Source organism: Pseudomonas canadensis, from assembly GCF_000503215.1.
GTDB classification, from domain to species: Bacteria; Pseudomonadota; Gammaproteobacteria; order Pseudomonadales; family Pseudomonadaceae; genus Aquipseudomonas; species Aquipseudomonas canadensis.
In genome coordinates, this window is the sequence record NZ_KI628539.1 from 511,384 (window position 1) to 734,273 (window position 222,890).

Below are 222,890 nucleotides of genomic sequence, written 5' to 3' on the forward strand. Positions count from 1 at the left end.
AATTGGCCATCTGTTTGCCACGCCCGGAGACGTCATGACCCCCGCATTGGACCTGTTGAAAAAAGTTCGCGCCGAACATCGTATTCACAGTTATGAACACGACCCCAAGGCGGCGTCCTATGGGCTGGAGGCCGCGGAAAAATTGGGCCTCGACCCGGCGCAGGTGTTCAAGACCTTATTGGCGAGCAGTGAGAAGGGCGAATTGTTGGTGGCGGTGGTGCCGGTCGTCGGAAGTCTGGACCTGAAGGCCCTGGCTCATGCGGCAGGCGTCAAGAAAGTCGAAATGGCCGACCCGGCCGCGGCGCAGCGTTCAACCGGTTACCTGCTGGGCGGCATCAGCCCGTTGGGGCAAAAGAAACGCCTGCGCACGTTTATCGATGCAACGGCGCAACCCTTCGCAACGATTTTTGTAAGTGCGGGGAGACGGGGCTTGGAAGTTGAATTGCCGGCGGCTGTGCTGGCTGAACATACCCAGGCCAAATTCGCAGAAATTGGCCGGGCATGACCGGGCGTTATACCGGGCTGTAGCGTCTCACGCCGGATTCGACTTGAGGGATCTGCGCGGCGGTGCTGCCTGAGGCCTGGAACAGCACCAGGTGTTCGGCGGCCACACGGATCCCCACATCCGCGCCGACCTGATGGTCGGCATGGCTCGGGAAAATCGACTCCAACTGCGCGCCGGTCGGCAGTTGCAGGCGGTACAAGGTCGATGCGCCGAGAAAGGTCTTGCCGACGATCCGCGCTTTCAACGCGCTGTCCGGTGCGTAGACGATGTCATCCGGGCGCAGCAACACGTCCACCGCACCGCCGGTAGGCCAGGTGTAGGCGCGGTTGCCGCGCAATTCACCCAGTTCGGTACTGACCGATTCCGGCGAACTCAATTGGCCACGGATGAAGTAACCCTGGCCGATAAAGCTGGCGACATAGGGCGTCTGCGGTTCGTGATAGAGGTTGTAGGGTGTGTCCCACTGCTCCAGACGACCCTCCTTGAAAACCCCGACCTGGTCGCTGACTGCAAAGGCTTCTTCCTGGTCATGGGTCACCAGGATCGCACTGGTGCCGCGTGCCTTGAGGATGTCGCGCACCTCATGGCTGAGCTTGCGGCGCAGCTCGCCGTCCAGGTTGGAGAAGGGTTCATCCAGCAACAACAGGGCCGGCTCCGGCGCCAACGCGCGGGCGAGGGCGACGCGTTGTTGCTGGCCGCCGGAAAGCTCGTGGGGAAAGCGCTTGCCCAGGTTCTTCAGGTTGACCAGCTCCAGCAACTCAGCCACCACGCGGTCTTTCTGCGGATGCTTGCGAATACCGAAGGCAATGTTGTCGGCCACGCTCAAATGAGGAAACAGTGCGTAGTCCTGGAACACCATCCCGATACGACGTTTCTCTGGTGCCAGTGTGAAACCGGCACTGGAGATCACTTCGCCCGCCAGGCTGATCTCGCCATCGTGCACCGGCTCGAACCCGGCAATCGCACGTAACGTGGTGGTCTTGCCGCAACCCGAGGAGCCCAGCAGGCAGCCGATGTCGCCGGCGTTGAGGTGCAGGTTGAGGTTCTGTACCACCCGTTGATCTTGATAGCCGCATGCCAGGTTGCGCAGGTTCAGCAGTAATGAATGGCTCATGCGTGGTGGTACGACGGCGGGACGAGGAATTCGAGCAGGGCTTTTTGCGCATGCAGGCGGTTTTCAGCCTGGTCCCAGGCGACCGAGCGTGGGTCGTCGAGCAGGTCGGTGCTGATCTCTTCGCCACGGTGGGCCGGCAGGCAGTGCATGAACAGCACGTCTGGCGCGGCCAGGTCGAGCAGGGCGCGGGTCACCTGGTACGGGGCGAACAGGGCCAGGCGCTTGGCGGTTTCCTCTTCCTGGCCCATGGAGGTCCAGACGTCAGTGCTCACCAGGTGCGCGCCGATCACCGCGTCACGCGGGTCGCGCACCAGGGTCACGCGGTCGCCGGCCAGGGCCAGGAAGCGCGCGTCAGGCTCGTAGCCTTCCGGGCAGGCAACGCGCAGTTGGAAATCGAACTGGATCGCGGCTTCTATATAGCTGTTACACATGTTGTTGCCGTCGCCGATCCAGGCCACGGTCTTACCCTGGATCGAGCCGCGGTGCTCAAGGAAGGTCTGCATGTCGGCCAGCAACTGGCACGGGTGCAGGTCGTCGGACAGGCCGTTGATCACCGGCACGCGGGAGTTCGCGGAAAATTCGGTCACGGTGCTGTGGGCAAAGGTACGGATCATCACGGCGTCGAGCATGCTCGACATCACTTTTGCACTGTCGGCGATCGGCTCGCCACGCCCCAGTTGGGTGTCACGCGAGGACAAGAAGATGGCTTGGCCACCCAATTGGATCATGCCGGCTTCGAATGACACGCGGGTGCGGGTCGACGACTTCTCGAAGATCATGCCGAGCACGCGGTTTTTCAAAGGCTCGAACAGTACGCCGCGGTTACGCAGGTCTTTAAGCTCAATGCCTCGACGGATCACGCTGACCAGCTCTTCGGGCGTGCAATCCATCAGGGAGAGAAAGTGCCTTGCGCTCATCATTAACTACCTTTTTGCAACAGACCGCAGATACTCAAAGCCTTGTTTATTGTGACAACGGGCGAGACCTGCGGCGAAAGCCGCACGGGGCGACGAAATAGGGGAAGGCGCGATCTTATAATTAAATGTCGCGTCTTACCAATAGGGCTACGGTTTTTAAGGGTGTTCAAGCAGGGCGCCGGGGCGCTTTTGAAGACTATTTCCAGACAGCAGCGAGCCATTTGTACACTGGCGCCGAGACCTTTTGCAACGTGCGGGGGCGGGCGCAGGCCAGGCTGCGTCGGTTTCAGAGGCGGTATGCAGGGTTTTGAAACATTTGCTCACGCTTGTCTATGGCCTGGCCTGATGCAGGCCGATTCACGGGACGAACATTGGTGGCGCCCCCGCCGGTCTCGACCCATAGTGGGATCAAAGCCCTTATAAAAGAGACTGGCCATGACCAAGACTCTCCACCACCGTGCCTGCCACCTGTGTGAAGCCATTTGTGGCCTGACCCTGGAAACCACCCAAGCCGAGGACGGTAGCCTGGCGATTACCTCGATCAAGGGCGACGCTCAGGACAGCTTCAGCCGTGGGCATATCTGCCCCAAGGCCGTCGCGTTGCAGGATATCCAGAACGATCCCGACCGCCTGCATCAACCCATGTTGCGGGTCGGTAGCCAATGGCAGCCGATTGCGTGGGAAGACGCCTTCGCGCTTGTAGCCGAGCGGTTGTCAGGCATCCAGGCGCAGCATGGGCAGAATGCGGTGGCGGTGTACCAGGGCAACCCCAGCGTGCACAACTATGGGTTGATGACCCACAGCAACTACTTCCTGGGCCAGTTGAAGACGCGCAATCGGTTTTCCGCGACGTCTGTGGACCAGTTGCCCCATCACCTCACCAGCTACCTCATGTACGGCCACGGCCTGTTGCTGCCGATCCCGGACATCGATCACACCGATTTCATGCTGATCCTGGGGGGCAATCCGCTCGCGTCCAACGGCAGCATCATGACCGTGCCCGACGTGGAGAAGCGCCTCAAGGCGATCCAGGCGCGGGGCGGCAAAGTGGTGGTAATCGACCCGCGGCGCAGTGAAACGGCGGCGATGGCCGACCAGCATCTGTTCGTGCGTCCAGGCGGTGATGCGGCGTTGTTGTTCGGCGTGCTCAACACCTTGTTCAGCGAGAACCTGACCCGCGACAGCCATTTACCGATTGAAGGCCTTGAGGACGTACGGCGCGCCATCGCTGGGTTTACCGCCGAGGCCATGAGCCGCCAATGTGCGGTGCCTGCCGAGCAGATCCGCCAGTTGGCACGGGACTTTGCTGCAGCCGACAAAGCCGTGTGCTATGGGCGCATGGGCGTGTCGACCCAGGCATTCGGCACGCTGTGCCATTGGCTGGTGCAGTTGATCAACCTGGTGACTGGCAACCTGGACCGCGTCGGAGGCGCGTTGTGCACCACGCCGGCGGTGGACCTGGTGGCGTCGACCGGTGGAGGGCATTTCAATCGCTGGCAGAGTCGGGTTTCCGGGCGTCCGGAGTACGGTGGCGAGTTGCCTGTGTCGGCCTTGGCTGAGGAAATGCTCACCGAGGGTGAAGGACAAATCCGTGCATTGGTCACGGTGGCAGGTAATCCCGTGTTGTCGACGCCGAACGGCCGGCAATTGGAACAGGCCCTCGATGGGCTGGAGTTCATGGTCAGCATCGACCTCTATATCAACGAAACCACGCGCTATGCCGACCTGATCCTGCCGTCTACGTCGGCGCTGGAAAACGATCATTACGACACCACCTTCAATATGTTTGCGGTGCGTAACGTCACCCGCTTCAATCGGGCGATCTTGCCCAAGCCTGCGGGCGCGCTGCATGACTGGGAGATTTTTGTCGGCCTGGCCAAAGCCTTCGCTGCTCACAATGGTGTCGCGCTCAAGCCGACGATGCCCCCTGCGCAAATGATTGATTTCGGTCTGCGCGCGGGCGCCTACGGTGATGCATCCAGCCACAAGTTGTCGGTGGCCATGCTGGCGGATCATCCCCACGGCGTGGACTTAGGGCCGCTGCAACCCAACCTTTCAGCGCGTTTGAAAACCGCTGATGGCAAGGTGCAAGCGGCGCCGCCAGTGATCCTTGCCGACCTGGTGCGTTTTGCCGCGCAACCGGTGCCTGTCGATGACGAACTTCTGCTGATCGGTCGTCGCCATGTGCGCAGTAATAATTCCTGGATGCATAACTATCACCGGCTGGTGAAGGGCAAGCCGCGCCATCAATTGCTGATGCATCCGGACGATCTGGCCAGTCGTCAATTGAGCGATGGCCAGCGGGTCCGTGTCAGCTCGCGCATCGGCATGATCGAAGTGGAAGTGGTGGCCAGCCTGGACATGATGCCCGGCGTGGTCAGTCTGCCCCATGGTTGGGGTCACGGACGGCCGGGAGTAAAGATGACCATCGCCAGTGGACAGCCAGGGGCGAGTGCCAATGATTTGACCGACGAACGGCAGCTGGACGAGCTATCGGGCAATGCAGCGCTCAATGGCGTGCCGGTGCAGGTAGCAGCCGCCTGAGCACCAGGCTGGAATTTTGCGTTACAATGCGCCACCGTGCCGACCTGTGAGTCGCAAAGTTCCAGCCGAGGTGTTCCATGGATATCATCGAAACGATCAAAGAGCAGATTGCCAACAACACCATTCTGCTTTACATGAAGGGCGCGCCAAACGCTCCTCAGTGCGGTTTCTCCGCGAAGGCGTCCCAGGCCATCATGGCGTGCGGCGAAAAATTCGCTTACGTGGATATCCTGCAAAACCCTGAAATCCGCGCCAACCTGCCGAAGTACGCCAACTGGCCGACCTTCCCACAACTGTGGGTTGCCGGTGAGCTGGTCGGCGGTAGCGACATCATCACTGAAATGGCCGCAGACGGTTCGTTGCAGTCGTTGATCAAAGATGCAGCGGAAAAAGCGGCAGCCAAGACTGAAGCTTGATCCGGACGCAATAAAAAGCCCCGCTTCTCGTGAGAGAGCGGGGCTTTTTTGTACCTGCGAGCTGGGAGCTTATTCTTCGCCCATCTGCGACTGCAGGTAGTTTTCCAGGCTGACTTTGTCGATCAGGCCCAGTTGGGTCTCCAGCCAGTCGATGTGTTCTTCCTGGTCTTCGAGGATGTCTTCCAGCAGTTCGCGGCTGCCGAAGTCACCTTTGCTTTCGCAGTGAGCGATGGCGGCCTTGAGGTCGCTGTGGCTCTTGTGTTCGAACTTCAGGTCGCTGCTGATCATTTCCTGGGTGTGCTCGCCGATGTTCAGCTTGCCCAGGTCCTGTACGTTCGGCAGGCCTTCCAGGAACAGGATGCGCTTGATCAGTGCGTCCGCATCTTTCATGGCCTTGATGGATTCTTTGTATTCGCGCTTGCCCAGCTTTTCCAGGCCCCAATCGTCATACATGCGCGCATGCAGAAAGTACTGATTGATCGCGACCAGTTCATTGGCAAGGATTTTGTTGAGTTGCTGGATGACTGAGATGTCGCCTTTCATGACTGGGGTCCTGCCCTGTAATAGCTGTGTATAAGGCGGAGTTTGAGCGGCGAATTCCCTAGTGTCAAACCTAAGTTATTGAATAATAAATGAAAATTAATCGGAATAAGAATGTTTGTGTTCCGCGTCTTGACGCTAACTAATTGAATTGCTGGCATAAAAAAACCGGACACTAAGTCCGGTTCTTTAAAACACGCCCAATCAGGCGTGTGTAAATTCTGCTGAATAGGGGAGCGCGGCCTGGGCTGTCTGCAGCTGCGTCAGGGTTTCCCGTACCACTTGCTTGGCGAGGCAAGCGCATTTACCGCACTGGCTGGCAACGCCGGTGGTTTCACGCACTTCCTTGTAGCTGCAGCAACCTTCATAGATTGCTTCGCGGATTTGTCCGTCGGTGACGCCAGTACAGAGGCACACATACATAAGGGAGAACCGTCGCGGGTTTAAGGCTTAAGTGCGATGGATCTTAATGTTAACGAGAATGATTGTCAAAGTAGATTCGTAGGGTATTTGCTGGCACCGCGCCCGCACTGACGAACGGTTTTTTCAGTGTATGATGGTCGGTCTTCACGAAGCGTGACTGCGTCACAGGGCTGTCGCTTATTAACGGCAGACTCGAGGCCGGTCCTTTTACTTCAATCGTCACCTCTACATCAGGAGATACCCAATGAGCGTACTCGTCGGCAAACAAGCCCCGGATTTCGACGTCCCAGCCGTCCTCGGCAATGGCGAAATCGTAGACAGCTTCAAACTGTCTGAAGCCATCAAAGGCAAATACGGCCTGGTGTTCTTCTACCCGCTGGACTTCACCTTCGTCTGCCCTTCGGAGCTGATCGCTCTGGACCACCGCATGGACGATTTCAAGGCGCGCAACGTTGAAGTGGTCGCTGTTTCCATCGACTCCCATTTCACCCACAACGCCTGGCGCAACACCGCCATCAATGATGGCGGCATCGGCAAAGTCAAATACACCATGGCTGCCGACATGAAGCACGACATCGCCAAGGCCTACGACGTTGAGTCTGAAGGCGGCGTGGCCTTCCGTGGTGCTTTCCTGATCGACGACAAGGGCGTTGTCCGCTCCCAGATCATCAACGACCTGCCACTGGGTCGTAACATGGAAGAGCTGATCCGCCTGGTCGACGCCCTGCAATTCCACGAAGAGCACGGCGAAGTCTGCCCAGCCAACTGGAAAAAAGGCGACAAAGGCATGAACGCTTCGCCAGAAGGCGTTGCGGCTTACCTGACCGAGAACGCTGGCAAGCTGTAAGCCAGGTTCGAGGTACAAAAAAACCGGCCTGAGAAGGCCGGTTTTTTTATGCGCGGGATATGACCTCAATCATTGAAGTCTTCCCAGCCGCCCATGTCTTTCCAGCGGTTGACGATGCCGCAGAACAGCTCGGCGGTTTTCTCGGTGTCGTAGCGAGCCGAGTGAGCCTCACGCCCGTCAAAGTCAATACCGGCGGCCTGGCAGGCTTTCGCCAACACGGTCTGGCCATACGCCAGGCCGGCGAGGGTGGCCGTGTCGAAGCTAGAGAACGGGTGGAACGGGTTGCGCTTCATGTCCAACCGCGCCACGGCGGCGTTCAGGAAACCCAGGTCGAAACTGCTGTTGTGGCCGACCAGGATCGCGCGTTTGCAGCCATTGGCCTTCAACGCCTTGCGCACACCACGGAAGATATCGGTCAGCGCCGCTTCTTCACTCACCGCCATGCGCAGTGGGTGATCAAGCTTGATGCCCGTGAATTCCAAAGCGGCGGCTTCGATATTCGCGCCTTCAAACGGTTCGACGCGGAAGAAGTGGGTGTGTTCCGGGAACACAAAACCCTGCTCGTCCATGCCGATGGTGGTTGCGGCGATTTCCAGCAATGCGTCGGTGGCGCAATTGAAGCCACCGGTTTCTACGTCGATGACAACCGGCAGATAGCCGCGAAACCGCTCGGCCATCGGGTGACGCGAACCGCCACCACTGTGCTCGTGTTCGTCATCGTAATGGTCTTCACTCACTTGCTTTCCTCCAGCAGGCGCCAGCGCAGTGTTTCACCGGCGCGCAGCGGGATGACAGTCAGCTCGCCAAACGGCAGGCTGGCAGGGGCGGTCCAGTCTTCACGGACCAGGGTGATGCGGTCAGTATTCGCCGGCAGGCCGTAGAAACGCGGGCCGTTGAGGCTGGCGAAACCTTCGAGCTTGTCCAGGGCGTTACGCTGTTCGAACGCTTCGGCATACAACTCGATCGCTGCATAGGCGGTGTAGCAACCGGCACAGCCACACGCCGCTTCCTTGGCGTGCTGGGCATGAGGCGCGGAGTCGGTGCCGAGGAAGAACTTCGGATTGCCGCTGGTCGCTGCATCCAGCAAGGCCACCTGGTGGGTGTTGCGCTTGAGGATCGGAAGGCAATAGAAGTGCGGCCGAATCCCGCCCACCAGCATGTGGTTGCGGTTGTATAGCAAGTGATGCGCGGTGATGGTCGCGCCGACGTTGGCGGAGGCCTCGCTGACGAACTGCACGGCATCGGCTGTGGTGATGTGTTCGAACACCACCTTGAGGGTCGGGAACAGCTCGACCACACGGCGCATATGCTCGTCGATGAAGATCTTCTCGCGGTCGAAGACATCCACGTCGCCACGGGTGACTTCACCGTGGATCAACAGCGGCATGCCGACTTCGGCCATGGCTTCGATGGCCGGCAGGATCTTGTCGATACTGGTCACGCCGGAATCGGAGTTGGTGGTCGCGCCGGCCGGGTACAGCTTGGCGGCGTGCACGAAGCCGCTGGCCTTGGCCTCTCGAATCTCTTCGGGCTGGGTGCGGTCGGTGAGGTAGAGCACCATCAACGGTTCGAAGCGGCTGCCGGCCGGTCGTGCAGCGAGGATACGCTGGCGATAGGCATCGGCTTGCTCGGCGTTACGCACCGGAGGTACCAGGTTAGGCATGATGATGGCGCGGCCAAACGTGCGCGCGACATCGGCCACGGTGTGGGGTAACGCAGCACCATCGCGAAGATGAATATGCCAGTCGTCGGGACGCAGCAGGGTCAGGCGGTCGGACATTGGGGATTCCAGGCGGGTCAATCTGGTGGGAATGCTACCGGAAAAGACGCTTTCAGGCACTCGCTATCAAGTTTTGCAGGATGCAACCGATAGCCTTTGGTATGCCTTATCGATGTATGACGCTTTGAAGTGTTGTAGAAACCAGTGGAGCCTCACGTGCGCCAGCAATATCTAGCCCTGCTCAGTGTGTTCGCCAGCCTGCCTGCGATGGCCCTCACGTTCCAGACACGTCTGGAGAATATTGAGTGGAAGGTGGAAGGCGACCAGTTCGAGTGCCGCTTGACCCAGCCAATCACCGATTTCGGTTCGGGTGAGTTCGTGCGCCGGGCCGGAGAGCAGGCGACATTTCGTCTGAAAGCCTACAACGGCTCGCTGGGAGCCGGTTCGGCCACGTTGCTGGCCGCCGCTGCGCCGTGGCAGCCGGGGCGAGGCGATATCAACCTCGGCGCCGTGCGTGCCGGCAGTGGCGATGTACTGTTCAACAGCTCCCAGGCCCAGGCCGGGCGCCTGTTCAATGGCTTGCTGGAAGGGCGCAGCCCGACCGTGCGGCACTATGGGCGTGAAGGCGGCTATTCGGAAATCCGGCTGCTGCCGGTTAAATTCAACAAGGCCTACAACGATTACCAGCTGTGCACCGCCAAGCTGTTGCCGATGAATTATGACCAGGTCAAACAGACTGAAGTCGGTTTCCCGGGGGGCGGAATCGAGCTGGACGCGGTCGCCAAGAAGAAACTCGACGTGATTCTCGCGTTCATGAAAGCCGACCCCACCGTCAACCATATCGAGTTGAACGGTCATTCGGACAACAGCGGCAACCGACTCACCAACCGCGACGTCTCGCGCCGTCGCGGCCTGGCGGTCATGGACTACTTCAAGGCCAACGGTATCCCGGAATCGCAGATCACCCTGCGTTTCCACGGCGAAAGCTACCCATTGGCGCCCAACACCAATGCGGCCAACCGGGCACGCAACCGCCGCGTGAATATTCAGCTAGAGCGCGTGGCTGCCCCCGAGAAACCGGCCCCCACGGCCACCGGCCCAAGCAACCCCGCGCACACCTCCTAAGGTGCGACCCTCGGTCGCCCGTTCGACATAATCTGTCGCTTTATCTTCATTTGCTGTCGCGCCCCTGTAAATTCGCGGTTTTGGTCGGTAGAATCGACGCCTTTCCGTACAACCCCGTGGAGTGATGGCATGGCCGACGTAAACAAGGTCGTTCTCGCGTATTCCGGCGGCCTGGACACTTCGGTGATCCTCAAGTGGCTGCAGGATACTTATAACTGTGAAGTGGTGACCTTCACCGCTGACCTGGGTCAGGGCGAAGAGGTCGAACCTGCACGTGCCAAGGCGCAAGCCATGGGCGTGAAAGAGATCTACATTGACGACCTGCGCGAAGAGTTCGTCCGCGATTTCGTTTTCCCGATGTTTCGCGCCAACACCGTCTACGAAGGCGAGTACCTGCTGGGTACCTCCATCGCACGTCCGCTGATCGCCAAACGCCTGATCGAAATCGCCAACGAAACCGGCGCCGACGCCATTTCCCATGGCGCTACCGGCAAGGGCAACGACCAGGTGCGTTTCGAACTGGGTGCCTACGCGCTCAAGCCTGGCGTGAAAGTGATTGCCCCTTGGCGTGAATGGGACCTGCTGTCCCGTGAAAAGCTGATGGATTACGCTGAGAAGCACGCAATCCCGATCGAGCGCCACGGCAAGAAGAAGTCCCCGTACTCGATGGACGCCAACCTGCTGCACATCTCCTATGAAGGCGGCGTGCTGGAAGACACCTGGACCGAGCACGAAGAAGACATGTGGAAGTGGACCGTCTCCCCGGAGAACGCTCCCGACAAGCCGCAATACCTGGAACTGACCTACCGCAACGGCGACATCGTCGCGCTGGACGGCGTCGAGATGACTCCGGCCACCGTACTGGCGACCTTGAACCGTATCGGTGGTGAACACGGTATCGGCCGTCTCGACATCGTCGAGAACCGTTACGTGGGCATGAAGTCCCGCGGCTGCTACGAAACCCCAGGCGGCACCATCATGCTGCGCGCCCACCGCGCCATCGAGTCCATCACCCTGGACCGTGAAGTGGCTCACCTCAAAGACGAGCTGATGCCCAAGTACGCCAGCCTGATCTACACCGGCTACTGGTGGAGCCCTGAGCGTCTGATGCTGCAACAGATGATCGACGCTTCCCAGGTTCACGTGAACGGCGTTGTGCGCCTGAAGCTGTACAAGGGCAACGTGATCGTTACCGGTCGCAAGTCCGATGAATCGCTGTTCGACGCCAACATCGCCACCTTTGAAGAGGACGGCGGCGCTTACAACCAGGCGGACGCGGCAGGCTTTATCAAGTTGAACGCATTGCGCATGCGCATTGCGGCCAACAAAGGTCGCTCGCTGTTCTAAGTCTCAACGTGTTGTGAAGAATGGCCCCTTGCTAAAGGGGCCATTTTTTTTGCCTGTGATTCTGTGAAGACTTTTATGTTTATAACGATTTAAACAGCCGTAGATGTTTTTCCTCAAAACCTTTATCAAAAATGGGGTTTGAATGAATTGTTGTTCAAATGTTGTAGGGGGAATGAATTTTTTACATCTATGTAGGAACTGGTCTTACAGATAATTCACTCATACAAGTGCGGAGAAGAGACAAAACACTGAATGGTCTGTAGGAATTAAGGATGTAAGTGAATATGTTAAATGGAACTAAAGCAGACGCCTCATTCTGGCCGTTTCCCCCTGCGGCGGGCGAGAGACAAGGGGCATTTCCTGAGAGTCATGTGCGGCACGTTTACCCAGCCCCCTATAAGCCACGGATATTTCACACAAAGTATGTAGGCCCCCGGAAAGTTCTGAAAGGATCCATAAAACCTGATCCCTCCGAGAGGGCGTTTTTTTGTAGGGCAATTCCTTTATCGCTGTGGGGTGGGTCTCTGCTTGCTGTTGCTTGGGGGGTAACGCTATGCCAACTAGGAAACGACTAGGCTATTGTGCTTGCTCTAAATAATTCGAACAGCGAAATTGGACTTTCTCATGAATAAAGTGCTGATCGTGGATGATCATCCCGTCATTCGTCTTGCTGTGCGTATGCTAATGGAACGTCATGGTTATGAGGTCGTTGCCGAGACCGATAACGGTGTCGATGCGTTGCAACTTGCGCGGGAGCATATGCCGGACATAGTGATACTGGACATCGGTATTCCAAAACTTGACGGCCTGGAAGTTATTTGCCGGTTGTCTTCCACCAAGCAGGCTGTGCCATTCAAGGTGCTGGTCCTCACATCTCAGGCCCCTGGTCACTTTTCCATGCGTTGCATGCAGGCGGGAGCGGCAGGCTACGTTTGCAAGCAACAGGACCTGACCGAGTTGCTGAGTGCTATCAAGGCGGTCCTGTCGGGCTACAGCTATTTCCCGAACCAGGCGCTCAACTCGGTACGCTCCACCATGGGCAATGCCAGCGAGGCCGATATGGTCGAGCGCCTCTCCGGGCGAGAAATGATGGTATTGCAGCAGTTGGCGCGGGGCAGGACCAACAAGGAGATTGCCGACGGCATGTTTCTCAGCAACAAGACCGTCAGCACCTACAAGACGCGTTTGCTGCTCAAGCTCAATGCGCGTTCGCTGGTGGACCTGATCGAGCTGGCCCAGCGTAACGGCTTGGTATAGAGGAGGGCATAGCACAGCGTATTGCCCGGGGCACCGGCAGAAAAAAGCCTCCGCGAAGGAGGCTTCCGGCTGTCGATCGCTCGATCAGAGGTCGAAGTCGTAATCGGCCAGCTGTTTTTGCAAGCGTCGTTCTTCCAGAAGATTATCGATAGTGCGGCGTTTGCTTAAATTGGTCTTGGCCACCTCTGCCACAGGCGCCTCTGCCCCATCGTCGTCCGACTCAACGAGGTCGTCTTCCACTTCCAGTTGCTCTTTGCCAGTGCTCATAAGGTTCACTCCGGGCTAAGACTGCCGTTGGCGCTCCTTATAACGATAATCCATGATCCGGTAAAAAAGATTTTTTCAATCGATTGATCGAGAAAATCAATGATCTGTCAATCGTCGGACGTCTTGTCCTTGTATTCGCACAGGTCTTCGATGCGACAGCTGCCGCAGCGCGGCTTGCGGGCCTGACAAACGTAGCGGCCATGAAGGATCAGCCAGTGATGGGAATCCAGCAGGTAGGGCTTGGGCACAAACTTCATCAGCTGCTTTTCCACCTCTACCACGTTCTTGCCACGGGCGATGCCGGTTCGATTGCTGACCCGGAAGATATGGGTGTCCACCGCCATGGTCAGTTGCCGGAACGCGGTGTTGAGCACCACGTTGGCGGTTTTTCGCCCGACGCCTGGCAGGGCTTCCAAAGCTTCGCGGGTTTGCGGCACTTCACTGCCGTGCAGTTCCACCAGCAGGCGGCAAGTCTCGATGACGTTCTTGGCCTTGCTGTTGTACAGGCCAATGGTCTTGATGTATTCCGACAGCCCATCCACACCCAATGCATGGATTGCTTCGGGAGTATTCGCCACAGGGTACAGCTTGGCTGTGGCCTTGTTCACGCCGACGTCCGTGGATTGCGCCGACAGGATCACCGCAATCAGCAACTCGAACGGCGTGGTGTAGGCCAGTTCGGTCTTGGGTTCTGGATTGTCTTCGTGGAGCCTGCGGAAAATTTCCAGGCGTTTTGCGGCGTTCATGGGGTGGGGTTTCCCTGGCAGTCGATCGGCGGGATTGTAGCAATACAGGTTTTGCGGGTCAGGTGTTGCCGTGGGCATCCACTTGGCGCTGCGCCTCGTCTAAGTTGTGTTGCGCCTCGGCCAGTTGTTGCGGGCTGGCGTTTAAGTCATGGGCTTTCTTCAATTCCACGCGGCGCATTGCCAGCTGGATTTTCGCGCGCTTCAGGTCGGCAGTATTCGAAGTCGTACCTACTGCCTTCGGTGCGGTGCCCAGTTCCAGCGCGGTCAGCGCTTGCTCAGCCGCTTCGAACTGCTGCTGCAGGACGATCAACTGCGACTGTTGATCAAAGGTTGGTGGGTGGCCGAAGGCCTTCAAGGATTTATGCAGTTGTGCGCGACTCATGGCGACCGTGATTTTGGCTTTCTTGATCGCTGCGTCCTGTGCTGTACCGACTGGCACAGGTAAATCCGGTACTGAGCGTTTGGCCCGAGCCAGGCGTTCAGCGAGCTTCTGCGCTTCTTCCCGTTGCAGTCGTGCGTTGCGTTGTTCATAACGGCGTCTTGCCCGGTCGCGCTTGAGAGCTCGTCCTTGCCGTTGCTGATCGTTGGTGGCCAGGCCACCCACAATCGGTAATACGGTGGCGGTCGGACGCATTTCAATGCAGTCAACGGGGCAGGGCGCGACGCAGAGGTCGCAACCGGTGCACTCATCGACGATGACCGTGTGCATCAGCTTGGCTGCGCCGACAATGGCATCCACCGGGCAGGCCTGGATGCACTTGGTGCAACCAATGCACTCGGCCTCGCGGATATAGGCGATCTGGGGCGGAGCTTCCCCTCGGCTGATATCCAGTTCCAGCACCGGCACGCGCAACAATTGCGCAAGACCCGCAATGGTTTCCTGTCCCCCGGGCGGGCACTTGTTGATCGCTTCGCCTTGAGCAATACCCTCAGCATAAGGTTTGCAGCCTGGATGCCCGCATTTGCCGCATTGGGTCTGCGGCAGCAGCGCGTCGATACGTTGAATGAGGTTCATGGGATGATCATGGACATGCCGGTTAAGCAAACTGGGCTGGGGTGGTTGCGCTTTCTTGTGGTGAGCGGGCTTGCCCCGCGCTGGGGCACGAAGCGGCCCCATCATTGCCACCACGGTTTTTACAGATAGAACCGGGTGCCTGGTCTTAGGGCCGCTTCGCAGCCCCGCGCGGGGCAAGCCCGCTCACCACAAACACAAACTTTGCAGGCTACTTGATCCGTTGGCCCGGCTTCGCACCACTGTCAGGACTGAGCAGGTAGATCTCTTCCCCACCCGGGCCGGCCGCCATCACCATGCCCTCGGACATGCCGAACTTCATTTTCCGAGGCTTGAGGTTGGCGATCATCATGGTCAGGCGACCATCCAGCTTGGATGGGTCCGGATAAGCGCTCTTGATGCCGGAGAACACGTTGCGTTGCTCGCCACCGAGGTCCAGGGTCAGGCGCAGTAGCTTGTCGGCACCCTCCACGGCTTCGGCCTTGACGATCAGCGCAACACGCAGGTCTACGGCAGCGAAAGCATCAAAGTCGATTTCCGCAGAAATCGGATCTTTGGCCAACTCACCATTGCCCGCGGGCGCAGCCGAACCGGTATCGGTCTGGCTGGCGACCAAGTCTTCTTTCGAAGCGTCGGTCATCGCCTGGACTTTGACCGGGTCGATACGGGTCATCAGCGGCTTGAACTCGTTCAACTGATGGTTGCTGAGCAGCGTGGTGTGATCGTTCCAGGTCAGCGGCGCCACGTTGAGGAACGCCTCGGCGTCGGCGGCCAACAACGGCAGCACCGGCTTGAGGAATATCACCAGTTGGCGGAACAGATTGACACCCGTGGCGCAGATCGCCTGCACTTCCGCCTGCTTGCCTTCCTGTTTGTTCAGCGACCACGGTGCCTTGTCGGCGATCCAGGCGTTGGCACGGTCGGCCAGGCCCATGATCTCGCGCATGGCACGGGCAAAGTCGCGGGCTTCATAGGCATCGGCGATGCTTGGCGCAGCGGCCAGGAAGGCGTCGGTCAGTTCCGGAGCGGCGTTCTCGGCCACCAGCAGGCCAGCGTTGCCCTTGTGGATAAACCCGGCACAACGGCTGGCAATGTTGACAACCTTGCCGACCAGATCCGAGTTGACCTTCTGTACGAAGTCTTCCAGGTTCAGGTCCAGGTCATCGACGCCACGTCCCAGTTTGGAGGCGTAGTAGTAGCGCAGGTATTCCGGCGACAGGTGGTCCAGGTAGGTGCGCGCCTTGATAAAGGTGCCACGGGACTTGGACATCTTCTGGCCGTTGACCGTCAGGTAGCCGTGCACCGCGATGGCGGTCGGCTTGCGATAGCCCGAACCTTCAAGCATTGCCGGCCAGAACAGCGCGTGGAAGTTGACGATGTCCTTGCCGATGAAGTGGTACAGCTCAGCAGTGGAATCCTTGTTCCAGAACGCGTCGAAGTCCAGCCCCGGCGTGCGGTCGCACAGGTTCTTGAAGCTGGCCATGTAGCCGATCGGCGCGTCCAGCCACACGTAGAAGTACTTGCCCGGCTCGCCCGGGATTTCGAAGCCGAAGTACGGCGCATCGCGGGAGATGTCCCACTGCTGCAGGCCGCTGTCGAGCCATTCGGAGAGTTTGTTGGCCACGGCGTCCTGCAAGGTGCCGCTTCGGGTCCAGGTTTGCAGCATCTGCTGGAAATCCGGGAGCTTGAAGAAGAAATGCTGGGAGTCCTTGAGCACCGGGGTGGCGCCAGAGATTGCCGACTTAGGGTTCTTCAGCTCGGTGGGCGCGTAGGTCGCACCGCATTTCTCGCAGTTGTCGCCGTATTGGTCTTCAGTGCCGCATTTCGGGCAGGTGCCCTTGATGAAGCGGTCGGCTAGGAACATTTTCTTTTCCGGGTCGAAATACTGGGTCACCGAACGCTGGTCGATATGCCCGGCTTCTTTCAAGCGCAGGTAGATCTGGCTCGACAGCTCGCGGTTTTCTTCGGAGTGGGTCGAGTGGAAGTTGTCGAAATCCACCAGGAACTCGGCAAAGTCGGCGCTGTGTTCAGCCTGCACGTTGGCGATCAGTTGTTCCGGGGTGATCCCTTCCTTTTCGGCGCGCAACATGATGGCCGAACCGTGGGCGTCGTCCGCGCAGACATAAATGCATTGGTTGCCACGATGCTTCTGAAAGCGCACCCACATATCGGTCTGGATGTACTCAAGCATATGGCCAAGATGGATGGAACCATTGGCATAGGGCAGGGCGCTGGTGACGAGGATCTTGCGTGGCTCGGACATGGGGCTCGGCTACTTGATGAAACGGAGGTCGGCCACTATAAAGCGCCGGGAAATATATTTCACCCCGTGGCGCTGTTTCAGAATCTTCCGAACCTGCGAAAGCATGCCGTAACGCCGCTGGAACGGTTAGGATAGCCGCCTGTTTCAGTCAGTCTTTTTCGGGAGTAGCCCATGAGCGCCGTCAATCGCGCAGCGGTGGAAGCCGTGCTTCGCCAGTACACCGACCCTTATTTGAACCAGGACCCGGTCAGTGCCGGCTGTGTGCGTGCCATCGACGTCCAGGGCGACCAAGTGTCGGTCCAGTTGGAACTGGGTTATGCCGCCGGTCTGTTCAAGAGCGGTTGGGCGCAGATGCTGCAGATGGCCATCGAGGGCTTGGACGGCGTGCGTTCGGCCAAGGTCGACATCCAGTGTGTGATCGCCGCGCACAAGGCCCAGGCGCAAATCCCTGGGCTGGCCAACGTCAAGAACGTGGTGGCTGTGGCCTCCGGCAAGGGCGGCGTGGGCAAATCCACCACGGCGGCCAACCTGGCCCTGGCCCTGGCCCGCGAAGGCGCACGCGTGGGCATCCTTGATGCGGATATCTACGGCCCGAGCCAAGGCGTGATGTTTGGCATCGCCGAGGGCACACGGCCTAAGGTCAAGGATCAGAAGTGGTTCGTGCCGATCGAGTCCCTGGGCGTGGAAGTGATGTCGATGGCCTTCCTTACCGATGACAACACGCCGATGGTCTGGCGCGGGCCGATGGTCTCCGGCGCCTTGCTGCAATTGGTCACCCAGACCGCCTGGGGCGACCTGGACTACCTGGTGATCGACATGCCCCCAGGCACCGGTGATATCCAGCTGACCCTGGCGCAGAAAGTCCCGGTGGCTGGCTCGGTGATCGTCACCACGCCCCAGGACCTGGCATTGCTCGACGCGAGAAAAGGCGTGGAAATGTTCCGCAAGGTCAATATCCCGGTGCTGGGCGTGGTGGAGAACATGGCCGTGCACATCTGTTCCAACTGCGGCCACGCCGAGCATCTGTTCGGTGAAGGCGGTGGCGAGAAGCTGGCCACCCAGTACGGGGTGGAACTGCTGGCTTCGTTGCCACTGTCGATGGTGATTCGTGAACAGGCGGACGGTGGCAAGCCGACTGTTGCGGCGGACCCTGATGGCCAGATAGCCATGGTGTATCAGGAGCTGGCCCGCCATGTGGGCGCGCGTATCGTGCTGCAGGAAGCCGCTGCGCCGGCGATGCCGACCATCACCGTCAGCGACGACTGAGGGCATTGAAGGGAAAAAGCCTCGACGGTGTCGGGGCTTTTTCATGGCTGGACGGTGGTCAAGGCGGGTTTATTTCTCATTTACGCAATTGGTCGTGTAAGCATTTGCTTACTTTTTCGTAAGCGTTTGGTTTTTTTGCCTGCCAAGTACGTCCCAGATCGTCGAGAGTTTTTTCTATCCTGTTGAAAAATAACAATTAATTATTCTCTGCTGAGCATGAAAGCCTGTCCGTCGCAGCAATGGATCCCGTTGAACTTCCTTTGGAACTCTCTAACATCAGCCCTGTGTCCACGGATTGACACAGCCATCAAGGAACGATGGTTTAGGGAACGTCGCAGGATGCGATTCATCAGGATGATGAAAAGGAATACAGGGACTAGGGAAAAAATGTGGGCGGGTCATACCGCCCCTTTTTTTTGCCTGTAGGAAAGTGAAACCTGCTTTCCAGAAACGCAAAAAGGCCCGCAAGGGGCCTTTTGGGAGGCGACGCTATCAGCGCTCGAGGTCTGCAATCTTACCTTTTTTGCCATCCCACTCCGCTGCATCCGGCATCGGGTCTTTGCGTTCAGTGATATTCGGCCAGATTTCCGCCAACTCGACGTTCAACTGAATGAATTCCTGCATCTCTGCCGGGACTTCGTCCTCGGAGAAAATAGCGACGGCCGGGCATTCAGGTTCACACAGGGCGCAATCAATGCACTCGTCCGGGTGGATGACCAGGAAGTTCGGGCCTTCGTAGAAGCAGTCCACCGGACATACTTCCACGCAGTCGGTGTACTTGCACTTGATGCAGTTGTCGGTAACGACGAAGGTCATTTCTAATTCTCTCCTCAGGCGGCGGCGGCGAAACCCTTTGTGGCAGGGCTCGCGAGGTTCGGGAGCGATAGTCTGCAGGCCAGGCTAATAGCCTGCAGCATCCCAAACCGCGCGAGAGTCTACCAGCTTGCTGGCCTTAGCGTTATATCCGAGTCTTCAGTGCATATAACATTTCGAGCGCTTTTCGCGGCGTCAAGTCATCCAGGTCAAGCTTTGCCAACTCATCCAGCACCGGGTGGGGCAGGCTAGCGAACATGTCGCTCTGATGTGGCGCAGCCGGTTTGCTGGAGGCTTTGGCAGGGCTGGCGACCACGGTTTCATGGGGCAGCGCCGTGGTTTCCAGGCGGCTGAGGTGTTCGCGGGCGCGGGTGATTACGTCATTCGGCACGCCCGCCAGTTGGGCCACGGCCAGGCCGTAACTCTGGCTGGCTGGCCCCGGCAGCACGTGGTGCAGGAACACGATGCGCTCGTTGTGCTCAGTAGCGTTCAGGTGCACGTTGGCCACCAGTGGTTCGCTTTCCGGCAGCACGGTCAGCTCGAAATAGTGCGTGGCAAACAGCGTGTAGGCACGCAGATGCGCCAGGCGTTCGGCTGCCGCCCAGGCCAGGGACAGGCCGTCGAAGGTGCTGGTGCCGCGGCCCACTTCGTCCATCAGCACCAGGCTGCGTTCGGTGGCGTTATGCAGGATGTTGGCGGTTTCGCTCATTTCCACCATAAAGGTCGAACGGCCACCGGCCAGGTCGTCGCTGGAGCCGATCCGGGTGAAAATGCGGTCCACCAGGGAAAGCTCGCAACTGGCCGCCGGCACAAAGCTGCCGATATGCGCCAACAGCACGATCAATGCCGTCTGGCGCATATAGGTGGATTTACCGCCCATGTTCGGACCGGTGATCACCAGCATGCGGGTATCGTCGTCCAGCGACAGGTCGTTGGCGACGAACGGCGTGGTCAGCACCTGCTCTACGACCGGGTGGCGACCTTGCACGATGCGCATGCATGGCTCGCTGACAAAGCGCGGGCAGTTCAGGTCAAGGTTCAGCGCGCGCTCGGCCAGGTTGCTCAGCACATCCAGCTCGGCCAGGGCGGCGGCGGTATCCTGCAGCGGTGCCAACTGGCTGATCAGGTCTTCCAGCAGGTTCTCATAGAGCATCTTTTCCCGCGCCAGGGCACGGCTCTTGGCCGACAGTGCCTTGTCTTCGAACTCTTTCAGCTCTGGGGTGATAAACCGCTCGGCGCCTTTCAGTGTCTGGCGACGTTGATAGTCGATCGGCGCCGACTCGGCCTGCTTGCTCGGCAATTCGATGAAATAGCCGTGCACGCGGTTGTAGCCGACTTTCAGGTTGGCCAGGCCGGTACGGGCTTTTTCGCGGGCTTCCAGGTCAATCAGGAATTGGCCGGCGTTTTCGCTCAGGGCTTGCAGCTCGTCCAGCTCGCTGTCGTAACCGGTCTTCAGAACGCCGCCGTCACGGATGATTGCTGGCGGGTTGTCGATGATGGCTTTTTCCAGCAACGCCGCCAGTTCCGGGTAAGTACCGGCAGTGACCGCGAGCTGTTGCAGGTGCGGCGTGTCCAGTTCGGTCATCGCCGCTTGCAATTGTGGCAAGGCACCGAGGGCATCACGCAGGCGCGCCAAGTCACGCGGACGCGCGTTACGCAGGCCGATCCGTGCCAGGATGCGCTCGATATCGCCGATTTCCTTCAGCTGTGGCTGCAGCTTTTCAAAGCGATAGCCGTCCAGCAGGCACGTAATAGAAGTCTGACGCGCCTGCAGCACACTCAAGTCGCGTAGCGGACGATTCAACCAACGCGTCAGCAAGCGGCTGCCCATGGCGGTCTGGCAACGGTCGACCACTGATTGCAGAGTGTTGTCACGCCCGCCGGCCAGGTTGGTGTCCAGCTCCAGGTTGCGACGGCTCGCACCATCGAGTACCACGGTGTCGTCCAGACGCTCATGACGCAGGCTGCGCAAATGCGGCAGGGCGGTGCGCTGGGTTTCCTTGGCATAGCCCAGCAAGCAACCGGCGGCGCCGATGGCCAGGGTCAGGTTTTCGCAACCGAAGCCTTTAAGGTCTTGTACTGAGAACTGCTGGCACAGACTTTTCAGCGCCGAGTCACGCTCGAAATCCCACGGCGCACGGCGCTTGGCCCCACGGCGTTTTTCCGCCGGCAGATCCTTCGGCCAATCGTCCGGGATCAACAGCTCAACCGGGTTGATGCGCTCCAGCTCTGCCAGCAAGTTCTCCCAGCCCTTGATCTCCAGCACGCTGAAGTTGCCGCTGGTGATATCCAGCACCGACAGGCCAAACAGACGCTCATCACCCAACACCGCCGCAATCAGGTTATCGCGACGCTCATCCAGCAGCGCCTCATCACTCACCGTCCCCGGCGTAATAATGCGCACCACCTGACGTTCCACCGGCCCCTTGCTGGTGGCCGGGTCGCCGATCTGCTCACAGATCACCACCGACTCGCCCAGCTTCACCAGCTTGACCAAGTAACCTTCCAACGAATGGTAAGGAATCCCACACATCGGAATCGACTGCCCCGCCGACTGCCCACGCGCCGTCAGGGTGATATCCAGCAGCTTGGCGGCCTTCTTCGCGTCTTCGTAGAAGATCTCGTAGAAGTCGCCCATGCGGTAGAACATCAACTGATCAGGGTGCTGGTTCTTGAGGCGCCAGTACTGCTGCATCATTGGGGTGTGGGAGGACAGGTCTGAAGTGGTTTTACTCATTGGGTAGTAGGCAAATTCGTTGAAAGGAGTGGAGCAAAGGTGGGGCATTCCGCCCTGCGATTTTGCGATGGGCGCAAGGTTAACACGCGAGGTCTGCGGTTCGCAGTCCACATCACCACACTTAAAAGGGCCCAAGAAATGCATCGTTTATGCATAAATAATGCAAATTAGCATTTGCCAACCCCGAAATCTCCCGTCACTATCTGCGTTATGCAAAAACGCAACGTTTCTATCGTCTTACGCGAACTGCTGGACCGCGACCGGATCTCCCCCACGGAGCTTCACCGGCGTACCGGCGTGCCTCAATCCACGCTGTCCCGGATCCTCAGCGGCAAGATCGTTGATCCGTCGGACAAGCACATTTCCCGCATCGCCGAGTACTTCCGCGTGAGCACCGACCAACTGCGCGGGCGCGTGGCGGTGGGCGTTTCGCGGGAGGACGGGCGCGACCCGATGCATTCGGAACTCAAGGATATAAGCCTGTGGGACGATGACACCCCCGTTAATGATGACGAGGTGTCGATCCCCTTTCTGCGTGAGGTTGAATTGGCTGCTGGATCAGGAAGATTCGTCATCGAGGAAAGCGAGAAAGCCAGCCTGCGGTTCGGTAAGCGCAGCCTGCGGCATAACGGTGTGCAGTTCGACCAGGCCAAGTGCGTGACGGTACGCGGCAACAGCATGTTGCCGGTGCTGCGCGACGGCGCGACGGTCGGGGTGAATGCGGGCAAGAGTGGCATTGGTGACATCGTCGATGGTGACTTGTATGCCATCAACCACAACGGCCAGCTGCGGGTGAAACAGCTCTACCGCCTGCCTTCCGGGATTCGCCTGCGCAGTTTCAATCGCGATGAGCACCCGGATGAGGACTACAGCTTCCAGGATATCCAGGATGAGCAAATCAGTATCCTGGGTCATGTGTTCTGGTGGGGTATGTACGCCCGTTAACCTTCTTCTGTAAGACAAAGCCCGCCAACGAGCGGGCTTTTTTTCGCCTGGAAAAAACCACCAAACCCGCTGTCCACAAGGACGCAAATGCATTGGTGCATTTGCACGCTGAAAATAAATGCATTTGTGCATTGACTGTATATGCATACATGCATATTCTTCATCTCAAGCCAGCCAACAAGGTCTGGTGGAGGCGGCAAGGATGCTGCCAGTCAACACAAGGAAGTCACGCAGCACCGGCAAGGACGCCATCCAAGCGATGGCAAGGACGCCAGCAACACCGGCAAGGACGCCGACGCTCTTTAGTTTCACCGCTTAACAAACAGGCAGCGATGAACCGGCCTTAACGGTTCAGAGGGTTGGCAACTGACCCGGGTGTGCAGCGTAAAGCACCAGAAGCAGTTATCCGGCAGACAGGGATCGTGGTCGGAAAAACATCGAGGAAAGATCCGTACCGCGCCAGTCGCGCCGAAAGATCGAGTTTGGACCGCATTACTGAAAAGCCTGGGCAACCGGGCTTTTTGGAATGCCTACCTACACATGGATTTACCCAAGAGCCGGCCCCGTGCCGGTAGTGCTCAGCCAGGAGGCGTGACATGACAAACGAGCAGCAAGCGTTAGCGGAAATGCCTATCTGGCTGGTAATCGTACTGGCGCTGATCGGCGGTGTATCCGGCGAAATGTGGCGCGCCGATAAGGAGGGCGCCCGTGGTTGGTCGCTGATCCGGCGCCTGGCCCTGCGGTCCGGGGCGTGCATGGTCTGCGGGGTATCGGCATTGATGCTGTGCTACGCCGCCGGCATGTCGATCTGGACCGCTGGCGCCATTGGTTGCCTGACCGCCATGGCCGGTGCGGACGTGGCCATCGGCCTTTATGAACGCTGGGCGGCCAAGCGCATCGGGGTCAACGAGGCCCCTACCTCTCGCCCGGATCAGCAGTAATCGCTGCAAGGATGCAAGCAGATGACACTTCTCGAAAAACCTTCCCAGCTACCTGCGGCGATTGGGGACGCGCTAAAGAGCGCTTTCCCACAGCTGCACGTAGGCAATCACCAAGACTTTCCCGGAACAGGTGATAAAGCCGGCATTTTGATCAGCGTGGAGCGCAACGGTCCGGGCGTGCGCTCCCTTGCAGGGCGCAAGGCGCATGCCTTGTCGGTTTCACTCAAGGCCATGGTTGCTATCGGGTCGGCACCTTTTGATGCCTGCGACTTGGCCAGCCAATTGATGGATCTGACCCTGGATAACCGCTGGGGCCTCCCGCCTGATCAGTGCGACCTGCCTGCCGCCATTGTCGCAGCCCCTTCCGCGCCCACCAGTGCAGAAACGGACTACGACACCTGGACGGTTTCCTTCACCCAAAACCTCTACCTCGGACCATTACTGCTCGAAGATCCTACAGGCAAGCCTTTATTTGCCCGCACCTGGGAAGTCTCCGATATCAACGATCCGGATCAATATCGCCCCTTGCAGGAGTAATCCATGTTCGATGCATTGCTACGTATGCAACTGGGGCCGATTGTCGAGCGCCTGGCAGAAATGGAGGCTCAGTTGGAGGACCTGTATCGGCGCGCCGAAAGCTTCTGTCGGATTGGTGTATGCCAGGAAGTCGACGCCGCGAGTAACACCTGCAAGGTCAGTCACGGCGACTTGCTCAGCCCGGCGATCCGGTTTTTCAACCCGAGCGCTGGGGCACAAACGGAAACACGCATTCCCTCTGTCGGCGAACACTGTCTGCTGCTCAATTATGGCGGCGGGGAAGGGGGGACACAGTCCGTAGCCTTATTCGGCCTCAACAGTAGTCTCTTTCCGCCTGTTTCTAGTGTTGCATCGCTGACACGGCGTCGCCATCAGGACGGCACCCAAAGCGACTACGACGACGCCAGTCACACCTTCAACTGGGTCAACGGTCCCACCACGTTCAGCGGCTCCCGCGAGCAGGTCGACCTCAAAGTCGGTGCCGCCAGCCTGACCCTGAACGCCAAGAGCATCACCCTGCAACTCGGCGCCACCGGCGTGTTGCTGGATGCCGCCGGCGTGCATTTGAGCGGCCCGGTGGTGGATCACCAGGGCCGCGTGATCAGCAGCGCATAAGGATTTGCCATGATCGGAATCGATAGGAACACCGGGGCAGCCGTCGATGACTGGCTGCAATTCGTGCAGCGCGCCACCCGAGCGCTGACCACCCCCGTCGGCACTCGGCAGAAACGCCCGTTGTACGGTTCGTTGATCCCACAACTGCTCGGCCAGAACCTGGGCGATGACCTGTTGATCCTCGCCCAAAGCCATGCCGCCCAGGCGTTTTACAACACGCAAAACGGCATCGCCGACTTCCAACCCCAGGTCATCGTCGCCACCCGGCAGGGCGCCGGGTTGTTGCTGCGTTTTGCGGGCACCTGGAAAAACCGCCAACAAACCTTCGAGGTCGTGACATGAGCATGTTGATCCCAGGCCAGAACCAACTGGCGGAACCGGCCATCATCACGGTCGATGAGTTTGAGCCTCTGCTGGCTGAGTTCAAGGCCTTCGTCGTCGATTACGTCGCCACCCGCGCGCCGCAAAGCGCCGCCAAACTCAAGGTCAGCCTCGACAATGAGAGCGAACTGCTGACCCTGGCCCTGGAAGCGTTTTGCGTGCGTCTGCAAACCCATGAGCGCAAGTACAACGCCCGCATCAAGCAGATGCTGGCGTGGTGGGCCACCGGCAGCAACCTGGACGCACGCCTGGCCGACATGGGCCTGGAGCGTCAAGTGCTCGATCCCGGCGACCCGGCGGCGTTCCCCCCCGTGCCGCCGATTCTAGAAAGCGACGACGACGCGCGTCTGCGTTATTACCTGGCCCCCCACGCCCCGGCAGCGGGTTCGCGCATGCAGTATCGCCGTGAGGTGTTCACCCTCGGCGAGCGGCCATCGGTCAATGTGCAAAGCGCCACCCCCGGTGTGGTGACCGTCAGCTACACCTTTGACCCGGACGGCTACGCAGCCCAGGTCAAGGACGGCAACGGCCGGCGTACCGCCCCAGGCGAGGTGATGGTCACCGTGCTTTCCAGGGAGGGCGATGGCACGGCCTCCGCCGATTTGCTTGACGGCGTGCGGCGACATTTCGCACGGCCGGATGTACGACCGGAGACTGATCTGGTCAGCGTCCAAAGCGCGCAGATTCAGCGCTACAAGATTCGCGTGGTAGCCAAGATCAACTCGGGTCCAGATTCAGGACTGACCCAAGTCGCAGCGCAAAAACTGCTGCAAACCTACGCCGACTCCTGCCATCGCCTGGAAGGCCGTGTCGACCCCAGCTGGATCGACTACGCCATCCACAGCGCCGGCGCCGCGCAACTGCAGATCCTCGAACCGCTGGAGCCGATCATCAGCACGGCCTTCCAGGCTCCGTATTGCGCGGGTGTCGAGGTGGAGGTGCGTACGTTATGAGTGCGCCTAAAGCGAGCCTGTTGCCGGCCAATAGCTCCCCGCTGGAAAAAGCTCTGGACCTCGGGTTTGGCAAGCTGCTGGACCGAGTAAGTCCGCCGTTTTCGGCCTTGATGAATCCGCTGCAAACGCCCACCGCGTTTCTTCCATATCTGGCCGCCGACCGTGGCGTCAGTGAATGGGATGCTGACGCCAGTGAGGCAGAAAAACGCCTGACCGTGGCGTTGTCCTGGCAGATACAGCGCCAGGCCGGGACACCGAAGGCGCTGAGTCATGCGGTGGAGTCATTGGGTTTCACCCCCAACATTAGCGCCTGGTATCAGCAACGGCCCTTGGGCGTGCCTTACACCTTTGACGTGCAGGCGATCATCGGGCGCAGTTGGTCCAGCGGTGACCACAACCGGCTGATCCGCCGCATCAATGCCGCGCAAAGTGAACGGGACCTGGCAACGATTACCATCGTTCTCGAAACCCAAGGGCACCTTGCATTTACTCAAGTCGCACATGCTTCGCTGAGTGATGCTGAGTTGTCTCTAACCAGTGCACTACCAGAGTTGGCGTTGGCTGCTCGGCTTAACAGTGTCGGGACTACCTGTCACTACACCATTAACGACTACGACCTCAGGGCGCAGCCATGACAGATGACATTACGCGCCTGGTGCGCTTCACCTCCAAGGGTTTGGATGAAGTGCTGCAGGCGAAGAACCAAGGCTTGAAAGGTGAAATCACCCACATCGGCGCCGGTACCGGCCGCTACCACCCTGACGGCTCGGAAATAGCCTTGCGCGATGAGCGCCAGCGGGTCGCCATTGTGGATTACGAGGACCTCGGCAATCGTCAGCTCAGGATGGCTGCGCTGTTCGATGGCGAGGGTGAGTATGAAATTGGCGAGTTCGGTTTTTATCTCGCCAGTGGGACCTTGCTGGCAGTGTATTCCGTGGCTGGCAAGTTGCTGACGTATAAAGCGGCGGCGGCGCGGGTGCTGCAAAAGTTCACGCTGGATATTGCGCCGTTGCCGGCGGACAGCGTGACGATTGTGGTGGGTGACGAGAATTTGAATATCCTTATCGCTGAAGAATTGGCCGCAGTGGCGACTGCCAATATAGATAATATGGCTCGTCATCTCGGTGTTTTATTTCGCGTCATAACACTTGAGTTCAAATAGTTTTACAGGCTTGTTTAGTGATGGAGTGACGTGGTCGTGGTTCTCTGTATTGATTGAATAGTCTAAAAACGAGTTTAAGGAGTAAGTGCTTTGAGTACGGAAACGCAAATCGCTAGTTTGGTTCAGGCCTCTAACAACCTGACCAACACTGTAAATGGAAAAATCGGCGCAATCGATGCGCGCATGGATCAGGCGCGCGCAGAGTTTGATCAGTTTCGAGCGCTCAAGGATGTAGTTGGTGAGGCAGGCCAGCCTGGAACATTGCTGATGAGCGTCTTTCAGGGACTTATCTGGGGAACCGGAGCACCTTACAACGTAGGGGCAACGGGTGGGATGGTTGCTACTGACCTGGGTTCGTCGATGAATGTATACGCTCACTTCAAATTGCCTTTTTCTATTAATACGGATGATCAGATGTTTTGGCTGAATATTCGTGGCTATAGCTATGGCAGCTCTTTGGTGATGGACGAGACGTTCGCCGGCTATGTCTATGCACCGCAGCGAGCCGTCATTAATCAATCGTGCTTTGGTAAGTTCGATCCAAGCATTTATGCAGATTCGGCGGGTAATGCTGTTTGCCGGATCAAGATTCCCAATGTGTATGTGACGTCGCTGAGGATTGATACGATGCAGATTGGTCGCTATCGGTCGATTAAGCTTGGGGACATTCAATCAAAACTTTCTCTTTCGCCAACGGTGGTTTTTTAAATGAGTGAGATGTCTATGGACGTTGTTCCGTCCCTTGTTCTTAATAAGGAAGGTTTGGAGTTTTTGCAGTGGTCGTCTATTCGTGTTCGCCGCGATCAGCTGTTGCGTGAGTCCGATCATACTCAAGTTCAGGACAGCCCATTGAATGAGGGGCAGCGTGCTCAAGCTGCGGCATACCGCAAATTGTTGCGAGATGTCCCGCAAGATGTTGGAGACCCTTTCACCGTTGTATGGCCAGAAAAGCCGGGGTTCCTCAAATAATCGATATGCCGCGAAAGCGGTTTTTTTTCGCCTTCCCAAAGCCCCTCCCGCAGGGGCTTTGGCGTTTTCCACCCGGAGATTTCCCCTCATGCAAAACCGCCAAATCTACACCGTCCTCATCCCATTCCCCACCGGGGGCGGCCATTGGTCCACCGTCGGCGAAGAACTAAACCTGCTGGACGTCGAAGCATCCGCCCTGCGCACCGCCGGCCGCCTGGAACTGACCAGCGTCCTCAACTCCACCCCAAAGAAGGCTGACTAACCATGGCTGAGGTTTTGAACTTCGAGCACAACGGCATCACCGTGAATGCCACCGAATCGCCCGAGGCCATGGGTGGCCTGGGCGACAACGTGATCGGCCTGGTCGGCACTGCGCCGAACGCCCATGTGTCGATCCCGAAGAATGCGCCGTTTCGCATCAACAGTTTCACCACCCAGGCGCTGCTGGACCCGACCGGCACTGAGTCGGGCACGTTGTTCCATGCCGTGTACCAGATCCTCAAAGTGGTGAAGGTGCCGGTCTATGTGGTGATCGTGGAGGAGGGTGCCACCCCGGCGGACACGCTCAATAACGTGATCGGCGGCGACGAGCCGGTGACCGGTCGCAAGCTGGGCCTGGCCGCACTGGCCAGCGTACCGGAAGACCTGACCATCATTGGCGCCCCCGGCTTCACCGGCACCAAGGCCGTGGCCGGTGAGTTCGCCTCGTTCGGCAAACGCATCAAAGCCCGCGTGGTGTTGGATGGCAAAGACGTAAGCGTCGCCGACCAAGTGACCTACAGCGGTGAACTGGGCGGTGCCGACCTCGGCTTCGACCGTTGCCTGCTGGTGCACAACATGCCGTCGGTGTACTCCAAGGCGGCGAAGAAAAACGTATTCCTCGCGCCGTCGTCCCTGGCCATCGCGGCACTGGCCAAGGTCAAGCAATGGGAGAGTCCAGGCAACCAGGTGACGTTCGCCGAGGACGTTTCCCGCGTCGTCGAGTACAACATCCTCGACACCTCCACCGAAGGCGACCTGCTCAACCGCTACGGCGTGAGCTACTACGCCCGCACCATTCTCGGCGGCTTCTCGCTGCTGGGTAACCGTTCTATCACCGGCAAGTTCATCAGCTACGTCGGCCTCGAAGACGCGATCAGCCGCAAGCTGGTCAAGGCCGGCCAGAAAGCCATGGCCAAGAACCTCACCAAGTCCTTCATGGACCAGGAGGTCAAGCGCATCAACGACTGGCTGCAAACCCTGGTCGCCGACGAAACCATCCCCGGCGGCAGCGTGTACCTGCACCCGGAATTGAACAGTGTCGAGAAGTACAAGAACGGCACTTGGTTCATCGTCATCGACTACGGCCGCTACGCGCCGAACGAACACATGATTTATCAACTCAATGCCCGCGATGAAATCATCGAGCAGTTCCTGGAGGACGTTCTCTAATGTTTACCAACCGAGTCAGACAGGCCATTGCGGCCACCCTTCAAGGTTTGCCGTTGTCCGCGACGGTTGAGGAATTCACCCCGCCAAAGATCGAATTCGACATGGAACCCATGACAGGCGGGCGTTTCATTGCCGAGGAAATGGCCAAGAGCGGCAAGGTACTCGGCGCCAAGTTGATCCTGCAAGGTGCGGGCCCGGAAATCATGCTGGCGTTGGGCGTGCGCCTGGGTGACGACATTCTGCTCAACGTGCGCGAGGCTGGTCAGGACCAGGACGGCAAGACCTACTTCACCTACCACACCGTGGGCGGCAAGCTCAAATCCCTGGAAGAAGCGAAGCTGAAAATGGGCGATAAACCCACCACCACCCTGGAACTCTCCTGCCGCACCTACAACCGCCTGGAAAACGGCATTCCGGTGATCGACATCGACGTGCGTACCCAGAAATTCGTGCTCAACGGCGTCGACATTCTCGGCGACGCCCGCCGCGCCGTGCTGATGCCTTAAAGCCCACACGCGCCCTGTAGGAGCTGGCTTGCCAGCGATCGCATCACCTCGGTTCACCCGACAAACCCAGTCGCCTGCATCGCCGGCAGCCGGCTCCTACACGTCTCCCTTTCATTTCAAGGAATTGCCCCATGGCCTGGATGCCACCGCTGCACCGCCTGCTCTCGCCGATCACCGCCGATACCGGAGCGACGATTGAGCAGGTTCAACTCAAGCCGCTGTACTACGCCGCGCAAAAAGATGCGCTGGCCCGGGCCGGTGAGGACGAGGACGACCAGTTCTTCGAACTGGCGAAACTCGCCACCGGTCTGTCGGAAAAAGAGCTCGACCAACTCAAGCGCCCGGACTACGTGACCATCGCCCAATACGTACATGAGATGTCGACACGTCCTGCGTCGTTCTTCCTCGATAAACAAGCGGAATCGACTCACGAACAGCCCATCCAACTGCTGCAGCCTCTCGACGCTGCCGGCCGTATCTTCGCCGAGTTGTCCCTGGAAATGCCCGCCCTGCGCGCCACCAAGGTGATGAAAAAGCTCGCCACCAACAAAGAGCGCGCCGAGTTCATCACCGCTCATTGCAGCGGCTTGATGATCCCCGATCTTGCCCATCTCACCGTACCTGACTGGACCGAACTACAGGAGCGCATCGACGATTTTTTAAATCAACCGGCGGACTTCTTTCGCAACGCGACATCGACGTGATCCTCGATGTGGTGCCGCTGGTTTACTCGGTCAGTGAGGCGGAGATCCTGGATTGGGATGCCGCAAAAGCATTGCGCCGCTACGACATCGCGATCACTCGCCTTGGCGTTAAACAGGAGTAAGCGGGATGCAAGAGACTAAATATGGGATCCGGCTTGCCCAGGAGGATTTCCGCTGGATGATCGGCGACGCGGACCTTGGCAATGTGCTGGCACCGTTTTCCGCAAGCGCCGGGGCACCCGTAAGCCTGGAGGCGGCCTCGCAGCCGCAGTGGGCGTTGAACGCTACGTTGGCCACACTCAGTGTGGATATCAACGCCTTGACCCAGGAACAAGTACGACTGCGCGAGACGTTGGAGACGCTCAACACTACGTTGTTCATCACCAGCGACGCTCTGGTGCCCAAGGCAGCTGATGTTGCCGCGAGCGCGCCGAAGGATGAACACAAGGAGCCTGCTGATGGTGCGGTGATGAGCACGATCAAGGCGGCTGGAAGCGAATTGTTGGACGCGCTGAAAAGCAAGATCGCAGAAAAAGCGATTGATTTGGTCATCGACACGGCTGCAAAGAAATACAAAGGTCGCAAAAAAATCGGCGGGCGCAGTGCTGGAATAAGCGGCCTGGTCGAACGAGGCCGGCAATTATTGGGCGGCTCGTCAGCGGGCTTTCAGGTAGGGGCGACTTCGCAAGGCTTTCAGTCCTTTACCGCGGCGAGCACCGCAACGCCAGCGGCCACTCGGCCAGACATTCCGGCGGGTGCCTTGACCGATGCTTTCACCAAACTCGAATCCGTCGGCATTCGGCGGCTTGCACCCTTGAGAACCGCTGAAGCCACCTTGGGCGTGATCCAGGGTGTACGCGACGGTGACGTCAAGGCCGTCGGCGCCGGCCTCAGCACGGCAGGTGGTGCCTGGGCCGGAGCCTCTGCCGGAGCAGCCATAGGCACGCTGATTTTCCCCGGTGTCGGTACGGCTGTCGGCGGCGCGATCGGTGGCTTGCTGGGCAGTGAAGCGGGTGCTTGGCTCGGTGAGAAGTTGTTCGGGCCAAGCGACCGCCTCGCCGCGCCCGCCGATGTCAGCAAGCAATTGAACAACGCCCAGGCTGACAACCGTCAACTTACATTCGCCCCGCAAATCACCATCAATGCACCCGAGCAGGCCAGCTATCAGCAACTGGCGGCGCTAGTGGTGCAACAGATTGAAGCCCAATTCACGCCGTTGCCGATGGACAGCCTGCTGGCGACGCGACGCGATTCGGCGCTGACCGATACAGGAGTGGCGTGATGCGACAGCAGATGGCATTGGGCACGTTTATTTTTGGGCTATCTCGTGGCTTTGCCTACGACACCCTTGACCGTGCGAGCAGTGGTGGCTGGGTCAGCCTGGAGATCATTGCCGGCAAACCCAAATCCAGCCAGGTCGGCCAGGCGCTCGAAACCCTCACCTTTGGTGGTAAGGCCGCACGGGCGCAGGGCATGGCGCGGCTGGAGGAATTGCGTGCGCTGCAAACCCTTCGTGTGCCGTTGCCTCTGGTCGACGGCGTTGGCCTTAGTTGGGGGCTGTGGACCATCAAATCGGTGGACGAAAAACAGTCCAGCGTCATCGATGACGGCACGGCGATGGTGATCAATTGGGTCGTGGTGCTGGAGGAATTCGTCAATGCGTAGGGTGAGAAGTATTGCGGGGGATTCGGTGAACCTGTTGCTCTACCGCGAGCTGGGTCGCTGTGACGATGCGGCCGAGGAAGTGCTATGGCGCTTGAACCCGCAGTTAGCCGAGCAGGGCGCAGTATTGCCGGCCGGCGTCAGCATCATTGTGCCCGAGCTAACGGTACAACCGATTGCCAAGCAGCCGGTTTCGGCCTGGGACTAAGGAGTCACCATGACACTTGGATTTACACCGGTGGTGGAAATTTACGGCGCCAATGCCGCGCTGCTCAATGAGCGGTTATTGGAATGGGAGCACACCGATTTGGCGGGGTTTGCGTCCGATCAGTTGAAGCTGACCCTCGACATCGAAGGCCTTGAAGGGTTACCCAGCCTGGGCGGTCAGATCGGCCTGCGCGTCGGCTACCTGGAATCCGGCCTGGTGGATAAAGGGCGGTTCAAGATCACTCAGCGTACGCCATCGCTGTTTCCGCTGCGCGTGGTGCTGGTGGCAACAGCCGCACCTTTTGACGAGCCTGAGTTCAAGAAGCGACGAACCGCCAGCCACGGGCCGATCAGCCTGGGGGCGCTGTTTCGTCAATTGACCACGCGCTACGGCTTCTCGCCCCGTGTGGCGCACGATTTGGAAGATGAGCAGATCCAGCATATCGACCAGACCAATGAAAGTGACATGGCGTTTTTGACGCGGTTGGCCAAGCGATTCGACGCGGTGGCCAAACCCGTCGACGAGCTGTATGTGCTGGGCCGTAAAGGGCAGATCAAATCGCTGTCGGGCAAGGTTTTGCCGGATGTGCAGTTGTCGATCACCCGCGACAACCGTCCGGGGGATCGTGCGTTTATTTCCGCCAGCTTCACTGAATCCAGCCGAGCGACCTACTCCGGCGCGCAAGCGAGCTGGTGGGACGCAGCCGCCGGCAAACAGCACGTGATGGAAGTGGGTATCGCGCCGTTCAAGGTGATGACGCAGCGCTACCAGAGCGAGGCGGAAGCCAGGACTGCCGCTGAGGGCGAGATGCGCCGAGTGGGGCGTGAAGGGTTGCAGGTCAATGTGATTTGCCCCGGAAACCCGTTGTTCGGCGCCGAAGGGTTGCTGCTGTTGGACGAGTCTTGGCCTGGCTTTATGCAGGGGCGTTGGTCGATCAAGAGTGTGATTGCCAGTGGCAAGCGCAAAGAGAGCTACCGATGTGCAATCAAGGCCAGTGGTTTGTCCCCGGCCGAGTGAGGAACCATGTTGATAACACTGTCTCAACTGCTTCAAATCCTGCCGGGAGCCCGCCTTGGCGCGGGCGTTTTTTTGCCTGCGCTGAACACGGCCATGGCCAGGTTTGAGATCGGTCAACCCAAACGCATCGCTGCGTTTCTAGCTCAAGTCGGTCATGAGTCCGGCGAGTTGCGCTACGTGCGTGAACTGGGCAGTGATGCCTATTTGAGCAAGTACGACACCGGCGCATTGGCCGTGCGCCTGGGTAACACGCCCGAAGCGGACGGCGACGGCCAGAAGTATCGGGGCAGGGGGCTGATCCAGATTACCGGTCGCCGCAACTACCTGGCCTGTAGCCAGGCACTGTTTGGCGATGAGCGTTTGTTGCGGGAACCGACATTGCTGGAGCAGCCGCAATGGGCGGCCGAGTCGGCGGCCTGGTTCTGGCAAAGCAATGGCCTGAATGAACTGGCCGACAAGGATCAGTTCACCACCATCACCCGGCGTATCAACGGCGGGCTCAATGGGCTGGAGGATCGCTTGCAGCTGTGGGCGCGGGCGAAGGCGGCGTTTTGCGTTTCTTAAACGTGTGAGAACTGTACAGACGTGCCTTCGCCCGTTTGCGTCTTGAGACAGTCCGTCACTTGCGCGTGCGATTGGCTCCTGTAGGGTAGGCAAAACCCCGCCCACGTCTGGAGACGACCGTGAAGGAAATCACTCAACTGGCTGCTGAACTAGGGCGCCGTTTGCAGGTGCTCAATGCCCACGTCACCACTGCCGAGTCCTGCACCGGCGGCGGAATCGCGGAAGCCATCACGCGGATCCCGGGAAGTTCGGCCTGGTTTGAGGCGGGGTATGTCACCTATTCCAACCGCCAGAAGTCCCGGCAGTTGAATGTGCCGGAAACGTTGTTTCCAAAAGTGGGTGCCGTCAGCCAGGAAGTGGTGGAGGCGATGGTCCGCGGTGCACAGGAAAAAAGCCTGGCGCGCTTTGCCGTGGCGGTCAGTGGTGTAGCGGGACCGGATGGCGGCTCGCCGGACAAACCGGTGGGCACGGTATGGCTGGCTTTCGGCGTCGGCGATGAGGTCACGGCCGAGCTTGAGCACTTCGCCGGCAACCGCGACGAGGTCCGCCGACAAACGGTAAAGGCCGCGCTAGAGGGCTTGTTGCGACGAGCTGCAGCAGAAATAGAAAATCAGGGGTAGGCGATCTCCGATCTTTGTGGAACAATACTGTCTACTTATACAGGTGTTGGCCGCCCCGGCCTTATTGATTACGTGAGGACTTTAATGGACGACAACAAGAAGAAAGCCTTGGCTGCGGCCCTGGGTCAGATCGAACGTCAATTCGGCAAGGGTGCCGTAATGCGTATGGGCGATCACGACCGTCAGGCGATCCCGGCTATTTCCACGGGCTCTCTGGGTCTGGACATCGCGCTCGGCATTGGCGGCCTGCCAAAAGGCCGTATCGTTGAAATCTACGGTCCTGAATCTTCCGGTAAAACCACCCTGACCCTGTCGGTGATTGCCCAAGCGCAGAAAATGGGCGCCACCTGTGCGTTCGTCGACGCCGAGCACGCCCTGGACCCTGAGTACGCCGGCAAATTGGGCGTCAACGTTGACGACCTGCTGGTTTCCCAGCCGGACACCGGTGAGCAAGCCCTGGAAATCACCGACATGCTGGTGCGCTCCAACGCCATCGACGTGATCGTGGTCGACTCCGTGGCCGCCCTGGTGCCCAAGGCTGAAATCGAAGGCGAAATGGGTGACATGCACGTGGGCCTGCAAGCCCGTCTGATGTCCCAGGCGCTGCGTAAAATCACCGGTAACATCAAGAACGCCAACTGCCTGGTGATCTTCATCAACCAGATCCGTATGAAGATCGGCGTGATGTTCGGCAGCCCGGAAACCACCACCGGTGGTAACGCGCTGAAGTTCTACGCTTCGGTCCGTTTGGACATCCGCCGTACCGGCGCGGTGAAAGAAGGTGACGAGGTTGTAGGTAGTGAAACCCGCGTTAAAGTCGTGAAGAACAAAGTGGCCCCGCCTTTCCGCCAGGCCGAGTTCCAGATTCTCTACGGCAAGGGCATCTACCTGAACGGCGAGATGATCGACCTGGGTGTGCTGCACGGTTTCGTCGAGAAATCCGGTGCATGGTATGCCTACAACGGCAGCAAAATTGGCCAAGGCAAGGCCAACTCGGCCAAGTTCCTGGCAGACAACCCGGATATCGCTGCCACGCTTGAAAAGCAGATCCGCGACAAGCTGCTGACTGCCGCTCCAGACGTGAAAGCTGCCGCCAATCGCGAGCCGGTTGAAGAAGTGGAAGAAGCTGACACCGACATCTGAAGCACACAATGACAGTTGTACTGGATACACTCGTCGCCGTTCGGCGCACTGCAATGGACCTGCTCGCTCGCCGCGAGCATGGTCGAGTCGAGCTGACGCGTAAATTGCGTCAGCGCGGCGCAGAGCCCGAGATGATCGAAACCGCCCTCGACCGCCTGACGGAAGAGGGGCTGCTTTCCGAAGCCAGATACCTCGAAAGTTTTATCTCCTACCGAGCCCGCTCCGGCTACGGCCCGGCGCGTATTCGCGAAGAGCTGAGCCAGCGTGGCCTGCAACGCGCTGATATCGATCTTGCCCTGCGCGAGTGCGGGATCAGTTGGCAGGCGCAGTTGGAGGACACCTGGCGGCGCAAGTTCTCTGGTCATCTTCCGATTGATGCCAGGGAACGAGCAAAGCAGGGACGATTCCTCAGCTATCGCGGGTTTTCGATGGAGATGATCAGCCGCTTGTTGAGCGGCCGGGACATCGATGATTGAGCTTCTGAACAAACAAAAGACCCACTATGAAAATAGTGGGTCTTTTTTTTTGCCCTCAAAAAATCACGCCGGCTCCGGCGCCACCCGCTGTTGCGCCTTGCCCTGGGCCTGTGCCCAGTTCTCCGGTAAGTTGATGTAATCCACCAACTGCCGCAGTCGACCCTGGTCGCGCCCGTTGAAGTTGAACACCAGTCGCGTCAAATGACTGAACCTCGGCTCATCATGTTCCTCGCCGGTATACGCGAGCTGTCGGAACTCTCCACTCAGTCGCAGGCTGGCGAACTCGCCTTGCAAATGGGCCAATGCCTGTTCACTGAGCGGGTGATTCATGCGCACCACAAACTCGCGTTTCAGCCAGCGGGTGGAGTGGAAGTTGGCATAAAACTGGTTGATCTCTTCCACCGCCTCTTCGGCGCTGTACACCAGGCGTATCAGCTTGAGGTCGGTGGGCAGAATGTAGCGGTTGGCTTCCAACTGGCTGCGGATGAAGTCCAGGGCACCCTGCCAGAACCCGCCACCTGGCGCATCCAGCAGCACTACCGGGACCAGCGGGCTCTTACCGGTCTGAATCAGCGTCAGCACTTCCAGCGCTTCATCCAGGGTGCCGAAACCGCCTGGGCACAACACCAGGGCATCGGCTTCCTTGACGAAGAACAACTTGCGGGTAAAGAAGAAGTGGAAGGACAGCAGATTCTCAGTCCCATCGATGGTTGGGTTGGCATGCTGTTCAAACGGCAGGGTGATGTTGAACCCCAGGCTGTGTTCCAGGCCCGCGCCTTCGTGGGCGGCGGCCATGATGCCGCCACCGCCGCCGGTGATCACCATCAGGTCCGAACGCGCCAGTGCCGCGCCGACTTCACGGGCCAGTGCATACAGGGGGCTTTCCACCGGGGTGCGTGCCGAGCCGAACACCGTCACCTTGCGGCGGCCCTTGAACTGTTCGAGCACGCGGAAGGCATTGTCCAGCTCGCGGATGGCTTGCAGGGTGATCTTGGCGTTCCAGCGGTTGCGGTCGTCCTGGGCCATGCGCAGCACGGTGAGGATCATGTCGCGATACAGGGGGATATTCGGGCTGTTGGGGGCGATCAGCTGGAGTTGTGCGTCGACCTGCTGGGTGAGGTCGGTGCCGTGTTCTTCGAAATGTCGGAGCAGGCGGTCATTCGGTTCGTAAGGCATTCAACTTCTCCTTCTTGCAGGGCACCTTCGCCGGAGGCTACGACACTGCTTGTGTCGCTGTTTGCGCGGGGGCAACCTTCTTTTGCCCTGAAAATGTTACAGAACAGCATGAAAAACGCTGTGTATGAATGGGCGGGATGATTTGATCATGGGCCGGAAAACCCTTGGCTGGCAACCACTTATTGATCGCTCAGTACGGAGTCTAGCTGCCTGGGAGGCGTTGAAGCGGGGGAGTACGCGCCACCGGACGGCAGCGCGCGAAGGTCAAACCGTTACTTTTTCTTTTTTGTCGGTGCCGGGCAATCCGCTTCCACGAACTTCACCGAGGCCACAGGGCGGTTGGTCTTGTTCTCGGTGATTTCGTAACGCATCACCGCGCCTTTGGCCATCAGCTCACGGTAACCCTTGTTCAGGCATACGCTCTGGCCGAGTTGGAAATACACCGCCTTGGGATTGGCGCGCATCTGTTCGGCGCGGTCGGGCAAGACGCTCAGGTGATCGATCAGTTGCATGCCTTCAACGGTGTAGGCCACTTCCAGGGTCTTTTCGTCGATTTCCCGGGGTAGATCTTTGTTGCTCTCAGCCGCGACGCTTTGCAGCTTCCGGTTCATTTGGGCCTCCAGCAGCGAGGCCGCCTGGGCGCACACGGGCAATACCAGCGCGAGGGCGACGGATGGGGCGACAAGGCGCAGCATGGAACGCAGCATGAAACTCTCCTGATTCGGTTACTGGTGCATAGACCAGCCACTGCGCTGTGCGTTCAGTGGCGCGCAATTATAGGTGAGCCCTTGCCACTACAGCCAGGCGTATCGCTGGTAAACTGCCGCCACCTCAGCCGTCCACGAGTTTTCACCGTGTCGATTTACCCGTCCCACCGGCGCATCCGATGAGCCACGCCGTGTCCCGCCTGCGCACCCAGCGCCTGGCCCGTGCCGTCCGTCCGTTCCTCAATCGTGGTTCGCGTGCCGAGCGTTGTCCCGGCTGCCGTGTCATTCCTGAGTACTGCTTGTGTGCCTGGCGACCAAAAGTCGCCGCCACCTCAGCGATGTGCCTGCTGATGCATGACGTGGAACCCATGAAACCCAGCAATACCGGCTGGCTGATCGCCGATGTGATTGATGACACCACGGCGTTCGCCTGGTCGCGCACTGAAGTCGATCCTGAACTGCTGACCTTGCTGGCCGACCCGCAGTGGCAACCCTACATTGTGTTCCCCGGCGAATTCGTCGCGCCGCAGCGTGTTGTCAGCGAAGTGAAGGTGGAGGAGGGCAAGCGCCCACTGTTCATCCTGCTGGACGGCACCTGGAGTGAAGCGCGCAAGATGTTCCGCAAAAGCCCCTACCTGGAGCATTTGCCGGTGCTCAGCCTGGCGCCCGAGCAGCTATCGCGCTACAAACTGCGTCGTTCCAAACGCGATGATCATTTTTGCACCGCCGAGGTCGCCGCGCTGTGTCTGGAACTGGCCGATGATCGGATGGCCAGTGAAGTCCTGGATGCCTACCTGGATGTCTTCAGTACTCATTACCTGGCCGCCAAGTTCCAGATGCCTCTGGATCCGGCGGACACAGTTCATGCGCGTCTTGCTCCCTATATTCCGAAGGTGTAACCAGACGACGTTTGCATGATGGCACCACGAACCCGCAACCCGCTAAAATGCCCACGGGCGTAGCGCTTGACCCTCCAGGCTACGCTGGGCATGCTGGGCGCCGATCAGGGCACCCCTAAAAAACAGGATCATTTAATCAATGGCCACATACGAAATCCTGATAGCCGATGACCACCCGTTGTTTCGCAGTGCGCTGCACCAAGCCGTGACATTGGGCCTTGGGCCGGACGTCCGCCTGGTCGAAGTGGCCAGTATTGCCGAGCTGGAAGCCCGCCTCACCGAAAAATCCGACTGGGACCTGGTGCTGCTCGACCTGAACATGCCCGGTGCCTACGGTTTCTCAGGTTTGGTGTTGTTGCGCGGTCAATACCCGCAGATTCCCGTGGTGATGGTCTCGGCCCAGGAAGAAGCCGACGTGGTGGTGCGCTCCAAGGAGTTTGGCGCCAGCGGTTTCATTCCCAAGTCCAGTGCGATGGAAGATATCCAGAAGGCTGTACGCACCGTGCTGGATGGTGATGTGTCCTGGCCGCCGCAAGCGTTTGAAGAAATCAACGTGTCCGACGAAGCCAAGGCCGCCCGTGATGGTCTTGCCAGCCTGACACCGCAGCAGTTCCGGGTGCTGACCATGGTCTGCGAAGGCTTGTTGAACAAACAGATTGCCTACGAGCTGAGCGTATCGGAGGCGACGATCAAGGCCCACGTTACAGCGATCTTCCGCAAGCTGGGCGTGCGTACGCGCACCCAGGCGGCGCTGCTCTTGCAACAACTTGAGTCAATTTCGCAGCATTAAGCGGCTACCGATTCACGCTTTTTTGACTTTGCGTGATCTAGTTTCCCCACTCCTTTAGTTCAGTTGCCAACGTCTATGTCGCCTTTCAAGGGTCAAACCGGTATCAAACGTATCTTCAATGCTGGGGGTTATTCGCTGGATGGCCTGCGCGCGGCGTTCACTGGCGAGGCAGCGTTCCGCCAGTTGGTGTTGCTTAACGTGATCCTGATCCCGTTGAGCTTTTTCCTGAATGTCAGCCGGGTCGAGCGTGCCTTGCTCATTGCTGTCTGCCTGCTGGCGTTGATCGTCGAATTGCTTAACTCGGCAGTGGAAGCGGCGATCGACCGCATTTCCCTGGACCGCCACCCGCTGTCGAAAAACGCCAAGGACATGGGCAGCGCCGCGCAGTTCGTCGCACTGACCATGATCACCCTGGTCTGGGCCGTGATTCTGATCTAACCCTTAGGCAATGCTCGGCAGCACGATCTCGTCGCTGCGCTGAACCCCGGCGGTGAAGGCGCGGCATAGTTCCAGGAACTCGCGCATTGCCGAGGTCTGGTACTTCTGTTTATGCCAGATGAAGTAGAACTGCCGGGCCAGGTCCAGGTCCGGGGTTTCCACCGGCACCAGGCTGCCACGCCGGAATGCGTCGCGTAGCGCCAGCCGCGAAATGCAGCCAATCCCCAATCCTGACTCCACCGCGCGTTTGATCGCCTCAGTGTGCTCCAGCTCAAGGCGGATATTCAGCGCGCTACGGTGATGGCGCATGGCTTGGTCAAATGTCAGGCGAGTACCTGAGCCCTGTTCCCGCAGGATCCACGCCTCTTGGGTCAACTCATCCATGGTTGCCATGCCACGTTTGGCCAGGTGATGCTGCGGCGCGCAAAACACCACCAGTTCATCCTCCACCCAGGTTTGCACCTCGATATCCGGGTGGCTGCAGTCGCCTTCGATTAGACCCAGGTCAATTTCGTAGTGCGCCACCTGGTGCACGATATGCGCAGTGTTCTGCACATGCAGCTTCACCTGGCTCTCGGGGTGTTGCTGCATGAAGCTGCCGATCAACAGGGTCGCCAGGTAATTACCAATGGTGAGGGTGGCGCCCACCGCCAGGGAACCGAAGCCGGACTTGCCGTTGAGCAGGTCCTCGATCTCCTTGGCCTGGTCGAGCAGCGCAACCGCCTGGGGCAATAGCTGATGACCGAGGGCGTTGAGGCTCAGGCGTTTGCCCGCGCGGTCGAATAATTGGCAGCTGGATTGGCGCTCCAGCTCGGTGATCGAGGTGCTGGCGGCGGATTGAGATAAGGCCAGAAGGCCAGCAGCGCGCGAGACGCTTTCCTGCTGGGCGACGGCAACGAAGACTTGCAGTTGACGGAGAGTAAATCGCATATCGATATAACCGATAACCCTTATCTTAATAATCCAGTTAACAGATATTGTCGCCGCCATTAGAATGCTGTGCAATTGCGCATCCCATCTTTGGCGCAGACCCATTTCCAGGAGTCCCCCGTACATGAGCAACATGAACCACGAGCGTGTCCTCAGTGTTCATCACTGGAACGACACTCTGTTCAGCTTCAAGTGCACCCGCGATCCGGGCCTGCGCTTCGAGAACGGTCAGTTCGTGATGATCGGCCTGCAACAGCCCAACGGCCGCCCGCTCATGCGCGCTTACTCCATTGCCAGCCCGAACTGGGAAGAGCATCTGGAGTTTTTCAGTATCAAGGTCCCGGATGGCCCGCTGACTTCCCAATTGCAGCACTTGAAGGAAGGCGACGAGATCATCATCAGCAAAAAACCGACAGGCACCTTGGTGCTTGACGATTTGAAGCCGGGCAAACACCTGTACCTGCTCAGCACCGGTACTGGCCTGGCTCCGTTCATGAGCGTAATCCAGGACCCGGAAACCTACGAGCGCTTTGAAAAAGTGATCCTGTGCCACGGCGTGCGTTACGTCAACGAAGTCGCCTACCGCGAATTCATCACCGAGCACCTGCCGCAGAACGAATTCTTCGGCGAGGCCTTGCGTGACAAGTTGATCTACTACCCGACCGTGACCCGTGAGCCTTTCGAAAACGAAGGTCGCCTGACCGACCTGATGCGCAGCGGCAAGCTGTTCAGCGACATCGGCCTGCCGCCGATCAACCCCGAGGATGACCGCGCCATGCTGTGCGGCAGCCCAAGCATGCTGGACGAAACCAGCGAAGTGTTGAACAGCTTCGGCCTGAAAGTTTCCCCACGGATGCGTGAGCCGGGTGATTACTTGATCGAGCGTGCGTTCGTCGAGAAGTAATGCTGGGTCAGTAACAACACAGATCTAAAAAATGTGGGAGCGGGCTTGCTCGCGAAAGCGGAGTGTCAGTCGACAGAGTTATTGACTGATACACCGCTTTCGCGAGCAAGCCCGCTCCCACATTTTGTTTCCGGTTTATTCAGTGAGCTGGGAGTACTTCCAGTACACAAATCACCCCAGGCTCGGGATAGTGCCAACGCACATCCACATCCCAGAACTGCGCGCCATATTCCCGCTCTGGCCCCGGCGTCTGATACGCCGGCCGTGGATCCTGTGCCAGGCACTGATCAATCAGTTCCACCAGTGGCTCGCCCAGGCGCTGAGCGTGGCCTTGTGCCTGCTGCAGCGCTGTCTTGAGCCATTGCACCGGAATCAGCTGTGGCGCGGCGCTGGCGATGTCGTTGGTCGCCGTGTCGACCACGTCGGCATACGGCACATACGGCTTGATATCCAGCACCGGCGTGCCATCGAGCAGATCAATCCCGGAAATCCACAGCCGTCCTGGCTCCACTTTTTCCAGCTTGACCACTGACTGGCCGATGCCGTTGGGTCGGTGGGTGGCGCGGGTGGCAAACACGCCCATGGACGTGTTGCCACCCAGGCGCGGCGGGCGCACTTTCAGGCGTGGCTTGTCTTCCAGCGCCTGGTGGAACAGGAACAGCAACCACACGTGGCTGACCTGCTCCAGGCCTTGTACGGCTTCGCCACCGTCGAACGGCGCCATCAGTTCCAGCACGCCACGGGCGGCAGGTGCCAACTGAGGTTGGCGTGGGATGGCGAACTTCTCCTTGAAACAGGAGCGCACGAAGCCGACGGGCGAGACGTTGTAACTCATGGCTTACGCACGAACTCGCAGCGTCAGGCCCTTGAGGAAGTTGCGCAGCAACTGGTCGCCGCACGGGCGATAGTTGGTGTGGCCGAACTTGCGGAACAGCGCGCTCAGCTCAGGCTTGGACACCGGGAACTCGGCGGCCTTGAGGATGGCGTGCATGTCATCTTCCTTCAGTTCGAAGGCCACGCGCAGCTTCTTGAGGATGATGTTGTTGGTCACCGGGGTCTCGATCGGCTGCGGCGGACGGCTTTCGTCCTTACCGCGCTTGAAGATCACCAAGCCGTCGAGGAAGTGCGCCATGACGTCATCCGGGCAGAACACGAAGCCTTCTTCCTCATCTTTCTTGAGGTAGGTCAGCAGGTCGTCCTTGGTTACGTCCATGCCGCCGAGCTTGATGATCTCGACCATCTTGTTGTCGCTGATGTCGAGCATGTAGCGCACGCTGCGCAGTACGTCATTGTGAATCATGGTGGGCAATCCTGGTATTCAACTGAGGACACCGCGCAAAAGAGGCGGTGTCGGGAAAAGGGCGGCGGCTTAGAACTTTTCTTTGCCGGACAGGTAACGCCATTGGCCAACCGGCACCTTGCCGATGGACACGCCGCCGATGCGGATACGACGAATGGCGATGACTTTGAGGCCAACCGCTTCACAGAACAGCGCGATCACGCCTGGCTGCGGGTTTTTCATCGCAAAACGCAGGCGGTTTTCGTTCTGCCAGCTGGCTTTGACCGCCGGCAGCTCTTTGCCTTTGTAGGTCAGGCCGTGGTTCAGGCGATTGAGGCCGTGGGCAACCATGTCGCCTTCGACTTCCACCACGTATTCCTGCTCGATCTTGGCGGCATCGGCGGTCAACTTGCGCAGAATCTTCCAGTCCTGGGTAAACACCAGCAGGCCGCTGGCCTTGGCTTGCAGGTCGGCGCTGGCGGTCAGGCGCAGGAAGTGGCCCTTGAGCGGGCGTTTGCCGAAGCGGTGTTCTTCCGAGAGGGTATCGGCGCTGATCGACGCCATGGCCGCCTCGGCATCCACGCCGGCCGGGGCGTGCAGCAGGATGGTCACCGGCTCGGGCGCGGTGGCCTTGGCGTCCGGGTCGAGTTCCACCTTCTGGGTGGTGACCTTGAACTGCGGTTCGTCGATCACTTCACCGTCCACCGAGACCCAGCCGCCTTCGATGAACAGCTCAGCCTCCCGACGGGAGCAACCGACCAGTTCGATAAGGCGTTTGGAGAGGCGTATAGGGTCAGTCATGACAAGGGCCGTAGCAAAAGGGGGCGGCTATTGTACCTGTGTGGGCGCGGTTAATCCCGGCCCCATTTCAGTGCTGTGGCTTTTTGTGGGATCCGACAAGCCAGCTCCCACAGAAGAGCGCAAACGCATGTGCAGCAACGGATACGGTTGGCCCAGCCCATCGTGCTCCGTGCGTCCGATCACCTCGAAGCCTTGCTTGAGGTAAAAGCCGAGTGCCTGGGGATTTTGCTCGTTCACTTCCAGCTCGTCGGCGTTCAAATGCTCGACCGCATAACGCAGCAGTTGCCGGCCAAGGCCCTGGCCCCGGTGCTGCGGGTCGATAAACAGCATCTCGACCTTGCCAGCGGCGACACCGGCAAACCCGGTGATGCGTTGGTGCGGGTCTTTGGTGCAAATCAGCATCACCGTGTCCAGGTAATGAGTCAGCACCAGGTTGCGCAGGCGTTCGATATAGCTGTCCGGCAAAAAATCGTGGGTGGCCCGCACCGAGGACTCCCAGATTTCAGTCAGTTTTTGATAATCGCTGGTTTTAGGTGTGTGGATAACCGAATGCCGACGCATGCCCGCTGCCCCTGCCGATGATTGGCGATGAGCAAACGATAGACCTAAAAAAGCCCCACATCTTGATCAAATGCAGGGCTTTTTGGTGTGTTGCCGATCAGTCGCGCTTTTCAGCCCACAGGTCGTATTCGTCGGCATCGGTCACGGTGCACCAGACCTTGTCGCCTGGCTTCAAACCGCTGGCATCGTCGATAAACACGTTACCGTCGATTTCCGGCGCATCGAAGAAGCAACGGCCGACCGCGCCTTGTTCGTCGACTTCGTCGATCAGCACTTCGATTTCCTTGCCGATGCGCAGTTGCAGGCGCGCCGAGCTGATGGCCTGCTGGTGCGCCATGAAACGCTCCCAGCGGTCTTGCTTGACGTCGTCCGGCACCACGGCCAGGTCCAGCAGGTTGGCTGGGGCACCTTCCACCGGCGAATACTGGAAGCAGCCGACGCGGTCCAGTTGGGCTTCGGTCAGCCAGTCCAGCAGGTACTGGAAGTCTTCTTCGGTTTCGCCGGGGAAGCCGACGATGAAGGTCGAACGGATGATCAGCTCCGGGCAGATTTCACGCCAGTTCTTGATACGCGCCAGGGTCTTGTCTTCGAAGGCCGGGCGTTTCATGGCCTTGAGCACTTTCGGGCTGGCATGCTGGAACGGGATGTCCAAGTACGGCAGGATCTTGCCGGCGGCCATCAGCGGGATCAACTCGTCCACGTGCGGGTACGGGTAGACGTAGTGCAGGCGTACCCACACACCCAGGCTGCTCAAGGCTTCGCAGAGTTCGGTCATGCGGGTTTTCACCGGCGCGCCGTTCCAGAAACCCGTGCGGTATTTCACGTCGACGCCGTAGGCGCTGGTGTCCTGGGAGATCACCAGCAACTCTTTGACGCCGGACTTGACCAGGCGCTGGGCCTCGTCGAGTACGTCACCGACCGGACGGCTGACCAGCTTGCCGCGCATCGACGGGATGATGCAAAAGCTGCAGCTGTGGTTGCAGCCTTCGGAAATCTTCAGGTACGCGTAGTGGCGCGGGGTCAGCTTGATGCCTTGCGGTGGCACCAGGTCGATCAGCGGGTTGTGGTCCTGGCGCGGCGGTACCACTTCGTGCACGGCGTTGACCACCTGCTCGTATTGCTGCGGACCGGTCACCGCCAGCACGCTCGGGTGCACATTGCGGATATTGCCTTCTTCCACGCCCATGCAGCCGGTCACGATGACCTTGCCGTTTTCCTTGATCGCTTCGCCGATCACTTCCAGGGATTCCGCCTTGGCCGAGTCGATGAAGCCGCAGGTGTTGACCACCACCACGTCGGCGTCCTGGTACGTGGACACAACGTCATAGCCTTCCATACGCAGTTGCGTGAGGATGCGCTCGGAGTCGACCAGAGCCTTCGGGCAACCCAGGGAAACAAAGCCAACCTTGGGGTTGGCTTTTGCGATGGTGGTGGACATGTCTAACCTCGGTATTGAATGACGCCGCCAGTCGGGCACGACAAGGCTGCGGACGGGCGCTTGGTGCGCCTCTGATCAAAAAGTGCGCAATTCTAGCGACGGGCAGCGCACTTGACCAGCTTTATGCAGGGAAATGCGACGAGTGCTTCTTTGCGCTATCCAAGCAGCCCTTGTCACACTCTTAGGCCCGGACGTCCTGCTCTGTACGGTGCGCTACAACTTTAGACATGCCTACCCCTAAAGCCTGAAGTACTTTCAGGAGAGTGGAGAGCTTAGGGTCACCGCCGACGGCGATGGATCGGTAGAGGTTGGCTCTATTGAGCCCCGTGTTTTGCGACAGACTTAGCATTCCGCCACGAGCTTCTGCCACTCGACGGATAGCAACGAGGAAGGCGTCCTCTCCACCCGCTTCGTCGATTTCCTCAAGCGCGACAGATAGATAGTCGAGTGCAAATGCTTCGTCGTCTCGGAGCATTTCAAGAACGCTGTCTTCGTGAGAGAGCGTACGAATGGTCATTTTTGCTGCACCTTGTAAGATTTCCAGAGAGCTTTGGCCTGATCGATGTCGTTCTGCTGTCTGGCCTTTGAGCCACCACCCAATAGGAAAACAATTTTTCGATCCTGGATCGCGTAATACACGCGAAACCCAGGTCCGAAGTCGAGCTTCATCTCAAAGACCCCTTCACCCACAGGTTCGGTAGCACCAAAGTGACCGAGGGACGCTCGGTCTACTCTGGTGGTGATTCTTGCTTTTGAGCGCGTGTCCTGCACGGTATCTAGCCAGGCTTGGTATATATCCACGCCGCTGACTGAGAGTACGTGTTTCACTTCGTACATGAGGACTGTACCTTAAAAGAGACAGGGCGATGATTGAGTTTCTGTATCGACTGGGCGTGCCATGCAGGCGCAGGATTTATCGTTCAGGTAGGCCGGCCAGGGAGCTCTCGCTTGCGCCATCGAGGATGCACTGCGCAGGCGGGCCGAATATACGATTGACCGTAGATGGGATCAATGCAGGCAAAAAGGCTCCAAAATGCCCTGTTACCTATGCCCGGTTGCCCAAAAACCCACCCAAATCACTTGAACAGCGAAATGCGACGAGTGCTGCGCTATGCTTCGCGCCGTTGCGCGAAGGTAAAGTCCTAAGGTCAACAAAACGTCTGTTACGAGAAGTAAAACAGCGCATGCTAGGGTCAGCTTAGACGCGTTGTTAATAAAAGACCGCAGGTCAAAAGGGCAGGAGTGGTTGATGGGTCACGCGAGTAGTCAGGCAGCAGGTGCCGAGCATTCAAACGCCAAGCCGATTGGCATGCTGGTGGCAGCGGTCGGGGTGGTTTACGGCGATATCGGGACCAGCCCGCTCTACACCCTTAAAGAGGTGTTCAACGGCGGTTATGGGGTTCAGGTCAATCATGACGGCGTGCTGGGGATCCTGGCGCTGATCTTCTGGTCGCTGATCTGGGTGGTGTCGATCAAGTACATGTTGTTCGTGCTGCGTGCCGACAACCAGGGTGAGGGCGGCATCATGGCGCTCACGGCACTGGCACGACGGGCGGCGGGGGAGCGCAAGAAGTTGCGTAGCTTCCTCGTGGTGTGTGGCCTGTGCGGCGCGGCGCTGTTCTACGGCGACAGCATGATCACCCCGGCGATTTCCGTATTGTCCGCGGTCGAGGGCCTGGAACTGGCCTTCGACGGCCTGGAAAAATGGGTCGTGCCCATCGCCTTGGTGGTGCTGGTGGCGCTGTTCCTGATCCAGAAACATGGCACCGACCACATCGGCAAGCTTTTCGGGCCGGTGATGGTGACCTGGTTCCTGGTACTGGGCGGCCTGGGTGTGTATGGCATCACCCTGCACCCTGAAGTGCTCAGTGCGATGAACCCGATGTGGGCGGTGCGCTTCTTTGAGGCGCATCCCGGCATTGGCGTGGCCATTCTCGGCGCGGTGGTGCTGGCACTGACCGGCGCCGAAGCACTGTATGCCGACATGGGTCACTTCGGCCGCAAACCCATCGCCCGCGCCTGGTTCATGCTGGTGCTGCCGGCGCTGGTGCTCAATTATTTCGGCCAGGGCGCCATGCTGCTCGGTGATCCGGAAGCCGCGCGCAACCCGTTTTACCTGCTGGCGCCGAGCTGGGCGCTGATCCCTCTTGTGGTGTTGTCTACCCTGGCCACGGTGATTGCCTCCCAGGCAGTGATTTCCGGTGCGTTCTCGTTGACACGCCAGGCGATCCAGCTGGGCTACATCCCGCGCATGCACATTCAGCACACTTCAAGCGCCGAGCAGGGCCAGATTTACATCGGCGCGGTGAACTGGTCGCTGATGGTTGGCGTAATCCTGCTGGTGCTGGGCTTTGAGTCGTCCAACGCACTGGCATCGGCCTACGGCGTGGCGGTGACGGGCACCATGTTGATGACCACCATCCTGGTGTCGGCGGTGATGCTGCTGCTGTGGAAATGGCCGCCGATTCTGGCTGTTCCTGTCCTGGTTTGCTGCCTGTTGGTGGACGGTCTTTACTTCGCCGCCAACGTGCCGAAGATCATCCAGGGCGGTGCCTTCCCGGTACTGGCGGGGATCGTGCTGTTCGTGCTGATGACCACGTGGAAGCGCGGCAAGCAATTGCTGGTGGAACGTCTCGACGAAGGTGGCCTGCCGTTGCCGATCTTCATCAGCAGTATCCGCGTTCAGCCGCCTCATCGCGTGCAGGGCACCGCCGTGTTCCTCACCGCGCGCCCGGACGCCGTGCCCCACGCGCTGTTGCACAACCTGCTACACAACCAGGTATTGCATGAGCAAGTGGTGTTGCTGACGGTGGTCTACGAGGACATTCCCCGCGTACCGGCTGCACGGCGGTTCGAGGTGGATGCCTACGGCGAAGGCTTCTTCCGAGTGATCCTGCACTTCGGTTTCACCGATGAGCCAGATGTGCCGGAGGCGCTGAAGTTGTGCCATCTGGATGACCTGGACTTCAGCCCGATGCGCACCACCTACTTCCTCAGTCGCGAAACGGTCATCGCCTCGCGGATCAAGGGCATGGCCCGTTGGCGCGAAGCTTTGTTCGCCTTTATGTTGAAGAACGCCAACGGCAACCTGCGCTTCTTCAAACTCCCGGTAAACCGGGTGATCGAGCTGGGCACCCAGGTCGAAATGTAAGCTTTTGCAATACGGGGGCCGGCAATCGGTCCCCGCTTTTCCTTCTGAACCCTGTGCAATCCAGCGTTGTCGACTAGGCTCTAAGCACTGTTTGAATAGTGCCCACAGAACCAGAAGAGGTGCGCCATGAGTCAACTGCTCGAACCCTATACCCTCCGTCAATTGACCCTGCTCAACCGCATCGCCGTGTCGCCCATGTGCCAATACTCAAGCGACGACGGCTTGGCCAATGACTGGCACCTGGTGCACCTTGGCAGCCGCGCCGTCGGTGGCGCCGGGCTGATTTTCACCGAAGCCACCGCCGTGACTGCCGATGGCCGCATCACCGCCCAGGACCTGGGCCTGTGGAACGACGCACAAATCGAACCGCTGCAACGTATTACTCGTTTTATCGCGGCCCAAGGCGCGGTGGCCGGCATTCAACTGGCCCACGCCGGGCGCAAGGCCAGCACTCACCGGCCTTGGATCGGCAAGCACGGCAGCGTCAAACCGGAGGATGGCGGCTGGACGCCGGTAGGGCCATCGCCGATTGCCTTCGACCCTCAGCACACCCAGCCCAAGCCGCTGGACGAAGGGCAGATCCAGCAAGTGATCGCCGATTTTGTTGCCGCCGCAAAGCGCGCGTTGACCGCAGGCTTCGAAGTGGTGGAAATACACGCGGCCCATGGTTACCTGTTGCATCAATTTCTCTCACCGATCAGCAATCAGCGTCAGGATCAGTACGGCGGCTCGTTCGAAAACCGCATCCGTCTGGTGCTGCAAGTGACCCAGGCCGTGCGTGATGTCTGGCCCCAGGAATTACCGCTGTTTGTGCGGGTGTCGGCCACCGATTGGGTGGAAGACGGCTGGAACCCCGATGAAACCGTGGAGCTGGCGCGTCGCCTGAAGGACCTGGGGGTGGACCTGATCGACGTCTCCTCCGGTGGCACCGCCGCCAACGCCGAGATCCCTACCGGCCCCGGTTACCAGACGCGCTTCGCCGAGCGCGTGCGCAAAGAGTCGGGCATGGCCACCGGCACCGTTGGCATGATCACCGAGCCGGCCCAGGCTGAGCACATCTTGCGCACCTGCCAGGCCGATATCATCTTCCTGGCCCGTGAGCTGTTGCGTGATCCGTACTGGCCGTTGCATGCCGACGATGACCTGGGCGGACGCAAGGCCATCTGGCCAGCTCAGTATCAGCGCGCCACGCACCGGGACCAGCCGATTCATGAGTCGGACCTGCGTGACTGAGCCTGGCTGAGCGGTCGATGAAACCCACCCTGACCCGGTGGGTTTTTTCTTGCTCGCATTTGACGCAAGCCTGATCCTGGGTCGCCTAAAAGGAGGAGGCCATCATGCTGTTGGAACGTGCGTTAACTGACAATCGCCCCCTCCATAACCAAACGTTGCGTATGCGCCAACTGAAGTTCCTGCACGTCAGCCATGCGGCGCGCGGCTTGGGGCTGGGAGGGCGTTTGTTCGCGCTGGCCTGTGAGCACGGCCGCCAAACCGGAGCGGATGCGTTGTACATCTCGGCCACGGAATCGCGCAATACCGTGGACTTTTACCTACGCCAAGGCTGCCGGTTGCTGCAGCAACCTGATCCAGAACTGTTTGCAAAAGAGCCCAATGACATTCATCTCTACCGACCGTTAGGTGAGAAAGGACTGTAGGTCTTGGTTACCGGAGCAAATATTTAAGTGATTACTCTAAAAAAGTCCCACGCTGAGCAATAAGGTTTCTACGCTTAGGGTAAGCCTGATTTCTGGCCCAGGAAGTCAGTCGGTTTGCCCAGTGAGGCATTGCGCTTCGTGGGAGGCGGTTAGGGGCAACGGGAGTATTTGATGGATATCAGGAGAAGCAGTCCATGGCCAAGTCCTATGGTGTAGCGGGGGTGGTGGTGTCGTTTCTGGCCCGCAGGGTGTTTTTGCGTGGCCGAAGGCTGAGTTCGGATGAACTGGAATTACTGGCGCAGTACCGCGCCCTGACCGAGAACGATCAGGTAGCGATGCGCTATTTGATTGGGGCGATGAAGAGTGTGTCGCGGTTCTGAGCACCTGTAGGCGCTGGCAAGCCAGCGCCTACAGGGGGCGATCAAGTGTACTTGCGCTGGTCCGGAGCCGGCGGGAAGTACTGGTACAACCAGGTTTCACTCAAGGTGCGGTCCTGGGTGCGGATGAACAGGCGCAGCTCCACCGGCTCCACGCTGTCGCTGGTCGGGTACCAGTCAAACAGGATGCGGTAGCCCTTGATGTTATCCAGTACCAGCACGCTGAAATCCTTGACCTGGCCATGGGAGCAAGTCACCACCGGCTCGATCCCGGTGCCCTGTGGAAGGCGATCCAGGCCGCCGCCCTTGAAGTCTACGGCAAAACGGCGCGCCCACACGGGTGGGTAGTGCTCGCCCGGTGCCCAGCCCTCGGTAAAGCCACCCATGCCTGAACGGGTCGCGTCGACTTGGGCTAGCGGTGTGCTCACCGGTGGCAGGGCGCTCCAGTACAGCTTGTAGCCGTAGTTGAGCGAGTCGCCAGCCGCCACGGGTTTTTTCGGGGTCCAGAAGGCCACGATGTTATCCAGGGTCTCACCGGTTGTAGGAATTTCCAGCAAATCGATAGAGCCCTCGCCCCACGCAGTGGTTGGTTCCACCCACAGGCTCGGGCGCTTGCTGTACCAGTCCACCGTGTCTTGGTAGCTGGCGAACTCATGGTCGGTCTGCACCAAGCCGAAGCCTTTCGGGTCTTTATCGGCGAACGCGTTGAATTGCAGCTTGGCCGGGTTGTTCAGCGGGCGGCAGATCCACTCGCCGTTGCCGCGCCACATGGCCAGGCGGTCCGAATCGTGGATCTGCGGGTGGATGGTGTCGCACATACGGCGTTCGTGAGTGCCGCAGCTGAACATGCTGGTCATCGGCGCGATGCCCAGTTGTTCGATAGTGGTACGCGCGTTGATGTGTGCGTCGATCGCCATCACCACCTGGTTGGCCTGGCAGTCGATATCGAAGCGGTAGGCACCGGTGGCGCTCGGGGAGTCGAGCAGGGCGTAGACCACGAAGCGGGTGGCGTTCTTGTCCGGGGTTTCAAACCAGAACTGCGTGAAGTCGGGGAACTCCTCGCGCTTTTTCGCGTAGGTGTCGATGGCCAGGCCACGGGCCGAGAGGCCGTACTGCCCGGTGCTGTCCACTGCGCGGAAGTAGCTGGCGCCGAGGAATGACAGTACGTCATGGCGGTCCAGCTCCGGCGCCTTGAACAGCTTGAAGCCGGAAAAACCCAGGTCACCGGTCAATTGCTTGGTATCGACCGTGGTCTTTTCATAGTTGAACAGCGATGGGCGGAAATGCACTTCGCGCGCTTCGCGGGTCTTGGGGTCGACACTGTGCATGCGCACCGGCGTCTTGAAGCCCATGCCGACGTGGAAGAACTGCACGTCCAATTGACCATTCAATTCCTTCCACAGCGAATGGTTGCCGTCGTAGCCGATGGCGTTGAAATTCTGCGGGGTCATGGTCGCCAGTGTCGGCGGCAGCACCTGTTTGGTGTCCTTGTAAGCGGTCCCGGCGAGTTGTTTGGCCTGGGCCTTGAGCGAGTCGAAATCGAACGCCACGGCCTTGCCATCAGCAGCACGGTTCCCGGCCCAGGCCTGGGCGGCGAGCAGGCCGCTGGCCGACAAACCGGTGTAAGCCGCAATGGCCATGGACGCTTTGAGCAAATTCCTGCGGTGCATAGAGACAACCTGTCGTGAGCAAATCCCGCGCCGTTCCTGGCACGTAGCGGATCAGAAATTACGGTTCGGACATGCCTTCGGCCAAACACAACGGACATTAAACAGACGCCGGATAGCTTAAGCGGTTCGATGACGTAGGAAAATTGATTGATAGCGACGTGATGGCCTAGCAAATGCGACAAGACATTTCCGACTCACAAAAATCCCCTGTAGGAGCCGGCTTGCCGGCGATGGCGTCCGAGAGAACGCTGCAAGGCTCATGGGCCTCATCGCCGGCAAGCCGGCTCCTACAAGGGTCAGGCGATTTCGCCTACGGCGCGATACGCCTCATCAATCGCCGCATGCGCATACGCACTCCACGCCGCGTCCGAGTTGGCGATGCTCACATGCCCCACCGGCTTTTTCGCCAGGTTCATCCACGCCTCGCTCTGGTCCGCATCGTCGAACAAGCTGTTGGAGAAGCTCGCATAACCGTGTGACCAGCGGTTGACAGTGATCGCCAGAATGTCGGTCTCATGGTTAAAACCGCCCGGCCCGAGCATGCGTTGCAACTGGTCACGCAACTGCGCTTCCAGTTGCTCGAACGTCTGCCCATAGAGCTTGCCCCGCCCGGCGCGGGCCTGGTCGCGGGCGTTCATGCCGCTGTTGGGGCTGGTGGGTACATAGACCATGTGCAAGCCGATTGGCTGCGCCGGGTCGCGCGGGTGGTCGTAGCCGCCCATGCTTACCGGATAGTCCAGTTTGATGCGGCTGTAAGGTTGGGTCGCCGCGTAGATTTCATGCACGCCCAACTTCTGGAACGACTGCCAATTGCGGATCACCACCTTGGTGTACACCAGCGGGTACTTCACGTTCTGGCTGAGCGCTTGGGCCTGGGGCGCCGGCAAATCCTTCAACAGGTAGGGGATCATCATGTTGTAGCAGGCCAGGATGCAGCGTTTGCCGCGCACCTGTGCGAGTTGTCCGCCACGGCTATAGCCGATATGCACGCGGTTGCCAACGTTACGCACGCTGACCGCCGTGCTGTTCAAGCGCAGCCGTACGGCTGCCTTGGGCTGGTCGAGCTTGGCGTAGTCGAACGCCGCCAGCACGATATCGTCCATGGTGTGCCCTGGTGCCACGCCCGGGATCAAGCTGCGCACCAGCAACCGCGCGACCGAGGCATTGCCATCCGGGAAGTGGTAGATGTAGGGCTCTTCCATTTCCGCTGCCGCTTCTTCGCTGATCGGCGCCAGGTTCATCCCGGCAAAACCTGGGAAACCCACGCTATAAGCGTCAGCAGCAGCTACCGCATCGATGCTCAACGCCATGAAGTCATTGGTGCGGCTCTGGAAGTACTTCACCGCACCTTCCGATAATCCTACGTTCTTGAGCAGGAAATCGCGGTAGCTGGTAGCCGCCAGGTAGTCGGCCTTTTCTTCGGCCGTCTTGCCCGGCAGGTAATCCTTGGGCGCGGTGTGCAGTTCGATCAGGGCCAGGCGGTCTGCCGCTGGCAAGGGGAAGTCATTGATGAAGTCGCGGATGGCGCGGGCATTCAACTGGTCCGGTGCAATATCGTCGGCCACCATCGGCGTCGGGTCACCGGTCACCAGTTTGTCTTCGCCGAAGTTTTCCTTGTCGAAGAACACCCCGCGTGACAGCCCAAGGCCTGGGTAGAATTGGCGGTCGAAGGCGGTTTCGAAGCGCTTGATGTTCACCCCGAGCTTTTTCAACAGCCCGTTCACTTCCTTGCTGTACAGGTGATTGGGCGACTGGAATGCTTCGCTACCGCCGTAGCCGATGATCATGCGGCCACCGGCCTGGAATTCATTGCGCTTGGCGTGGCCGCCAAAGTCGTCGTGGTTTTCCAGGATCAGGATCTTCGCCTTGGGGTGCTTCTCGCGGTAGAACCACGCCGCCGACAAACCACTCAAGCCGCCGCCCACGACCACCAGGTCGTAGTCCTCAGTGATTGGCAGTGTGTCGGTGTCGAACACCTTCTTTTCCCAGCCCATCTGGTGCGCCACTTCGAACGAGCCGGCATGGCTGCCGCGCAGGCCGGTGAGGGCGGGTGGGTAGTAACGGCCATCGGGGGCGGCTTGCAGGATTTGCAGTGGGGTCATGCCGGCGGCGATGGTGACAGCGACGCCGTTGAGGAAGTCGCGGCGGGTGATATCCATGGGGAGGAACCTAAATTTTATTGTTATAAGACCCCTGTAGGAGTCGGCAAGCCGGCTCCTACAGGGGTGGCGCTGGGGTTAGTGCTTGAACATCACATGGCGCACGGTGGTGTAGTCCTCCAGCCCGTACATGGACATGTCCTTGCCATAGCCGGACAGCTTCTGACCGCCGTGGGGCATTTCGCTGACGAGCATGAAGTGGGTGTTCACCCAGGTGCAGCCGTATTGCAGGCGTGCGGCCAAGCGGTGGGCGCGTCCTACATCGGCGGTCCACACGGATGACGCCAAGCCGTAGTCCGAATCATTGGCCCAGCCCAGCACCTGCGCTTCATCGGTGAACTTGGTCACCGATACCACCGGCCCGAACACTTCGCGGCGAACGATCTCATCGTCCTGCTGCGCGTCAGCCAGCACGGTCGGTTCAAAGAAGAAGCCATTGCCTTCCACTGCCTTGCCGCCGGTGACCAGGCGAATGTGCGGCTGCGCCACGGCGCGTTCGACGAAGCCCGCGACGCGGTCGCGATGCTGCGCGGTAATCAATGGGCCCAGCTCGGTGGCCGGGTCATCCTGCAAGCCATACTTGATACTGGCGACCGCCGCGCCGAGTTTCTCGACAAACGCATCGTAGATATCCGCCTGGGCATAAATCCGGCAGGCCGCCGTGCAATCCTGACCGGCGTTGTAGAAACCAAAGGTACGAATGCCTTCCACGGCGGCGTCGATGTCTGCATCGTTGAAGATGATCACCGGTGCCTTGCCGCCCAACTCCATGTGCATACGCTTCACGCTGTCGGCGGTGCTGGAGATGATGTTTGCGCCCGTGGCGATGGAGCCGGTCAACGACACCATGCGCACTTTCGGGTGGTTCACCAGCGGGCTGCCGACGGTTGGCCCACGGCCGAACACCAGGTTGAGCACACCGGCCGGGAAGATTTCAGCGGCCAGTTCGACCATGCGTAGCGCGGTCAACGGGGTTTGCTCCGACGGCTTGAGCACCACGGTATTACCGGCGGCGAGGGCCGGGGCGATTTTCCAGGCGACCATCATCAGCGGATAGTTCCACGGTGCGATGGAAGCAATCACACCCACCGGATCGCGGCGGATCATCGAGGTATGGCCGGGCAGGTATTCGCCGCCGGCCGAGCCGCTCATGCAACGGCTGGCGCCGGCAAAGAAGCGGAATACGTCGGCAATCGCTGGGATCTCATCGTTCAGCGCGGCGCTGTAGGGCTTGCCGCAATTGTCCGATTCCAGCTTGGCCAGCTCTTCGCCGTGGGCTTCGATCACGTCCGCCAGTTTCAACAGCAGCAGCGAGCGGTCCTTGGGCGCGGTTTGCGACCAGCTTTCGAAGGCCGCATCGGCTGCGCGAACGGCGGCGTCGACCTGGGCTTCGCTGGCTTCGTTGATTTCCACCAGCACGCGGCCGAGCGCCGGGTTGAATACCGCCTGGGCCGGGCCTTCGCCTTCGACCAGGTGGCCGTTGATCAAGAGTTTGGTTTGCATGGTTCAGCTCTCCTCAAAACGAGTGTTAATTCCCTGAAGAAACCGGCTCTTAATGTGGGAGCGGGCTTGCTCGCGAATACGGTGTGTCAGTCGACACATGTGTATCTGATGTACCGCTTTCGCGAGCAAGCCCGCTCCCACATTTGAACTGAGCTCCTCCAGCTGCAACGTTATTTACCGCCACTCCCGGCCACGCTTTCACCGCCGCGCGTCAGGTAGTAGGCACCGAGAATCGGGAACATCGTTACCAGCATCACCAGCATCGCGACCACGTTGGTCACCGGCACATCCCGTGGGCGGCTCAGTTGGTTGAGCAGCCACAACGGCAAGGTGCGTTCGTGGCCGGCGGTGAAGGTGGTGACGATGATTTCGTCGAACGACAGCGCAAAGGCGAGCATGCCGCCGGCCAGCAGCGCCGAGCCCAGGTTGGGCATGATGATGTAGCGGAAGGTCTGCCAGCCGTCGGCGCCCAGGTCCATCGAGGCTTCGATCAGGCTGTGGGAGGTACGGCGCAGGCGGGCGATGACGTTGTTGTAGACGATCACCACGCAGAAGGTCGCGTGGCCGACGATGATGGTGAACATCCCCGGCTCGATCCCGAGCGTCTTGAAAGTCGCCAGCAACGCGATACCGGTGATGATCCCCGGCAGCGCAATCGGCAGGATCAGCATCAACGACACGCCTTGCTTGCCAAAGAACTCACGGCGATACAGCGCCGCCGAGGCCAGCGTGCCGAGCACCATGGCGATCAGCGTGGCGATGGCCGCGATCTGCAATGACAGCTTGATCGCTTCCAACACATCCGGCCGCGCGAAGGCCACGCTGAACCACTTCAACGTGAAGCCCTGGGGCGGAAAGCTGAACGCGGCTTCTTCGGTGTTGAAGGCGTAAAGGAAGATGATCAGGATCGGGAAATGGAGAAAAACCAGTCCACCCCAAGCGGCGATCTTCAGGCCCATAGAAGATTTTTCAGAGTGCATCGAAGGCCCCCAGGCGTTTGACGATGGACAGGTAAACCGCGATCAGCACGATCGGCACCAAGGTGAACGCCGCCGCCATGGGCATGTTGCCGATGGCGCCTTGCTGGGCGTAGACCATGCCGCCGACGAAGTAACCCGGTGGCCCTACAAGTTGCGGCACGATGAAGTCGCCCAGCGTCAGCGAGAAGGTGAAGATGGAGCCGGCGGCAATCCCCGGAATCGACAGTGGCAATATCACCTGCATGAACGTCTGGCGCGGCTTGGCGCCAAGATCCGCCGAGGCTTGCAGCAACGACGGCGGCAAACGTTCCAGGGACGCCTGGATCGGCAGGATCATGAACGGCAGCCAGATGTAGACGAACACCATGAAGCGCCCTAGGTGCGAAGTGCTCAAGGTGCTGCCGCCCACCCCGGGAATGCCCAGCACGAACTGCAACACCGGCTCCAAACCCAGGTGCTGCACGAACCACTGCGCCACGCCGCCTTTGGCCAGCAGCAAGGTCCAGGCGTAGGCCTTGACGATGTAGCTGGCCCACATCGGCATCATCACCGCGATGTAGAAGAACGCCTTGGTCTTGCCCGTGGTGTAGCGCGCCATGTAGTAGGCAATCGGGAAGGCGACGACAGCGCTGGCGATCGACACCACGATCGCCATGCTCAGGGTGCGCACAATGATGTCGAAGTTCGACGGCTGGAACAGCGCGGCGAAGTTGGCCAGGGTCAGGTCCGGCGTGACCGCCATGGTGAAGTCGTCGAAGGTATAGAAACCTTGCCAGAGCAGGGTCAGCAACGAACCGAGGTAGATCGCGCCGAACCAGATCAGCGGCGGCACCAGCAGCATCGCCAGGTAGAGGTTGGGCTTGCGGTACAGCAGGTTGGAAAACCTGCGCATCGGCGGATGGGAAAGGGCCAGGCTCATGTCACACCTCGCCTGCGCTGTCGGTCAGCGGGGTCATGGCTTCCCGTGCCCAGCGAGCGGTGATGGACTGGCCGACCTGATGGCCGCTGCTGGTGTCCAGCCATTGGTTGTTGGCCTGGCTGATGTTCAGCGCCTGGCCGTTTTCCAGTTTCAGTTCATAGCGGGTGGCGCTGCCCTGGTATTGGATATCGTGGAGCAGACCGCTGATTTCCACTTCGCCGGCGCCCAATGGGCCTTCGGCAAAGCGCACGTGTTCCGGGCGGATCGAGAACGGCTGCGCGTTGCCGCTGAGGCGCTGGGCCAGCTCGCCGCGAATCACGTTGGAGGTGCCGACGAACTCCGCGACGAACGACGTGGCGGGTTTCATATAGAGGTTGCGCGGGGTGTCGACCTGCTCGATGCGGCCTTTGTTGAACACGGCTACGCGGTCGGACATCGACAGCGCTTCGGTCTGGTCGTGGGTCACGAAGATAAAGGTGATGCCCAGTTGGCGTTGCAGCTTTTTCAGCTCGCTTTGCATCTGCTCGCGCAGCTTGAGGTCGAGGGCGCCCAAGGGTTCATCCAGCAGCAATACCCGTGGACGATTGACCAAGGCGCGGGCCAGGGCGACCCGTTGACGTTGGCCGCCGGACAGTTGCACCGGTTTGCGGTCGCCGTAGCCGCCGAGGGCGACCATCGCCAGCGCCTCTTCTGCACGGTTCAGGCGTTCCGCCTTGCCCACGCCCTTGACCTTGAGGCCGTAGGCCACGTTGTCGCGCACATTCATATGGGGGAACAGCGCGTAATCCTGGAACACAGTGTTTACATCACGCTGATACGGCGGCAAGCCGGCGGCTTCCTCGCCATGGATGCGGATCGAGCCTGCGCTCGGCTGCTCGAACCCGGCGATCAGGCGCAGGCAGGTGGTCTTGCCCGAGCCGGAAGGGCCGAGCATGGAAAAGAACTCGCCGTCCTGGATATCGATGGAAACCCGGTCAACGGCTTTCACTTCGCCGAACTGACGGGAAACGTGGGTGAATTGGACTGCAAGCGTCATGGTGCGGTGCTCCAAAAAGGCGCGGGTCGTCGCAGCGGCCCGGCCTGGACTTCTGAAAAAACGAGGATGCATGTGTGCTGCGCTGAAACGGTGAAAATCGGGCTTTTGTGGTGAGCGGGCTTGCCCCGCGCAGGGCCAGCCTGCTCACCACAAGAAGCAGTCTCTGCAGGGACCCTTAGCGGCCACCCATGATCGCGATGTAATCCTGGGTCCAGCGGCTGTACGGCACGAACTTGCCGCCTTCAGCCTGCGGGGTTTTCCAGAAGGCGATCTTTTCGAACTGGTCGAAACCATTGGTCTTGCAACCCTCGGCGCCGAGCAGTTCGCTTTCCTTGCAGGCCGCAGGCACGGCCGGCAGCGAACCGAACCAGGCGGCAACGTCGCCCTGGACCTTCGGCTGCAGCGACCAGTCCATCCACTTGTAGGCGCAGTTCGGGTGTTTGGCCTCGCTGTGCAACATGGTGGTGTCGGCCCAGCCGGTGGCGCCTTCCTTCGGAATGGTCGAGGCAATCGGCTGTTTCTCGTTCTGCAGGCCGTTGACCTGATACGGCCAGGCGCTGGAGGCCACCACACCTTCATTCTTGAAGTCACTCATTTGCACGGTGGTGTCGTGCCAGTAGCGGTGGATCAGCGGCTGTTGCGCGCGCAGCAGTTCGAGCACCGCCTTGTACTGGGTTTCGGTCAGTTCATAGGGGTTCTGGATGCCCAGTTCCGGCTTGGTCGACTTGAGGTACAGCGCCGCATCGGCAATGTAGATCGGGCCGTCATACGCCTGCACACGGCCTTTGTTCGGCTTGCCGTCCGGCAAGTTCTGCGCGTCGAACAGTACGTTCCAACTGGTGGGCGCGGTCTTGAACACGTTGGTGTTGTACATCAACACGTTCGGGCCCCACTGGTACGGGGTGCCGTAGGTTTGCTGGCCGACCACATACCATGGCGCATCTTTCAGGCGCGGGTCGATGTTCTTCCAATTGGGGATCAGTGAGGTGTTGATTGGCTGCACACGCTTGCCGACGATCAACCGCAGCGACGCATCGCCCGATGCGGTGACCAGGTCATACCCGCCCTTGGCCATCAGGCTGACCATTTCGTCAGAGGTGGCGGCGGTTTTCACGTTGACCTTGCAGCCGGTTTCCTTCTCGAAACCGGTGACCCAGTCGTAGGCCTTGTCGCTTTCGCCACGTTCGATATAGCCGGGCCAGGCGACGATATCCAACTGGCCTTCACCGGCGCCCACTGCTTTGAGTGGTTCGGCGGCCTGGAGGCTGGCGCTGGCCAGCAGCGCGGTGGTCAGGGCACTGAGCAGTGCGGTCTTGTGCGCAGACATGGGGTTCCCTCTTCTTTAATTATGGTCGGGGCAGTTGTTCAAACCGGTAACGCATGAGCTTAGTTGTTGTTTTAAAGATGCTGGCCGTGTCGCGCCATGATGTGGCGCACCACGCTGTAGTCCTGCAGCGAATCGCTGGACAGATCCTTCCCATACCCCGAACGCTTCAAGCCGCCGTGGGGCATTTCGCTGACCAGCATGAAATGACTGTTGATCCAGGTGCAGCCGTATTGCAGGCGCGCCGCGACCTGCATGGCCTTGTCCAGGTTCTGGGTCCACACCGAGGAGGCCAGGCCGTATTCGGAGTCGTTGGCCCAGTCCACTGCCTGTTCCAGCTCGTCGAAGCGGGTCACGGTGACCACCGGGCCGAATACTTCGCGCTGCACGATTTCATCGTTTTGTTTACAGCCGGCGAGCAAGGTGGGTTGGTAATAGAAGCCCGCGCCGGAATGCACGGCGGCGCCGGTGATGCGTTCGATATGCGGCTGGCCGAGGGCGCGCTCTACAAAACTGGCGACGCGGTCGCGCTGGCGCGTGCTGATCAGCGGGCCGAGTTCATTGTCTGCATCGCGTTTACCGGCAAAACGCAGGCTGCTGACCGCCGCGCCCAGTTCGGCGACGAGTTTGTCGTGGATGCCGGCCTGGGCATAGATGCGGCAGGCGGCGGTGCAGTCCTGGCCAGCGTTGTAATAGCCGTAGGCGCGCACGCCCTCCACCACAGCTTGCAGGTCGGCGTCGTTGCACACGATCACCGGGGCCTTGCCGCCCAGTTCCAAGTGCGTGCGTTTTAGGGTTTTGGAGGCGGCTTGCAGAATCTTCTGCCCGGTGACGATATCGCCGGTCAACGAGACCATGCGCACCTTGGGATGGCTGACCAAGTGACTGCCGACGCCTTCGCCGCCGCCACACAGAATGTTGATCACGCCACGTGGCAGCAGCTCTTTAAGCACGGGGGCCAGGGCCAGGATCGACAGCGGCGTATGTTCCGACGGCTTGAACACCAAGGTATTACCGGCAGCCAAGGCGGGGGCGATCTTCCACGCGGCCATCATCAGCGGGTAGTTCCACGGCGCAATCGAAGCGACTACACCAATCGGATCGCGACGCACCATGCTGGTGTAGCCCGGCAGGTATTCACCGCTCAACTGTCCGGTCTGGCAACGCACAGCCCCGGCGAAGAAGCGGAACACATCCACGGTGGCACTCAAATCATCCTGACGCGCCAGATGCAAGGGCTTACCGCAGTTCAGAGATTCCAGACGGGCCAGGTAGTCGGCTTGTTTTTCGATGGCGTCGGCGATGCCCAATAGGATGTTCGAGCGCTGCTGCGGCGTGGTGCGTGACCAGCCGGCAAAGGCGCGGTGGGCGGCGAGGATCGCGGTTTCGACCTGCTCGGTGCTGGCTTCGGCGATTTGGGTGAGCACTTCACCGGTGGCCGGGTTGAGGATCGGCTCGGCAAAACCCTGGCCTTGGACCAGTTCGCCGTCGATCAGCAACGCAGTGAGCAGCGGGGTGGGCGCGCCGGACATTTTTCGCGATCTCTTTTCTTGTGTGGCCATGGGCGTTCTCTTACAAGGCGCCTGACCTTCTCTTAGGGGATGAACAGAGACTAGAGGTCAGGCGCGAGGTCAACAAATACTAAATACTGAATGCAGCATTCGATTAAATAGATGGCTTGCGCGGGTGGGGCTGTTCACGGGCGACGGTGAGGAACGGGTCGACCAGCGCAGGCCGGGCGGTGCCACGGCGCCAGGCGAGGCCCACGTCGAGGGTCTGGCTGAGGTCGGCAATCGGGCGCGCTTCAATGATGTCGCCTTCAAGTGACCAGGGCCGGTAGGTCATGTCCGGCTGGATCGACACGCCGAGGCCCGCCGCCACCAGGCTTCGCACGGCTTCGGTGGAAGCGGTGCGCAAGGTCACACGAGGTTGCAGGCCTGCGCCGGTCCACATGCGCTGGGCGTTGTGGCCCATTTCGTCGACGTTCAGCTGAATCAGCGGTTCACGCGCCACATCGGCCAAGTTAATGCTGTCGTGTTCCAGCAGTGGATGTTGTGCCGGTAGCCACAAGCGGTGCGGGGAGTGGGTGAGGACTTCGGTCTGCAAGGCGTGGCGGTCTTCGAGGTTGGAGAGGATCAGCACGCCCACATCGATTTCACCGCTGACCAGCAAATGTTCGATATACGGGCGTTCATCCTCCATCACGCGGATTTCCACATTGGGGTAGGCGCGCTGGAATCGCGTCAACAAATCCGCGAGGTAATAGCCAGCCACCAGGCTCGTCACGCCGATGATCAACTGCCCGGCGACCTGGTCAGTGCTCTGCTGCAGGCTGCGCTTGGCGTTGTCGACGGTGGCCAGGATCAGATGCGCCTGGCGCAGAAATTGATGGCCCTGATGGGTCAGGGTCATGCCCTTGGCGTGACGGTTGAACAGGTTGACGCCGATTTCCTGCTCCAGTTGCTGGATCGCCAGGGTCAGGGTGGACTGGGAAATGAACGCTGTCTGCGCGGCAGCGGAGATCGAACCGGTTTCGGCCACGGCGATAAAATGCCGGATTTGACGCAAGGTCATCATGCTGGAATTACCAGTGGGGTGTTTTTATAGATTTGTTCGAGTGTATATCGATTTAAGTGAAGGGCGACCGCGTTACATCTGGAAGCACTCTAGATCGAGGCTTTTTGGCACTTAGTTTTACGCTGGGAGCCTATTGGTCCTATGAACCCTAGTGTCTGGAGGCTACGAATGAATACCCGTGGATTGCTCGATCAGTTGCTCAAGTCTGGCCAGGACATGTTGCAAAACAAGGCTGGCGGCCAGCGTAAGCAGGACGACAAAGGTGCACTGGGCGGTTTGCTCGGCGGTGGTGGCCTTGGCAGTCTGCTCGGTGGCGCAGGCGGCGGCGCCTTGGCGGCCGGCGCCATGGGGCTGCTGCTGGGCAACAAAAAAGCCCGCAAGTTCGGCGGCAAGGCCCTGACCTATGGCGGTTTGGCGGCGTTGGGCGTCATTGCCTACAAAGCCTATGGCAACTGGCAGGCGCAACAGGCCAATGCCCCGAAAGGTGAGCCGCAGACCATTGACCGCCTGCCACCGGCCCAGGTTGAGCTACACAGCCAAGGCATCCTCAAGGCGCTGGTCGCTGCCGCCAAGGCTGACGGCCATGTGGATGAGCGCGAGCGCGAATTGATCGAAGGCGAATTCACCAAGCTGGACAACGACCGCGAACTGCAAAGCTGGCTGCACGCTGAGCTCAACAAGCCCCTCGATCCAGCCGACGTGGCGCGAGCTGCCGGCACGCCGGAAATGGCCGCCGAGATGTACATCGCCAGCGTGATGCTGGTGGACGAGGAAAACTTCATGGAGAAGGCTTATCTCGACGAACTGGCGCGGCAACTGAAACTGGAGCCGGGGTTGAAGCTGGAACTGGAAAAACAGGTACGCCAAGCCTCGCTCTGATCCCATGGCTTTATTGAGAGCACCCCGGATGCCGTAAAGGCCCGGGGTGTTTTTGCATTCTGTGAGCGCTACATCAAAACCCGTTGATAAATGAGGGCTTCTGCTCAGCTATACTCCCTCGCATTTGATCGGCCCTTCGAGGAATTACTGTGAAGAACTGGACCTTGCGCCAACGGATCTTGGCAAGCTTTGCGGTCATTATCGCCATCATGCTGTTAATGGTTGTGGTCTCCTATTCACGGTTGCTGAAGATCGAAACCAGCGAAGTTGCGGTGCGCGATGATGCGGTGCCGGGGGTCTACCTCAGCTCCATGATCCGCAGCGCGTGGGTCGACAGCTACCTGCAGACCCTCGAATTGCTGGGCCTGCGTGAAAACAAGCAGTTGAGCGACGCCGACCGTGCGGAGTTCAAGTCCTTTGAAGCACGCATCTTGCAGCAGATGGATAACTACGAAAAAACCATCGCCGGCGGTGACGATCGGTCCGAGTTCGACAAGTTCGAAACCCTGCACCAGGCCTATAACAAGAGCCTGTCCACGGTGCTCGACAGCCTGCAACGCGGTGACCTGGCTGCGGCACGCAAAGAGTTCGACACGCAGTTGACGCCGACCTGGACCGCAGGCCGCATGAAGCTCAACGACATCATCACCGAGAACAAAAACGTCGCCGACCGTGCGACCAACGCGATCGATGATGCGGTATCCGCAGCGAAAATCAGCATGTTTGTGTCGTTGGTCGTCGCCATCCTCGCCGCCGGCCTGTGTGGCCTGCTGCTGATGCGCGCGATCATGGCGCCGATGCAGCGCATCGTCGACATCCTCGAAACCATGCGCGACGGCGACCTGAGCAAGCGCTTGAACCTGGAGCGCAAGGACGAGTTCGGCGCCGTCGAAACCGGCTTCAACGACATGATGACCGAGCTGACCGCCCTGGTGTCCCAGGCCCAGCGTTCGTCGGTGCAGGTCACTACATCAGTGACTGAGATTGCCGCCACGTCCAAGCAGCAGCAAGCCACCGCCACTGAAACCGCTGCGACTACCACCGAAATCGGTGCCACCTCCCGCGAAATCGCGGCCACGTCCAAGGATCTGGTGCGCACCATGACCGAAGTGTCTACCGCCGCCGACCAGGCTTCGGTCGCCGCCGGTTCCGGCCAGCAAGGCCTGGCGCGCATGGAAGAAACCATGCACTCGGTGATGGGCGCGGCCGATCTGGTCAACGCCAAGTTGGCGATCCTCAATGAGAAGGCCGGCAACATCAACCAGGTGGTGGTGACCATCGTCAAGGTCGCTGACCAGACCAACCTGTTGTCGCTTAACGCGGCGATCGAGGCCGAGAAAGCCGGGGAGTACGGTCGCGGTTTTGCTGTTGTTGCCACCGAAGTGCGTCGCTTGGCCGACCAGACTGCCGTGGCCACCTACGACATCGAGCAGATGGTGCGCGAGATCCAGTCGGCGGTGTCGGCGGGCGTGATGGGCATGGACAAGTTCTCCGAAGAAGTGCGTCGCGGCATGTTTGAAGTGCAGCAAGTGGGCGAGCAGTTGTCGCAGATCATCCATCAGGTACAGGCCCTGGCGCCGCGGGTATTGATGGTCAACGAAGGCATGCAGGCCCAGGCCACCGGTGCCGAGCAGATCAACCACGCCCTGGTGCAACTGGGCGATGCCAGCAGCCAGACCGTCGAGTCCCTGCGCCAGGCCAGCTTTGCCATTGATGAGCTGAGCCAGGTGGCGGTCGGTCTGCGCAGCGGCGTGTCGCGTTTCAAAGTCTGATGAGCGACCTCGCGGCTAAACGCGGTGCCGTCTCGGCAGCGAAAAAGGCGTTGTTCCTGGTGTTCCACATCGGCAACGAACGTTACGCCCTCAAGGCCACGGAAGTGGCCGAGGTGCTGCCGCGCCTGCCTTTGAAACCCATCGCCCATGCACCGCTGTGGGTGGCGGGCATCTTTGCCCACCGTGGCACGCTGGTGCCGGTGATCGACCTTAGCGCATTGACCTTTGGCACCGCCGCCCAGGCGCGCACCAGCACGCGGCTGGTACTGGTCAATTACCAGCCCGAGCCCTGGACCGAGGCACGCTGGCTCGGACTGATCCTGGAGCAGGCCACCGACACATTGCGTTGCGATCCGGCGGAGTTTCAGCCCTACGGCCTCGACAACCGCCAGGCGCCGTATCTGGGGCCGGTGCGCGAAGACGCGTTGGGCTTGATGCAATGGATCGGCGTGAATGACCTGCTCACCGATGAGGTGCGCACCGTACTGTTTTCTGCCGAGCTGAGCCTATGAGCAGCGATCCGCGTTTCTTTGCCTTCCTTAAAGAGCGCATCGGCCTGGATGTCGCCTCGGTGGGCGAAGCCATCATCGAACGCGCGGTGCGCCAGCGCAGCCAGGCCGTCAATGCGCAAACGGCGGGCGAGTACTGGCAGCACCTGCAAAGTTCCGAGGATGAGCAGCAGGCGCTGATCGAAGCGGTGATCGTCCCGGAAACCTGGTTTTTCCGTTACCCCGAATCGTTCGCGACCCTGGCCCGCTTGGCCAAGGCGCGGCTGATCGAAATCAAGCAGATGCGCGCACTGCGCATCCTCAGCCTGCCGTGCTCCACGGGTGAAGAACCTTATTCGATTGCCATGGCATTACTGGACGCAGGCCTCGCGCCTCACCAGTTCAAGGTGCTGGGCCTGGATGTCAGCCCGCTGTCGGTGGAACGTGCGCGGCGCGGGGTGTATGGCAAGAACTCGTTTCGCGGTGGCGATATCGCCTTTCGCGATCGCCATTTCACCGAATACGGCGATGGTTACCACATTGCCGACCGTGTGCGCGAACAGGTGCGCCTGCAAGTGGGCAACCTGCTCGATCCGGGCTTGTTGGCGAATGAGGCGAGCTACGACTTTGTGTTCTGCCGCAACCTGCTGATCTACTTCGACCAGCCCACGCAGAAGCAAGTGTTCGACGTGCTCAAGGGCCTGACCCACGTGGACGGCGTGCTGTTTATCGGCCCGGCCGAGGGCAGCCTGCTGGGGCGCCATGGCATGCGTTCAATTGGGGTGCCGCAGTCGTTTGCGTACAGTCGGCATGCCGAGCCGGTCAAGCCCGAGCCCGTGTTTGTGCCGATCGCCGCGCCGATCCCGCAACGCAGTGCGGCGCCGATTCCGAGCAAGCCACGGCCGTTCAGCACGGCCAGCGCCCAGGTGGTGCCGATCAAGACGCCGCACACCGATGCGGGCGACTTGCTCAGTCGCATCGCCACCCTGGCCAATGAAGGCAAGAGTGCCGAAGCCCGCGCCGCGTGCGAACAGTATTTGAGCAACCACCCGCCGGCCGCCCAGGTGTTCTACTGGCTTGGGCTGCTCAGCGACGTGGCCGGCAGCGCCCTGGAAGCCCAGGGTTATTATCGAAAAGCCTTGTACCTGGAGCCCCAGCACCCGCAGGCCTTGATGCACCTGGCCGCGTTGCTCGAATCCCAGGGCGACAGTGCGGGAGCGCGCCGCTTGCAGGCGCGGGCTGCCCGTAGCGAGCGAGCTGACAGTGAGTCCAAACGATGAGTAACACCGAGGCGCTCGACACCGCAGGCCTGGACTTGACCCTGGCCGACACCCAAGCCATCGACGACTGCTGGAACCGCATCGGCATTCATGGCGACAAATCCTGCCCGCTGCTGGCGGACCATATCCATTGCCGCAACTGCTCGGTGTACTCGGCAGCAGCCACGCGGTTGCTGGACCGCTACGCCTTGCAGCAGGATGCGCATCGCCCGCATGCCACTGTCGAGCTGGGCGAAGACGTGGTCACCCGTTCTTTGCTGATGTTCCGTCTCGGCGAAGAATGGTTGGGCATTGCCACCCGTTGCCTGGTGGAAGTCGCGCCGTTGCAACCGATCCATTCGCTGCCGCACCAACGCTCGCGCGCCTTGCTCGGCGTGGCCAATGTGCGGGGTGCGCTAGTGGCGTGCCTTTCGCTGGTGGAACTGCTCGGCCTGGATGTCACCAGCAACGGCGCCAGCGGCAGCCGCATCATGCCGCGTATGCTGATCATCGCCGCACAGGATGGCCCGGTGGTGGTGCCGGTGGATGAAGTCGACGGGATCCACGCCATCGATGAGCGCACCTTGAAGGCGGCTTCGGCCTCCGGCACCCAGGCCAGCGCGCGCTACACCCAAGGCGTGTTGCAGTGGAAAGGCCGCAGCCTGCGGTGGCTGGACGAGGCGCAATTGTTGTCCGCCGTGACCCGGAGCCTCACATGACCCCCGACCAGATGCGCGATGCCTCGCTGCTGGAACTGTTCAGCCTGGAAGCCGATGCGCAGACCCAGGTCCTGAGCGCGGGCCTGCTGGCCCTGGAACGCAACCCGACCCAGGCCGATCAGCTTGAAGCCTGCATGCGTGCCGCTCACTCGCTCAAGGGCGCGGCACGTATCGTCGGCGTAGACGCCGGGGTCAGCGTCTCCCATGTGATGGAAGATTGCCTGGTCAGCGCCCAGGAAAGCCGCCTGTACCTGCAACCCGAACATATTGATGCGTTGCTGCAAGGCACCGACCTGCTGATGCGCATCGCTACGCCCGACAATAACGTGGGGCCGGCGGATATCGAAGCCTATGTGGCGTTGATGGAACGCCTGCTGGATCCGTCCCAGGCGCCGGTCAAGCCTGCGCCGCCGCCAGAACCGGCGGCTGTCGTTGAAGAGCTGCCGCCGGAGCCCGAGCCCGCGCCGCCAGTGGCTGCTGAGCCGCTGCGTCAGAACAAACGCATGACCGAAGGCGGCGAACGTGTGCTGCGGGTAACCGCGGAGCGTCTGAACAGCCTGCTCGACCTGTCGAGCAAATCCCTGGTGGAAACCCAGCGGCTCAAACCCTACCTGGCCAGCTTGCAGCGCCTCAAGCGCATTCAAAGCCAGAGCGTGCGTGCCCTGGATACGCTGGACGGGCAACTCAAGACCCAAAGTCTGAACCTGGAAGCCCAGGAAGCACTGGCTGACACCCGCCGCCTGCTCAGCGAAGCCCAGGCCCTGCTGGCGGAAAAAACCGCCGAGCTGGACGAGTTCGGCTGGCAGGCCGGGCAGCGCGCCCAGGTGCTGTATGACACGGCGCTAGCCTGCCGCATGCGCCCGTTTGCCGATGTCCTGGCCGGGCAGGTGCGCATGGTGCGTGACCTTGGCCGCAGCCTCGGCAAGCAGGTGCGTCTGGAGATTGAGGGCGAAAAGACCCAGGTCGACCGCGACGTGCTGGAAAAACTTGAAGCGCCGCTCACCCATTTGTTGCGCAATGCCGTCGACCACGGCATCGAAATGCCCGAGCAACGCCTGCTCGCCGGCAAGCCGGCTGAAGGCCTGATCCGCCTGCGCGCGTCCCACCAGGCCGGTTTGTTGGTGCTGGAATTGAGCGATGATGGTAATGGCGTCGACCTGGAACGCCTGCGCGGCACCATCGTCGACCGGCATCTGTCGCCGCTGGAAACCGCCCTGCGCCTGAGCGAAGAAGAGTTGCTGACGTTCCTGTTCCTGCCGGGGTTCAGCCTGCGCGACAAGGTCACCGAAGTGTCCGGGCGCGGGGTCGGCCTGGATGCGGTGCAGCACATGGTCCGCCAACTGCGCGGCGCAGTGGTGCTGGAACAGACGGCGGGGCAGGGCAGTCGTTTCCACCTGGAAGTGCCGCTGACCTTGTCGGTGGTGCGCAGCCTGGTGGTGGAAGTTGGCGAGGAAGCCTATGCGTTCCCGCTGGCCCATATCGAACGCATGTGCGACCTGGCGCCGGACGATATCGTGCAACTGGAAGGTCGCCAGCATTTCTGGCACGAAGGCCGGCATGTCGGCCTGGTCGCCGCGAGCCAGTTGCTGCAGAGGCCGGCAGGGCAGAGTCCGTCGGACACCTTGAAGGTCGTGGTGATCCGCGAGCGCGATGCCGTGTATGGGATTGCCGTGGAGCGTTTTATCGGCGAGCGTACCTTGGTGGTGCTGCCGCTGGATGATCGTCTGGGCAAGGTCCAGGATATTTCCGCCGGTGCCTTGCTGGATGACGGCTCGGTGGTGTTGATCGTCGACGTGGAAGACATGCTGCGTTCGGTGGACAAACTGCTCAACACCGGCCGCCTGGAACGTATCGCGCGACGCAGCCAGCAGGCCACCGAAGCGCCGCGTAAACGGGTGCTGGTGGTGGATGACTCGCTGACCGTGCGTGAGTTGCAACGCAAATTGTTACTCAATCGTGGTTATGAAGTGGCGGTGGCGGTCGATGGCATGGACGGCTGGAACGCCTTGCGCTCCGAAGACTTTGACCTGTTGATAACTGATATTGATATGCCTCGTATGGACGGTATTGAATTGGTCACACTCTTGCGCCGTGACAGTCGCCTGCAATCGTTGCCGGTGATGGTGGTGTCCTACAAGGATCGCGAAGAAGACCGTCGTCGTGGACTGGACGCCGGCGCCGACTATTATTTAGCCAAAGCCAGTTTTCATGATGACGCCCTGCTGGACGCCGTGGTGGAACTGATCGGAGGCGCGCGGGCATGAGGATTGCGATCGTCAATGACATGCCCCTGGCGGTGGAGGCCTTGCGCCGCGCCTTGAGCTTCGAGCCCGCGCATCAGGTTGTCTGGGTGGCCGCCAATGGGCTGGAAGCGGTACAGCGCTGCGCTGAGCTGACGCCGGACCTGATCCTGATGGACCTGATCATGCCGGTGATGGACGGCGTGGAAGCCACCCGCCAGATCATGGCCGAGACCCCATGCGCCATCGTTATCGTGACTGTTGATCGCCAGGCCAACGTCAGCCGAGTGTTCGAAGCCATGGGCCATGGCGCCCTGGACGTGGTGGACACGCCGACCCTGGGCGTGGGCAATCCCAAGGATGCGGCGGCGCCGCTGCTGCGCAAGATCCTCAATATCGGCTGGCTGATCGGCCAGCGCGGCAGCCGCGTACGCGCTGAAACCGTTGCGCCGCGAATTACCGGGAAACGCCAGAGCCTGGTGGCAATCGGTTCATCGGCGGGTGGCCCGGCTGCCCTGGAAATCCTGCTCAAAGGCTTGCCCCGGGACTTTCCCGCCGCCATTGTGCTGGTGCAGCATGTGGACCAAGTGTTCGCTGCCGGCATGGCCGAATGGCTGAGCAGCGCCTCCGGCCTGCCGGTGCGCCTGGCCCGTGAAGGCGAACCCCCGCAAAGTGGCGTGGTGCTGCTGGCTGGCACCAACCACCACATTCGATTGCTGAAAAATGGCACGCTAGCCTATACCGCAGAACCGGTAAACGAGATCTACCGACCTTCGATCGACGTGTTTTTCGAAAGCGTGGCCAGCCACTGGAATGGCGATGCCGTCGGCGTACTGCTGACCGGCATGGGGCGCGATGGGGCCCAGGGCCTCAAGTTACTGCGTGAACAAGGTTATTTGACCATCGCCCAGGATCAGCAAAGCTCGGCGGTGTATGGCATGCCCAAAGCGGCGGCGGCGATTGATGCTGCTGTTGAAATTCGCCCACTGGATAGAATTGCGCCCCGATTGCTGGAGGTCTTTGCAAAATGAACAGGACTTCCCGCGGTGCTGGCTGGCAGGTAGTAATTCAGGTGACTGCACATGAATGATTTACAGATCGACGACATCAAGACCGACGAAAATGCCGCCATGGTGTTGCTGGTCGACGACCAGGCCATGATCGGTGAAGCCGTGCGGCGTGGCCTGGCTCATGAAGAAAACATCGATTTTCACTTCTGCGCCGATCCGCACCAGGCGATTGCCCAGGCGATCCGCATCAAGCCGACCGTGATCCTGCAGGATCTGGTGATGCCGGGCCTCGACGGCCTGACGCTGGTGCGCGAATACCGCACTCACCCGGCCACCGCGAATATCCCGATTATCGTGCTGTCCACCAAGGAAGATCCGCTGATCAAGAGCGCGGCTTTTTCTGCCGGGGCCAATGATTATCTGGTCAAGCTGCCGGACAACATCGAGTTGGTGGCGCGCATTCGCTATCACTCGCGGTCCTACATGACCCTGTTGCAGCGGGATGCGGCTTACCGTGCGTTGCGGGTCAGCCAGCAGCAGTTGCTGGACACCAATCTGGTATTGCAGCGGCTGATGAACTCCGATGGTCTGACCGGGCTGTCTAACCGTCGTCACTTTGATGAATACCTGGAGCTGGAGTGGCGTAGGGCCATGCGTGATCAGACTCAGTTGTCGTTGTTGATGATTGATGTGGATTTCTTCAAGACCTATAACGATAGTTTTGGGCACGTTGAAGGGGATGAGGCGTTGCGCAAGGTGGCGGCGACCATTCGTGAGGCGAGCAGTCGGCCTTCGGATTTGCCGGCGCGCTATGGGGGGGAGGAGTTTGCCCTGGTGCTGCCTAATACCTCGCCAGGTGGGGCGCGGTTGGTGGCCGAGAAGCTGCGCATGGCGGTGGCTGCTCTGAAGATTCCGCATAACGCGCCGACTGAGGGGTCGAGTCTGACTATCAGTATCGGGCTGTCGACCATGACGCCGCAGCAGGGGACGGATTGTCGTCAATTGATCATGGCGGCGGATAAGGGGTTGTATACGGCTAAGCATAATGGGCGGAATCAGGTGGGGATTGAGTAGGGCTTAGCGCTGCTGAGTACATATCCATTATTTAGGTTATGGCGGCTTATGGTTCCGCCCTTACGGCGGGTCACTTTTGAAAAGAGCCCAAAAGTAACCAAAAGGCTCTTGCCCCAACACTCGGCACCTCGCCTAGGCTCGGTGTGCCCTCACTCCGGCTTGAATCCGTGGGCCGCCGCGATGGGCCATCCTTGGCCCAGCGCGGCTAACCCGGCGTCCTGCCGGGTTACCCACGGATTCAAGCCTGCGTTCGGCCAGCGTGTTTGACGGGGCGCCTCAGATCAAGAGCGACTCGCTTCGCATCGTAGATACGCGGTCCCGTGTAGGAGCCGGGGGGACGCCTAGTTCTTGCCGGCGAAAAACGTGAGACCGCCGCGTTTTGTCTGGTTCCCCGCGTCATCGTTGAAGACCATCGCCGGCAAGAACTAGGCGTCCCCCCGGCTCCTACAGGACCGCGTTTGCTTTTGCCTTTGCTCTACACCACTCAAGCCGGCTGTCAGGCCGCTGTGCTTTTGCTTTTGATTTTGATCTTAGGCGCCCCGTCAAACACGCTGGCCGGAATTCGGCAGGGATTTGGGGGGTAAACCGGCAGGGATGCCGGTTTAGCCGCCCCGCGCCATGGATGGCGCGTGGCGGCGGCCCCCCAAATCACTGTCGGATTACGGGCACACCGAGCCTAGGCGAGGTGCCGAGTGTTGGGGCAAGAGCCCTTTGCTTACTTTGGGGCTTTTCCAAAGTGAGCCGCCGTAAGGGCGGAACCCTAAGTGGCCGTTACCTAAATAACGGATATGCCCCCCACCAACCCCAACCCTTTTCGCCCAGCGGACTGCCGCTCCCCCCCATTTCCCGTTATACTCGCCGGCTTTCAAAAGTTCGCCAACGAGTGCTGCCCGCCATGGAAATCAACCCGATCCTTAACACCATCAAGGACCTGTCCGAGCGCTCCGAAACTATTCGGGGGTATCTTTGACTACGATCAAAAGCATGAGCGTCTGACCGAAGTCAATCGCGAGCTTGAAGATCCTGCTGTCTGGAACAAACCTGAATACGCCCAGGAACTGGGCCGCGAGCGCGCTGCGCTGGCGCAGATCGTCGATACCCTCGACGAACTGAACACCGGTCTGGCCGATTGCCGCGACCTGCTGGACATGGCCGTCGAAGAAAACGACGAAGGCGCAGTGGGCGATGTCGTCGCCGAGCTGGCCCGTCTCGAGGAAAACCTCGCCAAACTCGAATTCCGTCGCATGTTCAGCCACGAGATGGACCCGAACAACGCCTACCTGGATATCCAGGCCGGTTCCGGCGGCACCGAGGCCCAGGACTGGGCCAACATCCTGCTGCGCATGTACCTGCGCTGGGCCGACAAGCGCGGTTTCGAAGCGACCATCATGGAGCTGTCCGCCGGTGAAGTCGCCGGTATCAAGGGCGCAACCGTGCACATCAAGGGCGAATACGCTTTTGGCTGGCTGCGCACCGAGATCGGCGTACACCGCCTGGTACGCAAGAGCCCGTTCGACTCCGGCAACCGTCGCCACACCTCGTTCTCCGCCGTTTTCGTCTCGCCAGAGATCGACGATAAGGTGGAAATCGAGATCAACCCGGCCGACCTGCGCATCGACACCTACCGCTCCTCCGGTGCCGGTGGTCAGCACGTAAACACCACCGACTCGGCCGTACGTATCACCCACGTACCGACCAACACCGTGGTCAGCTGCCAGAACGAACGTTCCCAGCACGCCAACAAGGACACCGCCATGAAAATGCTGCGGGCCAAGTTGTACGAGCAGGAAATGCAGAAACGCAACGCCGCGTCCCAAGCGCTGGAAGACACCAAGTCGGATATCGGCTGGGGTCACCAGATCCGCTCTTATGTGCTCGATGCGTCGCGGATCAAGGATCTGCGCACTAACATCGAACGCAGTGACTGTGACAAGGTACTCGACGGCGATATCGACGAATACCTGGAAGCCAGCCTGAAGTCCGGCCTGTAATACGCTGACAAACCGCGATCCCTGTAGGAGCCGGCTTGCCGGCGATCCCCGGCCTGAGCCTGGGACAACGAACCCGATGGAATATTTAAAGACATGAGCGACCAACAACTCGACCAGGCCCTGCAACAGGAAGAAAACTCCCTGATCGCCCTGCGCAAGGAAAAGCTTGCTGCCGAGCGCGCCAAGGGCAATGCCTTCCCCAACGACTTCCGCCGCGAAAACTACTGCGATGCCTTGCAGAAGCAGTACGCGGACAAGACCAAGGAAGAGCTGGCAGAGGCTGCGATCCCGGTCAAGGTGGCAGGTCGCATCATGCTCAACCGTGGCTCGTTCATGGTGATCCAGGACATGACCGGTCGCATCCAGGTCTACGTCAACCGCAAGACCTTGCCGGAAGAAACCCTGGCCTCGGTGAAAACCTGGGACATGGGCGACATCATCGCGGCCGAAGGCACCCTGGCCCGCTCCGGCAAGGGCGACCTGTATGTGGAAATGACCAACGTGCGCCTGCTGACCAAGTCGCTGCGCCCGCTGCCGGACAAGCACCACGGCCTGACCGACACCGAACAACGCTACCGCCAGCGCTACGTTGACCTGATCGTCAACGAAGACGTGCGCCACACCTTCCGTGTGCGCTCGCAAGTGATTGCGCACATCCGTACCTTCCTGATGCAGCGTGACTTCCTGGAAGTGGAAACCCCGATGCTGCAGACCATCCCCGGTGGTGCCGCAGCCAAGCCGTTCGAAACCCACCACAACGCGCTGGACATGGAAATGTTCCTGCGTATCGCGCCGGAGCTGTACCTCAAGCGTCTTGTTGTCGGCGGCTTCGAAAAAGTGTTCGAGATCAACCGCAACTTCCGTAACGAAGGCGTTTCGACCCGTCACAACCCAGAATTCACCATGTTGGAGTTCTATCAGGCCTACGCCGACTACGAAGACAACATGGACCTGACCGAAGAACTGTTCCGCGAACTGGCGCAGTTGGTCCTGGGCAGCACCGACGTGCCGTACGGCGACAAGGTGTTCCACTTCGGCGAGCCGTTCGTGCGTCTGTCGGTGTTCGACTCGATCCTCAAGTACAACCCTGAGCTGACCGCCGACGACCTGAACGATATCGACAAGGCCCGTGCCATCGCCAAGAAAGCCGGCGCCAAGGTGCTGGGCTTCGAAGGCCTGGGCAAATTGCAGGTGATGATTTTCGAAGAGCTGGTCGAGCACAAGCTGGAACAGCCGCACTTCATTACCCAGTACCCGTTCGAAGTGTCGCCGCTGGCCCGTCGCAACGATGACAACCCGAACGTCACCGACCGTTTCGAGCTGTTCATCGGTGGCCGCGAAATCGCCAATGCCTACTCCGAGCTTAACGACGCGGAAGACCAGGCCGAGCGCTTCATGGCCCAGGTGGCCGACAAGGACGCCGGTGACGACGAAGCCATGCACTACGACGCTGACTTCGTCCGCGCCCTGGAGTACGGCATGCCGCCGACGGCCGGTGAAGGGATCGGCATTGACCGTCTGGTGATGCTGTTGACCAACTCGCCGTCGATCCGCGACGTAATCTTGTTCCCGCACATGCGGCCACAAGCGTAACCGAAGCGAAATCCGAAGCCGCCTTTTATAAGGCGGCTTTTTTATGGGGCGTTATTAAGCGTCAAGCAAACAGCGCCAGGTTTTGATCTATTCAAGGATGTGAGTCGTGAACCGCGTAACCGCTCAAGAAGGCGCCGCCGGCATTGCCGCTGCCGTGGCTGAAAGCGTCCAGTACCAGGGCCGCAAGGCCAGTCGTCGGGGTAGCGAGCAACGCAGACAAGACATTCTCGATGCAGCCATGCGCATTGTGGTGCGTGATGGCGTGCGGGCTGTGCGCCATCGCGCGGTGGCGGCGGAGGCGGGGGTGCCGTTGTCGGCCACCACCTACTATTTCAAGGACATCGATGACCTGCTCACCGATACCTTCGCCCAATACGTCGAGCGCAGCGCTGCGTTCATGGGCAAGCTGTGGGTGCGCAACGAAGGCCTGCTGCGCGAGATGGTCGCCTATGGCGATGGCAGCCCGCAGTCACGTTCGCAACTGGCCGATGACATTGCGCGGCTGACCGCCGATTACGTCTTGCGCCAGCTGACCAACCGTCGTGAGCACCTGATGGCCGAGCAGGCGTTCCGCCAGGAAGCATTGCTCAATCCGCGTCTGGCCGAGTTGGTACGTTCCCACCAGCAGATTCTGTTGCAGGGCACCGGGCAGTTTTTTCAGGTGCTGGGCTCCCGCGAGCCGCAACAGGATGCCAAAGTGTTGACGGCGATAATCAGTCGGATGGAATATCAGGGCCTGCTGGGCGGCGCAGAGCCTCTGACCGGTGAAGAGATGCTTGAGATCCTCAAGCGTTACATGCATTTGGTGTTGGCCTCGGTCTGACACCGGGGGATGTTCAATGAAAACCTGGCGTGTGGTTGTAATCGGCTTGTCGCTCCTGCTGCTGAGTGGTTGCCTTGTGACCTTCAAGGACCCGCTGCCGGCCCATGACGCCGCGCCGCAGGCACTGCTTGGCCAATGGTCGAGCAAAAACGCCTGGGGCGAGCCGCTCAACCTGCACATCACCGCCGTTGGTGAGCACCGGTACAAAGCGGTGAGCTACCCTACAGCCAAGCCCGGCCAGCGTGACGAGTATCTGTTCAGCGTTTCGCGCCATGGCAGCCGCTGGTACTTGTCGGCGCCGCTACCGGCCAAACTAGGCGGGAACTTCATCCTGGCGGGTTTCGAAATCAACGAAAAGCATGAATTGGTGGTCTACAACCTCGACCTGGAGCAGATCCATCAAGCCATGGACCAAAAGGCGTTGCACGGCAGTACCGTGGAAACCGTCGAAGGTGCTGGCGTGTTGGTGGACAGCCCCTTGGACCAGGTGTTTGCCTACCTGGATGACCCGGCCAACGCCGATGTATTCGTGGAAGCCGTGCGCTACCAGCGTGCGGGCAAATAACGTTTAAAGAGGAAGCACCGGGTGGACGATTACCAGCAGACGATACGCACCTTGTCTGATCGCATTGTGCTGGCGCAAACACCGATTCGCGTCCTCGACGCCGTGAAGTGGGACGAGAACATTCGTCAGGGATTTCTCAAGGCAAAGGGCAAGGAAATGCCGGCGGTGAGCCGCGACTACTACCTCAACCGGCCGCTGGCGTTCGATTCCAGCGCAGTGAAGCTGGAGTTCCAGAACATCGAGCGCGACATCACCCGTCGCCTCGGCCAGTTCAGCCCGGTGGGGCAGATCATGCGCCGCATGTGCAAGGAATACCGCATGGTGGTGCGCATGCTCGAAGCGCGCGGCACCGAGGATTTCGGCCTGATTTCCCAGGAGCTCTACGGCGCCGCGTCCGATGCGTTCCACGCTGGCGACCCGACCCTGGCTGACTTGGGGCTGATGCTTTCGGACTACCTGAATAATATCGATGGCCGTGGCGACTTGAAGGATGAGGCCAAGACCCTCACCGCCAAGGACGCCGTGGCCCTGCTGCAAACCCGCCTGAACAAAGTGTTTGGCGAGGCCGAAGAGACCATCCGCGTGTTCGAGTCCGACGGTATCGTCGCCGACGCCGCGGCGGGTGCCGACTACATCAAGATCCGCGCCGACGCGATGTTCAACGACCGCGACGTGCGCGCCCTGGAAGTGCATGAAGGCCTGGTGCATGTCGGCACCACGCTCAATGGCCAGAACCAGCCGATCTGCACCTTCCTGTCCAAAGGCCCGCCCTCGTCTACCGTGACCCAGGAAGGCCTGGCGATCCTGATGGAAATCATCACCTTCGCCTCCTACCCGAGCCGCCTGCGCAAGCTGACCAACCGCACCCGCGCCATCCATATGGTGGAAGAGGGCGCCGACTTCCTGCAGGTGTTCGAGTTCTTCCGCGAACAAGGCTTTGAGATGGCCGAAAGCTACGGCAATGCCAGTCGCGTATTCCGTGGCTCGGTGCCGACCGGTCTGCCGTTTACAAAGGATCTGTCCTACCTCAAGGGCTTTATCATGGTCTACAACTACATCCAGCTCGCCGTGCGCAAAGGCAAGCTGGAACAAGTGCCGCTGCTGTTCTGCGGCAAGACCACCCTGGAAGACATGCGTACCCTGCGCCAACTGGTGGACGAAGGCCTGGTGGTGCCGCCCAAGTACCTGCCGGAGCAGTTCCGCGACATGAACGCGCTGGCGGCATGGATGTGCTTCTCCAACTTCCTCAACCACTTGAGCCTGGATCGGATCGAGGCGGATTACTCGAATATCCTTTGACGAAACCGGATCGACCTGTGGGAGCGGGCTTGCTCGCGAAAGCGGTACATCAGATATACATAAGTTGACTGATACACGGCTTTCGCGAGCAAGCCCGCTCCCACATTTGAATCTCTGAAAGATTTAAAATTTCGAATAATAGCGAGGCTTCAACGGATGAGAATCCTCGGCATTCTTTGCCTGCTACTCACATTGAACGGCTGTAGCTCACTGCTGTTCTACCCCGAACCCGGCCTGCCATTCACGCCGGAAAAAGCCCATCTGCAATATCGCGACGTCACCTTGACCACCGCCGACGGCGTGAAGCTCCACGCCTGGTGGTTGCCGGCCAAGCCTGGTGTGCCGCTCAAGGGCACGGTGCTGCATTTGCACGGTAACGGCGGCAACCTGGCCTGGCACCTGGGCGGCAGTTGGTGGTTGCCCGAGCAGGGCTACCAAGTGCTGCTGCTGGACTATCGCGGCTACGGCTTATCGGAAGGCAAACCCTCGCTGCCCGCGATCTATCAGGATGTGGACGCGGCGTTCAGTTGGATCGACAAGGCGCCTGAAACCCAGGGCCAGCCGCTGATAGTCCTCGGTCAAAGCCTGGGCGGGGCGTTGGCGGTGCATTACCTGGCTGCCCATCCGGAGCGCCAATCCCAGCTCAAGGCCCTGGTGCTGGACGGTGTGCCCGCCAGTTATCGTGACGTAGGACAATTTGCCTTGAGCACTTCCTGGTTAACATGGCCGTTTCAGGTGCCTCTGTCCTGGCTGGTGCCGGACGGCGACAGCGCAATCTATGCCATGCCGAAACTGATGGGCTTGCCGAAGCTGTTGTTCCACAGCCTGGACGACCCGATCGTGCCAATGGCCAATGGTATCCGTCTGTACCAGGCCGCACCGCCGCCACGGGTGTTGCAGTTGACCCGGGACGGGCATGTGCAGACCTTTGCCGACAAGACCTGGCAAACCGTAATGCTGCGCTATCTGGACGACCCGCAACACTTCAACGGCTTACGCCGTCTGGGCGAGATTCCGAACTACCCCATTCCTAAAGTTGATTCATCAGAGAGCCCGCAATGAGCGAAGAACGCAACATGATCCCGCTGATCCTCACCGGCATCGGCACCATCATCGGCACCGTCGGTTGCCTGTGGTTCTACGGTTACCTGCACTTCGCCAAGCCGGAAGATGCTCTGTTGCTCAGCGATTTCACTATGCTCAAGACGGTGCCAGGCGAGGACTACAAGATCTCCCTGACGCCGGCCGCGCAAGTGGCGCAATGCGTGGATGGCGTGCTGGTGATGTTCGATACCGAGCAGAAAGGCCTCAGTGGAGTGCTGGTGAACAACAAGAAGCAGGCCGTGCGATGCATGGGTCAAGAAACCCCGCAATTGCAGCAGTGAATGCCGTTTTTGCCGGTGTGGGAAAATACCCTTTTTCGTACAGATTCTTGATTTAGCGGGTGTCAGGCGCTCGGCCGGCCGGAACCAGCCTCGCGTGCTCACCACAGACCATGGACTGATTGGCAATGCTGATCAGTCCATTTTTCATTAGTCTGGAGTGAGCCTATATGGCAGGTATAAACGGAGTATCGGGTGTAGGCAGCATGGGCAGTGGCGGAAATGTCGGCGGGGGTGCCCCATCGAACCAAGGCCTCGATCAGCAGATCCAGGACCTCCAACGTAAAATCAAAGATATGCAGTCACAAGGTGCTAAAGGTGGTCAGGGCGCAGGTGAGCTCGACGAACTGATGAAGCTACTGGAAAAGCTGCTTAAACAAAAAAATGATCAAGGTGCGCAGGGCAATCAAGGCGCAGAGGATGGCCAAGGTCGCGGCCAGAGCCAGATCCAAATGCCGGAGACCCAGGGCTCCGGCAAAGTCGGCGGTTGAACGGCACCTCTCAAAAAGCGCCATTCAGGGCGTTTTTTTCGTGCTGAATCAGCTATTCAGCCTGTAACGACGTGGGGGCGTAATGCAGGGGGCCGCATGTCATGCAACTGAAATGGAAATGTCTGGAACCGGTTCGACTTAAATGCCACATAAAATGTGGAAACCTACAAAGATTGGGTCGAGGATGAAAATACATATTCCTGTATTGGAAAACATGTTGGTCATGGCAAGGCAACATGTAGCGCTGGAACAGGAAGCTGCTCGCAGGTACAAGCGCGATCAACAAATGGATGAAAAGGCGGGGGCGAAGATTGAAATGCCCGCCGTAGACACGAATCGCACCATTCAGTTTGATGAGCCGAAAAAAAACCCACCGTGAGGTGGGTTTTCTTATCCAGTGCCAATCAATCAGTTAGCGACGGAAGACCGTGGCTTGACCGGTTGGTTGTCGTTGGAAATGGTCACTTCCACACGGCGGTTCATGGCACGACCCGAGGCGCTGCCGTTGTCGGCAACCGGGTATTCCTTGCCGTAACCCTGGGTCACGATGCGCGAGATGTCCACGCCTTGTTGAGCCAGTGCGCGTTGTACCGAAGCGGCACGACGCTCGGACAGGCTCTGGTTGTACGAATCGGAACCGGTGCTGTCGGTGTAGCCTTCGACGATTACCTTACGGTCCGGGTTGTCGCGCAGGAACTGGGCCAGCTTGGTGATGTTCACCAGGCCGCTGGATTTCAGGTCGGACTTGTTGGTGGCGAACAGCACGTCACCGAAAGTTACCAAGGTACCGCGATCGGTCTGCTTGGCGTTCAGGCTGTCCTGCAGTTGCTTGATTTGCGCATCGCGCGCATCCAGCAAGGCACGGGCACGTTCGTCGCCAGCGTTTTTCAGCTTGGCTTCGGATTCACGCAGCACGATGGTGTCTTTGGCCACTTCAACGCGCTGGTTGGTCAGGTAAGCCAGTTGGTCGACTTTCTTCTCGTCTTCCTTATCGCGGTAGGCCTTGTCAGCCTTGTCCAGCCATTCGCTGGCGTCTTTGGTTTCCAGGGCCGCGAGCTTGGTGGCTTGCGGGTTGGTCTGCAGGGAGGAGAAGTTGGTCCGTGCATTTTCCAGGTTCGCGTTAGGCGGGGTGGAACAGGCCGCCAGGGCAACGCTCATCGCCAGCAGGGCAGGGATCATCAATTGTTTACGCATAGTCGTGTCGTCCTTTCAATTCGATATCAGGTGCGTTGCAGTCACAGGAAGCGTCTTACTTCTGCTGGATAGCAGCTGGACGCATGCCTTCCTTACGCAGCTCTTCAACGGCTTTCTGGGAGTCCTTCACAGCCTGTTGGGCCTTGGCAGCCTGAGCCTTGCGTTCCGCGACGCGAGCATCCCACTCGGCTTGTTCAGCCAACTGGCGAGCTTTGTCGTAGTTCTTGTCATGCATGGCAATTTCGGCTTCTTTTAGCTTGTCCTGGGCCGACTTCATTTCCACAGCCGCGTACTCAGTACCGCCGGCGCTGACAGCGCTGTTCACTGCGGACTGGGTCACCGCGTACTGCTCGGTCGGAGGGTTGCCGGCGCAGCCCGCCAGAACGAAGCTGGTGCCGATTGCCAACGCGGCCAATTTGAGCCCGCGCAGGTGGTTAAACGAGGATTTGGCAGTGCTGGTCTTCATCGTCTTCAACTCCATTGGATAACTCCTGAAAAACATCAAAATCCATGTCACTGGTCTGCGGCGGCGGGCCTGGCACTGATGCGCAAATTGCCCTTTAAAACGACCGTTCCAAGTGATGGCTTACTGGCTGTGACCGGAGGCTTTTTTCAAAAGTTCAGAGAAGATGGCGATTTGCCTAAAAAAATATCTGACTGATCGGTCAGCGTAAAAACGTTGGAACTTCTGCGTTGCGCAGTGGTACGCCGGGCCCGTATGGAGCCCGGAATAAAGAGGGTTGGTACGGGTTTGTCAGTGTTTCTGTTCGTCGCTGCTGGCGGACAGATCATGCAGGTAGCGGCGCGACAGCGTCAGAAAGCGTGGGGTGGGGCCGACGTCCTCGTACAGCGGATCGCCTTCTTCATCGGTGGCAATCACCTGCTGGCCCTTGATATAGGGGAAGCTGGCTTCCAGCTCTTCCAGGGCGGCGCCGATCAACTCACCGAGCAATTCTTCGGGGTGGCGTTTGGGGTACATCTCGGTGATGGCCGCCAGCCGCGCGGCGGACTCCATATCCAGGTGGATGGCGTACTCGGTCTTGGTCAAGCGACCCTTGGCGTTCTCTTCCCAATGCTGGGCCAGTTCTCGAATTTTCATGGCAACCTCAATGAAGCCCGCTTTTAGCGGGCGGTGATGAGTGTCCAGTCGCCTGCGCGGATAAACGCAACGACTTAACCTTGAGACTAGCTGCAACTCACAAGGTTTAAAGTCTTGTCATAAATCGATGCTGGCGGCACTCTGGCAAACCTGCGCGTCCCGGATTTCTGGCTGGAGATTGGCTGATGAGTGATATCGATGCACGCTTGCGTGAGGATGTTCACCTGCTGGGTGAGCTGTTGGGCAACACCATTCGAGAGCAGTACGGCGATGATTTCCTCGACAAGATCGAGCAGATCCGCAAAGGCGCCAAGGCTGACCGGCGCGGAGCTGGCGATGAACTGAGCACCAGCCTGAACCAGTTGCAGGAAAACGAACTGCTGCCGGTGGCCCGCGCCTTCAATCAGTTCCTGAATCTGGCCAACATTGCCGAGCAGTACCAACTGATCCACCGGCGTGATGAGTCGCAGCCGGCACCGTTCGAATCCCGTGTATTGCCCGAGTTGCTGGCGCGCCTGCAAAGCGAAGGCCACAGCAACGAATCCCTCGCTCGCCAGTTGGGGCGCCTGGAGATCGAACTGGTCCTTACCGCCCACCCCACCGAAGTGGCGCGCCGTACCCTGATCCAAAAATACGATGCCATCGCCGCCCAATTGGCGGCCCAGGATCACCGCGACCTCACCAGCGCAGAGCGCGAGCAGATCCGCCAACGCTTGCAACGCTTGATCGCCGAAGCCTGGCACACCGAAGAAATCCGCCGCACTCGACCTACGCCCGTGGACGAAGCCAAATGGGGCTTTGCGGTGATCGAGCATTCGCTGTGGCACGCGATCCCCAACTACCTGCGCAAGGCTGACCAGGCGCTGCACGCCGCCACCGGTTTGCGCTTGCCCCTGGAGGCCGCACCGATCCGCTTTGCGTCGTGGATGGGCGGCGACCGTGACGGCAACCCTAACGTCACGGCACCGGTCACCCGCGAAGTGTTGCTGTTGGCGCGCTGGATGGCCGCCGATTTGTACCTGCGCGATATCGATCACCTGGCCTCTGAGCTGTCGATGCAACACGCCAGCCCGGCGTTGCAGGCCAAGGTCGGTGATAGCGTCGAGCCTTATCGCGCTTTGCTCAAGCAACTGCGCGAACGCCTGCGCGCCACGCGCCAATGGGCGCACACCGCGTTGAGCAGCAGCACCCCGGCGCCGGCCGAGGTGTTGCAGAACAACCGCGACCTGCTGGAGCCGCTGGAGCTGTGCTACCAGTCACTGCACGAATGCGGCATGGGCGTGATCGCCGATGGGCCTTTGCTCGATTGCCTGCGTCGGGCGGTGACCTTCGGGCTGTTCCTGGTGCGGCTGGACGTGCGTCAGGATTCCAGTCGCCATTCGGCCGCCATGACCGAAATCACCGACTACCTCGGCCTGGGCCGTTACGAGGACTGGAACGAAGAGATGCGTATCAGCTTCCTGATGAAGGAGCTGGCCAACCGTCGACCGCTGTTGCCGGGCTATTTCAAACCGTCGGCGGACACTGCCGAGGTACTCAACACCTGTAAGGAAGTCGCCGCCGCACCGGCTGCATCGTTGGGCTCGTATGTCATCTCCATGGCCGGCGCTGCCTCGGACGTTTTGGCCGTGCAACTGCTGCTTAAAGAGTCGGGCGTGCAACGGCCGATGCGCGTGGTGCCATTGTTCGAAACACTGGCTGACCTGGATAACGCCGGCCCGGTGATCGAGCAACTGTTGCTGCTGCCGGGCTATCGCGCGCGTTTGCAGGGGCCGCAGGAAGTGATGATCGGCTACTCGGACTCGGCCAAGGACGCCGGCACCACCGCCGCTGCCTGGGCGCAGTACCGGGCGCAGGAGCGCCTGGTGGATATCTGCCGTGAGCAACAAGTGGAACTGCTGTTGTTCCACGGTCGCGGTGGCACCGTGGGCCGTGGCGGTGGCCCGGCTCACGCGGCGATCCTGTCGCAACCGCCGGGTTCGGTGGCGGGGCGGTTCCGCACCACCGAACAGGGCGAGATGATCCGCTTCAAGTTCGGCCTGCCGGATATCGCCGAGCAGAATCTCAACCTTTACCTGGCTGCCGTGTTGGAGGCGACGCTGTTGCCACCGCCGCCGCCGGAGCCAGCCTGGCGCCATTTGATGGATGAATTGGCGGCAGATGGTGTCAGCGCTTACCGCGCTGTGGTGCGGGAAAATCCGCAGTTCGTCGAGTATTTCCGTCAGTCCACGCCGGAACAGGAGCTGGGTCGCTTGCCCCTGGGCAGTCGCCCGGCCAAACGCCGAGCGGGCGGGATTGAAAGCCTGCGCGCGATCCCGTGGATCTTCGGCTGGACCCAGACCCGCCTGATGCTGCCGGCCTGGCTGGGTTGGGAAGCAGCGTTGAGCAAGGCCCTGGAGCGCGGCGAAGGCGAGTTGCTGGGGCAGATGCGTGAACAGTGGCCATTTTTCCGCACCCGTATCGATATGCTGGAAATGGTGCTGGCCAAGGCGGATGCCGATATCGCTCGCCTGTATGACGAGCGGCTGGTGCAGCCGGACCTGCTGCCATTGGGTGCGCATCTGCGCGACCTATTGTCGCAGGCGTGCAACGTGGTGCTTGGCCTGACCGGGCAGTCGCAACTGCTGGCCCATAGCCCGGACACCCTGGAGTTCATCCGCCTGCGCAACACCTACCTTGACCCCTTGCACTTGCTACAGGCCGAGTTGCTGGCGCGTTCACGCCAGCAGGAAGCGGCGCAGGACAGCCCTCTGGAACAGGCGCTGCTGGTCTCCGTGGCCGGTATTGCCGCCGGTTTGCGTAACACTGGCTAGGGTTTTTTGCGTGTTCTCAATAGCTTGCAGGTAAACCACGGCGGCCGCCCTGAAACGGGCGGCCGGTGTTTATGGGGCCGGGTTGCACTCAGGCACACCCTACCTATGACGCATGCCCTGCGCGGGTTCCTGCGACTTTTGGCGGCTTGTGTGGTTAAGGCCTGCTGTGTATCTTGATCAGCCTTTGGCCGTTTGGGCGGCCCGAATTCTATTTTTACGCGATTGGCCCCCTGCGGCGAATCCGAGCGTCATCTCTATAAAAAATTGAGGAGCACATCAATGCGCGTCATTCTGCTGGGAGCTCCCGGGGCCGGTAAAGGTACTCAGGCAAAGTTCATCACTGAAAAATTCGGCATTCCACAAATCTCCACCGGCGATATGCTGCGTGCGGCCGTCAAGGCTGGCACCGAGCTGGGCCTGATCGCCAAGAGCGTGATGGACAGCGGTGGCCTGGTGTCCGATGACTTGATCATCAACCTGGTCAAGGAACGCATCAGCCAGGAAGACTGCAAGAACGGTTTCCTGTTCGACGGCTTCCCACGCACCATTCCCCAGGCTGAAGCCCTGGTGAAGGCCGGCGTTGAGCTGGATGCGGTGGTTGAAATCGCGGTGGAAGATGAAGAAATCGTCCAGCGCATTGCCGGTCGTCGCGTTCACGAAGCCTCGGGCCGCGTGTACCACACTGTCTACAACCCGCCTAAAGTGGAAGGCAAGGACGATGTGACCGGCGAAGACCTGGTGCAGCGTAAAGACGACACCGAAGAAACCGTGCGTCATCGCCTGTCGGTCTACCATTCCCAGACCAAGCCGCTGGTGGACTTCTACCAGAAGCTGTCCGCTGCCCAAGGCAAGCCGAAGTACAGCCACATTCCTGGCGTTGGCTCGGTTGAAGCGATCACTGCCAAAGTGCTGCAAGCACTGAGCTGATCCCTCGACTGGCTTCACGGATAACGGCCCGCTTGCGGGCCGTTGTTGTTTATACTGGCGCACTTTTTTTCGACTTGGACACCCACACCGATGAGCACCCTGCTGGCCCTGGACACCGCGACTGAAGCTTGCTCCGTTGCCCTGCTGCATGATGGCAAGGTAACGAGCCACTACGAGGTGATCCCGCGTCTGCATGCGCAGAAGCTGTTGCCGATGATCAAGCAACTGTTGGAAGACGCCGGCACTACGCTGGCTGCGGTGGATGCCATCGCCTTCGGCCGTGGTCCGGGTGCGTTTACCGGTGTGCGTATTGCCATCGGTGTGGTGCAGGGCCTGGCATTTGCGCTGGAACGCCCGGTATTGCCGGTGTCCAACCTGGCCGTTCTGGCCCAGCGCGCCTTGCGTGAACATGGCGTTCATCAGGTTGCGGCGGCTATCGATGCGCGCATGGATGAAGTGTATTGGGGCTGCTACCGCGAAACGGCAGGCGAGATGCGCCTGATGGGTGTGGAAACTGTGCAGCCGCCTGAATCATCTGTATTGCCGGGTGATGCCAGCGGTGACTGGTTCGGTGCCGGCACCGGTTGGGGCTATGGTGAGCGCATCGCTGTGCCATTGGTTGGGAGAGACGCGGCGATGTTGCCCCACGCTGAAGATCTATTGGCCTTGGCGCGGTTTGCTTTTGAACGTGGGGAAGCGATCCCTGCGGATCAGGCAGCACCTGTTTACCTGCGCGATAAAGTGGCTCAGACCAAGGCCGAGCGCGGGATTATTTGACGTCAAAAATGATGGCAATATGGGGCTAAATTCACCAATCGTCAGAATTTGCGCCCCGTTTTAAACCTTTTTCAAATTATGTGTTCTAGTTATCACCAGAGCATTTGCGCACTACGGACAGTGCTGCCAAAATGCCATTACCGATAGCGAGTTCGCGCCCATGCGTATTGATGGCTTTTCCTCACAGTCCTACCCAATCAAGCGCAAGCCACGTAAGGCAAACGTTACGGTAGACGAGTCCGTCGAGGATTCGCTAGACTTCATCGAGGTCCAGTCCGACGCACAGGCCAACGCTCAAGCCCGTATCAGTGGTCTTCCCGCCCGTCAGCAAGACATGGTCTTCCCGCGCTCCATGAGCAAAAGCGTCGCAACCGCCCTGGCCAGCTACCTGACCACCGCCGGTTTTGTCGAATGGGATATGGAAGTGCTGGGCCTCGACATCCACATCTGATGCGCCTCCCTTACTACCTCGGTTGCCCGTCCTGGAGTGAAAACGCCTGGCGCGAGTACCTGTACCCCGCCGATGCCCGTTCCAGCGACTACCTCGCGCTCTACTCCCAGGTCTTCAACGCCGTTGAGGGCAACACCACGTTCTATGCACGACCCTCGGCCGCCACGGTGCAACGCTGGGCTGAAATCATGCCCGACGATTTTCGTTTCACGGCCAAGTTTCCCGGTGATATCAGCCACAGTGGCAACCTGATTGAGCAGCTGCCGGCTGCGGAAAGCTTTGTGGGCTTGATGAGTCCCCTGGGAGCGCGCGTATCCCCGCTATGGTTGCAACTGCCCGCGACGTTCACACCACAGCGTCTGGGGGAGTTGGCAGGCTTCATTGATGGCCTTGAGCGGCCCATGGCGGTGGAAGTGCGTCATTCGGAATTCTTCGCCAAAGGCGACGCCGAGCGCATGCTTAACCGCTTGTTACGGGACCGGGGCGTGGAGCGCATCTGCCTGGACCCGCGCGCGTTGTTCAGTTGCACGTCCACGTCAGCCGCCGTGCTGCACGCCCAATCGAAAAAGCCCAAGGTGCCAACCCGGCCGGCGGCCCTGACGCAGTTTCCACAAGTGCGTTTTATCGGTCATCCCGAACTGGAAGCCAACGACCCATTCCTGGTGCCGTGGGTGGAAAAAGTCGCCGGGTGGATCGAAGAAGGCCGCACCCCCTACGTGTTCCTGCACACCTCGGATAATCGCCTCGCGGCACAACTGGCCCTGCGTTTCCACGACCAGTTGATGGCGCGCCTGCCGGGTCTGCCGCCGCTGCCGACCTTGGATCGTGCTCCCGCCGTGGAGCAACTGGGGTTACTCTAGGGCTCCTTTTCCCGCCAGGAGCCAGACATGGATGCCCAAACCCTTCGCGCCGAAACCTTCAAGGCCTTGCACGAACGTGACCGCGCGTTCGTGATGCCTAACCCGTGGGATGCAGGCTCTGCCGTGATGCTGGCCAGCCTGGGGTTTGAAGCCCTCGCCACCACCAGTGCGGGCTACGCGTTCAGCCTGGCGCGCCCGGATGCGGAAGGGGCGTTGTCCCTGGAAGACACCTTGATCAACGCCGGCATGATTGCCAATGCCACGGCGTTGCCGGTGGCGGCGGACCTGGAAAACGGCTTCAGCGACACTCCCGAAGGCTGCGCCCAGACCATCCTGCGTGCCGCCGCTACGGGTATTGTCGGCGGCTCCATTGAAGACGCCACGGGCATTGCCGCTGACCCGATCTATCCTTTCGACCTGTCCGTCGAGCGTGTAGAAGCCGCGGTGACTGCCGCGCGCAGCCTGCCATTCCCGTTCACCCTGACGGCCCGTGCGGAAAACCTCCTGCATGGTCGCCTGGATTTGCCCGACACCATCCGCCGCCTGCAAGCCTACGCCGAAGCCGGTGCCGACGTGCTGTATGCGCCGGCCCTGCGCAGTGCCGAGGAAGTGCTGGCGGTGGTCAAGGCGGTGGCGCCCAAGCCGGTGAACGTGTTGATGTCCGGCGGCTTGAACCTCAGCGTCGCGCAACTCAGCGCGATGGGTGTGCGGCGGATCAGCGTCGGCTCGGCTCTGGCGTTGGCTGCCTATGGCGAGTTCTATCGTGCGGCCCAGGAAGTGTACGAACTGGGCACGTTCACCTTTACCGAACGCAAGATGCCATTTAGCCAGGCCAACCAGTTCTTCAAGGGCTAAGGGGTGCGTTTTTTCAAGTTGATGGGCGTGCTGCTGATCCTGGCCGGCGCCTTTGCCGTTGGCGTCTGGCGTGGTTGGGTGCCGCTGCCGGCCGATTGGAACCCGTGGGCCCCGCTGGATGTGCGCGCCAGCCCGAACCTATTGACCCGCTATAAGCTGGGTCGCCTGCAGGATGACCCGGCGTTGTGCGACCAAGTGCTGGAGACCTCGGGCCTGCGCGTCAGCCATCAAGCCGATACGCCCGCTGATGCGGCGTGTCCGCTGCGCAACACCTTGCGCGTTCAGGGTGCCGCAGTTGGCCTGAGCAGCAGTTTTCTCGCCAGTTGCCCGCTGGCGGTGGCGTTCGCCCTGTTCGAGCGCCACAGCCTGCAGCCGGCGGCCCAAGCGGTGTTCGGCCAGGCGGTGACGCGGGTCGAGCATCTGGGCAGCTTTGCCTGCCGCAATATGTACAACCGCGCCGAAGGGCGACTCAGCCAGCATGCGTCGGCCAATGCCTTGGACATCGCCGGTTTTCGCCTGGCGGACGGGCGCAGTATCAGCGTGCTCAAGGATTGGCCGCGGGAGGACGATAAGGCGCGGTTCCTGCGTCAGGTCCGCGACAGTGCCTGCGATGATTTCAACGTGGTGCTGAGCCCGGATTACAACGCCGCGCACCGCAACCATTTCCATCTGGATATGGGGCGTTGGTGGGTGTGTCGCTGAGTATCAGGCGGCCAGGCGCAGATTCTGGGTGACCAGCGGGCGCGCCCAGTAGTAGTCGAAGTCGAGCGCTTTTTGCTGCGCGACCAGCTCTTCGGTCGGGTACGGCGTGGCGGCTGGCGGCAGCAGGTCCAGTTCGAATTCGGCGATGGGCAGGTGCAGAGGGCGTGGCTCCGGCGCCGGGCCGGGCTCCGGCAACGGTTGGCCGGCGGTCAGCACGATTGGGCGCACCCAACCGCTTTCGAAGTTCTGCTGGCGCTGCTGGGCGACGATTTCTTCTTGCGGGAACGGCGTTGCGGCCGGTGGCAACAGCTCGGTTTCGAACGCGGCGATTGGCAGGAACAGCGGTTCTGGGGGGGCGATTTCGGTGTCTTTCACGTCGCACTCACGCTGGGTGAGGATCTGCGATAACAGGTCGGCGCCGGCGCTGGGCTCTACCGCTGGGTCCGCCGGTGCTGGCGCCTGCACTGCCAGCGCGTCCGGCGTATCGCCGAGCTGTTCGGCCAACGCACGGGCGAAGAAGTCCTGCCACACATGACTCACTCCAGCCAGCGCTTGAGTGTTGCGCAGGCCGTAGTGGTTGTGGGTCGGCAGTACACCGATGGTTAGGGGAAGAATGTCTGACATTTTTCTCGGTCGACGCTCAGCTCTGGCAAAATACCTGACTGTTGTTTTTATCGGCCGCCGTTTGCCGATCCTTAATATTTTTGAGCGTAGTAATTGATGAGCGAACAACCAGCGGCCAGCCGCATCCAGGTCGAGGCCTTGGGCGAGGGTTTCCAGGGCCGCGCCGAGCAGTGGGCGTCACTGCTCGATTTGCCGATGCATGTAGCCGATGCGGACTTTTCCCTGCAAGTGGGGGAGCACGGCCTACAGCTGCAACAGCTCGGGCCTGACGCGCCGGGGCCGGTGCGGGTGGACTTTGTCGAAGGTGGCGCGGCGCATCGGCGTCTTTACGGCGGTGGCAGCGGGCAGATGATCGCCAAGGCCGTGGGCATCGCCCAAGGCGTTCGCCCCCGGGTGCTGGATGCCACGGCCGGCCTGGGCAAGGACGCCTTCGTGCTGGCCAGCCTGGGCTGCGAGATGAGCCTGATCGAGCGCCAGCCGCTGATCGGCGCCTTGCTCGAAGACGGTCTGGCACGTGGCGCGGATGATTTTGAGGTGGCGCCGATCGTGGCGCGCATGGTGCTGCTCAAGGGCAACTCCATCGACGTGATGCGCAACTGGGAAGGTGAGCCGCCCCAAGTGATCTACCTCGACCCGATGTTCCCGCACCGTGAGAAAACCGCCTTGGTGAAGAAGGAAATGCGCCTGTTCCGGCCACTGGTGGGGGATGATCCAGACGCACCGGCGCTGTTGGCCGCCGCCCTGGCCCTGGCCAGCCACCGTGTGGTAGTCAAGCGCCCGCGCAAGGCGCCATGCATTGAAGGGCCCAAGCCGAGTCATGCGCTGGATGGCAAATCCAGTCGCTATGACATCTACCCAAAGAAGGCGCTCAAGCCTTGATCATGAAGGCCTGTAGGCCCGCATAAACAACCCCACTACCTCCTGCACATGTTCTTCGGCGGCTTCTTCACTCAGTTGCCCGCCGCAGCCATATAGCAAGCAGAAATTAGCCGTGCCCTTGAGCAGGCAGAAGAAATGCTCGGCCGCCGTAAAGGGCTTGTCGATGCTCAGCGCGCCGCTCTGGTCGATCTTGCCGAGCAGGCGCTCCATGCCCTGCAGCATGCGCATGGGGCCGGCCTCGAAGAAGATCTGCGAGAGTTTCACGTCCTGATTGCCGGTGGTCATCATCAGGCGATGCAGGTTGACCGACTCCTCACTGTTGATCAGACGATGGAACCCCCGCGCGATATTCAGCAACACAGTCTCCACGGGCATGCCCGCAGGCAACTCGAAGTACATCACCGGCAGTTGTTCTTCGCACTTGGCCACCACCGCGGCGGTGAACAAGGTCTCTTTATCGTTGAAGTGGCTGTACACGGTCAGTTTCGACACGCCGGCCTCAAGGGCCACGGCATCCATGCTGGTACTGGCGTAGCCATTGCTCAAAAACAGGATTTTCGCTGCTTCGAGGATTGCCTGGCGTTTTGCCATGTCCTTGGGGCGCCCGGGGCTATTGGTGTTTACGGGATTGTCGGACATTTTTACCTTTAATACTGGACTGGTGAGTTTGGTATTAATAACATACTGGCCAGTATAATTATTCTTAGCTCTATTTGCGAAAGGTCCTACAGCATGCGCAGTTCTTTCCTGCCCTTTGCGTTGCCTGTCAGTCTGGTCTTCCTGTTGGCCGGATGCGGCCATGAAGAAGCGGCCCAGACCACCATCCGTCCGGCCATGGTGGTGCAGCCACAGCCTTCTGCACAGTCGATGGACAGCTACCCCGGTGAAGTGCGCGCCCGTTATGAACCGGACCTGGCCTTTCGCATCGGTGGCAAAGTCAGCAAGCGGTTGGTGGAAGAGGGCGAGCGGGTCAAGGCCAACCAAGCGCTGGCCGAACTCGACCCGCAAGATGTGCGCCTGCAATTGGAAGCCACCCGTGCCCAAGTCGCCGCCGCCGAGGCCAATCTGAGCCTGGTGCGCGCCGAGCGTGACCGTTACAAGACCCTGATGGACCGTCAGATGGTCAGCCGCTCCCAGTACGACAATTCCGAAAATCTCTATCGATCCGGTGAGGCCCGTCTCAAGCAGATCAAGGCCGAGTTCGATGTGGCCAGCAACCAGGCCGGCTATGCGGTGCTGCGTGCGCCACAGGATGGCGTGGTGGCCAAGCGTGCGGTGGAAGTCGGGCAGGTGGTGTCCGCCGGCCAGACCGTGTTCACCCTGGCTACCGATGGCGAGCGCGAAGTGCTGATCAGCCTGCCCGAGCAAGGTTTTGGCCGTTTCAAGATCGGCCAGCCCGTATCGGTCGAACTGTGGAGCCAGCCCGACCAGCGCTTCAGTGGTCGCATTCGTGAACTGTCGCCGGCCGCCGATCCAAAGTCGCGTACGTTTGCTGCCCGCGTGGCATTCACTGGGGGCAAGGTCCCAGCCGAACTGGGCCAGAGCGCACGTGTATTCATACAGGTCGACGGCGATATTCCGCTCTCGGTCCCACTGTCGGCTCTCAGCGCAGAGAACGGAGCGTCTTACGTCTGGCGTGTACAGCCCGACAACACCCTCAAGCGCACACCGGTACGCATCGGTGCCTTCGGTGAAAAAACCGTCCCGGTACTCGAAGGTTTGAGCCCTACGGATTGGGTTATTGCTGCCGGTGTACATGTGCTTCACGAGGGCCAGCAAGTGCGCCCGGTGGATCGCTCCAACCGTGTGGTGAATCTGGCGGTCAAGGAGTAGTCCCCGATGGGTTTCAATCTTTCCGAATGGGCGTTGCGTAATCGTCAGATCGTCCTGTTCCTGATGATTCTGCTGGCAGTGGTTGGCACTTTGTCCTACTCCAAACTGGGACAAAGTGAAGACCCGCCGTTCACCTTCAAGGCCATGGTGATCAAGACCAACTGGCCTGGCGCCACGGCCCAGGAAGTCTCGCGGCAAGTCACCGAGCGTATCGAGAAAAAACTCATGGAAACCGGTGAGTACGAGCGCATCGTCTCGTTCTCGCGTCCCGGTGAATCTCAGGTCACCTTTATCGCCCGTGACTCCATGCATTCGGCGCAGATTCCTGAGCTGTGGTATCAGGTGCGCAAGAAGATCAGCGATATCCGCCAGACCTTGCCACCGGATATCCAGGGTCCGTTCTTCAACGATGAATTCGGCACCACCTTCGGCAATATCTACGCCTTGACCGGTGATGGTTTTGACTACGCGGTGCTCAAGGACTACGCCGACCGCATCCAGATTCAACTGCAGCGCGTGGCGGATGTGGGCAAGGTCGAGTTGCTGGGCCTGCAGGACGAGAAGATCTGGATCGAACTGTCCAACCTCAAGCTGGCGACCCTCGGTTTGCCGCTGGCAGCGGTACAGCAGGCGTTGCAGGAGCAGAACGCAGTCTCCACTGCCGGGTTCTTTGAAACCCCGAGCGAACGCGTGCAACTGCGTGTATCGGGTAACTTCAAGACCGTGGAAGAGATCCGCAACTTTCCGATTCGCGTGGGCGACCGTACCTTCCGCATCGGCGACGTAGCCGACATACACCGTGGCTTCAACGACCCGCCGGCACCGCGCATGCGTTACATGGGTGAAGACGCGATCGGCCTGGCCGTGGCCATGCGTGACGGTGGCGACATCCTGGTACTGGGCAAAGCCCTGGAAGGAGAATTCGCACGCCTGCAGAAGAACCTTCCAGCCGGTATGGAGCTGCGCAAGGTGTCAGACCAACCGGCGGCGGTGAAAACCAGCGTCGGCGAATTCGTGCAGGTACTGGCCGAAGCCTTGGCCATCGTGTTGCTGGTGAGTTTCTTCTCCCTTGGCGTGCGTACCGGCATGGTGGTGGCCCTGGCGATTCCGCTGGTGCTGGCGATGACCTTTGCCGCCATGTATTACCTCGGTATTGGTCTGCACAAGATTTCCCTCGGCGCCTTGGTGCTGGCGCTGGGTTTGCTGGTGGACGACGCAATCATCGCTGTGGAAATGATGGCGATCAAAATGGAGCAGGGTTACGACCGGCTCAAGGCCGCCAGCTTTGCCTGGACCAGCACCGCATTCCCCATGCTCACCGGTACGCTGATCACCGCAGCAGGCTTCCTGCCGATTGCCACCGCGCAATCGAGTACCGGCGAATACACCCGTTCGATTTTCCAGGTAGTGACCATTGCGTTGCTCGCCTCCTGGGTGGCCGCAGTGGTGTTCGTGCCCTACCTGGGGGAAAAACTCTTGCCGGACCTGGCGAAGATTCATGCAGCCAAGCACGGCACCGATGGTCCGGATCCCTACGGCACACCTTTCTATCAGCGCGTAAGACGCTTGGTGGAGTGGTGCGTGCGTCGGCGCAAAACCGTGATTGTCCTGACCCTGCTGCTGTTTATCGGCTCGGTGGCGCTGTTCCGTTTTGTGCCGCAACAGTTCTTCCCGGCTTCCGGCCGCCTGGAGCTGATGGTCGATCTTAAGCTGGCCGAAGGGGCGTCCTTGAGCAACACCGCCGACCAGGTTAAACGCCTGGAAGCCTTGCTCAAGCAGCACGCGGGCATCGACAACTACGTGGCCTATGTCGGCACTGGTTCACCGCGCTTCTACCTGCCGCTTGACCAACAACTGCCGGCCGCCAGCTTTGCCCAGTTTGTCGTGCTGGCCAAAACCATCGAGGAGCGCGAAAGCCTGCGCACCTGGCTGATCGAAACGCTCAACGAACAATTCCCTGACCTGCGCTCACGGGTTACGCGCCTGGAGAACGGCCCGCCTGTGGGCTATCCGGTGCAGTTTCGCGTGACCGGCGAACATATCGAAGAAGTCCGCGCCCTGGCTCGGAAAGTCGCGGCAAAGGTTCGCGAAAATACCCACGTGGTCAACGTGCACCTGGACTGGGAAGAACCGAGCAAGATCGTCTACCTCAATATCGATCAGGACCGCGCCCGTGCCCTTGGCGTGAGCACGGCCAACCTGTCGAAATTCCTGCAGAGCTCGTTGACCGGTTCCAGCGTCAGCCAGTACCGCGAGGACAACGAGTTGATCGAAATCCTCCTGCGCGGCACCGTGCATGAGCGCACCGAGCTGTCGTTGCTGCCAAGCCTGGCGGTGCCTACCGACAACGGCAAAAGCGTGGCGCTGTCGCAGATCGCCACCCTGGAGTACGGCTTCGAAGAAGGCATCATCTGGCACCGCAACCGCCTGCCAACGGTGACCGTGCGCGCCGATATCTACGGAAAGGAACAACCGGCGACCCTGGTCCAGCAAATCCTGCCGACCCTGGAAGGCGTACGCGCCGAGCTGCCGGATGGTTACTTGCTGGACGTCGGCGGCACGGTCGAAGACTCCGCCCGTGGGCAGAACTCGGTAAAAGCCGGCGTGCCGTTGTTCATCGTGGTGGTGCTGACGTTGCTGATGCTGCAACTGCGCAGTTTCTCACGCACGGCGATGGTGTTTCTGACGGCGCCGCTGGGCCTGATCGGCGTGACGCTGTTCCTGTTGGTATTCCGCCAACCCTTCGGGTTTGTGGCCATGCTCGGCACCATCGCCTTGTCGGGGATGATCATGCGCAACTCGGTGATCCTGGTGGACCAGATCGAACAGGACATCAAGGCGGGCCTGGCGCCATGGCAGGCAATTATCGAAGCCACCGTCCGACGCTTCCGCCCGATTGTGCTGACAGCCCTCGCGGCGGTGCTGGCGATGATCCCGCTGTCACGCAGCGTGTTCTTCGGGCCGATGGCCGTGGCGATCATGGGCGGGTTGATTGTGGCGACGGCGCTGACGTTGTTGTTCCTGCCGGCGTTGTACGCGGCATGGTTCAGAGTCAGGAAGGAACTGGCGTAAGCCTGAAACAATTACGCCAAGGCCCGGTACAAGCGGCCTTGGCGCAGTGTTCCAAAGGTGTTGCCAAGGGTTTACAGCGCCCCGAACACCTTCTTCGCCAGGCTGGTGGCCGCAGCCGCCGGGTTCTCACGAATGGTTTCTTCCTGCTTCGCAATCATCTTGAACAACCCGTCCAGGGCCTGCTCGGTCACGTAGTTCTCGACGTTGGCGCTCTTGGCGTCCACAGCGCCAAAGGCCGCGGCCTTGCCGGCCAGGGCGTTATATTGCTGGGCGACGCCGACCTTATCGGTCGCCGCTTTGACGATCGGCAGGAACTTGGCGCGGATTTGCTCGCGGCTGCTTTTGTTCAGGTACTGGGTGGCCGAGTCCTGACCACCACTGAGAATGCCCTTGGCGTCTGTCACGCTCATGTTTTTCACGGCATTTACGAGGATTGGTTGGGCCTGGGTCACGGCGGTTTCGGCGGCCTTGTTCATGCTGGTTTCCAACTGGGTCACCTGGTCACCCATGCCGAACATCTTCAGTTTGTCGGCGACTTTGCCCAACTTGCCGGGCAGACCGATCTTCACTTCCGGGTTGTTGCTGAAACCACCCGGTACGCCCAGTTGCTTCACGGCGATCTGCGCGCCTTGGGTCAGGGCGTCCTTGAGGCCGCCACTGGCGTCGCCCTGGGACAGGCTGCTCAAGTCCAGGGCCATGGCGTTGGCACCGAACAGCAGGCCGGCACACAGGGCAGTAAAACGAAGGGAATTACGGAGCATGGGCGCTTCCTTTTTGATCTGGCTTAAGTTCTGGAGACTATCAGTGGGCGACAGCATCAACCCGCAGGCGCAGGGGTTGCGCGTCCTGGCCATTGAGCTGCACAGCGTGCCGTTCGGTGGTGATAAACAGTAGCTTGCCATCCACTTCGATGCGAGCGCTCACCGAATAAGTGTGGCCAGGTTTGATCTGCGCGGGGTCATAGCTCAGGTGAAACGGCAGTGGCACCTGGCCTTTGACCGGGCCTTTCTGCTCAGCCAGGGTCACGGCCGGAGCATCCATCAGCGACACGTCTTGCAGGCTGACGCTCAAGGTCGCGGTGGGCGGCAGGGCGATGCGTTGCAGGTAGAACACTTCGCCGTCGAGGCTGGCTTTGGGGGCAGGGCTCATGGATTGGCAAGCTCCGAGCAGGGCGGTCAGGCCCAGGAGGATGATCTTTTTCATGGTGTTGCTCCTTTTCAACGGCGCCGGAATCCATCCGGCGCCTCTTTAAATCTAGCGGGTTTCTTCAGGTGCAGTGGCGTCGGGTTCGACGGGTGCTTCGGCGGCGCCATCCACGCGATGCAACGCCACTTGGCGGATCGACAAGCGAATCTCCGCCGGCAGCACGCGTTTCGCCGCGCCTTCGGCCAATTCGCCGAGCAGGTCGTGATAGCTCAGTTTGCCGGCCTCGTCGCGGCGCAGCACATCTTGCTCCAGCAAGGTCTGGATGAAATGTCGGAAAAGGCTCTTGTCGAAGAATTCCGGGGCGTTGAGGCCATGCAGGATCGACAGGCGCTGGGCCATGATCGTGCACAGGTCTTCCAGTTCTTCGGCGCTGATGCTGCTCTGGCCGCTGTTGAGCAGCAGCGAAATCGCCATGTAGAAGCGTTGCAGGGTCTGGGCAATGCTCTTGGACAGCAAGGTCAACAGCACAAAGTGCCGCGAACTCGGCGCCGGACGCAGGTAGACATTGTTTTCGAAACGCAGCAGGCCCTGTTCGACAAAGGCCTCCAGCCATTGGTCGATTACCGTGTCCAGCTCTTCCAGCGACCAACGAATGAACAGTTCCGATTGCAGGTACGGGTACAACGCGTGGGTGTAACGCAGGATCTGGTCGCGGCTCATCCGTGAGCTGCTCTGGAAGAAGCTCGCCAGCAGCGCCGGCAGGGCAAAGATATGCAAAACGTTGTTGCGGTAATAGGTCATCAGGACGGCGTTCTGCTCGTCCAGGTATAGAATCTTGCCCAGGGCATCACTCTGCTCCGACAGCAGGTCCATGTCCTTCACATGCTTGATCAGCGCCAGGCCATCGCCTTCGGGCAAGGTGGTGTGAGGCGAGTAGGGCACGCGGCGCAGCAACGCCAGGTACAGGTCCAACTGGCGCGCCATGGCTTGTTCGTCCAAGGCCAGGCGGGTGGTGGACAGCAATGCCAGGGCCACGAGGTTTACCGGGTTGACCGCAGCGGCTTCGTTCAAGTGGCGTGCCACCTGTTCGCCGAGGCGGTTGGTGGTTTCGTTGAGCCAGGCCGGCTTGTAGTTCGGACCCAGTTCCTGGGCACGCCAATCCGGTTGCTCGCTGTCGAGGAACTCGGCCAGTTTGATCGGCTCGCCGAAGTTGACCGCGACCTGACCAAAGCGCTGCTTGAGCGCGCCGACCACTTTGAAAATATCGAAGATCGACTCTTTCTTCTTGCTCGCGCCGCGCAACTCGCCCAGGTAGGTGCGGCCTTCGAGTACGCGCTCATAGCCGATATACACCGGCACAAACACGATCGGCATGCGTGAGGAGCGCAAGAAGCTGCGTAGGGTGATCGCCAGCATCCCGGTCTTCGGCTGCAACATGCGTCCGGTACGCGAACGTCCGCCTTCGACGAAGTACTCCACCGGAAAGCCCTTGGTGAACAAGGTGTGCAGGTATTCGTTGAACACTGAGGTGTACAGCGGGTTGCCCTTGAAGGTGCGGCGCATGAAAAACGCACCGCCACGGCGCAGCAGGCTGCCAATCACCGGCATGTTCAGGTTGATTCCGGCGGCGATGTGCGGCGGGGTCAGGCCATTCTTGAACAACAGGTAGGACAGCAACAGATAGTCGATGTGGCTGCGGTGACAAGGCACGTAGATCACCTCGTAACCCTGGGCAACCTTTTGCACACCTTCGATGTTATTGACCTTGATGCCGTCGTAGATCTTGTTCCAGAACCAGCTCAGTACCACTTCGAGGAAGCGGATCGCCGTGTAGGTGTAGTCCGAGGCGATCTCGTTGCCGTAGCGCAGGGCCTGGGCCTTGGCTTTCTCCGGGCTGATCTTCTCCCGTTCGGCCTCATCGGCAATGGCTTGGCGCACCAGCGGCATGTTGACCAGGCCCTTCACCAGGTTGCGGCGGTGGGACAAATCGGGACCGATCACCGCCGTCTTCAGGTTACGAAAGTGCACGCGCAGGATGCGTTGAGCCATGCGCACGGTACGTTCGTGGCCTTTATTGTGCTCGATCAATTCACGCAGGTTGATAGGTGCAGAGAATTGCACCCGGGTCTTGCGACCGAGGATCAGAATGCTCAACAGCCGGCGCAGACGCCCGGTGACGGCCCAGCTGTCGGCAAACAACAGCTTCCACGGGCTGGATTCGCTCTCGGGGGACTGGCCCCAGAACACGCTGACCGGAATGATTTGTGCATTCTCTTCGGCGTGTTCGGTGAGGGTGTTGACCAGACGCGTCAATGTGGGCGGCGCGCCGCGCTTGTCCTGGCGGCCGAGCCAGTCCGGTTCCGGCGTGAGGTAGAAGAACGCCGCCGGTTCCATCAAGGGGCCTACCGATACCGGCAGCACCGGGCGCGGCAGGCCAGCTTTGGTGCACTCGGCGTCGACCACGGCCAATTCGGTGAGGGAGGGCGATTGCAGGACGTAGAACACCGGCCGGCTGCGGTCCAGGTTAAGGGTCAGGGACGACTGGTTGATCGTCTCCGAGCGGACCCAGAGGTACAACAGTCGGCGCAAGGTGCCGAACACTAGACGGCGGAACGGGGAACGGGTCATAGGCGTGCTGCTTCAAGTGGAAAAAACCGAGCAGGCGCTCGGGCGGGTAGTGTGCCGTATTCGCCGAAAATCGGCAAAAAAGCAGCGATGTAAACTTGAGTTGATCGTTTTTGAGCCTGTCTTATACTCGGCAGTTCAATGCGAGCGACTCAACAATAAAAATGCATGTGGGAGTAAGACAGATGGCAACGCGTGAAACCGGCAATGTGAAGTGGTTCAACGATGCAAAGGGTTATGGCTTTATCCAGCGCGAAGACGGCAAGGATGTGTTTGTGCACTACCGTGCCATTCGCGGTGAGGGCCACCGCTCTCTGGCTGAGGGCCAGCAAGTGGAATACGCCGTGGTGACCGGCGAGAAGGGGTTGCAGGCGGAGGATGTGGTCGGCCTGTAAGGCCGAGATGTGGGACCGAGCTTGCTGTGGTGAGCGGGCTTGCCCCGCGCTGGGCTGCGAAGCAGCCCTAAACCCTTACGCCGCAGAGTGCCTGACACAACGCGGCGTTCTTGTTGGGGCTGCTGCGCAGCCCAGCGCGGGGCAAGCCCGCTCACCACACAAGCACTTCCCACCTATTCAGGGTCAGGCGGTTTTCCAGGTGATCTGTTCTTCACCGTCTTCGCTGATGCGAATCCAGGTGTCAGCGCTTTCCTCACCTTCTTCCTCAACCCAAGTCCCCGGCGCGCAACGCACTTCCACGTTCAGCGCAGCAAACGCCGCGCGGGCGCAGGCGATGTCGTCGTCCCATGGGGTCTGGTCGCTTTCCAGGTACAGGCTGTTCCATTTGCCGACGGCTTTGGGCAGCCAAGTGATGGGCACATTGCCGGCTTTGCATTTGTAGGTCTGGCCTTTCTGGACCCAGTCGGAGCACGGGCCCAGGGCGGCGCCCAGCCAGGCGGCGATGGCCTTGTGGTCGACGTCGGCGTCCTTCAGGTAAATCTCGATATCGGGTTGGCGCATGGATGTTCCTCGTTGCGGGATTCGAAAATCCATTCGCGGATACTGGAAAGTCAGTTATTGAAGCACGAAATAGTCGTAGCGCATCGACACAGTGACCACCAGCGGCTCAGCCGCCTCAATCACCTGTGCGCGACGCTCGGCGCTGGCACGCCAGCCGTGTGGGGTCATGGCCAGCAGGTTGGCGCGGTCCTGGGGCTCGGCGAGGCTCAGGGTGAATTCCAGCGTCTCGCTGTGCGCCAGGCTCATGCCATCCGGCACCAGGGCCAGGTGCTTGTCGTCGGTGTACTCGCGCACTTCGTCGTACAGGCGTTCGCGCAGTTCCATCAGGTGACCGCTGGTCGGGCCGACCTTCATTAACCCACCGCCGGGGCTGAGCAGGCGCTTGGCCTCTTCCCAGTCCAATGGGCTGAACACGCTGGCGAGAAACTGGCAGCTGCCTGACGCCAACGGCACACGGGCCATGCTCGCGATCAGCCAGGTCAGCGCTGGGGTGCGCTTGCAGGCACGCTTGACTGCTTCCTTGGAGATATCCAGCGCGTAGCCATCGGCGTGGGGCAGGGCGTCGGCGATCTGCGCGGTGTAGTAACCCTCGCCACAGCCGATGTCGACCCAGCGCGCCGGGGCACGTTCTGCGGCCAGTTCGGCCAGGCGTTTGGCCACTGGGGCGTAGTGCCCGGCGTTGAGGAAGTCGCGGCGCGCCTCCACCATCGCCAAGTTATCGCCCGGGTCGCGGCTGTTCTTGTGCTGCACCGGCAACAGGTTCAAGTAACCCTGGCGTGCGCGGTCGAAACGATGTCCGGCCGGGCACGCCACGCCATTGTCCACCGCGGTGAGCGGGGCGCTGCAAAGAGGGCACGCGAGCATCAGGCGAGCAACTTGATCAGGGTCTGGTAGTAGATTTCGGTCAGCACATCGAGGTCACTGGCGAGGATGCGCTCGTTGACCTGGTGGATTGTCGCGTTGACCGGGCCCAACTCGACCACTTGCGTACCCAACGTGGCGATGAAACGCCCATCAGAAGTACCGCCGCTGGTGGACGCCTGGGTTTCGCGACCGGTGATCGCCTTGATGCTGGCTGAGACCGCATCCAGCAACGCGCCCGGTTCGGTGAGGAACGGCAGGCCCGACAGCGCCCACTCCACGTGCCAGTCCAGACCGTGTTTGTCGAGGATCGCCGCAACGCGCTGCTGCAGGCCTTCGACGGTGGACTCGGTGGAGAAGCGGAAGTTGAACACTGCCGTCAGGTCACCGGGAATCACGTTGGTCGCGCCGGTACCGGAGTTGAGGTTGGAGATTTGGAAACTGGTGGGCGGGAAGAAGGTGTTGCCGTCGTCCCAGTGCTCAGCGGCTAATTCGGCCAGGGCCGGCGCAGCCAGGTGGATCGGATTCTTCGCCAGGTGCGGGTAGGCCACGTGGCCTTGTACGCCGCGCACCGTCAGGGTGGCGCCGAGGGAACCGCGACGGCCGTTCTTGACCACATCGCCCACCAGCGTAGTGCTCGATGGTTCGCCGACGATGCACCAGTCCAGGCGCTCCTTGCGTGCGGCCAGGCGTTCGATCACGGCTTTGGTGCCATGGTGCGCCGGGCCTTCTTCATCGCTGGTGATCAGGAAGGCCACCGAGCCCTTGTGGTCCGGGTAGTCGGCGACAAAACGCTCCGACGCCACCAGCATCGCGGCCAGGCTGCCTTTCATGTCTGCTGCGCCACGCCCGCAAAGCATGCCGTTTTCATCGATCAACGCGTCGAACGGGTCGTTTTGCCAGGCCTGCACCGGGCCGGTTGGCACCACGTCGGTATGACCGGCGAAGCACAGCACCGGGCCTTCGTGCTTGCCATGGGTGGCCCAGAAGTTGTCCACGTCTTCGATGCGCATGGGCTCAAGCGCAAAACCGGCGTCGCCCAGGCGCTGCATCATCAGCTTCTGGCAATCGGCGTCAATCGGCGTGACCGATGGGCGACGGATCAGGTCGATGGCAAGTTGAAGGGTCGGCGAAAGGTCGGCATGGGCCGTCATGGGGGGAACTCCGGGAAGCATATTATGGGGCGGCAACGTTCTACTGTAGGAGCCGGCTTGCCGGCGATGTTCGCAAGGGCAGCGCGCCTCTTTCAGACAGAGCGCGTCATCGTTGACGTCCATCGCTGGCAAGCCAGCTCCTACAGTTAAAGCAAGGCGTGCAAAACGGCCGTTATCTTATAGCAAAACGGCGGCCAGAGGCCGCCGTTTAGTGCATTGCGCAAGTTTTTACACGGCTGTGACAGGCTCAGCCTTCGCCGCAGGTTTCGGCAACGAAGACAGGAACGCCATGATCAGTGCCGCCACATACGGCAGCGACTGCACCAGCAACATCACCACCCAGAAGCGGATGTCATTGCTCGGCAGGCCCTGCACCAGGTAAATCCCCAGCGCCGCGCCCCACAACAGCAGCATGATGAACATTTCTTCGCGGGCTTCGGAAATCGCCACCCAGAAGCCATGGTTATCCGCGTTTTTCGGTGTGCGGAAGAACGGAATGCTGGTGGTGAAGAAGCCATACAACACCGCCTTGGCAATCGTGTGTGACAACGCCAGGCCGGCCAGGGCCGCGCAAAACGCATCCTTCAAGTTCACGCCTACCGCGCGACGGTAGAGGAAAATGATCTTGCCCACCTTGAACACAAACAATGCCAACGGCGGGATCGCGAAAATCAGCAGCGGCGGGTCAACCCGCGTCGGCACGATGATCATCGCCGCCGACCACAACAACGCGCCGACGGTGAAGAAGATGTTCATGCCATCCGCCACCCACGGCAACCAGCCCGCGAGGAAGTGATAACGCTGGCCACGGGTCAACTCGGTGTCCTTGCCGCGCAGGAGGCTTGCGGTGTGACGCTTGATGATCTGGATCGCACCGTAAGCCCAGCGGAAACGCTGTTTCTTGAAGTCGATAAACGTATCCGGCATCAAGCCCTTGCCGTAACTGTCGTGGTAATACGCCGCCGACAGGCCTTTCTCGAATACGCGTAGGCCCAGTTCGGCGTCTTCACAGATGCACCAGTCGGCCCAGCCCAGTTCTTCAAGCACCGAGCGACGGGTCATGGTCATGGTGCCGTGCTGGATGATCGCGTCACGGTCGTTGCGGGTGACCATGCCGATATGGAAGAAGCCCTTGTATTCCGCGTAGCAGAGCTTCTTGAAGGTGCTTTCGTTCTGGTCGCGATAATCCTGCGGCGACTGCACCACGGCGATTTTCGGGTCGGCGAAGTGCGGGACCATGTGCTTGAGCCAGTTCGGTGATACGCAGTAGTCGGAGTCGATCACCGCGATCACTTCGGCGTCCTTGGCGGTGTGCGGGATCAGGTAGTTCAGCGCACCACCCTTGAAACCGGCCAGGGGCGCGACGTGGAAGAACTTGAAGCGCGGACCGAGGGTTTCGCAATAGTCGCGCACCGGCTCCCACACCGCTGGGTCCTTGGTGTTGTTGTCGATGATCAGGACTTCGTAGTCCGGGTAATCCAGGGCGGCCAGGGCGTCGAGGGTCTGTTTGACCATCTCCGGCGGCTCGTTGTAGCACGGCACGTGGATCGACACTTTCGGGCGGTAGTCCGAATCCCCCTCGACCGGCAGGAATTCACGCCGACGCTTGTGGGTCCACACCGCTTCCGCCAGTTCGTGGGCTTCGGTCAGCAACACGATAAACACGCCCAAGGCGCCGAGGGCGAGCAGGATGCCCACGGTGACACTGAACCAGGTGCTGTATTGCTGGCTGTAGTCGTAGCCGATCCACACCAGCACCGAACCGCAGAGGAACGCGATAAAGGTCAGGAAGGTACGACCACGCTGGCGCAGGGCCGAGCCGTCGATCATCAGCAGGGTCAGGGACAGCAGCGCGAGCACCACCGAGCCGATGGCCAGCACGCGCCATTGCGGGATCGCGACCACCGGCCCTTCAAAGTTGAATTTCTGCTGGCGTGCGGCGTTGTACACGCCCCAGTAAGCGCCCGCCGAGCCTTCGTCGCTGACTTTCCACGGCTGATCGAAGGCCTCGATCACGAAGTAGTTGAAGCCCTGGCGATTCAGCTTGTTCACCAGCGTCCGCAGGTAGATCGCCTGGTCGGCCGGGGAGGTTTCATTGCCCCCGCGCATGCGGCCGTTGCTCGGCCAGCCCACTTCCGACAGCAACAGCGGTTTTTTCGGGAACAGTTTCTTCAGGTCGCGGGCGCGGTCGAGTACGTACTGGCCGGCCTTGTCCATCGGGATGTATTCCCAGAACGGCAGGATGTGCGCGGCGATCAGGTCGACGTGCTTGGCCAATTGCGGGTTCTTTTCCCAGATATGCCACTGCTCGGACGTGGTCACCGGTACTTTCACGGCGGCGCGCACGCGGTCCAGCAGCACGATCAGCGCTTCAGGGGTGATTTCTTCACGGAACAGCGCTTCGTTACCGACCACAACCCGCACGACACTGCGCGAGCTGTTGGCTATTTCGATGGCGCGCTGGATTTCTCGCTCGTTGCGCTCAAGGTCCGGGCTGATCCAGATCCCCAGGGTCACACGCAGGCCGAACTCTTCGGCCAGCTTGGGAATATCTCCCAGGGTGCCGTCGACCGAGTAGGTACGGATGTTGTCCGTCAGCTTGCTCATGATCTCGAGGTCGCGACGCATCTGGTCGTCGGTCGGGTACTGGTCCTTCTGCGGATACTGGCCTTGCTGGAACGGCGAGTAGGAAAAACCGGAGATCTGTTCAGGCCAGTTGGGGGTGGTGACGGGGCGGTTGATCAGCGCCCAGAAACCGGTGAACAGCGCGGCGATTGCCAGCACGATCACCAGGTTGAGTCCAAATTTACGCGATGCCATGGCTATCTCGGGTTCCAAAGGGTGTGGAACGAAAAGAGGTGTCGGCCTACGCCGAACGGCGCGCATCCTACACCGGCCCTTCCCTGACCGTACAGCAAGCAGAGAAAAACCGGACATTAGTCCGCGAAAGACCATCTAAGTTCTTTACTTGTAGCTTGTCGCTTCGAACTTGTCGCTGCGTAGTCCATAATGCGCGCCGGTTTTTGGGGTAATGGTCATGAGTACAGAAGATCCGCGGTTTGCAGGCGTCGCCCGCTTGTATGGCATTGAAGGCCTGGAACGCTTGAAGGCGGCCCATGTGGCGATCGTCGGCGTCGGCGGCGTGGGCTCTTGGGCGGCGGAAGCCGTGGCCCGTTGCGGAGTGGGCGAGATTTCGCTGTTTGACCTGGATGATGTCTGCGTCAGCAACAGCAACCGCCAGTTGCACGCGCTGGACAGCACCGTGGGCAAGCCCAAGGTCGAGGTGATGGCTGAGCGCCTGCGCGGCATCAACCCGGATTGCACCGTTCATGCGGTGGCGGACTTCGTGACCCGTGACACCATGGCCGAATACATCACGCCGGACATCGACTGCGTGATTGACTGCATCGACGCGGTGAATGCCAAGGCCGCGCTGATTGCCTGGTGCAAGCGCCGCAAGATCCAGATCATCACCACCGGCGGCGCTGGTGGGCAGATTGACCCGACGTTGATCCAGGTCTGCGACTTGAACCGCACCTTCAATGACCCGTTGGCGTCGAAAGTGCGCTCGACCCTGCGCCGCGACTACAACTTCTCCCGCACCGTGACCCGTCATTACAGCGTGCCGTGTGTGTTTTCCACCGAACAGCTGCGCTATCCCAAGCCGGACGGCAGCATTTGTTTGCAGAAGAGTTTTGTCGGGGATGGCGTGAAGCTGGACTGCGCGGGCGGCTTTGGTGCGGTGATGATGGTGACGGCTACGTTCGGCATGGTGGCGGCCACCAAGGCGGTGGACAAGATCGTGGCCGGGGTGCGCAGGCCGTCGGAGCGGATCAGACCCGCCTAGATCTCACTGCTGAACATAGATCCAAATGTGGGAGCGGGCTTGCTCGCGAATGCGGTGATTCAGTCAATGATGTATCTACTGACACTGCGCTTTCGCGAGCAAGCCCGCTCCCACACTTAGTTTTGTGTAAGGCTTAATGCCCGCATACGCTGCAGCACAGCGTTCAGGCCATTGCTGCGCGACGGTGACAGTTGGCGGGAAAGCCCCAGTTGCGCGAACCAATCCGGCAAGTCAACCGCCTGCAACTCCGCCGCCGACAACCCATTGACCCGCGCCAGCAGCAACGCCACCAACCCACGAATCATCCGTGCATCACTGCTGGCGGCGAACTGCCAGTGGCCATCGTGCAACTGCCCGACCAGCCACACCAGGCTTTCGCAGCCCTGTACGAGATTGGCGTCGACTTTATCCTCATCGGGCAGGGCAGGTAGACGCTCGCCCCATTGCATCAGCATCCGCGCGCGCTGCTCCCAACTGCCGACGGCCTGGAAGGCTTCAAGCGCGGCAACGGCCTCTACCGGCAAGCTCATCGCAGCATGTCCAGGGACTGGTCCAGCGCTTCGAAGAAGCGTTCCAAGTCATCGGAATCGTTATACAGCGCCAGGGACACACGAATCGCTCCCGACAGATGCATCGCCTTGAGCAACGGCATGGCGCAGTGATGCCCGGCGCGCACGGCAATGCCTTGCTCGGTCAGCAGATGAGCGAGGTCGGCGTTATGCACGCCCTCCACGACAAAACTCACCAGAGCGACCTGCGGTGATCCGAGTACGCGCACGCCATTGCGCGCGTTGAGTCCGCGCAACAAGTAGTCATGCAGCGCCGCTTCGTGGGCAACGACGGCCTGCTGGTCCAGCGAACTCAGGTAATCCAGGCTGGCGCCCAGGCCAATCACGCTGGCAATCGGTGGTGTACCGGCCTCAAAACCCAGCGGCGCAGGGCGAAAGCTGGCGCTGTGGTAGTCGGCCTGCTGCACCATCTCGCCGCCAAACTGCCAGTGGCGCAGGTGGTGCAGGGCTTCGTTGCGACCAAACAGCACGCCAACGCCATCCGGGCCATACAGCTTGTGGCTGGAAAATACATAGAAGTCGCAACCCAGGGCCTGCACGTCGTGACGACCATGGACGATACCTTGGGCGCCGTCGATCACGGTCAGCGCGCCGTGTGGCTGAGCGAGTGCCAGCAAGGCTTCCAGCGGCTGCCAGGCGCCGAGCACGTTGGACAGCTGGCTCACTGCCAATAACCGTGTACGCGGACCGATCAGCTCGGCAGCGGCAGCCAGGTCGATCACGCCGTCATCGCCCAGCGGCAGTACCACCAGGTTCAGTGCGCGGCGCTTGGCCAATTGCTGCCAGGGCAGCAGGTTGGCGTGGTGTTCCAGGGCGCTGATGACAATCTCATCGCCCGCATTGAATAAGTGCTCAAGGCCATAGGCCAGGAGGTTCAGCGCTGAAGTTGCGCCGTGGGTGAATACGATCTGCCCGCTGTCGCCTGCATTCAACCACTGCGCGACCTTGCTGCGGCTGTCTTCAAACGCCTGGGTCGCATGGGCGCCTGGCAAATGCTGGGCCCGGTGCACATTGGCTGCGCCGTTGGCGTAGTAATGGCTGATGGCATCCAACAAAGCCTGGGGTTTTTGCGTGGTGGCGGCGTTGTCCAGGTAGGTCTGGTCTTGCCGTTGCAGGGTGGCGATGGCCGGAAAGTCGGCGCGCCAGGGGGAGGGCACTAGCATGGTGTTCAAGACTCGTATAAGCGAGCCCCAGGGTCGGGGCCCGCTAGTGGCATCGAGTGGCTGCTTAGTTGTGAGCGTGCAGCGCTTCGTTCAGTTCGATGGCCGATTTGTGGGTTTTGCACTCCACGGCACCGGTCTCGGAGTTACGGCGGAACAGCAGGTCCGGCTGGCCGGCCAGCTCACGCGCCTTGACCACCTTGACCAACTGGTTCTGCTCGTCCAGCAACGCAACCTTGGTGCCGGCGGTGACGTACAGTCCCGACTCCACCGTGTTGCGGTCGCCCAACGGGATACCGATACCGGCGTTGGCGCCGATCAGGCAGCCTTCGCCGACCTTGATCACGATGTTGCCGCCGCCCGACAGGGTGCCCATGGTGGAGCAACCGCCGCCCAGGTCCGAGCCCTTGCCGACGAATACGCCCGCCGATACACGGCCTTCGATCATGCCCGGGCCTTCGGTGCCGGCGTTGAAGTTGACGAAGCCTTCGTGCATCACGGTGGTGCCTTCGCCCACGTAGGCGCCCAGGCGGATGCGTGCTGCGTCAGCGATACGCACGCCGCTCGGCACCACGTAGTCGGTCATTTTCGGGAACTTGTCCACCGAGAACACTTCCAGCAGCTCGCCACGCAGGCGGGCTTCCAGTTGGCGCTCGGCCAGTTCGTTGATGTCGATCGCGCCCTGGCTGGTCCAGGCCACGTTTGGCAACTGCGGGAACACACCGGCCAGGCTCAGGCCATGGGGCTTGACCAGGCGGTGGGACAGCAGGTGCAGCTTGAGGTAGGCCTCAGGCGTGGAGGTCAGTGCGGCGTCTTCGGCCAGCAGGGTGGCGACCAGCGGTGTGTGGCTTTCGGCCAGGCGGTTGAGCAGCGCGGCTTGGGTGGCGTCGACATTCTTGAGCGCATCAGCCAGTTGCAGCGCTTGGCTGATGGTGAAGGTGATCGCCTGGTTGCCTTCGGTGTAGCCGAGGATCGGCGCGATGGCGTTGATGATTTCTGCCGACGGGTTGAGCAGCGGTTGTGCGTAAAACACTTCCAGCCAAGCACCTTGGCGGTTCTGAGTGCCGACGCCGAAGCCCAGGCTGAACAGGGAATTGGACATGCTGTTACCTCTACAAAAATGGAAAGGGCTGGCCTACTTGAGGGCCGCCGAATAACTATCTGGCTTGAAGCCAATCAGGGTTCTGTCACCGAGATCCAGCACCGGGCGCTTGATCATCGAAGGTTGTGCGAGCATCAATTCAATGGCTTTCGACTGATCGAGATCGGCTTTGCGTTCGTCTTCGAGTTTGCGAAAGGTGGTGCCCGCACGGTTCAAAACCACCTGCCAACCGTGCTCGTCGCACCATTGGGTCAAGTGTTCGCGGTCGATACCGGCCGTTTTGTAGTCGTGAAACTCATAGCTGACGCCGTGCTCATCGAGCCAGGTGCGCGCCTTTTTCATGGTGTCGCAGGCTTTGATGCCGTAAAGCTGTAAGTGCTTGATTTCATTGGGCATAAATTCTTCCCCAAAACTTCCCCAATATCGCCCTAAAATTCAGCCGTCGATTATGCCACGTCGATCCACTCAGCGCCTCGGCTGTCTCGGTAGAGGTCGGTCATAGTGGCCGAACGGTGACCAAGCAGTTTTTGGGCATCGCGGCCCTCAAGCTCGTGAAGGCGAGCGGCGAGGGAGCGCTGTTCGTGAAAGGACGGTGGCTGACGGCCAAAAGTTATCCCAAGCTTCACGCCGGCTTTGTCGCGCGCTTCGGCAAAGGCAGAGCTCAGCGTGTCCAGTACCAGCGGCTGGCCAGCCTTTGCCCGGCCCGAAGCTTGTGCATGGTGCACCAGGTGTTGTGACAGAACGCGGTCGCGGCATTGTTTTATTACGGCGGCCAGGTCCAGCCCGACGGACTCAAGTCGAAGCGCGGTGCTGATTCGCAGCCTGGCCCCGGTCTTGGACTGAACGACATGCAGGAAGCCGTCGTGCACGTCCTTGAAAAGCATAGAGGCTATGTCGTCCCGGCGCTGGCCGGTGAGCACCGCCAGTTCCATTGCTCTGCGAAGCCAGGGTTTCGTGGCCTCCTCGTAAATTGCCTTCCACAGTTCCAGCGTCAGCCGTTCGCGCTTGATGTTCACCCGCGCCGCCTTGGTCACCTCAACCGGGTTGGCGTCTGCCCACCCCCGTGCCTGCGCCTCAGCGAACACGTCTCGCAACAGCGAACGCATTGCCCTGGCCATCTGCGCCTTTCCCTCCTTGGCCATACCAGTCAGGTAATCGGCCACATCCATCGTCGTGATGTCTTTAATCCCCTTCGAGCCGAATACTGCCGTCAGGCGGTTTAACCGCATGCCCACGTTCTTGTTGCTGCTGGCTGACAGCTTGCGCTCGGCGAACAGCTCGCGGTATTCGTCCAGCCATTCCGAAAACAATTTGCCAGGTGCTGGCGCCGGGGTGCTGATGCGCTCTGCGAGCGTTGGCTTGATGGCATCTGCGTGGTTGGCGGCGACGGCCTCACGGATCGCCGCCTCCTTATCCTTGCCCAGGCCGAATACGCGACCACTGATTGGGTCGCGGTATGTGTAATAAGTGACGCCGTTGCGGGCGTCGGTCTTGCGGTAGAGATTGGGCGGAAGATCCTTTGACCCGGTGTTACGCGGCCTGGGCGCCATTGCGTGCTCTCTCTATTCTGCTGATCAGGCTACCGCCGACAATCCGTACGGGCTGCTGATCAGGTTCTTGGTAGTGGGCGTCGGACTCTACATAGTAGTTGCGCCCGTGCTTGACCGGTACTGGCGCGATTCGGCCCTCTCGGGCCCATTTGCGCAGGGTGTTGGGGCTCGGCGGCGTCTTGAACTCGGCCGCCGCCCATTCATCCAGGGTGACTTTTGCCATGATGATGCTCCGCGCCGCGCTGGGCGGCAGAAGGTGGTTACAGATTGCGAAGTTCTTTGCGCTGTTCTGGTGATTGAGCGGGATAACCGAAGTAGAAGCGCCGCTTACCGGAGTAGCCGCACTCGCTGCATCCCGACGATGGACCGCAACCGCATCCACCCTCACATCCGCAGCTGCACCCGCTACAGCCCAGCGTCACGACGCCTTCTTCCTCGACCTCGCCGTCCTCGGTAATCCAGTATTTGCGTCGACGATCAAGCCGGAAGCCTGCAGCCTCTTCTGCCTGCTCATATGTCGCAGGCTCGATTCGGAAGCCGTGCTCTGCACTCGGGTCTGCCACTGACCGCATAACTTTTGGCATGCAGATATCCTCGCCCGCCGCTCACCGGCAGGCATGTAGGGGGATTGGGGTTAAACGAGTTCGGCGGGGACGCTGCAGGTCTTGCCGATGGCTTCAGCCAGTACGGCGCGGCACACCGCGACAGCCCGGGTCTCACCGTGCACGCGCTGGAACGGATCGCGCTTCGTGTCCGCCACCCAGTTGACGCCGTGGCCGGGCTCGACCCATACGGCGTATTTGGTGATCAGGCGCTCGCACTGGGCGTCGTCCACCGGCGGTGCGCAGAAGGCCAACTGCAGCTGGCCGGCCGGCGAGGGCGTGGCTCCCTCGATTGCCTCGATAGCCCATCCAAGCGCGGGCCCGGCCAACTCTTCGGTTCGAATGCTGATCATCCTGCTCATGGCTTTGGCCCCTTGTAGATGAAGACGTAGGCGAACCAGAGGGTGGCGATCATGGCGTCACCCCCTGGCCGAGCATCACATCTGCGACAATTTCCCAGAGTTGGGCTGGTGACCACTGGTAACGGTCGAAGTCGCCATCGGGCTCAATACCGATCACGCAGCTCGACTGCGCGCCTTGCTGGCCCTCCCACCCCTTTTTCAGGATCGTCGCTACCTTTCCGTCACCACCTGGCTCTGTTTGGTGAAAGTCGTAGGCCCGCATGCGATACATCGACCCGGCAGCAATGGCCTGTCGACTGGTTTGCAGCATCTCTACAGTTCCATTGCGCACCCATGGCCGGCCGCCCCTGGCGCTGCGGGCGCCTTCATGGATGTACAGCTCATGCGTAGCCTGCTTGAAACAGGCGGCTGCGGGCGGTAACTCGGCAAATTCAACGTTGATCTGCGTGCCCACGATTACCAGGGAGTCAAAATCAAAGCGGTGATTGTGGATGGCCGAGTGCTCAAAGCACGCCCGGCGCGGCAGCTCAGGGTGCCAGACGTGCATGCGCTGTTTGCCTTCCAACTGGATCTGCACAAAGCCCAGGCCGTGCAGGGTGATCTTGTCGGTCATTACGTCGTCGATGATGCTCACGGGCACACTCGTCCTTGCCGCTATAGCGGCTGACTTTGAAGGGGGAGGGGTAGAGGTTTTGCGGTCGGAGTACGGATGTACTCTTTTCAGGGCTTGGCGTTCAGTACGGCGTCGATACGCTCATTCATGCGGTGGTACTTCCATGCATCCTGTGGTGGGTCGCTCATCAGCATTACGCCATGATGCTGGCGCGCCTCATGCAACAACCCCAGCAGTAAATCTGCCAGTTCATCCGCTGCGGTCAGGCGCTGTTGCAGGTCTTCACATTGGGCCACTATCTGGGCCAATACCTCATACTTCGCCCATTTCCCTTCGGCATCCTCAATCATCAGCCCAGGCTTCAAGCTTGGGGTGTATCGTTTTACTTCGGTCACGGGGAGTCCTTGCCGGGCCATGCCCGGGCGGTGGAGTGGGGGAGTTATGCGGCGCGCGCTTGGCGTTGCTCAGTGCGCCACGGGTCGTTGGCGCGTGCGAGCGCAGCCATCGGCGGCGGGCTAACACTGTTGCCGCACATGTGCACCTGCTGGGTCTTGGTGAAAGGTTTGCCGTCGGCGCCGTGGCTGATGACGTAGTCGGCCGGGAAGCCCTGGGCCTTGTACAGTTCGGACGGCTTGAGCATCCGCAGGCAGATGTCGACGATCACGTAGGGCGTGCCCTTCACCATCACTGTGACCATGGCCAGGCGGTCCTTGGTGGTGATCGTCGGCGCCGGCGAGTCGCAAGCGCTGATGTTCTCGGTGCCGTAGTAGCTGATCAGGAAGGCGGCGACGCGAAGGGCACCGGCTTCGTGTTCGGGTGATAGGGTGAGCGACACCAGTGAGCTTTTACCCCCGCCGCCCGCAGTAATAGTCGGTGCCGGTTCTTCCAGGCCCTGGCCAACACTGGCGCCGAATGCCCGCTCCATGAATGCGCTGGCCAACCCGTGGTGCTGGCCGCCGGCGCTGATGGTGTGCAGCGGATCATTTACGTCCCGGGCATCGCAGTTCCCGCGCAAGTGCACAAGGTTCGCCGCGACCAGCTGTTGCTGGCTGCCGGTGTTGGTCACCGTGGTCATCGGGTCCTCGATGCTCTTGGCGTTGGTGGTGTTGAAGCCGCCATTCATCTGGGCCATGAACACCGTGGAGATGCCCATGGCATGTGCGGCCCCGGCCGGGCGCTGATAGTTGCCGCCGCTGGTGATGGTCGGCAGTGGCTCGTCAAGCGCTTTGCCCGCGTCGTTGAATCGAAACTTCACCAGGTGCGCTGATGCGATCGAGTGACCTCCGCTTGCTGTGACCGTGCCCAAGGGGTCAGCAGAGGATTTACAACCGTCTCCCCAGCGTTGAACACCCCCCGGCTTCCCTTCGCCATGGGCAGCGGTAACCATCACAGGGCTGATCAGCGTCAGTTCCCCGCGGTTCGCGCAGGTCACCGTCGGCAAGGGCTCGAGCGGGTCGTTGATCCGGTCGCTGCCCTGGTGTGTTGCCGGTGCGATCACCGGGCTGACCACCGAGAAGGCACCTCCCTTCGGGTAGGAGGTGATCGTGCGCAGCGGCTCGCCGGCCGACTGCACCGTCTCCCCTGACCAGTTTGCGATAGGCACGATGAACGGGGCCGCGCTGTCGATGACGAACTTCTTCATCCCCTTGGCAACGCGGCGCAGGGTGGCCGGGGCCAGGTCTTTCTTGCGACCAAAGATGCTTTTTCCCAGGTCAGTGAAGTCGATGCAGTCAGCGGCCGTTTTCCACTTCTGCTGGCCCTTGGCGGGGTTCTTGGCGTGGGTTGGCTCCGGCCACACGATTGGCTGCCCATCGCACCGGGCGATCATGAACAGGCGTTCCCGGCTGGTCGGCGCGCCGAAGTCGCAGGCCTTGATCACCTTCCACTCAACGACATAGCCCATGCCTTCAAGCAAGGCCACGAAGCGGCGCCAGGTGCGGCCACGCTGCTTCGGGTCTGGGATCAGGAACTGCTGGCCCACCGGCACGACTTCGCCAGGTGTGGCAATAGTGCCGTCCAGCTTGACCACGCGGCCCGTGGCTTTGTCCCTCTTGGCGATCAGCCGGCCCCACTGCAGGATCTGTTTCACATTCTCCAGGCTGATCACCCGGGGCCGCTTCTTGCCTCCCCACTTCAAGCCGATCCAGGAAAGGTTCCGAATCTCACGCTTGCGTGGCTGGCCGCCGGCTGCCTGGCTGTGGTGCGTGCAGTCCGGCGACATGTGGAACCAGCCCACGGCCTTGCCGCCGCATTCGGTGTCCGGGTCACCATCGAACACGTCGGTGGTGAAGTGCTTGGCGCCTGGGTGATTCACGGTGTGCATGCTGATCGCTTGCGGGCTGTGGTTCTTCGCCACGTTCACCGTGCGGCCCAGGCCCATTTCCAGGCCTGTACCGGCGCCGCCGCCGCCACAGAAGAAGTCGACAACGATCTCATCGTCCTGAGGGTTGAAGCCGAGTCCGTATTGGGTTTTGAAATCGAAGGGGTGTTTCTTCTGTTGTGCGGACATAGGGGATCCTCGCCGGCTGGCGTGATTCGTTGATATGGGGTATTACGGGATACCGGCATGGAGCCGGATCAAGGAGCAAGATTTGAAGCGAGCATTGCTTAGCGTGTTTGGTTTACTTCCGCTGGCTGTTTCCGCCGGCTCGCTGGAGGAGCAATACCCGGCACCCTGGATCAAGGCTGATAATCCAAGTATTACGCGCGCCCTTTCTGAGGCCGATGTAGAGGGATGCGGCAAATATCGATACCGCGTGAGCAGCGGGAGCAAGACCGAGTTCTTGGTCTACTGCCTGCGCGGCAGTCGAGCGACTCAGGCGTTCATGGTGTGGCCAAATATCCATAAGCTGATGGGGCCATATCCCCCAGATCCCTCTCTTCCGTGATTTAGCGAGTAGGAAGGCCGGTCTCCCGGCCTTGTTTTACTTTGGATCGAATGCGCCCAACGACAATGCGGCAGCTTCGCCGATACCGTTTTGCAGCACGGCCTTGAATTCCTGTGCGATGTCTTCGCGCTGGACTTCCTCGCCCACCCAGCGCAGTTTCAGGACAGGTTGCGCGCCGCTGGTGATGACCGACAGCCGAAGGGTGATGACTTGCTCGGTCAGTCCTTCGAACGGGATCGTGCTGAATAGCAGAGACACCGGCAGCGTTTCTTTACTGCGCGCTTCGATCTGATCCATCGCGCTACGGCTGGCGCTGGTCTCGCCCACGGTGGTTTCTGATTCGCTGGACGCCTTGATGGTGATGGTGCGCACGGCGGCAATGGCCTTAGCCACGGGGATGGCCTTGCCTTCCTCGTCAACCGGTGTGAGGTACTGGTGCCAGTCTTCGATCCAGTCGCTCAGGTCTTTCTGGCTGATGCCGCGCCCGCCGATTTGCTGGGCGGCGGTGTAACCTGCGGTTGGCTTCAACTTGAGCACGGCGCGGTCATCGGCGTGGCCGGGCTCGCCGGTGGTGCCCAGGTTGAACAGCAGGACACAGCTCATTGCGTCTTGGTCGATGAAGCCGCGCGCGCCTGGTTCTGCGCGCTCAACCACATAGGTGCCGAAATCTGCCAGCGAGTGAGTGCTGTAGGTGCCACGGAAGCGGCTGCGCCCGGCCTGGAACTTCTCCAAGTCGATGACTTTCGAGCTTTCCGGCATCACTACGGTAGGGACCAGTGTTTCCAGTTTCTTGCCGTTTGCTTCGAGCGCCGTATCGGTTATGAGCTGAATCGCATCTTTAGTAAGTGACATCGTTTATTTCCTTGGATTGCGGAGGGAGGGTGAGCGGGTAGATCAGGTGCGTTTAGGAATCGGCGCGTCGTCGCGGCTGAACAGTTGGTCGTGCTTCTCCGCAAAGAGGGTCACGCGACCGCCGGTACCCACGTGCATGGGCGTGTCGAGGCTGGTGTTTTCGCTACGAGTGCCACGCTTGGTCGGCACCTTGTAATCGAGCTTGTGCTTGATCTTCACCTGGTGCGATTCACCGATCTGGCTGAAGTCCAAGGTGATCACCAGCTTGCCGGCCTTGCCGTGGTCAACCACACCAGCAGCTACTTCGGAAATGGCGTGACCGATCTGGCTGGCGAAGGCGCCGCCGTTGAGCTCTTCAAGAAACTCGGCTGTATCTGTTGCTGTGGACATGGCTGTTTCTCCGGGATGGCCTGCAGGCCGCTGGGTGGGAGGTTGAATTGAGATTGGCGAAGGCGCTGGCGCACCTGATTGCTGATGCGCTTCATGGATTGCTGGGGAGTTTGAAGCCGTTCTCGCGAGCAATGAGGCGGGCCCGCTTGTAGTCGACGCCTGCGGCAAGGCATGCCTGGTGCAGAGATGCGCCAGAGTCGACAGCCTGCTTCAGCTTTGGCGCGATCTTGTCTCGCTCGGCGCGCAGCTTGTTGCTGTGCCCACCACCGTAGGTGCCGGCCTTCTCGCCGCTGACGCCCTGGGCGATCTGCTGCACTTCGTTGCCGTCGCCGAAGAAGGCTTTCATTTGCTCGTTCAGGTTGGCGATTATCGAATCCCGTGGATCGGGCATTGGCACGCCGATCATGGCTGCGCACCGTAGTAGGCGAACAGCACCATCATCGCGGCGAACCCGGCCGTCCAGCGCAGCATGCGGAAACCGAAGCGCCGTGAAGTTGCCTTGGCCGCGCTGAAGAAGTCAGCATTGCGCTCGAGCTGGTCGGCGTACTGACAGGCTCCGTCGTGGCCGGTGCGCGCACCGCGGGACACGCCGGTGGAGCGCTCCACCACATCGAACAGGTTCTTGCCGAGCGGCACCACGTTGAAACGGGGCACCTTCACTGGCTCTTCGCGACCGATCTTCATGTACATCTCCGAAGTGGAAAGCGAAACACGTTCCCGCAGGGCCTGCAGAACGGCTTGGCTTTGTTGGATGGCTGGGTTCATGCCGACTCCTTGGTTGTGGTTGCGTTTATTCGTCAGCAGCCTGACCGCCTGATGGTTGCCGGTGGGCCCAGGGGAGGGTGCTGACGAATAAAGGCGAGCCGAAAAAAAGCCCAGCAGGGACTGGGCTTTTCATTGCGTTACATAGACCTCCCTATGTCACGCAGGGGGGGGGGGCGGTCGAGCGCCTTGGTTTGAAGTTCACATGGCTGCCAATCCTCCGCGTTGAATGATCTGAAAAGACGTTGGCCAGCGGCCAGCTCACCACTGCCCAGGTGACGGGCTTTGCGCTAGGCTGAGCGCTCTCACACAACGCAGCCTGCAAAGGAGGGCGATCTAATGCCGACTTACAGCATCAAATACGATCGAGACATGGGGGATGGACTGCCAAAAGCTTACGAGGCAGCACGCGCAGTATCAGAAGGGGACGTGATCGAGCTTGAAAACGGGATGTGGCACGGAGTCAGGCAGATTCGAAAAACTCAGAAAGGTAATCAGCTAGTTCTTTCTGAATCTGGCCAGAGCGCTCAGCAGGCAGAGCTTCTACTAAGGCAGCAATTGTCCGAGTAAGAACGATAGTCGCGAACTTATTGCAGCTTTCTGCACTGACAAAATCAGTGCTGGGGTACATCAGAGCCATTCTTGTCGCGAGCCCAGGCTGCCCATTGCAAGCGAGGGTCATGAGTGCCGCCTCGATTCTTCCATTAATGCTTGGAGGTTGAATGGTCGGCCGTCCTGGTGAATCAGGGTGTGGGTGGTGCATGTTCATACTCCTTTTTTCTAGCCTGCTAAATGATGCTCTGTTTAGGCGATAAGGCTTGGCCGTTCCGCCTGGCGAAGCACTCGAACCTGGGCGGTGCGGCGCTCAGGAACCCGGCGATCACGTCGCATAGCGTCGTCACCGATCATTGAGTGCATGGCGATCAGCGCGGCCAGGGTGATGCACATCGGCGAGATGATCTGGCGGCGCATGGCCTCGGCAACTGCTGCTGTCTGCCGGTTCACACCGAGCTTGAACATGGCGCAGGAAAGCCGCTTTGCCACGGTGCAGGCTGCCACGTCGAATTGGCGGGCAATCTCCTTGGCTGTCTTGCCCTGGGCAGTGCCCAGCAGGTACTGAAGTTCTTTCGGCGCAAGGCCTCGTCCGAGGTGACCCTTCCATGCGCCGCTGACGATTGTTGCTTCCATCAATGTGACTCCCGGTTGGTTTCCCGTCTGGCCCTGTCACCAAGGCCAGCCAGTGAAATCTTCCGTTCTGTTTAAAGAGCTTGGTCCAGTCGGTCCCGTTTTCAGGGGCTGGGAGATCACTTCGCTGATCCCGTGCTATCTGGCGGCTTCACCAGTCGTGTATTGCCGAGAGCTGCTCGGCGATGGAGTGAATTTAGAAAACTAAACAGAGTTCGTCAATAGTTATTTTAGATATCTTAACTATTTTGGCGGCGAGGTACGCGTGAACGCTGATTGCGTCAAGACTTACGCGATTAGAAAAGTTCGGATAATCTGAGTGGATAACTGTATGCATATACAGCAATCAAGGAGCAGCTGATGGCGAGCCCGCAGAAGAAACCTCAACAGCAAACTCCTCTGTCAGGAGTTGAGCGTCTGACGCTCAGAGTTTCAAGCATGATCAACCACCCGATAGCCCAGGACAGGAAATGGGCAACCATCCACAGGCTTGATAGCGATGGAGAGCGTGAGTGGGAGGAGGTTATGGGCGTGCTCGCCGACGTTGACGGTATTGAGATGACTTTCAACGACGAAGATGAATCGGTCACTTTGAGCTGGGAAGCTGCGGCCGATGAAGATCCACGGGTCCAGGATCATGATGAGTTAGATGCGGTTGAAGAGCCCGCGCCTTTCTGATGGGCATAAAAAAGCCCGCTAGGTGGCGGGCTTTTGGTTATGCCTTTCGGGCATTCCAGATCAACAGCACCTTGGCATGGATCGTCACGTCGTCGATTCGAGCCGTTTGGTTTTCATAGTGTTTGTTGTCGGATATCAGCCTATAGCACTCTTCGTCCATGCGCATTACACGCTTGATGTACAGCTCTCCATGCCAAGTGAGAACGTATATCCCCTCACCGACGAAATCCTTTATCCCCTTGTCGACTATCACAAGGTCTTTGTCGTTGATCGTCCCGGCCATGCTCTCGCCCCAGCCGTTGATCATGCCAAGCGATGACGCGGAGGTATAAGTGACCCCTTTCTCGCGAAGAATTTCCTCGCGCACTACAAGATTTCGAACGACCTCGGTGTAGTCGGGCGGCACCTGGCCGTGCCCCATAGCCGCTCGGATATCGTATTGAGGAATGACGATTTCTTCACTGGTGGGTCGAAGACTCGATAGATGGCTTTGGACGAAACTCCCGCCGTGGTCGGCTGGACTATCTGCCTGCTCCGCTGCGGCGAGCATCGTCTCCCGAGCCTTTTCTGAAAGATTCTTTCCAGCCCGAGACGCGAGCATCTTGGCCATCAACTCAACCGTGGACATACCGGCCTTTGTGTCGTCGCTAGATGCCTGATCGGGCGTACCGACGCCATCGGACAGCCAATCCGGCGAGCAATCCAAAGCCTTCGCTAGCGCCAGAAGGTTTTTCCCCTTTGCGCCATTCGTGCCGCTCACCCAGAAACTTACCGTCGCCTTCGATACGCCAGTCAGTTTGCTGATGTCGGTGGCGCTGAGGTTGAGCGCCTTCATGCGTGAGGTCACGCGGTCTTTAAAGTCCATATTTAGGATTCTAAACATTTCATTGTTTAGATAACTTGCCTTGTGTTGTTAAGAACTCTAAACTCGCCAAAGACATTGGAGAGACGCCCCATGACCTTCGACGAAGCCCTGAAACATTTCCGCACCGGTCGCGCCATCGGTGACGCGCTCCGCGTTAGCGGCAGCCGCGTTTCCCAGTGCCGTGCGGCGGGAGGATTTTCGTACCCAATGCAGTGCGTTCTTGAAAAGGAGTCCGGTGGTGTATTAGTCGCCAATCGTGAAGATGACCCGACTCAACCATTGAAGCAGTCCGCCTAATCTGTTCGACGACGCCATTTTCCGCTGAGCGGGGAGGGGCAGCTAGAGATTCTGGATCAGCTGTTAATTCATCCAGTACTCGAATTTCAGACATAAAAAAACCGCCTGGCAGGGCGGTCCTTTCAACAGCTTGTAAAACATAGTGGGGCCATTATGAACACCAACGCCGCTCCAGGCAATACCCGCCATGCCGCGACACCTTTTCAAGAGTTGGAAAACGTGTCGCGACACCAGTTTCATTTCGAAGAGATTGAGCAAATTGTCGGGAGGGCTCGCTAATGGCCCGCGCACGCAATATCAAGCCAGGTCTTTTCAGCAACGAATTGCTGGTTGAGCTTCCTGCGTTTGACCGTCTTGCCTTCATTGGTCTTTGGTGCTTGGCGGATCGGGAAGGGCGCCTCGAAGATCGTGTGAAGCGAATCAAGATCGAACTGTTCCCGTGCGACGACTACGACGTCGAAGCTGGGTTGGCTCGACTGGCTGCTGCCGGCTTCATTTCTCGCTACCAGGTGGCTGGATTCTCGGTCATTGAGATCATCAACTTCCAGAAGCACCAGAGCCCGCACGGCTCGGAAAAGGACAGCACACTCCCTGACATTAACGGTTACCTCACTGTTAACGAACGGAAAAAGAACGTTGTAGTCGCAGGCTCCCAACGAAAGGTTCTTGTGGGCGAACTGTCTTTTAACGTTAAAGAACCGTTAGAGCCTGTTATCCCACCGTTAGATAACGCCCTGATTCCTGATTGTGGAATCCTGATTCCTGATTCCGGATTCACTGATTCTCCGAATCAAGATCAACACCACTCTCTCAACGCGGGCGAAGAAATTCCGGCGGCCGGCAGCGACATGGGCAGTGTCGGAGAAGACTTGCCGCCGGAAGAACCTGGGCCTGCTTTTGACCCGAAGTCCCCTGTCGAGATGACGCTGGATTGGATGCCAGACGCTGATTTGCTCAAAGCCTACTGCGTTCACTTTGGAGTCACCACGGACCTGTTCACCAAGGAGGCGGTCGCCCCGTTCACTGCTCACCACGAAATAACCGGCCTGCTGCAACCCCAGGCCAAATGGGTTTCGCTACTGGTGCGGTGGGTTAAGGATGACAAGAATCGTGACAGCAACGTACGTCCGTTCGTGAAGAAAGATGCGCCATCGCGGCACACGGGTTTCGCTGCCCGCGACTACACCGCCGGCTTAGTCCAGCGAGAGGACGGTTCCTATGCGCTCTGAGAAGGTCGTATCGATTTCTGAAGGCGTGCTGCCGATCCGAACTCAGCCCGCCGAATGTGAGAAACACGGCAAATTCGACCAGAAGGTTACCGTGATCCTTGGGCGAGAGCTTAAAGGGGGGTGCCCTGAGTGCCTGCGCGCGATCGCGACAGATCGAGAAGCGAGCGCCAAGGCGGAGGAGTCGTATCAACTGCGGCTTTCCCTGGCTCGAAAGCTGGGCGATGCCCTGATCCCAAAGCGTTTTCTGAGTCGCACCCTTGATAACTACCAGGAAGAGCATGACGGGCAGCGTCGGGCGCTGAAGTTTTGCCGCCACTACGTCGCGACCTTCGACCAGATTCGCGAAGTTGGACGCTGCATGGTGCTGATCGGGAAACCGGGCACAGGCAAGACTCATCTGGGTGTGGCGATGGCCAACGAGCTTCTGCACAAGTCCTCTCGGACGGCCGTATACCGCACGTTTGGGTCGGTTCTTCAAGCGATCCGCTGCACCTATGACAAGAGCAGCGATAGGACCGAAGGCAGCATCCTGGCGAGCTTGATAAGTCCCGACCTGTTGGTGCTGGATGAAATCGGCGTGAGCAAGGAGCAGCCCAGCGACTTCGAGCTGACCACGTTGTTTGCAATCATCAACGGCCGTTACGAGCGAGAGGCCCCCACGGTGATTATCTCGAACCTCAAAGCTGATGAGCTGGGGCGCGCCATGGGGGACAGGTGCGTTGACCGGTTGCGCGAGGGCGGGCTCATCGTTGTCCCGTTTGACTGGGAGTCGCAACGTGGAAAGGAAGGTTTTTGATGAGTAATGCTCGTTTGGCTCCTACCGATCCGTCTGCATATCGATATGCGGTGCACTGCTGCGGCTACAAGTGGGAGCTCACAGATAAGCCAGACCGGGCTGTCGCGCTATTCGAGCACCCGTCGGCAGCGCTGAAATTTGGGTCAGCGATGTGGCCCTCCACTTTCGAAGTGATTGATGTCGTTACGGGTGAGCGGGTATGCGCATGAAGTCAATGAATCCGTCTGCCGTGAGGCCTTTCACCCCTAAGCCGGCGCGGGCCAAGTCGATCGATCGTGAGGGCCTGGAGCAGGCAGCCTTGATCAAAGAAATCAGCCTGCGCTATCCGGCGGCAGCCAAGCTGATCTACCACGTCCCGAACGGTGGGCACCGGCACAAGCTGGTAGCGATCAAGCTGAAAGAGCAGGGCGTGAAGGCTGGCGTTCCTGACCTAGTCCTGCCAATGGCGCGCGGCGGCTACTTCGGGCTGTACATCGAGTTCAAGGCTACCGCGCCGCATGACGCCGCGGTATCCCCGGCCCAGGACGCATACCTCCAGGCGCTAACCGATCAGGGTTATCTGGCCATCGTCTGCCGCGGGCACTTCGACGCCATAGAGGCTATCCGGGCCTACCTTCTCCAACCTCAAACCAAGGCCGCCGCATGACCCAGACAGTGCTCACTTCGTTTACCGATGCGGAGATTCGCCGCCAGGCCGGCAATACCGCCGTCCGTGACCTGCGTGACGCGCGCTACCCTGGGGTGTATTTCCGTTTCCACCGAAACCGTGAGCGCGGTACCTGGTATCTGGTGTCGGGCAACAAGTGGGAGAAGATCGCCGCTTTTCCCCAGCTTCCCGTGAAGGGCTTGGTCGGCGCCCTGCCAAAAATCCGTGAGCGCCTGGCCGCCGATCCCAAGGCATCAGCCGCGGCCGGCACCCTGCAGACCGTTGGCCAACTGCTGGACTGGTTCACCGCCCGCCAGGCCGTTGACCGCAGTCTGTCGTCCAAGCGCCGCTCTACCAACACCTCGATCATTTCCTGCCACCTGAAGCCGCGGCTCGCCGATATCGCCGTGGAAGACGTCGACCGTTCCACCCTCGACAAACTGGTGATGTGGCCGATGCAGGCTGAAATGTCCCTGTCCTACGTCCGACTGATGTGGGGAGTGCTGGTGGTCGCGTTCCGCCAGGCCGAGAAGCTACGCCTGATCACCGCCAACCCCATCGCCGGGTTCAAGTTCACCGACTTCACCAAGGCCCGCATCCAGCCGAAGCCGTCTCGTCTGCGCTCCGTACAGCTCGAGGAAGTGATCGGCGAACTTGCCGCCGGCTTCGACCAGCACCCACAGGACTGCATGCTGGCCCTGATGATGCTGTGCCACGGCACCCGCGCCGGCGAGACCAGGCAAGCGCAGTGGTCCCACTTCACCCTGGGTGAGCAGGGCGAGTGGTTCATTCCCACCGAGAACACCAAGACCCGCTGCGAGCATCACTTGCCGCTGACCCACCAGGTGTGCGCGCTGCTGGAGCGGTACCGGGACTGGCAGTCAGCTAAAGGCTACAAGGGCACCTACGTGTTCCCGGCGCGGGGCCGTGGGCCGATCAGTGACAGCCAGGCCTGCGCAGTGTTCACCAGGCTGGGCAAGGGTGAGTGGACGAGCCACGACCTGCGCAAGGTGGCCCGAACCGGGTGGACAGACCTGGGCGTCGACTTCCTCATTGGCGAGATGCTGGTGAACCACACGATGACCCGCAACGTGCAGACCTACATCCACACCTCGGCCGAACTGCTCAAGCGCGAGGCATTGGTGAAGTGGCATGACTGGTTAGACGGGAAGGGTTTCAACCTGATTCACCGCTCGACCATGACTAGAAACGGAAATTCGCACAATGGCGCCGAGGCCTTGAATGGCGCGGCCTCTAGCCAAATCCAGAAACCATAAAAGGCGAGGTTTAAAAATGGCTTTCGTGATCGTCAAGTTCACCGCCCCTGGTGGTTATGAGTTCACCGAGCAGCGCAAAAAAGAGCCGGTTCTTGATGAGGTTGTGATGATCGGCGCTGACCAGTTTGTGGTGCGCGCCGTCATTGTTCCCGACTACTGGACTGCCTCCGGCGAAGTGAATCAGTACCGGGTTGCTTACGTCGTGCTGGCTTATAAGTCATTGGAGGCTGCATGAAGAAGTCCCACGGCCCAGCATTCCGCGCTGCCCAACTAGACCTGGCCAAGTGCCCGGCATGCCGCGGAAGGGCAGTGATCAAGGGCGTTTTCCATGAGCTGGCCTGCGTGCAGTGCAACGCATCGGGCTGGGTGACCGCCGAAACCGGTGAAGCGCTGCCGCTGGAGGTGCTGGTGACGCAGCTGAGCATCCGGCTCCAGGCTGCAGAGCAGCAAATCGCACAACACAACTGCTTCAAGCCTGCCGGTGCTGAAGCGCAATACAACGGGAACAACCGCCGTGGCCCAGGTGCCACCAACTTCACAGGGGATTGAGCCATGGCCTTCACACCGAGCTTTAAAGAACGCACCGCCGAGGATCTACTCGAGCATTGGGGTCGCTGGGTTGTGCTGGGCTCTGGCGTGTCGAGCTGCGCATCACGCGAGAACACCATCCTGTCGCCGATGATCACCGATGACGACGCGTTGATGATCGATGGATTGATGGGCCGACTGCTCAAGCGCTACCCCGAATGCGGCCAGGTGCTTATGAAGTACTACACCACCCGCGACAGTTCACTGATGGAGGTAGGCAAGAAGATGGGCTTCGGCGAAGAGAAGACGCGCGGGCTCTGGAAGGCGGGTATTGCGTGGATTGATGGAGCTTTAGATATTCGCCGTCAGGCTGCTTGACAGCCCCGGTCCCTGCATATAGATTTCAGTTACTTTGCGGTTTTTCCGCGTGCAAAGCCCGTCTCCGAGATGGGCTTTTTGCTTTCTACACTTCCTTGAGCCTCGGCATTTGCCGGGGCTTTTTAGTTTTCGGCTCCACCACACCCATTGCTCCGAGCTGGGAGTGCTGCTGGAGCTGATCTATGTGGGGGCTCGCCATATCGGCGGGCCTTTTTCGTTATGAGGCACAGCAAATGACCGATCCTCACATCCAGGCACTGGCTGCCCAGGTTCAAGCGAACACCGCCCAGATTGAAGCCGAATCCGGTGCGCGAGTGGTTGCCGACGAGCTGCTTGGCAAGCGGATCGATTCTCTGGAAGCAGCCATGGGCGGCCAAATCCAGAGCGCCAACTACGTGCCGGGCGTTTCCGGCTGGAAGCTCAACGCCCTCACTGGTGACTTCGAAATCCACTCTTGCACTCTCGGTAGCGCGGCGAATGCGCCAGAGCGCCAGATGGTCTCGGTAGAAGTGGCCAGTTGGAGCAAGTACGACCTGCCAAAGAACGCTGCCAACTTGCTCCAGTTCATGCGGGCCGAGCTGGAAAAGGTTCCGGAAGAGTACCGACACGCCGCCGAGTTCGAAGAGTTTGATGCGAGCTACAGCGATGAGTCGTTCAATGCTCGCCTGTTCCTGAGCTACTCCCGCCTCGAAACCGAGGAAGAGCTGGCTGATCGCCTGGAGAAGGCGAAGGTGGCCGGTACGCGCATCGGTATCAAGGACGGTTTGATGACCGTCACACATGACGGTGTTGTGCGGATCAAGCTGGGCAATCTTGACCAGACCGAGCAGCCTCAGCCCTTCAAGGTTGATGGCGATCAGGTCTTCATCAGCCAGGCCGCGATTCAGGACAGCATCGTCAAGTCGCCATGGCCGGCCGCATGGGGCGCGCGGATGCAGCTCGGTGAGAATGGCAAGTACTACGCGGCGGGCATCGGCTTGCCATCGCAGATCCTGGTGTCGGCTGATCTTTTCGCTATGAAGCCGAGTGCAACCGAAGCCGAGCTTATTGATGCCCTTTCCGGCGCGATTGGAATCACCCAGCTCTGCAAGTCACTGAAAGCGGAAGTCGACAAGATGAAACTCGACCGCTTGGCGGAGCAGGGCCAGGTCGACGCCGAACGCCTGCTCAATGCTGAAAAGGTCAAAGACGTGATCCGCGCCGAACTTCGTCAGGGCGGCTTGCTCTGGCGCCGCAGCTAATCCATTCCTTCACTCCCTCACCGGGAGGATATCGAGATGTCGAACATGCCAGATAAGCCAGACACCTGGGCATTGATGCTTGCGTGGCTGAGCCAGCATGCGCCGATCCTTTACCCGGCCGGGCTGTCCTTCGCCATGGCCGTGTTGCGCATCACCTATGGTGGCGGCTCACGTCGCCAGATGCTGGTGGAAGGCGTGCTGTGCGGTGGACTTACCCTGACCATCATCAGCAGCCTGGAGTTCTTCGGACTGCCCCAGAGCATGGCCACCTTCGTTGGTGGTTGGGTTGGCTTCCTGGGTGTGGAGAAGATCCGGTCGATAGCTGACCGGGTCACGGACTTCAAGCTGCCAACTAGGACGCCTTAGCGATGACCTGCAGCGGCTGCGCCGCCCGGCGCGAATGGATCAATAAGATGACGAGGCTGGCCTATGAGCGAGCAAGCGAACTGCTTACAGGTCGAGATGCTGGCCGAGATGAAGAAACAGACCGCGCTGCTGGAGCGGATGGAGACGCAACAAGCGCTCCTGATCCAGGCGTTGGCAGAGGACCAGGCCGAGCAAGACCCTGATGCTCTGCCACTGACATACATGGATGGCACCCCGTGCCGCTGAGGCCGCAGAAACCATGCAATGCCCAGGGCTGCAACACGCTTACGCGAAACCCTCGGTACTGCGATGAACATGCCCACCTGATCAAGAGTTCGACCTGGGCCAAGCCTCGGGAGAGCAGCACCAAGCGTCACTACAACTACAAGTGGCAGCAGGCCAGGGCAGGTTGGCTGGCCAAGCATCCGCTGTGCAGGTGCTGCGAGCAGGCAGGTAAGGTGGTTGCCGCGACAGATGTTGATCACGTCATCCCGCACAAGGGCGATATGGTCCTGTTCTGGGATCGGAACAACTGGCAGAGCCTCTGTGGTCCGTGCCACTCCAGCAAGACGGCCTCCGAGGATGGTGGTTTCGGCAATTCCCGGCGCTGAAAGCAAAAAAAACCAGGAAAACCAGTGAAAAACGATCAAATGAGAATGATTCGTGCAGAAAGGGAGGGGGAGGGTCGAAAGTCTGGGCCTTTTCGCTTCTAGACCGCGCCCTCAGTCGTTTTTTTACACCCGCGAAATTAAAAAGTCAGGAGTTGCGCGATGGGAGGCACCGCCACGGTCGCCGGCCGTGGTCGCAAACCCAAGCCAACGGCCAAAAAAGCACTCGCCGGAAACCCCGGCAAGCGCGCGCTGAATACAGCCGAGCCGCAGTTTTCCAAGATCACCCAGATCGACCCACCGGATTGGTTCAGCCCTCGGGCCGCCACCATGTGGAACATGATTGTTCCCGAGCTGCTGCGCGAGAACGTGGTGGCGATCACGGACCTGCACAACGTCGAGGCCTTCTGTAGCGCCTACGACAACTGGCGGCTTGCTCAGGAATCAATCACGCAGCATGGCATCGTCGTCACCGGTGCCACGGGCGGGCCGATGAAGAATCCCGCACTTACCGCCGCGAACGAAACGATGCGCCAGATGGTGACCTTCGGTTCGATGCTGGGTCTGGATCCGGCCAGCCGCACCCGACTGATCGGCGGCAACAAGGAGAAAGAAACCAACGAATTCGCCAACCTACTGAGAACCTGATGACCAAATCTGTCCACCCCAATGTCGACAAGGCAACGGCGTGGGGTCGGTCATTGCTCCGCGGTAAGGTGCCGGCGTGCCGTTATATCCACCAGGCAGTGCAGCGCCACTTCGATGATCTGGCGGCCAGCCGCAAACGCGGTTTCCGTTTCAAGTTCGACCCGGCCAAGGCAGAGAAAAAGCTCAAGCTAATGCAGCTGCTGCCACATACCAAGGGTGAGTGGGCATTCAAGCGTCAACTGATCACGCTGGAGCCCTGGCAGCTTTTTGGCCTGGCTGTGACATTCGGCTGGGTCAAGAAGAAGGGCGGTCACCGCCGGTTCCGTGAAAGCTACTGGGAAGTGCCCAGAAAGAATGGAAAATCTGTTGTCGCCGGCGGCGTGGGCATCAGCATGTTTGTTGCTGATGGAGAATTCGGCGCCGAGGTGTACGCCGGCGCAACGACTGAGAAACAGGCCTGGGAGGTTTTCCGGCCCGCCAAGCTGATGGTCAGCAAGTCACCAATGCTGATTCAAGCCGCAGGGATTGAGGTGAACGCCTCGAACATGAACATCCCGTCCGACTTCAGCCGGTTCGAGCCACTGATCGGCAACCCGGGTGATGGGGCCTCGCCAAGCTGCGCCATCGTCGACGAATACCACGAGCACCCAACGTCGGCCCAGTACGACACCATGCTCACAGGCATGGGCGCCCGACGTCAGCCTCTGATGTTCATCATCACCACGGCCGGCGCCGACATTGAAGGCCCTTGCTACGACAAGCGCCGCCAGGTCGTCGAGATGCTGGCCGGTACGGTGCCGGACGAAGAGTTGTTCGGTTGGATCTGGACGCTAGATGAGGGCGACGACTGGACCGATCCGAAAATGCTGGCCAAGGCCAATCCGAACCACGGGGTCTCGGTGTTTCAGGAGTACCTTGAGAGTCAGCAGGCCAGAGCCATTCGCTCGGCCCGGTTTGCCAACACCTTCAAAACGAAGCACCTCAATCTCTGGGTGAGTGCGAAATCCGGTTTCTTCAACATGGAGGACTGGAAATCCTGCGAAGACACCACGCTCACCCTGGAACAGTTCGAGGGACAAGAGTGGATCGCTGGTTTCGACTTGGCGCGGAAGCTGGATATGAACTCAAGGGCGCGCCTGTTTTGGCGTGTCATTGATGGGAAGACGCACTATTACAGCGTAGCGCCGAAGTTCTGGGTGCCCTACGACACTGCCTACGACAGCGACAACAAGCGCATGTCCGAACGGTTCCAAGCTTGGATCAATTCCAAGCATCTGGAGATAACCGATGGCGCCGAGATCGACTACCGAGAAATTTTCGAGGACACCAAGGAGGCCAATCACCAGGCCCCGGTCCGCGAGTGCCCGATTGACCCCCACGGCGCCACCGGCCTCAGTCACGATCTCGATGATGAAGGTTTCAACCCGATCACGACCACGCAGAACTACACCAACATGTCTGATCCCATGAAGGAACTTGAGGCAGCTATTACCGCTGGCCGATTTCACCACGATGGGCATCCGATAATGACCTGGTGTATCGCCAACGTGATCGGTAAACACATGCCCGGTAACGATGACGTCGTGCGGCCCATCAAGCAGGGCGACGACAACAAGATCGACGGCGCCGTCGCGCTGATCATGGCTATAGGCAGGGCGCTAATCCTCGCCAACGACAACAGCGGCAACATCAGCGACTTCTTTTCGAAACCTATCATTGTTGGATAACGAACCCATGGATACAGGCCTGATCCTCTTCATCGTGGCGGCCGTGGCCGCGCTGTGCCTGTTTGTCGCCGGCGTATTTGTCTTGGTCGGTCTCGGCTGGGCACTCATCGCTTGCGCTGCTTCTTTCTTGGCTGCGGCTGGATTCATCCGTAAGGGGCTGACTGGTGAATAAACCTATCAAGTCAGTCCTGCGCCAGGCTCTATTCAAATCCGCCGAGCCTGGATTTGTGAAGTCCTCGCTTGCTGGCTGGGTAGGTCGGCGCATTGGCCTGGGTGACGCTTCATTCTGGAATGGTTACTACGGCACTGATTCCGCGTCGGGAAAAACGGTGAGCCAGCAGACAGCGCTTCAGTTGTCGACGGTGTGGGCTTGCGTACGCCTCATCGCAGAAACCCTGGCCACCCTCCCGATCGCACTTTACGAAGACAATAACGGTGTGCCAGAGGTGGCCACTTCGCACCCCGTGCACCGGGTGATCAGCCAGCAGCCGAACGCCGACCAAACCCCTGTTGAGTTCTGGGAATGTGTGGTGGCCAGCTTGCTGCTCAGCGGCAACAGTTTTAATGAGCCTCATTTGGTGGGGCGCGATCTGTCTTCGTTGGAATTTATCCTCCCACAATCTGTTTCTCCGCCTCGGCGCACGAGCAGCGGCGCGATCGAGTACCGGTTCATCGACAGCGAGGGCAAGCCTCATACGCTACTCGATGAGCAAATGATGCACACGCGCGGGTTCGGGACCGATCCCATGTGCGGTTTGAGCCCGCTTGCCATGGGCCGCAATGTATTCGGCGCTGCTATGGCTGCCGATGAGTCGGCCAGCAAGATGTTTGCCAACGGGATGAAACTCGGCGGCGTTCTTTCCACAGACCAAATTCTCAACAAAGCCCAGCGGGAGGACATCCGAGAGGACATGGCTGCCAAGTTCGCCGGCGCTGTGAACACCGGAAAGACGATGGTTCTGGAAGCTGGCATGAAGTATCAGCAGGTGTCTATGACGCCCGAAGATGCACAAATGCTCCAAACCCGGGCCTTCAACGTCGAAGAGATCTGCCGGTGGTTTCGTGTTCCTCCTTGGATGGTCGGCCACACGTCCAATAGCACCAGCTGGGGCACTGGCATGGAACAGCAGATGCTCGGCTTCCTGAGCTTCACGCTGCTTCCCTGGATGAAACGCATCGAGCAGAGCATTAATCGCCGCCTACTGCGGCCCGATGAGCGCCGGCGGTTTTACGCGAAGTTCAACCCAGAGGGACTGCTCCGCGCCGACAGCGCTGCGCGCGCCGCGTTCTACAGCTCCATGACGCAAAACGGCATCTATACCCGCGACGACTGCCGGATCAAGGAAAACCTTGCACCCATGGGCGGTAACGCAGCGAAGCTCACCGTTCAATCCAACATGCTGCCGATCGACAAGCTCGGCGAGGGCTCGGGCGATGCCCAGCAAGCCCGTTCCGCGCTGTTGGACTGGCTCAACGAAACCCCCAAGGGGAACCAGGAATGAAACGGAAAGACCAGTCCCTCGCGGTGAAGTACCGCTCATTTGATTACGACGTGAAGGCTGTCAGCGATGACGGCCTTTTTTCTGGCTACGGATCGGTGTTCGGTGTCGTCGACAGTTACAACGAGGTGGTGGCGCCCGGGGCGTTTCTTGATTCGATCGCCGACCTCAAGGCGAAAGGCAGGTCTTTACCAGTCCTCTGGCAGCATCGCACCGCCGAGCCAATCGGTTCCTGGTCCATGGATACGCTGAAAGAGGACGCCAAGGGCTTGTTCGGTGATGGCGAGCTCTGGCTGGCTGATGCGCCGTATGCGCGTATCGCCATGCGCGGCATGAAGTCCCGATCCATCACTGGCCTTTCCATCGGCTATTACGTGCGCGAATCGAGCTTCGACGAGAAGACACGCATCCGCACGCTCACCAAGCTCGACCTGGTGGAAATTTCCATTGTGACGGTACCGGCCAACGATGAGGCGCGCACCGACACCATCAAGTCGAAGCTGGCACATGGCGGCCTTCCTTCACTTAAAGAATTCGAGTTGCTCTTGCGCGAGGCAGGATTCTCGAAAAATCAGTCAACGGTGATTGCCAACCGTGGACTGCAACACCTGCTCCGGAGCGAGTCCGCGGGCGACCTGGCTGAAGCTGAACTCGTCGAGGCGCTCAAATCGCGCCCGGCACTGACTCTCCCATCGTTTTGAGGATTCACCATGCATAACGCCATGAGCAACCAGGCTCGCGCCGAAAACCGTCAGTTGCAACGCAAGGAGCACTCCGACGACAAGGTCCAGTTGAAAGCGGTCAATGACCTGCTCGATCAGCGCGACCAGGAAATCAAAGCGTTCGCCGAGAAAGCGAACAAAGAAATCAAAGAGCACGGCACCATTCTGGCCGATACCAAGACCGTTCTCGAAGGCCTGGTAAAGGATGGCGTGGGCTTGCAGGATCGCCTGCAGGACCTCGAGCAAAAGATGTCTCGCCGCTTTGCGGCCAACGATCCGACTGACGCCAAGTCGGTAGGCGAAGAGCTGTCCGACTCGGATGACTTTAAGGCCTTGCAAACTCGCGGCCGTGGTATCGCCCGCATTGGTCGCAAAGCCGTCACCAACATCACCAGCGCAACCACCGGTACCGGTGGCGTGGGTGTCGGCATCCAGCCAACGCGTGTACCTGGCATCGTTGCAGATCCGGAGCGTCAGTTCGTCATCCGCGATTTGATCATGCCCGGCCGAACCGGCTCCAATGCTGTGGAGTTCGTGCAGGAAAGCGGATTCCAGAACATGGCGGCGATCCAGGCCACTGAGGGCGCAGCGAAAGCCCAGTCGGATATCTCGTTTGCGCTGAAAACGACCAACGTCGTGACCATTGCGCACTGGTTCCGCGCCTCCAAGCAGGTTCTGTCCGATATTCCGCTATTGCAGAGCTACATCAACGGTCGCGCGATCTACGGCCTGAAATACAAGGAAGAAGAGCAGATCCTCGCCGGTAACGGCGTGGGTGGGAACATGCTCGGCCTGATCCCCCAGGCATCCGCTTTCAACAACGCCCTCCGCAAAGCCGGCGATACCAAAATCGATACGCTGCGTCGCGCCATCCTGCAGGTGCGGATCGCCGAATACCGCGCCTCGGCGATCGCACTGAACCCCGTCGACTGGGCTGATATCGAGCTGACCAAGGACAGCACTGGCTCCTACATCTGGGTAAACGTCCAGGAAGGCGGCGCGCAACGCCTGTGGAAACTGCCTGTTGTGGATAGCAACGCTGTTCCAGAGGGTGAATTCCTGGTGGGCGCCATGAACATCGCGGCTCAGATTTTCGACCGCGAAGAGGCGGCCGTCGAAGTTTCGACTGAAGACGGCGACAACTTCCGTACCAACATGGTCACGATTCGCGCGGAAGAGCGCCTGGCTATGGCTGTGTACCGTGAAGAATCCTTCGTCCACGGTGAATTCGACGCGCCGTAAGGCTTCGACACCTCATAGGAGCGCACCCGGGAAACCGGGTGCGAACACCGATGCCAGACATCACTGTAAAAGCGATCAAGGGCTTCAATGCCGACGGCCTGGATTCAGGCGAAAAGTATGTGAAGCGTGGTGCGGAATTCACCGTGGATGAGTCGGTGGCCCGCGATCTCCGCCGTAATGGCCTGATCGAGGAATACGACGTGAAGAATTCTGCTTCCCCGGAAAACAAGCAGGCCCCAACCCTTTCGAATAAAGCTGCGCCAAAAACCGCAGCCAAGAAAAAGGCCGACTGACCATGAGCGTGATCGACATCGAACTGGCCATGAAGCACCTGCTCGCGGAGCCTGAGGATCAGGACCTGGTGCAGTCGCAATTGGACGGCGCCGAGGAAGCTGCTCAGCAGTTCCTTCAGAGGCGGTTCTTTACCGATCAGGCCGCGGTGGATCTCGCAAAGTCTACCACTCTTCAGCGGACCCAGGCGGCGCGCGCCACTTACCGCGCCGCCCTGGTGGTGGCTGATTCCCCTGAAAACTCTGACGACCGTTGCCGGCTGCGTGAACGTGCTCGCCAGGCCCTGGCGGACGCCTTCGAGGCTATCGACATGGACGAATTCGGGATAGTGATCAACAAGGGAATCGTGGCGGCATGCCTACTCAAGCTTGGGCACCTGTTCGCGAACCGTGAAGAGGTGGTGACGGGTACCATTGCCACCGAGCTGCCACTGACCAGCAAGGCCCTGTTGATGCCTTATCGCATCCGGATGGGTGTGTAGTGCGCGCCGGTAGGTTGCGGCACCGCGTCGATATCCAGAAACCGGTGGTGGATCGCGACCCGGAAGACAACACCGAGCTTCCGGTGAGATGGGAAACCGTCTGGGAGCGTTGCCCGGCGTCGGTTGAGCCCTTGAGCGCCAGGGAGTTCTTGGCGGCCCAGGCAACTCAGTCTGAGGTTACAGCGAAGATTGTGGTTCGGTATCGCCCGGGATTGGTGCCCACGATGCGGATCATTCACCGCGGCGAGATCTACAACATCGCCGGAGCTTTGCCAGACAACGTTTCGGGTCTCGATTATTTGACGCTGCCGGTCAGCAAGGGTGTGAACGATGGTCGATGAAGTCAAGTTCAGCTTGATCGGCGTCGACAACTTGCTGGGGAAACTCGCCACGGTGAACGATGAGGTCAAGCGCAAGACCGGTCGCACCGCGCTTCGTCGGGCTGCCGAGATGGTCGCCAGGAACTTCAAAGAAGGCGCCCGGCGCTGGGATGACCCGGACACAGGGCGTTCCATTGCCGACAACATCGTGCTGCGCTGGAACGGCCGTCTATTCCGTCGTACTGGTGACCTCGGCTTTCGTGTTGGCGTTCTGCACGGCGCGGTGCTGGTCAAGAACGGCAGCACCGAGAAAAGTGCACCGACACCACATTGGCGTCTGCTTGAGTTCGGTACCGAGCATATTGCTGCTGACCCGGTGGCCCGCCCAGCTCTGGAAGATCATATCGGCGAAGTCACCAACGAGTTCGCCACTCAGTTCGAGAAAGGCCTCGACAGAGCAATACGTCGGACCGAGAAGGCTAGGAGCAGCTGATGTTCGCACCAATCAACGCCGTGTGCGCCATGGATGCCGGGGTCATCGCAGTCCTGGGCTCAACCCCGCAGCGCCTTTATCCATTCGGCGACGCACCACAGGATGGGCAAAAGCCTTACGCGGTATGGCAGACCATCGGTGGTGACCCCGAGAACTACCTGGCTGGACGCCCAGACACCGACGGCTACACGTTGCAGGTCGATGTGTACGCCACGACGGGGAAGGATGCCAGGGCCGTTGCGAAGGCCATCAGGGACGCCATTGAGCTGAAGGCCTACATCATCCGCTGGGGTGGTGAAAGCCGCGACCCGTCCACAAAGAATTACCGGTACAGCTTCGATGTGAGCTGGCTCGTTCCTCGATAACGTTGCAACCCAAACCAACCCCGCCGAGTGCGGGTTTTTTTATGCCCGACATTTGGAGAACGCCATGTCGATCCTTTCCCAAGGAACCCAGATTTACGCACTGGTCCCGCCGCTCACCGGTAGCGGGCCAATGACCGTCATGGAAGTGGAGTGCGCCACCAGCTTCGATCCGGGCGGTGCGCCGGCCGAACAGATCGAGGACACCTGCCTGTCCGCCGACGAGCGCAGCTATAAGAAAGGCTTGCGCACCCCTGGCCAAGCATCGCTCGGCCTCAACGCTGACCCGAACAACGCGAGCCACATTCGCCTGCATCAGCTCTCGGAAGCCAACGGCGATACCACTATCAAGTGGGTGGTGGGCTGGTCTGACGGCAAGGACATTGTGCCGACCATTGCCGCCGGCGGCAGTCTGGGTGTGGCAACGGTTACTGCTGGCGGCACCGGTTACACCACGGCACCTACTGTGGCGCTCACTGGTGGCGGTGGCTCTGGCGCGACTGCAACGGCTACTGTTTCTGGCGGTGTGGTGACTGGTGTCACGATCACCAACAAAGGCACCGGTTACGCCTCGGCCCCGACTGTCGCTTTCACTGGCGGTGCTGGTACCGGCGCAACCGCCACCGTCGCCCTGGCGGCCGGTGATGACTTCGACCTGCCGCCGACCCGCACCTGGTTCGCTTTCCAGGGCTACGTGGCCGACTTCCCATTCACCTTCGCGCAGAACGCCGTGGTTGCATCGACAGTGTCGATCCAGCGCTCGGGCGGTTCCGCCTGGATTCGTAAGGTCTCCGCATAATGGAACTGAACATCGCGAACCTGAAAAAATCGAAGGCATTCACTGCGCGACCGGTGGCCAAGGAGATCGAGTGGGAGGGCTCCAAGTTCACTTGCTACGTCCGGCCCTTGTCGTATCAGACAGCGGTGGGTGACATCGCCGCCCACCGAGGTGCTGATCCGCTGGCCTGCCGCATTGCTTCGAGCATCTGTGATGCTGAGGGCAAGGCAGTGTTTACTGTGGCCGACATCACCGGTGAGGCTGATCCGGAAAAGGGCGCCCTCGACCCTGACCTGACCAACCTGCTGCTGATCGCCATTGGCGAGGTGCAGAACTCGGGAAAGAAGAAGCGCTAGACCCTTCGGATGAGTTGTGGTGCGAGCTGGTCATGAATGGAATCGGCGGCCGCACCATTGCCGAAGCGCAGGAGCGCATGGCCTATTCCGAGTTTGTGGTCTGGATGAAGTTTCGCGCCAAGCGTGGATCGCTGCACCAGGGCATGCGGGTCGAGATGGCTCTGGCGCAGTTCCAGGCGTTCTACGTCAATTCGAAGACCGGCAAGGATGCTCCGAGGCTGTACCAGCAGGACTTCGCACCGCACATGGATCCGCGTGTCGAGTCGCTTGAGGAGGCTGTGGCAGGTTGGGCGTGATCTGCCATGGATGGTAAAGTCCGCGATCATCTTAGGGAGATATGTAAATGCGCGGATATGCAGCTATGGCATTTGTTTCGCTTGCGCTTGTAGCCAATAGTGCAAGCTCAGAAGAGCTTGTGCCGCACGCTCTGGCCAGAAACACATTCAACACAGCGCTTGATTCGGCGTCGATGGAGATTGAAGGTTGCAAGCAACAGTCCACCATTGTGTCTATGTATAAAGCTGCAGTGCAGAAAGGCAAGGAGGATCAATTTATTGATGCTCTTGGTCCAAAAAGCGAAGTGGCTGTTTACTTGCTGTCTGAAAAAGCGAAAGGAAATTCGGAAGGTGACCCTTATCAGTATCTGAGCGACTGCGTTAGCGAGATACAAAAGCAGCTGGCGCTCAGAAAAATGAAGTAACTAAAACGAGAAAGCCCGCACTGAGTGGGCTTTTTTTTGCTCGGAGAAAAGCATGGCTGGATCACTTGGCACTCTGACTCTTGACCTGATTGCCAAGATAGGTGGTTTTACTGGCCCTATGGATCAGGCGGGACGGTCCGCAAAGAAAACGTCCAAGGAGATGACTGACGCAGCTCGCGAGGCTTCGCTTGCCTGGAGCGCGCTTGCTGGCGCGGCCGCAGGTGTTGTAGGTGCATTTTCGGTAGCGAGCATCTTCGGTCGATTCGTAACGGAAACGAAAAACGCAGAACAAGAACAGGCGCAGCTTGGGGCGGTGTTGCGCTCAACCGGTGAGTCGGCAGGGTTCAATCGGGATCAATTGAACGCCATGGCTGATGCGTTGGAAAAAGCGACAACTTTTTCTGGTGGTGATATCAATCAAGCACAAACGACGTTGCTTGCATTCACCGGTATTGTTGGCAACCAATTCAACCGCGCCCTGCAGTCTGCCGCCGATATGGCGGCGCGTACTGGCACCACTGTTAAGGATGCGGCTGAAACGATTGGTCGCGCCCTTGACGTTCCATCTCAGGGATTGACGGCGCTCAGCAAGCAAGGATTCCGGTTCACTGATGAGCAAAAGAAACTTGCCGCTGCGCTTGAGTCCACTGGCGATGTAGCAGGCGCCCAGCAAATTATCCTCGCATCCCTAGAGGAATCTTACGGGGGTGCTGCCGCTGCTGCACGGGACACGTTCGGCGGGTCGCTTGATGCCCTGCAGAACACGATCTCAGGCTTACTTACAGGTGAGGGCAGCCTGGATTCTGCGAAAGCTGCGGTTGAAGGGTTAAACAAAACGCTCAGTTCTCCAGCTGCGAAGGCCGCCATCGAGGGGCTTGGAACCGCCGTAACGGTGCTGGCTACCGTGATGACCGCCCGATTGGCAGCCTCTGCGGTGTCAGCATCTGCTGGATTCGTATTGCTACAGGTCCAGGCGGTCGGCGCTTCTCTTGCCGCTGCTCGCCTCTCGGGCGCATCAATCGCAGCTACTGCTGGCATCACCGCAATGGGCGTAGCGGCAAGGGCTGCATCTGCTGCAATGGCGCTGCTTGGTGGCCCAGTAGGTATTGCAATCACCGCGGCTGCCGCTCTTGCCTACTTCATTACGCGAAGCGACGACGCCAAGGCTAGTGCGACCGGCTTGGCGGATAAGATTGACTGGCTCAGCAAATCATTTGATGGGCTGACGAAAAACCAGGCCCGCTCCGCACTTCAGGACATTAACGCGGGGCTGCTGGATGCTCAGCTTGCCGCGATCGATGCAGATACTGCTGTCAGCCAATACCAAAGGCTTTTGAGAGATTATCCGGACGATAAGCGGCAGCAAGAGTGGAACGCTTCGTTGGTCACCGCTCAGGGTGAACTTGATACAGCGCGTCAGAAGGTTGCTGGCCTGGGAGATCAGATCCAGAAACTGAACGGGATATTGGCCAACTCAGCAGATGTACCGGTATCCAAAGTCTATAAGGACATGGCGAAGGCTCTTGATGAGCAAATTGCTGTAGCAGGAAAGCGCACTAACGCAGAGAAGCTTGCTGCCAAAATCAGTGGAGGCTTTGTAGAAGGGCTTAAAGCTGGCGAGGGTGAATTACTAGTTGCCAAGCAAAAGAACCTGGATGCGATCGAGAAAGCCGCCGCGGCAACAAAGAAAGCTGATGAGTCAGCTAAAAGTTCGGCGAAGGCGGCGGCTGCGGCACTCGAGAAACGTGGAGTTGATTCCGAAGAAAGCTACCGTCGGCAGATTGCACTCATTGATGAGACCACCGGTAAACAGGGTAAGGCGACCGAAGTCGCAAAGCTCGCCTTCGAACTGGAAACCGGAAAGCTGAAAGGCGTCAGCGCCGAGCGGCAGAAGGTGTTGAAGGACTTGGCCGCCGAGCTGGACTCGAAGGTCAAACTCAAGAAGCAAAATGAGCAAGACTTGAAGCTGGCGACCCTGGCGTCGAACCTCAAGGATAGCAACACCATCGTGAAGCAAGGTTTCGACATGGAGTTGGCTGGTGCGGGTTCCGGGGAAAAACTGAGGGGGCGCCTCAAGGAGGACTTGGCGATCCAGCAGGACTACGCCAAGCAGCGCGCTGAGATGTACAAGCAGTATAAGGAGGCCGAGCTGCTGGGCGATCCTGACGCCAAGGACACCTACGACAAGGAAACCGCTCTTCTCGAGGAGGCCCTTGCTGAGCGGATGGTCATCCAGCAGGATCACTACAACCAGCAGGATAAAGCTCAAGCGAACTGGATGGACGGGGTCAGTGATGCCTGGCAGAACTACGTCGACGCCGCTACCAATTACACGGCCATGGCTGCCGAGGCGACTTCTTCGATACTCGATAGCGCAAAGGGCGGACTCAGTAATTTCCTGTCAGATGTGATCAGTGGTGCCGAATCTGCCGATGATGCGCTCGGCGATCTGGTAGCCAACTTCGCGAAGTCCACGCTGCAAGCCCTTTCTGACATGGCCGCGCAGTGGTTGGTGTATCAGGCGGTGCAGCTCTTGGTGGGTAAGTCTACCCAGGCAAGTGCGGCGCCGATGCTGATTGCAAACGCTCAGGCTACAGCCTCCCAGGCCAGCTTGGCGGCGTACGCTTCGACGGCTGCAATACCAATCGTTGGCCCGGCTGCCGCGCCTGCTGCTGCGGCAGCGGCCGCATTGGCAACAGCTCCTATGGTCGCAACTGTTGGTGCTGCGGCGCTCGCTGGTATGGCGCACGACGGCATCGACGCGGTACCGGAGACGGGGACCTGGCTGCTTCAAAAGGGCGAGCGAGTAACCACGGCTGAGACCAGCGCAAAGTTGGACAGGACGCTCGACCAGCTACGCGCAAACTCGGGTGTCAGCGGTGGAGGGGGCATCAACATCAGCGCACCAGTAAGCGTGCAAGCCCAGCCAGGTATGAGTGGTGACGATGCTCGTAAGCAGGGCGAGGCGATGGGCCAGGGTCTGGTCTCGGAAATCCGGCGCGTGCTTCAAGGTGAAATGGGGCAGGGCGGCATGCTCTGGAGGCGAGTCTGATGGCGGAAACATTCAGCTACTGCGTTCAACTGGGCGGCGACGGAGAGATTGACCAGCGCACATGGGAGAACGATTTCGGTGATGGGTATACCCAGGCTGGTGGCATCGGCATCAACACCAAAAGCGAGAACTGGAACCTGACGCACTCTGGCGTCATGGCTCCCGGTGAGGAGTTGCTGAAGGTGCGAGATTTCATCGACCGGCACGAAGGTTACAAGGCGTTTATCTGGACGCCGCCGGGCGGGGTGCAGGGCCGATATCGCTGCAAGGGCTACAAGTCCAAGCCGCTCGGCGCTGGCCTGTGGACGCTTTCTTTCACCTTCAAGCAGACCTACACACCGTAACCGCAAACCTCACCAGACCCCGCCAAGTGCGGGGTTTCTTGTTTCTGGGGACCTATGAATTACAACACCGACATCCAAAAGCTTGAGCCTGGCAACCAGATCAGGCTCTACGAACTGGACGCCACGCGCTTGGGCGGGTTGCTCTGGCGGTTCCACGGGCACGCCCAGGAAGGCGACATCATCTGGCAGGGGCAGCTGTATTCGCCGCTCCAGATCGAGGCCAAGGGTTTCGACATTCGTGGGGATGGACGCCCTGCCACGCCGACGCTACAGGTAGACGACGAACTCGGCGGCGTGCGCGGGGCGATCACTGCCCTGTGCTTCCAGTTCCGCGACCTGGCCGGGGCCCGTGTCAAGGTGATCGAGACGTTCCGCCACTTCCTGGACGCCGCCAACTTCCCCGACGGCAACCCAGAAGCCAGTGATCAGGCGAAGACGAACCTCTGGTTTATCGAGCAGAAGACCGAGGCGCTGCCCAGCATCTCGGTCACGTTCTCGTTGTCGAGCCCCACGGACATGGAAGGCCAGATGCTGCCGGCTCAGCAGATCACCAAGCTTTGCCGGTGGGCCTGCCGTGGCGGGTACCGGCAGGAGGCTTGCGCCTACACCGGCACGGCGATGTTCGACAAGAAGAACCAGCCCACTGACAACCCAGCGCTGGACCGCTGCGGTGGTTGGTGGAGCAGCTGCAAACTTCGGGGCAACACCCGCCGGTTCGGTGGATCCATGGGCGCGAGCCTTATAGCAAGTTCGAGGTAGTGATGCGCATCAATCAAAAATTGCAGGACGAGATCCGCGCTCACGCCGAACGAGCCTACCCTGCTGAAGCTTGCGGCGTGCTGATCAAGTCGGCCGTCGGCCGCGAGTATGTACCTTGCGGCAACCTGGCCAGCACGCCGCGCGAGCACTTCCAAATCGATCACAAGGACATGGCCCGGGCGGAAGATCGGGGCGAGGTGCTGGCGATCATCCACAGCCACCCCGACAAGGCGCCGGCGCCGAGCATGGCCGACCGCGTCAGCTGCGAGTTGCACGAATTGCCGTGGGGGATTGTCGGCTGGCCCTGCGGTGACTTCGAGTGGTTCAAGCCTTCGGGCTTCCAGGCGCCGCTGTTGGGCCGCGACTTCTCCCATGGCCTGCTGGACTGCTGGGCAGCGTGCCGCGACTGGTACGCGCGGGAGGCGGGGTTGCAGCTACCGAACTTTGAACGCGCTGATCTCTGGTGGGAGCAGAAGGACGGCCCGAGCCTCTACGAAGACAACTTCGCGGCCACCGGCTTCTACCAGGTCAACGAAGCACGGCGCGGTGACATGCTGGTGTTGCAGATCCCAACGCCCGGCCGGGAGTGCTACTTCCCGAATCACGCCGTGATCTACCTGGGTGATGAGCCGTCGCTCATCAGCGAGCCGGCGCCGAAGCTTGGCGGGTCTGGCCCGTTCATTTACCACCACATGCCCGGCCGTCTGGCAGCACGTGAAATTTACGGTTGGTCGATGGCCAATCGCGTGAAGCTGATTCTTCGGCACAAGGACTACCGCCCATGACCATGCGCACCATCAAGCTCGGCGGCGTGCTGGGCAAGAAGTTCGGTAAGGAATACCAGCTCGACCTGTACGGCATTCACGACGCCACCGCGGCGTTGTGCGCGATGAAGCCAGGTTTCGAGAAATTCATGCGAACAGCTCATGAGCGCGGCCTGGTCTTCGCGGTGTTCGTCGATGAGCGAAACGTCAGTGAGCAGGAGCTTGAGCTGGTGGGGCGTGCAGAGGGCGACATTCGTATTCAGCCGATCGTGCAGGGGAGCAAGCAGGCAGGCATGTTCCAAACCCTGCTGGGCGTGGTGTTGATCGTGGCGGGCCTTTTCACTGGCGGCACGACTTCCACGCTGGGCATGGGCTTGCTCGCCGCAGGCGCCGCAGTCGGGCTGGGCGGTGTGGTGCAAATGCTATCCCCAACCACCAAGGCAAATGCCGAAGGCAAGAACGACGACGGCAACAACCCCAGCTACGGATTCGGCGGGGCGATCACCACGATTGCCCAGGGCAACCCTTACCCGTTGCTGTACGGAGAGCGGGAGATCGGCGGCGCCGTCGAGTCTGGCGGTATCTATACCCAAGACACCTACTGATCCAACGATCACCACAGACCCGCTTCGGCGGGTTTTTGCATTCTGGAGGGCGCATGAGCGCAGTAGCAAAGAAGTCGCGCCGTGTTGCGCCGCGCAAACGCCGCGCCGTCGTTGGTAGTAAGGGTGGTCAGGCGAAGCAGAAACAGCCAAGCATCGCCTCGAACAGCGTGCCGTCGATCTCTACTGCGCGGATTACCTACCTTTGGAGTTGGGGTCCGATTGTTGGGCCAGTTGATGGTCTGCGCTCGGTAAAGCTGAACGGCACTCCGGTGCAGGCCCCTGACGGCACCATCAACTACCCCAGCGTGAAGTGGCAGTTCCGCTCCGGTGAGCTGAACCAGCCTCGCCTCGAAGGGATCGCGGAGTCAAGCAACGAAATCGACGTCAAGACTGAGCTTGTCTACGGCACGCCGTGGTTGCATACCATCACCAACTCGGTAATCGATGCCGTGCGCCTGCGCCTCAGCTGGCCGGCGCTGCGCAGCCAGGATGCTTCGGGCAACATCAGCGGTGTTCGTATCGATTACGCCGTGGACATTTCGACCGACAACGGCCCTTACATCCAGGTGTTGGCTTCTGCTGTCGATCGCAAGAACGTAACCGAGTACGAGCGCGCCCATCGCCTGGAGCTACCCGCCGGTAGCCGCTGGACCATTCGGGTTCGGCGCCTGACCCCGAATGCCAACTCCGACCTGGTCGTTGATCAGATGATCGTCAAAGCGATCGCCGAGGTGGTGGATAGCGATCAGGAATATCCGCTGACGTCGGTAGGGTGCATTGAGTACGACGCGCAGACCTTTGGTGGCGATATCGCCAAGATTGCCGTGCTGATGCGCGGGCGCATCATCCGCGTCCCAGCTAACTACGATGCAGCTACTCGCACCTACGCCACAGCAGGGACCGGAACAAGTAACGGGATTTGGGACGGCACCTTCAAGGAGGCCTACACCAACAACCCAGCATTCATTTTCTATGATCTTGTGCTGGACCCCTATTACGGGCTGGGCGACCGAATCGACGCCACCATGATTGATCGCTGGGCGTTGTACCGCATTGCGCAGTACTGCGATCAGATGATTCCGGATGGCAAAGGCGGGCAAGAGCCTCGATTCACGTGCAATCTTTACTTCCAGAAGCAGGCCGAGGCCTACGCAGTTCTGCAGGACCTGGCCTCAATCTTCCACGGCCTGGCCTACTGGGACGGCAGCCAGATCGTAGTCAATGCCGATATGCCGGGTGATCCGGTATACACCTACAACCAAACGCAGATCCTCAACTCGGGCGCCATAAAGTACGAAGGCACCCGCGCGCGCGACCGCCACAGTCTTTACACGGTGTCCTGGGACAATCCAGACCAGGGCTTCGAGACCGACAAAGAGCCGATCTTCGACGATGAGGCAATGGTCGAGCTTGGCGGGATTGTGCGCGAAACGTCGATTGATGCCATTGGCTGCACATCCCTGGGTCAGGCCCAGCGTGCCGGGCAGTGGGCTGCGCTTACAGAGAAGCTGCAAACCCAGGGCGCCGTCTTTCGCGTTGGGCTCGACGGGGATATTCCTAAGCCTGGGCAAGTGATCGCTGTGGCTGACCCCATGCTGGTTGGCCGCAACAACGGCGGCAGGATATCGGCAGCGGCGGGACGTGTGGTCACGCTAGACCGCGATACCGTGGTGCCGGTGGGCGCGCGGCTGATGGTCAACCTTCCAAGCGGAAAATCAGAGGGGCGGGTGGTCAAGTCGGTCTCCGGCCGGGCCGTGACACTGATGGCAGATTTCAGCGAGCAGCCCCAGGCGGAAGCCGGCTGGATTTTGGACTATGAAGACCTGAAGCTGATGCAGTTCTACGTCCGCAACGTGACGCGGCCGGAGTGGCACCAGTTCCAATTCGAAGTTATCCAGCACGACCCGAGCAAGTTTGACGCTATCGACAACGGCGCCGTGGTCGACGTCCGTCCGATCACCGGCATTCCTGCAGGCAGCCAGGAAGCGCCGGCGCGCGTCATGCTTAGCCAGAACGTGGTGATCGAGCAGGGCATTGCCGTGACGATCATGTCTATAGCCTGGGACGCTGCGCCTGGCGCTGTGGCTTATGACGTCGAATGGAAGTGGGGCGCGCGCGAGTGGATCACCTTGCCGCGCACCCCTGAGCAAATGGTCGATGTGCGCGGGATCTACTCTGGGCAGTACATGGCCCGGGTTCGGGCGGTGAGCGCGCTAAACGTTTCCTCGATCCCGACGGCGTCGGCCCTGACCAATCTGGAAGGGAAGGTAGGCCTGCCGCCGGCGGTTTCGTTCCTGACCACCACCAGCGAACTGTTCGGCATCGGCATCAAGTGGGGCTTCCCCGCTGGAGCCGAGGATACCCAGCGCACCGAACTGTGGTACGGCACGGCCAACAACCTGGCGGCAGCCTCCAAGCTGGCCGACTTGGCGTATCCGCAGGCCGACTACCGGATGCAGCAACTGCTGGCGGGGGCGACTTTGTTCTTCTGGGCTCGCCTTGTGGACCGGACTGGCAATATCGGGCCGTTCTATCCGGTTGGTAACGGAGTGATGGGCAGGGCCAGCTCCGATGCTGGACCGGTTCTCGACCTGGTCGCCGGCAAGATTGGCCGGACCGAGCTTGGTCAGGACATCGTGAACCAGATCGACAAGATCCCGGGCCTGCAGGATCAGATCACCGCTCTGGGTGGGTTGAAGGCCTACAACAAGGATGCCACCTACCTCAAAGGACAGATGGTTGTAGAGGGCAGTCGAATCTACCAGGCCACCCAGGCTGTACCGAAGAACCAGCCTCCGCCGAACACCACCTACTGGCTCGATGTTGGCCAGTCGGTAGAGACGGCGAACGGCCTGGCTCAGCAGGTCTCCACCAACACCGCCGATATCACCAAGCTTGACGGTGTGGTAACGGCCTCGGCGTCGAGCCTTCAGGTCCTGCAGGCAGCGTACAGGGATGACAACGGCGAGGGCGATCTTGCGGATGCGCTCCAGGGCTTTAACGCCAAGGCCAGCTTTGCGCAGGAGGTGAAAACGCAGGCCACGAAGAACGCGGCAATGGTGCAGCGTACGACCGAGTTGGCCGCCGCGGTGGGTGATGTCAGTGGAGCTGTGACCGAGCTCGAAAGCGTTGTTGTCACCGACCGCCAGGCCACGGCCCAGGCTATTCAGCAGATCGGGGTGAAGATCGGGGAAAACTCGGCAAACATCCAGACCGTAAGCCAGGCCCAGGCCGGCACCGACGGTAAGTTGGCAACCATGTGGTCCGTGAAGATGCAGCTCAACCAAAACGGGCAGTACGTCGCGGCAGGTATCGGGCTTGGCATCGAGAACGTAGATGGTCAGTTGCAGAGCCAGTTCTTGGTGAGCGCTGACAGATTCGCCGTGGTGAACAACATCAACGGGGTGCTTTCGTCGCCGTTCACGGTGCAAAACGGCCAGGTCTTCATGCGGTCGGCGTTCATCCAGGACGCGTCCATTGGCGTAGCAAAACTCACCCAGAGCATTCAATCCGCGAACTACGTCCCGGGTAAGACAGGGCTAATGATCAACTTCGTAACCGGTGAGTTTGAGCTGAACAGCACCGTTGGAGTGGGTGGTAGGCAGACCATAAACAACCGTGGCGGCAAGGTTTACGACGAGAACGACAATAAGCGCTATCAGTGGGGGGATCTGACGGCATGACCTACGGTATCCGGATATGGGGGCCTACGGGCCTCCTTGAATTGGATGAGAACTCATTCACCGTGAGGGTTGTTTATTCAGCCCTTATCGGCACGGCGGGCGTAAGTACTTTTGTTTCCATACCCGGCGTGAATCCCTCTACTCACATCGGCATATGTTTGCCTAATGGACAGTACTCGGGCGACCCATCTGGACAAAACGCAAGTTTGTCTCAGTTCGATGTGCAGATGCTTACGGGCGGAGTTCAAGTTTGGTTTAGAAATAGAAATATGCCAACCGGCCGGATAGGGGTATCAGTTCAGCGGCTTCTAGTATTCAGGTATAGATAATGTCTTATGGGCTAACGTTTACGAATAATTCAGATGTTGTGACGCTAGACTCTGAGTTCGCACGGCTGGTTGTAGTACACAAAGGTATCTATGGTCCGTCTGGCGGTGACTTTCCATCAGTGATCACGTCGCAAGAACCGCCGTTAATTTTTGTCAGGCCATCAACTGGGGGGTTTCAATGGGTAAGCCTGAAGGGCTCCCCCGGCAATTGGACTGGCTTCATCAACGGGGCGACCGGCGGCTCTGGTTCGTTTTTTGTTGCTGCCTACGAATCCACACCCACCGCCACCTACGGAATACGCCTTTGGGATGAGAACTCTAAACTTTTATTTGATAGCGGAACGCCTTGTGCTCAGTTTACGGATGTAGTCGCTGGCTGGGCTTATGGTGGCGCAGCAAATCCGTCTGTAGGGCGCTGGATAAATACCTTCTATGCGAGTGTTCCCTTAAATACTGGGAACTATATGCTGATTAATAACATAGCAATGAATATCCCCGGAGGGGATACGTTCTCGCTGCTTTCTTGTTATTGGGATTATGCAAACAACCGAATAGTTGCACAGCTGCAAAACATCGGCGACTTCAACGGTTCAAGTTTCTTTCTCCCGCTAATGTTTGCAAAGCCAATTTCTTAGGAGGCTTAGATGGCCTGGTACAAAACAGGAACTGTTGCCGTTACAGCCGGCAGTAACGCAGTTATTGGCGTAGGCACGGCGTTCATCGCTAACTCGCGTGTGGGCGATGGTTTCAGGGGGCCGGATGGCCTGTGGTACGAGGTCACCAACATCGCGAGCAATACGGCGATTTCCATCGCCCCGAACTACCAGGGGGCTACAGCTGCTGCGGGTGTGTACACCATTGCTCCGATGCAGGGCTACGTCAAAGAGTCAGCGGATCGACTGCGCGCCATCACTGATCAGTTCAAAGACCTGGATCAGGAAGTGGCCAATGCACAGGCCTCGGCCGCCGCGGCGAAGGTTTCAGAAACCAACGCCAAGACATCCGAGACAAAGTCCAAAACATCGGAAACCAATGCTGCTACCTCGGCGACCACCGCTAGCGGTGCTGCGACGTCTGCAACGGCATCCAGGAACGCGGCGGCACAATCTGAGACCAATGCGGCTACCTCTGCGTCCAATGCGCTGACACAAGCAGATCGGGCGAAGACCGAGGCTGACAAGCTGGGAAATGCGAACCTTTTCCTGGCGACCGTTGATTCTGTATCCGCAGGTGTTCCGCGCTTCAAAGATGCCCTTCAGGTTGGCGGTGCTGGCGGCGTTCTCCTGCGCAGGGAGGGGATCAATGATCCCAACTCAACGGCAATGGTTCGACTTACCCATGCCACCGACAGCAGTGTCCGAATAATCGACGACGCCCGAGGGATTGTGCGGTTGCTGTTGGACGCTGCCGGCTCTGCTCAGTTTGGCGCGAACGTTATTGTCAGCGGAGGTAACGTCTACATCAGGGCTGGCGCTGCCGGAGGAAACTCTCACCTTTGGTTCAATGAGTCTGGTAGCACCGCCACGCGCGGGGTTATCTATTGTGAGCCATCAGGCAACATCAATTTCTCAGCTGGTTATGGGCAGTCTGGCGCAGGCCCGATAGTAACGATTACCAAGGCTGGCGTTCTTGTGACCGCCGCCGGCATCACGCTCGGCACTGGCAGGTCGATCAGCTCTACGGGAGACATTACTTCTAGCTTGTATACGGGTGGAAGCCTAAGCGCACAGCTAACAGTGATGGGTACGCAGATTTCTTCGAAGCTGGATTCATCGGTAGCCGACTTCGCAATCATCTATCCCAATGGTGGTACTGCCGCCGCGCCGGGGAACATCGTTACGGCGTCGAGATTCACGTCCGACAACCCGTTTCCAGGTTTCCATGTGATCACGGTGCTGGAAATTCTCATTGGTGGTATTTGGTCAGAGCCAAGGCTTGACGGCAACGCGGGCACCGGCGGCGCATCCTACGGCGCTTATGCACAGCAGATCCTGCCGACAGACAAGATCATCTGCCAGGCTGGTGCGAGCGGGGTTGCATTGCCCAGTGCTTCAGCAGGTGGTGGTCACGGTTATAGCGGCGCAGTGCTGACCACCGCGCCAGTGCGAGTAAAGGTCTGGAAACTTAAGGGGACCATCTGATGATCCGATTTTATGCAGTGGTGGGCTCGAACTTCTTCGAGGGTGACGAGACAGACAAAGGCCCCGACGAAGGCTGGATCGAGATGGAAGGGGAGCGGCCACAAGGCGATAACAGCATGGACTACACGGCGCAAGCCGATGGCACCTGGGCAATTACCCAAGAGACGCTGATCGCTAAGCTGAGCGTGGTGGAAAATGCTTGGCGTGAAGAACAAATGCCGATCGCCCAGCAGACGGTTACAGCAATCGACTTTGGCGAGGAAGGCATCCTTGGCTCCATAGAAGACTGGAAGCTGTACTGGCGCGCCCTGCGCAAGTGGACAGTGGATAATCCCGACTTCCCCGACATGAGCAAGCGACCAGTTCAGCCAGCCTGAACCGGTAAAGAACACACCAGCCGCCTTGAGCGGTTTTTTTTCGTCTGGAGAAAAGTATGCCGAATGCCGAAACCCGCGGGGTGCGCAACCGAAACCCCGGCAACATCGACTACAACCCGGCCAATCAATGGCAGGGCCAGCTCAAGCCAGATCCTGCCGTCGAGAAGCGCTTTGCTCGGTTCGATACGGCGGAGAACGGCATCCGTGCCCTGGGAAAATTGCTGCTGACCTACCAGCGCAAGCACGGCTTGAAGACGGTGAAGGCGATCATAAGCCGGTGGGCGCCGTCGGTGGAGAACGACACCGACGCCTACGTGCGCGCCGTCGAGGCGAACACCGGCACCCGGCCAGGTGCTGAGGTTGACCTGACCCGGCCGGCGGTGATGGCTGGCTTCGTAAAGGCGATCATTCATCATGAGAATGCTGGGTATGCCTACCCAGTGGCGGTGCTGGCCGAAGGCGTGCGGCGGGCGCTGGCATGACGCCCGGTCAAATCCTGGTCGCGATACTGCTGGCGATGGCCGTCACTGCCGGCGGCACCTGGCAAGTGCAGGACTGGCGGATGGGCAAGAAGCTTTCTGAGGAATTGGCAGAGCAGGGCGCCGAACACCAGAAAGCCCTTGATGCCATCACCAGCGAGGCATGGCGCCAGCAGAATGCCGAGCAAGATAAGCGCTTGGCCACTGAGCAGAGAGCGAGCGCTGCCGACCAACAACACTCCCTGGAGCTTTCCAATGAACAACGCAAGCAAGCTGCTTTGCGCGATCGCCTTGCCACTGCTGATGTGCGCCTGTCAGTCCTTCTCGACGCAACGGATTCAGCCAGTGGCTGCAGCGTGCCTGCCACCCCCGGCGCCCTCGGCGTGGTTCATGCAGCCCGTCGAGCCCAACTTGACCCAGCGCATGCTCAACGAATTATCGCCATCACCGATGCCGGTGACCAAGGACTGATCGAGCTCCGGGCGTGCCAAGCGTACGTCAGGGCTGTAGCCCCCTGAGTGCGTCCGATTCTAGCAATGGGCTATCCTTGACCTTTTTAGAAAAGGGGAGCCAGCATGGAAGGCATGACACTCAGCCCAAAGATCGAGCGCGAGGCCGACAAGCTGCTGGCGCAGATCGCCAGGGCAGACTCTATGATCGTTGCGGCGAAGGCTGGCGCTAGGGCAGAGGGCTTCGTGCTGGGTCTGGAGTCGGCGCGCGCTTTGACCGAGGCGACTATTGACCGGCTATACGTGATATTCGACTCAGCAACCGAGCAACGCCTCAAGGCGCTTGCCGAATAGGCTCTGATGCTGACGCTTCCTTCAGGTCGCGCAGTTCTCCAAGCAATCGCTGGTTCTCCCTGAGCAGGTCGTCGCGCTGACCGGTAATCAGATCGATGGGCCGAAAGCTCAGATTTTCAGATGCTTCATTGCTCATGGCTGATATGCGATCAAGCGCCTCTTTCAGCGCCATCTCTGCCGAAGCCTTTTCGGTAGCCAACAAGTCATTCATCTGGACCAGGCCGGCCACATTGGCCCGTGCTTTGCGAAGCATCGCTTCGGTCTGGATGAGTTCGTCCTCCAGAAGCGCGCATTGGTGCTGGTACATTTCGAGTGGCGTGGGGCACCCGAGCCAGTCATCGGTATCCATGTCAACGTTCATGTTTCGAAACTCAAATACTGTATGTGCGTACAGTAATCGAGGTAATGCTTATTTGGGAGTGGTGTTCGTCGGCAGGACGCCGGGGCGGTATTTGCACTGGGAAAATCTTCCCCAATACGCAACCGTTTGGACCAATGTTTATTGGGTTTAGAAGAGTCGCAAAAGAGGGTGTTTTTATAGGGTGTTTTCAGGCTCAAGGCCTTGATATTAAAGGCCTTGAGCGTTTTTTATGCGGCATCCCAGGCTTTGATGCCGAAAAGGTGCAACGTTTTGCTTGAAGCGGTCAAGGAATTGCCCCCCTTTGGACCAAGTAGAAACGAAAGGTCACGGATTATGCCATGACCAGCGCGTTTGGGTGCCGCTCGTCAGCGCTGTGCGACTTTTGTGCAAAAGCCAGCGAGTAACATAGCCGGGTAATATGGCACTTCAACGGCCAGTTGTTGCCTGATGTGTGTCGTTGCAAGTCGATTGTCCGGGAAAACCGCGTTATGCAAACCGCCTACACCGTTCTTATCCTGCTGATGCTGGTCAGCGTTTCGCGTCTGGTCGGGCGTGTCATTCCTCTGCCGTTGCCATTGGTACAGATTGCCGCCGGTGCCTTGCTGGCCTGGCCGACGCTGGGGCTGCATGTGGCGCTGGACCCGGAGTTGTTCCTGTTTCTGTTCTTGCCGCCGTTGCTGTTCTCCGATGGCTGGCGTATGCCCAAGCGAGAGTTGTGGCGCCTGCGCGGGCCGATCCTGACACTGGCCGTGGGCTTGGTGCTGTTTACCGTGGTGGGCGCCGGTTACTTCATCCATTGGATTTTGCCGACGATCCCGCTGCCGGTGGCCTTCGCCCTGGCGGCCGTGTTGTCGCCGACGGATGCCGTGGCGGTGTCGGCCATTTCCCAGAATCGCTTGCCCACGCCGCTGATGCACATGCTCCAGGGCGAGGCCTTGATGAATGATGCCTCGGGCCTGGTGACCTTCAAGTTCGCCCTGGCGGCGGCGTTGACCGGGGTGTTTTCCCTGGCGGATGCCAGCCTCACATTCGTCTTGGTGGCTGTCGGTGGTCTGGCGGTCGGCGTGGCCCTGAGTTGGCTGGTCGGCCGGTTGCGCGCGTGGATGATCGCCCGGGGCTGGGACGACCCGGCAACTCACGTGGTGTTCATGTTGCTGCTGCCGTTTGCGGCCTATGTGCTGGCCGAACGGCTGGGGGCTTCGGGCATTTTGTCGGCGGTGGCGGCGGGCATGATGCAGAGCTGGCTCGACCTGCTGCCGCGCCAGACCAGCACGCGGCTGCTCAATCGCAGCGTGTGGTCGTTGCTGGAGTTCGCCTTCAATGGGTTGATCTTCCTGCTGCTGGGCCTGCAACTGCCGGACATCATCAAGGCGGTGGTCAGCCATGAGCCGACACTGTGGCCGACCCTGTTTTATCGCTGCCTGGATGTAGTCGCGATCTTCCTGGTGCTGGTGGTGCTGCGCTTTATCTGGGTGCAGAGCATCTGGCGGCTGTCGGGTTTGCTGCGCAGGCTACGTGGGAAAAGCGAACTGACGCTGGTACCGACCGCCCGGTCCTGCTGGCTGTTGACGGTCGGTGGGGTGCGCGGTGCGGTGACGCTGGCGGGTGTGATGTCGGTGCCGTTGCTGCTGGCGCCAGGGCAGGATTTTCCCGAACGTGACTTGCTGATCTTCATCGCGGCGGGCGTGATTCTGTTGTCGCTGATTGCCGCCTGTATCGCCTTGCCGCTGTTGTTGCGCGGTATCGAAAAGAGTCCCGACGAAAAGCGCCACAACGAGGTGCGCGAAGCCTGGAAGAAGACTGCCGTCGCGGCCATCCATGCGCTTGAAGCGGATGAGCCCGCAGAAGCCGAAACCCCGGACGCCGCGCAGGCGGCGCTTGCCACAGAGCTCAAGGCACGGCTGATGTCGGAATATCGCCATCAATTGGACGTGTTCAACGACTCCGCCGAAGCCCAGGCGCTTGCACGGCAGATGGACCTGCTGGAGCGCAAACTGCGGCTCAAGGCCCTGCGGGCGCAGCGCTTGGAGTTGTACAGCCTGAGCCGTCACCACCAGATTGGTGATGACGTGCTGCGTGAGGTGCTGGCGGAGTTGGATATGAGTGAGGCGAATCTGGGGCAGGTGAAGTGACCCTGATCGCGCCTTAGAGGCGACGTTGAATAAACTCGCGAATCCGCTCAGCCGCTTCCACACACTCCGCCAACGGCGCAACCAACGCCATGCGCACACGACCGGCGCCAGGGTTGAAGCCATCCACTTCCCGCGACAGGTACGAACCCGGCACGACGGTCACATGTTCTTCCACGAACAGGTCGCGGCAGAAGGCAGCGTCGTCGCCATTCACATTCGGCCACAAATAGAAGCCGCCATCTGGGCTCTCTACGTCCAGTACCGGCTTGAGAATCGCCAGTACTGCGTCGAATTTCTCGCGATACAAGTCACGATTGGCCAGCACGTGGGCTTCGTCCTGCCAGGCCGCAATGCTGGCCAGTTGCGTTTGTACCGGCATCGCACAGCCATGGTAGGTGCGGTACAGCAGGAAGGCCTTGAGGATGTCCGCGTCGCCGGCCACAAAACCAGAACGCAGGCCCGGTAGGTTGGAGCGCTTGGACAGGCTGTGGAACACGACGCAGCGCTTGAAGTCCTGGCGGCCCAGTTCGACGCACGCGCTCAACAGCCCAGGCGGCGGGGTTTGTTCGTCGAAGTACAGTTCGCTATAGCACTCGTCGGCGGCGATGACGAAGTCGTATTCGTCGGCCAGGGCGATGAGTTTTTTCAGGGTCTCGACCGGGATCAGCGCACCGGTAGGGTTGCCGGGCGAGCACAGGAACAGGATCTGGCAGCGCTTCCAGATGTCCGGCGTCACGGCGTCGAAGTCCGGGTTGAAGCCATTGGTGTCCAGGCATGGCAGGTAGTGCGGCTTGGCCCCGGCCAGGAACGCGGCGCCTTCGTAGATCTGGTAGAACGGGTTCGGGCTGACCACCAGTGCGTCGTCGCCACGGTTGACCACGGTCTGGGTGAAGGCGAACAGCGCTTCGCGGGTGCCATTGACCGGCAAGATGTTGCGCGCCGGGTCGAGCCAGCCCTTGGGCACGTTGAAGCGACGCTCGCACCAGGCACCGATGGCTTCGCGCAGGGCCGGAATGCCCAGGGTGGTCGGGTACACGGCCATCTGGTCGAGGTTGTTGCTCAATGCTTCAGCCACGAAGGTGGGCGATTTATGTTTCGGTTCGCCGATGGACAGCGCGATCGGGGGCTTGTCGGGGTTCGGCGTGACGCTGCCCAGCAGGGCGCGCAGTTTCTCGAACGGGTAGGGCTGGAGCTGGTTCAGGGCGTTGTTCATGTAAGCCTCTATGACGGTGTACACAGACCGTGTAGGAGCTGGCTTGCCAGCGATGGCATCGCGTCGGTGTACCTGATACACCAAGGTGTTCGCATCGCCGGCAAGCCGGCTCCTACAAAGGGCGTGTTTACAAAGTTAAAAATTCATATGGTCAGGCGTGTCAGCTCGACGCCGGGTTCCTGGGTGACGCTTAGCTGCTGGACGATGGCTTCCTGCAGGCGCAGGCACAGTTCCGGGTCGGACAACGGCTGGTTGTCGGCATCGGTAATGAAGAACACGTCTTCCACGCGCTCGCCGAGGGTCGCAATCTTGGCGTTCTGCAATGACAGGTCGAACTCCAGGAAAATCCCGCCGATGCGTGCCAGCAGGCCCGGACGATCCGGAGCGCTGAGTTCCAGCACCGTCACCGGGCGCTGGGCGTCATTGGAAATGGTCACCTGTGGCGCAAACGCAAAGTGCTTGAGTTGGCGCGGTACCCGACGCTGGATGATGGTCGGGTAGTCGTCAGGGTTGCGCAGGGCCTCGGTCAGGCCTTCGCGGATCTTTTTCACCCGTGCCGGGTTGTCGCCAATCGAGTCGCCATCGGTGTCGAGCACGATATAGGTGTCGAGGGTGAACTGGCTGCTGGAGGTGATGACGCGGGCGTCATGGATGTTCAGGTTGAGCTGGTCCATGGCCGCCACGGTCACGGCGAAGAAGTCGTGCTGGTCCGGCGCGTAGATGAAGATCTGCGTGCCGCCTTCGAATTCGCGCTGGGTGGTTTCCTTGATCAGCACCAGCGGGCCGCCATCGGCGGGCTGTTGCAGGATTGCGTCAGTGTGCCAGGCGACATCGCCGGCGGTGTGGCGCAGGAAGTAATCGTCACCCAGTTGCGACCACAACTGTTCCACGTCGTCCGGATCGTTGCCGCCGCGCACCAGAATGTCCAAGGCCGCGCTTTGGGTGCGGCGGATCTGCTCTTCGCGGTCCACCGGGTTCTCCAGGCCGCGGCGCAAGGCGCGCTTGGTCTCGGTGTAGAGCTGGCGCAACAGGCTGGCGCGCCAGGAGTTCCACAGTGTCGGGTTGGTAGCGTTGATGTCGGAGACGGTCAGCACGTACAGATAGTCGAGGCGGGTTTCATCGCTGACGATCTGCGCAAAGTCGTGGATCACCTGCGGGTCGGACAAGTCCTTGCGCTGGGCGGTGGTCGACATCACCAGATGGTTCTGCACCAGCCAGACGATCAGGCGGCTGTCCCAAACGGGCAACTGATGACGCTGGCAGAAGGCTTCGGCGTCAACCGCACCGACCTCGGAGTGGTCCCCATGCCGGCCCTTGCCGATGTCGTGGTACAGGCCGGCCAGGTAGATCAGCTCGGGCTTGGGCAGTTTGGCCATGAGTTTGCTGGCTAGCGGGAATTTCTCTGACACTTGCGTGTACTGAAGCTTACGCAGGTGCTTGATCAGGTTCAGGGTGTGGGCGTCCACGGTATAGATGTGGAACAGGTCGTGCTGCATCTGACCGACGATAAAACCGAACTCCGGCAGATAACGCCCGAGGATGCCGTAACGGTTCATGCGCCGCAGGTTGCGGTGGATGCCGATCTTGCACTTGAACAGCTCGATGAACAGGCTGGTGTTGCGGATATCGTTACGGAAATCGTCGTCGATCAGGTGACGGTTCTCCCGCAGCAAGCGGATGGTGTCGGCGCGCACGCCTTTGATTTCCGGCTGCTGGGCCATCAGCACGAAGATTTCCAGCATGGCGAACGGCGTGCGGCGGAACACGTTGTCGTTGCGCGCCTCGATATAGCCGTCATGCAACTGGAAGCGCGCGTTGATCGGCTGCGGCGGCGCTTCGTCTTCGGGGGCCAGGATCACCTCTTCGAAGTGCTGGATGATCAGGTCGCTGAGCTGGGCAATGCTCATGACCACCCGGTAGTACTGCTGCATGAAGCTTTCGATGCTGGTCTTCGCGTCCTCGCCTTCAAAACCCAGCAGGGTGGCGATGGAACGCTGGTGGTCGAACAGCAGGCGGTCTTCGGAGCGCCCGGCGAGCATGTGCAGGGCGTAGCGCACTTTCCACAGGAATTCCTGGGACGAGGCCAGCAAGGCGTTTTCGCTCTCCACCAGGAAACCCTCGCCGGCCAGGGCGCGCAGGTTCAGGGTGCCGTACTGGCGACGGGCAACCCACAAAATCGTCTGGATGTCGCGCAGCCCGCCGGGCGAGCCTTTGACGTTGGGTTCCAGGTTGTATTCGGTGTCGTTGTACTTGTGGTGCCGGGCCTTTTGCTCGGCACGCTTGGCCAGGAAGAAGTCCTTGCTCGGCCACATGTGTGCGGTGCTGGTGACTTCGAGCATGCGCTGGCGCAGGCGCTCGGGGCCAGCGATGGTGCGGCTTTCCATCAGGTTGGTGATGACGGTGAGGTCGGCGCGGGCCTCTTCGGCGCATTCGTCGACCGAGCGCACGCTTTGGCCGACTTCCAGGCCGATGTCCCACAGCAGCGTCAGAAAACGCTCGATGGAATCGCGAAAGATCTCATGATCTGCACTGTCCAGCAGGATCAGCAGGTCGATGTCGGAATAGGGGTGCAACTCGCCACGCCCGTAGCCGCCGACCGCCACCAGGGCAATGTCGGCGTCTTCGCTCCAACTGAACTGTTCCCAGGCCTTTTGCAGGATGTTATCGACGAACCAGGCGCGGTCCTCGATCAGCCGGCGGATGTCCCGGCCACTGCGAAAGCGCTCGTCGAGCACTTCACGGGCCTGGCGGATAGCCTTCTTGAACGCGGCAATTGGGCTCGCTTTCAGGGCCAGTTCGGCCTGGAACTGGCCACGGTCGAAGAGTTCGGGATCCACCTGGGGCATCGATCGGCTTTCCTTTCTATCTAACAGTCAGTCACAACACAGTGGGGGAAAACCTGGGTGATCCTTACGCGGAAACGCGGGGGATCGTGTCGTCCGCACGCAGCGTGAAGATCTCGTAGCCGGTTTCGGTGACCAGCAGGGTGTGTTCCCACTGGGCCGAGAGCTTGCGATCCTTGGTGATAGCGGTCCAGCCGTCGCCCAGCACCTTGGTGTCGGCCTTGCCCTGGTTGATCATCGGCTCGATGGTGAAGGTCATGCCTGCTTTGAGTTCCATGCCGGTGCCTGCGCGGCCGTAGTGCAGGATCTGCGGCTCTTCGTGGAATACGGTACCGATACCGTGACCGCAGAATTCGCGCACCACCGAGAAACCATTCTTTTCAGCGTGCTTCTGGATCACTTCACCGATGTCCCCCAGGCGGCAGCCGGGTTTCACGATCTCGATGGCCTTGTACATGCATTCCTGGGTGACTTGGGACAGGCGCTCGGCCCAGACCGGCACATTGCCGACGTGGAACATGCGGCTGGTGTCGCCGAAGTAGCGGTCCTTGATCACGGTAACGTCGATGTTCAGGGTGTCGCCGTCCTTCAACGGTTTGTCACCTGGAATCCCGTGGCAGACTACGTGGTTGACCGAAGTGCAGATCGACTTGGGGAAGCCCTTGTAGTTCAGCGGGGCAGGGATGGCACCCTGTACATTGACTATATAGTCGTGGCAGATCTGGTTCAGGGTTTCGGTGGTGACGCCGGGCTTGACGTGTTCGGCAATCATTTCCAGCACGTCGGCAGCCAGTTTGCCGGCGATGCGCATGCCAGCGATGTCTTCGGCGGTTTTCAAGCTAACGGTCATACAGGCTCTCTCTAGCGCGATGCGCTGAAATCAATACGGTTTACGGGCGTGCGACAAAAGGTTGCAAAATTCGCACAAGCCACAGAAAACGCGATTCTAACAGACGATGGCCTCAAATCATGAGCCTCTGATGATCGCTTCTCTCTATAAGGTAGGGCTATATCAGGTCTATTCAAGGGGTTACACGAAAGCGCGCTGCGGCAAGTGTGATTGCGTATTCCGTTTTTGCCGATGCTGTGGTATAAAATGCGCCGCTTTCCGGGGATGCCCCGCAGAGCTTAAATCCACACACGTGTCGACACGATGACCTGGGTGCCGGAGGCCTTGATGCCGCTGGTTGGTCATTGGGATACGTGGAGGCCAAACCCGACTTATTAAGGAACTATCATGTCCCAAGTCAATATGCGCGATATGCTGAAGGCCGGTGTGCACTTCGGTCACCAGACCCGTTACTGGAACCCGAAAATGGGTAAATACATTTTCGGCGCGCGTAACAAGATCCACATCATCAACCTTGAAAAAACCCTGCCAATGTTCAACGAAGCTCTGACTTTCGTAGAGCGTCTGGCCCAGGGCAAAAACAAGATTCTGTTCGTCGGCACCAAGCGTTCCGCTGGCAAGATCGTTGCTGAAGAAGCAGCACGTTGCGGTTCGCCGTACGTCGATCATCGCTGGTTGGGCGGCATGCTGACCAACTTCAAAACCATCCGTGCTTCCATCAAGCGTCTGCGTGACCTTGAAGTACAAGCCGAAGACGGTACTTTCGCCAAGCTGACCAAGAAAGAAGCGCTGATGCGCTCCCGTGACCTGGAAAAGCTCGATCGTTCCCTGGGTGGTATCAAGGACATGGGCGGTCTGCCTGACGCACTGTTCGTTATCGACGTTGATCACGAGCGCATCGCGATCACCGAAGCCAACAAGCTGGGCATCCCGGTTATCGGCGTAGTCGATACCAACAGCAGCCCGGAAGGCGTTGACTACATCATCCCAGGCAACGATGACGCAATCCGCGCTATCCAGCTGTACATGGGTTCGATGGCTGACGCTGTAATCCGTGGTCGCAACCACGTTGCTGGTGGTACCGAGCAGTTCGTTGAAGAAGCTCCGGTAGCTGCCGCTGAGTAATTGACGCCCTGGCGTTGACTCAGTAAGCAAAAAGGGGGCTTGGCCCCCTTTTTGCCACCTCGAAAACCGTTTGTCGGCGCCCACTTGTGGCAGCGCAACCTAGCGACTGTAACGTGCAGCGGCCTACAACGGAGATTCGGGAAGAATTGATCGCCCGTTTGATCGGGTGGAATGGTTGAAAACCTATCCAAGAGGATTTTGAAATGGCAGAGATTACTGCAGCGTTGGTTAAAGAACTGCGTGAGCGTACTGGCGAAGGCATGATGGATTGCAAAAAGGCCTTGACCAAGGCCGGCGGCGACATCGAAAAAGCCATCGACGACATGCGTGCCTCGGGCGCCATCAAGGCCGCCAAGAAAGCTGGCAACGTCGCTGCTGAAGGCGCTATCGCTCTGGTTGAAGACGGTAAAGCTGCCGTTCTGCTGGAAGTGAACTCGCAGACCGACTTCCTGGCCCTGCAAGACGACTTCAAGGCATTCGTTGCTGCCAGCGTCAAGAAAGCATTCGACGAGAAGCTGACCACCGTTGAGCCTCTGATCGAAGCGCAAGAAGCTGATCGCCTGGTATTGGTCGGCAAGGTTGGCGAAAACGTCAACATCCGTCGCCTGACTCGCGTTGAAGGTGATGTGGTTGGTGGTTACCTGCACGGCAACAAGATCGGTGTAGCGGTTGTTCTGAAAGGCGGCGACGTTGAGCTGGCCAAAGACATCGCTATGCACGTTGCTGCAAGCAACCCTGAATTCCTGCTGCCTTCGGAAGTTTCCGAAGAAGCCATCGAGCGCGAAAAAGCTGTGTTCCTGAGCCTGAACGCCGACAAGATCGCCGGCAAGCCAGAAAACATCGTTGAAAACATGATCAAAGGCCGTATCAGCAAGTTCCTGGCTGAAGCGAGCCTGGTTGAGCAGGCGTTCGTCAAGAACCCTGAAGTCAAGGTTGGCGAACTGGCCAAGAAAGCCGGTGCTGAAATCGTTTCCTTCACTTACTACAAAGTAGGCGAAGGCATTGAGAAGCCGGTCGACAACTTCGCTGAAGAAGTTGCTGCCCAGCTGGCTGCCGCCAAGCAATAAGACAGTTTTTAACTGTCGCCCAAAAGAGGCTGCCCGCTCACGCGCGCAGCCTCTTTTCAAATGGGAAGGCCGATTTTAATTGGCTTCCCTTCGGAACTGGCTTACAAAGCCGTGTTCCGATGGCGCTGTAGCAGCGTCCAGCTAGAGTGAACGCAAGCCGTAAAACGGCTCGCCAAGATTTTTTAAAAAATACGCCGCAGGAGAGATTCGCAATGGCTCAGCAGGGCAGTGGTTATCAGGCTCGCTATAAACGCATTCTACTCAAGCTTAGCGGCGAGGCCCTGATGGGCTCGGAAGAGTTCGGGATCGATCCCAAAGTACTCGACCGCATGGCGCTGGAAGTCGGCCAACTGGTCGGCATCGGCGTACAGGTCGGCCTGGTAATCGGTGGCGGCAACCTGTTCCGCGGTGCGGCGCTGAGTGCTGCTGGTATGGACCGTGTTACCGGCGACCACATGGGCATGCTGGCCACTGTGATGAATGCTCTGGCAATGCGTGACGCCCTGGAGCGTGCCAACATCTCGGCTATCGTGATGTCGGCTATTTCCATGGTTGGCGTGACCGATCACTATGACCGCCGCAAAGCCATGCGCCACCTGAACGCCAAGGAAGTGGTGATCTTCGCCGCCGGCACGGGCAACCCGTTCTTCACCACCGACTCCGCAGCCTGCCTGCGCGCCATCGAAATCGATGCTGACGTTGTGCTGAAGGCAACCAAGGTGGATGGTGTATACACTGCCGATCCATTCAAAGACCCGCATGCCGAGAAGTTCGATCATCTGACCTACGATGAAGTACTGGATCGCAAGCTGGGCGTGATGGACCTGACGGCTATTTGCCTGTGCCGCGACCACAAGATGCCGCTGCGCGTATTTAACATGAACAAGCCCGGCGCCCTGCTGAATATCGTACACGGCGGCGCAGAAGGGACTCTGATCGAGGAAGGCCAACAATGATCAACGAAATCAAGAAAGACGCCCAGGCGCGTATGCAGAAATCCCTGGAATCTCTGAGCCACGCATTCGGCCAGATCCGTACCGGCAAGGCGCACCCAAGCATCCTGGGCAGTGTGATGGTGCCTTACTACGGTTCCGATACCCCGATCAGCAGCGTCGCCAATATCACTGTTAAAGACTCGCGCACCCTGCAAGTCGTCGCGTTCGAGCGCAACATGCTGGGTGCTGTCGACAAGGCCATCCAGAGCGCCGGTTTGAACCTCAACCCGACCAATCTGGGTGAGTTGTTGCTGATTTCCATGCCGGCCCTGACCGAAGAAACCCGCAAGGGCTTCACCAAGCAGGCGCGCAGCGCAGCCGAAGACGCCCGTGTTGCTGTGCGCAACATCCGTCGTGATGCCTTGGGTGACTTGAAGAAACTGGTCAAGGACAAGGAGATCAGTGAAGACGAAGAGCGTCGTGCCACCGCCGATATCGACAAGCTGACCAAGGATGCCGAGGCCCAAATCACCAAGGCCACCGAAGAAAAAGAAAAGGACCTGATGGCCGTATAAGGGGTCAGGACGCCTTCATGGAAAAGACCAAGCAGACTGTACCCTCTGTGGTGCCGCGCCATGTCGCGATCATCATGGATGGGAATAATCGCTGGGCGAAGAAGCGCTTTATGCCGGGTGTTGCCGGGCATAAAGCGGGTGTCGATGCGGTTCGGGCTGTGATCGAGGTGTGCGCCGAGGCCAAGGTCGAGGTGTTGACCTTGTTCGCCTTCTCCAGTGAGAACTGGCAGCGGCCCGCCGACGAAGTCAGCGCCTTGATGGACCTGTTCTTCAAGGCCTTGCGTCGTGAAGCCAAGCGCCTCAACGACAACAACATCAGCCTGCGCATCATCGGCGATCGCTCGCGCTTTCATCCCGAACTGCAAGCCGCCATGCGCGAAGCCGAGGCCATTACGGCCGGGGCCAATCGATTTGTGCTGCAGATCGCTGCCAACTACGGTGGCCAGTGGGATATCGCCCAGGCTGCACAGCGTCTGGCGCGTGAGGTGCAGGCCGGTCATCTTCGGCCCGACGACATCACCCCCGAACTGTTGCAAACCTGCCTGGTGACCGGCGACCTGCCGCTGCCAGACCTGTGCATCCGTACCGGTGGTGAGCACCGCATCAGCAATTTCTTGCTGTGGCAGCTGGCGTACACCGAGCTGTACTTCTCCGACCTGTTCTGGCCGGACTTCAAACACGATGCCATGCGTAACGCGCTGGCCGATTTCGCTTCCCGTCAGCGTCGCTTCGGTAAAACGAGCGAGCAGATCGAAGCTGGAGCCCGGGTTTAAATGCTTAAACAACGAATCATCACAGCACTGATCCTGTTGCCGATCGCCTTGTGTGGGTTTTTCCTGCTCGACGGTTCCGCCTTTGCGCTGTTTATCGGCCTAGTGGTCACCCTGGGTGCCTGGGAATGGGCGCGCCTGGCGGGTTTCAGCGCGCAATTGCCGCGCGTTGTGTATGCCGCTGTCGTCGCTGCCTTGGCGTTCCTCCTGTACATCCTGCCGGACATAGCGCCCTGGGTGTTGGGGGCGGCGGTGCTGTGGTGGGCGCTGGCGACATTCCTGGTGTTGACCTATCCGGGCACCAGCAGCAAGTGGTCCAGTGTGGCCTGCAAACTGGTGATCGGTTTGTTGATCCTGCTACCGGCCTGGCAAGGGCTGGTGGAGATCAAGCGTTATCCAATGGGTAACTGGCTGATCCTGGCGGTTATGGTGCTGGTCTGGGGCGCAGATATCGGCGCGTACTTTTCCGGTCGGGCCTTCGGCAAGCGCAAGTTGGCGCCGGCGGTCAGTCCAGGCAAGAGCTGGGAGGGCGTGTATGGCGGCCTGGCGTTGACCCTGGTGATCACGCTGGTCGTCGGTGTAGTGCGTGACTGGTCGGTGAAGGAAATTTTCCTGGCACTGCTGGCCACTGCCATTGTCGTGTTCATCTCGGTCGTAGGTGATCTCACTGAAAGCATGTTCAAGCGTCAGGCCGGGATCAAGGACAGCAGCAACCTGCTGCCGGGTCATGGCGGTGTGCTGGACCGTATCGACAGCCTGACCGCGGCCATCCCGATCTTTGCCGTACTGTTGTGGATGACCGCTTCGTGAGCCGCCTGCAGCAAGTCACCGTGCTCGGTGCAACCGGCTCGGTGGGGTTGAGCACCCTGGACGTGATAGCTCGTCATCCAGATCGCTACCAAGTCTTTGCCCTGACCGGTTTTACCCGCCTGAGCGAACTGCTGGCGTTGTGCGTGCGTCACGCGCCGCGCTTTGCCGTGGTGCCTGAGGCCGCTGCGGCCCGGAGCCTGCAGGATGATCTGCGGGCTGCCGGGCTTGCCACTCAAGTGCTGGTGGGGGAGGAGGGGCTGTGCCAGGTCTCGGCCGATGCTGAAATGGATACCGTGGTCGCCGCTATTGTCGGCGCTGCGGGCCTGCGTCCAACTTTGGCTGCCGTGGATGCTGGCAAGAAGATCCTGCTGGCCAATAAAGAAGCATTGGTCATGTCTGGTGCGCTCTTCATGCAGGCGGTACGCAAAAGCGGGGCCGTGCTGCTGCCACTCGATAGCGAGCACAACGCAATCTTCCAGTGCATGCCTGGCGACTATGCTCGCGGCTTGAGCCAGGTGGGCGTACGCCGGATCCTGCTGACCGCCTCTGGTGGTCCGTTCCGACAGACACCGCTGGCTGAGTTGGAGCACGTATCGCCCGACCAGGCGTGCGCTCATCCGAACTGGTCCATGGGGCGCAAGATCTCCGTGGATTCGGCGAGCATGATGAACAAAGGCTTGGAGCTGATCGAGGCGTGCTGGTTGTTCGATGCGCGCCCGGATCAGGTCGAGGTGGTGATTCACCCACAAAGTGTGATTCATTCTCTCGTTGATTATGTGGATGGCTCGGTCCTGGCGCAGTTGGGCAACCCAGATATGCGCACGCCGATTGCCAATGCCCTGGCCTGGCCAGAGCGGATCGACTCGGGCGTAGCGCCTTTGGACCTGTTTGCCGTGGCCCGTCTGGACTTCGAGGCGCCGGACGAGCAGCGCTTCCCCTGCCTGCGACTGGCGCGACAAGCGGCTGAAGCGGGTAACAGTGCACCGGCAATGCTGAATGCGGCCAACGAAGTGGCTGTGGCAGCGTTTCTCGAGCGGCGCATCCGCTTTCCGCAGATCGCGAGTATTATCGAGGACGTCCTTGAGCTTGAGCCTATCGTGGCGGTGAATGATCTGGCGGCAGTGTTCGAGGCAGATACCAAGGCCCGAGCCTTGGCAGAACAATGGTTGAACCGCAACGCGCGTTAGCCTGATCTTCAGGCACTGGATTGGAATGCGGAGAAATTAGATGAGTGCGCTTTACATGATTGTCGGCACCCTGGTTGCTCTGGGTGTGCTGGTTACCTTCCACGAATTCGGCCACTTCTGGGTGGCGCGTCGTTGCGGCGTCAAGGTACTGCGTTTTTCTGTCGGTTTCGGCATGCCGCTGGTGCGCTGGCACGACCGTCGTGGCACCGAGTTCGTGATTGCGGCCATCCCGCTGGGTGGCTACGTCAAGATGCTCGACGAGCGCGAAGGTGAAGTGCCTGCAGATCAGTTGGACCAATCGTTCAACCGCAAGACCGTTCGTCAGCGCATTGCCATCGTCGCCGCCGGCCCGATCGCCAACTTCCTGTTGGCGATGGTGTTCTTCTGGGTCTTGGCAATGTTGGGCAGCCAGCAGGTGCGTCCGGTGATCGGTGCGGTCGAGCCAGACAGTATCGCCGCCAAGGCTGGATTGGTTGCCGGGCAGGAAATTGTATCTATTGATGGCGAACCCACCACGGGATGGGGTGCGGTCAATTTGCAGTTGGTGCGTCGCCTCGGTGAAAGCGGCATCGTCAATGTGGTGGTGCGCGAGCAGGATTCCACCAGCGAAACTCCGCGTGAGCTGGCCCTTGACCACTGGCTCAAGGGCGCTGATGAGCCCGATCCGATCAAGTCCCTGGGTATACGCCCGTGGCGCCCGGCCTTGCCGCCGGTACTCGCTGAGCTCGACCCGAAAGGTCCGGCCCAGGCTGCTGGCCTGAAAACCGGTGATCGCCTGTTGGCCCTTGATGGGCAGGCGCTGGGCGACTGGCAGCAGGTGGTCGATCTGGTTCGTGTACGTCCTGATACTAAGATTGTGCTGAAAGTTGAGCGCGACGGTGCTCAAATCGACGTCCCGGTGACCTTGTCGGTTCGTGGGGAAGCCAAGGCCGCTGGGGGGTACCTCGGTGCCGGGGTCAAGGCTGTCGACTGGCCACCATCGATGGTGCGCGAGGTGAGCTACGGGCCGTTGGCTGCGATTGGCGAAGGTGCAAAACGCACTTGGACCATGAGTGTGCTGACCCTCGAATCCCTCAAGAAAATGTTGTTCGGCGAGCTCTCGGTAAAAAACTTGAGTGGACCGATAACCATTGCTAAAGTGGCGGGCGCTTCTGCCCAGTCGGGTGTCGCGGATTTCCTGAATTTCCTGGCTTATCTGAGTATTAGCCTGGGTGTTCTGAATTTGCTGCCCATTCCTGTATTGGATGGGGGGCATCTGTTGTTTTATCTGGTCGAGTGGGTGCGTGGTCGCCCCTTGTCGGATCGGGTGCAGGGTTGGGGGATACAGATCGGTATCAGTTTGGTGGTCGGGGTGATGTTATTAGCCCTGGTCAACGATCTGGGTCGACTGTAACGCTTCGCTGAATTGCGAATCTGCCGCATTTTGCGGCAGTTTGTTTATTGCCAGTTGGAATAAGAAAGGACTTCATGAAACGTCTGCTGCTAACTGCGGTTCTCACCGTATTGATGATCGCCGAAGTTCACGCCGAGTCCTTCACCATCTCCGATATTCGCGTCAATGGCCTCCAGCGGGTTTCCGCGGGTAGCGTCTTTGGTGCCTTACCGTTGAACGTCGGTGAACAGGCTGATGACCGTCGCCTGGTGGAATCCACTCGTGCGCTGTTCAAAACCGGTTTCTTTCAAGACATCCAACTGGGTCGCGAAGGCAACGTCCTGGTCATCACCGTGGTCGAGCGACCTTCCGTCGCCAGTATCGAGATCGAAGGCAACAAGGCGATCTCTACTGAAGACCTGATGAAAGGTCTGAAACAATCCGGTCTGGCCGAAGGCGAGATCTTCCAGCGCGCCACCCTTGAAGGTGTGCGTAACGAACTGCAACGCCAGTACGTTGCCCAGGGGCGCTACTCCGCCACCGTGGAAACGGAAGTGGTGCCGCAACCGCGTAACCGTGTCGGCCTCAAGGTCAACATCAACGAAGGCACCGTGGCGGCGATCCAGCACATCAACGTGGTGGGCAACACCAAGTTCGCTGATGAAGACCTGATCGACCTGTTCGAACTCAAGACCACCAACTGGTTGTCGTTCTTCAAGAACGATGACAAGTATGCCCGTGAAAAGCTGTCTGGTGACCTGGAGCGCCTGCGTTCCTACTACCTGGACCGTGGCTATATCAACATGGATATCGCCTCGACCCAGGTGTCCATCACCCCGGACAAGAAGCACGTCTATATCACCGTCAACGTCAACGAAGGCGAGAAGTACAAGGTTCGTGACGTAAAACTGAGTGGCGACCTGAAAGTGCCTGAAGATCAGGTCAAGGCGCTGCTGCTGGTGCAGAAGGACCAAGTGTTCTCGCGCAAGCTGATGACCACTACTTCCGAACTGATCACCCGTCGACTGGGTAACGAAGGCTACACCTTCGCCAACGTCAACGGCGTGCCGACGCCCCATGATGATGACCACACCGTGGACATCACCTTCGTGGTCGATCCAGGCAAGCGTGCTTACGTAAACCGTATCAACTTCCGCGGCAACACCAAGTCTGCGGACGAAGTGCTGCGTCGCGAAATGCGTCAGATGGAAGGTGGCTGGGCGTCGACTTACCTGATCGACCAGTCCAAGACCCGTCTTGAGCGCCTGGGCTTCTTCAAGGAAGTCAACGTCGAAACCCCGGCCGTACCGGGTGTGGATGACCAGGTTGACGTGAACTACGCCGTGGAAGAACAAGCGTCGGGCTCGATCACTGCCAGCGTCGGCTTCGCACAGAGTGCCGGTCTGATCCTCGGTGGTTCGATTACCCAGAACAACTTCCTGGGTACCGGTAACCGTGTATCTATTGGCCTGACCCGAAGCGAATACCAGAGCCGATACAACTTCGGTTACACCGACCCCTACTGGACTGCTGATGGTGTGAGCCTGGGCTATAACGCCTTCTACCGCACCACCGACTACAAAGACCTCGACGTTGACGTTGCAAGCTATGCGATCGACAGCCTCGGCGCCGGTGTGAACATCGGTTACCCGATCAGCGAGACTTCGCGTCTGACGTTCGGCCTTACTGCACAACAGGATGAGATCAAGACTGGTGTGTACACCGTGGATGAGATCTTCGACTTTACCCGTCGCGAAGGTGACAAGTTCCTGAACTTCAAGGCGTCTGCCGGCTGGTCCGAGTCGACCCTGAACAAAGGTGTACTGGCAACCCGTGGTCATTCCCAGAGCCTGACCCTGGAAACCACCACGCCGGGCAGCGACCTGTCGTTCTTCAAGCTCGACTACCGTGGCCAGTTGTTCACGCCGTTGAGCGACAACTACACCATGCGCCTGCACACTGAACTGGGTTATGGCGATGGTTATGGTTCCACCAATGGTCTACCGTTCTACGAGAACTACTACGCGGGTGGCTTCAACTCCGTACGTGGTTTCAAAGACAGCACCTTGGGCCCGCGTGGTACGCCAAGCCGTGGTGTCGGCATCACCGGTAACCAGGGCACTGTGGCGGATTCGGACAACGACCCGCTGCCGTTCGGTGGTAACGTGTTGATCCAAGGTGGTGCGGAGATCCTGTTCCCGCTGCCGTTCGTGAAAGATCAGCGTTCCCTGCGGACTTCGGTCTTCTGGGACGTGGGTAACGTGTTCGACTCCAAGTGCGAGCAGATCCGTAACCCGAGCGGTGTGAAGTCCAACACCCAGTGCAACGATGTGAGCCTGAGCAACCTGGCAAGCTCCGTGGGTGTGGGTGTGACCTGGGTGACTGCGCTTGGCCCATTGAGCTTTGCTCTGGCCATGCCGATCAAGAAACCGGATAACGCTGAAACCCAGATTTTCCAATTCTCCCTCGGCCAGACGTTCTAAGCGTCTGACCCAAGATAACGACAACGGATTCTGTAGGAGTGCATCGTGCGTAAGTTGACTCAATTGGTGCTGCTGGCAACCGTGCTGGTAGCGACCCCGGCCTTTGCCGAAATGAAAATCGCCGTCCTGAACTATCAGATGGCCCTGCTGGAATCCGATGCGGCCAAGAAGTACGCCGTGGATGCCGAGAAGAAGTTCGGTCCGCAACTGACCAAGCTCAAGACCCTGGAAAGCAGCGCCAAGGGCATCCAGGATCGCCTGGTAGCCGGTGGTGACAAGATGCAGCAAGGTGAGCGCGAGCGCCTGGAGCTTGAATTCAAGCAAAAGGCCCGTGATTACCAGTTCCAGTCCAAGGAGCTGAACGAAGCCAAGGCTGTAGCTGACCGTGAAATGCTGAAGCAACTGAAGCCGAAACTCGACAGCGCTGTGGAAGAAGTCATCAAGAAAGGTGCCTTTGACCTGGTGTTCGAGCGTGGCGCTGTGATCGACGTCAAGCCTCAATACGACATCACCCGTCAGGTGATCGAGCGCATGAACCAGCTGAAGTAAGCCATGACCGCGACTATCAAACTCGGCGAGTTGGCCGAGTTCCTGGGGGCCACCTTGCGTGGCTCCCCGGAGAAAGAAATCACTGGGCTAGCCACCTTGCAGGAGGCTGGCCCAGCTCAGTTGAGCTTCCTCGCAAACCCCCAATACCGTAAATACCTGGTCGACAGCCAAGCTGCAGCCGTGTTGCTGAAAGCCGCTGACGCCGAAGGGTTTGCCGGGGATGCGCTGGTGGTGCCTGACCCGTACCTCGCTTATGCGCGGGTGTCGCATCTGTTTGATCCGAAACCCAAGGCCGCTGCCGGTATTCATCCGTCTGCAGTCATTGCCGATGATGCCCAGGTTGATCCTGCGGCCAGTATCGGCGCCTTTGCGGTGATCGAGAGCGGTGCACGCATCGCGGCAGGTGTCACAGTCGGTGCCCACTGCTTTATCGGCGCACGCTGTGAAATCGGCGCCGGCGGTTGGTTGGCACCTCGCGTGACCCTTTACCACGATGTGCGTATCGGTGAGCGTGTGGTCATCCAGTCGGGTGCCGTGATTGGCGGTGAAGGCTTCGGCTTTGCCAACGCCAAGGGCATCTGGAACAAGATCGCCCAGGTTGGCGGCGTACTGATCGGCGACGACGTGGAAATTGGCGTGAACACGGCTGTTGATCGCGGGGCCCTGGCCGATACGGTGATCGGCAACGGTGTGAAACTCGACAACCAGATCCAGATCGCCCACAACGTGCAGATCGGTGATCACACCGCCATGGCGGCCTGCGTGGGTATCTCCGGCAGCACCAAGATCGGCAAGCATTGCATGCTCGCCGGTGGCGTAGGGCTGGTGGGGCATATCGATATTTGCGACAACGTCTTCATTACCGGCATGACCATGGTCACCCACTCGATCACCGAGCCAGGCGCCTATTCTTCCGGTACCGCCATGCAGCCTGCGGCTGAATGGCGCAAGAGTGCAGCACGGCTGAGGCAGCTCGACGACATGGCTCGACGTCTCAAACAGCTGGAAAAGCGTGTTGGGGACGTGACCCCTGGCGGTAATGCTTCATCAGAAGGCTGATACCATTTCCATATCAAGTGTGCACAGCCGCTAGACTGCCTCCTTGATTTGCTAGCGGGGCGTGCTTTTAGTTCGCCCGCCCCCAATCTTTATTACAGGCTTCCCCCCGAAATGATGGACATCAACGAGATTCGCGAATACCTGCCTCACCGTTACCCGTTCCTGTTGGTGGACCGCGTAGTGGACCTCAATATCGAGGAAAAGCGCATTCGTGCCTACAAGAATGTCAGCATTAACGAACCGTTCTTCAACGGTCACTTTCCTGCGCATCCAATCATGCCGGGCGTGTTGATCATCGAAGCGATGGCCCAGGCTGCCGGTATCCTTGGTTTCAAAATGCTCGACCTCAAGCCTGCCGACGGTACGCTTTACTATTTCGTGGGCTCCGACAAGTTGCGTTTCCGCAACCCGGTTACCCCGGGTGACCAGTTGATCCTGGAAGCCAAGTTCATCAGCTGCAAGCGCCAGATCTGGAAGTTCGAATGCCAGGCCTCGGTGGACGGCAAGCCGGTGTGCTCCGCCGAGATCATCTGTGCGGAACGCAAACTATGAGTTTGATTGACCCTCGCGCAATCATCGATCCGTCGGCCGTTCTGGCCGCCGACGTTGAGGTCGGCCCCTGGTCGATCATCGGCGCAGGTGTGGAAATCGGCGAGGGGACTGTCATCGGGCCGCACGTGATCCTCAAAGGTCCGACCCGCATTGGCAAACACAATCGCATCTACCAGTTTTCCTCGGTAGGTGAAGACACCCCGGACATGAAGTACAAGGGTGAAGAGACTCGTCTGGTAATCGGTGATCACAACATCATCCGAGAAGGCGTGACCATTCACCGTGGCACCGTGCAGGATCGTGCCGAGACCACCCTGGGTGATCACAACCTGGTCATGGCTTACGCGCACATCGGCCACGACAGTGTCATCGGCAACCACTGCATCCTGGTCAACAACACTGCATTGGCCGGACATGTGCACGTTGATGATTGGGCGATCCTGTCCGGCTTCACGCTGGTGCATCAGTACTGCCATATCGGTGCCCACAGCTTTTCCGGCATGGGCACTGCCATTGGCAAAGATGTTCCAGCGTTCGTCACGGTATTCGGCAACCCGGCGGAAGCGCGCAGCATGAACTTCGAAGGCATGCGCCGTCGCGGTTTCAGCGAAGACGCCATCCATGCCCTGCGCCGTGCCTACAAGGTGGTTTACCGCCAAGGGCTCACGGTTGATCAGGCATTGACCCAACTGGCCGAGCCGGCAGCGCTGTTCCCGGAAGTCGCGGTGTTCCGTGACTCGATCCAGGCGTCGACTCGCGGCATCACCCGCTAATCATGGCTAATCTGCGTATCGCGCTGGTGGCCGGGGAAGCTTCCGGCGACATTTTGGGCGCAGGTCTCATGCGAGCCCTCAAGGTCCAGCATCCAGCGGTTGAGTTCATCGGTGTCGGCGGTCCGTTGATGCAGGCTGAAGGGCTCACGTCCTACTTCCCTATGGAGCGTTTGTCGGTCATGGGGTTGGTCGAGGTGCTGGGTCGCCTGCGCGAGCTGTTGGCCCGCCGCAAGCTGCTGATCCAGACTCTGATCGAAGAAAAGCCCGACGTATTTATCGGTATCGACGCGCCGGACTTCACCCTCAATATCGAACTCAAGTTGCGTCAGGCCGGCATCAAGACCGTGCATTACGTCAGCCCTTCTGTGTGGGCGTGGCGGCAGAAGCGCGTGCTGAAGATCCGTGAAGGCTGCGATCTGATGCTGACACTGCTGCCGTTCGAGGCCAGGTTCTACGAAGAGAAGGGCGTGCCGGTGCGGTTTGTCGGGCATACCCTGGCCGACGCGATTCCGTTGCAGGCTGACCGCGCGGCCGCGCGTGCCGAATTGGGCTTGCCTGACGGCCCGTTGGTCGCGCTGATGCCCGGTAGTCGTGGCGGCGAAGTCGGTCGCCTGGCCTCTGTATTCTTTGACGCTGCCGAGCGTCTGCAAGCCTTGAAGCCAGGCTTACGTTTCGTACTGCCTTGTGCCAGTCCGCAACGTCGGGCACAAATCGAAACACTGCTGGAAGGCCGCAACCTGCCGTTGACCTTGCTCGACGGCCAGTCGCACCTGGCCCTGGCGGCCTGTGATGCGGTGCTGATCGCCTCGGGCACCGCGACCCTGGAGGCCTTGCTGTACAAGCGCCCGATGGTGGTGGCCTACCGTTTGGCGCCGTTGACCTTCTGGATTCTCAAGCGCATGGTCAAAAGCCCTTACATCTCCCTGCCCAATCTGCTGGCTCAACGCCTGCTGGTACCGGAGTTGTTGCAGGACGATGCGACGCCTGAGGCCCTTGCGCAAACTCTACTACCCTTGATCGACGGCGGCGAAGAACAGACCCGCGGTTTCGACGACATCCATCGCATATTGCGTCGTGATGCCTCGAACCAGGCGGCAGACGCCGTGTTGACCTTGATCGGCCAGAAACAGGAAGCTTTATGACGACGCAAATGGGCCTGGATTTCAGCCTGGTTGCCGAAGCCCACGAACTGGTCGCCGGTGTCGACGAAGTCGGGCGTGGACCTTTGTGCGGTGCCGTGGTCACGGCGGCGGTGATCCTCGATCCGAACCGCCCGATCCTCGGCCTCAATGACTCGAAGAAACTCACCGAGGCGCGCCGCGAAAAGCTCTACGACGAGATCATCGAAAAAGCCCTGAGCTGGTCTATCGCCCGGGCTGAAGTCGAAGAAATCGACAAACTGAACATTCTCCACGCCACCATGCTCGCGATGCAGCGTGCGGTTGAAGGCCTGCACATCACTCCCAAAATGGCGATGATCGACGGTAACCGTTGCCCCAAGCTGGCCATGCCTTCTGAGGCGGTGGTGAAGGGTGATAGCAAGGTGCCTGCCATCGCAGCCGCCTCGATCCTCGCCAAAGTCAGTCGTGATCGTGAAATGGCCGCGTTCGAATTGATCTATCCCGGCTATGGCATTGGCGGGCATAAAGGTTATCCGACGCCCGTTCATCTGGAAGCCCTGGCTCGGCTTGGCCCGACGCCGATCCACCGCCGCTCCTTCGCCCCGGTTCGCCAGGCTTACGAGTTGCGCCAGAGCCTCAACGAGGCGTAGTCGCAAGGCTGATGTTTTGCTCAAGGCCCGGTACAATCCGGGCCTTGTTGTTTTCCACGTATAAGAGATCACTATGCCGGCTTCATTCGTTCACCTACGCCTGCACACTGAATACTCCCTGGTCGACGGCCTGGTACGGATCAAACCGCTGGTCAAAACACTGGTGGGCATGAACATGCCTGCGGTCGCGGTGACCGATCAGAACAACATGTGTTCCCTGGTCAAGTTCTACAAGAACGCCATGGGCGCCGGCATCAAGCCGATCTGCGGTGCCGACCTGTGGCTGTCCAACAAAGACCCGGATAACCCCCTGAGCCGCATCAGCCTGCTGGCGATGAACGGCGTGGGTTATCGCAACCTCACCGAATTGATTTCCCGTGGCTTTATCGACGGCCAGCGCAATGGCTCGATCATCATCGAGCGCGAATGGGTCGCCGAGGCTAGCGAAGGCCTGATCATGCTGTCGGCCGCCAAAGAGGGCGAGATCGGTATCGCGCTGCTGGGTGGCAACCCTCAAGAAGCCGAAGTACTGGCCAAGGAGTGGATGCAGGTCTTCCCGGATCGTTTCTACCTGGAAGTCCAGCGTACCAACCGCCCCAACGATGAAGAACACCTGCACGCCGCCGTGGCCCTGGCCGATAAGCTGGGGGCGCCGTTGGTGGCGACCAACGATGTGCGCTTCATCAAGAAGGAAGACTTCGAAGCCCACGAAACCCGCGTGTGCATCGGCGAAGGCCGTGCCCTGGATGACCCGCGTCGCTCGAAGAACTACAGCGAAGAGCAGTACCTCAAAAGCGCCGACGAAATGGCCGAGCTGTTCAGCGACCTGCCCGAGGCCCTGGAAAACTCCGTCGAAATCGCCAAGCGCTGCAATATCGAAGTGAAGCTGGGCAAGCACTTCCTGCCCAACTTCCCGATTCCCGATGGCATGACCATCGATGAATATTTCCGCAAGGTGTCCTTCGACGGGCTGGAAGAGCGCCTCAGCGTTCTGCTGCCCAAGGACACCACCGAAGATTACGATGCCAAACGCCAGGTCTACGTCGATCGGCTGAATTTCGAGCTGGATATCATCATCCAGATGGGCTTCCCCGGTTACTTCCTGATCGTGATGGACTTTATCCAGTGGGCCAAGAACAACGGCGTACCGGTAGGTCCGGGCCGGGGGTCAGGTGCTGGCTCGTTGGTTGCGTACGTGCAGAAGATCACCGACCTCGACCCGCTGGAATATGACCTGCTGTTCGAACGGTTCCTGAACCCGGAACGGGTTTCCATGCCCGACTTCGACGTCGACTTCTGCATGGATGGCCGTGACCGCGTGATCGAGTACGTGGCCGAGAAATATGGCCGCAACGCGGTGAGCCAGATCATCACCTTCGGTTCCATGGCGGCGAAGGCTGTAATCCGTGACGTGGCCCGGGTGCAGGGCAAGTCCTACGGCCTGGCGGACCGTCTGTCGAAGATGATCCCGTTCGAAGTCGGCATGACCCTGGAAAAAGCCTACGAGCAGGAAGAAATCCTGCGCGATTTCATCAAGGTCGACGAAGAAGCCGCCGAAATCTGGGACATGGCCCGCAAGCTCGAAGGCGTGGTGCGTAACGTCGGTAAGCACGCCGGTGGTGTGGTTATTGCTCCTACAAAACTCACCGACTTTTCGCCGATCTACTGCGACGAAGAAGGCGACGGCCTGGTAACCCAGTTCGACAAGGACGACGTGGAGGCTGCCGGCCTGGTGAAGTTCGACTTCCTCGGGCTGCGAACCCTGACGATCATCGACTGGGCGCTCAAGACCATCAACCGCGACCGCGCCAAGGTCAACGAAGCGCCGCTGGATATCGCGTTTATCCCGCTGGACGACAAACCGACTTACACCTTGCTGCAAAAAGCCGAAACCACGGCGGTGTTCCAGCTTGAGTCGCGCGGCATGAAAGAGCTGATCAAAAAGCTCAAGCCCGACTGCCTGGAAGACTTGATCGCACTGGTGGCCCTGTTCCGTCCGGGCCCGTTGCAGTCCGGCATGGTGGACGACTTCATCAACCGTAAGCACGGCCGCGCCGAGCTGGCGTACCCGCACTCCGACTACCAGTACGAAGGCCTCAAACCAGTACTGGCGCCGACCTACGGCATCATCCTGTATCAGGAACAGGTGATGCAGATTGCCCAGGTGATGGCCGGCTATACCCTTGGCGGCGCGGACATGCTGCGTCGAGCCATGGGTAAGAAAAAGCCTGAAGAAATGGCCAAGCAGCGTGGCGGTTTCATTGAAGGTTGCGCCACCAACAATATCGACGCGGACCTGGCCGGTAACATCTTCGACCTGGTGGAAAAGTTCGCCGGTTATGGTTTCAACAAATCCCACTCGGCCGCCTACGGCCTGGTGTCGTACCAGACTGCCTGGCTGAAAGCCCACTACCCGGCGCCGTTCATGGCCGCGGTACTCTCGGCGGATATGCACAACACCGACAAGGTCGTGACCTTGATCGAGGAAGTGCGCACCATGAAGCTGCGCCTTGACGCGCCGGACGTGAACGCCTCGGAGTTCAAGTTCACGGTGAACGACGAAGGCCGCATCATTTATGGCCTGGGCGCGATCAAAGGCGTAGGCGAAAGCCCGGTGGAAGCTATCGTCGAAGCGCGTCAGAGTGGGCCGTTCGCCGACCTGTTCGACTTCTGTGCGCGGGTTGACCTCAAACGCATTAACAAGCGTACCCTCGATGGCCTGATCCGCAGCGGCGCACTCGACCGTCTCGGCCCGTATTTCCATGATGAGCCCAAGGCTTACCAGGCGAATATCGACCGCAACCGTGCGGTGCTGCTCACCGCCATGGAAGAAGCGATCAAGGCTGCCGAACAGACCGCCCGCACCCATGACAGCGGCCATGCCGACCTGTTTGGCGGGTTGTTCGTCGAAGAAGATGCGGATGTGTACGCCAACCACCGCAAGGCCAAGGAGCTGACCCTCAAGGAACGTCTCAAGGGTGAGAAAGACACCTTAGGCCTGTACCTTACCGGTCACCCGATTGACGAATACGAAGGTGAAATCCGCCGTTTCGCCCGTCAGCGCATCATCGACCTGAAGCCTGCGCGGGATACCCAGACCGTCGCCGGCATGATCATCGCCTTGCGGGTAATGAAGAATAAAAAGGGCGACAAGATGGGCTTCATCACCCTTGACGACCGTTCAGGGCGCATCGAAGCCTCACTGTTTGCCGACGCCTTCCACTCCGCACAGTCGCTGTTGCAGACCGATGCCATGGTGGTGGTGGAGGGGGAGGTCAGCAACGATGACTTCTCCGGTGGCCTGCGCCTGCGGATCAAGCGGGTGATGAGCATGGAAGACGCGCGGACCAATCTGGCCGAAAGCCTGCGCTTGAAGGTAAAAACCGAAGCGCTCAAGGGCGATCAGCTACGCTGGTTGGGCGACCTGCTCAAACGCCACCGCGGCGCATGCCCGGTGACCATGGAGTACACCGGCAGTGACGCCAAGGCCATGTTGCAGTTTGGCGAGACTTGGCGGATTGATCCGGCTGATGGCTTGATTCAAGCTTTGCGTGACCAGTTCGGGCGAGACAACGTCTTCCTCCAATACCGTTGACGGTCAGGGCACCTGATCTCGACTGAACATTTAATCTCGACCTAAACGCGCCTCTCCCTTAAGGTAGGGCGCGAATAGACAACCGGCTGGCCAGGCACTCCCTGGCCGTCGACCCAAGACGGACGCTTATGAACCCGAATTTTCTTGATTTCGAACAGCCGATCGCTGACCTGCAAGCCAAGATCGAAGAACTGCGCCTGGTCGGCAATGACAATTCGCTGAATATCGGCGATGAGATCGCTCGCCTGCAAGACAAGAGCAGCACGCTCACCGAAGACATCTTCGGCAAGCTGACCAGTTGGCAGATCGCGCGCCTGGCCCGCCACCCGCGCCGTCCATACACCCTGGACTACATTCAGCATATTTTCACCGAGTTCGACGAGCTGCACGGCGACCGCCACTTCTCCGACGACGCGGCGATCGTGGGCGGTATCGCGCGCCTGGACGACCAGCCGGTGATGGTGATCGGTCACCAGAAAGGCCGTGAAGTGCGTGAGAAGGTTCGCCGCAACTTCGGCATGCCGCGTCCGGAAGGCTACCGCAAGGCGTGCCGCCTGATGGAAATGGCCGAGCGCTTCAAGATGCCGATCCTGACCTTCATCGACACCCCGGGCGCCTACCCAGGTATCGACGCTGAAGAGCGCAACCAGAGCGAGGCTATCGCCTGGAACCTGCGCGTCATGGCCCGCCTGAAAACCCCGATCATCGCCACCGTGATTGGTGAAGGTGGTTCCGGCGGCGCACTGGCTATTGGTGTCTGCGACCAGTTGAACATGCTGCAGTATTCGACCTACGCGGTGATTTCGCCGGAAGGTTGCGCCTCGATCCTGTGGAAAACCGCCGAAAAGGCGCCGGACGCTGCCGAAGCCATGGGCATTACCGCCGATCGCCTCAAAGGCCTGGGTATCGTGGACAAAGTCATCGCCGAGCCGCTGGGCGGCGCCCACCGCGACCCGGCTGCTGCTGCCGCGACTATCCGCGCTGAACTGGGTTCGCAACTGGCGATGCTCAAGAAGCTGGACAACGAAGCGTTGCTGGCGCGTCGTTATGAGCGCCTGATGAGCTACGGTCTGTAAGACTACGCAGGACCAAGTGTGGGAGCGGGCTTGCTCGCGAATGCGGTGGATCAGTCGACCTTTCAGTGACTGACACTCTGCATTCGCGAGCAAGCCCGCTCCCACATTTGCTTTGTGTATGCTAAGTCATTGCATTCCAGATAGATGGCGGTATTTTTCATGAAGCCTTCCTTAGCCGCCAAACTCTTGCAAGTTCTGTCACCCTGGCGCAACGCCCCAGCCTGGCACATCGCATTCTCGGGTGGACTTGATTCCACCGTCCTGCTGCATCTCCTCGCCAGTCTGGCAAATACCGAATCGCTCCCGCCCCTCCGTGCTGTTCATGTTCATCATGGCTTGCAAGCTGCCGCTGATGCGTGGCCTGCTCACTGCCAGTCGACATGCGACAGCCTGGGCGTGCCGTTGCGCGTGATGCATGTGCAGGTGCAACCCGGCGCCAGTCTTGAGCGTGCCGCGCGTGACGCGCGTTACCAGGTGTTTACCGAGGTGACCGGGACAGGGGAGGTGCTGCTGACAGGCCAGCATCGCGATGATCAGGCTGAAACCTTGTTATTCCGACTCTTGCGCGGGGCTGGTGTGCGCGGGCTGGCGGCTATGCCACTACAGCGCCCGCTGGCGGCTGGCTGCCTTGTGCGGCCCTTGTTGGATGTCTCGCGTGCAGAGCTGGAAGCCTATGCCGAGGCGCATCAGCTCAAATGGATCGAAGATCTTTCCAATGCGGACTCGCGATTCTCCCGCAATTACCTGCGCCATCGCGTGCTTCCTGTCCTGACGGAACGTTGGCCGCAGGCTACCGCAAGCCTGGCGCGCACCGCCGAGCACCTGAGTGAAGCCCAAGACTTGCTGGATGAGCTGGCGCAGATGGACTTGCGAGCCGCCAATCAATTTTCGCCGTTTTCATGGCTGCATCTACCGTCCTTGGCCCTTGCACCTTTGCGCGAGCTTACCGACGCCCGCCAGCGCAACGCCCTACGCCACTGGCTAACCCCTCTGACCCGTCTACCCGACAGCGACCACTGGGCCAGCTGGCATTCGCTACGTGACGCCAAGGGTGACGCGCAGCCCCTGTGGCGCCTGGCGGACGGTGATCTGCAGCGCTGCGGCGAGCGTATCTGGTGGCTGCCCTCCACTTGGTCGGATTTTTCTGACGCGTCGGTGAGCTGGCCCGATTCGCAAAACCCACTAGAGTTACCCGGCAATGGTCAGGTGCAGCTGACGGGCAGGGTGCCTGGAGGTCCATTGACGATCCGCTACCGCCAGGGCGGCGAAATCCTCGCAGTGCCAGGCCGCGGTCGGCGCGACTTGAAGCGTTTGCTTAACGAAAGCGGGCTGCCGGGCTGCGTCCGTGGCAGATTGCCGCTGCTGTACCAAGGCGAGCAATTGCTGGGCGCGCCCAGCCTTGCGGGACTCTGGCCGGCGCCGAGCGATGAGTGGCAATTACATTGGATGCCACAGACCTGCGATCAAGGTTTGAGCTGATAGCGCCTTTCCGGTAGACTACGCTCCCTTCTTGATACAACTTCTGTGGATTCTCTTGAATTGCAGCAGTTGCCGATTACCAAGCAGTCTTTGCTGGGCGATTCCAAAAAATGTGTAGCGATCAACGTACCGGTGTTTCATTGCTGGTCTGTCACCACGCGGCGGTTTTTTTGAAAGGTGCACTGTGATTAATGCAGGTGATCGGGGGCTTCGGCCTTCCTTCGCTTTCCCCGGCGGCTCGGACCGCTTTAACGCAGACTTCTAGGGTTTTTCATGACGCGCTACATATTCGTCACGGGCGGTGTTGTTTCTTCATTGGGGAAAGGCATCGCATCGGCTTCATTGGCGGCCATCCTGGAGGCGCGGGGACTTAAGGTCACCATGCTCAAGCTGGACCCGTACATCAACGTTGACCCGGGCACCATGAGCCCGTTCCAGCACGGTGAAGTGTTCGTCACCCACGACGGCGCCGAGACCGACCTGGACCTGGGCCACTACGAGCGGTTCATCCGCACGACCATGACCCAGAACAACAACTTCACCACCGGCCGTGTCTACGAGCACGTGCTGCGCAAGGAGCGCCGTGGTGACTACCTGGGTGCAACCATCCAGGTGATCCCGCACATCACCGACGAAATCAAGCGCCGCATCATCAAGGGTGCAGGCGATGCCGACGTGGCAATGGTCGAGATCGGCGGCACCGTCGGTGACATTGAGTCCCAACCGTTCCTCGAAGCCATCCGCCAGTTGCGTTTCGAAGTCGGCGCCAAGCGCGCGATGCTGATGCACCTGACCTTGGTGCCGTACATCGCCACCGCCGGCGAAACCAAAACCAAGCCTACCCAGCACTCGGTCAAGGAACTGCGCTCCATTGGCCTGCAGCCGGACGTGCTGGTTTGCCGCTCCGATCACCCGATCGACATTTCCTCGCGTCGCAAGATTGCGCAATTCACCAACGTTGAAGAACGTGCGGTGATCGCGCTGGAAGACGCCGACACCATCTACAAGATCCCGGGTATCCTGCACTCGCAAGGCCTGGACGATTTTGTGGTCGAGCGTTTCGGCCTGCAATGCAACGGCGCGGACCTGTCCGAGTGGGAAGCCGTGGTCGATGCCAAGCTCAACCCTGAGCACGAAGTCACCATCGCCATGGTCGGCAAGTACATGGAACTGCTGGACGCGTACAAGTCGCTGATCGAAGCGATGAGCCACGCCGGTATCAGCAACCGCACCAAGGTCAACCTGCGCTACATCGATTCCGAAGACATCGAGAACCAAGGCACTGCCTTGCTCGAAGGTGTGGACGCGATCCTCGTTCCCGGCGGTTTCGGCCTGCGTGGCGTGGAAGGCAAGATCACTGCAGTTCAATATGCTCGCGAGAACAAGGTGCCGTACCTGGGTATCTGCCTGGGCATGCAAGTGGCCGTCATCGAGTTCGCCCGTAACGTGCTGGGCTGGAAAGACGCCAACTCCACCGAGTTCGACAGCAAGAGCGGTCACCCGGTCGTGGGCCTGATCACCGAGTGGGAAGATGCCACTGGCGCGGTCGAAACCCGTACCGAAGCGTCCGACCTGGGCGGCACCATGCGCCTCGGCGCGCAGGACTGCCTGCTGGAACCGGGCTCGCTGGTTCACGACTGCTACGGCAAGGACGTGATCGTCGAGCGTCACCGTCACCGCTACGAAGTGAACAACAACCTGCTGCCGCAAATCAAAGAAGCTGGCCTGAAAATCTCCGGTCGCTCCGGTGATGGCGCGCTGGTTGAAGTGGTCGAGGCGCCGGATCATCCGTGGTTCGTGGCGTGCCAGTTCCACCCTGAGTTCACCTCGACACCACGTGACGGTCACCCGTTGTTCAGCGGTTTCGTCAAGGCCGCACTGACGCAACACCAGAAGAAGGCGTAACCCTGATGGCCCAGAAGATCATTCGCGTCGGCGACATCGAGATTGCCAACGACAAGCCCATGGTGCTGTTCGGCGGCATGAACGTGCTGGAAAGCCGCGACATGGCGATGCAGGTCTGTGAAGAATATGTGAAGGTAACCGAGAAACTCGGTATCCCTTACGTGTTCAAGGCCAGCTTCGACAAGGCCAACCGTTCGTCCGTGACCTCCTATCGCGGCCCGGGCCTTGAAGAAGGCATGCGGATCTTCCAGGACATCAAGCAAGCCTTCGGCGTGCCGATCATTACCGACGTCCACGAGCCTGAACAGGCCGCCGTGGTCGCCGAGGTGTGCGACATCATCCAGTTGCCGGCCTTCCTGTCGCGCCAGACCGACCTGGTGGTCGCGATGGCCAAGACCGGCGCTGTGATCAATATCAAGAAAGCCCAGTTCCTCGCGCCCCAGGAGATGAAACACATCCTGAACAAGTGCGTGGAAGCGGGTAATGACCAGTTGATCCTCTGCGAGCGCGGTTCTAGCTTCGGCTACAACAACCTCGTGGTGGACATGCTCGGTTTCGGCATCATGAAACAGTTTGAATACCCGGTGTTCTTCGACGTGACCCACGCGCTGCAAATGCCCGGTGGTCGCGCCGATTCCGCTGGTGGGCGTCGTGCCCAGGTGCTGGACCTGGCCAAGGCTGGCATCAGCCAGTCCCTGGCGGGCCTGTTCCTGGAAGCCCATCCGGACCCGGACAACGCCAAATGCGATGGCCCATGCGCCCTGCGCCTGGACAAGCTGGAGCCGTTCCTGGCCCAACTCAAGCAGTTGGACGAACTGGTCAAGAGTTTTCCGACGGTAGAGACCGCGTAAGCTTCGTTTCTCCGGTAGAATTTCCCACGCTTTACGCTCAGGCCTGCGGGCCTGAGCCTTGTCGTCTGCAAGCCTGCCTCGTTGTTCCACCCTTGCGGTCGGTCAAAAGATTTCCTTCAGCTGCGTCGTTTTCGTCAACTTTGGAGTGTTTACAACAATGGCAAAAATCGTCGACATCAAAGGTCGTGAAGTTCTCGACTCCCGTGGCAACCCCACCGTCGAAGCCGACGTGCTTCTCGATAACGGCATCATCGGCAGCGCCTGCGCGCCGTCCGGTGCTTCCACCGGTTCGCGCGAAGCGCTGGAACTGCGTGATGGCGACAAGAGCCGTTACCTGGGCAAGGGTGTACTCAAGGCTGTAGCCAACATCAACGGCCCGATCCGTGACCTGTTGCTGGGTAAGGACCCGCTGGACCAGAAAGCCCTGGACCACGCGATGATCAAGCTCGACGGCACCGAAAACAAAGGCAGCCTGGGCGCCAACGCCATCCTCGCCGTGTCCCTGGCCGCTGCCAAGGCTGCTGCCCAGGATCAGGACCTGCCGCTGTACGCGCACATTGCCAACCTGAACGGCACGCCGGGCGTGTACTCGATGCCGGTGCCGATGATGAACATCATCAACGGTGGCGAGCATGCCGATAACAACGTCGACATCCAGGAATTCATGGTGCAGCCGGTGGGCGCCAAGTCCTTCTCCGAAGGCCTGCGCATGGGCACCGAGATTTTCCATCACCTCAAGGCGGTACTGAAGGCCCGTGGCTTGAGCACTGCGGTGGGTGACGAAGGTGGTTTCGCACCGAACCTGGCGTCCAACGAAGATGCACTGAAAGTGATCTCCGAAGCTGTGGCCAACGCTGGCTACAAGCTCGGCACCGACGTGACCCTGGCCCTGGACTGTGCGGCCAGCGAGTTCTACGAAGACGGTAAATACAACCTGTCCGGCGAAGGCCAGGTGTTCAACTCCGAAGGTTTTGCTGACTACCTGAAGGGCCTGACCCAGCGCTACCCGATCATCTCGATCGAAGACGGCCTGGACGAGTCCGACTGGGATGGCTGGAAAATCCTTACCGACAAGATCGGCGAGAAAATCCAACTGGTGGGCGACGACTTGTTCGTGACCAACACTAAGATCCTGAAAGAAGGCATCGATAAAAAGATCGCCAACTCGATCCTGATCAAGTTCAACCAGATCGGCACCCTGACCGAAACCCTGGAAGCCATCCAGATGGCCAAGGCTGCGGGCTACACCGCCGTGATCTCCCACCGCTCCGGCGAAACCGAAGACTCGACCATTGCCGACTTGGCCGTGGGCACCTCGGCGGGCCAGATCAAGACTGGTTCCCTGTGCCGTTCCGACCGCGTTTCCAAGTACAACCAATTGCTGCGTATCGAAGAGCAACTGGCGGGCAAGGCCAAGTACAACGGTCGCGGCGAGTTTCGCGGCTGATCGCTACTTGGTGGTAAGGCATGGTAAAAAGTCAGCGGATTGCGTCGGAAAACTCACGACAGTGTGGATTTCGACGCTAATCTGATGGCTATCAAGCACAAGCCTGGTTCTTCCAGGCTTCGTGCTATCAGTTGCTTCAAAAGTTTTGCATGGCTGTCTTTTTTCACTGGATACCCGATATTCGATGCGCAGTCCCAATTGGTTGTTCCTCGTCTTGCTCTTGTTGCTGGCTGGCCTGCAGTACCGCCTATGGGTGGGTAATGGCAGCTTTGCGCAGGTAAAAGACCTGACCGAGCAAATTGCTGCACAGCACGCCGAAAACGAGATCCTGCTGGAGCGTAACCGCGTCCTCGATGCCGAAGTGCTTGAGCTGAAAAAAGGTACGGAGACCGTGGAAGAGCGGGCTCGTCATGAACTGGGCATGGTCAAGGAGGGCGAAACCCTCTACCAGTTGGCCCAATGAACCACCGCTTGCCGGCCTTCTGGGCCGTGATTCCTGCCGCGGGCGTCGGTGCCCGTATGGCCGCGGACCGCCCCAAGCAATATTTGCAACTGGGCGGGCGCACTATTCTCGAACACAGCCTTGGCTGTTTTCTTGACCATCCAGACCTGAAAGGGCTGGTGGTCAGTCTTGCTGTAGACGATCCTTACTGGCCAGCCTTGCCTTGTGCCAACGATCCACGCATTGTGCGTGCGGACGGCGGCGACGAGCGTTCGGGGTCTGTGCTCAATGCGCTGCTGCAACTTAATGCCCTAGGCGCCAGCGATGACGATTGGGTGCTGGTCCACGATGCGGCACGGCCGAACTTGAGCCGTGATGATCTGGACAGGTTACTCGCCGAACTGGCGGACGACCCGGTCGGCGGCTTGCTGGCCGTACCGGCCCGCGACACCCTCAAGCGTGTCGACAAGCATGGTCGTGTGGTCGAGACCGTCGACCGCAGCCTGATCTGGCAGGCCTACACGCCGCAGATGTTCCGCCTCGGCGCCTTGCATCGCGCGTTGGCCGACAGCCTGGTGGCGGATGCCGTTATCACCGACGAAGCCTCGGCCATGGAATGGTCCGGCCAGGCGCCACGCCTGATCGAAGGGCGCTCGGACAATATCAAGGTGACCCGGCCAGAAGATCTGGAGTGGCTACGCCTGCGGTGGGCGAATCGATCTCTGTAGGAGCGAGCTTGCTCGCGAAAAACGTCAACGATAACGCGGTTCGTCTGGGTTAACGCGGCGCTCTCAGGCTTTTCGCGAGCAAGCTCGCTCCTACAGTGCGTTGTACTCTGGCCGCTCGGCCAACCCCTCCTTCAAAAAATCCACCAACTTCCTGACCTTCGGCGACAAATGCCGCTGCTGCGGATACAGTGCCCACACCGCCGTATTCGGTGGCTGATGCGCCTCCAGCAACGACACCAACGCGCCACTGTGCAGGTGCTCCAGCACGTAATAGTCCGGCAACTGGCACAACCCCACACCTTGCAACGCTGCGTCCAGCACCGCTTGCCCACTATTGCAGCGCCAGTTCCCCTGCACCCGCTGGGAAAATTCCCGCCCTTCCTGGGCCAATTGCCAGATATCAGAGCTGCCGATCAAGCAGTTGTGCCGACTCAACTCCGACAAGCTATGTGGCCGACCATACCGCGCCAGGTAGGACGGTGACGCGCACAAGTACATGCGCCTCGGTGCCAGTCGGCTGGCGACCATGCGCGAATCCTGCAATCGCCCCAGGCGGATCGCCAGGTCGAGGCCTTCGTGCACTAGGTCCAACTGGCGGTTGCTCAGCTCAATATCCACGCGCAACTGCGGATAGAGCGCCATGAAGCGGGTGACCAGCGGCACGATAAAACGCTCGCCGTACGCCACTGCGCAGGTCATGCGCAACATGCCCTTGGGTTCGCTGGTGAGGTCGCCCACTGCGCGCAAAGCTTCTTCGCGACCGTCCTGCAGGCGTTGGCAATGTTGCAGGAACGTCTGGCCCGCTTCGGTGAGGGTCACCTTGCGCGTACTGCGGTACAGCAGCCGCGTTTGCAGACGTTCTTCCAGGCGCGCCACTTGGCGACTGATGTGGGACGACGACACTCCCAGGCGTTCCGCCGCTGCCGTGAACTGACTGCATTCGGCGACCGCGACAAACTCGTCGATGCCTTCCCAGCGGTTTTCCAACATGATGATTGTCCCTGTACAGCAATAAAGTTTTGCTTTTGCCCGGATTATTCATCAGTCAGCCATGTTTTACACTCACCGTCTCAATTTTTAACCGCCTGGAGAAACCCGGATGATCAAGTCCCGCGCTGCCGTAGCTTTCGAAGCCAAAAAGCCCCTTGAGATCGTCGAAGTGGATGTCGCCATGCCGAAGGCTGGCGAAGTGCTGTTGCGGGTGGTCGCCTCCGGTGTCTGCCATACCGACGCCTACACCCTGTCGGGCGCGGACCCGGAAGGTATCTTCCCGTCGATCCTCGGTCACGAAGGCGGTGCCGTGGTTGAAGCGATCGGCGAAGGTGTGACGTCGGTGGCTGTCGGCGATCATGTGATCCCGCTGTACACTCCAGAATGCGGCAAGTGTAAATTCTGCCTGTCGGGCAAGACCAACCTGTGCCAAGCCATTCGTTCCACTCAGGGCAAAGGCCTGATGCCAGACGGCACCACGCGTTTCTCCTACAAAGGCCAGCCGATTTTCCACTACATGGGCACCTCGACTTTTTCCGAGTACACCGTGCTGCCGGAAATTTCCGTAGCCAAGATTCCTAAAGAAGCCCCGCTGGAAAAAGTCTGCCTGCTGGGCTGTGGCGTCACCACCGGCATCGGCGCGGTGATCAATACTGCCAAGGTCAAGCCGGGCGACACCGTGGCCATCTTCGGCCTAGGCGGCATTGGCCTGTCGGCGGTGATCGGCGCGGTCAAGGCCAAGGCTGGCCGCATCATTGCCATCGATATCAACCCGGCCAAGTTCGAAATCGCCAAGCAACTGGGCGCCACCGACTGCATCAACCCGAAAGATTACGATCGCCCGATCCAGGACGTGATCGTCGACCTCACCGATGGCGGCGTGGACTTCTCCTTCGAATGCATCGGCAACGTGCAACTGATGCGCGCCGCCCTTGAGTGCTGCCACAAAGGTTGGGGCGAGTCGGTGATCATCGGCGTTGCCGGTGCCGGCCAGGAAATCGCCACCCGTCCGTTCCAGTTGGTGACCGGTCGCGTCTGGCGCGGTTCGGCCTTCGGCGGCGTGCGCGGCCGCAGCGAATTGCCAAGCTATGTGGAAATGGCCCAGACCGGGGAGATCCCGCTGGACACCTTCATCACCCACACCATGGGCCTGGAAGACATCAACAAAGCGTTTGACCTGATGCATGAAGGCAAGAGCATTCGTACCGTCATCCACTTCTGAGGTCGACCATGAGTCTGGAAAACCTGTCGTGCCAGAAAAGCTTCGGCGGCTGGCATAAACGCTACAAGCATCATTCCGATGTGCTCGGTTGCGACATGACGTTCGCCGTCTACCTGCCGCCGCAAGCGGAAGAGGGCGGCAAGTTGCCGGTGCTGTACTGGCTGTCCGGCCTGACCTGCACCGACGAGAACTTCATGCAGAAGGCCGGCGCCCAGCGCATGGCTGCCGAGCTGGGCTTGATCATCGTCGCGCCGGACACCAGCCCGCGTGGGCCGGGTGTGCCGGGCGATCCAGACAACGCCTGGGATTTCGGCCTCGGCGCCGGCTTCTACCTGAATGCCACCCAGGAACCCTGGGCCAAGCACTACCGGATGCATGACTACGTGGTGCAGGAATTGCCGGCATTGGTTGAAGCGCATTTCCCGGCTTCGGACAAACGCGGCATCAGCGGCCACTCCATGGGCGGCCACGGGGCGTTGGTGTGTGCCTTGCGCAATCCCGGGCGATACCTGTCGGTGTCGGCGTTTTCGCCGATCAACAACCCGATGGATTGCCCGTGGGGCCAGAAAGCCTTCTCGCGTTATTTGGGTGAAGAGCGCTCGAAATGGCGCGAATGGGATGCCTGCGTGTTGATCAGCGAGGCCTCGGAAAAGCTGCCGCTGCTGGTGGACCAGGGCGATCGCGACGACTTCCTCGCTGTGCAACTCAAGCCTGAAGCCCTGCAGCAAGCGGCCAAGGCGGCCAACCATCCGCTGGAACTGCGCCTGCAACCCGGCTACGACCACAGCTACTTCTTTATCGCCAGCTTCATCGAAGACCATTTGCGACACCATGGCCGTGCTTTGCTCGGTTAATGTGAGGCAAAAGTAGGTAGAATCACGCCCTGAATTAAATCGGGGCGTTTTTTTATGCGTATTGGCCACGGCTACGATGTGCACCGTTTCGCCGAAGGCGATTTCATCACCCTGGGCGGCGTGCGCATTGCACACCACCATGGGTTGCTAGCTCATTCCGACGGCGACGTTGTCTTGCATGCCTTGAGCGATGCCTTGCTCGGCGCGGCGGCGTTGGGCGATATCGGCAAGCACTTTCCGGACACCGACCCGACCTTCAAGGGCGCGGACAGCCGTGTACTGCTGCGCCATGTGGTTGGCCTGATCCACGCCAAAGGCTGGAAGGTTGGCAACGTTGACAACACCATCGTGGCCCAGGCGCCGAAGATGGCCCCTCATATCGAGTCGATGCGTGCGCTGATTGCCGCGGATCTGCAAATTGAACTGGATCAAGTGAACGTGAAAGCCACTACTACCGAAAAGCTCGGCTTTACCGGTCGTGAAGAGGGCATCGCCGTGCACTCCGTCGCCTTGTTGCTGCGCGCATGAATGACGTGCAACTGTTGGGTCCACGGGCCTATGGCGAAGCTCTGGGCAGCGCGGTACTGAAAGCGACGGCCGAAGACTTCCAGGTTGATGAAGTGCTGGATATACCGCTGACCGGCGAGGGTGAGCACCTGTGGTTGTGGGTTGAGAAGCGTGGCCTCAATACAGAAGAAGCCGCGCGGCGCATCGCCAAGGCGGCGGGCGTGCCACTGCGCACGGTCAGCTACGCCGGGCTCAAGGATCGCCAGGCGTTGACCCGCCAATGGTTCAGCGTGCAACTGCCCGGCAAGGCCGATCCGGACATGAGCGCGGCGGAGAACGACACGCTCAAGGTCCTCAAGACCGCCCGTCACAAGCGCAAGCTGCAACGCGGTGCACACTCAGCCAATGGTTTCACCTTGCGCCTGACCCAGTTGGCCGGTGACACCGCCGCCATCGACGCGCGGTTGCAACTGATTGCACAACACGGCATTCCCAACTACTTCGGCGCGCAGCGTTTTGGCCACAACGGCGGCAACGTGGTCGACGCCCGTGAGTGGGCCGCGCGCAAGGCGTTGCCGGAACAGCGCAACGTGCGATCGCGGTTGCTGTCCACGGCGCGCAGCTTCCTGTTCAACAAAGTGTTGGCGGCGCGTGTGGCCGACGGTTCATGGCAGCGCGCCCAGGTCGGCGACTTGCTGGCCTTTACCGACAGCCGCAGTTTTTTCCCGGCGGGGGAGGCTGAATGCAGCGACCCACGCTTGGCGATCCTGGACCTGCACCCGACCGGACCACAGTGGGGCGAAGGTGATTCTCCTGCCACGGGGGCAACTTTTGAGCTTGAACAGGCGGTCGCCGCCGGTGAAGCCGACTTGCGTGATTGGCTGGTGAATGCCGGCATGAGCCAGGAACGTCGCATTCTGCGACTGCCCATTGGCGGTTTGACGTGGCATTATCCCTCGCTGGACATTCTGCAATTGGAATTCGTCCTGCCGGCCGGATGCTTCGCCACTGTCTTGGTGCGCGAGCTTGTTGATCTGGTGCCGGTGGGGCAGACGGACAACCCATGCGTATTCTGATATCAAACGATGACGGTGCCACCGCACCCGGTCTTGCCGCGCTCTATGCTGCGCTGGAAGATTACGCCGAGTGCGTGGTGGTTGCCCCCGACCAGGACAAGAGCGGCGCCAGCAGTTCGCTGACGCTCGACCGTCCGCTGCACCCGCAAGTCCTGGCCAATGGCTTTATCAGCGTGAACGGCACCCCCACCGACTGCGTCCACCTGGCGATCAACAGCCTGCTGGATCATGAGCCGGACCTGGTGGTGTCGGGTATCAACCTCGGCGCCAACCTGGGCGACGACGTGCTGTATTCCGGCACCGTGGCGGCGGCGCTTGAAGGTCGCTTCCTGGGGCGTACGGCGTTCGCCTTTTCGTTTGCTTCGCGCCAGCTGGATAACTTGCCGAGTGCTGCGTATTTCGCGCGCAAGCTGGTCGAAGCCCATGGTTCCCTGAGCCTGCCGCCGCGCACGGTGCTCAACGTCAATATTCCCAACTTGCCCCTCGACCATATTCGCGGCATCCAACTGACGCGCCTGGGGCATCGTGCCCGCGCGGCGGCGCCGTTGAAGGTGGTCGACCCGCGTGGCAAGGAAGGCTATTGGATTGCGGCAGCGGGTGATGCGGAAGATGGCGGTGAGGGCACGGACTTTCATGCCGTGATGCAAGGCTATGTGTCGATTACCCCGTTGCAATTTGATCGCACCTTCAGTGATGCCTTCAGTGGTCTCGATGGCTGGCTGGAGGGGCTGCGCTGATGGGCCGTGAACAAGACGACTTGCTGCGCCGGGGGATCGGGATGACGTCCCAGCGTACCCGCGAACGCTTGATCCAGCGCTTGTACGAAGAGGGGTTGTCCAACGCTCAGGTGCTGGAAGTGATCCGGCGCACGCCTCGGCATCTGTTTGTCGATGAGGCCCTGGCGCACCGAGCCTACGAAGACACCGCGCTGCCCATCGGCCACAACCAGACCATCTCCCAGCCGTATATGGTGGCGCGCATGAGCGAGCTGCTGTTGGCGGCGGGGCCTTTGGACAAAGTGCTGGAGATCGGCACCGGCTCCGGCTACCAGACCGCCGTGCTGGCGCAACTGGTGGAGCGGGTGTTCTCGGTCGAGCGCATCAAGGTGCTGCAAGACCGTGCCAAGGAACGCCTGGTCGAGTTGAACCTGCGCAACGTGGTGTTTCGCTGGGGCGATGGCTGGGAAGGCTGGCCGGCGCTGGCGCCTTACAACGGCATTATCGTCACCGCCGTGGCTACCGATGTGCCCCAGGCGTTGCTCGATCAACTTGCTCCAGGCGGACGGCTGGTCATCCCGGTGGGCTCCGGTGAAGTGCAACAATTGATGCTCATTATCCGTGAGGAAGAAGGTTTTTCCCGGCATGTACTGGGCGCTGTGCGCTTCGTGCCGCTGCTCAACGGGCCGCTGGCCTGAGCATTTGTTTGCAGGCATTGAATTCTGTTGGCGGGGATGTGTCTTACGGCGGGGTCCATCGAGTCAACATGATCGGGCGTCGGCATTAAACGCGATGAACTTTTCGTTTCAGTCGTGTGCCGGTAAAAAGCCAATGCCCAGTTATACTTGCGTCATATTTCAAGCCTGATACAGGCATTCATGTTCAGCCACCACAAAGGGAGCGGCGGGTGAGTCTCACAGGTCTTGCGCAGCGTATGAGTAAAACAAGCTTTCATCGACTGGTGCTTGGCCTCGTCTTCAGTTCCGTGTTGGTAGGATGCTCCAGCTCGCCAAGCAGCGGCGCGCGGGTGGTTGACCGTAATAATGCGGTCCCGCAGAAACCGACGGTGACCACCGGGCAATACGTGGTGCGCAAGGGCGACACGATGTTCTCGATCGCCTTCCGTTATGGTTGGGATTACAAGGCACTTGCAGCTCGTAACAATATTCCTGTGCCCTACACGATACATCCGGGTCAGACGATTCGCTTCGACGGGCGCACCGGTTCAACGCCTACGGCAGTTGTGACAAACACCGGATCTTCGCCGTCGTCATCGAGCAAAACTACTATCATCACCCGGCCTGCGGGCACCGCCACGCCGGCCCCTGCGGCCAAGCCGGCACCCGCGCCGTTGCCACCTGCCGGGCCTGCACCGACCGGTTGGGGATGGCCTTCAAACGGAGTGTTAATTGGAAAATTCTCTTCAAACGGTAGTTTGAATAAAGGCATTGATATCGCCGGAGATTTGGGACAGCCTGTTTTAGCTGCGTCTGATGGGACAGTGGTGTACGCCGGGAGTGGTTTACGGGGCTACGGCGAGCTGGTCATCATCAAACACAGCGATACCTACGTCAGTGCTTACGGCCATAACCGTAGGCTGTTGGTTCGGGAGGGGCAGCAGGTCAAGGTCGGACAGACAATTGCCGAAATGGGGTCAACTGGTACAGACCGGGTGAAACTGCACTTTGAGATTCGCCGCCAAGGGAAACCTGTAGATCCGCTGCAATTCCTACCCCGTCGTTGATGTGTTGCACAGCCTGTTCCCTCACGTAGAAGGAACAGGCTCCAGCGTTGCCAAGGATAAAGGCGCCGCTTGAGCTTGAGGTCGAACTCACCAAAGGACTATAACAATGGCTCTCAGTAAAGAAGCGCCGGAGTTTGACATCGACGATGAGGTTCTCCTTATGGAGACCGGTATCGCTACGGAATCGATGTCGAATGAGGGACCTGCTGTACCTTCAGTTCGCACCAAATCCAAGAACTCCACCGCGTTAAAGCAACACAAGTACATTGACTACACACGGGCGCTCGATGCCACTCAGCTGTACCTCAATGAAATCGGCTTTTCCCCTCTGCTGACCCCCGAAGAAGAAGTCCATTTTGCGCGATTGTCGCAAAAGGGCGACCCGGCTGGGCGCAAGCGCATGATTGAAAGCAACCTGCGCCTAGTGGTGAAAATCGCCCGGCGCTACGTCAATCGTGGGCTGTCCCTGTTGGACCTGATCGAGGAAGGCAACCTGGGCCTGATCCGGGCTGTGGAGAAGTTCGACCCCGAGCGTGGCTTCCGCTTTTCGACCTATGCCACCTGGTGGATTCGCCAGACCATCGAACGGGCGATCATGAATCAGACCCGCACGATCCGGTTGCCGATCCATGTGGTCAAGGAGCTCAACGTCTACCTGCGGGCAGCGCGTGAGCTTACCCAGAAACTCGATCATGAACCTTCGCCCGAAGAGATCGCCAACCTGCTGGAGAAACCGGTAGGGGAGGTCAAACGCATGCTCGGCTTGAATGAGCGCGTGTCTTCGGTCGATGTCTCGCTGGGTCCTGATTCGGATAAAACCCTGCTCGACACCCTGACGGATGATCGCCCTACAGATCCTTGCGAGCTGTTGCAGGACGATGATCTTTCCCAAAGCATTGACCAGTGGCTGTCGGAACTCACGGACAAGCAGCGTGAGGTGGTGATTCGCCGCTTCGGCCTGCGCGGCCATGAGAGCAGCACCCTGGAGGACGTAGGCCTGGAGATCGGCCTGACCCGTGAGCGGGTGCGGCAGATCCAGGTAGAAGGGCTCAAGCGCTTGCGTGAGATCCTGGAGAAGAATGGCTTGTCGAGTGAGTCGTTGTTTCAGTAACGATTGATAAGACCGCTATGACAAAACGCCCGGTGCATGGGAATGCACCGGGCGTTTTGCTGTGCGCTGATCATTCGTTGCCAACAACTGCCCCTGTAGGAGCCCGGCTTGCCGGCGATGAGGCCCTCAAGACCGCCATCGCCGGCAAGCCGGGCTCCTACAGGGGAGGGTGTAGCACCGAATCCCAGGCATAAAAAAACCCCGCTTTTAAGGGCGGGGTCTTTTCGACTAAGTCAGTACAAGTTAGATAACTTGAACTTCTTCAGCTTGCATGCCTTTCTGACCGCGGGTAGCGATGAAAGAAACCTGTTGGCCTTCTTTCAGGCTTTTGAAGCCGTCGGATTGGATAGCTTTGAAGTGAACGAACAGGTCGTCACCGGATTGTGGAGTGATGAAGCCGAAGCCTTTTTCATCGTTGAACCACTTAACGGTACCAGTTTGGCGATTAGACATGGTGTATCTCCTTGGACAAAGTTAACTGCGACTCAGGAAAAGCCCTGGCCGAGACTGAGTGCAAAGAGCAGGAAAAATTCTTGGAGATGGTTGGATCGAAATTCAACATATCGTGTAGAGATTCTCAGTGACACAAGCAGCACAGTGGCGCCACCTTAACCCTTTTTCCGGGACGTGCCAATGATATTTCCGAAGGTTTCTCCAAATTCGTGACTGGCGGTGGTATTTCCGCTCACCGGACATGCCAGCACAGGTCCCGGCCCCACTGGGCGCGGCTTATAGGAGCAGGCACATTCGTCAAGAAAAGCCCTGCGGCCTTTGAACCCCAACGCCAGCCCCGGTAAGATGCCCCACAGAATTTTTCCACCTCGCTATTCAGGACACCCGCCATGAGCATCAAATCGGACAAGTGGATTCGCCGCATGGCGCAGGAACACGGCATGATCGAACCGTTCGTCGAGCGCCAGATCCGTGGTCAGGGCGATGCACCGGTGATTTCCTACGGCGTTTCCAGCTACGGCTACGATGTGCGCTGCGCCGATGAGTTCAAGGTGTTCACCAACATCAATTCGGCGATCGTCGATCCAAAGAACTTTGACGAAAAGAGCTTCGTCGACGTCAAGAGCGACGTGTGCATCATTCCGCCGAACTCCTTCGCCCTGGCGCGCACCGTGGAATTCTTCCGTATTCCCCGTGACGTGCTGACCATCTGCCTGGGTAAAAGCACCTACGCGCGCTGCGGCATCATCGTCAACGTGACACCGCTTGAACCCGAGTGGGAAGGCCACGTGACCCTGGAGTTTTCCAACACCACCACGCTGCCGGCGAAAATCTACGCCAACGAAGGCGTGGCGCAGATGCTGTTCCTGCAGTCCGACGAGGCCTGTGAAGTGTCCTACAAAGACCGTGCAGGCAAGTATCAGGGCCAGCGCGGCGTCACTCTCCCACGCGCTTGATCGAAAGCTCCTACGCGTAAAGGGAATTAGTCTGCAAAAAGCGACTCTATCTAGGTGTACTGCCCCGGTGCGTGTAAAACGCGCCGGGCCACGCTTGAGGAGTACTTTATGAAGCTCGACCCGCGAATAAGCGCAGAACTTGCCCGGCTTGAACCCAATCAGATTGGCGTTCTGGCCTGGTCCCTGATGGCCGACCCTGCTTATGCGGGCGGCATCCCCGGTCAACCCGAGCCGGATTACCCACAACCGACCGAGCCTGGCGAGCCGACCCTGCCGGACGAGCCGCCACCCGCGCCGGTTGCCTGATCCCTAGCCCACTGGCCAGACGTCATGATCGCCAATCACATAGATTCGGCGGTCATTGTCCTGTTCCACTCTATGCCCGCCGGTAAATGCACCGAACGCCGGCAGCAGGCTCACTCGGGCACCGACCACAAAGCACGGCAGCCTTAAGCTCTGTCGTCCCTTGCCACGTAACCGATACACCGGATGCACATGCCCCGCCAGCACGTGGTGGCTTGGGTGGGCGTCAGGTTCGTGCTGCAAGGCAAAAGGGCCTATCAGCAGCGGCTCCGTGACCACCTCTATCCTCAAGTCCTCGGGCGGGTCCCCCGCGCGTTTGTCGTGATTGCCACGAATCAAGGTCATGGGTAGGTCAGGATTAAGCGCTCGCCAGTTTCTTAAAGCGCCCAGCGTGCCACTGGCGTGCGATCCCGGGCCGTGCAGGAAATCGCCGAGAAAGATCACCTGAGCACAGGGTAGCGCTGAGAGCAGCCGGTCCAGGCGCTGCAAGTTCTCGGTGGTGGTGCCTTGCGGCACCGGTTGCCCCAGGCTGCGATACGCCGAGGCTTTGCCGAAATGCGCATCGGCGATCATCAGGCATTGGCGTGCAGGCCAGTAGACCGCCTTGTCCGCCAGTAACCATAGTTCTTCACCCTCCAGCCTCACCGTGCACACCATCAGCGCTTCCCGTTATCCGCGACTTTTTCCAGGTCCTTGACCATGCGTGCGATGCGTTCCGAGAGTTTTTCCGAACTCAGGCTTTCGCGCATCCGTTCAACCAACAATGGAAAGGCCAGGGGTGTAGGTCGTTCGATCGGATGCAAGTCCAGTTTCAGCGCGCAAAGATGGCGCAACGTCTCTTCCAGCCGACGAATATCCAGCTCATCGCGTAAGACTTCTTCGCCTGCCTGAGTCAGCAACAGATTCTGCGGGTCGTACTGCTTGAACACCTCAAAGAACAAACCGCTGGAGGCCTGCACTTGCCGCGTACTTTTTGGTGCGCCTGGATAGCCGGCAAACACCAGCCCGGCAATGCGAGCGATCTCACGGAAGCGGCGCAGGGCCAGCTCCCCGGCATTCAGGCTGGCCGCCACGTCTTCCCGCAAATGTTCAGGGCTCAGTAGCGCATCATTCAGCAATGCCGGCCAATCCACTGCAGTGGCACTCAATAACTCCAGCCCGTAATCATTGACTGCGATCGAAAATGTCACCGCCTGCTGTTGACTCACACGCCACGCCAGCAGGCTCGCCAAACCCAGGTGCACTTGGCGCCCGGCAAAGGGATAGAGGAACAGGTGCCAGCCTTCCCGTGACTTCAGCGCCTCTGCCAGCAGATGTTCGCGCGTCGGCAAGCCGGACCAGCGTAACTGCGTTTGCAACAAAGGTTGCACCGCTTGCATCTCCGGTCCCTCGAAGCGGCCATGGGCCGCTGCATCAAAGCGTTCCACCACCGCTTGCGCCAGCTCATTGGAAAGCGGCATGCGTCCGCCATTCCAGCGCGGCACGGCGGCTTTCTTGGCAGTGCTGCGACGTACATAGGCGGTCATGTTTTCCACGCGTACCAACTCCAGCAGGCGGCCGGCGAACAGGAAGCCATCTCCCGGCTTTAGCCGCGCAATAAACCCCTCCTCGACACTGCCCAGGTTCTTGCCGCCACCGCCCTTGCTCCAGAATTTCAAGTGGATGCTCGCATCACTGACGATGGTGCCCACGCTCATTCGATGGCGCCGCGCCAGCCGGGCATCCGGGACACGCCAGATACCGTCTTCGTCCGGTTCCACCCGGCGATAATCCGGATAGGCGGTCAACGACAGCCCACCATGCCGCACAAAACCCAGGGCCCAGGCCCAGTCTTCATCCGTCAGGTCGTGGTAGGCCCAGGCGCCGCGCACTTCCGTCAGCAGGGCCTCAGGCGTGAAGCCACCCCCCAATGCCATGCTGACCAGGTGCTGTACGAGTACATCCAACGGCTTGTACGGCGATTCCCGCGCTTCGATACGCCGTTGCGCGATCGCATCCTGGGCGGCGGCGGCTTCAACCAGCTCAAGGCTATGGGTGGGCACCAATGTCACCCTCGACGGCCGTCCCGGTGCATGCCCCGAGCGCCCGGCGCGCTGCATCAGCCGCGCTATGCCTTTGGCCGAACCGATCTGCAACACCCGCTCCACCGGCAGGAAGTCCACCCCCAGGTCCAGGCTTGAGGTGCACACCACCGCTTTGAGCTGGCCGTCTTTCAAGGCCCGTTCCACCCAGTCACGGGTCTCTCGGGACAGCGAACCATGGTGCAGCGCAATCACCCCAGCCCAATCGGGGCGGGCGTCCAGCAATGCCTGGAACCAAATCTCCGACTGCGCCCGCGTATTGGTAAACACCAGGCAACTGCTGCTGGCGTCCACTTCCACCACCACCTGGGGCAGCATCTTCAAACCAATATGCCCGGCCCACGGAAAGCGTTCGGTCACGGGGGGCAATAAGGTGTCGATGACCAACTGTTTAGCCGTCTGCCCCTGCACATTGATCCCGTCGCCTTGTGGAACCAACACCTCCAGTGCGTGGGATTGGTTACCCAAGGTGGCCGAAATCCCCCACACCATCAATTCGGGATGCCAGCGCCGCAGGCGCGCCAAGGCCAGTTGCAACTGCACACCGCGCTTGTTGCCGATCAGCTCATGCCATTCATCCACCACCACCATGCGCAGGTGCGCCAGGCTCACTTCGCTGTCGGCACGCGCCAGCATCAGCGTCAGGCTTTCCGGGGTGGTGACCAGTGCGGTGGGCTGGCGGCGGGTCTGGCGTGCGCGCTCGCCGCTGCTGGTGTCGCCGGTGCGCAGGCCGACGCTCCAGGGAATTTGCAACGCCTCAAGCGGGGCTTCAAGGGCGCGGGCGGTGTCGGCGGCCAGCGCGCGCATGGGCGTGATCCACAGCACCGTCAGCGGCTCAGCGGGTGGTTTGCGTTTAGCGGTTACAGGTGGGCGAGTGATGGCGAAGCGGTTGAGGGCGGCGAACCACAGCGCATAGGTTTTACCCGCACCGGTGCTGGCATGCAGCAGCCCCGATTGGCCGCTCTTGACCGCCGCCCATACCTCTTTCTGGAAGGCAAACGGCTTCCAGCCTTTGGCGGCAAACCAGTGTTTGGCGAAATCGGTGGGTTTTGCCATGGGGCGGCTGACACTCTGGAAGGCCTATTCCACAGACCCTCCAGAGCGGCCAAAGGTTTACTTCAAATTGCCACTCAAAAACTGCTGCAAACGCTCGCTCTTCGGATTGCCCAGCACGTCTTCCGGCGCGCCTTGCTCTTCCACCAGGCCCTGATGCAGGAACAACACCTGGCTCGACACCTTGCGTGCAAAGCTCATTTCGTGGGTCACCATGATCATGGTGCGGCCTTCCTCGGCCAAACCCTGGATCACCTTCAACACTTCGCCCACCAGCTCCGGGTCGAGGGCCGAGGTGGGTTCGTCGAACAGCATCACCTCCGGCTCCATGGCCAAGGCGCGGGCGATGGCGACGCGCTGTTGCTGGCCGCCGGAGAGGAACGCCGGGTACTGATCGGCCACGCGTGCAGGGAGGCCGACTTTATCCAGATAACGACGGGCACGGTCCTCGGCGTCCTTCTTGCTGCAACCCAGCACCCGACGCGGGGCCATGGTGATGTTTTCCAGCACGCTCATGTGGCTCCACAGGTTGAAGTGCTGGAACACCATCGCCAGGCGCGTGCGCAGGCGCTGTAATTCGGCGTCATCGGCCACGCGCATGCCGTGGCGGTCACTGACCATGCGGATCGGCTGGCCGTCGAGGGTCATGGCGCCGTCGTTGGGCGTTTCCAGGAAGTTGATGCAGCGCAAAAAGGTGCTCTTGCCCGAGCCGCTGGCGCCGATCAAGCTGATCACGTCACCGGTCTTGGCCTTGAGCGAAACACCTTTGAGCACCTCATTGTCGCCATAGCTTTTATGCAGGCCTTCAACGGTCAATTTGTACATGGGGCGTGCATCCTCAAGGCGAAAGTAGATAGCCGCTGCGGTAGGCCTCGGTGCCGGCGACATGGGCGATGACCATCCCGGCAGTGGCCATGCGGCGCAGCGAACGGGCGTAAAGCAGGCCGGCATTGCGACAATGCACGGGCGTCACGCGGTCAAAAATGGGGTCGATGACTTCAGCGATCAGTTGTCCGGCGTCCAGGTATTCACCGGGCAAGGCGCGGAATACCAGCAGGCCGCCCATGGGCGTCGCCACCGGCTCAACGCCTGCCAGCGGTGTGGCCGGGTAGGGCAGGTCGGGCAGTGGTGCGGCTTCCCCGGCAATGGCGCCGAAGTGGATCAGGTAATCGATGATCGCCTGGCAGTCGAGGGCGGCCAAGCCGTGATTGACGTCGCCCTGGCCACGCAGTTCGAGGGTCACCGAAAAGCTGCCCATGGGGATCGGGAAGCGCTCGCCGAAGCGTTGCTGCAACTGCCACCACACCAGGGTGAAACACTCATCGAAGGATTGCCCGCCGGAGTCGGTCGCCAGCAGATTGGCCTCCGAGCCGATGTAACGCGCCAATGGTTCCACCTGCGGCCAGGCCTCGGGTGTGGTGTACAGGTGCGCCACGGCTTCAAAGTCGCAATGCAGATCCAGCACCATGTCGGCATCGCACGCCAGGCGTTGCAGCACCAGGCGCTGGGATTGCAGTTGGGTCTCGGCGCTTTGCGCAGCGAGGGCGGTAGACAGCGCGGCGCGGATCAACTCGACGTTGTGCTGGGGATCTTCCCCAAGCAGCTCCTCGACTTGATTACCCACCGCCTCACTGAGGTCGACAAACAGGCGATTGAAGTTCTGCCCGCTTTCCAGCTCGTAGCGGCCCAGCGGGATATCCATCAGCACCTGTTCCAGGCCCACCGGGTTGGCGATGGGCACCAGCACAATCTCGCTGCGCAGGCGACCGGCCGCCGCCAGTTCAGCCAGGCGTACTTTGAGGTGCCAAGCCACCAGCATGCCTGGCAGTTCATCGGCATGCAGCGACGACTGGATATAGATCTTGCCTTCGGCCTGTTCCGGGCCGAAGTGAAAACTGTGAATCTGCCGTGCCGTCCCTGGCACCGGCGCGATCAGTTCATGGACCTGATGACGCATAAAAACTCCTTAATGACTCGGCCCGAGGAAGGCCAGCCAACGACGCTCCGCCAAGCGGAACAGACCGACCAGGGCAAAGGTCACGGTCAGGTAGATCAGCGCAGCGATACCGAATGATTGAAAGGTCATGAAAGTGGCCGAGTTGGCATCCCGCGCCACTTTGAGGATGTCGGGGATCGTCGCGGTGAAGGCCACCGTGGTCGAGTGCAGCATCAGGATCACTTCATTGCTGTAGTAGGGCAGCGAACGACGCAACGCCGACGGCATGATCACATAGGCGTACAACTTCCAGCCGCTCAAGCCGTAGGCCTTGGCCGCTTCGACTTCGCCATGGGCCATGCTGCGGATCGCCCCGGCGAAAATCTCCGTGGTGTACGCGCAGGTGTTGAGGGCGAAGGCCAGGATGGTGCAGTTCATCGCGTCGCGAAAGAACGCATCCAGCAACGGTTGTTCGCGCACGGCGGCGAGGCTGTAGATGCCGGTGTAGCAGATCAGCAGCTGGATATAGAGCGGCGTGCCCCGGAACAGGTACGTGTAGAACTGCACCGGCCAACGCACCAGGCGCTTGCGCGACACACGGGCGATGGACAACGGGATCGACACCAGAAAGCCGATGACCAGCGCGGCAGTGAGCAGCCACATCGTCATGGCCAGGCCGGTGATGTGCTGGCCGTCGCTATAAAGGAAGGGGCGCCAGTATTCCTGCAAGAGTTCGATCATCGCACGGCCTCCCGGGCACCCGCGGAGTAGCGACGTTCAAGGCGGCGCAGGACGAAGTTGGACGCGCTGGTGATCAACAGGTAGATCAACGCCGCGAGGACCAAAAAGTAGAACAACTGATAGGTGCTCTTGCCGGCATCCTGGGCAGCCTTGACCAGGTCGGCCAGGCCGATGATCGACACCAGGGCCGTGGCCTTGAGCATCACCATCCAGTTATTGCCGATTCCCGGCAGGGCAAAGCGCATCATCTGCGGGAAGGTCACGTAGCGAAACCGCTGGCCGCGCTTGAGGCCATAGGCCGTGGCGGCTTCCAGTTGGCCACGGGGCACCGCGAGGATCGCGCCGCGAAAGGTCTCGGTGAAGTACGCACCGTAGATAAAACCGAGGGTGATCACCCCGGCGCTGAAGGGGTCGATCTCGATGTATTCCCACTCCATGAAGTCGGTCAAGCCGGTCAGCCAGGTTTGCAGGCTGTAGAAAATCAACAGCATCAGCACCAGGTCGGGCACGCCGCGAATCAACGTGGTGTAGAGCTGGGCGGGAATACGCAGGAAGGGCAGGCTGGAGAGTTTGGCGCTGGCGCCGAGCAGGCCCAGCAACACGCTGACGGCCAGGGACAGCACCGACAACTTGATAGTCATCCAGGTGCCTTGCAGCAACAGCGGGCCGAAACCCTTCAAGCTGAGCGTGCTCAACCCGAGGGTTTGCAACAATTCTTCGAACATAAATCAGGACCTATGGCGATAAAAAAGCGCCCCTCCGGGGAAGGGCGCTCCAGGCATTATTTGCCGCTGTACAGGTTCAGATCGCCAAAGTGTTTCTTCTGGATGGTGGCGTAGGTGCCATCATCGTGTAACGCTTTGATACCTTTATCCAAAAGCGCCTTCAGCTCAGTGTTACCTTTTTTGATACCGATGGCGGTTTTCGACGGCAGCAACGGGTCGTCGATGGCCGCGCTGACTTCGTAACCGGCGCCTGCCGGCGACTTCAGGAAGCCCAGTTCGGCTTGCAGCATGTCCTGCACGGATGCGTCGAGACGCCCGGAGGTCAGGTCGGCATACACCTGGTCCTGGTTGGCGTAGGCCTTGGTGGTCACACCGGCTTTATCCAATACGGCCTTGGCATAGGCTTCCTGGATGGTGCCTTGCTCGTAGCCCACGGACTTGCCCTTGAGGGACTCAGGTGTCGAGTAGCCTGCGCCTTTCTTGAATACCAGCGAGGTAGGGCCGGAGAACAGTTCACTGGAGAAGTCGATGGCCTTTTCACGCACCGGGGTCACGGTCATGGACGAAATCACGCCGTCGAACTTGTTGGCCTTGAGGCCTGGAATCATGCCGTCGAAGTCACTTTCAACCCACTTGCACTTCACTTTCAGCTCGGCGCAGATCGCATTGCCCAGGTCGATATCGAAGCCCACCAGGCTGCCGTCGGCGGCCTTGGATTCGAACGGCGCGTAGGACGGATCGACACCAAAACGCAGTTCCTTGTATTCCTTGGCCAGCGCGGAACCGGCGGCCATGCACAGGGCCAGTGCAGAAAGGGTCAGCAATGCTTTTTTCATTATGTAATCCCTGGAAACCAAGATAAGCGCTTGTGGCGCATTTAGGACTGTTACTGAACGGTGTCAGACGGATCACAAGTAGCAATTTCTGCACCATAGTTCCGAATGTAGTTCCGAATGGTCGTTTTAAAAGGTGGGACAAGGGAGAGCTGAGTGTAGGAGATGCCCGAAAATGGGCGCGCAAAAAACAGTGCACCAATTTGGTTCTGGCGCAGATCAATAATGTGGGAGCTGGCTTGCCTGCGATGGCGGTGGATCAGAGAATTCATTTTTCACTGACACGCCGCCATCGCAGGCAAGCCAGCTCCCACAAGGATTTGTGCCATTTTTAAGCAGGAATCAGGTCAGGAGGTCTTGCAGGGTGGCAAGGTTGTCAGCGTCTTCCACGGTTTTATCCTGCCGCCACCGCAACATCCGTGGAAACCGCACCGCAATCCCACTCTTGTGTCGCTTGGACAGGGCAATGCCTTCGAACCCCAGTTCAAACACCATGCTCGGGGTCACGCTGCTGACCGGGCCGAACTTTTCCACGGTGGTCTTGCGCACGATGGCGTCGACCTTGCGCATTTCTTCGTCGGTCAGGCCGGAGTAGGCCTTGGCAAAGGGCACCAGCGTGCGTTCGCTGCCGGCCGGGCCATCCCATACGGCGAAGGTGTAGTCGCTGTACAGGCTCGCGCGCCGGCCGTGGCCGCGTTGGGCGTAAATCAACACCGCGTCGACGCTGAACGGGTCGACCTTCCACTTCCACCACACGCCCATGTCCTTGGTGCGGCCGACGCCGTACAGGCCATCACGTGCCTTGAGCATCATGCCTTCTACGCCGAGGCTGCGGGAGGCTTCGCGTTGTTCGGCCAGGTCTTCCCAGGTCGCGCCGGTCAACAGGGGAGATGCCAGTAATACCGGCTGGTTGCACTGGGCAATTACCTGCTCAAGTTGCGTGCGACGCTCAGCCTGGGTGTGGTTGCGCCAATCGTCGCCCTGATGTTCCAGCAGGTCGTAGGCCAGCACCGCAACCGGGGCGTCCTCCAGCACTTTTTTGCTCAGGGTCTTGCGCCCAATCCGTTGTTGGAGCAGCGCGAACGGTTGCACCGCGTCTTTCCACACCACGATTTCGCCGTCGATCACCGTGCCGTCGGGCAAGCCGCTTACCAGGCTATGCAGTTCGGGGAAGCGCTCAGTCACCAATTCTTCGCCACGGGACCAGATCCACAGGCGGCCGTCACGCTTCACCAGTTGCGCGCGGATGCCATCCCACTTCCATTCCACTTGCCAGTCGGCGGGAGAGCCAAGCAAATCGTTGAATTGCTCCACGGGTTGCGCCAAACCATGGGCGAGAAAAAACGGATAAGGCTGCCCGCCGCGTTGCGCATGTTCGTCGGGCGATTCGGCGGCGATGAGCTTGAGATAACCCTGCGGCGTAGGACGGTTAGACAGATCGGTGTAGCCCACCAGCCGTTGCGCCACGCGCTTGCTGTCCAGATCGGCCATTGCGGCGAGGGCGCGGGTGACCAGTAGCTTGGACACGCCCACACGGAAGCTGCCGGTGATCAACTTGATGCAGACCATCAGGCTGGGTTGATCCAGTTGCGCCCATAACGCAGGTAGACGCTCGGCCAATTCCAATGGCGGCAAGCCACGCAGGGGTAGGAGTTTTTCCTCCAGCCACACCGCCAGGCCGTCCTCCGAGGTGTAGGTAGATTCCGGCAGCAGCAGGGAAATGGTTTCTGCCAGATCGCCCACTGATTGGTAGCTTTCTTCAAACAACCATGGCTCGATACCCGATGCTTCAGTGGCCATGTCCCGCAGCAGGCGCGTCGGCACCAGTTGCCGAGGGCGTCCGCCGGAAAGGAAATACACGGCCCAGGCCGCATCTTCCGGCGCAGCATCGCGGAAGTAGGCTTGCAGCGCGGCCAGCTTGGCGTTGCTGGAGGTGGTGGCGTCGAGGTTGGCGTACAGCTCGGCAAAGGCCTTCATGCGCTGGCCTCTTCTTCGTCGTCACCGTATTCAGTGGTGAAGCCCTGGGCATCCAGGCCTTTTTCCCGCAGATGGCGTACCAATACTCCGACAGACCCGTGGGTAACCATCACCCGCTCGGCGCCGGTTTGCTCGATGGCCCACAACAGGCCGGGCCAATCGGCGTGGTCCGATAGCACAAAACCTCGGTCCACGCCGCGCCTGCGTCGGGTGCCGCGCAGGCGCATCCAGCCGCTGGCGAAGGCGTCGCTGTAGTCGCCGAAGCGCTTGATCCAACTGCTGCCGCCGGCCGAGGGTGGGGCGATGATCAAGGCCTGGCGCAGCAGTGGGTCGGTTTTCTTGAAGTCACCGGCGTAGAGGGTTTCAGGAATATAGATGCCGGCCTCACGGTACACCCGGTTCAACGGCTCGACCGCGCCATGGCTGAGGATCGGGCCGATGCTGGCGTCGATGCCATGCAGGATGCGCTGGGCCTTGCCGAAGGAATAACAGAACAACACGCTGGCTTTGCCGGCGGCGATATTCGCCTGCCACCAATCGTTGATCCCGGCGAAGATCTGCGCCTGGGGCTGCCAGCGGTAGATCGGCAGGCCGAAGGTCGACTCGGTGATAAAGGTGTGGCAGCGCACCGGTTCGAAGGGGGCGCAGGTGCCGTCGGGCTCGACTTTGTAGTCACCGGACGCGACCCAGACTTCGCCCCGGTATTCCAGGCGCACCTGGGCCGAACCCAAGACATGCCCGGCAGGGTGAAAACTCAAGGTGACGCCGTGGTGGACCAGTGGCTCGCCGTAGGCCAGGGTCTGCAGGTTGATGTCCTGGCCCAGGCGTGAACGCAGGATGCCTTCGCCGGGGGCTGCCGCCAGGTAGTGCTGGTTGCCGGTGCGCGCGTGGTCGCCATGGGCGTGGGTGATGACCGAGCGCTCCACCGGGCGCCAGGGGTCGATGTAGAAATCTCCGGCGGGGCAGTAGAGGCCTTCGGGGCGGGCGATGACAAGGTCCATGGGCGTGCCGGGGGCGATGGGCTTATCAGGTAGGAGGCGGGCGGGCGATGAGAAGTTCGATTAACTATTGTAGTGAGCGGGCTCGTTGTGGTGAGCGGGCTTGCCCCGCGCTGGGGCGCGAAGCGGCCCCAATCCAGTCAACGCATGCTTCCAGTCAGAAACAGGTCGCCTGGTTTTAGGGCGGCTTCGCCACCCAGCGCGGGGCAAGCCCGCTCACCACAGTAAAAGCCCGCCCCACACTTGCCGGATTATTTGCCCGGCGTCAGGGTCAACCGAGCCTTTCCATACACCTTTTCGAAGTTCTGCGGTTGCATCGGGAAGCTAAGGTATTGCGCCTTGAGCGACGGGTCGATGCCGTTGGCATAGTTCGGGCTGGCCGGGTTGCCGGACTGCCCGATGCCGCCCTGGCCCATCATCGGTTCCACCTGGCCAAAGTCGACGATCATGCGCAGCGCCGGTACCTGGGTGGTGGTGAAGTCCTGGCCCCAGCTGTACGGCGCCGGGTTCAAGGTGTTGTGGTCGCCACCGGACGCCAGTGGGCCGCGAATCACCTGGCCATTCGTGTTTTTCCAAGTGGTGGTGTGCAGTTTGCCCCACTGCCAGGCCTTGTGATCGGCTCCTAATTGGCTATCACCGGCAGTGATCGCGGCGGCCAGGCTGCGGGCGAGGATCGCCGGTTTGTCTTCTTTCTGCGGGGTGCGCACGTCATCCCAGAATGGGCTGTCTTCGCGACCCAGCAAGTGGTCGGCCTGGGCGGCGTAGGACAGGTTGGCATTGCTGACAAACGCCTTCCAGCTGGCACTGTTTTCCGGGCCGAGTTCGTCGAGGAAGATCTGTTTGGTGCTTTCCTGCAGGAACAGTTCATAGATCGCCGCGTCGGCGGAGGTGGATACCAAGCGGCCATCAAAGGCCATCAGGCGGCCCAGTGCTTCACGTGCCTTGACCTGTTCGGCCGCCGGCAGCGCGTCAATCGCCTGTTTCAGCGGCTGGGCCATGCCCGGTGCCTGGAACAGGGTCTTGAGCTTGGCGGCGAAGGTCGTCGTCTGGTCGTACTGCATGGCGATCATGCTGCGGCTGTCATGCTTGCCGGCATTGGCCAGTTGCGCCAGGCGCTCGCTGCGCTCCGGGGCATCCCAGGAGTTGGACAGTTGCATGCCATAACCGCGCGGCGCGGTGCGCTGGTTGGCGGTGCCGATCCAGCCTTGAGCCGGGTCCTGGTCATACGGGTGCAGCATCGCATCGGCGTAACCGTCCCAGTCAAAACGCGTGTCCCAGCCCGGCGACGGCAGCAGGCCCTCACCTTCACGGCGGTTGGGGAAGCGCCCGGTGACTTGCCAGCCAATATTGCTGGCGTCGGCGAAGATCATGTTCAGCGCAATGGCGCGAATCTCGCGGGTTGCGTCCGAGGCCTTGCCCGCGTTTTGGGCGCGGGACAGGTCGAAGAACGCGTCCAGGCTCTTGTCGTCCTTGAAGTCGGCGGTTTGCAGCGCCAAACCCAGGCCCGTGGTCAGCGCCTGGCTGCTGTTAAGCAGGGCGCCGTGACGGGTTTCGTACACCACTTCGCGAATCGAGCGTTGGCCTTTGACGAAGAAGGTTTCGTTTCGCACACCGGCGGGTAGCCATTTGCCGTTGTTCTCGTAGTACAACGCGCTGCCCTGGCGTTTGACCTTTTCCAGGAACAAGTCCTGTGTGTCGCCCTTGACCGTGCTCATGCTCCACGCGACCTTGCCGTTAAAACCGGACAACAGCATCGGCAAGCCAGCAATCGAGGCGCCCACGGCCTGGTATTTCGGCGCACGGATCTGCACGTAGCTCCACGGCGACGGCGCTTGCGGCTGGGCGGCGAGGTCGCCTGCCAACAGGCTCTTACCGCTGCGGCTGCGTTGCGGGCCGATGGCCCAGTTGCTCGAGGTAGTGACTGCCAGTGAATTGAGACTGCTCAGTTGTTGGCTGACCGTATCCAGGCCGGCGAGACCGGTGATCTGGCCCAGGTTCACGCCCTTGAGTTTCTCGGCCTCGGCCAGCGGGATCGCTTCATCCGGTGCGCTGGGCGTGAGCCAGGCGAGTTTGTCGACGCCGACTTTCTGCGCCAGCACCAGCGACGAAATTTCTTCCTGCAGGTTGGCCGATTCGCTGAAATTCAGCAGGCAGAACAGCAGTGCCGAGTCTTCCGGCTTCCAGTATTCGGGCGTGTAGCCGGTCTGTGCCAGGTCCGGCGGCAGCTTGTCGCGGTAGCGGAACAGGTAGGCGTTGACGCCACGCGCATACACTTCGAAGAAGCGCTTGAGGCGCGGGCTTGACGCGTTATACAGCTCGCCGGCGCTTTTTTTCAGGTTGACCGCACGCATGAAGCGGTCGACATCCAGCACCTCCGGCCCGGACATTTCCGCCAGGCGGCCCTGGGCCAGCAGGCGCAGGGTGACCATCTGCGTGATGCGGTCACTGGCGTGCACATAACCGAGGCTGAACAGCGCGTCATGGAAAGTGTTGCTTTCGATCAGCGGCATGCCTTGGGCATTGCGGCGCACGGACACATTCTGTGCCAGGCCTTTGATCGGCTGCACGCCGGCGACCGGGGGCAGGGTGTCCTGGGTGCTCTGGAGCTGGCAACCGGCCAGGCTTAACGCACTGGCCACTGCCGCGGCAACGCCGAACCGGGGAAGAAAATGTGAGAGGGCTGGCGAGGCCATGGCAAAGCTCCTGCGGGGGTAGCGTCAGTAAAGGCGCTACGTTAGTGAGCGCGGCGAAACGACGCAAGCGGGAGTCGATGCTTATTTATCGATTGATTTGTAGAACGCGTAATAACTGTAGGAACCGGCTTGCCGGCGATGAAGCCGTCAGCCTCAGCGAAGATGGCGACTGTTCAATCGCCATCGCCGGCAAGCCGGCTCCTACAAAGGGCCAGGCTCAGGATTTGGGCGGGTTCACTTTCTGCACCAGCTCATACGCGCGCACTGTTGCCGGCCGCTCCTTGATGCTGTTGAACCAGCGATGCAGATGTGGGAAATCTTCCAGGCGTTGGCTCTGCCACTTGTGGGAGACGATCCACGGGTAGATCGCCATATCGGCGATGCTGTAGGCCTCGCCCGCCACGAATGCACGATCTGCCAGACGACGGTCGAGCACGCCGTAAAGGCGGGCGGTTTCGTCCACATAACGCTTGATCGCGTAGGGGATCTTCTCCGGTGCGAACTGGCTGAAGTGATGATTCTGACCCGCCATCGGGCCCAGGCCGCCCATTTGCCAGAACAGCCATTGCAGCGCTTCCTGGCGACCATGCAGGTCTTTGGGAATGAACTGGCCGGTTTTTTCCGCGAGGTACAGCAGGATCGCGCCGGATTCGAACAGCGAAATCGGCGCGCCGCCGTCGGTCGGGGCCTGATCGACGATGGCCGGAATGCGGTTGTTGGGAGCGATCTTCAGGAAGTCAGGCTTGAACTGTTCGCCCTGGCCGATATTGATCGGGTGCACCTTATAGGGCAGGCCGGCTTCTTCCAGGAACAGCGATACTTTGTGACCGTTGGGGGTAGTCCAGTAATACAGGTCGATCATGAAGCTCTCCAAAAGTGGTGATGCTTGAGCGAATGCCTGTAGGTATAGGTAATGTTGGGTGTGCGAAAATTCAATGAAACATTTGCGCATACTCTTAGAAGCAAATTAAAAGGCGCCGTCCACCAACACCTGCACGGTGTGCTGCGAACAGCGCTCGATGCGTGCCCGCACGCGATACACCTCGGCAAACAGCAGTGGGTTAAGCACGTCGTCCGCTGCACCGCTGGCATACAAGCGTCCCTGGCGCAGTACGGCAATATGGTCGGCGAAGCGTGCGGCGAGGTTGATGTCGTGCAGCACCACCACGGCAATCAGGTTGTGTTCGCGCACCAAATCGCGCACGCAATCCATGACTTTCAGTTGGTAATTGAGGTCGAGGGCGCTGGTGGGTTCGTCCAGCAGCATCACCTGCGGGCGACGCGCGATGAGTTGGGCGAGGCTGACCAATTGGCGTTGGCCACCGGAGAGCGTGCTCAACAGTTGATCAGCCAAATGTGCGATTCCAATGCGTTGCAAGGCGTCGAAGGCTTCACGCAGGCAGGCGTCGCTGGACAACGGGATGCCCTCGACATTCGCTACGCGCAGGGCGGCGATCACGCTTTCCATCACGCTGAGGCTCAAGCCTGGCGGCAGGTTCTGCGGCATGTAGGTCACGCGCCGCGCGCGCTCGGCGACAGACATGGCCGACAGGTCAAGGTCACCCAATCGTACAACGCCTTGCATCTTTTCCAGCCCGGCCACGGCACGCAGCAGGGTGGACTTGCCCGCGCCGTTGGGGCCGATCAGAGCGGTCAGGCTGCCGTGGGGCAGGGTGGGCAGACTAAGGTCGTGCACGATCTGCCGACGCCCGTAACTCACCTGGGCGTTGTGTACGCTCAAACCTTCGCTCATAACTGCCTCCCCCGCTTAAACACCAGCACCACGAAAATCGGCACGCCCACCAACGCGGTGACGATGCCCACCGGCACAATCACGCCGGGCATGATCAACTTGCTGGCAATCGACGACAGCGACAGCAGCAACGCGCCGGTCAGGGCGCTGGCCGGCAACAGGAAACGTTGATCTTCGCCCACCAGGATCCGCGCGATATGCGGACCGACCAGGCCGATAAACCCGATTGTGCCCACAAAGGCCACGGCGGTGGCCGACAGCAGGCTGATGCGCAACAGTGAGAAAAACCGCAGGCGCTTCACGTCGACGCCAAAGCTTTGCGCACGGTCCTCACCCATGCGCAACAGGGTCAGGCGCGGTGCGGCGGCAAAGGAAAACGGCAGCACTACCGCGACCACCAGCGCCAGGATGCCGAGCTTGTCCCAGTTGGCGCGGGTCACACTGCCCAACGTCCAGAACACCAGCTGTTGCAACACGTCTTCGGTGGCCACCAGTTGCAGCAGCGCCACCACCGCGTTGCAACTGAACACCAGGGCGATGCCGAACAGCACCAGGCTTTCCACCCCGGCGCCGCGCAAACGCGACATGGCTTGCAGCAAGAACACCGAAGCCGCGGCGAAGATGAAGGCTGAGAGGGAAATCGCCGTATTGGCCGACACCCACAGCGTCGTCACCGGAAACACAATCACCAGGGACGCGCCCAGCGCTGCGGCCGACGACACGCCCAGGGTGAACGGGCTGGCCAGCGGGTTGTTCAGGATCGCCTGCATCTCGGCCCCGGCCAATGACAGCGCGCAGCCCACCAGCACTGCCATGAGTGCATAGGGTAGGCGCACGTTCCAGATGATTACTTGGTCGGTGGCGCTCAGATGCGACGGGTGCAGGATACCGTCGAGCAAGGCCAGCAGGCCCATACCCGAGGGGCCGCTGGCAAGGTCCACGAGGATGGCGCACACCAGCGCCGTACCGAGCAGGCCCAGCAGCCAGGCGCGCCGCGCCAACAGGCGACGGTAGCCGTCGGTGGCGTTGGCAAGGTCGAGGGTTTGAGTGGTCATTGGGCTCACACAATTTCGAAAACAATAAAGATCTAAATGTGGGAGCGGGCTTGCTGTCGATCCAATAGGCACCCTGCAACGGCATCCCCAGGAATTGCGCGTTGATCTGGTTCATGGTCGCCTGCGGATCCAGCTTGGCGAACAGCTCTGGGTGCACCCATTTGGCCAACGATTCAATCGCCAGCAGGTTGTACGGTGAGTTATAGAAGTCATGCCACAGGCCGTGGGCATTGCCTTCGCGGATTGCACGAAGATTGGCGAATTCGGGACGCGCCAATACCCGGTCCAGCGCCTCGTGGGCTTCATCTGCGCCAACACCCGCGCCCAAGATCAAGCCGGGCTTGCGGTTGCCGGTGGCTATATACACATCCGGGTCGGCCTTGAGCGCGTATTCGACGCTGATATCGCCCAGCGCACCCGGCACCACGCCAGCCGCGATATTGCGCCCGCCGACCAGTGCGATCAGTTCGCCCATGCCACTCTTGCCGGTGGTATGCCCCGGCGCTTGCCAAACGCCGGCCAGCAGTTCGAGGAACACACTCGGGCGCGGCCCCGCCGGCAAGGTGGCGACCGCATCGGTGATCACCTTGATGTGCTGGTCATAGAAGCCCAGGAACGCCTTGGCCTGGGCTTCACGCCCCAATGCCTGGCCCAGCGCAGTCATGCTGGTGTGAGTGCCCTGCACCGGGTTGATGCGGAAGTCGACGAACACCACCGGAATGCCCGCCTTGGCCAGCACATCGGCGACCGGACTGTGTTCGGTGGGGCCGTGACCGGAAATGCTGAACACTGCCAGGTCAGGTTTCAGCGAAAGGATTTCCTCGGCGCTGACGCTTTGTTCCGACGCTTGCCCGATCAGCGGGATGTCTTTCACTATGGGAAATTTCGCCACGTAGGCGTTGTAGGTGTGTTGGTCGAGCAGGCGCAAATCATTCTGCCAGCCGACGATGCGCTGGAAGGGCGCGTCCTTGTCCAGCAACGCAAACGCCGAAATCAGCCGGCCTTCACCTAGGACAACGCGCTTTACGGTGTCCGCCACTTCGACCTTGCGGCCCAGTACGTCGGTGACTTCATGGGCGGCAGCGGATTCAGCGTGGCCAAGGACCAGGGCGCCGAACAGCACACCCAGCTTGAGCAGGTGACGAGGTTTCAACATGGCAGGGACTCCAGGTGCAGGCGGCGCATCAGACATCGCTCCAGCGCCGCAACAGGTTGTGGTAGGCGCCGCTCAGTTGCAGCAGCGCGTGGTGGTCGGCGTTTTGGGCGGTGAGGGTCTGGATGGCGACGTCCATGTCCAATAGCAACTGGCGCTGGCTGTCTTCGCGCACCAGGCTTTCGATCCAGAAAAAACTCGCGATGCGTTCACCGCGCGTCACCGGGTTGATCTTGTGCAAGCTGCTGCCGGGGTAGATCAGCAGGTGACCGGCGGGCAGCTTCACCGCGTGCTCGCCGAAGGTGTCGCGGATCACCAGTTCACCGCCGTCGTAGCTGGCCGGGTCGGCCAGGAACAGCGTGGCGGAGATGTCGGTGCGCACCCGTTCGCGCACGCCCTTGATGCCGCGAATGGCGTTGTCGATATGCCAGTCGAAGGCTTCACCACCGCTGTAGCGGTTGAACAGCGGCGGGTAAATGCGCTTGGGCAAGGCCGCCGACATGAACAGCGCGTTGTCCGACAGCCGCGCCAGAATCTGCTCACCGATGCGCAGGGCCATCGGTGAATCTTCCGTCAGTTGCCGGTTGTTTTTCGCCATGGCCGAGCGCTGTCCGGCGGTCACCTTGCCGTCAACCCAGGGCTGATCGAGCAAGGCGGCCACGGTGGTGTCGACTTCGCTGGCACTGAGCAATGCCGGGATTTCGATCAGCACGGTTCAGAACTCATAGTCGACGCTGGCGGTGAGGGTGCGCCCGGCACCTGGGATGCCGTAGAGCTGGAAGCCGTCGAGGGACGCGCCGACCTGGCTGTAGTAGAACTTGTTGAACACGTTGTTGAGGTTGAGGTTGACCGTGGTGTCCTTGTTCACCTTGTATTGCGCGGCCAGGTTGCTCAGCCAGTAGCCGGGGGCTTTTTCGTGGTCGCGGGTGTAGATCGCATACACGCCGGACGGGCCGTTGGCGTAGCTGCTGTTGTTGTTCAAGCCGCCGACGTATTTGTTGTCGGTGTAACGGCGGCGGCCCACGTATTGCTCGCCGTAGCTGAGGCTCAGGGCGTCAGTGACGGCGTAGGTGGTCCACAGGTTGGCGGTCAGGTCAGGCACGTTCTTGGCTTCGGCGCCCTTGTTGATGCCTTTGGTCTGGGTGCTCTTGAGTGCCGAAAAACCACTGTAGGCAGTCCAGCGCGGGGTGATATTGCCTTGCAGGCCCAGTTCGATGCCGTCTACACGCTTGGCGGGCAACGCGCGTACCGGGGCGGATTCGCCGTCCTGGTATTCCCAGGCATTGTCCAGTTCGGTGCGGAAGATCGCTGCTGTGACGTTGAGCATATCGTGGGCAATGTCCCACTTGGTGCCCAGTTCATAGGTCTTGGACTTGGCCGGGCTGTAGTTGCTGGTGCTGGCCGCGCCGTAGATCTGGTTGTTGGTCGACGCGCCCAGTGCCGACGGCTGCGCCGCCTCGCTGTAGGACACGTAGAGGCTGCCGTTGGGCAATGGCTTGAACACCGCGCCGACCCGGCCGCTGACGGCACCGTCGGTGCTGCTGATTGTCGCCTGGCCGCGTTGGCTGGTTTGTGCGCGCCAGTTGTCATAGCGCAGCGACCCCAGCACTTGCCACTGATCGCTGAGGGTGATGGTGTCGCCCAGGTAGATCCCGGCGTTGTCGATCACTGAGCGCGGGTCGCCTTCGCCTTTGGTCACGTAGGTGCTGGCGAAGCTGTGGCTGGGGTCGTTCATGTCGAACAGCATGTTGCCAGCCGGCACCTTGGCGTTGCGTTTCAGGCCGCCGTAAGTCTCGTGATAGAACTCCAAGCCGCTGACCACGGCGTGCTGCAGGCTGCCGGTGGTGAGGTTGAAGTTGAAGTCGGTCTGGTTGTCGAGGATGGTGTAGCGCTTGGACAGGCCGAAGTCGCTGCCGCGCAGGATGCCGTAGGCGGTGTTGCTGTTGTTCACATAGTCGGTGTAGGCATTCACCGTGCTGCCCGGCACTTGGCTGATCGGTCCTACACCGGTGTAGCCCAAGGTCGCACAACGGGTGCCAGTGCAGGTCTTCTGGCCGTTGGCGTTGGCGGCGAAGAAGCGCGCCGGGGAAAGCACGGCAAAATTGTCGCTGCGCTCCCAACGCGTCTGGTTGCGCAGGTTGGCGTCATTCCAGTCGAAGTCATGCTCGAAGCGCGCCGTGAGCGAAGTGGTTTTGTTCTCTTGGGTGTAGAGGCTCGAGTCGCCGTACCAGTTGGAGCGCTTCACGCCGGGCATGCGATCGCCGTTCGTCCCACGCTGAATCGGCACGCCGCCGTCCGGGGTGTTGGTGTCTTTCTGGTAGAAGGTGTCGACGAAGAAGCGCGTGTCGGTGCCCAAGCCAAAGCCGAACGAGGTGCCAATGCCCCAGCGGTCGTAGTCCACGTCGTCACGTTCGGCCACCTGGTTGTAGTGCTTCATCAGGTTGACGCGTACGGCGGTGGTGTCGTTCAGCTGCTTGTTAAGGTCGGCCGTGAGGCGGCGGTAGCTGTCGGTGCCGATCCCGGCCGAGACTTTGTTGGCATCGCCCAGGTGCGCTTCCTTGCTGACCAGGTTGACGCTGCCACCCACGGCGGACACTCCGGACTCGATGGACCCGGTGCCCTTGAACACTTCCGCCTGTTGCAGGTTGAAGGTGTCGGTACGCGTGGACATACCCGCATCGCGCACGCCGTCGACGGTCAGGCTTTGCTCGGAAGAAAACCCGCGAATCGAAAACAGGTCGCCCCACCCCAGGTTGCCCTCGCCAGACATGAAGGTAATCCCCGGCACGTTGCGCAACACTTCCTGCAAGGTCTGCGCGTTCTGCTCCTTGAGCACCTGCTGCGGCACGATGGTCACGCTTTGCGGGGCGTCCAGCAGCGGTTGGCTGATTTTTGCCGAGGTCACCCGGTCCACTTTGAAAGTGGAGGTGGCTTCACCATCGACCTTGATTTCCGGCAGGCTCAGCACCGAATCGTTGGACTTGGCCGGTGGCGCATCGGCAAAGGCAATCGGGGCGACGCTGCCGGCAGCCAGCAGGCCGAACATCGGTGCCAGAGTGGTGTGCAGCGTGTGGCTGCGAGATGTGGGCGATGACATGGGCAACTTCCGAGTCTAAATTACAATTACTCTCATTTAGGTTCGGTAGTCTAAAGAGCGTTTTCCCCTGCCATACCCCAGGTTTGTATCGCTGATGCGTGATTATGGTTTCCTACAACATTCCATTACATTTGCCTGCACGGCTGGCTGAACTTTCGGCTATTTGCTGCGTTTCATTGTTTTTCGGATTGACTGCCCATGGCCAAGCAAGACCACCTGCTGATCGTTGATGACGATCCGCAAATCCGCCAGTTGCTCTGCGACTACTTGAGCGACGCCGGCTTCCAGGTCTCCACTGCGGCCGACGGCAAGGAAATGCGCCGCCGCCTGGCGCTGAATGTCATCGACCTGATCGTCCTCGACCTGATGCTGCCCGGTGAAGACGGCTTGAGCCTGTGCCGCGAACTGCGGGTGAACTCCAACACGCCGGTGGTGATGCTCACGGCAAAAGGCTCGTTGATCGACCGCATCGTCGGCCTGGAAATCGGCGCCGACGACTATCTGCCCAAACCGTTTGACCCGCGTGAGCTGCTGGTGCGGATCAAGGTGGTGTTGCGCCGGGTGCAGAGCTTTCCCGACCGCGCGCGCCTGGATGAAGCGCCGAGCATCCGTTTCGCCGGCTGGCAGCTCGACACGCGGGCGCGGCAGTTACTGTCGCCGGAGGGTGTGGTGGTCAGCCTGGGCAACTCCGATTACCGCGTGTTGCGCCTGCTGTTGCAGCACCCCAATCGCCCGCTGAGCCGCGACTTCCTGCTCAATCACGTGTTCGACAAGGACAGCACGCCGTTCGACCGTTCCATCGATGTGTGTGTCAGCCGCCTGCGCTCGCAACTGCCGGCGGGGCTGATCAAGACCGTGCGCAACGAAGGCTACATGCTCACCGCCGATGATGTGGTACTGGAATCGTGAGACTGCTGCCGCGTTCGCTGTTCGGGCGGTTGGTGCTGATTTTGGTCAGCGGCATGCTCGCGGCGCAGGCGCTGACCAGCAGCATCTGGTACGACCGGCGCCATGGGCAGGTGCTGGAAATCCCTGCGCGCTTGATCGCCACGCGCCTGGCGGACGTGGTGCGGCTGGTGCACAGCGACCCGCAACAGGCGGACCTGCTGATCAAGCTGCTCGACACGCCGACCTTCCGCCTGACCGTCAGCGACCAGGCGAGTAATACGCCCAGCACGCTTCACGACAGCGACCGGCCCACCGAACGGTTGATCAAGAAGGTATTGTCGGAAAAAACCGGTTACGCCCAGACGCTGATCCTGTTGCGCCTGTCGCTGGTGGATGGCGAAGGGCACACCGCCGGGCTGTCGACCCTGCTGGGTTCCAAACCGGTGGTGGGGCAGTTTCTGATCGACCTGCGCCTGCCCGACGGCCGCTGGTTGCAGGTGGATGCCAGCGAGGAACAGGGCTGGACCAGCACCTCACCGCTGGACCTGGTGTTCGATTACGTCATGCGCATTTATTTGCTGCGGGTACTGGTATTGGTGCTGATTGCTCTGGTGGCGGTGCGCCTGGCGATCCGCCCGCTCAACGCGTTGGCCAAGGCGGCCGAAGCCCTGGGCCGGGATATCCAGCGTCCGCCATTGTCGGTGGATGGCCCTACCGAAGTGCGCCGTGCTGCCCAGGCCTTCAATGCCATGCAACAGCGGCTGATCGCCAACATTGCCGAGCGCACGCGGTTTCTTGCGGCCATTTCCCACGACCTGCGTTCACCGATCACACGCCTGCGCCTGCGCACCGAGATGCTCGAGGACAACCGCACTAAGGAGCGTTTTCGCAGTGACCTGGAGGAAATGGAGCACATGGTCTCCAGCACCTTGGATTTTGTCAGCAGTGGCGAAATCAACGAGGCGCGACAGAACATCGATATCAATGCGTTGTTGCAGAGTCTGCAAGCGGACCTGCAAGACGTGGGCGAGAACGTGGTGATTGAAGGCCGGGCCAAACAGCCACTGCCAGGGTACGCCCGCAGCCTCAAGCGGTGTGTGCAGAACTTGCTGGAAAACGCGGTGCGTTATGGCAGTGAGGTGGTGGTTCGGGTGGAGGACCAGGCGGATAGCTTGAGAATTCTCATCAGCGACCGAGGGCCGGGGATTCCCCAGGCACAGCTGGAACAGGTGATGGAGCCGTTCTACCGGGTGGAAGGCTCACGCAATGCCGAGACCGGCGGGTATGGCTTGGGGTTGAGCATCGCTCACACCATCGCCAAGGCGCATGACGGGCGGTTGAGGTTGCGTAATCGGGAGGGAGGAGGGCTGGAAGTGGAGCTGCAGTTCCAACGCCGATCCTGAGGCTCGCGCAGGGGGGGTATGTAGTGAGCGGGCTTGTCCCGCGCTGGGCTGCGCAGCGGCCCCATTAAGGCCGCGGCAGTATTACAGATACAACGCGTTGTCAGTTTTTAGGGTTGCTTCGCAGCCCCGCGCGGGACAAGCCCGCTCACCACAACAAGCCCGCCACAGGTTGGGGCATCAAGCCCCGTGGCACTTCTTGAATTTCTTCTCGCTGCCGCACGGGCAAGGATCATTGCGACCCACGTCCTTCAAGGCATTGCGCACCGGCTCCTGGTGAGCGTGGCCGCAGTTCGGGCCGTGGACATGGCCGTGGTCGTGATCATGGTGATCGTGATCGTGGTTGCAGTCAGGACCATGGACATGGGGTTGCTGAGTCATCGATGTCGCTCCGGAATAAAATCGCCGGGGATTATCTCGCCATTGTGGTTCACCTGCACGTCATAACCGATGAATAATCCGGTTTTCAGCTCGCCATCCAAGCGATACGGCACGGGCTGGTCGGGATTTTTCAGCATCTGCACCACATCACGGATCTGCGGCCAGAGGTTGGTGCGCACCGACACCCGGAAAAATTTATGACTGCGCGGCGGCACGGTGAGCCACTCATTGGACTCGCCCTCGGTCAGCACGAAGTCGCCCAGGGTGACCTTGTAGATCAAACCGCGCACAGTCAGGTCGGCGTCGTCGCGGTTATCTACGCGAAAGTACAGCTTGAATTTCTGCTCCAGCAGCTTGGCGCGCACCACTTCGACTTTCACCAGCGACACGTGGGGCGGTGGGGAGTCGTCTTCAAACCACGACGCGCAGCCGCTCAAACCGAGGGCTAACGCCAGCATCAAGCTGTACATCCGAAGCATGGCGTTAATCCTTAGAGTTGTTAGAGGTAGCTGGAACAGCACTTCTTGAATTTCTGCCCGCTGCCGCACAGGCAGGCATCGTTGCGTCCGGCCTTCACTTCCACGGTCGGGTCGATGAAGTACCAGCGCCCGTCATTCTGTACGAAAGAAGACTGCTCGCGGTGGCTATGTTCACCGTTGCTGTCATGCCAGCGCGCGGTGAAGGTCACGAACGCGTGTTCCGGCTGGCCGCCGAACACCTCCGAGCTTTCCACCTCAAGGCCGAGCCAGGTGCTCTGGGCGCTCCAGGCGGCGATGGCGTTGCGGTCCAGGCCCGGTTGTTGGGCGGGCAGGGTGGTAGCGACCAGGTAGTCCACCAAGCCCAGCACATAGGCGCTGTAGCGCGAGCGCATCAACGCGGTGGCGCAAGGTGCCGGATGCCCGGCGTGATAATGACCGCAGCAGGCATCCAGCAGGTTGCCACTGCCGCAGGGGCAAATGGATGTACTCATCGGGTTACCACCAATACTTTCCGAAGTTTTCCGGGTTGGCCCAGAAGCGGGCGTTGAGCCAGTCCGGCACTTGTTTATAGTCAAGCAGATCGTAGGTAAACAGCGTCAGAACCTGCTCATCACGCTGGAATCGCTCGCCGGCCTGCAGGGCCAGGGAGAAGAAGTCGGTGTCCTTCCAGTCGCAGGCGCCCAGGTCCACCAGCACCGCAATGCGGCTGGCATTCAGGTTACGGATGCCGCCAAGCAGGGTCAGGCCTTGCGGTTTTGACAGGTGCTCCAGGCAGTCCACCACCAGCGCCAGGTCAAACCGCTGTGCGGCAAGCTCTGTAGGCAACGCGCCCGGTGCCGCGATGGACACCTGGGTATCCGGGTGGGCTTTTTGAAAAGCCTCCAGCGCCGGGAACTGGCTGGCGCCCAACAGCAGCAGGCGTTTGGGCTGGTGCAGATCGAGCAAGGCGGCCAAGGCTTGCTGGGGGGTACGGGCAGAAATACCGGCGGTCATCAGAGATCCTCACATCAGGACCGTAGAGACTAGCGCGGCTGAGCGTGCGGGCCTAGAGCGGGCGGCTGTGAAAAGTCCTACGAATGCGGCGATCCTCAATGAATACAGGGGCGCGGCGTAGTGGCGCAGATGAAAAGAGCCGTCTTTACTCCACCCATCGGCCCCCGCCGATCCCCTCAGGAGAAATCAGATGAGCATCATGCGGACAGCTCTACCCTTGGTTCTGCTAACCGGAGTATTGACAGGTTGCGCAGGTTTGCAAAAAACCGACTGGCCCACCTGCGCCGCCCTTGGCGGTGTGACCGGTGCGGCGATCGGTGCCACTGAAAGCTCGGCCTACGCGGGCGCGGGTGCGCTGCTGATCGGCGGCATGGCCGGCGCCTATTGCTGGGTGCACGGCGATGGCGACGAAGACGGCGATGGTGTGCCGGACAGCCGTGACAAGTGCCCAGGCACGCCAAAAGGTGTGCCGGTGGATGCCAATGGTTGCCCACCGACACCGCCAGCGGCCGTGGTTGAGGAAGTCGTCGTGGTCAAGGAAGAAACCATCGTGATCCGCGATGTGCACTTCCAGTTCGACTCGGCCAAGCTGACGGCGGCGGACAAAACCAAGCTCGATACCATCGCCACGCGCTTGAAACAGGAAGCCCCGAGCGCCCAGTTGCGGGTCAGTGGCCACACCGACAGCGTCGGCAAAGACGCCTACAACCAGAAACTCTCGGAAAAACGCGCCCATTCGGTCACGGACTATCTGATCGGTGCCGGCGTGCCGCGCAGCAATTTTGTCGCGGTAACCGGCGCAGGTGAAAGCCATCCGGTCGCGGATAACAAAACCGCCGAAGGCCGCGCCTTGAACCGCCGCACGGAAATTCAGATCAACCGCTGACGGCCCTTGCCCCTGTGCGATCCACAGGGGCATTGCTGCCAATCCGCCCCCTTTATCAACTTTTTTGATCCTTCACTGGCAAAGCGCCTGTGGAAGTCGTTACTGTGCATCCAAAGAAAAACTAGAAATATTTTTTGAAAATTTTCAGGGGAGCTCCACGATGCGTAAGGTTTTACTGCTGGCCCTGTTGGTCAGCCCTGTTGCCCTGGCTCAAAGCGTCAGTGTGGAAACCAACTCGTTGATGCGCCTGCCCAGCAGTACCAGCGTGTTGCAACTGGAGCGGTTGGAGGTGGCGGACTACGGCACCTTGCTGATCCCCGCCACCATCAGCCAGGTCACGGTGGATGAGCTGCACCTGGGCCGCGACGCCCGCATCGCCATTGTGCCCGGCAACACCGCGCTGCAATTGCAGGTGCGCCACGCGCAGTTGGACCACGGCAGCCAGATCACCTCGCGCGGCGCGCCCGGCACCCACGAAAAACCGGCCAAGGCCGGGCGTGACCTGACGTTGCGCATCAACTCATTGACCGCTGAAGAACTCTCGGTAGACGCCCGTGGCGGCGCTGGTGCACAGGGTTATTCCGGGTTGGACGGAGCCAATGGCGTGGATCCAGGCTGCACCTGGGGTTCGGCCGGTCGCGGCGCCAATGGTGATAACGGCGGTGATGGCTTGCCTGGCGCGTCTGGCGCGCAGGTGCGGGTCGAGTTGCCGCAGGACTTCCCGGCGCAGCAGATCAAGGTCTGGGTGGACGGTGGTCCCGGTGGTTTGGCCGGCACGGCGGGCAAGCCTGGCAAGGGTGGCCAGTCCAAAGGCTGCCTGGTGTACCGCGCCGATGGTGGCGAGAAGGGCCGCCCAGGGTTGGAAGGGCAGCCGGGGCCGGCTGGGCCTGCAGGCACTGTGACCATTCAGCGGTTGTAGTGAGCGGGCTTGCCCCGCGCTGGGGGGCGAAGCCGCCCTAAAATCGTACGACCTGTTTCTCACTGCAAACACGCGGTGACTGGATTGGGGCGGCTTCGCCCCCCCAGCGCGGGGCAAGCCCGCTCACCACAACAAGCCCGCTCACTACAACATCGGCCGAGCCGAAGCAATCGCCACCACCACCAACCCCACGATCAAATTGATCCCCACCAACCGGCGGATCTGCCCCAGCACCGCAGCCCCCGCTGGCCAGTCCTCAGCCGCCACCGCCGTGCGCAATTCCGGGAATTTCAACGCCTGGATACGGATAAACAACGCCGTCATCACTAGGTACAAGCCCATCATCACCTGCACATAACGCGGCGCCGTCTCAAACCCATTGAAGCGCAATTGCAGCAGGCCGATGCCGCTGATCGGCAAAATCGCCACCGCGATCCATACCCACACGAAAAAACGTTGAAACACATTTGCCCACAGCTTGAGTCGGGCAGGGCCTTCAAGTGCCGCCACAGCGGCGGGGCGCAGGATCATCCAGGCGAAAAACATACCGCCGACCCATACCAGGGCGGCCAATACATGCAGGGTGTAAGCGAGGCTAAACGCGGTCATTGTGGTACTCCGTTCTGCGCGGGATTCATTAGCGGGGTATGATAGCCGCCGATCCGAACCACTGAAAATTTATCCAGCGTTTTTTGCGCCCGACTATCCATGATCAGCACTGAACTCAAAACCACGATCCAGGGCGCCTACTCGCGTTTTCTCGAAGCCAAGAGCTTGAAACCGCGCTATGGCCAACGCCTGATGATCGCCGAAGTGGCCAAGGTCCTCGGGGATATCGACA

The 222,890-nt window shown here is 60.0% G+C and carries 234 protein-coding genes and 2 pseudogenes (1 of these 236 running past the window's edge); 150 read left to right on the forward strand and 86 right to left on the reverse strand.

Annotated elements, in window-relative coordinates; translation table 11 throughout:
* Positions 1–34: 34 nt before the first annotated feature.
* Positions 35–505 carry a Cys-tRNA(Pro) deacylase gene (gene ybaK, locus U367_RS0125100; protein WP_028619057.1) on the forward strand — a complete coding sequence of 157 codons (471 nt, stop codon included), beginning with the start codon at positions 35–37 and terminating at the stop codon, positions 503–505.
* Positions 506–512: 7 nt separating this feature from the next.
* On the opposite strand, the gene U367_RS0125105 is transcribed toward ybaK, so the two are convergent.
* Both U367_RS0125105 and argF read right to left on the reverse strand, forming a co-directional pair.
* Entirely contained in the window at positions 513–1,619 is a 1,107-nt protein-coding gene (locus U367_RS0125105) for an ABC transporter ATP-binding protein (RefSeq protein WP_028619058.1), read from the reverse strand.
* Entirely contained in the window at positions 1,616–2,536 is a 921-nt protein-coding gene (gene argF, locus U367_RS0125110; protein WP_028619059.1) for an ornithine carbamoyltransferase, read from the reverse strand. The genes U367_RS0125105 and argF overlap by 4 nt, the downstream gene beginning before the upstream one ends.
* 435 nt (positions 2,537–2,971) lie before the next feature.
* Here argF and U367_RS0125115 point away from each other — a divergent pair, with 435 nt between their 5' ends.
* Together U367_RS0125115 and grxD are read left to right on the forward strand one after the other, a co-directional pair.
* Positions 2,972–5,080: a molybdopterin oxidoreductase family protein gene (locus U367_RS0125115; protein WP_028619060.1), complete on the forward strand. Its 2,109-nt coding sequence runs from the start codon at positions 2,972–2,974 to the stop codon at positions 5,078–5,080.
* Between the two features lie 77 nt (positions 5,081–5,157).
* A complete protein-coding gene (grxD, locus tag U367_RS0125120; RefSeq protein ID WP_028619061.1) occupies positions 5,158–5,496 on the forward strand; it encodes a Grx4 family monothiol glutaredoxin in 339 nt (112 codons plus the stop codon).
* 69 nt (positions 5,497–5,565) lie between these two features.
* Here the strand turns inward: grxD and bfr are convergent, their stop codons facing one another.
* Both bfr and U367_RS0125130 read right to left on the reverse strand, forming a co-directional pair.
* Positions 5,566–6,039 carry a bacterioferritin gene (gene bfr / locus U367_RS0125125; protein WP_028619062.1) on the reverse strand — a complete coding sequence of 158 codons (474 nt, stop codon included), beginning with the start codon at positions 6,037–6,039 and terminating at the stop codon, positions 5,566–5,568.
* A gap of 201 nt (positions 6,040–6,240) precedes the next feature.
* Positions 6,241–6,459 (reverse strand): bacterioferritin-associated ferredoxin, encoded by a 219-nt coding sequence (locus tag U367_RS0125130; protein ID WP_010564137.1) that lies wholly within the window; start codon positions 6,457–6,459, stop codon positions 6,241–6,243.
* A gap of 244 nt (positions 6,460–6,703) precedes the next feature.
* Between U367_RS0125130 and U367_RS0125135 the strand changes: the two genes are divergently transcribed.
* Positions 6,704–7,306, forward strand: a complete 603-nt coding sequence (locus U367_RS0125135; RefSeq protein ID WP_003172097.1) for a peroxiredoxin — start codon at positions 6,704–6,706, stop codon at positions 7,304–7,306.
* Positions 7,307–7,371: 65 nt separating this feature from the next.
* Here the strand turns inward: U367_RS0125135 and rnt are convergent, their stop codons facing one another.
* On the reverse strand, positions 7,372–8,043 hold the full coding sequence (gene rnt, locus U367_RS0125140) for a ribonuclease T (protein WP_010212742.1): 672 nt from the start codon (positions 8,041–8,043) through the stop codon (positions 7,372–7,374).
* Complete coding sequence (gene pyrC, locus U367_RS0125145) at positions 8,040–9,086, reverse strand: dihydroorotase (protein WP_028619063.1); 1,047 nt, start codon at positions 9,084–9,086, stop codon at positions 8,040–8,042. The genes rnt and pyrC overlap by 4 nt, the downstream gene beginning before the upstream one ends.
* Before the next feature lie 156 nt (positions 9,087–9,242).
* Here pyrC and U367_RS0125150 point away from each other — a divergent pair, with 156 nt between their 5' ends.
* The 3 genes from U367_RS0125150 (at position 9,243) to U367_RS0125160 (ending at position 12,755) form a co-directional block, all read left to right on the forward strand.
* Positions 9,243–10,151 carry a flagellar protein MotY gene (locus tag U367_RS0125150; RefSeq protein ID WP_028619064.1) on the forward strand — a complete coding sequence of 303 codons (909 nt, stop codon included), beginning with the start codon at positions 9,243–9,245 and terminating at the stop codon, positions 10,149–10,151.
* 129 nt (positions 10,152–10,280) lie between these two features.
* Positions 10,281–11,498, forward strand: coding sequence for an argininosuccinate synthase (locus U367_RS0125155; protein ID WP_010212738.1), 1,218 nt, complete (start codon positions 10,281–10,283; stop codon positions 11,496–11,498).
* Between the two features lie 624 nt (positions 11,499–12,122).
* Positions 12,123–12,755, forward strand: a complete 633-nt coding sequence (locus U367_RS0125160) for a response regulator transcription factor (protein ID WP_028619065.1) — start codon at positions 12,123–12,125, stop codon at positions 12,753–12,755.
* An 84-nt stretch (positions 12,756–12,839) separates the two neighbouring features.
* On the opposite strand, the gene U367_RS0125165 is transcribed toward U367_RS0125160, so the two are convergent.
* The 4 genes from U367_RS0125165 to metG all read right to left on the reverse strand — a co-directional run bounded on the left by U367_RS0125165 (position 12,840) and on the right by metG (position 17,043).
* On the reverse strand, positions 12,840–13,022 hold the full coding sequence (locus U367_RS0125165) for a PA3496 family putative envelope integrity protein (protein ID WP_028619066.1): 183 nt from the start codon (positions 13,020–13,022) through the stop codon (positions 12,840–12,842).
* Between the two features lie 107 nt (positions 13,023–13,129).
* Positions 13,130–13,768: an endonuclease III gene (nth, locus tag U367_RS0125170; protein WP_028619067.1), complete on the reverse strand. Its 639-nt coding sequence runs from the start codon at positions 13,766–13,768 to the stop codon at positions 13,130–13,132.
* A 58-nt stretch (positions 13,769–13,826) separates the two neighbouring features.
* Positions 13,827–14,783 (reverse strand): electron transport complex subunit RsxB, encoded by a 957-nt coding sequence (gene rsxB / locus U367_RS0125175; RefSeq protein ID WP_028619068.1) that lies wholly within the window; start codon positions 14,781–14,783, stop codon positions 13,827–13,829.
* Positions 14,784–14,991: 208 nt separating this feature from the next.
* Positions 14,992–17,043, reverse strand: coding sequence for a methionine--tRNA ligase (metG, locus tag U367_RS0125180; protein ID WP_028619069.1), 2,052 nt, complete (start codon positions 17,041–17,043; stop codon positions 14,992–14,994).
* Between the two features lie 171 nt (positions 17,044–17,214).
* Here metG and apbC point away from each other — a divergent pair, with 171 nt between their 5' ends.
* Complete coding sequence (gene apbC / locus U367_RS0125185; protein ID WP_028619070.1) at positions 17,215–18,309, forward strand: iron-sulfur cluster carrier protein ApbC; 1,095 nt, start codon at positions 17,215–17,217, stop codon at positions 18,307–18,309.
* Between the two features lie 492 nt (positions 18,310–18,801).
* Here apbC and fdxA read toward each other — a convergent pair whose 3' ends face one another.
* Together fdxA and mutS are read right to left on the reverse strand one after the other, a co-directional pair.
* Positions 18,802–19,125, reverse strand: coding sequence for a ferredoxin FdxA (gene fdxA / locus U367_RS0125190; RefSeq protein WP_003208688.1), 324 nt, complete (start codon positions 19,123–19,125; stop codon positions 18,802–18,804).
* A 142-nt stretch (positions 19,126–19,267) separates the two neighbouring features.
* Positions 19,268–21,859 (reverse strand): DNA mismatch repair protein MutS, encoded by a 2,592-nt coding sequence (gene mutS / locus U367_RS0125195; protein ID WP_028619071.1) that lies wholly within the window; start codon positions 21,857–21,859, stop codon positions 19,268–19,270.
* A 210-nt stretch (positions 21,860–22,069) separates the two neighbouring features.
* Here mutS and U367_RS0125200 point away from each other — a divergent pair, with 210 nt between their 5' ends.
* From U367_RS0125200 to recX, 23 genes are all read left to right on the forward strand, one after another.
* On the forward strand, positions 22,070–22,804 hold the full coding sequence (locus U367_RS0125200; RefSeq protein WP_016977944.1) for a LexA family transcriptional regulator: 735 nt from the start codon (positions 22,070–22,072) through the stop codon (positions 22,802–22,804).
* A gap of 596 nt (positions 22,805–23,400) precedes the next feature.
* On the forward strand, positions 23,401–23,745 hold the full coding sequence (locus tag U367_RS0125205; protein WP_028619072.1) for a phage holin family protein: 345 nt from the start codon (positions 23,401–23,403) through the stop codon (positions 23,743–23,745).
* Positions 23,746–23,766: 21 nt separating this feature from the next.
* Positions 23,767–24,282, forward strand: coding sequence for a hypothetical protein (locus tag U367_RS0125210; protein ID WP_028619073.1), 516 nt, complete (start codon positions 23,767–23,769; stop codon positions 24,280–24,282).
* Positions 24,283–24,285: 3 nt separating this feature from the next.
* Positions 24,286–24,897 carry a phage baseplate assembly protein V gene (locus U367_RS0125215; RefSeq protein ID WP_028619074.1) on the forward strand — a complete coding sequence of 204 codons (612 nt, stop codon included), beginning with the start codon at positions 24,286–24,288 and terminating at the stop codon, positions 24,895–24,897.
* A 9-nt stretch (positions 24,898–24,906) separates the two neighbouring features.
* Positions 24,907–25,239 carry a phage baseplate protein gene (locus U367_RS0125220; protein ID WP_028619075.1) on the forward strand — a complete coding sequence of 111 codons (333 nt, stop codon included), beginning with the start codon at positions 24,907–24,909 and terminating at the stop codon, positions 25,237–25,239.
* Positions 25,236–26,231 (forward strand): baseplate J/gp47 family protein, encoded by a 996-nt coding sequence (locus tag U367_RS0125225; protein ID WP_028619076.1) that lies wholly within the window; start codon positions 25,236–25,238, stop codon positions 26,229–26,231. Before U367_RS0125220 ends, U367_RS0125225 begins: the two co-directional genes overlap by 4 nt.
* Positions 26,228–26,866: a phage tail protein I gene (locus U367_RS0125230; protein WP_028619077.1), complete on the forward strand. Its 639-nt coding sequence runs from the start codon at positions 26,228–26,230 to the stop codon at positions 26,864–26,866. The genes U367_RS0125225 and U367_RS0125230 overlap by 4 nt, the downstream gene beginning before the upstream one ends.
* Positions 26,863–27,393, forward strand: coding sequence for a hypothetical protein (locus U367_RS0125235; protein ID WP_028619078.1), 531 nt, complete (start codon positions 26,863–26,865; stop codon positions 27,391–27,393). The genes U367_RS0125230 and U367_RS0125235 overlap by 4 nt, the downstream gene beginning before the upstream one ends.
* Before the next feature lie 90 nt (positions 27,394–27,483).
* Complete coding sequence (locus U367_RS0125240; protein WP_028619079.1) at positions 27,484–28,101, forward strand: hypothetical protein; 618 nt, start codon at positions 27,484–27,486, stop codon at positions 28,099–28,101.
* Positions 28,102–28,362, forward strand: coding sequence for a tail fiber assembly protein (locus tag U367_RS0125245; protein ID WP_084651070.1), 261 nt, complete (start codon positions 28,102–28,104; stop codon positions 28,360–28,362).
* An 88-nt stretch (positions 28,363–28,450) separates the two neighbouring features.
* Entirely contained in the window at positions 28,451–28,624 is a 174-nt protein-coding gene (locus tag U367_RS1000000132100) for a hypothetical protein (RefSeq protein ID WP_162834932.1), read from the forward strand.
* 2 nt (positions 28,625–28,626) lie between these two features.
* Complete coding sequence (locus tag U367_RS0125255; protein ID WP_028619081.1) at positions 28,627–29,793, forward strand: phage tail sheath protein; 1,167 nt, start codon at positions 28,627–28,629, stop codon at positions 29,791–29,793.
* Positions 29,793–30,299, forward strand: a complete 507-nt coding sequence (locus U367_RS0125260) for a phage major tail tube protein (RefSeq protein WP_028619082.1) — start codon at positions 29,793–29,795, stop codon at positions 30,297–30,299. The genes U367_RS0125255 and U367_RS0125260 overlap by 1 nt, the downstream gene beginning before the upstream one ends.
* 131 nt (positions 30,300–30,430) lie before the next feature.
* Complete coding sequence (locus U367_RS0125265; protein ID WP_028619083.1) at positions 30,431–31,003, forward strand: phage tail assembly protein; 573 nt, start codon at positions 30,431–30,433, stop codon at positions 31,001–31,003.
* Entirely contained in the window at positions 31,000–31,125 is a 126-nt protein-coding gene (locus tag U367_RS1000000132545; RefSeq protein WP_032864524.1) for a hypothetical protein, read from the forward strand. The genes U367_RS0125265 and U367_RS1000000132545 overlap by 4 nt, the downstream gene beginning before the upstream one ends.
* 5 nt (positions 31,126–31,130) lie before the next feature.
* Entirely contained in the window at positions 31,131–32,285 is a 1,155-nt protein-coding gene (locus tag U367_RS0125275) for a hypothetical protein (protein WP_028619084.1), read from the forward strand.
* The gene (locus U367_RS0125280; RefSeq protein WP_028619085.1) at positions 32,285–32,668 is read left to right on the forward strand and encodes a phage tail protein; all 384 of its coding nucleotides are present in this window, start codon (positions 32,285–32,287) and stop codon (positions 32,666–32,668) included. The genes U367_RS0125275 and U367_RS0125280 overlap by 1 nt, the downstream gene beginning before the upstream one ends.
* The gene (locus U367_RS0125285; RefSeq protein ID WP_028619086.1) at positions 32,661–32,873 is read left to right on the forward strand and encodes a tail protein X; all 213 of its coding nucleotides are present in this window, start codon (positions 32,661–32,663) and stop codon (positions 32,871–32,873) included. Before U367_RS0125280 ends, U367_RS0125285 begins: the two co-directional genes overlap by 8 nt.
* A 9-nt stretch (positions 32,874–32,882) precedes the next feature.
* On the forward strand, positions 32,883–33,890 hold the full coding sequence (locus U367_RS0125290; RefSeq protein ID WP_028619087.1) for a contractile injection system protein, VgrG/Pvc8 family: 1,008 nt from the start codon (positions 32,883–32,885) through the stop codon (positions 33,888–33,890).
* Positions 33,891–33,896: 6 nt separating this feature from the next.
* Positions 33,897–34,454 (forward strand): glycoside hydrolase family 19 protein, encoded by a 558-nt coding sequence (locus U367_RS0125295; protein WP_028619088.1) that lies wholly within the window; start codon positions 33,897–33,899, stop codon positions 34,452–34,454.
* Positions 34,455–34,573: 119 nt separating this feature from the next.
* Positions 34,574–35,074: a CinA family protein gene (locus U367_RS0125300; protein WP_028619089.1), complete on the forward strand. Its 501-nt coding sequence runs from the start codon at positions 34,574–34,576 to the stop codon at positions 35,072–35,074.
* An 84-nt stretch (positions 35,075–35,158) separates the two neighbouring features.
* Positions 35,159–36,217, forward strand: coding sequence for a recombinase RecA (gene recA / locus U367_RS0125305; RefSeq protein WP_003189042.1), 1,059 nt, complete (start codon positions 35,159–35,161; stop codon positions 36,215–36,217).
* A gap of 8 nt (positions 36,218–36,225) precedes the next feature.
* Complete coding sequence (recX, locus tag U367_RS0125310) at positions 36,226–36,693, forward strand: recombination regulator RecX (RefSeq protein ID WP_028619090.1); 468 nt, start codon at positions 36,226–36,228, stop codon at positions 36,691–36,693.
* Positions 36,694–36,756: 63 nt separating this feature from the next.
* On the opposite strand, the gene U367_RS0125315 is transcribed toward recX, so the two are convergent.
* Entirely contained in the window at positions 36,757–37,869 is a 1,113-nt protein-coding gene (locus U367_RS0125315) for an LOG family protein (RefSeq protein WP_028619091.1), read from the reverse strand.
* Positions 37,870–38,141: 272 nt separating this feature from the next.
* A complete protein-coding gene (locus U367_RS0125320; protein ID WP_028619092.1) occupies positions 38,142–38,576 on the reverse strand; it encodes a PA3611 family quorum-sensing-regulated virulence factor in 435 nt (144 codons plus the stop codon).
* 179 nt (positions 38,577–38,755) lie between these two features.
* On the opposite strand from U367_RS0125320, the gene U367_RS0125325 reads away from it, so the two are divergent.
* From U367_RS0125325 to U367_RS0125335, 3 genes are all read left to right on the forward strand, one after another.
* The gene (locus tag U367_RS0125325; RefSeq protein ID WP_028619093.1) at positions 38,756–39,475 is read left to right on the forward strand and encodes a tRNA-uridine aminocarboxypropyltransferase; all 720 of its coding nucleotides are present in this window, start codon (positions 38,756–38,758) and stop codon (positions 39,473–39,475) included.
* A 139-nt stretch (positions 39,476–39,614) separates the two neighbouring features.
* Complete coding sequence (gene erdR, locus U367_RS0125330) at positions 39,615–40,265, forward strand: response regulator transcription factor ErdR (RefSeq protein ID WP_003189050.1); 651 nt, start codon at positions 39,615–39,617, stop codon at positions 40,263–40,265.
* A 75-nt stretch (positions 40,266–40,340) separates the two neighbouring features.
* Positions 40,341–40,703, forward strand: a complete 363-nt coding sequence (locus tag U367_RS0125335) for a diacylglycerol kinase (RefSeq protein ID WP_003172176.1) — start codon at positions 40,341–40,343, stop codon at positions 40,701–40,703.
* A 3-nt stretch (positions 40,704–40,706) separates the two neighbouring features.
* Here U367_RS0125335 and U367_RS0125340 read toward each other — a convergent pair whose 3' ends face one another.
* Positions 40,707–41,633, reverse strand: coding sequence for a LysR family transcriptional regulator (locus U367_RS0125340; protein WP_028619094.1), 927 nt, complete (start codon positions 41,631–41,633; stop codon positions 40,707–40,709).
* A gap of 124 nt (positions 41,634–41,757) precedes the next feature.
* On the opposite strand from U367_RS0125340, the gene fpr reads away from it, so the two are divergent.
* Entirely contained in the window at positions 41,758–42,537 is a 780-nt protein-coding gene (fpr, locus tag U367_RS0125345) for a ferredoxin-NADP reductase (RefSeq protein WP_003189055.1), read from the forward strand.
* A 139-nt stretch (positions 42,538–42,676) separates the two neighbouring features.
* Here fpr and tsaA read toward each other — a convergent pair whose 3' ends face one another.
* From tsaA to U367_RS0125380, 7 genes are all read right to left on the reverse strand, one after another.
* Positions 42,677–43,372, reverse strand: coding sequence for a tRNA (N6-threonylcarbamoyladenosine(37)-N6)-methyltransferase TrmO (tsaA, locus tag U367_RS0125350; RefSeq protein WP_028619095.1), 696 nt, complete (start codon positions 43,370–43,372; stop codon positions 42,677–42,679).
* Positions 43,373–43,375: 3 nt separating this feature from the next.
* On the reverse strand, positions 43,376–43,837 hold the full coding sequence (locus U367_RS0125355; RefSeq protein WP_016977930.1) for a YehS family protein: 462 nt from the start codon (positions 43,835–43,837) through the stop codon (positions 43,376–43,378).
* A gap of 69 nt (positions 43,838–43,906) precedes the next feature.
* A complete protein-coding gene (locus U367_RS0125360; protein ID WP_028619096.1) occupies positions 43,907–44,617 on the reverse strand; it encodes an rRNA pseudouridine synthase in 711 nt (236 codons plus the stop codon).
* A 27-nt stretch (positions 44,618–44,644) separates the two neighbouring features.
* Positions 44,645–45,178, reverse strand: a complete 534-nt coding sequence (locus tag U367_RS01000000130295) for a GNAT family N-acetyltransferase (protein WP_073860069.1) — start codon at positions 45,176–45,178, stop codon at positions 44,645–44,647.
* A gap of 97 nt (positions 45,179–45,275) precedes the next feature.
* Positions 45,276–46,616 (reverse strand): 30S ribosomal protein S12 methylthiotransferase RimO, encoded by a 1,341-nt coding sequence (gene rimO, locus U367_RS0125370; RefSeq protein ID WP_003231334.1) that lies wholly within the window; start codon positions 46,614–46,616, stop codon positions 45,276–45,278.
* Positions 46,617–46,797: 181 nt separating this feature from the next.
* Positions 46,798–47,133 carry an addiction module antidote protein gene (locus U367_RS0125375; RefSeq protein WP_032864527.1) on the reverse strand — a complete coding sequence of 112 codons (336 nt, stop codon included), beginning with the start codon at positions 47,131–47,133 and terminating at the stop codon, positions 46,798–46,800.
* Positions 47,130–47,453 (reverse strand): type II toxin-antitoxin system RelE/ParE family toxin, encoded by a 324-nt coding sequence (locus tag U367_RS0125380; protein WP_028619098.1) that lies wholly within the window; start codon positions 47,451–47,453, stop codon positions 47,130–47,132. The genes U367_RS0125375 and U367_RS0125380 overlap by 4 nt, the downstream gene beginning before the upstream one ends.
* Positions 47,454–47,865: 412 nt before the next feature.
* Between U367_RS0125380 and U367_RS0125385 the strand changes: the two genes are divergently transcribed.
* The 4 genes and pseudogenes from U367_RS0125385 (at position 47,866) to U367_RS0125400 (ending at position 51,802) form a co-directional block, all read left to right on the forward strand.
* Positions 47,866–49,767 carry a potassium transporter Kup gene (locus U367_RS0125385; RefSeq protein WP_028619099.1) on the forward strand — a complete coding sequence of 634 codons (1,902 nt, stop codon included), beginning with the start codon at positions 47,866–47,868 and terminating at the stop codon, positions 49,765–49,767.
* 126 nt (positions 49,768–49,893) lie between these two features.
* Positions 49,894–51,000 carry an NADH:flavin oxidoreductase/NADH oxidase gene (locus U367_RS0125390; protein ID WP_028619100.1) on the forward strand — a complete coding sequence of 369 codons (1,107 nt, stop codon included), beginning with the start codon at positions 49,894–49,896 and terminating at the stop codon, positions 50,998–51,000.
* Between the two features lie 125 nt (positions 51,001–51,125).
* A pseudogene (locus tag U367_RS01000000130300) lies at positions 51,126–51,422 on the forward strand (GNAT family N-acetyltransferase); the annotation flags it as partial.
* A 194-nt stretch (positions 51,423–51,616) separates the two neighbouring features.
* A complete protein-coding gene (locus U367_RS0125400; RefSeq protein ID WP_028619101.1) occupies positions 51,617–51,802 on the forward strand; it encodes a hypothetical protein in 186 nt (61 codons plus the stop codon).
* 41 nt (positions 51,803–51,843) lie between these two features.
* On the opposite strand, the gene U367_RS0125405 is transcribed toward U367_RS0125400, so the two are convergent.
* The 9 genes from U367_RS0125405 to U367_RS0125445 all read right to left on the reverse strand — a co-directional run bounded on the left by U367_RS0125405 (position 51,844) and on the right by U367_RS0125445 (position 63,967).
* On the reverse strand, positions 51,844–53,469 hold the full coding sequence (locus tag U367_RS0125405; RefSeq protein ID WP_028619102.1) for a glucan biosynthesis protein D: 1,626 nt from the start codon (positions 53,467–53,469) through the stop codon (positions 51,844–51,846).
* Between the two features lie 296 nt (positions 53,470–53,765).
* The gene (locus U367_RS0125410) at positions 53,766–55,628 is read right to left on the reverse strand and encodes an NAD(P)-binding protein (RefSeq protein ID WP_028619103.1); all 1,863 of its coding nucleotides are present in this window, start codon (positions 55,626–55,628) and stop codon (positions 53,766–53,768) included.
* A 78-nt stretch (positions 55,629–55,706) separates the two neighbouring features.
* Positions 55,707–57,131, reverse strand: a complete 1,425-nt coding sequence (locus U367_RS0125415; RefSeq protein ID WP_028619104.1) for a gamma-aminobutyraldehyde dehydrogenase — start codon at positions 57,129–57,131, stop codon at positions 55,707–55,709.
* Between the two features lie 170 nt (positions 57,132–57,301).
* A complete protein-coding gene (locus U367_RS0125420; RefSeq protein WP_012722540.1) occupies positions 57,302–58,111 on the reverse strand; it encodes an ABC transporter permease in 810 nt (269 codons plus the stop codon).
* Entirely contained in the window at positions 58,101–59,030 is a 930-nt protein-coding gene (locus U367_RS0125425; protein ID WP_028619105.1) for an ABC transporter permease, read from the reverse strand. Before U367_RS0125425 ends, U367_RS0125420 begins: the two co-directional genes overlap by 11 nt.
* Before the next feature lies 1 nt (position 59,031).
* Positions 59,032–60,066 (reverse strand): ABC transporter ATP-binding protein, encoded by a 1,035-nt coding sequence (locus U367_RS0125430; protein WP_028619106.1) that lies wholly within the window; start codon positions 60,064–60,066, stop codon positions 59,032–59,034.
* 175 nt (positions 60,067–60,241) lie between these two features.
* Positions 60,242–61,393, reverse strand: coding sequence for a putative ABC transporter substrate-binding protein YdcS (ydcS, locus tag U367_RS0125435; protein ID WP_028619107.1), 1,152 nt, complete (start codon positions 61,391–61,393; stop codon positions 60,242–60,244).
* A gap of 71 nt (positions 61,394–61,464) precedes the next feature.
* Complete coding sequence (locus U367_RS0125440; RefSeq protein ID WP_028619108.1) at positions 61,465–62,922, reverse strand: gamma-aminobutyraldehyde dehydrogenase; 1,458 nt, start codon at positions 62,920–62,922, stop codon at positions 61,465–61,467.
* Between the two features lie 133 nt (positions 62,923–63,055).
* Entirely contained in the window at positions 63,056–63,967 is a 912-nt protein-coding gene (locus tag U367_RS0125445) for a LysR family transcriptional regulator (RefSeq protein WP_003209548.1), read from the reverse strand.
* A gap of 168 nt (positions 63,968–64,135) precedes the next feature.
* Between U367_RS0125445 and U367_RS0125450 the strand changes: the two genes are divergently transcribed.
* The 17 genes from U367_RS0125450 (at position 64,136) to U367_RS0125535 (ending at position 81,931) form a co-directional block, all read left to right on the forward strand.
* Positions 64,136–64,846 (forward strand): tellurite resistance TerB family protein, encoded by a 711-nt coding sequence (locus U367_RS0125450; protein ID WP_028619109.1) that lies wholly within the window; start codon positions 64,136–64,138, stop codon positions 64,844–64,846.
* Positions 64,847–64,995: 149 nt separating this feature from the next.
* The gene (locus U367_RS0125455) at positions 64,996–66,618 is read left to right on the forward strand and encodes a methyl-accepting chemotaxis protein (protein WP_028619110.1); all 1,623 of its coding nucleotides are present in this window, start codon (positions 64,996–64,998) and stop codon (positions 66,616–66,618) included.
* A complete protein-coding gene (locus U367_RS0125460; protein WP_028619111.1) occupies positions 66,618–67,130 on the forward strand; it encodes a chemotaxis protein CheW in 513 nt (170 codons plus the stop codon). Before U367_RS0125455 ends, U367_RS0125460 begins: the two co-directional genes overlap by 1 nt.
* Positions 67,127–68,386: a CheR family methyltransferase gene (locus U367_RS0125465; protein ID WP_028619112.1), complete on the forward strand. Its 1,260-nt coding sequence runs from the start codon at positions 67,127–67,129 to the stop codon at positions 68,384–68,386. The genes U367_RS0125460 and U367_RS0125465 overlap by 4 nt, the downstream gene beginning before the upstream one ends.
* Positions 68,383–69,084, forward strand: a complete 702-nt coding sequence (locus tag U367_RS0125470) for a chemotaxis protein CheW (RefSeq protein ID WP_028619113.1) — start codon at positions 68,383–68,385, stop codon at positions 69,082–69,084. Before U367_RS0125465 ends, U367_RS0125470 begins: the two co-directional genes overlap by 4 nt.
* On the forward strand, positions 69,081–71,348 hold the full coding sequence (locus U367_RS0125475; RefSeq protein WP_028619114.1) for a hybrid sensor histidine kinase/response regulator: 2,268 nt from the start codon (positions 69,081–69,083) through the stop codon (positions 71,346–71,348). Before U367_RS0125470 ends, U367_RS0125475 begins: the two co-directional genes overlap by 4 nt.
* The gene (gene cheB / locus U367_RS0125480; protein WP_028619115.1) at positions 71,345–72,355 is read left to right on the forward strand and encodes a chemotaxis response regulator protein-glutamate methylesterase; all 1,011 of its coding nucleotides are present in this window, start codon (positions 71,345–71,347) and stop codon (positions 72,353–72,355) included. The genes U367_RS0125475 and cheB overlap by 4 nt, the downstream gene beginning before the upstream one ends.
* A 51-nt stretch (positions 72,356–72,406) precedes the next feature.
* Positions 72,407–73,408: a response regulator gene (locus U367_RS0125485; protein WP_028619116.1), complete on the forward strand. Its 1,002-nt coding sequence runs from the start codon at positions 72,407–72,409 to the stop codon at positions 73,406–73,408.
* Between the two features lie 895 nt (positions 73,409–74,303).
* Positions 74,304–75,399 (forward strand): peptide chain release factor 2 gene (gene prfB, locus U367_RS1000000131855; RefSeq protein WP_100215725.1). Its coding sequence is split into 2 segments (ribosomal slippage): positions 74,304–74,375 and positions 74,377–75,399, totalling 1,095 coding nucleotides; the frame shifts between segments, so codons are not numbered across the junction.
* Positions 75,400–75,492: 93 nt separating this feature from the next.
* Positions 75,493–76,992 (forward strand): lysine--tRNA ligase, encoded by a 1,500-nt coding sequence (lysS, locus tag U367_RS0125500; protein ID WP_028619117.1) that lies wholly within the window; start codon positions 75,493–75,495, stop codon positions 76,990–76,992.
* 106 nt (positions 76,993–77,098) lie between these two features.
* Positions 77,099–77,815 (forward strand): TetR/AcrR family transcriptional regulator, encoded by a 717-nt coding sequence (locus U367_RS0125505; protein WP_016979842.1) that lies wholly within the window; start codon positions 77,099–77,101, stop codon positions 77,813–77,815.
* 16 nt (positions 77,816–77,831) lie between these two features.
* Entirely contained in the window at positions 77,832–78,380 is a 549-nt protein-coding gene (locus U367_RS0125510) for a hypothetical protein (protein WP_028619118.1), read from the forward strand.
* Between the two features lie 21 nt (positions 78,381–78,401).
* Positions 78,402–79,679 carry a flavohemoglobin expression-modulating QEGLA motif protein gene (locus U367_RS0125515; protein WP_028619119.1) on the forward strand — a complete coding sequence of 426 codons (1,278 nt, stop codon included), beginning with the start codon at positions 78,402–78,404 and terminating at the stop codon, positions 79,677–79,679.
* Between the two features lie 156 nt (positions 79,680–79,835).
* Complete coding sequence (locus U367_RS0125520) at positions 79,836–80,741, forward strand: alpha/beta hydrolase (protein WP_028619120.1); 906 nt, start codon at positions 79,836–79,838, stop codon at positions 80,739–80,741.
* Positions 80,738–81,064 (forward strand): hypothetical protein, encoded by a 327-nt coding sequence (locus U367_RS0125525; RefSeq protein ID WP_017738324.1) that lies wholly within the window; start codon positions 80,738–80,740, stop codon positions 81,062–81,064. Before U367_RS0125520 ends, U367_RS0125525 begins: the two co-directional genes overlap by 4 nt.
* 167 nt (positions 81,065–81,231) lie before the next feature.
* Entirely contained in the window at positions 81,232–81,552 is a 321-nt protein-coding gene (locus U367_RS0125530) for a hypothetical protein (RefSeq protein WP_152537934.1), read from the forward strand.
* Between the two features lie 184 nt (positions 81,553–81,736).
* Complete coding sequence (locus U367_RS0125535) at positions 81,737–81,931, forward strand: hypothetical protein (RefSeq protein ID WP_028619122.1); 195 nt, start codon at positions 81,737–81,739, stop codon at positions 81,929–81,931.
* 29 nt (positions 81,932–81,960) lie between these two features.
* Here U367_RS0125535 and U367_RS0125540 read toward each other — a convergent pair whose 3' ends face one another.
* The 3 genes from U367_RS0125540 to U367_RS0125550 all read right to left on the reverse strand — a co-directional run bounded on the left by U367_RS0125540 (position 81,961) and on the right by U367_RS0125550 (position 83,845).
* A complete protein-coding gene (locus tag U367_RS0125540) occupies positions 81,961–82,746 on the reverse strand; it encodes an OmpA family protein (RefSeq protein ID WP_028619123.1) in 786 nt (261 codons plus the stop codon).
* 55 nt (positions 82,747–82,801) lie between these two features.
* On the reverse strand, positions 82,802–83,227 hold the full coding sequence (locus U367_RS0125545; RefSeq protein ID WP_028619124.1) for a DUF4398 domain-containing protein: 426 nt from the start codon (positions 83,225–83,227) through the stop codon (positions 82,802–82,804).
* 273 nt (positions 83,228–83,500) lie between these two features.
* Positions 83,501–83,845 carry a hypothetical protein gene (locus U367_RS0125550; RefSeq protein WP_028619125.1) on the reverse strand — a complete coding sequence of 115 codons (345 nt, stop codon included), beginning with the start codon at positions 83,843–83,845 and terminating at the stop codon, positions 83,501–83,503.
* Between the two features lie 185 nt (positions 83,846–84,030).
* On the opposite strand from U367_RS0125550, the gene ppc reads away from it, so the two are divergent.
* From ppc to U367_RS0125585, 7 genes are all read left to right on the forward strand, one after another.
* Positions 84,031–86,658, forward strand: a complete 2,628-nt coding sequence (gene ppc, locus U367_RS0125555) for a phosphoenolpyruvate carboxylase (protein WP_028619126.1) — start codon at positions 84,031–84,033, stop codon at positions 86,656–86,658.
* Positions 86,659–86,937: 279 nt separating this feature from the next.
* Complete coding sequence (gene adk / locus U367_RS0125560) at positions 86,938–87,585, forward strand: adenylate kinase (RefSeq protein ID WP_010212617.1); 648 nt, start codon at positions 86,938–86,940, stop codon at positions 87,583–87,585.
* A gap of 90 nt (positions 87,586–87,675) precedes the next feature.
* Complete coding sequence (gene tsaB, locus U367_RS0125565; protein WP_028619127.1) at positions 87,676–88,362, forward strand: tRNA (adenosine(37)-N6)-threonylcarbamoyltransferase complex dimerization subunit type 1 TsaB; 687 nt, start codon at positions 87,676–87,678, stop codon at positions 88,360–88,362.
* 160 nt (positions 88,363–88,522) lie between these two features.
* On the forward strand, positions 88,523–88,813 hold the full coding sequence (locus tag U367_RS0125570) for a hypothetical protein (protein WP_028619128.1): 291 nt from the start codon (positions 88,523–88,525) through the stop codon (positions 88,811–88,813).
* Entirely contained in the window at positions 88,813–89,673 is an 861-nt protein-coding gene (locus tag U367_RS0125575; protein WP_028619129.1) for a DUF72 domain-containing protein, read from the forward strand. Before U367_RS0125570 ends, U367_RS0125575 begins: the two co-directional genes overlap by 1 nt.
* A gap of 27 nt (positions 89,674–89,700) precedes the next feature.
* Positions 89,701–90,528 (forward strand): isocitrate lyase/PEP mutase family protein, encoded by an 828-nt coding sequence (locus U367_RS0125580; RefSeq protein WP_028619130.1) that lies wholly within the window; start codon positions 89,701–89,703, stop codon positions 90,526–90,528.
* 21 nt (positions 90,529–90,549) lie between these two features.
* Positions 90,550–91,230 (forward strand): extensin-like domain-containing protein, encoded by a 681-nt coding sequence (locus tag U367_RS0125585; RefSeq protein WP_394365200.1) that lies wholly within the window; start codon positions 90,550–90,552, stop codon positions 91,228–91,230.
* A gap of 3 nt (positions 91,231–91,233) precedes the next feature.
* Here the strand turns inward: U367_RS0125585 and U367_RS0125590 are convergent, their stop codons facing one another.
* Positions 91,234–91,854 carry a hypothetical protein gene (locus U367_RS0125590; RefSeq protein ID WP_028619132.1) on the reverse strand — a complete coding sequence of 207 codons (621 nt, stop codon included), beginning with the start codon at positions 91,852–91,854 and terminating at the stop codon, positions 91,234–91,236.
* Positions 91,855–91,950: 96 nt separating this feature from the next.
* Here U367_RS0125590 and U367_RS0125595 point away from each other — a divergent pair, with 96 nt between their 5' ends.
* Positions 91,951–92,733 (forward strand): class I SAM-dependent methyltransferase, encoded by a 783-nt coding sequence (locus U367_RS0125595; protein ID WP_028619133.1) that lies wholly within the window; start codon positions 91,951–91,953, stop codon positions 92,731–92,733.
* Here the strand turns inward: U367_RS0125595 and U367_RS0125600 are convergent, their stop codons facing one another.
* Positions 92,734–93,372: a TetR/AcrR family transcriptional regulator gene (locus tag U367_RS0125600; protein WP_028619134.1), complete on the reverse strand. Its 639-nt coding sequence runs from the start codon at positions 93,370–93,372 to the stop codon at positions 92,734–92,736.
* 93 nt (positions 93,373–93,465) lie between these two features.
* Between U367_RS0125600 and U367_RS0125605 the strand changes: the two genes are divergently transcribed.
* Complete coding sequence (locus U367_RS0125605; protein WP_028619135.1) at positions 93,466–94,566, forward strand: efflux RND transporter periplasmic adaptor subunit; 1,101 nt, start codon at positions 93,466–93,468, stop codon at positions 94,564–94,566.
* 6 nt (positions 94,567–94,572) lie between these two features.
* A complete protein-coding gene (locus U367_RS0125610; protein ID WP_028619136.1) occupies positions 94,573–97,638 on the forward strand; it encodes an efflux RND transporter permease subunit in 3,066 nt (1,021 codons plus the stop codon).
* A 71-nt stretch (positions 97,639–97,709) separates the two neighbouring features.
* On the opposite strand, the gene U367_RS0125615 is transcribed toward U367_RS0125610, so the two are convergent.
* From U367_RS0125615 to plsB, 3 genes are read right to left on the reverse strand one after another with little or no spacing between them, the layout of a single operon-like run.
* On the reverse strand, positions 97,710–98,399 hold the full coding sequence (locus tag U367_RS0125615; RefSeq protein ID WP_028619137.1) for a DUF4197 domain-containing protein: 690 nt from the start codon (positions 98,397–98,399) through the stop codon (positions 97,710–97,712).
* Positions 98,400–98,439: 40 nt separating this feature from the next.
* Positions 98,440–98,841, reverse strand: coding sequence for a YbaY family lipoprotein (locus U367_RS0125620; RefSeq protein WP_028619138.1), 402 nt, complete (start codon positions 98,839–98,841; stop codon positions 98,440–98,442).
* Positions 98,842–98,892: 51 nt separating this feature from the next.
* Positions 98,893–101,412 (reverse strand): glycerol-3-phosphate 1-O-acyltransferase PlsB, encoded by a 2,520-nt coding sequence (plsB, locus tag U367_RS0125625; RefSeq protein WP_028619139.1) that lies wholly within the window; start codon positions 101,410–101,412, stop codon positions 98,893–98,895.
* A gap of 182 nt (positions 101,413–101,594) precedes the next feature.
* On the opposite strand from plsB, the gene U367_RS0125630 reads away from it, so the two are divergent.
* A complete protein-coding gene (locus U367_RS0125630) occupies positions 101,595–101,804 on the forward strand; it encodes a cold-shock protein (RefSeq protein ID WP_003219353.1) in 210 nt (69 codons plus the stop codon).
* A gap of 183 nt (positions 101,805–101,987) precedes the next feature.
* Here U367_RS0125630 and U367_RS0125635 read toward each other — a convergent pair whose 3' ends face one another.
* From U367_RS0125635 to U367_RS0125650, 4 genes are all read right to left on the reverse strand, one after another.
* Entirely contained in the window at positions 101,988–102,365 is a 378-nt protein-coding gene (locus tag U367_RS0125635) for a hypothetical protein (protein ID WP_016975830.1), read from the reverse strand.
* Between the two features lie 54 nt (positions 102,366–102,419).
* On the reverse strand, positions 102,420–103,229 hold the full coding sequence (locus U367_RS0125640) for a putative RNA methyltransferase (protein WP_028619140.1): 810 nt from the start codon (positions 103,227–103,229) through the stop codon (positions 102,420–102,422).
* On the reverse strand, positions 103,229–104,380 hold the full coding sequence (gene dapE / locus U367_RS0125645) for a succinyl-diaminopimelate desuccinylase (RefSeq protein ID WP_028619141.1): 1,152 nt from the start codon (positions 104,378–104,380) through the stop codon (positions 103,229–103,231). Before dapE ends, U367_RS0125640 begins: the two co-directional genes overlap by 1 nt.
* Before the next feature lie 228 nt (positions 104,381–104,608).
* The gene (locus U367_RS0125650) at positions 104,609–107,200 is read right to left on the reverse strand and encodes a glycosyltransferase (RefSeq protein ID WP_028619142.1); all 2,592 of its coding nucleotides are present in this window, start codon (positions 107,198–107,200) and stop codon (positions 104,609–104,611) included.
* Between the two features lie 217 nt (positions 107,201–107,417).
* Here U367_RS0125650 and tcdA point away from each other — a divergent pair, with 217 nt between their 5' ends.
* Positions 107,418–108,227 (forward strand): tRNA cyclic N6-threonylcarbamoyladenosine(37) synthase TcdA, encoded by an 810-nt coding sequence (gene tcdA, locus U367_RS0125655; RefSeq protein ID WP_028619143.1) that lies wholly within the window; start codon positions 107,418–107,420, stop codon positions 108,225–108,227.
* Between the two features lie 116 nt (positions 108,228–108,343).
* On the opposite strand, the gene U367_RS0125660 is transcribed toward tcdA, so the two are convergent.
* The 10 genes from U367_RS0125660 to U367_RS0125705 all read right to left on the reverse strand — a co-directional run bounded on the left by U367_RS0125660 (position 108,344) and on the right by U367_RS0125705 (position 116,694).
* Entirely contained in the window at positions 108,344–108,757 is a 414-nt protein-coding gene (locus U367_RS0125660) for a SufE family protein (RefSeq protein ID WP_028619144.1), read from the reverse strand.
* A complete protein-coding gene (locus tag U367_RS0125665) occupies positions 108,754–109,959 on the reverse strand; it encodes an aminotransferase class V-fold PLP-dependent enzyme (protein ID WP_028619145.1) in 1,206 nt (401 codons plus the stop codon). The genes U367_RS0125660 and U367_RS0125665 overlap by 4 nt, the downstream gene beginning before the upstream one ends.
* A 64-nt stretch (positions 109,960–110,023) precedes the next feature.
* Positions 110,024–111,058, reverse strand: a complete 1,035-nt coding sequence (dapD, locus tag U367_RS0125670) for a 2,3,4,5-tetrahydropyridine-2,6-dicarboxylate N-succinyltransferase (protein WP_028619146.1) — start codon at positions 111,056–111,058, stop codon at positions 110,024–110,026.
* A gap of 33 nt (positions 111,059–111,091) precedes the next feature.
* Positions 111,092–111,454: an ArsC family reductase gene (locus U367_RS0125675; RefSeq protein WP_028619147.1), complete on the reverse strand. Its 363-nt coding sequence runs from the start codon at positions 111,452–111,454 to the stop codon at positions 111,092–111,094.
* 50 nt (positions 111,455–111,504) lie between these two features.
* Positions 111,505–112,608, reverse strand: coding sequence for a phage integrase Arm DNA-binding domain-containing protein (locus tag U367_RS0125680; protein ID WP_028619148.1), 1,104 nt, complete (start codon positions 112,606–112,608; stop codon positions 111,505–111,507).
* Positions 112,589–112,831 carry an excisionase gene (locus U367_RS0125685; protein WP_028619149.1) on the reverse strand — a complete coding sequence of 81 codons (243 nt, stop codon included), beginning with the start codon at positions 112,829–112,831 and terminating at the stop codon, positions 112,589–112,591. Before U367_RS0125685 ends, U367_RS0125680 begins: the two co-directional genes overlap by 20 nt.
* A 411-nt stretch (positions 112,832–113,242) precedes the next feature.
* On the reverse strand, positions 113,243–113,572 hold the full coding sequence (locus U367_RS0125690; RefSeq protein WP_028619150.1) for a hypothetical protein: 330 nt from the start codon (positions 113,570–113,572) through the stop codon (positions 113,243–113,245).
* A gap of 49 nt (positions 113,573–113,621) precedes the next feature.
* The gene (locus U367_RS0125695; RefSeq protein WP_084651074.1) at positions 113,622–114,185 is read right to left on the reverse strand and encodes a hypothetical protein; all 564 of its coding nucleotides are present in this window, start codon (positions 114,183–114,185) and stop codon (positions 113,622–113,624) included.
* Positions 114,186–114,292: 107 nt separating this feature from the next.
* Positions 114,293–114,580: a hypothetical protein gene (locus tag U367_RS0125700; RefSeq protein WP_152537935.1), complete on the reverse strand. Its 288-nt coding sequence runs from the start codon at positions 114,578–114,580 to the stop codon at positions 114,293–114,295.
* A gap of 44 nt (positions 114,581–114,624) precedes the next feature.
* Positions 114,625–116,694: a DNA cytosine methyltransferase gene (locus U367_RS0125705; protein WP_028619153.1), complete on the reverse strand. Its 2,070-nt coding sequence runs from the start codon at positions 116,692–116,694 to the stop codon at positions 114,625–114,627.
* Positions 116,695–116,776: 82 nt separating this feature from the next.
* Here U367_RS0125705 and U367_RS0125710 point away from each other — a divergent pair, with 82 nt between their 5' ends.
* The gene (locus tag U367_RS0125710; protein ID WP_152537936.1) at positions 116,777–117,073 is read left to right on the forward strand and encodes a hypothetical protein; all 297 of its coding nucleotides are present in this window, start codon (positions 116,777–116,779) and stop codon (positions 117,071–117,073) included.
* A gap of 36 nt (positions 117,074–117,109) precedes the next feature.
* Here U367_RS0125710 and U367_RS0125715 read toward each other — a convergent pair whose 3' ends face one another.
* From U367_RS0125715 to U367_RS0125730, 4 genes are all read right to left on the reverse strand, one after another.
* Positions 117,110–117,925, reverse strand: coding sequence for a DUF2303 family protein (locus U367_RS0125715; RefSeq protein WP_028619155.1), 816 nt, complete (start codon positions 117,923–117,925; stop codon positions 117,110–117,112).
* Between the two features lie 42 nt (positions 117,926–117,967).
* Positions 117,968–118,315 (reverse strand): hypothetical protein, encoded by a 348-nt coding sequence (locus tag U367_RS0125720; protein WP_028619156.1) that lies wholly within the window; start codon positions 118,313–118,315, stop codon positions 117,968–117,970.
* Positions 118,316–118,406: 91 nt separating this feature from the next.
* A complete protein-coding gene (locus U367_RS0125725) occupies positions 118,407–118,721 on the reverse strand; it encodes a hypothetical protein (protein WP_028619157.1) in 315 nt (104 codons plus the stop codon).
* Positions 118,718–119,080, reverse strand: a complete 363-nt coding sequence (locus U367_RS0125730) for a hypothetical protein (RefSeq protein ID WP_028619158.1) — start codon at positions 119,078–119,080, stop codon at positions 118,718–118,720. Before U367_RS0125730 ends, U367_RS0125725 begins: the two co-directional genes overlap by 4 nt.
* Positions 119,081–119,416: 336 nt before the next feature.
* Here U367_RS0125730 and U367_RS0125735 point away from each other — a divergent pair, with 336 nt between their 5' ends.
* Positions 119,417–119,647, forward strand: a complete 231-nt coding sequence (locus U367_RS0125735; protein WP_028619159.1) for a hypothetical protein — start codon at positions 119,417–119,419, stop codon at positions 119,645–119,647.
* 234 nt (positions 119,648–119,881) lie between these two features.
* Here the strand turns inward: U367_RS0125735 and U367_RS0125740 are convergent, their stop codons facing one another.
* Positions 119,882–120,265 carry a response regulator transcription factor gene (locus tag U367_RS0125740; protein WP_028619160.1) on the reverse strand — a complete coding sequence of 128 codons (384 nt, stop codon included), beginning with the start codon at positions 120,263–120,265 and terminating at the stop codon, positions 119,882–119,884.
* A gap of 357 nt (positions 120,266–120,622) precedes the next feature.
* On the opposite strand from U367_RS0125740, the gene U367_RS0125745 reads away from it, so the two are divergent.
* Positions 120,623–120,940 (forward strand): DUF1654 domain-containing protein, encoded by a 318-nt coding sequence (locus U367_RS0125745; RefSeq protein WP_028619161.1) that lies wholly within the window; start codon positions 120,623–120,625, stop codon positions 120,938–120,940.
* 37 nt (positions 120,941–120,977) lie between these two features.
* Here the strand turns inward: U367_RS0125745 and U367_RS0125750 are convergent, their stop codons facing one another.
* Positions 120,978–121,805 (reverse strand): S24 family peptidase, encoded by an 828-nt coding sequence (locus U367_RS0125750; protein WP_028619162.1) that lies wholly within the window; start codon positions 121,803–121,805, stop codon positions 120,978–120,980.
* Between the two features lie 90 nt (positions 121,806–121,895).
* Between U367_RS0125750 and U367_RS0125755 the strand changes: the two genes are divergently transcribed.
* The 40 genes from U367_RS0125755 to U367_RS0125945 all read left to right on the forward strand — a co-directional run bounded on the left by U367_RS0125755 (position 121,896) and on the right by U367_RS0125945 (position 152,126).
* Positions 121,896–122,102, forward strand: coding sequence for a hypothetical protein (locus U367_RS0125755; protein ID WP_028619163.1), 207 nt, complete (start codon positions 121,896–121,898; stop codon positions 122,100–122,102).
* Positions 122,103–122,380: 278 nt separating this feature from the next.
* The gene (locus tag U367_RS0125760) at positions 122,381–123,331 is read left to right on the forward strand and encodes a DnaT-like ssDNA-binding domain-containing protein (protein ID WP_028619164.1); all 951 of its coding nucleotides are present in this window, start codon (positions 122,381–122,383) and stop codon (positions 123,329–123,331) included.
* Positions 123,321–124,127 carry an ATP-binding protein gene (locus tag U367_RS0125765; RefSeq protein WP_028619165.1) on the forward strand — a complete coding sequence of 269 codons (807 nt, stop codon included), beginning with the start codon at positions 123,321–123,323 and terminating at the stop codon, positions 124,125–124,127. Before U367_RS0125760 ends, U367_RS0125765 begins: the two co-directional genes overlap by 11 nt.
* Positions 124,127–124,336, forward strand: coding sequence for a hypothetical protein (locus U367_RS1000000132450; RefSeq protein ID WP_073860072.1), 210 nt, complete (start codon positions 124,127–124,129; stop codon positions 124,334–124,336). Before U367_RS0125765 ends, U367_RS1000000132450 begins: the two co-directional genes overlap by 1 nt.
* A 5-nt stretch (positions 124,337–124,341) precedes the next feature.
* Complete coding sequence (locus U367_RS0125770) at positions 124,342–124,773, forward strand: VRR-NUC domain-containing protein (protein WP_028619166.1); 432 nt, start codon at positions 124,342–124,344, stop codon at positions 124,771–124,773.
* Positions 124,770–126,050, forward strand: a complete 1,281-nt coding sequence (locus U367_RS0125775) for a tyrosine-type recombinase/integrase (protein ID WP_028619167.1) — start codon at positions 124,770–124,772, stop codon at positions 126,048–126,050. The genes U367_RS0125770 and U367_RS0125775 overlap by 4 nt, the downstream gene beginning before the upstream one ends.
* 16 nt (positions 126,051–126,066) lie before the next feature.
* A complete protein-coding gene (locus U367_RS0125780) occupies positions 126,067–126,285 on the forward strand; it encodes a hypothetical protein (protein ID WP_028619168.1) in 219 nt (72 codons plus the stop codon).
* A complete protein-coding gene (locus tag U367_RS0125785; RefSeq protein ID WP_028619169.1) occupies positions 126,282–126,599 on the forward strand; it encodes a hypothetical protein in 318 nt (105 codons plus the stop codon). The genes U367_RS0125780 and U367_RS0125785 overlap by 4 nt, the downstream gene beginning before the upstream one ends.
* 3 nt (positions 126,600–126,602) lie before the next feature.
* A complete protein-coding gene (locus U367_RS0125790) occupies positions 126,603–126,956 on the forward strand; it encodes an antiterminator Q family protein (protein WP_028619170.1) in 354 nt (117 codons plus the stop codon).
* A 233-nt stretch (positions 126,957–127,189) separates the two neighbouring features.
* A complete protein-coding gene (locus U367_RS01000000130305) occupies positions 127,190–128,197 on the forward strand; it encodes a DUF1983 domain-containing protein (RefSeq protein ID WP_236639991.1) in 1,008 nt (335 codons plus the stop codon).
* Positions 128,198–128,233: 36 nt separating this feature from the next.
* On the forward strand, positions 128,234–128,563 hold the full coding sequence (locus tag U367_RS0125805) for a phage holin, lambda family (protein ID WP_028619171.1): 330 nt from the start codon (positions 128,234–128,236) through the stop codon (positions 128,561–128,563).
* A 63-nt stretch (positions 128,564–128,626) separates the two neighbouring features.
* Positions 128,627–128,809 (forward strand): hypothetical protein, encoded by a 183-nt coding sequence (locus U367_RS0125810; protein WP_028619172.1) that lies wholly within the window; start codon positions 128,627–128,629, stop codon positions 128,807–128,809.
* The gene (locus U367_RS0125815) at positions 128,800–129,174 is read left to right on the forward strand and encodes an HNH endonuclease signature motif containing protein (protein ID WP_028619173.1); all 375 of its coding nucleotides are present in this window, start codon (positions 128,800–128,802) and stop codon (positions 129,172–129,174) included. Before U367_RS0125810 ends, U367_RS0125815 begins: the two co-directional genes overlap by 10 nt.
* 159 nt (positions 129,175–129,333) lie before the next feature.
* Entirely contained in the window at positions 129,334–129,819 is a 486-nt protein-coding gene (locus U367_RS0125820) for a phage terminase small subunit P27 family (protein WP_028619174.1), read from the forward strand.
* On the forward strand, positions 129,819–131,546 hold the full coding sequence (locus U367_RS0125825; protein ID WP_028619175.1) for a terminase large subunit: 1,728 nt from the start codon (positions 129,819–129,821) through the stop codon (positions 131,544–131,546). The genes U367_RS0125820 and U367_RS0125825 overlap by 1 nt, the downstream gene beginning before the upstream one ends.
* Before the next feature lie 7 nt (positions 131,547–131,553).
* Positions 131,554–131,718 carry a hypothetical protein gene (locus tag U367_RS1000000132105; RefSeq protein WP_162834933.1) on the forward strand — a complete coding sequence of 55 codons (165 nt, stop codon included), beginning with the start codon at positions 131,554–131,556 and terminating at the stop codon, positions 131,716–131,718.
* On the forward strand, positions 131,711–133,048 hold the full coding sequence (locus U367_RS0125835) for a phage portal protein (RefSeq protein WP_050587928.1): 1,338 nt from the start codon (positions 131,711–131,713) through the stop codon (positions 133,046–133,048). The genes U367_RS1000000132105 and U367_RS0125835 overlap by 8 nt, the downstream gene beginning before the upstream one ends.
* Complete coding sequence (locus tag U367_RS0125840; RefSeq protein WP_028619177.1) at positions 133,045–133,746, forward strand: HK97 family phage prohead protease; 702 nt, start codon at positions 133,045–133,047, stop codon at positions 133,744–133,746. Before U367_RS0125835 ends, U367_RS0125840 begins: the two co-directional genes overlap by 4 nt.
* A gap of 9 nt (positions 133,747–133,755) precedes the next feature.
* On the forward strand, positions 133,756–135,009 hold the full coding sequence (locus U367_RS0125845; RefSeq protein WP_050587929.1) for a phage major capsid protein: 1,254 nt from the start codon (positions 133,756–133,758) through the stop codon (positions 135,007–135,009).
* Positions 135,010–135,059: 50 nt separating this feature from the next.
* Entirely contained in the window at positions 135,060–135,302 is a 243-nt protein-coding gene (locus U367_RS0125850; protein WP_028619179.1) for a hypothetical protein, read from the forward strand.
* A gap of 2 nt (positions 135,303–135,304) precedes the next feature.
* Entirely contained in the window at positions 135,305–135,781 is a 477-nt protein-coding gene (locus U367_RS0125855) for a head-tail connector protein (RefSeq protein WP_028619180.1), read from the forward strand.
* On the forward strand, positions 135,781–136,122 hold the full coding sequence (locus U367_RS0125860) for a phage head closure protein (RefSeq protein WP_028619181.1): 342 nt from the start codon (positions 135,781–135,783) through the stop codon (positions 136,120–136,122). Before U367_RS0125855 ends, U367_RS0125860 begins: the two co-directional genes overlap by 1 nt.
* The gene (locus tag U367_RS0125865; RefSeq protein ID WP_028619182.1) at positions 136,112–136,594 is read left to right on the forward strand and encodes an HK97-gp10 family putative phage morphogenesis protein; all 483 of its coding nucleotides are present in this window, start codon (positions 136,112–136,114) and stop codon (positions 136,592–136,594) included. The genes U367_RS0125860 and U367_RS0125865 overlap by 11 nt, the downstream gene beginning before the upstream one ends.
* Positions 136,594–136,959, forward strand: a complete 366-nt coding sequence (locus U367_RS0125870; RefSeq protein ID WP_028619183.1) for a DUF3168 domain-containing protein — start codon at positions 136,594–136,596, stop codon at positions 136,957–136,959. Before U367_RS0125865 ends, U367_RS0125870 begins: the two co-directional genes overlap by 1 nt.
* 64 nt (positions 136,960–137,023) lie before the next feature.
* The gene (locus tag U367_RS1000000132915) at positions 137,024–137,755 is read left to right on the forward strand and encodes a phage tail tube protein (RefSeq protein WP_028619184.1); all 732 of its coding nucleotides are present in this window, start codon (positions 137,024–137,026) and stop codon (positions 137,753–137,755) included.
* Positions 137,755–138,090, forward strand: coding sequence for a phage tail assembly chaperone family protein, TAC (locus U367_RS0125880; protein ID WP_028619185.1), 336 nt, complete (start codon positions 137,755–137,757; stop codon positions 138,088–138,090). Before U367_RS1000000132915 ends, U367_RS0125880 begins: the two co-directional genes overlap by 1 nt.
* A gap of 32 nt (positions 138,091–138,122) precedes the next feature.
* The gene (locus tag U367_RS0125885; protein WP_028619186.1) at positions 138,123–138,386 is read left to right on the forward strand and encodes a hypothetical protein; all 264 of its coding nucleotides are present in this window, start codon (positions 138,123–138,125) and stop codon (positions 138,384–138,386) included.
* 47 nt (positions 138,387–138,433) lie between these two features.
* On the forward strand, positions 138,434–138,790 hold the full coding sequence (locus tag U367_RS0125890; protein ID WP_028619187.1) for a hypothetical protein: 357 nt from the start codon (positions 138,434–138,436) through the stop codon (positions 138,788–138,790).
* A gap of 52 nt (positions 138,791–138,842) precedes the next feature.
* Positions 138,843–141,842: a phage tail tape measure protein gene (locus tag U367_RS1000000130540; protein WP_050587930.1), complete on the forward strand. Its 3,000-nt coding sequence runs from the start codon at positions 138,843–138,845 to the stop codon at positions 141,840–141,842.
* Complete coding sequence (locus U367_RS0125900) at positions 141,842–142,186, forward strand: phage tail protein (RefSeq protein ID WP_028619188.1); 345 nt, start codon at positions 141,842–141,844, stop codon at positions 142,184–142,186. Before U367_RS1000000130540 ends, U367_RS0125900 begins: the two co-directional genes overlap by 1 nt.
* 54 nt (positions 142,187–142,240) lie before the next feature.
* Positions 142,241–142,945, forward strand: coding sequence for a phage minor tail protein L (locus U367_RS0125905; protein ID WP_028619189.1), 705 nt, complete (start codon positions 142,241–142,243; stop codon positions 142,943–142,945).
* Positions 142,946–142,947: 2 nt separating this feature from the next.
* Positions 142,948–143,730, forward strand: a complete 783-nt coding sequence (locus tag U367_RS0125910; protein ID WP_028619190.1) for a C40 family peptidase — start codon at positions 142,948–142,950, stop codon at positions 143,728–143,730.
* Positions 143,727–144,314 carry a tail assembly protein gene (locus tag U367_RS0125915; RefSeq protein ID WP_028619191.1) on the forward strand — a complete coding sequence of 196 codons (588 nt, stop codon included), beginning with the start codon at positions 143,727–143,729 and terminating at the stop codon, positions 144,312–144,314. Before U367_RS0125910 ends, U367_RS0125915 begins: the two co-directional genes overlap by 4 nt.
* 53 nt (positions 144,315–144,367) lie before the next feature.
* A complete protein-coding gene (locus tag U367_RS0125920; protein WP_028619192.1) occupies positions 144,368–147,997 on the forward strand; it encodes a phage tail protein in 3,630 nt (1,209 codons plus the stop codon).
* A 328-nt stretch (positions 147,998–148,325) separates the two neighbouring features.
* A complete protein-coding gene (locus U367_RS1000000131185) occupies positions 148,326–148,961 on the forward strand; it encodes a hypothetical protein (RefSeq protein ID WP_073860074.1) in 636 nt (211 codons plus the stop codon).
* Between the two features lie 9 nt (positions 148,962–148,970).
* The gene (locus tag U367_RS1000000132465; RefSeq protein WP_028619193.1) at positions 148,971–150,467 is read left to right on the forward strand and encodes a hypothetical protein; all 1,497 of its coding nucleotides are present in this window, start codon (positions 148,971–148,973) and stop codon (positions 150,465–150,467) included.
* Entirely contained in the window at positions 150,467–150,844 is a 378-nt protein-coding gene (locus U367_RS1000000130550; protein ID WP_050587931.1) for a hypothetical protein, read from the forward strand. The genes U367_RS1000000132465 and U367_RS1000000130550 overlap by 1 nt, the downstream gene beginning before the upstream one ends.
* Positions 150,845–150,900: 56 nt before the next feature.
* Positions 150,901–151,326: a structural protein gene (locus U367_RS0125935; protein ID WP_028619194.1), complete on the forward strand. Its 426-nt coding sequence runs from the start codon at positions 150,901–150,903 to the stop codon at positions 151,324–151,326.
* Positions 151,323–151,841: a lysis system i-spanin subunit Rz gene (locus U367_RS0125940; protein ID WP_028619195.1), complete on the forward strand. Its 519-nt coding sequence runs from the start codon at positions 151,323–151,325 to the stop codon at positions 151,839–151,841. The genes U367_RS0125935 and U367_RS0125940 overlap by 4 nt, the downstream gene beginning before the upstream one ends.
* Before the next feature lie 57 nt (positions 151,842–151,898).
* Positions 151,899–152,126, forward strand: a complete 228-nt coding sequence (locus U367_RS0125945) for a hypothetical protein (RefSeq protein WP_028619196.1) — start codon at positions 151,899–151,901, stop codon at positions 152,124–152,126.
* On the opposite strand, the gene U367_RS0125950 is transcribed toward U367_RS0125945, so the two are convergent.
* On the reverse strand, positions 152,107–152,487 hold the full coding sequence (locus tag U367_RS0125950) for a hypothetical protein (protein WP_028619197.1): 381 nt from the start codon (positions 152,485–152,487) through the stop codon (positions 152,107–152,109). The two genes, U367_RS0125945 and U367_RS0125950, sit on opposite strands and share 20 nt — an antisense overlap.
* Positions 152,488–152,975: 488 nt before the next feature.
* Between U367_RS0125950 and U367_RS0125955 the strand changes: the two genes are divergently transcribed.
* On the forward strand, positions 152,976–154,619 hold the full coding sequence (locus U367_RS0125955) for a Na+/H+ antiporter (RefSeq protein WP_028619198.1): 1,644 nt from the start codon (positions 152,976–152,978) through the stop codon (positions 154,617–154,619).
* A gap of 13 nt (positions 154,620–154,632) precedes the next feature.
* On the opposite strand, the gene dapC is transcribed toward U367_RS0125955, so the two are convergent.
* The 3 genes from dapC to map form a co-directional block, all read right to left on the reverse strand.
* Positions 154,633–155,832 carry a succinyldiaminopimelate transaminase gene (dapC, locus tag U367_RS0125960; protein ID WP_028619199.1) on the reverse strand — a complete coding sequence of 400 codons (1,200 nt, stop codon included), beginning with the start codon at positions 155,830–155,832 and terminating at the stop codon, positions 154,633–154,635.
* A 143-nt stretch (positions 155,833–155,975) separates the two neighbouring features.
* Positions 155,976–158,678, reverse strand: a complete 2,703-nt coding sequence (locus tag U367_RS0125965; protein WP_028619200.1) for a [protein-PII] uridylyltransferase — start codon at positions 158,676–158,678, stop codon at positions 155,976–155,978.
* Positions 158,679–158,742: 64 nt separating this feature from the next.
* On the reverse strand, positions 158,743–159,525 hold the full coding sequence (map, locus tag U367_RS0125970) for a type I methionyl aminopeptidase (protein WP_016975842.1): 783 nt from the start codon (positions 159,523–159,525) through the stop codon (positions 158,743–158,745).
* A gap of 387 nt (positions 159,526–159,912) precedes the next feature.
* Here map and rpsB point away from each other — a divergent pair, with 387 nt between their 5' ends.
* From rpsB to ispD, 23 genes are all read left to right on the forward strand, one after another.
* Positions 159,913–160,650, forward strand: a complete 738-nt coding sequence (gene rpsB, locus U367_RS0125975; protein WP_003189158.1) for a 30S ribosomal protein S2 — start codon at positions 159,913–159,915, stop codon at positions 160,648–160,650.
* Positions 160,651–160,853: 203 nt separating this feature from the next.
* The gene (gene tsf / locus U367_RS0125980; protein WP_028619201.1) at positions 160,854–161,717 is read left to right on the forward strand and encodes a translation elongation factor Ts; all 864 of its coding nucleotides are present in this window, start codon (positions 160,854–160,856) and stop codon (positions 161,715–161,717) included.
* Between the two features lie 212 nt (positions 161,718–161,929).
* The gene (gene pyrH / locus U367_RS0125985; RefSeq protein WP_003172271.1) at positions 161,930–162,673 is read left to right on the forward strand and encodes a UMP kinase; all 744 of its coding nucleotides are present in this window, start codon (positions 161,930–161,932) and stop codon (positions 162,671–162,673) included.
* On the forward strand, positions 162,670–163,227 hold the full coding sequence (gene frr / locus U367_RS0125990; protein WP_012722596.1) for a ribosome recycling factor: 558 nt from the start codon (positions 162,670–162,672) through the stop codon (positions 163,225–163,227). Before pyrH ends, frr begins: the two co-directional genes overlap by 4 nt.
* Positions 163,228–163,244: 17 nt before the next feature.
* On the forward strand, positions 163,245–164,000 hold the full coding sequence (gene uppS, locus U367_RS0125995) for a polyprenyl diphosphate synthase (protein ID WP_028619202.1): 756 nt from the start codon (positions 163,245–163,247) through the stop codon (positions 163,998–164,000).
* The gene (locus tag U367_RS0126000; RefSeq protein WP_028619203.1) at positions 164,001–164,807 is read left to right on the forward strand and encodes a phosphatidate cytidylyltransferase; all 807 of its coding nucleotides are present in this window, start codon (positions 164,001–164,003) and stop codon (positions 164,805–164,807) included.
* Complete coding sequence (gene ispC, locus U367_RS0126005) at positions 164,804–165,994, forward strand: 1-deoxy-D-xylulose-5-phosphate reductoisomerase (RefSeq protein WP_028619204.1); 1,191 nt, start codon at positions 164,804–164,806, stop codon at positions 165,992–165,994. Before U367_RS0126000 ends, ispC begins: the two co-directional genes overlap by 4 nt.
* A 40-nt stretch (positions 165,995–166,034) precedes the next feature.
* On the forward strand, positions 166,035–167,387 hold the full coding sequence (gene rseP, locus U367_RS0126010) for a sigma E protease regulator RseP (protein WP_028619205.1): 1,353 nt from the start codon (positions 166,035–166,037) through the stop codon (positions 167,385–167,387).
* Positions 167,388–167,461: 74 nt separating this feature from the next.
* Positions 167,462–169,849 carry an outer membrane protein assembly factor BamA gene (gene bamA / locus U367_RS0126015; RefSeq protein WP_028619206.1) on the forward strand — a complete coding sequence of 796 codons (2,388 nt, stop codon included), beginning with the start codon at positions 167,462–167,464 and terminating at the stop codon, positions 169,847–169,849.
* Positions 169,850–169,894: 45 nt separating this feature from the next.
* A complete protein-coding gene (locus U367_RS0126020) occupies positions 169,895–170,398 on the forward strand; it encodes an OmpH family outer membrane protein (protein WP_003219314.1) in 504 nt (167 codons plus the stop codon).
* A 3-nt stretch (positions 170,399–170,401) separates the two neighbouring features.
* Entirely contained in the window at positions 170,402–171,457 is a 1,056-nt protein-coding gene (gene lpxD, locus U367_RS0126025; RefSeq protein ID WP_028619207.1) for a UDP-3-O-(3-hydroxymyristoyl)glucosamine N-acyltransferase, read from the forward strand.
* 111 nt (positions 171,458–171,568) lie between these two features.
* Positions 171,569–172,009: a 3-hydroxyacyl-ACP dehydratase FabZ gene (gene fabZ / locus U367_RS0126030; protein WP_016976866.1), complete on the forward strand. Its 441-nt coding sequence runs from the start codon at positions 171,569–171,571 to the stop codon at positions 172,007–172,009.
* Positions 172,006–172,782, forward strand: coding sequence for an acyl-ACP--UDP-N-acetylglucosamine O-acyltransferase (gene lpxA / locus U367_RS0126035; RefSeq protein ID WP_016976867.1), 777 nt, complete (start codon positions 172,006–172,008; stop codon positions 172,780–172,782). Before fabZ ends, lpxA begins: the two co-directional genes overlap by 4 nt.
* Before the next feature lie 2 nt (positions 172,783–172,784).
* Complete coding sequence (gene lpxB, locus U367_RS0126040; protein WP_028619208.1) at positions 172,785–173,924, forward strand: lipid-A-disaccharide synthase; 1,140 nt, start codon at positions 172,785–172,787, stop codon at positions 173,922–173,924.
* Entirely contained in the window at positions 173,921–174,553 is a 633-nt protein-coding gene (gene rnhB, locus U367_RS0126045; protein ID WP_028619209.1) for a ribonuclease HII, read from the forward strand. The genes lpxB and rnhB overlap by 4 nt, the downstream gene beginning before the upstream one ends.
* Before the next feature lie 73 nt (positions 174,554–174,626).
* Positions 174,627–178,148 (forward strand): DNA polymerase III subunit alpha, encoded by a 3,522-nt coding sequence (dnaE, locus tag U367_RS0126050; protein WP_028619210.1) that lies wholly within the window; start codon positions 174,627–174,629, stop codon positions 178,146–178,148.
* Between the two features lie 128 nt (positions 178,149–178,276).
* A complete protein-coding gene (locus U367_RS0126055; protein WP_016976871.1) occupies positions 178,277–179,224 on the forward strand; it encodes an acetyl-CoA carboxylase carboxyltransferase subunit alpha in 948 nt (315 codons plus the stop codon).
* Positions 179,225–179,383: 159 nt separating this feature from the next.
* Positions 179,384–180,703, forward strand: a complete 1,320-nt coding sequence (gene tilS / locus U367_RS0126065; protein ID WP_028619211.1) for a tRNA lysidine(34) synthetase TilS — start codon at positions 179,384–179,386, stop codon at positions 180,701–180,703.
* A gap of 273 nt (positions 180,704–180,976) precedes the next feature.
* Positions 180,977–182,608 (forward strand): CTP synthase, encoded by a 1,632-nt coding sequence (locus U367_RS0126070; RefSeq protein WP_010212443.1) that lies wholly within the window; start codon positions 180,977–180,979, stop codon positions 182,606–182,608.
* Between the two features lie 5 nt (positions 182,609–182,613).
* Complete coding sequence (gene kdsA, locus U367_RS0126075; protein ID WP_010212442.1) at positions 182,614–183,459, forward strand: 3-deoxy-8-phosphooctulonate synthase; 846 nt, start codon at positions 182,614–182,616, stop codon at positions 183,457–183,459.
* 157 nt (positions 183,460–183,616) lie between these two features.
* Positions 183,617–184,906, forward strand: a complete 1,290-nt coding sequence (eno, locus tag U367_RS0126080) for a phosphopyruvate hydratase (RefSeq protein WP_028619212.1) — start codon at positions 183,617–183,619, stop codon at positions 184,904–184,906.
* 184 nt (positions 184,907–185,090) lie between these two features.
* Complete coding sequence (ftsB, locus tag U367_RS0126085) at positions 185,091–185,369, forward strand: cell division protein FtsB (RefSeq protein WP_003231201.1); 279 nt, start codon at positions 185,091–185,093, stop codon at positions 185,367–185,369.
* Positions 185,366–186,076 (forward strand): 2-C-methyl-D-erythritol 4-phosphate cytidylyltransferase, encoded by a 711-nt coding sequence (gene ispD, locus U367_RS0126090; RefSeq protein ID WP_028619213.1) that lies wholly within the window; start codon positions 185,366–185,368, stop codon positions 186,074–186,076. The genes ftsB and ispD overlap by 4 nt, the downstream gene beginning before the upstream one ends.
* 90 nt (positions 186,077–186,166) lie before the next feature.
* Here ispD and U367_RS0126095 read toward each other — a convergent pair whose 3' ends face one another.
* Entirely contained in the window at positions 186,167–187,066 is a 900-nt protein-coding gene (locus U367_RS0126095; protein WP_028619214.1) for a LysR substrate-binding domain-containing protein, read from the reverse strand.
* A 109-nt stretch (positions 187,067–187,175) separates the two neighbouring features.
* Here U367_RS0126095 and U367_RS0126100 point away from each other — a divergent pair, with 109 nt between their 5' ends.
* The 8 genes from U367_RS0126100 to rpoS all read left to right on the forward strand — a co-directional run bounded on the left by U367_RS0126100 (position 187,176) and on the right by rpoS (position 194,296).
* Positions 187,176–188,288: an S-(hydroxymethyl)glutathione dehydrogenase/class III alcohol dehydrogenase gene (locus tag U367_RS0126100; RefSeq protein ID WP_010212435.1), complete on the forward strand. Its 1,113-nt coding sequence runs from the start codon at positions 187,176–187,178 to the stop codon at positions 188,286–188,288.
* 8 nt (positions 188,289–188,296) lie between these two features.
* Positions 188,297–189,142 carry an S-formylglutathione hydrolase gene (gene fghA / locus U367_RS0126105; protein WP_028619215.1) on the forward strand — a complete coding sequence of 282 codons (846 nt, stop codon included), beginning with the start codon at positions 188,297–188,299 and terminating at the stop codon, positions 189,140–189,142.
* Between the two features lie 54 nt (positions 189,143–189,196).
* Positions 189,197–189,670 (forward strand): 2-C-methyl-D-erythritol 2,4-cyclodiphosphate synthase, encoded by a 474-nt coding sequence (gene ispF, locus U367_RS0126110; RefSeq protein WP_012722614.1) that lies wholly within the window; start codon positions 189,197–189,199, stop codon positions 189,668–189,670.
* On the forward strand, positions 189,667–190,725 hold the full coding sequence (truD, locus tag U367_RS0126115; RefSeq protein ID WP_028619216.1) for a tRNA pseudouridine(13) synthase TruD: 1,059 nt from the start codon (positions 189,667–189,669) through the stop codon (positions 190,723–190,725). Before ispF ends, truD begins: the two co-directional genes overlap by 4 nt.
* Positions 190,713–191,462 carry a 5'/3'-nucleotidase SurE gene (surE, locus tag U367_RS0126120; RefSeq protein WP_028619217.1) on the forward strand — a complete coding sequence of 250 codons (750 nt, stop codon included), beginning with the start codon at positions 190,713–190,715 and terminating at the stop codon, positions 191,460–191,462. The genes truD and surE overlap by 13 nt, the downstream gene beginning before the upstream one ends.
* A 41-nt stretch (positions 191,463–191,503) precedes the next feature.
* On the forward strand, positions 191,504–192,139 hold the full coding sequence (locus U367_RS0126125; protein ID WP_010212427.1) for a protein-L-isoaspartate(D-aspartate) O-methyltransferase: 636 nt from the start codon (positions 191,504–191,506) through the stop codon (positions 192,137–192,139).
* Between the two features lie 209 nt (positions 192,140–192,348).
* Entirely contained in the window at positions 192,349–193,185 is an 837-nt protein-coding gene (locus U367_RS1000000131195; RefSeq protein WP_028619218.1) for a peptidoglycan DD-metalloendopeptidase family protein, read from the forward strand.
* Positions 193,186–193,291: 106 nt separating this feature from the next.
* Positions 193,292–194,296 carry an RNA polymerase sigma factor RpoS gene (gene rpoS / locus U367_RS0126135; RefSeq protein ID WP_025855149.1) on the forward strand — a complete coding sequence of 335 codons (1,005 nt, stop codon included), beginning with the start codon at positions 193,292–193,294 and terminating at the stop codon, positions 194,294–194,296.
* Positions 194,297–194,539: 243 nt separating this feature from the next.
* Here the strand turns inward: rpoS and U367_RS0126140 are convergent, their stop codons facing one another.
* A complete protein-coding gene (locus U367_RS0126140) occupies positions 194,540–194,749 on the reverse strand; it encodes a cold-shock protein (RefSeq protein ID WP_002554837.1) in 210 nt (69 codons plus the stop codon).
* Positions 194,750–195,138: 389 nt separating this feature from the next.
* Between U367_RS0126140 and dcd the strand changes: the two genes are divergently transcribed.
* Entirely contained in the window at positions 195,139–195,705 is a 567-nt protein-coding gene (gene dcd, locus U367_RS0126145; RefSeq protein WP_010212421.1) for a dCTP deaminase, read from the forward strand.
* A 108-nt stretch (positions 195,706–195,813) separates the two neighbouring features.
* A complete protein-coding gene (locus U367_RS0126150; RefSeq protein ID WP_016976883.1) occupies positions 195,814–196,011 on the forward strand; it encodes a hypothetical protein in 198 nt (65 codons plus the stop codon).
* 3 nt (positions 196,012–196,014) lie between these two features.
* Here U367_RS0126150 and pdeM read toward each other — a convergent pair whose 3' ends face one another.
* From pdeM to U367_RS0126230, 16 genes and pseudogenes are all read right to left on the reverse strand, one after another.
* Positions 196,015–196,665, reverse strand: coding sequence for a ligase-associated DNA damage response endonuclease PdeM (gene pdeM, locus U367_RS0126155; RefSeq protein ID WP_028619219.1), 651 nt, complete (start codon positions 196,663–196,665; stop codon positions 196,015–196,017).
* Positions 196,665–199,145: a ligase-associated DNA damage response DEXH box helicase gene (locus U367_RS0126160; protein ID WP_028619220.1), complete on the reverse strand. Its 2,481-nt coding sequence runs from the start codon at positions 199,143–199,145 to the stop codon at positions 196,665–196,667. The genes pdeM and U367_RS0126160 overlap by 1 nt, the downstream gene beginning before the upstream one ends.
* 57 nt (positions 199,146–199,202) lie before the next feature.
* Positions 199,203–199,967, reverse strand: a complete 765-nt coding sequence (locus U367_RS0126165; RefSeq protein ID WP_016976886.1) for an ABC transporter ATP-binding protein — start codon at positions 199,965–199,967, stop codon at positions 199,203–199,205.
* 13 nt (positions 199,968–199,980) lie between these two features.
* On the reverse strand, positions 199,981–201,099 hold the full coding sequence (locus tag U367_RS0126170; protein WP_028619221.1) for a succinylglutamate desuccinylase/aspartoacylase family protein: 1,119 nt from the start codon (positions 201,097–201,099) through the stop codon (positions 199,981–199,983).
* A gap of 9 nt (positions 201,100–201,108) precedes the next feature.
* A complete protein-coding gene (locus U367_RS0126175; RefSeq protein ID WP_028619222.1) occupies positions 201,109–201,819 on the reverse strand; it encodes an ABC transporter permease in 711 nt (236 codons plus the stop codon).
* Positions 201,816–202,544 carry an ABC transporter permease gene (locus U367_RS0126180; protein WP_028619223.1) on the reverse strand — a complete coding sequence of 243 codons (729 nt, stop codon included), beginning with the start codon at positions 202,542–202,544 and terminating at the stop codon, positions 201,816–201,818. The genes U367_RS0126175 and U367_RS0126180 overlap by 4 nt, the downstream gene beginning before the upstream one ends.
* Before the next feature lie 56 nt (positions 202,545–202,600).
* Complete coding sequence (locus tag U367_RS0126185) at positions 202,601–203,380, reverse strand: transporter substrate-binding domain-containing protein (protein ID WP_021492416.1); 780 nt, start codon at positions 203,378–203,380, stop codon at positions 202,601–202,603.
* A 339-nt stretch (positions 203,381–203,719) separates the two neighbouring features.
* Positions 203,720–205,354 (reverse strand): ATP-dependent DNA ligase, encoded by a 1,635-nt coding sequence (locus tag U367_RS0126190; protein ID WP_028619224.1) that lies wholly within the window; start codon positions 205,352–205,354, stop codon positions 203,720–203,722.
* Positions 205,351–206,355, reverse strand: coding sequence for a ligase-associated DNA damage response exonuclease (locus U367_RS0126195; protein WP_028619225.1), 1,005 nt, complete (start codon positions 206,353–206,355; stop codon positions 205,351–205,353). Before U367_RS0126195 ends, U367_RS0126190 begins: the two co-directional genes overlap by 4 nt.
* Before the next feature lie 248 nt (positions 206,356–206,603).
* Positions 206,604–209,045 carry a penicillin acylase family protein gene (locus U367_RS0126200; RefSeq protein ID WP_028619226.1) on the reverse strand — a complete coding sequence of 814 codons (2,442 nt, stop codon included), beginning with the start codon at positions 209,043–209,045 and terminating at the stop codon, positions 206,604–206,606.
* 217 nt (positions 209,046–209,262) lie between these two features.
* The gene (locus U367_RS0126205) at positions 209,263–209,907 is read right to left on the reverse strand and encodes a glutathione S-transferase N-terminal domain-containing protein (protein WP_028619227.1); all 645 of its coding nucleotides are present in this window, start codon (positions 209,905–209,907) and stop codon (positions 209,263–209,265) included.
* A 105-nt stretch (positions 209,908–210,012) separates the two neighbouring features.
* Positions 210,013–210,798: an ABC transporter ATP-binding protein gene (locus U367_RS0126210; protein WP_028619228.1), complete on the reverse strand. Its 786-nt coding sequence runs from the start codon at positions 210,796–210,798 to the stop codon at positions 210,013–210,015.
* Positions 210,795–211,853 carry a FecCD family ABC transporter permease gene (locus tag U367_RS0126215; protein WP_028619229.1) on the reverse strand — a complete coding sequence of 353 codons (1,059 nt, stop codon included), beginning with the start codon at positions 211,851–211,853 and terminating at the stop codon, positions 210,795–210,797. Before U367_RS0126215 ends, U367_RS0126210 begins: the two co-directional genes overlap by 4 nt.
* A gap of 49 nt (positions 211,854–211,902) precedes the next feature.
* Positions 211,903–213,009, reverse strand: a pseudogene (locus tag U367_RS1000000131200) (ABC transporter substrate-binding protein); the annotation flags it as partial.
* Positions 213,010–213,037: 28 nt separating this feature from the next.
* Positions 213,038–213,718, reverse strand: a complete 681-nt coding sequence (locus U367_RS0126225; protein ID WP_028619231.1) for a Fe2+-dependent dioxygenase — start codon at positions 213,716–213,718, stop codon at positions 213,038–213,040.
* A 3-nt stretch (positions 213,719–213,721) separates the two neighbouring features.
* Positions 213,722–216,103: a TonB-dependent receptor gene (locus tag U367_RS0126230; RefSeq protein WP_028619232.1), complete on the reverse strand. Its 2,382-nt coding sequence runs from the start codon at positions 216,101–216,103 to the stop codon at positions 213,722–213,724.
* 198 nt (positions 216,104–216,301) lie between these two features.
* Between U367_RS0126230 and U367_RS0126235 the strand changes: the two genes are divergently transcribed.
* On the forward strand, positions 216,302–217,012 hold the full coding sequence (locus U367_RS0126235; protein WP_028619233.1) for a response regulator: 711 nt from the start codon (positions 216,302–216,304) through the stop codon (positions 217,010–217,012).
* The gene (locus U367_RS0126240; RefSeq protein WP_028619234.1) at positions 217,009–218,394 is read left to right on the forward strand and encodes an ATP-binding protein; all 1,386 of its coding nucleotides are present in this window, start codon (positions 217,009–217,011) and stop codon (positions 218,392–218,394) included. Before U367_RS0126235 ends, U367_RS0126240 begins: the two co-directional genes overlap by 4 nt.
* 177 nt (positions 218,395–218,571) lie before the next feature.
* On the opposite strand, the gene U367_RS1000000131205 is transcribed toward U367_RS0126240, so the two are convergent.
* Genes U367_RS1000000131205 through U367_RS0126255 form a run of 4 tightly spaced genes read right to left on the reverse strand, consistent with a single transcriptional unit; the run spans position 218,572 to position 220,244 of the window.
* The gene (locus tag U367_RS1000000131205) at positions 218,572–218,772 is read right to left on the reverse strand and encodes an SEC-C metal-binding domain-containing protein (RefSeq protein WP_003189235.1); all 201 of its coding nucleotides are present in this window, start codon (positions 218,770–218,772) and stop codon (positions 218,572–218,574) included.
* Complete coding sequence (locus tag U367_RS0126245) at positions 218,769–219,251, reverse strand: LEA type 2 family protein (RefSeq protein WP_028619235.1); 483 nt, start codon at positions 219,249–219,251, stop codon at positions 218,769–218,771. The genes U367_RS1000000131205 and U367_RS0126245 overlap by 4 nt, the downstream gene beginning before the upstream one ends.
* A gap of 20 nt (positions 219,252–219,271) precedes the next feature.
* Complete coding sequence (locus U367_RS0126250; RefSeq protein WP_028619236.1) at positions 219,272–219,742, reverse strand: YchJ family protein; 471 nt, start codon at positions 219,740–219,742, stop codon at positions 219,272–219,274.
* Between the two features lie 4 nt (positions 219,743–219,746).
* Complete coding sequence (locus tag U367_RS0126255) at positions 219,747–220,244, reverse strand: DUF6231 family protein (protein WP_028619237.1); 498 nt, start codon at positions 220,242–220,244, stop codon at positions 219,747–219,749.
* Between the two features lie 190 nt (positions 220,245–220,434).
* On the opposite strand from U367_RS0126255, the gene U367_RS0126260 reads away from it, so the two are divergent.
* The gene (locus U367_RS0126260) at positions 220,435–221,130 is read left to right on the forward strand and encodes an OmpA family protein (RefSeq protein ID WP_028619238.1); all 696 of its coding nucleotides are present in this window, start codon (positions 220,435–220,437) and stop codon (positions 221,128–221,130) included.
* A gap of 160 nt (positions 221,131–221,290) precedes the next feature.
* Positions 221,291–222,049 (forward strand): hypothetical protein, encoded by a 759-nt coding sequence (locus U367_RS0126265; RefSeq protein WP_028619239.1) that lies wholly within the window; start codon positions 221,291–221,293, stop codon positions 222,047–222,049.
* A gap of 144 nt (positions 222,050–222,193) precedes the next feature.
* Here the strand turns inward: U367_RS0126265 and U367_RS0126270 are convergent, their stop codons facing one another.
* Positions 222,194–222,658, reverse strand: coding sequence for a CopD family protein (locus U367_RS0126270; RefSeq protein WP_028619240.1), 465 nt, complete (start codon positions 222,656–222,658; stop codon positions 222,194–222,196).
* Between the two features lie 99 nt (positions 222,659–222,757).
* Here U367_RS0126270 and dinG point away from each other — a divergent pair, with 99 nt between their 5' ends.
* Positions 222,758–222,890, forward strand: partial view of an ATP-dependent DNA helicase DinG gene (gene dinG, locus U367_RS0126275; RefSeq protein WP_028619241.1) — the 5' end (the start) only. It continues 2,012 nt past the right edge of the window; only the first 133 of its 2,145 coding nucleotides appear in the window; it begins with the start codon at positions 222,758–222,760; its stop codon lies beyond the right edge, outside the window.

Excerpts from the sequence above, each read along its gene's own strand:
- ybaK (WP_028619057.1), top strand. The coding sequence starts at position 35 with ATGACCCCCGCATTGGACCTGTTGAAAAAAGTTCGCGCCGAACATCGT.
- U367_RS0125105 (WP_028619058.1), bottom strand. The coding sequence starts at position 1,619 with ATGAGCCATTCATTACTGCTGAACCTGCGCAACCTGGCATGCGGCTAT.
- argF (WP_028619059.1), bottom strand. The coding sequence starts at position 2,536 with ATGAGCGCAAGGCACTTTCTCTCCCTGATGGATTGCACGCCCGAAGAG.
- U367_RS0125115 (WP_028619060.1), top strand. The coding sequence starts at position 2,972 with ATGACCAAGACTCTCCACCACCGTGCCTGCCACCTGTGTGAAGCCATT.
- grxD (WP_028619061.1), top strand. The coding sequence starts at position 5,158 with ATGGATATCATCGAAACGATCAAAGAGCAGATTGCCAACAACACCATT.
- bfr (WP_028619062.1), bottom strand. The coding sequence starts at position 6,039 with ATGAAAGGCGACATCTCAGTCATCCAGCAACTCAACAAAATCCTTGCC.
- U367_RS0125130 (WP_010564137.1), bottom strand. The coding sequence starts at position 6,459 with ATGTATGTGTGCCTCTGTACTGGCGTCACCGACGGACAAATCCGCGAA.
- U367_RS0125135 (WP_003172097.1), top strand. The coding sequence starts at position 6,704 with ATGAGCGTACTCGTCGGCAAACAAGCCCCGGATTTCGACGTCCCAGCC.
- pyrC (WP_028619063.1), bottom strand. The coding sequence starts at position 9,086 with ATGTCCGACCGCCTGACCCTGCTGCGTCCCGACGACTGGCATATTCAT.
- U367_RS0125155 (WP_010212738.1), top strand. The coding sequence starts at position 10,281 with ATGGCCGACGTAAACAAGGTCGTTCTCGCGTATTCCGGCGGCCTGGAC.
- U367_RS0125160 (WP_028619065.1), top strand. The coding sequence starts at position 12,123 with ATGAATAAAGTGCTGATCGTGGATGATCATCCCGTCATTCGTCTTGCT.
- U367_RS0125165 (WP_028619066.1), bottom strand. The coding sequence starts at position 13,022 with ATGAGCACTGGCAAAGAGCAACTGGAAGTGGAAGACGACCTCGTTGAG.
- nth (WP_028619067.1), bottom strand. The coding sequence starts at position 13,768 with ATGAACGCCGCAAAACGCCTGGAAATTTTCCGCAGGCTCCACGAAGAC.
- rsxB (WP_028619068.1), bottom strand. The coding sequence starts at position 14,783 with ATGAACCTCATTCAACGTATCGACGCGCTGCTGCCGCAGACCCAATGC.
- metG (WP_028619069.1), bottom strand. The coding sequence starts at position 17,043 with ATGTCCGAGCCACGCAAGATCCTCGTCACCAGCGCCCTGCCCTATGCC.
- apbC (WP_028619070.1), top strand. The coding sequence starts at position 17,215 with ATGAGCGCCGTCAATCGCGCAGCGGTGGAAGCCGTGCTTCGCCAGTAC.
- fdxA (WP_003208688.1), bottom strand. The coding sequence starts at position 19,125 with ATGACCTTCGTCGTTACCGACAACTGCATCAAGTGCAAGTACACCGAC.
- mutS (WP_028619071.1), bottom strand. The coding sequence starts at position 21,859 with ATGAGTAAAACCACTTCAGACCTGTCCTCCCACACCCCAATGATGCAG.
- U367_RS0125200 (WP_016977944.1), top strand. The coding sequence starts at position 22,070 with ATGCAAAAACGCAACGTTTCTATCGTCTTACGCGAACTGCTGGACCGC.
- U367_RS0125205 (WP_028619072.1), top strand. The coding sequence starts at position 23,401 with ATGACAAACGAGCAGCAAGCGTTAGCGGAAATGCCTATCTGGCTGGTA.
- U367_RS0125210 (WP_028619073.1), top strand. The coding sequence starts at position 23,767 with ATGACACTTCTCGAAAAACCTTCCCAGCTACCTGCGGCGATTGGGGAC.
- U367_RS0125215 (WP_028619074.1), top strand. The coding sequence starts at position 24,286 with ATGTTCGATGCATTGCTACGTATGCAACTGGGGCCGATTGTCGAGCGC.
- U367_RS0125220 (WP_028619075.1), top strand. The coding sequence starts at position 24,907 with ATGATCGGAATCGATAGGAACACCGGGGCAGCCGTCGATGACTGGCTG.
- U367_RS0125225 (WP_028619076.1), top strand. The coding sequence starts at position 25,236 with ATGAGCATGTTGATCCCAGGCCAGAACCAACTGGCGGAACCGGCCATC.
- U367_RS0125230 (WP_028619077.1), top strand. The coding sequence starts at position 26,228 with ATGAGTGCGCCTAAAGCGAGCCTGTTGCCGGCCAATAGCTCCCCGCTG.
- U367_RS0125235 (WP_028619078.1), top strand. The coding sequence starts at position 26,863 with ATGACAGATGACATTACGCGCCTGGTGCGCTTCACCTCCAAGGGTTTG.
- U367_RS0125245 (WP_084651070.1), top strand. The coding sequence starts at position 28,102 with ATGAGTGAGATGTCTATGGACGTTGTTCCGTCCCTTGTTCTTAATAAG.
- U367_RS1000000132100 (WP_162834932.1), top strand. The coding sequence starts at position 28,451 with ATGCAAAACCGCCAAATCTACACCGTCCTCATCCCATTCCCCACCGGG.
- U367_RS0125255 (WP_028619081.1), top strand. The coding sequence starts at position 28,627 with ATGGCTGAGGTTTTGAACTTCGAGCACAACGGCATCACCGTGAATGCC.
- U367_RS0125260 (WP_028619082.1), top strand. The coding sequence starts at position 29,793 with ATGTTTACCAACCGAGTCAGACAGGCCATTGCGGCCACCCTTCAAGGT.
- U367_RS0125265 (WP_028619083.1), top strand. The coding sequence starts at position 30,431 with ATGGCCTGGATGCCACCGCTGCACCGCCTGCTCTCGCCGATCACCGCC.
- U367_RS0125275 (WP_028619084.1), top strand. The coding sequence starts at position 31,131 with ATGCAAGAGACTAAATATGGGATCCGGCTTGCCCAGGAGGATTTCCGC.
- U367_RS0125280 (WP_028619085.1), top strand. The coding sequence starts at position 32,285 with ATGCGACAGCAGATGGCATTGGGCACGTTTATTTTTGGGCTATCTCGT.
- U367_RS0125285 (WP_028619086.1), top strand. The coding sequence starts at position 32,661 with ATGCGTAGGGTGAGAAGTATTGCGGGGGATTCGGTGAACCTGTTGCTC.
- U367_RS0125290 (WP_028619087.1), top strand. The coding sequence starts at position 32,883 with ATGACACTTGGATTTACACCGGTGGTGGAAATTTACGGCGCCAATGCC.
- U367_RS0125295 (WP_028619088.1), top strand. The coding sequence starts at position 33,897 with ATGTTGATAACACTGTCTCAACTGCTTCAAATCCTGCCGGGAGCCCGC.
- recA (WP_003189042.1), top strand. The coding sequence starts at position 35,159 with ATGGACGACAACAAGAAGAAAGCCTTGGCTGCGGCCCTGGGTCAGATC.
- recX (WP_028619090.1), top strand. The coding sequence starts at position 36,226 with ATGACAGTTGTACTGGATACACTCGTCGCCGTTCGGCGCACTGCAATG.
- U367_RS0125315 (WP_028619091.1), bottom strand. The coding sequence starts at position 37,869 with ATGCCTTACGAACCGAATGACCGCCTGCTCCGACATTTCGAAGAACAC.
- U367_RS0125320 (WP_028619092.1), bottom strand. The coding sequence starts at position 38,576 with ATGCTGCGTTCCATGCTGCGCCTTGTCGCCCCATCCGTCGCCCTCGCG.
- U367_RS0125325 (WP_028619093.1), top strand. The coding sequence starts at position 38,756 with ATGAGCCACGCCGTGTCCCGCCTGCGCACCCAGCGCCTGGCCCGTGCC.
- erdR (WP_003189050.1), top strand. The coding sequence starts at position 39,615 with ATGGCCACATACGAAATCCTGATAGCCGATGACCACCCGTTGTTTCGC.
- U367_RS0125335 (WP_003172176.1), top strand. The coding sequence starts at position 40,341 with ATGTCGCCTTTCAAGGGTCAAACCGGTATCAAACGTATCTTCAATGCT.
- U367_RS0125340 (WP_028619094.1), bottom strand. The coding sequence starts at position 41,633 with ATGCGATTTACTCTCCGTCAACTGCAAGTCTTCGTTGCCGTCGCCCAG.
- fpr (WP_003189055.1), top strand. The coding sequence starts at position 41,758 with ATGAGCAACATGAACCACGAGCGTGTCCTCAGTGTTCATCACTGGAAC.
- tsaA (WP_028619095.1), bottom strand. The coding sequence starts at position 43,372 with ATGAGTTACAACGTCTCGCCCGTCGGCTTCGTGCGCTCCTGTTTCAAG.
- U367_RS0125355 (WP_016977930.1), bottom strand. The coding sequence starts at position 43,837 with ATGATTCACAATGACGTACTGCGCAGCGTGCGCTACATGCTCGACATC.
- U367_RS0125360 (WP_028619096.1), bottom strand. The coding sequence starts at position 44,617 with ATGACTGACCCTATACGCCTCTCCAAACGCCTTATCGAACTGGTCGGT.
- U367_RS01000000130295 (WP_073860069.1), bottom strand. The coding sequence starts at position 45,178 with ATGCGTCGGCATTCGGTTATCCACACACCTAAAACCAGCGATTATCAA.
- rimO (WP_003231334.1), bottom strand. The coding sequence starts at position 46,616 with ATGTCCACCACCATCGCAAAAGCCAACCCCAAGGTTGGCTTTGTTTCC.
- U367_RS0125375 (WP_032864527.1), bottom strand. The coding sequence starts at position 47,133 with ATGACCATTCGTACGCTCTCTCACGAAGACAGCGTTCTTGAAATGCTC.
- U367_RS0125380 (WP_028619098.1), bottom strand. The coding sequence starts at position 47,453 with ATGTACGAAGTGAAACACGTACTCTCAGTCAGCGGCGTGGATATATAC.
- U367_RS0125385 (WP_028619099.1), top strand. The coding sequence starts at position 47,866 with ATGGGTCACGCGAGTAGTCAGGCAGCAGGTGCCGAGCATTCAAACGCC.
- U367_RS0125390 (WP_028619100.1), top strand. The coding sequence starts at position 49,894 with ATGAGTCAACTGCTCGAACCCTATACCCTCCGTCAATTGACCCTGCTC.
- U367_RS0125400 (WP_028619101.1), top strand. The coding sequence starts at position 51,617 with ATGGCCAAGTCCTATGGTGTAGCGGGGGTGGTGGTGTCGTTTCTGGCC.
- U367_RS0125405 (WP_028619102.1), bottom strand. The coding sequence starts at position 53,469 with ATGCACCGCAGGAATTTGCTCAAAGCGTCCATGGCCATTGCGGCTTAC.
- U367_RS0125410 (WP_028619103.1), bottom strand. The coding sequence starts at position 55,628 with ATGGATATCACCCGCCGCGACTTCCTCAACGGCGTCGCTGTCACCATC.
- U367_RS0125415 (WP_028619104.1), bottom strand. The coding sequence starts at position 57,131 with ATGCAAACCAAACTCTTGATCAACGGCCACCTGGTCGAAGGCGAAGGC.
- U367_RS0125420 (WP_012722540.1), bottom strand. The coding sequence starts at position 58,111 with ATGCACTCTGAAAAATCTTCTATGGGCCTGAAGATCGCCGCTTGGGGT.
- U367_RS0125425 (WP_028619105.1), bottom strand. The coding sequence starts at position 59,030 with ATGAGCCTGGCCCTTTCCCATCCGCCGATGCGCAGGTTTTCCAACCTG.
- U367_RS0125430 (WP_028619106.1), bottom strand. The coding sequence starts at position 60,066 with ATGACGCTTGCAGTCCAATTCACCCACGTTTCCCGTCAGTTCGGCGAA.
- ydcS (WP_028619107.1), bottom strand. The coding sequence starts at position 61,393 with ATGTCTGCGCACAAGACCGCACTGCTCAGTGCCCTGACCACCGCGCTG.
- U367_RS0125440 (WP_028619108.1), bottom strand. The coding sequence starts at position 62,922 with ATGTCCGGCGCGCCCACCCCGCTGCTCACTGCGTTGCTGATCGACGGC.
- U367_RS0125445 (WP_003209548.1), bottom strand. The coding sequence starts at position 63,967 with ATGATGACCTTGCGTCAAATCCGGCATTTTATCGCCGTGGCCGAAACC.
- U367_RS0125450 (WP_028619109.1), top strand. The coding sequence starts at position 64,136 with ATGAATACCCGTGGATTGCTCGATCAGTTGCTCAAGTCTGGCCAGGAC.
- U367_RS0125460 (WP_028619111.1), top strand. The coding sequence starts at position 66,618 with ATGAGCGACCTCGCGGCTAAACGCGGTGCCGTCTCGGCAGCGAAAAAG.
- U367_RS0125465 (WP_028619112.1), top strand. The coding sequence starts at position 67,127 with ATGAGCAGCGATCCGCGTTTCTTTGCCTTCCTTAAAGAGCGCATCGGC.
- U367_RS0125470 (WP_028619113.1), top strand. The coding sequence starts at position 68,383 with ATGAGTAACACCGAGGCGCTCGACACCGCAGGCCTGGACTTGACCCTG.
- U367_RS0125475 (WP_028619114.1), top strand. The coding sequence starts at position 69,081 with ATGACCCCCGACCAGATGCGCGATGCCTCGCTGCTGGAACTGTTCAGC.
- cheB (WP_028619115.1), top strand. The coding sequence starts at position 71,345 with ATGAGGATTGCGATCGTCAATGACATGCCCCTGGCGGTGGAGGCCTTG.
- U367_RS0125485 (WP_028619116.1), top strand. The coding sequence starts at position 72,407 with ATGAATGATTTACAGATCGACGACATCAAGACCGACGAAAATGCCGCC.
- lysS (WP_028619117.1), top strand. The coding sequence starts at position 75,493 with ATGAGCGACCAACAACTCGACCAGGCCCTGCAACAGGAAGAAAACTCC.
- U367_RS0125510 (WP_028619118.1), top strand. The coding sequence starts at position 77,832 with ATGAAAACCTGGCGTGTGGTTGTAATCGGCTTGTCGCTCCTGCTGCTG.
- U367_RS0125520 (WP_028619120.1), top strand. The coding sequence starts at position 79,836 with ATGAGAATCCTCGGCATTCTTTGCCTGCTACTCACATTGAACGGCTGT.
- U367_RS0125525 (WP_017738324.1), top strand. The coding sequence starts at position 80,738 with ATGAGCGAAGAACGCAACATGATCCCGCTGATCCTCACCGGCATCGGC.
- U367_RS0125530 (WP_152537934.1), top strand. The coding sequence starts at position 81,232 with ATGGCAGGTATAAACGGAGTATCGGGTGTAGGCAGCATGGGCAGTGGC.
- U367_RS0125535 (WP_028619122.1), top strand. The coding sequence starts at position 81,737 with ATGAAAATACATATTCCTGTATTGGAAAACATGTTGGTCATGGCAAGG.
- U367_RS0125540 (WP_028619123.1), bottom strand. The coding sequence starts at position 82,746 with ATGCGTAAACAATTGATGATCCCTGCCCTGCTGGCGATGAGCGTTGCC.
- U367_RS0125545 (WP_028619124.1), bottom strand. The coding sequence starts at position 83,227 with ATGGAGTTGAAGACGATGAAGACCAGCACTGCCAAATCCTCGTTTAAC.
- U367_RS0125550 (WP_028619125.1), bottom strand. The coding sequence starts at position 83,845 with ATGAAAATTCGAGAACTGGCCCAGCATTGGGAAGAGAACGCCAAGGGT.
- ppc (WP_028619126.1), top strand. The coding sequence starts at position 84,031 with ATGAGTGATATCGATGCACGCTTGCGTGAGGATGTTCACCTGCTGGGT.
- adk (WP_010212617.1), top strand. The coding sequence starts at position 86,938 with ATGCGCGTCATTCTGCTGGGAGCTCCCGGGGCCGGTAAAGGTACTCAG.
- tsaB (WP_028619127.1), top strand. The coding sequence starts at position 87,676 with ATGAGCACCCTGCTGGCCCTGGACACCGCGACTGAAGCTTGCTCCGTT.
- U367_RS0125570 (WP_028619128.1), top strand. The coding sequence starts at position 88,523 with ATGCGTATTGATGGCTTTTCCTCACAGTCCTACCCAATCAAGCGCAAG.
- U367_RS0125575 (WP_028619129.1), top strand. The coding sequence starts at position 88,813 with ATGCGCCTCCCTTACTACCTCGGTTGCCCGTCCTGGAGTGAAAACGCC.
- U367_RS0125580 (WP_028619130.1), top strand. The coding sequence starts at position 89,701 with ATGGATGCCCAAACCCTTCGCGCCGAAACCTTCAAGGCCTTGCACGAA.
- U367_RS0125585 (WP_394365200.1), top strand. The coding sequence starts at position 90,550 with ATGGGCGTGCTGCTGATCCTGGCCGGCGCCTTTGCCGTTGGCGTCTGG.
- U367_RS0125590 (WP_028619132.1), bottom strand. The coding sequence starts at position 91,854 with ATGTCAGACATTCTTCCCCTAACCATCGGTGTACTGCCGACCCACAAC.
- U367_RS0125595 (WP_028619133.1), top strand. The coding sequence starts at position 91,951 with ATGAGCGAACAACCAGCGGCCAGCCGCATCCAGGTCGAGGCCTTGGGC.
- U367_RS0125600 (WP_028619134.1), bottom strand. The coding sequence starts at position 93,372 with ATGTCCGACAATCCCGTAAACACCAATAGCCCCGGGCGCCCCAAGGAC.
- U367_RS0125605 (WP_028619135.1), top strand. The coding sequence starts at position 93,466 with ATGCGCAGTTCTTTCCTGCCCTTTGCGTTGCCTGTCAGTCTGGTCTTC.
- U367_RS0125610 (WP_028619136.1), top strand. The coding sequence starts at position 94,573 with ATGGGTTTCAATCTTTCCGAATGGGCGTTGCGTAATCGTCAGATCGTC.
- U367_RS0125615 (WP_028619137.1), bottom strand. The coding sequence starts at position 98,399 with ATGCTCCGTAATTCCCTTCGTTTTACTGCCCTGTGTGCCGGCCTGCTG.
- U367_RS0125620 (WP_028619138.1), bottom strand. The coding sequence starts at position 98,841 with ATGAAAAAGATCATCCTCCTGGGCCTGACCGCCCTGCTCGGAGCTTGC.
- plsB (WP_028619139.1), bottom strand. The coding sequence starts at position 101,412 with ATGACCCGTTCCCCGTTCCGCCGTCTAGTGTTCGGCACCTTGCGCCGA.
- U367_RS0125630 (WP_003219353.1), top strand. The coding sequence starts at position 101,595 with ATGGCAACGCGTGAAACCGGCAATGTGAAGTGGTTCAACGATGCAAAG.
- U367_RS0125635 (WP_016975830.1), bottom strand. The coding sequence starts at position 102,365 with ATGCGCCAACCCGATATCGAGATTTACCTGAAGGACGCCGACGTCGAC.
- U367_RS0125640 (WP_028619140.1), bottom strand. The coding sequence starts at position 103,229 with ATGCTCGCGTGCCCTCTTTGCAGCGCCCCGCTCACCGCGGTGGACAAT.
- dapE (WP_028619141.1), bottom strand. The coding sequence starts at position 104,380 with ATGACGGCCCATGCCGACCTTTCGCCGACCCTTCAACTTGCCATCGAC.
- U367_RS0125650 (WP_028619142.1), bottom strand. The coding sequence starts at position 107,200 with ATGGCATCGCGTAAATTTGGACTCAACCTGGTGATCGTGCTGGCAATC.
- tcdA (WP_028619143.1), top strand. The coding sequence starts at position 107,418 with ATGAGTACAGAAGATCCGCGGTTTGCAGGCGTCGCCCGCTTGTATGGC.
- U367_RS0125660 (WP_028619144.1), bottom strand. The coding sequence starts at position 108,757 with ATGAGCTTGCCGGTAGAGGCCGTTGCCGCGCTTGAAGCCTTCCAGGCC.
- U367_RS0125665 (WP_028619145.1), bottom strand. The coding sequence starts at position 109,959 with ATGCTAGTGCCCTCCCCCTGGCGCGCCGACTTTCCGGCCATCGCCACC.
- dapD (WP_028619146.1), bottom strand. The coding sequence starts at position 111,058 with ATGTCCAATTCCCTGTTCAGCCTGGGCTTCGGCGTCGGCACTCAGAAC.
- U367_RS0125675 (WP_028619147.1), bottom strand. The coding sequence starts at position 111,454 with ATGCCCAATGAAATCAAGCACTTACAGCTTTACGGCATCAAAGCCTGC.
- U367_RS0125680 (WP_028619148.1), bottom strand. The coding sequence starts at position 112,608 with ATGGCGCCCAGGCCGCGTAACACCGGGTCAAAGGATCTTCCGCCCAAT.
- U367_RS0125685 (WP_028619149.1), bottom strand. The coding sequence starts at position 112,831 with ATGGCAAAAGTCACCCTGGATGAATGGGCGGCGGCCGAGTTCAAGACG.
- U367_RS0125690 (WP_028619150.1), bottom strand. The coding sequence starts at position 113,572 with ATGAGCAGGATGATCAGCATTCGAACCGAAGAGTTGGCCGGGCCCGCG.
- U367_RS0125695 (WP_084651074.1), bottom strand. The coding sequence starts at position 114,185 with ATGACCGACAAGATCACCCTGCACGGCCTGGGCTTTGTGCAGATCCAG.
- U367_RS0125705 (WP_028619153.1), bottom strand. The coding sequence starts at position 116,694 with ATGTCCGCACAACAGAAGAAACACCCCTTCGATTTCAAAACCCAATAC.
- U367_RS0125715 (WP_028619155.1), bottom strand. The coding sequence starts at position 117,925 with ATGTCACTTACTAAAGATGCGATTCAGCTCATAACCGATACGGCGCTC.
- U367_RS0125720 (WP_028619156.1), bottom strand. The coding sequence starts at position 118,315 with ATGTCCACAGCAACAGATACAGCCGAGTTTCTTGAAGAGCTCAACGGC.
- U367_RS0125725 (WP_028619157.1), bottom strand. The coding sequence starts at position 118,721 with ATGATCGGCGTGCCAATGCCCGATCCACGGGATTCGATAATCGCCAAC.
- U367_RS0125730 (WP_028619158.1), bottom strand. The coding sequence starts at position 119,080 with ATGAACCCAGCCATCCAACAAAGCCAAGCCGTTCTGCAGGCCCTGCGG.
- U367_RS0125735 (WP_028619159.1), top strand. The coding sequence starts at position 119,417 with ATGCCGACTTACAGCATCAAATACGATCGAGACATGGGGGATGGACTG.
- U367_RS0125740 (WP_028619160.1), bottom strand. The coding sequence starts at position 120,265 with ATGGAAGCAACAATCGTCAGCGGCGCATGGAAGGGTCACCTCGGACGA.
- U367_RS0125745 (WP_028619161.1), top strand. The coding sequence starts at position 120,623 with ATGGCGAGCCCGCAGAAGAAACCTCAACAGCAAACTCCTCTGTCAGGA.
- U367_RS0125750 (WP_028619162.1), bottom strand. The coding sequence starts at position 121,805 with ATGGACTTTAAAGACCGCGTGACCTCACGCATGAAGGCGCTCAACCTC.
- U367_RS0125755 (WP_028619163.1), top strand. The coding sequence starts at position 121,896 with ATGACCTTCGACGAAGCCCTGAAACATTTCCGCACCGGTCGCGCCATC.
- U367_RS0125760 (WP_028619164.1), top strand. The coding sequence starts at position 122,381 with ATGGCCCGCGCACGCAATATCAAGCCAGGTCTTTTCAGCAACGAATTG.
- U367_RS0125765 (WP_028619165.1), top strand. The coding sequence starts at position 123,321 with ATGCGCTCTGAGAAGGTCGTATCGATTTCTGAAGGCGTGCTGCCGATC.
- U367_RS1000000132450 (WP_073860072.1), top strand. The coding sequence starts at position 124,127 with ATGAGTAATGCTCGTTTGGCTCCTACCGATCCGTCTGCATATCGATAT.
- U367_RS0125770 (WP_028619166.1), top strand. The coding sequence starts at position 124,342 with ATGAATCCGTCTGCCGTGAGGCCTTTCACCCCTAAGCCGGCGCGGGCC.
- U367_RS0125775 (WP_028619167.1), top strand. The coding sequence starts at position 124,770 with ATGACCCAGACAGTGCTCACTTCGTTTACCGATGCGGAGATTCGCCGC.
- U367_RS0125780 (WP_028619168.1), top strand. The coding sequence starts at position 126,067 with ATGGCTTTCGTGATCGTCAAGTTCACCGCCCCTGGTGGTTATGAGTTC.
- U367_RS0125785 (WP_028619169.1), top strand. The coding sequence starts at position 126,282 with ATGAAGAAGTCCCACGGCCCAGCATTCCGCGCTGCCCAACTAGACCTG.
- U367_RS0125790 (WP_028619170.1), top strand. The coding sequence starts at position 126,603 with ATGGCCTTCACACCGAGCTTTAAAGAACGCACCGCCGAGGATCTACTC.
- U367_RS01000000130305 (WP_236639991.1), top strand. The coding sequence starts at position 127,190 with ATGACCGATCCTCACATCCAGGCACTGGCTGCCCAGGTTCAAGCGAAC.
- U367_RS0125805 (WP_028619171.1), top strand. The coding sequence starts at position 128,234 with ATGTCGAACATGCCAGATAAGCCAGACACCTGGGCATTGATGCTTGCG.
- U367_RS0125810 (WP_028619172.1), top strand. The coding sequence starts at position 128,627 with ATGAGCGAGCAAGCGAACTGCTTACAGGTCGAGATGCTGGCCGAGATG.
- U367_RS0125820 (WP_028619174.1), top strand. The coding sequence starts at position 129,334 with ATGGGAGGCACCGCCACGGTCGCCGGCCGTGGTCGCAAACCCAAGCCA.
- U367_RS0125825 (WP_028619175.1), top strand. The coding sequence starts at position 129,819 with ATGACCAAATCTGTCCACCCCAATGTCGACAAGGCAACGGCGTGGGGT.
- U367_RS1000000132105 (WP_162834933.1), top strand. The coding sequence starts at position 131,554 with ATGGATACAGGCCTGATCCTCTTCATCGTGGCGGCCGTGGCCGCGCTG.
- U367_RS0125840 (WP_028619177.1), top strand. The coding sequence starts at position 133,045 with ATGAAACGGAAAGACCAGTCCCTCGCGGTGAAGTACCGCTCATTTGAT.
- U367_RS0125845 (WP_050587929.1), top strand. The coding sequence starts at position 133,756 with ATGCATAACGCCATGAGCAACCAGGCTCGCGCCGAAAACCGTCAGTTG.
- U367_RS0125850 (WP_028619179.1), top strand. The coding sequence starts at position 135,060 with ATGCCAGACATCACTGTAAAAGCGATCAAGGGCTTCAATGCCGACGGC.
- U367_RS0125855 (WP_028619180.1), top strand. The coding sequence starts at position 135,305 with ATGAGCGTGATCGACATCGAACTGGCCATGAAGCACCTGCTCGCGGAG.
- U367_RS0125865 (WP_028619182.1), top strand. The coding sequence starts at position 136,112 with ATGGTCGATGAAGTCAAGTTCAGCTTGATCGGCGTCGACAACTTGCTG.
- U367_RS0125870 (WP_028619183.1), top strand. The coding sequence starts at position 136,594 with ATGTTCGCACCAATCAACGCCGTGTGCGCCATGGATGCCGGGGTCATC.
- U367_RS1000000132915 (WP_028619184.1), top strand. The coding sequence starts at position 137,024 with ATGTCGATCCTTTCCCAAGGAACCCAGATTTACGCACTGGTCCCGCCG.
- U367_RS0125880 (WP_028619185.1), top strand. The coding sequence starts at position 137,755 with ATGGAACTGAACATCGCGAACCTGAAAAAATCGAAGGCATTCACTGCG.
- U367_RS0125885 (WP_028619186.1), top strand. The coding sequence starts at position 138,123 with ATGAATGGAATCGGCGGCCGCACCATTGCCGAAGCGCAGGAGCGCATG.
- U367_RS0125890 (WP_028619187.1), top strand. The coding sequence starts at position 138,434 with ATGCGCGGATATGCAGCTATGGCATTTGTTTCGCTTGCGCTTGTAGCC.
- U367_RS1000000130540 (WP_050587930.1), top strand. The coding sequence starts at position 138,843 with ATGGCTGGATCACTTGGCACTCTGACTCTTGACCTGATTGCCAAGATA.
- U367_RS0125900 (WP_028619188.1), top strand. The coding sequence starts at position 141,842 with ATGGCGGAAACATTCAGCTACTGCGTTCAACTGGGCGGCGACGGAGAG.
- U367_RS0125905 (WP_028619189.1), top strand. The coding sequence starts at position 142,241 with ATGAATTACAACACCGACATCCAAAAGCTTGAGCCTGGCAACCAGATC.
- U367_RS0125910 (WP_028619190.1), top strand. The coding sequence starts at position 142,948 with ATGCGCATCAATCAAAAATTGCAGGACGAGATCCGCGCTCACGCCGAA.
- U367_RS0125915 (WP_028619191.1), top strand. The coding sequence starts at position 143,727 with ATGACCATGCGCACCATCAAGCTCGGCGGCGTGCTGGGCAAGAAGTTC.
- U367_RS0125920 (WP_028619192.1), top strand. The coding sequence starts at position 144,368 with ATGAGCGCAGTAGCAAAGAAGTCGCGCCGTGTTGCGCCGCGCAAACGC.
- U367_RS1000000131185 (WP_073860074.1), top strand. The coding sequence starts at position 148,326 with ATGTCTTATGGGCTAACGTTTACGAATAATTCAGATGTTGTGACGCTA.
- U367_RS1000000132465 (WP_028619193.1), top strand. The coding sequence starts at position 148,971 with ATGGCCTGGTACAAAACAGGAACTGTTGCCGTTACAGCCGGCAGTAAC.
- U367_RS1000000130550 (WP_050587931.1), top strand. The coding sequence starts at position 150,467 with ATGATCCGATTTTATGCAGTGGTGGGCTCGAACTTCTTCGAGGGTGAC.
- U367_RS0125935 (WP_028619194.1), top strand. The coding sequence starts at position 150,901 with ATGCCGAATGCCGAAACCCGCGGGGTGCGCAACCGAAACCCCGGCAAC.
- U367_RS0125940 (WP_028619195.1), top strand. The coding sequence starts at position 151,323 with ATGACGCCCGGTCAAATCCTGGTCGCGATACTGCTGGCGATGGCCGTC.
- U367_RS0125945 (WP_028619196.1), top strand. The coding sequence starts at position 151,899 with ATGGAAGGCATGACACTCAGCCCAAAGATCGAGCGCGAGGCCGACAAG.
- U367_RS0125950 (WP_028619197.1), bottom strand. The coding sequence starts at position 152,487 with ATGAACGTTGACATGGATACCGATGACTGGCTCGGGTGCCCCACGCCA.
- U367_RS0125955 (WP_028619198.1), top strand. The coding sequence starts at position 152,976 with ATGCAAACCGCCTACACCGTTCTTATCCTGCTGATGCTGGTCAGCGTT.
- dapC (WP_028619199.1), bottom strand. The coding sequence starts at position 155,832 with ATGAACAACGCCCTGAACCAGCTCCAGCCCTACCCGTTCGAGAAACTG.
- U367_RS0125965 (WP_028619200.1), bottom strand. The coding sequence starts at position 158,678 with ATGCCCCAGGTGGATCCCGAACTCTTCGACCGTGGCCAGTTCCAGGCC.
- map (WP_016975842.1), bottom strand. The coding sequence starts at position 159,525 with ATGACCGTTAGCTTGAAAACCGCCGAAGACATCGCTGGCATGCGCATC.
- rpsB (WP_003189158.1), top strand. The coding sequence starts at position 159,913 with ATGTCCCAAGTCAATATGCGCGATATGCTGAAGGCCGGTGTGCACTTC.
- tsf (WP_028619201.1), top strand. The coding sequence starts at position 160,854 with ATGGCAGAGATTACTGCAGCGTTGGTTAAAGAACTGCGTGAGCGTACT.
- pyrH (WP_003172271.1), top strand. The coding sequence starts at position 161,930 with ATGGCTCAGCAGGGCAGTGGTTATCAGGCTCGCTATAAACGCATTCTA.
- frr (WP_012722596.1), top strand. The coding sequence starts at position 162,670 with ATGATCAACGAAATCAAGAAAGACGCCCAGGCGCGTATGCAGAAATCC.
- uppS (WP_028619202.1), top strand. The coding sequence starts at position 163,245 with ATGGAAAAGACCAAGCAGACTGTACCCTCTGTGGTGCCGCGCCATGTC.
- U367_RS0126000 (WP_028619203.1), top strand. The coding sequence starts at position 164,001 with ATGCTTAAACAACGAATCATCACAGCACTGATCCTGTTGCCGATCGCC.
- rseP (WP_028619205.1), top strand. The coding sequence starts at position 166,035 with ATGAGTGCGCTTTACATGATTGTCGGCACCCTGGTTGCTCTGGGTGTG.
- bamA (WP_028619206.1), top strand. The coding sequence starts at position 167,462 with ATGAAACGTCTGCTGCTAACTGCGGTTCTCACCGTATTGATGATCGCC.
- lpxD (WP_028619207.1), top strand. The coding sequence starts at position 170,402 with ATGACCGCGACTATCAAACTCGGCGAGTTGGCCGAGTTCCTGGGGGCC.
- fabZ (WP_016976866.1), top strand. The coding sequence starts at position 171,569 with ATGATGGACATCAACGAGATTCGCGAATACCTGCCTCACCGTTACCCG.
- lpxA (WP_016976867.1), top strand. The coding sequence starts at position 172,006 with ATGAGTTTGATTGACCCTCGCGCAATCATCGATCCGTCGGCCGTTCTG.
- lpxB (WP_028619208.1), top strand. The coding sequence starts at position 172,785 with ATGGCTAATCTGCGTATCGCGCTGGTGGCCGGGGAAGCTTCCGGCGAC.
- rnhB (WP_028619209.1), top strand. The coding sequence starts at position 173,921 with ATGACGACGCAAATGGGCCTGGATTTCAGCCTGGTTGCCGAAGCCCAC.
- dnaE (WP_028619210.1), top strand. The coding sequence starts at position 174,627 with ATGCCGGCTTCATTCGTTCACCTACGCCTGCACACTGAATACTCCCTG.
- U367_RS0126055 (WP_016976871.1), top strand. The coding sequence starts at position 178,277 with ATGAACCCGAATTTTCTTGATTTCGAACAGCCGATCGCTGACCTGCAA.
- tilS (WP_028619211.1), top strand. The coding sequence starts at position 179,384 with ATGAAGCCTTCCTTAGCCGCCAAACTCTTGCAAGTTCTGTCACCCTGG.
- U367_RS0126070 (WP_010212443.1), top strand. The coding sequence starts at position 180,977 with ATGACGCGCTACATATTCGTCACGGGCGGTGTTGTTTCTTCATTGGGG.
- kdsA (WP_010212442.1), top strand. The coding sequence starts at position 182,614 with ATGGCCCAGAAGATCATTCGCGTCGGCGACATCGAGATTGCCAACGAC.
- eno (WP_028619212.1), top strand. The coding sequence starts at position 183,617 with ATGGCAAAAATCGTCGACATCAAAGGTCGTGAAGTTCTCGACTCCCGT.
- ftsB (WP_003231201.1), top strand. The coding sequence starts at position 185,091 with ATGCGCAGTCCCAATTGGTTGTTCCTCGTCTTGCTCTTGTTGCTGGCT.
- ispD (WP_028619213.1), top strand. The coding sequence starts at position 185,366 with ATGAACCACCGCTTGCCGGCCTTCTGGGCCGTGATTCCTGCCGCGGGC.
- U367_RS0126095 (WP_028619214.1), bottom strand. The coding sequence starts at position 187,066 with ATGTTGGAAAACCGCTGGGAAGGCATCGACGAGTTTGTCGCGGTCGCC.
- U367_RS0126100 (WP_010212435.1), top strand. The coding sequence starts at position 187,176 with ATGATCAAGTCCCGCGCTGCCGTAGCTTTCGAAGCCAAAAAGCCCCTT.
- fghA (WP_028619215.1), top strand. The coding sequence starts at position 188,297 with ATGAGTCTGGAAAACCTGTCGTGCCAGAAAAGCTTCGGCGGCTGGCAT.
- ispF (WP_012722614.1), top strand. The coding sequence starts at position 189,197 with ATGCGTATTGGCCACGGCTACGATGTGCACCGTTTCGCCGAAGGCGAT.
- truD (WP_028619216.1), top strand. The coding sequence starts at position 189,667 with ATGAATGACGTGCAACTGTTGGGTCCACGGGCCTATGGCGAAGCTCTG.
- surE (WP_028619217.1), top strand. The coding sequence starts at position 190,713 with ATGCGTATTCTGATATCAAACGATGACGGTGCCACCGCACCCGGTCTT.
- U367_RS0126125 (WP_010212427.1), top strand. The coding sequence starts at position 191,504 with ATGACGTCCCAGCGTACCCGCGAACGCTTGATCCAGCGCTTGTACGAA.
- rpoS (WP_025855149.1), top strand. The coding sequence starts at position 193,292 with ATGGCTCTCAGTAAAGAAGCGCCGGAGTTTGACATCGACGATGAGGTT.
- U367_RS0126140 (WP_002554837.1), bottom strand. The coding sequence starts at position 194,749 with ATGTCTAATCGCCAAACTGGTACCGTTAAGTGGTTCAACGATGAAAAA.
- dcd (WP_010212421.1), top strand. The coding sequence starts at position 195,139 with ATGAGCATCAAATCGGACAAGTGGATTCGCCGCATGGCGCAGGAACAC.
- U367_RS0126150 (WP_016976883.1), top strand. The coding sequence starts at position 195,814 with ATGAAGCTCGACCCGCGAATAAGCGCAGAACTTGCCCGGCTTGAACCC.
- pdeM (WP_028619219.1), bottom strand. The coding sequence starts at position 196,665 with ATGGTGTGCACGGTGAGGCTGGAGGGTGAAGAACTATGGTTACTGGCG.
- U367_RS0126160 (WP_028619220.1), bottom strand. The coding sequence starts at position 199,145 with ATGGCAAAACCCACCGATTTCGCCAAACACTGGTTTGCCGCCAAAGGC.
- U367_RS0126165 (WP_016976886.1), bottom strand. The coding sequence starts at position 199,967 with ATGTACAAATTGACCGTTGAAGGCCTGCATAAAAGCTATGGCGACAAT.
- U367_RS0126170 (WP_028619221.1), bottom strand. The coding sequence starts at position 201,099 with ATGCGTCATCAGGTCCATGAACTGATCGCGCCGGTGCCAGGGACGGCA.
- U367_RS0126175 (WP_028619222.1), bottom strand. The coding sequence starts at position 201,819 with ATGATCGAACTCTTGCAGGAATACTGGCGCCCCTTCCTTTATAGCGAC.
- U367_RS0126180 (WP_028619223.1), bottom strand. The coding sequence starts at position 202,544 with ATGTTCGAAGAATTGTTGCAAACCCTCGGGTTGAGCACGCTCAGCTTG.
- U367_RS0126185 (WP_021492416.1), bottom strand. The coding sequence starts at position 203,380 with ATGAAAAAAGCATTGCTGACCCTTTCTGCACTGGCCCTGTGCATGGCC.
- U367_RS0126190 (WP_028619224.1), bottom strand. The coding sequence starts at position 205,354 with ATGAAGGCCTTTGCCGAGCTGTACGCCAACCTCGACGCCACCACCTCC.
- U367_RS0126195 (WP_028619225.1), bottom strand. The coding sequence starts at position 206,355 with ATGGACCTTGTCATCGCCCGCCCCGAAGGCCTCTACTGCCCCGCCGGA.
- U367_RS0126200 (WP_028619226.1), bottom strand. The coding sequence starts at position 209,045 with ATGGCCTCGCCAGCCCTCTCACATTTTCTTCCCCGGTTCGGCGTTGCC.
- U367_RS0126205 (WP_028619227.1), bottom strand. The coding sequence starts at position 209,907 with ATGATCGACCTGTATTACTGGACTACCCCCAACGGTCACAAAGTATCG.
- U367_RS0126210 (WP_028619228.1), bottom strand. The coding sequence starts at position 210,798 with ATGAGCGAAGGTTTGAGCGTACACAACGCCCAGGTGAGTTACGGGCGT.
- U367_RS0126215 (WP_028619229.1), bottom strand. The coding sequence starts at position 211,853 with ATGACCACTCAAACCCTCGACCTTGCCAACGCCACCGACGGCTACCGT.
- U367_RS0126230 (WP_028619232.1), bottom strand. The coding sequence starts at position 216,103 with ATGTCATCGCCCACATCTCGCAGCCACACGCTGCACACCACTCTGGCA.
- U367_RS0126235 (WP_028619233.1), top strand. The coding sequence starts at position 216,302 with ATGGCCAAGCAAGACCACCTGCTGATCGTTGATGACGATCCGCAAATC.
- U367_RS1000000131205 (WP_003189235.1), bottom strand. The coding sequence starts at position 218,772 with ATGACTCAGCAACCCCATGTCCATGGTCCTGACTGCAACCACGATCAC.
- U367_RS0126245 (WP_028619235.1), bottom strand. The coding sequence starts at position 219,251 with ATGCTTCGGATGTACAGCTTGATGCTGGCGTTAGCCCTCGGTTTGAGC.
- U367_RS0126250 (WP_028619236.1), bottom strand. The coding sequence starts at position 219,742 with ATGAGTACATCCATTTGCCCCTGCGGCAGTGGCAACCTGCTGGATGCC.
- U367_RS0126255 (WP_028619237.1), bottom strand. The coding sequence starts at position 220,244 with ATGACCGCCGGTATTTCTGCCCGTACCCCCCAGCAAGCCTTGGCCGCC.
- U367_RS0126260 (WP_028619238.1), top strand. The coding sequence starts at position 220,435 with ATGAGCATCATGCGGACAGCTCTACCCTTGGTTCTGCTAACCGGAGTA.
- U367_RS0126265 (WP_028619239.1), top strand. The coding sequence starts at position 221,291 with ATGCGTAAGGTTTTACTGCTGGCCCTGTTGGTCAGCCCTGTTGCCCTG.
- U367_RS0126270 (WP_028619240.1), bottom strand. The coding sequence starts at position 222,658 with ATGACCGCGTTTAGCCTCGCTTACACCCTGCATGTATTGGCCGCCCTG.